At 39.8% G+C, this 230686-nt stretch carries 182 protein-coding genes, 2 tRNA genes and 1 CRISPR repeat array (2 of these 185 only partly in view); of the genes, 115 read left to right on the forward strand and 69 right to left on the reverse strand.

Features of this window, described 5'->3' with window-relative positions:
• On the reverse strand, positions 1–3174 hold the 5' portion of the coding sequence (gene mfd / locus ACXACJ_RS19595) for a transcription-repair coupling factor (protein WP_475136119.1). It extends 174 nt beyond the left edge of the window; only the first 3174 of its 3348 coding nucleotides appear in the window; it begins with the start codon at positions 3172–3174; its stop codon lies beyond the left edge, outside the window.
• 141 nt (positions 3175–3315) lie between these two features.
• Between mfd and ACXACJ_RS19600 the strand changes: the two genes are divergently transcribed.
• Positions 3316–3942 (forward strand): cytochrome c oxidase subunit 3, encoded by a 627-nt coding sequence (locus ACXACJ_RS19600; RefSeq protein WP_475136120.1) that lies wholly within the window; start codon positions 3316–3318, stop codon positions 3940–3942.
• Positions 3943–4009: 67 nt separating this feature from the next.
• Here ACXACJ_RS19600 and ACXACJ_RS19605 read toward each other — a convergent pair whose 3' ends face one another.
• The 5 genes from ACXACJ_RS19605 to ACXACJ_RS19625 form a co-directional block, all read right to left on the reverse strand.
• Complete coding sequence (locus ACXACJ_RS19605) at positions 4010–5242, reverse strand: hypothetical protein (RefSeq protein WP_475136121.1); 1233 nt, start codon at positions 5240–5242, stop codon at positions 4010–4012.
• A 355-nt stretch (positions 5243–5597) separates the two neighbouring features.
• Entirely contained in the window at positions 5598–6359 is a 762-nt protein-coding gene (locus tag ACXACJ_RS19610; protein WP_475136122.1) for a LytR/AlgR family response regulator transcription factor, read from the reverse strand.
• 12 nt (positions 6360–6371) lie between these two features.
• Entirely contained in the window at positions 6372–7400 is a 1029-nt protein-coding gene (locus ACXACJ_RS19615) for a sensor histidine kinase (RefSeq protein ID WP_475136123.1), read from the reverse strand.
• Positions 7397–8668, reverse strand: a complete 1272-nt coding sequence (locus ACXACJ_RS19620; RefSeq protein ID WP_475136124.1) for a hypothetical protein — start codon at positions 8666–8668, stop codon at positions 7397–7399. Before ACXACJ_RS19620 ends, ACXACJ_RS19615 begins: the two co-directional genes overlap by 4 nt.
• A 128-nt stretch (positions 8669–8796) precedes the next feature.
• Positions 8797–9888, reverse strand: a complete 1092-nt coding sequence (locus ACXACJ_RS19625; protein WP_475136125.1) for an amidohydrolase family protein — start codon at positions 9886–9888, stop codon at positions 8797–8799.
• A 198-nt stretch (positions 9889–10086) separates the two neighbouring features.
• Between ACXACJ_RS19625 and ACXACJ_RS19630 the strand changes: the two genes are divergently transcribed.
• From ACXACJ_RS19630 to ACXACJ_RS19680, 11 genes are all read left to right on the forward strand, one after another.
• Positions 10087–10695, forward strand: coding sequence for a hypothetical protein (locus ACXACJ_RS19630; protein WP_475136126.1), 609 nt, complete (start codon positions 10087–10089; stop codon positions 10693–10695).
• Positions 10696–10736: 41 nt separating this feature from the next.
• Positions 10737–11459, forward strand: a complete 723-nt coding sequence (locus ACXACJ_RS19635) for a hypothetical protein (RefSeq protein WP_475136127.1) — start codon at positions 10737–10739, stop codon at positions 11457–11459.
• A gap of 68 nt (positions 11460–11527) precedes the next feature.
• Positions 11528–12286 carry an SDR family NAD(P)-dependent oxidoreductase gene (locus ACXACJ_RS19640; protein WP_475136128.1) on the forward strand — a complete coding sequence of 253 codons (759 nt, stop codon included), beginning with the start codon at positions 11528–11530 and terminating at the stop codon, positions 12284–12286.
• Between the two features lie 121 nt (positions 12287–12407).
• The gene (locus ACXACJ_RS19645) at positions 12408–14573 is read left to right on the forward strand and encodes a TonB-dependent receptor (RefSeq protein WP_475136129.1); all 2166 of its coding nucleotides are present in this window, start codon (positions 12408–12410) and stop codon (positions 14571–14573) included.
• 127 nt (positions 14574–14700) lie between these two features.
• Positions 14701–15345: a hypothetical protein gene (locus ACXACJ_RS19650; protein WP_475136130.1), complete on the forward strand. Its 645-nt coding sequence runs from the start codon at positions 14701–14703 to the stop codon at positions 15343–15345.
• Positions 15346–15393: 48 nt separating this feature from the next.
• Positions 15394–16092: a hypothetical protein gene (locus ACXACJ_RS19655; protein ID WP_475136131.1), complete on the forward strand. Its 699-nt coding sequence runs from the start codon at positions 15394–15396 to the stop codon at positions 16090–16092.
• 35 nt (positions 16093–16127) lie between these two features.
• Complete coding sequence (locus ACXACJ_RS19660) at positions 16128–17156, forward strand: sensor histidine kinase (protein ID WP_475136132.1); 1029 nt, start codon at positions 16128–16130, stop codon at positions 17154–17156.
• Positions 17153–17914 carry a LytR/AlgR family response regulator transcription factor gene (locus tag ACXACJ_RS19665; protein ID WP_475136133.1) on the forward strand — a complete coding sequence of 254 codons (762 nt, stop codon included), beginning with the start codon at positions 17153–17155 and terminating at the stop codon, positions 17912–17914. The genes ACXACJ_RS19660 and ACXACJ_RS19665 overlap by 4 nt, the downstream gene beginning before the upstream one ends.
• A gap of 24 nt (positions 17915–17938) precedes the next feature.
• Positions 17939–18667, forward strand: a complete 729-nt coding sequence (locus ACXACJ_RS19670) for a hypothetical protein (RefSeq protein WP_475136134.1) — start codon at positions 17939–17941, stop codon at positions 18665–18667.
• Positions 18668–18793: 126 nt separating this feature from the next.
• Complete coding sequence (locus ACXACJ_RS19675; RefSeq protein ID WP_475136135.1) at positions 18794–20977, forward strand: bifunctional alpha,alpha-trehalose-phosphate synthase (UDP-forming)/trehalose-phosphatase; 2184 nt, start codon at positions 18794–18796, stop codon at positions 20975–20977.
• 147 nt (positions 20978–21124) lie between these two features.
• Positions 21125–24436: a WD40/YVTN/BNR-like repeat-containing protein gene (locus ACXACJ_RS19680; RefSeq protein ID WP_475136136.1), complete on the forward strand. Its 3312-nt coding sequence runs from the start codon at positions 21125–21127 to the stop codon at positions 24434–24436.
• A 315-nt stretch (positions 24437–24751) separates the two neighbouring features.
• Here the strand turns inward: ACXACJ_RS19680 and ACXACJ_RS19685 are convergent, their stop codons facing one another.
• The gene (locus ACXACJ_RS19685; protein WP_475136137.1) at positions 24752–25126 is read right to left on the reverse strand and encodes a hypothetical protein; all 375 of its coding nucleotides are present in this window, start codon (positions 25124–25126) and stop codon (positions 24752–24754) included.
• A 68-nt stretch (positions 25127–25194) separates the two neighbouring features.
• Here ACXACJ_RS19685 and ACXACJ_RS19690 point away from each other — a divergent pair, with 68 nt between their 5' ends.
• Both ACXACJ_RS19690 and yjjX read left to right on the forward strand, forming a co-directional pair.
• On the forward strand, positions 25195–26367 hold the full coding sequence (locus ACXACJ_RS19690; RefSeq protein ID WP_475136138.1) for a tetratricopeptide repeat protein: 1173 nt from the start codon (positions 25195–25197) through the stop codon (positions 26365–26367).
• A gap of 8 nt (positions 26368–26375) precedes the next feature.
• The gene (gene yjjX / locus ACXACJ_RS19695) at positions 26376–26900 is read left to right on the forward strand and encodes an inosine/xanthosine triphosphatase (RefSeq protein ID WP_475136139.1); all 525 of its coding nucleotides are present in this window, start codon (positions 26376–26378) and stop codon (positions 26898–26900) included.
• A gap of 76 nt (positions 26901–26976) precedes the next feature.
• On the opposite strand, the gene ACXACJ_RS19700 is transcribed toward yjjX, so the two are convergent.
• Together ACXACJ_RS19700 and ACXACJ_RS19705 are read right to left on the reverse strand one after the other, a co-directional pair.
• Complete coding sequence (locus ACXACJ_RS19700; RefSeq protein WP_475136140.1) at positions 26977–28506, reverse strand: M20/M25/M40 family metallo-hydrolase; 1530 nt, start codon at positions 28504–28506, stop codon at positions 26977–26979.
• Positions 28507–28591: 85 nt separating this feature from the next.
• Positions 28592–29548, reverse strand: a complete 957-nt coding sequence (locus ACXACJ_RS19705; RefSeq protein WP_475136141.1) for a hypothetical protein — start codon at positions 29546–29548, stop codon at positions 28592–28594.
• A gap of 189 nt (positions 29549–29737) precedes the next feature.
• Here ACXACJ_RS19705 and ACXACJ_RS19710 point away from each other — a divergent pair, with 189 nt between their 5' ends.
• The 3 genes from ACXACJ_RS19710 to ACXACJ_RS19720 are packed head-to-tail and all read left to right on the forward strand — an operon-like array spanning position 29738 to position 32821.
• Complete coding sequence (locus ACXACJ_RS19710; protein WP_475136142.1) at positions 29738–30637, forward strand: M28 family peptidase; 900 nt, start codon at positions 29738–29740, stop codon at positions 30635–30637.
• A 1-nt stretch (position 30638) separates the two neighbouring features.
• Complete coding sequence (locus ACXACJ_RS19715) at positions 30639–32114, forward strand: DUF5687 family protein (RefSeq protein ID WP_475136143.1); 1476 nt, start codon at positions 30639–30641, stop codon at positions 32112–32114.
• A gap of 11 nt (positions 32115–32125) precedes the next feature.
• Entirely contained in the window at positions 32126–32821 is a 696-nt protein-coding gene (locus tag ACXACJ_RS19720) for an ABC transporter ATP-binding protein (protein ID WP_475136144.1), read from the forward strand.
• Here ACXACJ_RS19720 and ACXACJ_RS19725 read toward each other — a convergent pair.
• The 3 genes from ACXACJ_RS19725 to ACXACJ_RS19735 form a co-directional block, all read right to left on the reverse strand.
• Positions 32818–34527, reverse strand: coding sequence for a tetratricopeptide repeat protein (locus ACXACJ_RS19725; RefSeq protein WP_475136145.1), 1710 nt, complete (start codon positions 34525–34527; stop codon positions 32818–32820). The two genes, ACXACJ_RS19720 and ACXACJ_RS19725, sit on opposite strands and share 4 nt — an antisense overlap.
• 94 nt (positions 34528–34621) lie before the next feature.
• Entirely contained in the window at positions 34622–35878 is a 1257-nt protein-coding gene (locus ACXACJ_RS19730; protein ID WP_475136146.1) for a metal-dependent hydrolase family protein, read from the reverse strand.
• The gene (locus ACXACJ_RS19735; RefSeq protein WP_475136147.1) at positions 35875–36291 is read right to left on the reverse strand and encodes a VOC family protein; all 417 of its coding nucleotides are present in this window, start codon (positions 36289–36291) and stop codon (positions 35875–35877) included. The genes ACXACJ_RS19730 and ACXACJ_RS19735 overlap by 4 nt, the downstream gene beginning before the upstream one ends.
• Positions 36292–37074: 783 nt before the next feature.
• On the opposite strand from ACXACJ_RS19735, the gene ACXACJ_RS19740 reads away from it, so the two are divergent.
• Both ACXACJ_RS19740 and ACXACJ_RS19745 read left to right on the forward strand, forming a co-directional pair.
• On the forward strand, positions 37075–37950 hold the full coding sequence (locus ACXACJ_RS19740; protein WP_475136148.1) for a sensor histidine kinase: 876 nt from the start codon (positions 37075–37077) through the stop codon (positions 37948–37950).
• Positions 37947–38612 carry a LytR/AlgR family response regulator transcription factor gene (locus ACXACJ_RS19745; RefSeq protein WP_475136149.1) on the forward strand — a complete coding sequence of 222 codons (666 nt, stop codon included), beginning with the start codon at positions 37947–37949 and terminating at the stop codon, positions 38610–38612. Before ACXACJ_RS19740 ends, ACXACJ_RS19745 begins: the two co-directional genes overlap by 4 nt.
• Before the next feature lie 17 nt (positions 38613–38629).
• Here ACXACJ_RS19745 and ACXACJ_RS19750 read toward each other — a convergent pair whose 3' ends face one another.
• Positions 38630–39367, reverse strand: a complete 738-nt coding sequence (locus ACXACJ_RS19750) for a hypothetical protein (protein WP_475136150.1) — start codon at positions 39365–39367, stop codon at positions 38630–38632.
• Positions 39367–40263 (reverse strand): MBL fold metallo-hydrolase, encoded by an 897-nt coding sequence (locus ACXACJ_RS19755; protein WP_475136151.1) that lies wholly within the window; start codon positions 40261–40263, stop codon positions 39367–39369. Before ACXACJ_RS19755 ends, ACXACJ_RS19750 begins: the two co-directional genes overlap by 1 nt.
• A 142-nt stretch (positions 40264–40405) precedes the next feature.
• On the opposite strand from ACXACJ_RS19755, the gene ACXACJ_RS19760 reads away from it, so the two are divergent.
• The 3 genes from ACXACJ_RS19760 to ACXACJ_RS19770 all read left to right on the forward strand — a co-directional run bounded on the left by ACXACJ_RS19760 (position 40406) and on the right by ACXACJ_RS19770 (position 44797).
• On the forward strand, positions 40406–42040 hold the full coding sequence (locus ACXACJ_RS19760) for a M14 family metallopeptidase (protein ID WP_475136152.1): 1635 nt from the start codon (positions 40406–40408) through the stop codon (positions 42038–42040).
• A gap of 1 nt (position 42041) precedes the next feature.
• A complete protein-coding gene (locus ACXACJ_RS19765) occupies positions 42042–43526 on the forward strand; it encodes a M28 family peptidase (protein ID WP_475136153.1) in 1485 nt (494 codons plus the stop codon).
• 158 nt (positions 43527–43684) lie between these two features.
• Entirely contained in the window at positions 43685–44797 is a 1113-nt protein-coding gene (locus ACXACJ_RS19770) for a BF3164 family lipoprotein (protein ID WP_475136154.1), read from the forward strand.
• On the opposite strand, the gene mutS is transcribed toward ACXACJ_RS19770, so the two are convergent.
• A complete protein-coding gene (mutS, locus tag ACXACJ_RS19775) occupies positions 44794–47409 on the reverse strand; it encodes a DNA mismatch repair protein MutS (RefSeq protein WP_475136155.1) in 2616 nt (871 codons plus the stop codon). The genes ACXACJ_RS19770 and mutS overlap by 4 nt on opposite strands.
• Positions 47410–47742: 333 nt before the next feature.
• On the opposite strand from mutS, the gene ACXACJ_RS19780 reads away from it, so the two are divergent.
• Positions 47743–48666, forward strand: a complete 924-nt coding sequence (locus tag ACXACJ_RS19780; protein WP_475136156.1) for a DUF4382 domain-containing protein — start codon at positions 47743–47745, stop codon at positions 48664–48666.
• 274 nt (positions 48667–48940) lie between these two features.
• Positions 48941–51352 carry a hybrid sensor histidine kinase/response regulator gene (locus ACXACJ_RS19785; RefSeq protein ID WP_475136157.1) on the forward strand — a complete coding sequence of 804 codons (2412 nt, stop codon included), beginning with the start codon at positions 48941–48943 and terminating at the stop codon, positions 51350–51352.
• Between the two features lie 3 nt (positions 51353–51355).
• On the opposite strand, the gene ACXACJ_RS19790 is transcribed toward ACXACJ_RS19785, so the two are convergent.
• The 3 genes from ACXACJ_RS19790 to ACXACJ_RS19800 form a co-directional block, all read right to left on the reverse strand.
• The gene (locus tag ACXACJ_RS19790) at positions 51356–54025 is read right to left on the reverse strand and encodes an ABC transporter permease (protein WP_475136158.1); all 2670 of its coding nucleotides are present in this window, start codon (positions 54023–54025) and stop codon (positions 51356–51358) included.
• Positions 54012–54359, reverse strand: a complete 348-nt coding sequence (locus tag ACXACJ_RS19795; protein WP_475136159.1) for a PadR family transcriptional regulator — start codon at positions 54357–54359, stop codon at positions 54012–54014. Before ACXACJ_RS19795 ends, ACXACJ_RS19790 begins: the two co-directional genes overlap by 14 nt.
• 86 nt (positions 54360–54445) lie before the next feature.
• The gene (locus tag ACXACJ_RS19800) at positions 54446–54907 is read right to left on the reverse strand and encodes a hypothetical protein (protein ID WP_475136160.1); all 462 of its coding nucleotides are present in this window, start codon (positions 54905–54907) and stop codon (positions 54446–54448) included.
• 165 nt (positions 54908–55072) lie between these two features.
• Here ACXACJ_RS19800 and ACXACJ_RS19805 point away from each other — a divergent pair, with 165 nt between their 5' ends.
• Entirely contained in the window at positions 55073–56158 is a 1086-nt protein-coding gene (locus ACXACJ_RS19805; protein ID WP_475136161.1) for an alkene reductase, read from the forward strand.
• A 46-nt stretch (positions 56159–56204) separates the two neighbouring features.
• Here the strand turns inward: ACXACJ_RS19805 and ACXACJ_RS19810 are convergent, their stop codons facing one another.
• From ACXACJ_RS19810 to ACXACJ_RS19820, 3 genes are read right to left on the reverse strand one after another with little or no spacing between them, the layout of a single operon-like run.
• The gene (locus ACXACJ_RS19810; RefSeq protein WP_475136162.1) at positions 56205–57002 is read right to left on the reverse strand and encodes a TPM domain-containing protein; all 798 of its coding nucleotides are present in this window, start codon (positions 57000–57002) and stop codon (positions 56205–56207) included.
• Position 57003: 1 nt separating this feature from the next.
• Positions 57004–57444 (reverse strand): TPM domain-containing protein, encoded by a 441-nt coding sequence (locus ACXACJ_RS19815; protein ID WP_475136163.1) that lies wholly within the window; start codon positions 57442–57444, stop codon positions 57004–57006.
• 3 nt (positions 57445–57447) lie between these two features.
• Positions 57448–58038 (reverse strand): LemA family protein, encoded by a 591-nt coding sequence (locus ACXACJ_RS19820; protein ID WP_475136164.1) that lies wholly within the window; start codon positions 58036–58038, stop codon positions 57448–57450.
• Between the two features lie 298 nt (positions 58039–58336).
• Between ACXACJ_RS19820 and ACXACJ_RS19825 the strand changes: the two genes are divergently transcribed.
• Complete coding sequence (locus ACXACJ_RS19825; RefSeq protein ID WP_475136165.1) at positions 58337–59761, forward strand: pyridoxal phosphate-dependent decarboxylase family protein; 1425 nt, start codon at positions 58337–58339, stop codon at positions 59759–59761.
• A gap of 149 nt (positions 59762–59910) precedes the next feature.
• Here ACXACJ_RS19825 and ACXACJ_RS19830 read toward each other — a convergent pair whose 3' ends face one another.
• The gene (locus ACXACJ_RS19830; protein WP_475136166.1) at positions 59911–60045 is read right to left on the reverse strand and encodes a hypothetical protein; all 135 of its coding nucleotides are present in this window, start codon (positions 60043–60045) and stop codon (positions 59911–59913) included.
• 188 nt (positions 60046–60233) lie between these two features.
• Here ACXACJ_RS19830 and ACXACJ_RS19835 point away from each other — a divergent pair, with 188 nt between their 5' ends.
• On the forward strand, positions 60234–60443 hold the full coding sequence (locus ACXACJ_RS19835; protein ID WP_475136167.1) for a helix-turn-helix transcriptional regulator: 210 nt from the start codon (positions 60234–60236) through the stop codon (positions 60441–60443).
• A gap of 4 nt (positions 60444–60447) precedes the next feature.
• Here the strand turns inward: ACXACJ_RS19835 and ACXACJ_RS19840 are convergent, their stop codons facing one another.
• Together ACXACJ_RS19840 and prfA are read right to left on the reverse strand one after the other, a co-directional pair.
• The gene (locus tag ACXACJ_RS19840) at positions 60448–60870 is read right to left on the reverse strand and encodes a secondary thiamine-phosphate synthase enzyme YjbQ (protein WP_475136168.1); all 423 of its coding nucleotides are present in this window, start codon (positions 60868–60870) and stop codon (positions 60448–60450) included.
• Positions 60870–61943, reverse strand: a complete 1074-nt coding sequence (gene prfA, locus ACXACJ_RS19845; RefSeq protein ID WP_475136169.1) for a peptide chain release factor 1 — start codon at positions 61941–61943, stop codon at positions 60870–60872. Before prfA ends, ACXACJ_RS19840 begins: the two co-directional genes overlap by 1 nt.
• 84 nt (positions 61944–62027) lie before the next feature.
• On the opposite strand from prfA, the gene ACXACJ_RS19850 reads away from it, so the two are divergent.
• On the forward strand, positions 62028–62504 hold the full coding sequence (locus ACXACJ_RS19850) for a hypothetical protein (RefSeq protein WP_475136170.1): 477 nt from the start codon (positions 62028–62030) through the stop codon (positions 62502–62504).
• A gap of 8 nt (positions 62505–62512) precedes the next feature.
• On the opposite strand, the gene ACXACJ_RS19855 is transcribed toward ACXACJ_RS19850, so the two are convergent.
• Positions 62513–62914, reverse strand: coding sequence for a DUF2752 domain-containing protein (locus ACXACJ_RS19855; RefSeq protein WP_475136171.1), 402 nt, complete (start codon positions 62912–62914; stop codon positions 62513–62515).
• Entirely contained in the window at positions 62914–63186 is a 273-nt protein-coding gene (locus tag ACXACJ_RS19860; protein ID WP_475136172.1) for a CD225/dispanin family protein, read from the reverse strand. The genes ACXACJ_RS19855 and ACXACJ_RS19860 overlap by 1 nt, the downstream gene beginning before the upstream one ends.
• A gap of 145 nt (positions 63187–63331) precedes the next feature.
• Between ACXACJ_RS19860 and ACXACJ_RS19865 the strand changes: the two genes are divergently transcribed.
• The 11 genes from ACXACJ_RS19865 to ACXACJ_RS19915 all read left to right on the forward strand — a co-directional run bounded on the left by ACXACJ_RS19865 (position 63332) and on the right by ACXACJ_RS19915 (position 77982).
• A complete protein-coding gene (locus ACXACJ_RS19865; protein ID WP_475136173.1) occupies positions 63332–64663 on the forward strand; it encodes a hypothetical protein in 1332 nt (443 codons plus the stop codon).
• On the forward strand, positions 64663–65346 hold the full coding sequence (locus ACXACJ_RS19870; RefSeq protein WP_475136174.1) for a response regulator transcription factor: 684 nt from the start codon (positions 64663–64665) through the stop codon (positions 65344–65346). The genes ACXACJ_RS19865 and ACXACJ_RS19870 overlap by 1 nt, the downstream gene beginning before the upstream one ends.
• 46 nt (positions 65347–65392) lie before the next feature.
• The gene (locus tag ACXACJ_RS19875) at positions 65393–66688 is read left to right on the forward strand and encodes a sensor histidine kinase (protein WP_475136175.1); all 1296 of its coding nucleotides are present in this window, start codon (positions 65393–65395) and stop codon (positions 66686–66688) included.
• A 98-nt stretch (positions 66689–66786) separates the two neighbouring features.
• Positions 66787–69207: an ABC transporter permease gene (locus ACXACJ_RS19880; RefSeq protein ID WP_475136176.1), complete on the forward strand. Its 2421-nt coding sequence runs from the start codon at positions 66787–66789 to the stop codon at positions 69205–69207.
• A 294-nt stretch (positions 69208–69501) separates the two neighbouring features.
• Positions 69502–71085, forward strand: coding sequence for a hypothetical protein (locus ACXACJ_RS19885; protein WP_475136177.1), 1584 nt, complete (start codon positions 69502–69504; stop codon positions 71083–71085).
• An 82-nt stretch (positions 71086–71167) separates the two neighbouring features.
• Complete coding sequence (locus tag ACXACJ_RS19890) at positions 71168–72199, forward strand: sensor histidine kinase (RefSeq protein ID WP_475136178.1); 1032 nt, start codon at positions 71168–71170, stop codon at positions 72197–72199.
• A complete protein-coding gene (locus ACXACJ_RS19895; protein ID WP_475136179.1) occupies positions 72196–73245 on the forward strand; it encodes a histidine kinase in 1050 nt (349 codons plus the stop codon). The genes ACXACJ_RS19890 and ACXACJ_RS19895 overlap by 4 nt, the downstream gene beginning before the upstream one ends.
• A gap of 2 nt (positions 73246–73247) precedes the next feature.
• A complete protein-coding gene (locus ACXACJ_RS19900; RefSeq protein ID WP_475136180.1) occupies positions 73248–74027 on the forward strand; it encodes a LytR/AlgR family response regulator transcription factor in 780 nt (259 codons plus the stop codon).
• Positions 74028–74278: 251 nt separating this feature from the next.
• Positions 74279–74566 carry a hypothetical protein gene (locus ACXACJ_RS19905; protein WP_475136181.1) on the forward strand — a complete coding sequence of 96 codons (288 nt, stop codon included), beginning with the start codon at positions 74279–74281 and terminating at the stop codon, positions 74564–74566.
• Positions 74567–74740: 174 nt separating this feature from the next.
• On the forward strand, positions 74741–75745 hold the full coding sequence (locus tag ACXACJ_RS19910) for a DUF4221 family protein (protein WP_475136182.1): 1005 nt from the start codon (positions 74741–74743) through the stop codon (positions 75743–75745).
• Between the two features lie 122 nt (positions 75746–75867).
• Positions 75868–77982 (forward strand): carbohydrate binding family 9 domain-containing protein, encoded by a 2115-nt coding sequence (locus ACXACJ_RS19915; RefSeq protein WP_475136183.1) that lies wholly within the window; start codon positions 75868–75870, stop codon positions 77980–77982.
• An 89-nt stretch (positions 77983–78071) separates the two neighbouring features.
• On the opposite strand, the gene recG is transcribed toward ACXACJ_RS19915, so the two are convergent.
• Genes recG through mutY form a run of 5 tightly spaced genes read right to left on the reverse strand, consistent with a single transcriptional unit; the run spans position 78072 to position 83665 of the window.
• Complete coding sequence (gene recG / locus ACXACJ_RS19920) at positions 78072–80165, reverse strand: ATP-dependent DNA helicase RecG (protein WP_475136184.1); 2094 nt, start codon at positions 80163–80165, stop codon at positions 78072–78074.
• A 9-nt stretch (positions 80166–80174) separates the two neighbouring features.
• Positions 80175–80765: a gliding motility lipoprotein GldD gene (gene gldD / locus ACXACJ_RS19925; protein ID WP_475136185.1), complete on the reverse strand. Its 591-nt coding sequence runs from the start codon at positions 80763–80765 to the stop codon at positions 80175–80177.
• The gene (gene gldE, locus ACXACJ_RS19930) at positions 80762–82102 is read right to left on the reverse strand and encodes a gliding motility-associated protein GldE (RefSeq protein ID WP_475136186.1); all 1341 of its coding nucleotides are present in this window, start codon (positions 82100–82102) and stop codon (positions 80762–80764) included. Before gldE ends, gldD begins: the two co-directional genes overlap by 4 nt.
• A gap of 23 nt (positions 82103–82125) precedes the next feature.
• Positions 82126–82563, reverse strand: a complete 438-nt coding sequence (locus ACXACJ_RS19935; protein ID WP_475136187.1) for a single-stranded DNA-binding protein — start codon at positions 82561–82563, stop codon at positions 82126–82128.
• Positions 82564–82597: 34 nt separating this feature from the next.
• Complete coding sequence (mutY, locus tag ACXACJ_RS19940; protein WP_475136188.1) at positions 82598–83665, reverse strand: A/G-specific adenine glycosylase; 1068 nt, start codon at positions 83663–83665, stop codon at positions 82598–82600.
• A gap of 155 nt (positions 83666–83820) precedes the next feature.
• On the opposite strand from mutY, the gene ACXACJ_RS19945 reads away from it, so the two are divergent.
• The 3 genes from ACXACJ_RS19945 (at position 83821) to ACXACJ_RS19955 (ending at position 86706) form a co-directional block, all read left to right on the forward strand.
• Positions 83821–84123, forward strand: a complete 303-nt coding sequence (locus tag ACXACJ_RS19945; protein ID WP_475136189.1) for an HU family DNA-binding protein — start codon at positions 83821–83823, stop codon at positions 84121–84123.
• A 23-nt stretch (positions 84124–84146) separates the two neighbouring features.
• Positions 84147–84965 (forward strand): tetratricopeptide repeat protein, encoded by an 819-nt coding sequence (locus ACXACJ_RS19950; RefSeq protein WP_475136190.1) that lies wholly within the window; start codon positions 84147–84149, stop codon positions 84963–84965.
• A 184-nt stretch (positions 84966–85149) separates the two neighbouring features.
• Entirely contained in the window at positions 85150–86706 is a 1557-nt protein-coding gene (locus ACXACJ_RS19955) for an Rne/Rng family ribonuclease (protein ID WP_475136191.1), read from the forward strand.
• Between the two features lie 67 nt (positions 86707–86773).
• Here the strand turns inward: ACXACJ_RS19955 and ACXACJ_RS19960 are convergent, their stop codons facing one another.
• The gene (locus ACXACJ_RS19960) at positions 86774–88408 is read right to left on the reverse strand and encodes a S8 family peptidase (protein WP_475136192.1); all 1635 of its coding nucleotides are present in this window, start codon (positions 88406–88408) and stop codon (positions 86774–86776) included.
• Between the two features lie 21 nt (positions 88409–88429).
• Positions 88430–88927, reverse strand: a complete 498-nt coding sequence (locus ACXACJ_RS19965; protein WP_475136193.1) for an asparaginase domain-containing protein — start codon at positions 88925–88927, stop codon at positions 88430–88432.
• 120 nt (positions 88928–89047) lie between these two features.
• Here ACXACJ_RS19965 and ACXACJ_RS19970 point away from each other — a divergent pair, with 120 nt between their 5' ends.
• A complete protein-coding gene (locus ACXACJ_RS19970) occupies positions 89048–89971 on the forward strand; it encodes an ROK family protein (RefSeq protein ID WP_475136194.1) in 924 nt (307 codons plus the stop codon).
• A gap of 90 nt (positions 89972–90061) precedes the next feature.
• Here ACXACJ_RS19970 and ACXACJ_RS19975 read toward each other — a convergent pair whose 3' ends face one another.
• A complete protein-coding gene (locus ACXACJ_RS19975) occupies positions 90062–92530 on the reverse strand; it encodes a S9 family peptidase (protein ID WP_475136195.1) in 2469 nt (822 codons plus the stop codon).
• Between the two features lie 91 nt (positions 92531–92621).
• Positions 92622–93572, reverse strand: coding sequence for an ion channel (locus ACXACJ_RS19980; protein ID WP_475136196.1), 951 nt, complete (start codon positions 93570–93572; stop codon positions 92622–92624).
• Between the two features lie 147 nt (positions 93573–93719).
• On the opposite strand from ACXACJ_RS19980, the gene ACXACJ_RS19985 reads away from it, so the two are divergent.
• Entirely contained in the window at positions 93720–94094 is a 375-nt protein-coding gene (locus ACXACJ_RS19985; RefSeq protein WP_475136197.1) for a BlaI/MecI/CopY family transcriptional regulator, read from the forward strand.
• Positions 94091–96502, forward strand: a complete 2412-nt coding sequence (locus tag ACXACJ_RS19990; protein WP_475136198.1) for a M56 family metallopeptidase — start codon at positions 94091–94093, stop codon at positions 96500–96502. The genes ACXACJ_RS19985 and ACXACJ_RS19990 overlap by 4 nt, the downstream gene beginning before the upstream one ends.
• Positions 96503–96507: 5 nt before the next feature.
• Here the strand turns inward: ACXACJ_RS19990 and ACXACJ_RS19995 are convergent, their stop codons facing one another.
• Together ACXACJ_RS19995 and ACXACJ_RS20000 are read right to left on the reverse strand one after the other, a co-directional pair.
• Positions 96508–97188: a response regulator transcription factor gene (locus ACXACJ_RS19995; RefSeq protein ID WP_475136199.1), complete on the reverse strand. Its 681-nt coding sequence runs from the start codon at positions 97186–97188 to the stop codon at positions 96508–96510.
• A gap of 1 nt (position 97189) precedes the next feature.
• Positions 97190–98725, reverse strand: a complete 1536-nt coding sequence (locus ACXACJ_RS20000) for a sensor histidine kinase (RefSeq protein ID WP_475136200.1) — start codon at positions 98723–98725, stop codon at positions 97190–97192.
• Positions 98726–98847: 122 nt separating this feature from the next.
• Between ACXACJ_RS20000 and ACXACJ_RS20005 the strand changes: the two genes are divergently transcribed.
• The 3 genes from ACXACJ_RS20005 (at position 98848) to ACXACJ_RS20015 (ending at position 103970) form a co-directional block, all read left to right on the forward strand.
• Positions 98848–99693: a GLPGLI family protein gene (locus tag ACXACJ_RS20005; RefSeq protein WP_475136201.1), complete on the forward strand. Its 846-nt coding sequence runs from the start codon at positions 98848–98850 to the stop codon at positions 99691–99693.
• A gap of 34 nt (positions 99694–99727) precedes the next feature.
• Positions 99728–102421, forward strand: a complete 2694-nt coding sequence (locus ACXACJ_RS20010; RefSeq protein WP_475136202.1) for an outer membrane beta-barrel protein — start codon at positions 99728–99730, stop codon at positions 102419–102421.
• A gap of 247 nt (positions 102422–102668) precedes the next feature.
• Positions 102669–103970 carry a response regulator gene (locus ACXACJ_RS20015; protein WP_475136203.1) on the forward strand — a complete coding sequence of 434 codons (1302 nt, stop codon included), beginning with the start codon at positions 102669–102671 and terminating at the stop codon, positions 103968–103970.
• Positions 103971–104050: 80 nt separating this feature from the next.
• On the opposite strand, the gene ACXACJ_RS20020 is transcribed toward ACXACJ_RS20015, so the two are convergent.
• Positions 104051–106453, reverse strand: a complete 2403-nt coding sequence (locus ACXACJ_RS20020; protein ID WP_475136204.1) for an ABC transporter permease — start codon at positions 106451–106453, stop codon at positions 104051–104053.
• 456 nt (positions 106454–106909) lie between these two features.
• On the opposite strand from ACXACJ_RS20020, the gene ACXACJ_RS20025 reads away from it, so the two are divergent.
• The 6 genes from ACXACJ_RS20025 (at position 106910) to ACXACJ_RS20050 (ending at position 111810) form a co-directional block, all read left to right on the forward strand.
• Positions 106910–108256: a sigma-54-dependent transcriptional regulator gene (locus tag ACXACJ_RS20025; RefSeq protein WP_475136205.1), complete on the forward strand. Its 1347-nt coding sequence runs from the start codon at positions 106910–106912 to the stop codon at positions 108254–108256.
• Between the two features lie 156 nt (positions 108257–108412).
• Positions 108413–108967: a hypothetical protein gene (locus ACXACJ_RS20030; RefSeq protein WP_475136206.1), complete on the forward strand. Its 555-nt coding sequence runs from the start codon at positions 108413–108415 to the stop codon at positions 108965–108967.
• A gap of 35 nt (positions 108968–109002) precedes the next feature.
• Positions 109003–109926: a Cbp1 family collagen-binding glycoprotein adhesin gene (locus tag ACXACJ_RS20035; protein ID WP_475136207.1), complete on the forward strand. Its 924-nt coding sequence runs from the start codon at positions 109003–109005 to the stop codon at positions 109924–109926.
• A 94-nt stretch (positions 109927–110020) separates the two neighbouring features.
• Positions 110021–110635 (forward strand): porin family protein, encoded by a 615-nt coding sequence (locus ACXACJ_RS20040; RefSeq protein WP_475136208.1) that lies wholly within the window; start codon positions 110021–110023, stop codon positions 110633–110635.
• A gap of 149 nt (positions 110636–110784) precedes the next feature.
• Complete coding sequence (locus ACXACJ_RS20045; RefSeq protein ID WP_475136209.1) at positions 110785–111318, forward strand: RNA methyltransferase; 534 nt, start codon at positions 110785–110787, stop codon at positions 111316–111318.
• A 36-nt stretch (positions 111319–111354) separates the two neighbouring features.
• On the forward strand, positions 111355–111810 hold the full coding sequence (locus ACXACJ_RS20050; protein WP_475136210.1) for a hypothetical protein: 456 nt from the start codon (positions 111355–111357) through the stop codon (positions 111808–111810).
• A gap of 185 nt (positions 111811–111995) precedes the next feature.
• On the opposite strand, the gene ACXACJ_RS20055 is transcribed toward ACXACJ_RS20050, so the two are convergent.
• Positions 111996–114356, reverse strand: coding sequence for an ABC transporter permease (locus ACXACJ_RS20055; protein ID WP_475136211.1), 2361 nt, complete (start codon positions 114354–114356; stop codon positions 111996–111998).
• 223 nt (positions 114357–114579) lie between these two features.
• Here ACXACJ_RS20055 and ACXACJ_RS20060 point away from each other — a divergent pair.
• The 9 genes from ACXACJ_RS20060 to ACXACJ_RS20100 all read left to right on the forward strand — a co-directional run bounded on the left by ACXACJ_RS20060 (position 114580) and on the right by ACXACJ_RS20100 (position 123310).
• A tRNA-Gly gene (locus tag ACXACJ_RS20060) sits at positions 114580–114652 on the forward strand.
• Positions 114653–114756: 104 nt separating this feature from the next.
• Positions 114757–114840: transfer RNA gene (locus ACXACJ_RS20065), tRNA-Leu, on the forward strand.
• Between the two features lie 138 nt (positions 114841–114978).
• A complete protein-coding gene (locus ACXACJ_RS20070; RefSeq protein WP_475136212.1) occupies positions 114979–115182 on the forward strand; it encodes a hypothetical protein in 204 nt (67 codons plus the stop codon).
• Between the two features lie 208 nt (positions 115183–115390).
• A complete protein-coding gene (locus ACXACJ_RS20075) occupies positions 115391–117574 on the forward strand; it encodes a tellurite resistance TerB family protein (RefSeq protein ID WP_475136213.1) in 2184 nt (727 codons plus the stop codon).
• Positions 117571–118881: an ATP-binding protein gene (locus ACXACJ_RS20080; protein ID WP_475136214.1), complete on the forward strand. Its 1311-nt coding sequence runs from the start codon at positions 117571–117573 to the stop codon at positions 118879–118881. Before ACXACJ_RS20075 ends, ACXACJ_RS20080 begins: the two co-directional genes overlap by 4 nt.
• A complete protein-coding gene (locus ACXACJ_RS20085; protein ID WP_475136215.1) occupies positions 118878–121067 on the forward strand; it encodes a DEAD/DEAH box helicase in 2190 nt (729 codons plus the stop codon). Before ACXACJ_RS20080 ends, ACXACJ_RS20085 begins: the two co-directional genes overlap by 4 nt.
• 77 nt (positions 121068–121144) lie before the next feature.
• Complete coding sequence (locus tag ACXACJ_RS20090; protein ID WP_475136216.1) at positions 121145–121465, forward strand: helix-turn-helix domain-containing protein; 321 nt, start codon at positions 121145–121147, stop codon at positions 121463–121465.
• Positions 121466–121467: 2 nt separating this feature from the next.
• A complete protein-coding gene (locus ACXACJ_RS20095; RefSeq protein WP_475136217.1) occupies positions 121468–121770 on the forward strand; it encodes a hypothetical protein in 303 nt (100 codons plus the stop codon).
• A 13-nt stretch (positions 121771–121783) separates the two neighbouring features.
• On the forward strand, positions 121784–123310 hold the full coding sequence (locus ACXACJ_RS20100) for a TraM recognition domain-containing protein (RefSeq protein WP_475136218.1): 1527 nt from the start codon (positions 121784–121786) through the stop codon (positions 123308–123310).
• 15 nt (positions 123311–123325) lie between these two features.
• On the opposite strand, the gene ACXACJ_RS20105 is transcribed toward ACXACJ_RS20100, so the two are convergent.
• Both ACXACJ_RS20105 and ACXACJ_RS20110 read right to left on the reverse strand, forming a co-directional pair.
• On the reverse strand, positions 123326–123613 hold the full coding sequence (locus ACXACJ_RS20105) for a hypothetical protein (protein WP_475136219.1): 288 nt from the start codon (positions 123611–123613) through the stop codon (positions 123326–123328).
• 28 nt (positions 123614–123641) lie between these two features.
• The gene (locus ACXACJ_RS20110) at positions 123642–125156 is read right to left on the reverse strand and encodes a hypothetical protein (protein ID WP_475136220.1); all 1515 of its coding nucleotides are present in this window, start codon (positions 125154–125156) and stop codon (positions 123642–123644) included.
• 232 nt (positions 125157–125388) lie between these two features.
• On the opposite strand from ACXACJ_RS20110, the gene ACXACJ_RS20115 reads away from it, so the two are divergent.
• The 12 genes from ACXACJ_RS20115 to ACXACJ_RS20170 all read left to right on the forward strand — a co-directional run bounded on the left by ACXACJ_RS20115 (position 125389) and on the right by ACXACJ_RS20170 (position 137425).
• Positions 125389–125847, forward strand: coding sequence for a hypothetical protein (locus tag ACXACJ_RS20115; RefSeq protein ID WP_475136221.1), 459 nt, complete (start codon positions 125389–125391; stop codon positions 125845–125847).
• Positions 125840–126499, forward strand: a complete 660-nt coding sequence (locus ACXACJ_RS20120) for a hypothetical protein (protein ID WP_475136222.1) — start codon at positions 125840–125842, stop codon at positions 126497–126499. The genes ACXACJ_RS20115 and ACXACJ_RS20120 overlap by 8 nt, the downstream gene beginning before the upstream one ends.
• 26 nt (positions 126500–126525) lie before the next feature.
• Complete coding sequence (locus ACXACJ_RS20125; RefSeq protein ID WP_475136223.1) at positions 126526–127284, forward strand: hypothetical protein; 759 nt, start codon at positions 126526–126528, stop codon at positions 127282–127284.
• Positions 127285–127379: 95 nt separating this feature from the next.
• Entirely contained in the window at positions 127380–128060 is a 681-nt protein-coding gene (locus tag ACXACJ_RS20130; RefSeq protein ID WP_475136224.1) for a hypothetical protein, read from the forward strand.
• A 192-nt stretch (positions 128061–128252) separates the two neighbouring features.
• Positions 128253–131012, forward strand: coding sequence for a MobF family relaxase (gene mobF / locus ACXACJ_RS20135; RefSeq protein WP_475136225.1), 2760 nt, complete (start codon positions 128253–128255; stop codon positions 131010–131012).
• Positions 131005–131352, forward strand: coding sequence for a hypothetical protein (locus tag ACXACJ_RS20140; RefSeq protein ID WP_475136226.1), 348 nt, complete (start codon positions 131005–131007; stop codon positions 131350–131352). The genes mobF and ACXACJ_RS20140 overlap by 8 nt, the downstream gene beginning before the upstream one ends.
• 20 nt (positions 131353–131372) lie before the next feature.
• Entirely contained in the window at positions 131373–131846 is a 474-nt protein-coding gene (locus tag ACXACJ_RS20145; protein WP_475136227.1) for a hypothetical protein, read from the forward strand.
• A gap of 1356 nt (positions 131847–133202) precedes the next feature.
• Positions 133203–133694 (forward strand): hypothetical protein, encoded by a 492-nt coding sequence (locus ACXACJ_RS20150; protein WP_475136228.1) that lies wholly within the window; start codon positions 133203–133205, stop codon positions 133692–133694.
• 4 nt (positions 133695–133698) lie between these two features.
• Positions 133699–134838, forward strand: a complete 1140-nt coding sequence (locus tag ACXACJ_RS20155) for a BF3164 family lipoprotein (RefSeq protein ID WP_475136229.1) — start codon at positions 133699–133701, stop codon at positions 134836–134838.
• Positions 134831–135430, forward strand: a complete 600-nt coding sequence (locus ACXACJ_RS20160; RefSeq protein WP_475136230.1) for a hypothetical protein — start codon at positions 134831–134833, stop codon at positions 135428–135430. Before ACXACJ_RS20155 ends, ACXACJ_RS20160 begins: the two co-directional genes overlap by 8 nt.
• Before the next feature lie 931 nt (positions 135431–136361).
• Positions 136362–137183, forward strand: coding sequence for an SOS response-associated peptidase (locus ACXACJ_RS20165; protein ID WP_475136231.1), 822 nt, complete (start codon positions 136362–136364; stop codon positions 137181–137183).
• A gap of 74 nt (positions 137184–137257) precedes the next feature.
• A complete protein-coding gene (locus tag ACXACJ_RS20170; protein ID WP_475136232.1) occupies positions 137258–137425 on the forward strand; it encodes a hypothetical protein in 168 nt (55 codons plus the stop codon).
• A 280-nt stretch (positions 137426–137705) separates the two neighbouring features.
• Here the strand turns inward: ACXACJ_RS20170 and ACXACJ_RS20175 are convergent, their stop codons facing one another.
• Entirely contained in the window at positions 137706–138227 is a 522-nt protein-coding gene (locus ACXACJ_RS20175; RefSeq protein WP_475136233.1) for a hypothetical protein, read from the reverse strand.
• A 206-nt stretch (positions 138228–138433) separates the two neighbouring features.
• Between ACXACJ_RS20175 and ACXACJ_RS20180 the strand changes: the two genes are divergently transcribed.
• A complete protein-coding gene (locus tag ACXACJ_RS20180; RefSeq protein WP_475136234.1) occupies positions 138434–139378 on the forward strand; it encodes a hypothetical protein in 945 nt (314 codons plus the stop codon).
• Here the strand turns inward: ACXACJ_RS20180 and ACXACJ_RS20185 are convergent.
• Complete coding sequence (locus tag ACXACJ_RS20185; protein ID WP_475136235.1) at positions 139375–139950, reverse strand: hypothetical protein; 576 nt, start codon at positions 139948–139950, stop codon at positions 139375–139377. The genes ACXACJ_RS20180 and ACXACJ_RS20185 overlap by 4 nt on opposite strands.
• Positions 139951–140330: 380 nt before the next feature.
• On the opposite strand from ACXACJ_RS20185, the gene ACXACJ_RS20190 reads away from it, so the two are divergent.
• From ACXACJ_RS20190 to ACXACJ_RS20200, 3 genes are all read left to right on the forward strand, one after another.
• Positions 140331–140582, forward strand: a complete 252-nt coding sequence (locus tag ACXACJ_RS20190; protein WP_475136236.1) for a helix-turn-helix domain-containing protein — start codon at positions 140331–140333, stop codon at positions 140580–140582.
• A gap of 118 nt (positions 140583–140700) precedes the next feature.
• Positions 140701–140991 (forward strand): hypothetical protein, encoded by a 291-nt coding sequence (locus tag ACXACJ_RS20195; RefSeq protein ID WP_068215946.1) that lies wholly within the window; start codon positions 140701–140703, stop codon positions 140989–140991.
• Positions 140975–141280: a type II toxin-antitoxin system RelE/ParE family toxin gene (locus ACXACJ_RS20200; protein WP_475136237.1), complete on the forward strand. Its 306-nt coding sequence runs from the start codon at positions 140975–140977 to the stop codon at positions 141278–141280. Before ACXACJ_RS20195 ends, ACXACJ_RS20200 begins: the two co-directional genes overlap by 17 nt.
• A 27-nt stretch (positions 141281–141307) precedes the next feature.
• Here ACXACJ_RS20200 and ACXACJ_RS20205 read toward each other — a convergent pair whose 3' ends face one another.
• Both ACXACJ_RS20205 and ACXACJ_RS20210 read right to left on the reverse strand, forming a co-directional pair.
• Complete coding sequence (locus tag ACXACJ_RS20205) at positions 141308–142180, reverse strand: viperin family antiviral radical SAM protein (protein ID WP_475136238.1); 873 nt, start codon at positions 142178–142180, stop codon at positions 141308–141310.
• 46 nt (positions 142181–142226) lie between these two features.
• Positions 142227–144353, reverse strand: coding sequence for a hypothetical protein (locus tag ACXACJ_RS20210; RefSeq protein WP_475136239.1), 2127 nt, complete (start codon positions 144351–144353; stop codon positions 142227–142229).
• A gap of 374 nt (positions 144354–144727) precedes the next feature.
• On the opposite strand from ACXACJ_RS20210, the gene ACXACJ_RS20215 reads away from it, so the two are divergent.
• From ACXACJ_RS20215 to ACXACJ_RS20275, 13 genes are all read left to right on the forward strand, one after another.
• Positions 144728–145138 carry a hypothetical protein gene (locus ACXACJ_RS20215; protein ID WP_475136240.1) on the forward strand — a complete coding sequence of 137 codons (411 nt, stop codon included), beginning with the start codon at positions 144728–144730 and terminating at the stop codon, positions 145136–145138.
• 188 nt (positions 145139–145326) lie between these two features.
• The gene (locus ACXACJ_RS20220; RefSeq protein ID WP_475136241.1) at positions 145327–145755 is read left to right on the forward strand and encodes a single-stranded DNA-binding protein; all 429 of its coding nucleotides are present in this window, start codon (positions 145327–145329) and stop codon (positions 145753–145755) included.
• Positions 145756–145811: 56 nt separating this feature from the next.
• Positions 145812–146726: an ArdC family protein gene (locus tag ACXACJ_RS20225; protein ID WP_475136242.1), complete on the forward strand. Its 915-nt coding sequence runs from the start codon at positions 145812–145814 to the stop codon at positions 146724–146726.
• A complete protein-coding gene (locus tag ACXACJ_RS20230) occupies positions 146723–147457 on the forward strand; it encodes an N-6 DNA methylase (protein WP_475136243.1) in 735 nt (244 codons plus the stop codon). The genes ACXACJ_RS20225 and ACXACJ_RS20230 overlap by 4 nt, the downstream gene beginning before the upstream one ends.
• Before the next feature lie 24 nt (positions 147458–147481).
• Complete coding sequence (locus ACXACJ_RS20235; protein WP_475136244.1) at positions 147482–147649, forward strand: hypothetical protein; 168 nt, start codon at positions 147482–147484, stop codon at positions 147647–147649.
• A 37-nt stretch (positions 147650–147686) separates the two neighbouring features.
• Entirely contained in the window at positions 147687–148106 is a 420-nt protein-coding gene (locus ACXACJ_RS20240; protein ID WP_475136245.1) for a JAB domain-containing protein, read from the forward strand.
• Positions 148107–148532: 426 nt separating this feature from the next.
• A complete protein-coding gene (locus tag ACXACJ_RS20245; protein ID WP_475136246.1) occupies positions 148533–148760 on the forward strand; it encodes a hypothetical protein in 228 nt (75 codons plus the stop codon).
• A 210-nt stretch (positions 148761–148970) separates the two neighbouring features.
• Complete coding sequence (locus ACXACJ_RS20250) at positions 148971–150248, forward strand: DUF6538 domain-containing protein (protein WP_475136247.1); 1278 nt, start codon at positions 148971–148973, stop codon at positions 150246–150248.
• A gap of 492 nt (positions 150249–150740) precedes the next feature.
• Positions 150741–151034 carry a hypothetical protein gene (locus ACXACJ_RS20255; RefSeq protein ID WP_475136248.1) on the forward strand — a complete coding sequence of 98 codons (294 nt, stop codon included), beginning with the start codon at positions 150741–150743 and terminating at the stop codon, positions 151032–151034.
• A gap of 82 nt (positions 151035–151116) precedes the next feature.
• Entirely contained in the window at positions 151117–155415 is a 4299-nt protein-coding gene (gene cas9, locus ACXACJ_RS20260) for a type II CRISPR RNA-guided endonuclease Cas9 (protein WP_475136249.1), read from the forward strand.
• Between the two features lie 66 nt (positions 155416–155481).
• A complete protein-coding gene (gene cas1, locus ACXACJ_RS20265; protein WP_475136250.1) occupies positions 155482–156378 on the forward strand; it encodes a type II CRISPR-associated endonuclease Cas1 in 897 nt (298 codons plus the stop codon).
• A 32-nt stretch (positions 156379–156410) separates the two neighbouring features.
• Positions 156411–156716: a CRISPR-associated endonuclease Cas2 gene (cas2, locus tag ACXACJ_RS20270; protein WP_475136251.1), complete on the forward strand. Its 306-nt coding sequence runs from the start codon at positions 156411–156413 to the stop codon at positions 156714–156716.
• 183 nt (positions 156717–156899) lie between these two features.
• A CRISPR array of direct repeats spans positions 156900–160892; the repeat unit is 36 nt; unit sequence CCTGAGCTAAGATACATTTTGAAAGCCAATCACAAC.
• 62 nt (positions 160893–160954) lie between these two features.
• Positions 160955–161167, forward strand: coding sequence for a response regulator (locus ACXACJ_RS20275; protein ID WP_475136252.1), 213 nt, complete (start codon positions 160955–160957; stop codon positions 161165–161167).
• A gap of 303 nt (positions 161168–161470) precedes the next feature.
• Here the strand turns inward: ACXACJ_RS20275 and ACXACJ_RS20280 are convergent, their stop codons facing one another.
• The gene (locus ACXACJ_RS20280) at positions 161471–162682 is read right to left on the reverse strand and encodes a phage integrase SAM-like domain-containing protein (RefSeq protein WP_475136253.1); all 1212 of its coding nucleotides are present in this window, start codon (positions 162680–162682) and stop codon (positions 161471–161473) included.
• A gap of 333 nt (positions 162683–163015) precedes the next feature.
• Here ACXACJ_RS20280 and ACXACJ_RS20285 point away from each other — a divergent pair, with 333 nt between their 5' ends.
• Positions 163016–164305: an ATP-binding protein gene (locus ACXACJ_RS20285; RefSeq protein WP_475136254.1), complete on the forward strand. Its 1290-nt coding sequence runs from the start codon at positions 163016–163018 to the stop codon at positions 164303–164305.
• Positions 164302–164730: a response regulator gene (locus ACXACJ_RS20290; RefSeq protein WP_475136255.1), complete on the forward strand. Its 429-nt coding sequence runs from the start codon at positions 164302–164304 to the stop codon at positions 164728–164730. The genes ACXACJ_RS20285 and ACXACJ_RS20290 overlap by 4 nt, the downstream gene beginning before the upstream one ends.
• A gap of 11 nt (positions 164731–164741) precedes the next feature.
• Here ACXACJ_RS20290 and ACXACJ_RS20295 read toward each other — a convergent pair whose 3' ends face one another.
• A complete protein-coding gene (locus ACXACJ_RS20295; protein WP_475136256.1) occupies positions 164742–165359 on the reverse strand; it encodes a Crp/Fnr family transcriptional regulator in 618 nt (205 codons plus the stop codon).
• Positions 165360–165618: 259 nt separating this feature from the next.
• Between ACXACJ_RS20295 and ACXACJ_RS20300 the strand changes: the two genes are divergently transcribed.
• Positions 165619–168345 (forward strand): hybrid sensor histidine kinase/response regulator transcription factor, encoded by a 2727-nt coding sequence (locus tag ACXACJ_RS20300; protein ID WP_475136257.1) that lies wholly within the window; start codon positions 165619–165621, stop codon positions 168343–168345.
• A gap of 40 nt (positions 168346–168385) precedes the next feature.
• On the opposite strand, the gene ACXACJ_RS20305 is transcribed toward ACXACJ_RS20300, so the two are convergent.
• A complete protein-coding gene (locus ACXACJ_RS20305) occupies positions 168386–168712 on the reverse strand; it encodes a hypothetical protein (RefSeq protein WP_475136258.1) in 327 nt (108 codons plus the stop codon).
• A 191-nt stretch (positions 168713–168903) separates the two neighbouring features.
• Between ACXACJ_RS20305 and ACXACJ_RS20310 the strand changes: the two genes are divergently transcribed.
• From ACXACJ_RS20310 to tamL, 5 genes are all read left to right on the forward strand, one after another.
• Entirely contained in the window at positions 168904–170979 is a 2076-nt protein-coding gene (locus tag ACXACJ_RS20310) for a tetratricopeptide repeat protein (RefSeq protein ID WP_475136259.1), read from the forward strand.
• A 450-nt stretch (positions 170980–171429) separates the two neighbouring features.
• Entirely contained in the window at positions 171430–182376 is a 10947-nt protein-coding gene (locus ACXACJ_RS20315; protein WP_475136260.1) for an NHL domain-containing protein, read from the forward strand.
• Between the two features lie 77 nt (positions 182377–182453).
• Positions 182454–182858, forward strand: coding sequence for a hypothetical protein (locus tag ACXACJ_RS20320; RefSeq protein ID WP_475136261.1), 405 nt, complete (start codon positions 182454–182456; stop codon positions 182856–182858).
• Positions 182859–183054: 196 nt separating this feature from the next.
• Positions 183055–188058: a translocation/assembly module TamB domain-containing protein gene (locus ACXACJ_RS20325; RefSeq protein ID WP_475136262.1), complete on the forward strand. Its 5004-nt coding sequence runs from the start codon at positions 183055–183057 to the stop codon at positions 188056–188058.
• Complete coding sequence (gene tamL, locus ACXACJ_RS20330; RefSeq protein WP_475136263.1) at positions 188055–190337, forward strand: translocation and assembly module lipoprotein TamL; 2283 nt, start codon at positions 188055–188057, stop codon at positions 190335–190337. Before ACXACJ_RS20325 ends, tamL begins: the two co-directional genes overlap by 4 nt.
• Here the strand turns inward: tamL and ACXACJ_RS20335 are convergent.
• The 7 genes from ACXACJ_RS20335 to ACXACJ_RS20365 form a co-directional block, all read right to left on the reverse strand.
• Entirely contained in the window at positions 190334–190960 is a 627-nt protein-coding gene (locus ACXACJ_RS20335) for a sulfotransferase family 2 domain-containing protein (RefSeq protein WP_475136264.1), read from the reverse strand. The two genes, tamL and ACXACJ_RS20335, sit on opposite strands and share 4 nt — an antisense overlap.
• 1 nt (position 190961) lies before the next feature.
• Positions 190962–191567: a sulfotransferase family protein gene (locus ACXACJ_RS20340; protein WP_475136265.1), complete on the reverse strand. Its 606-nt coding sequence runs from the start codon at positions 191565–191567 to the stop codon at positions 190962–190964.
• Between the two features lie 11 nt (positions 191568–191578).
• A complete protein-coding gene (locus tag ACXACJ_RS20345) occupies positions 191579–192151 on the reverse strand; it encodes an aspartyl/asparaginyl beta-hydroxylase domain-containing protein (RefSeq protein ID WP_475136266.1) in 573 nt (190 codons plus the stop codon).
• Positions 192152–192305: 154 nt separating this feature from the next.
• Positions 192306–194195, reverse strand: coding sequence for an asparagine synthase-related protein (locus ACXACJ_RS20350; protein WP_475136267.1), 1890 nt, complete (start codon positions 194193–194195; stop codon positions 192306–192308).
• 23 nt (positions 194196–194218) lie between these two features.
• Positions 194219–194497, reverse strand: coding sequence for a lasso peptide biosynthesis PqqD family chaperone (locus ACXACJ_RS20355; RefSeq protein WP_475136268.1), 279 nt, complete (start codon positions 194495–194497; stop codon positions 194219–194221).
• Between the two features lie 45 nt (positions 194498–194542).
• Positions 194543–195469, reverse strand: coding sequence for a hypothetical protein (locus ACXACJ_RS20360; protein ID WP_475136269.1), 927 nt, complete (start codon positions 195467–195469; stop codon positions 194543–194545).
• A 71-nt stretch (positions 195470–195540) separates the two neighbouring features.
• Positions 195541–196422 (reverse strand): glycosyltransferase family 8 protein, encoded by an 882-nt coding sequence (locus ACXACJ_RS20365; RefSeq protein ID WP_475136270.1) that lies wholly within the window; start codon positions 196420–196422, stop codon positions 195541–195543.
• A gap of 122 nt (positions 196423–196544) precedes the next feature.
• Between ACXACJ_RS20365 and ACXACJ_RS20370 the strand changes: the two genes are divergently transcribed.
• From ACXACJ_RS20370 to ACXACJ_RS20380, 3 genes are read left to right on the forward strand one after another with little or no spacing between them, the layout of a single operon-like run.
• On the forward strand, positions 196545–197651 hold the full coding sequence (locus ACXACJ_RS20370; RefSeq protein ID WP_475136271.1) for a DegT/DnrJ/EryC1/StrS family aminotransferase: 1107 nt from the start codon (positions 196545–196547) through the stop codon (positions 197649–197651).
• Between the two features lie 32 nt (positions 197652–197683).
• Positions 197684–199306, forward strand: coding sequence for a carbamoyltransferase family protein (locus tag ACXACJ_RS20375; protein ID WP_475136272.1), 1623 nt, complete (start codon positions 197684–197686; stop codon positions 199304–199306).
• 7 nt (positions 199307–199313) lie between these two features.
• Positions 199314–200426: a hypothetical protein gene (locus tag ACXACJ_RS20380; RefSeq protein ID WP_475136273.1), complete on the forward strand. Its 1113-nt coding sequence runs from the start codon at positions 199314–199316 to the stop codon at positions 200424–200426.
• Positions 200427–200450: 24 nt separating this feature from the next.
• On the opposite strand, the gene ACXACJ_RS20385 is transcribed toward ACXACJ_RS20380, so the two are convergent.
• The 6 genes from ACXACJ_RS20385 to ACXACJ_RS20410 form a co-directional block, all read right to left on the reverse strand.
• Complete coding sequence (locus tag ACXACJ_RS20385) at positions 200451–201281, reverse strand: sulfotransferase domain-containing protein (RefSeq protein ID WP_475136274.1); 831 nt, start codon at positions 201279–201281, stop codon at positions 200451–200453.
• Positions 201278–202171: a hypothetical protein gene (locus ACXACJ_RS20390; RefSeq protein WP_475136275.1), complete on the reverse strand. Its 894-nt coding sequence runs from the start codon at positions 202169–202171 to the stop codon at positions 201278–201280. Before ACXACJ_RS20390 ends, ACXACJ_RS20385 begins: the two co-directional genes overlap by 4 nt.
• A 71-nt stretch (positions 202172–202242) precedes the next feature.
• Positions 202243–204060 (reverse strand): DUF6798 domain-containing protein, encoded by a 1818-nt coding sequence (locus ACXACJ_RS20395; RefSeq protein ID WP_475136276.1) that lies wholly within the window; start codon positions 204058–204060, stop codon positions 202243–202245.
• On the reverse strand, positions 204044–205096 hold the full coding sequence (locus tag ACXACJ_RS20400) for a hypothetical protein (RefSeq protein WP_475136277.1): 1053 nt from the start codon (positions 205094–205096) through the stop codon (positions 204044–204046). Before ACXACJ_RS20400 ends, ACXACJ_RS20395 begins: the two co-directional genes overlap by 17 nt.
• Positions 205097–205107: 11 nt before the next feature.
• A complete protein-coding gene (locus ACXACJ_RS20405; RefSeq protein WP_475136278.1) occupies positions 205108–206538 on the reverse strand; it encodes an MBOAT family O-acyltransferase in 1431 nt (476 codons plus the stop codon).
• Between the two features lie 34 nt (positions 206539–206572).
• Positions 206573–207382: a sulfotransferase domain-containing protein gene (locus ACXACJ_RS20410; protein WP_475136279.1), complete on the reverse strand. Its 810-nt coding sequence runs from the start codon at positions 207380–207382 to the stop codon at positions 206573–206575.
• Positions 207383–207457: 75 nt separating this feature from the next.
• Here ACXACJ_RS20410 and ACXACJ_RS20415 point away from each other — a divergent pair, with 75 nt between their 5' ends.
• From ACXACJ_RS20415 to ACXACJ_RS20430, 4 genes are all read left to right on the forward strand, one after another.
• Positions 207458–208456: a Gfo/Idh/MocA family protein gene (locus ACXACJ_RS20415; RefSeq protein ID WP_475136280.1), complete on the forward strand. Its 999-nt coding sequence runs from the start codon at positions 207458–207460 to the stop codon at positions 208454–208456.
• Between the two features lie 42 nt (positions 208457–208498).
• Entirely contained in the window at positions 208499–209689 is a 1191-nt protein-coding gene (locus ACXACJ_RS20420) for an N-acetyl sugar amidotransferase (protein ID WP_475136281.1), read from the forward strand.
• Between the two features lie 93 nt (positions 209690–209782).
• Complete coding sequence (locus tag ACXACJ_RS20425) at positions 209783–210478, forward strand: glycosyltransferase family 2 protein (RefSeq protein WP_475136282.1); 696 nt, start codon at positions 209783–209785, stop codon at positions 210476–210478.
• A gap of 93 nt (positions 210479–210571) precedes the next feature.
• On the forward strand, positions 210572–211414 hold the full coding sequence (locus ACXACJ_RS20430) for a carbon-nitrogen hydrolase family protein (RefSeq protein WP_475136283.1): 843 nt from the start codon (positions 210572–210574) through the stop codon (positions 211412–211414).
• Between the two features lie 5 nt (positions 211415–211419).
• On the opposite strand, the gene ACXACJ_RS20435 is transcribed toward ACXACJ_RS20430, so the two are convergent.
• Positions 211420–212571, reverse strand: a complete 1152-nt coding sequence (locus tag ACXACJ_RS20435) for an SGNH/GDSL hydrolase family protein (RefSeq protein WP_475136284.1) — start codon at positions 212569–212571, stop codon at positions 211420–211422.
• 125 nt (positions 212572–212696) lie between these two features.
• Between ACXACJ_RS20435 and ACXACJ_RS20440 the strand changes: the two genes are divergently transcribed.
• Positions 212697–214235: a tryptophan 7-halogenase gene (locus tag ACXACJ_RS20440; RefSeq protein ID WP_475136285.1), complete on the forward strand. Its 1539-nt coding sequence runs from the start codon at positions 212697–212699 to the stop codon at positions 214233–214235.
• Positions 214219–215805, forward strand: a complete 1587-nt coding sequence (locus ACXACJ_RS20445) for a tryptophan 7-halogenase (RefSeq protein ID WP_475136286.1) — start codon at positions 214219–214221, stop codon at positions 215803–215805. Before ACXACJ_RS20440 ends, ACXACJ_RS20445 begins: the two co-directional genes overlap by 17 nt.
• A gap of 74 nt (positions 215806–215879) precedes the next feature.
• On the opposite strand, the gene ACXACJ_RS20450 is transcribed toward ACXACJ_RS20445, so the two are convergent.
• From ACXACJ_RS20450 to ACXACJ_RS20460, 3 genes are all read right to left on the reverse strand, one after another.
• Positions 215880–216041, reverse strand: a complete 162-nt coding sequence (locus ACXACJ_RS20450; RefSeq protein WP_475136287.1) for a hypothetical protein — start codon at positions 216039–216041, stop codon at positions 215880–215882.
• 127 nt (positions 216042–216168) lie between these two features.
• Entirely contained in the window at positions 216169–217413 is a 1245-nt protein-coding gene (locus ACXACJ_RS20455) for a hypothetical protein (protein WP_475136288.1), read from the reverse strand.
• Between the two features lie 88 nt (positions 217414–217501).
• Positions 217502–220618, reverse strand: a complete 3117-nt coding sequence (locus ACXACJ_RS20460) for an FG-GAP-like repeat-containing protein (RefSeq protein WP_475136289.1) — start codon at positions 220616–220618, stop codon at positions 217502–217504.
• 432 nt (positions 220619–221050) lie between these two features.
• Between ACXACJ_RS20460 and ACXACJ_RS20465 the strand changes: the two genes are divergently transcribed.
• Positions 221051–222226, forward strand: coding sequence for a cupin domain-containing protein (locus tag ACXACJ_RS20465; RefSeq protein WP_475136290.1), 1176 nt, complete (start codon positions 221051–221053; stop codon positions 222224–222226).
• 9 nt (positions 222227–222235) lie between these two features.
• On the opposite strand, the gene ACXACJ_RS20470 is transcribed toward ACXACJ_RS20465, so the two are convergent.
• The 4 genes from ACXACJ_RS20470 to ACXACJ_RS20485 form a co-directional block, all read right to left on the reverse strand.
• Positions 222236–223387, reverse strand: coding sequence for an SGNH/GDSL hydrolase family protein (locus ACXACJ_RS20470; protein ID WP_475136291.1), 1152 nt, complete (start codon positions 223385–223387; stop codon positions 222236–222238).
• Positions 223388–223408: 21 nt separating this feature from the next.
• A complete protein-coding gene (locus ACXACJ_RS20475) occupies positions 223409–224029 on the reverse strand; it encodes an aspartyl/asparaginyl beta-hydroxylase domain-containing protein (protein ID WP_475136292.1) in 621 nt (206 codons plus the stop codon).
• Between the two features lie 85 nt (positions 224030–224114).
• Positions 224115–225887, reverse strand: a complete 1773-nt coding sequence (locus ACXACJ_RS20480) for an ABC transporter ATP-binding protein (protein ID WP_475136293.1) — start codon at positions 225885–225887, stop codon at positions 224115–224117.
• Between the two features lie 51 nt (positions 225888–225938).
• The gene (locus ACXACJ_RS20485; RefSeq protein WP_475136294.1) at positions 225939–226400 is read right to left on the reverse strand and encodes a lasso peptide biosynthesis B2 protein; all 462 of its coding nucleotides are present in this window, start codon (positions 226398–226400) and stop codon (positions 225939–225941) included.
• 182 nt (positions 226401–226582) lie between these two features.
• Between ACXACJ_RS20485 and ACXACJ_RS20490 the strand changes: the two genes are divergently transcribed.
• The 5 genes from ACXACJ_RS20490 to ACXACJ_RS20510 form a co-directional block, all read left to right on the forward strand.
• Positions 226583–227797 (forward strand): nucleotidyltransferase domain-containing protein, encoded by a 1215-nt coding sequence (locus ACXACJ_RS20490; protein ID WP_475136295.1) that lies wholly within the window; start codon positions 226583–226585, stop codon positions 227795–227797.
• A 148-nt stretch (positions 227798–227945) separates the two neighbouring features.
• Positions 227946–228998 (forward strand): NAD-dependent epimerase/dehydratase family protein, encoded by a 1053-nt coding sequence (locus ACXACJ_RS20495; RefSeq protein WP_475136296.1) that lies wholly within the window; start codon positions 227946–227948, stop codon positions 228996–228998.
• A gap of 69 nt (positions 228999–229067) precedes the next feature.
• The gene (locus ACXACJ_RS20500) at positions 229068–229637 is read left to right on the forward strand and encodes a DUF4287 domain-containing protein (protein ID WP_475136297.1); all 570 of its coding nucleotides are present in this window, start codon (positions 229068–229070) and stop codon (positions 229635–229637) included.
• A gap of 73 nt (positions 229638–229710) precedes the next feature.
• Complete coding sequence (locus tag ACXACJ_RS20505; RefSeq protein ID WP_475136298.1) at positions 229711–230580, forward strand: pirin family protein; 870 nt, start codon at positions 229711–229713, stop codon at positions 230578–230580.
• 86 nt (positions 230581–230666) lie between these two features.
• Positions 230667–230686, forward strand: partial view of a PA0069 family radical SAM protein gene (locus ACXACJ_RS20510; protein WP_475136299.1) — the 5' end (the start) only. 1036 nt of this gene lie beyond the right edge of the window; only the first 20 of its 1056 coding nucleotides appear in the window; the start codon lies at positions 230667–230669; its stop codon lies off the right edge, out of view.

A 230686-nucleotide genomic window follows, 5' to 3' on the forward strand; every position in this document is an offset into this window, starting at 1 on the left:
CAAGAAGTAGCACTTCATAGAACCACTTTTCAGGGTAACTTTTTCGAAACCTAGGTTTTCAGCCAACCAGCGAAGCCTTACAGTTTTTATCAAATCCTGAACAGGTTCTGGTAAAGGCCCAAATCTATCCTTTAAGCTATTCTTGAATTTGGTAAGCCCTTCTTCGTTTTTGATGTTGTCAATTTTAGAATACAAGCCCAGCCTTTCCGAAATATTGGACACGTAAGTTTCTGGAATCAGAATTTCCATGTCCGTTTCTATTGTAGTATCTACTTTAACTGCTGCGGCAGCTTCTTTCAACAAATCCTTTTCGAATAAAGATCTGAACTCAGTTTCTTTCAATTCTTGAACGGCTTCGTCCAGAATTTTATGGTACATATCGAAACCAAGATCTGAAATAAAACCGCTCTGCTCAGCTCCCAGTAGATTTCCTGCTCCACGAATATCCAAATCGCGCATGGCCACTTTAAAACCATCTCCCAAATCAGAGAATTCTTCCAAAGCACTAAGTCGCTTTCTAGAATCAGAACTTAGGCCAATGGTTGGCGGTGTTAGTAAATAACAGAAAGCTTTTCTGTTCGAACGCCCTACCCTTCCACGCATTTGGTGCAAATCCGAAAGCCCAAACATGTGGGCGTGGTTAATCATGATGGTGTTGGCGTTTGGAATATCCAAGCCCGATTCGATGATGTTGGTTGAGATCAAAACATCGTATTCACCTTCAATAAACTTAACCATCCGCTTTTCCAAAATAGCTCCGTCCATTTGGCCATGAGCAATACCAATTCGGGCATCTGGAACCAATTTGAGAATGATGTTTCCGACCATTTCAATATCCTTGATCCGATTGTGGACAAAAAATACTTGTCCACCACGCCTAAGCTCAAAACTTATCGCATCTCTAATGATCGCTTCGTTGAAAGTATGAATCTCAGTAGTCACCGGTTGGCGGTTTGGAGGAGGCGTAGCAATTACGCTCAAATCCCTTGCGCCCATCAAAGAAAAATGGAGTGTTCTTGGTATTGGAGTGGCCGTAAGTGTCAATACGTCCACATTTACTTTAAATTCTTTTAATCGGTCTTTTACCTTAACTCCGAACTTTTGCTCCTCATCAATAATCAGTAAACCGAGGTCTTTGAAGTGAACATCCTTGTTCACAATTCGGTGAGTTCCGACCAAAATTTCGGTCTTACCTTCCTTTACTCTTTGTAAAGTTTCCTTGATTTCTTTTGTGGTTTTAAACCGGTTGATGTACTCCACTCGCACAGGGAAATCCTTCAGTCTTTCAGCAAACGTACGATAGTGCTGCATGGCCAAAATCGTGGTTGGTACTAACACCGCTACCTGCTTTCCGTTGGCGCATGCTTTGAAAGCGGAACGAATGGCAACCTCGGTTTTACCAAATCCAACATCACCACAAACCAGACGATCCATCGGATGTGGCGATTCCATATCCGCTTTTACATCTTCGGTTGCCTTAGCTTGGTCGGGAGTATCTTCATAAATGAAAGAAGATTCTAGTTCGGCCTGCATAAAACCATCGGGAGAAAATGCGTAACCGTAAGCTTCTTTTCTTTTCGCATAAAGGCTGATTAAGTCTTTGGCAATGTCTTTTACCTTTTTCTTAACCTTGCTCTTTTTGTTTTCCCATTCAGGAGAACCCAGCTTACTCATGCTTGGTGGTGTTCCTTCTTTTCCTGAATATTTGGAAATTTTATGAAGCGAGTGAATGCTTACATAGAGCAAATCATCATCACGATACACCAAACGGATGGATTCTTGTGAATTTCCGTTTACTTCTACTTTTTCCATTCCCGCGAAGCGGCCCACACCATGATCGATGTGTGTTACATAATCGCCAGGCTGTAAAGAGCGCAATTCTTTCAGAGTCAGCGCTTTCGACTGGCTATGTCGGGTTTTGGTTTTGTATTTATGGAAACGGTCGAAAAGCTGGTGATCGGTGTAAACCAGCATTTTCAATGTTTTATCTACGAAGCCTTGTCGCAAGCCAATATTCAGGGGCTGAATTTTGAGCGCGGGATTTAGCTCAGTAAAAATAGTTTCTAATCGGTTGATCTGATTCAACAACTCGGCCGACATGAGCATGGTAGTATTCTGCCTTTGCCATTCGCTAAGATTTTCAGTAATCAGATCGAAATTTTTATTGAAAGAAGGCTGAGCTTCGGCTTCAAATTTATATTCGAAATCGGCCTTTTTGTAAAAGCGATTGCCAAACTGGACTTTGGCATAATTCGAAATACCTTCTTTAAATGACTTTTGTGTTTCGAAAAGCTCGTTTGGTTTTAGAACGACCTGCGCATCGGTTACCGAAAGTACTTCATCAAAACTTGAAGATGCTTTTTCGAAGTATTTTTCAATGGTATCCAGGGTTTGCTGAAAGTCTTTGAACCAGATTTTAGTGTTGTTCGGTATAAAATCCAGGAACGACTGGCGAACCTCTTGCAATAAGCGGGTTTGAATATTTGGAATAATATTGATTTGCTTGATGCTTTCCTGACTTAGCTGAGAAACAGGGTCGAAGGTTCTAATGCTATCTACCTCGTTGCCGAAAAGTTCAATTCTATAAGGCAAATCATGTGCATAGGAATATACATCCACAATACCACCACGAACCGAAAATTGGCCCGCTTCGTACACAAAGTCGGTTTTTTCGAAATCATAGGTCATTAAAAGCTCGGCCAAAAACTCAACGTCAATTTCTTCCCCAACTTTGGTAGAAAATGTATTGGTAGCCAGCGACTTTTTATTGATTACCTTTTCGGTAAGGGCTTCTGGATAAGTTACAATCAACTCGCCAGTAGACGATTTATGATTGATGCGGTTTAGGATTTCCGCACGCATCAAAATATTGGCATTTTCAGTTTCGTCAAACTGATAGGGCCTTTTGTAAGAAGTTGGGAAAAGGAGCACTTCCTTATCGCCAATCAAGTTTTGTAAATCGTTATGAAAATAGGCAGCTTCTTCTTTATCGTGCATCACAAACAAGCAGGTTTGCTTGTTCATTTGATACACCGCTGAAGCAATTACAGCATCTAAACTACCTACCAAACCTTTTAGCTGGATGCTTAAACCTTCGTTTGGCTTTAGCTTTTCGGCTATGGTTTGAATGATGGGATCTTCCCTGTAAATCCGTATGAAATCTTTGACTTTCAAGTGTTTTTCTAAAAAGAAGGTGCAAATGTAAATAATTCTTAGGCTAATCGTGACCAGCCATCAACTTCCATCGTTAAATTCAAGAAGATTTAATATTGATCTATCCAACTCTTTACTTTTATACCTTGTTAAGGATTTTAAATGAAAAAGGAAAAAGTTAGGCCTGACCTAAAACAAGAAGCATTTAAACGGATGGAAAAGTTGCATCCGCACCAAATGATGCTTTTTGTGGGCTTGGTAGGCAGCACAATAGTTTTTCTTTTTATGATGATTGCTTTTGCGGTAAGCAAACCCCCAGCCGCAGATTTTACCAGAATGCAGTTCCCTAAGTTTTTTATGGTGAGCACTGTGGTTATGCTGCTTTCGAGCTTTTCAGTCTCCAAAATTATTCCTGCATTTGAAAAGGACGATATTGATGAACTTAAAAAATGGCTAGGCATAACGTTTTTACTAGGGCTGTGTTTTGCCACTTGTCAGTTTTTGGGCTGGCGCGAATTACAGAATAGCCATATTCTTTTTTCGGGCGATAAATCCGGTGCTTATCTCTACGTGATTTCGGGTTTACACGTGGTGCACGTGGGCGCTGTTCTGATTTACCTACTCGTTTTATTGATGCGCTGCCATAAAACTTCGCTCGATGCGGTAAAGCAATTAGTATATGCAACAAATCCTTACGAGAAAGTCCGTTTTAAAATTCTCACAGACTTTTGGCATTTTATAGATGTACTATGGCTGATCCTATTTTTCTATTTGCTGTTTAGTTTTTAAACAAAAAAACCACAGCTTTCGCCATGGTTTTTGAGTAATTGACCTTTGTGTTTTGACTTTTGGGCTGTTAATTAAAAGTGATGGTTTTAATGTTTTCGTACCGAATAAACTCTGGGTCGCCATTTCCACTAAACACGAGCACTCCATCATTTTGCTCGCTCACATCGCGACCTTCACCTAAAAGCAATTCAGTGCCGTTTTTCAGTGTAACCGTAGCGTTGTCGTAGTTTCTAGGGGCAAAACTTTTAATGCTACTGAAGGGAATAAAGTAGTCGATATTGTGATCGGAACCTTGGAGCATTTCGAAATTGTAGGCTTCATCCAAGTCGAAAATCAAGTCTCCACTTAGCGTTTTACCACTAGTTGTGGTTACGGTTCCGTTTAACTTCTTCACTTCAAACGCACTATAAGGTTTACCAGAGTTTGGGGCTTTAGTGAATTCCGCCTTCTTAAATTCTCTCCATGAAATATCCACTCTGCCAAATTCAGTGTTTACGATGATGCCATTATTGCTGCTGTTTACATCGTTAGAACCTCTTAAGTATAATTCTCTACCGGAATTAGTAATTACGGTGCTGCCTGAGCGATCTCTCTCGATGGATTTAATGTTTTCAAATTCAATTTTCATATCGCCATCGCGAGTATCTCCGTCCAATACATTGGTGGTGTATCTTTCGTCATGGTCCCACTGAATAAAACCGGTAATTGAACCCCCATAATATTCTACAGTGCCATATAATGCATCGCCAATTCGGTTTTTCAAACGACTTGGAGTGGGCATAAATTCAACTTCTTCAATTCGGCTCCATTTTAATTTGGTGCTGCCAAGTTCTTCGTCTAATATGGTGATTGTAGTTCCAAAATCGTCAGAACCATCTTCTACATAAACCTTGTCGCCATTTCTTAGTGTAAGTTCGGCAACTGATCTTCTGTTAATTTCGATTTTAGAGATATTTCCGAATTCGGTTCTGAATTCGTGGGTTGTTTCCCATTCTTCTCTGCCCCAACTAATGGAAAAGCTGTTCCAACCGTTGCGGTCTCTTTGTTTATCTCTTAAGTCTTCGCGATCTCTGCGAGAAAGGTAGCGGTAGTTTTCGTTGTCTTCTTTATTGCCGTTGAAATGATCGGTCCAGAAACCTTCACCGCGATCTCCCCAGCGCATTTGACCCTGATAGGTGTCGCCATCAATGGTTGTGATTTTTCCGTAGATAAAGCCTTCGTCCTGAGCATTTAGAAAGAAGCTGCTCCCCAAAGTGAATAAAAGCAGAAGTGAAATTTTAGATAATAGAGGTTTGACCATGATTTTGTTGTTTTGACTGTGAAATTTTGATGGCTCAAATATGGCTGTCAGCCTAAAACAAGAAAACCAGAATTGGCTCTACCCTCGCATAAACCTACCGAAACGGGAAGTTAACCGACTGAACCTGACTGCCCGATTCAGACCATTTGGTTTTTGAAAGAGGAAAGGAAGTTTCTCTAGCCAAGTTGAGATGGAGATGTTAGTTCCTTCGTTTCACTCAGGATGAAAACCACGCTTACCACAAACCTTGATATCTGCATTATCTTTTGCTTGATTTAAGCCGCAACTTTTTGTTTCTCTTCCTGAAGAATTAAGGGTTCAAAATTTGAAAAATGCCAATTCAGAACGGGCAAGTTTAATTATCGAGCCATTGCTTAAAAGCGGGAGTTTTTTCAGTGCTAATTACGATGTCGTCTTCAATTTCAGGTTGAAGATTGATTTTGAGACGACCTTTGAAATACGGATGGATGTCGGATACGGCATCGAAATGCACAATGAACTTTCTATTCACCCGAAAGAAGTTTTTCGGATTCAGCATTTGATCTACTTCTTCAAGCGTGTTGTCAATAATGTATTTCTGGTTTTCAAAAGTCACAATAAAAGTCATCTTATCGCTCGTGTAGAAATACGAGATTTTATCTACCGGAATTGCTTTAATCCTCTGCCCGACTTTAGTCAGAAAGCGCGATTTATATTCCTTTTGCTGGTGTGTTAAAAGTGATTTTATTTGCTCAATATCCACACTGTTTGCTTCGGTGGAAATGGATTGTTGATCGTATTTTTCTAGCGCGATTGCCAGTTTTTCTTGCTGAATGGGTTTGAGCAAGTAATCCACACTATTTACCTCAAATGCCTTTATGGCGTACTGATCGTATGCAGTTGTAAAAATAACTTTACAATTTGGTGTTGCCTGTTCAAAAATTTCGAAGCTTGTACCATCTAAAAGTTGAATGTCGCTGATGATCAATTCTGGGCAGTCGTTATTCTCTAACCAAAGCAGGGCAGCTTCTACCGAACGAATAGTTGCCACAATTTCTACCTCGGGTTTTATCTCTTGAATTAAGTCGATTAACCTTTCTGAGGCGAGCTTTTCATCTTCGAAAATTAGAACTTTCATGGGCTGTATTTTTTAAACTTCAGCGATATCGATCAATGGCACTTTCACCACGAAGTTGCCGCTATCTTTAAAAACTTCTATCGGGCGTGTGGTGAAATATGAGTATCTGCGTTGAATATTATCGATGCCTGATTTACTACTGTTTATGGCTTCTACTTTTTTCTCTTGAAGGTTGTTGCTCACCACCAAACCATTGTTCTCACTTTTGATTTTGATTTTGAGAGGTCTCAATTCTGTGATCACATTGTGCTTAATCGCATTTTCAATTAGCATTTGAAGCGTAAGTGGAGGCAAATAGGTTTGCTTTAATTTTTCTTCAATTTCAATTTCCAGCAGAATGGTGTCTTCAAATCTAATGCTGAGCAAATACATATAAGCACTAATAAAATCGAGTTCTTGCTTCAGCAATACCAATTCTTCAGAACTACTTTGAAGAATGATGCGGTACACTTCAGCAAACTTTTCCAGATACGCCTGAGAAAGCTTTTGATCTTTTGAAATCAGCGATGACAGAATATTCAAATTATTGAACAGAAAATGAGGGTCGAGATGATTTTTGAGCGCAGTTAACTCGGCTTTGATAGATTCCTTTTGAAATTGCTCAGAATTGAGTTGGGCGTTCTTCCAGTTTTTTAGAAACTGAATGCCAAAATTGATTGAAATAATGGGCAACAAAACCAAAATGCCCAAAGCATTGATCGTGGCTAATTGTGCCTGATCTGGTGGATCTTGTGTAAAGCTGAATTTGAAAATTAAGTAGCTGAGGTTGATGATGATAAGCGAAAGAAAAAGTCCGATGCTCAATTGAGTGTAAAACCTTCGGTTACCAAATTTTAACCAAGGCAATTTTTTATCGAGCCATAAGGTTAAACCACGATTGGCCAAAAAAATGAGGCCGAGCATGGCGATAATCCAGCCAGCAGTATAGTAGTAGGTTTCGGGCGCTTCTCTTAAATAGAGCACCAAAAATATGGCCGCTATAGAAACTACGACTACTAAAAGCTGAACGATTTGTTTGCGGCTGAACTTCAATTGGCTCAATCAAAAATAATTTCATCGATTTTGGACCACTTGATAAACTCAGGTTTTCCATTTTTCGAAGTAAAAATCAACACACCGTCATTGTCATCTGAAACATCGCGCGATTCGCCCAAAAGCAAGTCCATTCCGTTTTTCAGAATTACTGAAGAATAAGCGTAGTTTTTAGGAATGATGTTTTTGATGTTTCTGAATGGAATTCTGTAGGTAGTGCGGTCATCTTTTCCATCCAGAATTTCGAACTCCCAAGCTTCATCTAAATCATAAGCAATCAAGCCCGTATATTTATCTCCTTCTATCGTAACCACCGTTGCCGTTAGCCCGCTCGATGTTGGAAAATCGCTGTATGAAAGGCCTAAGTTTTCATCTTCCAGCATTTCTAGTTCCTCGAAATCGCGCCATGAAATGACGATTTGCCCAATTTCAGCATCGTTTATTAAAATGCCTGAGTTTTCACTGTTTACATCATTCGAACCCGTTAGGTAAAACTCCCGACCAGATTTGAGCGTAACATCTACTCCATTTCGGTTTTTTACAATTTTTGAAATAGAACCAAACGGAATTTTCTTTTCTCCGTCTCTATCTTCTCCATTCAGAATATCTTCCTGAAATCTTTCATTGTGTGTGTTTTTGCTGGTTCCTTGGTCCCATTGAATGGTTCCCTGAAAAGTACCTCTTCTACCTGCGCTTACTTTCGCGAAAATGGGCTGGCCAAAAATGTGATCGAGTTTTTTTCCGCTTTCTAAAAAGTCTACCTTTTCGATTCTTCGCCACTCGAGTTTTACTTCTCCTAATTCGTAGTCCATTACACTTACAGAAGTGCCTATATCTTCGTAACCATCGCCACTTACTTCAAGAATAACTCCGTTTTTTAAGGTGATTTGCCCACGCGAACGACCCGTTGGCTTAATGGATTTGATATCGCCAAATCGGGTGTCGAATTGGTGGTTGCTTCGGCTGAATTTATCTTCCCAAATGCTGAGAACGCCAAAGTCGATTCCCAACCATGAATTGCTTCCATCTTCTGACGAAATTTGTTCTATTTCTTTGCGAGAAAGGAATTTCAGAAAGTCGTTTGAGGTTTTCTGAGCATTTAACAAGTCGGTCCAGTATACTTCGTCATCACCCCAGCGAATGGCCCCACGATATTTATCGCCACCAATGGTGGTTACTTCTCCATAAAGAAAAATGTTTTTCTCTTGGGCTTTAGCTTCGGCAATAACAATTAGCAACCCAACTAATACGCCAATGGCCAATAGTATTCCCCTCATTTTCGTTCTTCCTGTTTGTTGCAGACCTTCCATATTACAAACATAAGGCTGAGCTTGGCTGTGTAAAATGCTTTTGGGCTGTAATAGCATATTCAAATACTGAATCGGGAAAAGCACGAACTCAAAATCTATTTGGGGAAGATTGAGGCGTCAATTCCAGGTACGATTCGCAAGGCATTCTTATAATAGATTTTCTTAAGTACTTCGTCTGAAAGTCCTAGGCCATACATTCGCCAAAAAGCATGGTATTTTTTGTAATAAGGAAAATACTCGTCTTGCGTTTCCAATACTCGGAAATAGGTTGGATACTCTTCTGGATTGTAAGCATCTTTTCCAAACAGCACTCTATCTTGGTATTTGGTGAGAAAAGCATTGGCAAATTTTGGTTGTCGGCCTAATTCGGCAATCACGGCTCCAATTTCTACCATCATATTCGGCATTTCGTCTAAAAGCTTGCCCAATTGGGTTAAATCGTTGGCGAACCAACCCATATGCGCAGCAATGAATGTGGTGTTCTTGTGTTTTTTGAAAACATGATGCTGTTCGGCAATTAGTGTTTCCCATGGTGCAGGATCATCGGCTTCTCTTTTGCGACTAGGGTGTGTTTTTAATTCAAGCCAGCGTTCGTTGTTGGCATCGAAAGGCTCCCAAAACTGTTTTGGATCTGCCGTATGAATCAACACCGGAATACCTAATTCGCCACATTTTGCCCATATCGGATCTAAACGAGGATCGTCAACGGTTACCCTGTTTCCATCTATATCTTTTACAGAAAGCCCTAAAGTTTTAAATATTTTAAGGCCTCGCGCTCCCAATTTGTAATCTCGTTCCAATTGCGCTGCAGCTCTTTCGCTCCATCCCTCTTCACCAATATTGCTGAAATTTACGTTGGCGAAAACCATAAAACGTGTCGGCTCATTGGCTTTAATATTGGTTATCGCATCGGCAATTGATTTTCCGCTTCCACCACTCAAATTTACCATTACACCCATATTTAATGCGTCCATTTCAGAAGCAAGCTTTTTCAAATCCTGCTGCCCCATACGCCATTGGTGACTGTGAATATCGATAAAAGGAAACTTGGCTTTTTGGACTGGGTTTTCTGGTACAATCAGGCTGGAAGGCGGATTGTATTCTTCAAAAGAAACAGATTGAGAACAACAATTTTGGCTCAAAAACAACATGAGCAAGAAGGAACAGCATAAAAAACTCTTTAGCATAGCTATGGGTTTGTTGGCGATAATTGGCGATTAAAATTTATAGATACCTCTTTTCTCTTAGAACTCAAATGTTGACTTTTTAAGTTGGGGTCTCTCTATCCTATATTTTGAAATATCTTTTAATCTTTAATTTCTTCTTGCGATTTTTTAAATTGAACTCAGCTCATACTTTGTGTGATTAATTAATGCATTTTTAAAATGAATGAGGCCAAAATTTTTACTAAAGAAGATAGAATATTATATGCCTTTACAGCAGTTTTAGTAATTGCTGTGAGTCTATTCTTTTTCCGAGCTGAGTCTAGACAACAACGGCTTATTAGTGAAGCTTATAAAAACGAAGTCGGTTCAGATTTGACATTACAAAGCTCGGATAGCTTAGAGTTAAGTTTTTACAAAGCTCAAACCCAAATGAACAACAAATTAATTGGTTACTCTTCGAGAAGTATCGTGGCAGCTTCTTCAATAAAGTACATGGCTTTTTTAATTGGTATGGTAATGATTTTTTTGGGTTCAATAATGATAATAAGAGGCATTAGGCTTGACCCATCAGAAATTAGCGGAGACTTTAAAGATCAGATTAAATTAAGAGTTTTATCCTCTAGTCCTGGTGTTATATTATCTTTTTTGGGCACTGTAATACTAATTACAAGCATACTTAAAGATGCAGGTGTTGATCTGAATAATTTTCAAGTTAGGCCGTATCGATACGTTATTTCCCAAAAGAACATAAGTCGAAATGACTCCTGCTCTTTGATTGTGGACCCTGACGCAACGGGCCTTGGGGATCTAATAGGGGGAAAGCCTTAGATATGAGTTTTAATGAATCATTTTTCAATTACTTGATTTTTATGAAATATTCTTACATCATCACTTTATCCTTTGCAGTACTGACTACTTTAATCGGAGTCAAAACGTTTAAGCCTGATCACGTTTGCAGCATTCAGGAAATGGCCCAATCTATTGAAAACAATGCGAATAATACACTTTATAAATATTATGCATATCGACTTTACGATATTCACGAAGATATTAGGAAATCAGATCACACTTCTCAGCTAACAAATTTGTCAACAAAGTCTAATCAATTACATACACAGATAAAATCTGACCTCACATTTTCTTCTGACCTAAAGTATGTTACCGATGTGTTGAGGTATGATAAGAACCCCAATATGATAAATTTTAATGCCCTGAATCTACAAAACCAGAGGTCTTCTGGAACAGGAGTAGCTACTAACTTCTCTACTATTAATACTTTTGAACTTATGTATTCGATGTTGAATAAGGGGCAACAAGATTTATTGAAAGAGGTAATAGAAGGAGACTTGAAGAGTCAGCTTTTAGAGTTTGAACAAAGGCCTGACTTTGAAGAATTTAATAACTTGATCCGACAAAAAAGTAATCCTCTACAAAATATGGATTTAAGTATCGACCTGATTAAGCAAAATCAAAACATCTTAGATCAAAACGATATTCGAAAACTGAATACTATTGAAAAGAACATTCAGAAGTTAAAGGATGCGGGTTTGAATCAAAAGTTAGAATCGCTTTCTAGAATTGGAAATAACTAAACAAGGATTATTTTCTATCTAATATCCTTCAATTTTTTTAAAATTGGTTTCTGCTGAAAACCAAATTTATGACGATCGATCTAAGCCCAAAAATTATTCTTGTAACGGGAGCTTCACGAGGAATTGGCCGTGCCCTGGCCAAAGCGCTTTCTGATGCTGGTGCAGCTGTTGCGGTACATTATAATTCGAATGAAAAGCATGCTCAAGAACTATTGAACGAGCTAAATGCCGATTGTAGAATTTTTCAAGCGGATTTAGCCAACCCTAATGAAACCATAGAAATGTTTACTGAAGTAGTTGAAACCATGGGTGGCTTGGACGTTTTGATTAACAATGCAGGCGTAGCTGTTTCTTCCCATATCAGTTCAAACGATGGAGAATGGCTTCAGCACTGGGATTTTTCCATGAATGTGAACTTGAGAGCTATGGGCATTTTATGCAAAAAGGCGATTGAGCATTTTCAAAAATCGGGTGAAGGCCGAATTATCAATATAGCTTCCCGCGCTTCTTTTAGAGGTGATACTCCCGACTATCTGGCTTATGCGGCTTCCAAAGGAGGAATTCCTGCTTTAACGCGTTCCATTGCTCGAGGCTTCGGAAAGCAGAATATTAAAGCATTTACAATTGCCCCTGGTTTTGTAAGAACGGATATGGCCCAAGATTTTATGGATCAATATGGTGAAGGGTTTGCCTTAAATGATATCGCCTTGAACCAATTGACTGAGCCTAAAGATTTAGCGCCATTAATTGTTTTGATGGCCAGCGGAATGATGGATCATGCTACGGGTTGTACCATCGATGTGAATGCTGGAAGTTACGTTCACTAATTCTTTTACGGTTCATCTTCCCTATTCTACGATTCGGTAAGCTTAATTAAAATAAGGCGTTCGCAAACACCACTTTTGAATCATTAAATGAGCCCAAGCTCAAAGATTCAAAAACAACAACATGCAACGCTTTATCATTTTATTTAACCTTTTTCTTTTTCCCTTTTTTGTAAGTGGCCAAACCACAATTTCAGGAAATGTATTGGATGCCCAAGGGGAAGCTATTCCGGGAGCCAATGTTTATTTGAAAGACACCTTTGACGGTGCCAACTCGAAAACAGATGGTAGTTTTTCTTTCGAAACCACTGAAAACGGACTTCAAACCTTGGTTGTCAGTTTTATTGGTTATAAAACCTATGAGCAGAAAATTACTTTGGAAGGAAGGTCGGTTCAGTTAAAAATTCTTTTGGAAGAAGAAATTAACAAACTGGATGGAGTTACCATTACAGCAGGAGCTTTTGAGGCCAGCGATGTAAAGAAGGTTACCGTATTAAAACCGTTAGACATTGTGACTACGGCCAGTGCAGCAGGCGATATTATGGGAGCGATCAATACGCTTCCTGGAACTCCAACTGTAGGAGAATCTGGAAGGCTGTTTGTTCGAGGAGGCGAAGGTTATGAAACCAAAGTTTTTATTGATGGCCTTGAAGTGAGAAATGCTTTCGGTTCAACGGCTCCCAATGTTCCTACTCGAGGCAGGTTTAGCCCTTTTTTGTTTAAAGGAACGGTGTTCAGCACGGGTGGATATTCTGCCGAATATGGCCAAGCCCTTTCATCGGCTTTGGTGCTTAACTCCAACGATATGCCTGAAAAAACCCAAGGCGATATTTCTGTAATGTCTGTGGGTGGGGATTTGGCTTACACCAAAAAATGGGAGAATACTTCGGTTTCAGGAAAAGTTCAGTACACAAATCTAAGACCTTATCAGCATGTAATTCGCCAATTCTTCGATTGGGAAAAAGCTCCTTTGAGCTCTGAAGGAGAGTTTATAATTAGACAAAAAGTAAAGAATAACGGACTTTTTAAATTGTATACCAATCTTAGCCACTCAGATTTTATCATTCGCCAGCCTAATATCAATAAAGGAGGAAGTAAAGATACCGTTTCAATTGCCAATGATTATTTCTATTTAAACTCTTCCTACAAAGATATTCTGAATGCAAAATGGTCTGTTCGGGCTGGAATTTCCACCACAATCAATAAAGATGATTTGGGCGTGAATAGAGATGACATCAATAGCAACGAAAATGGTTTGCACACCAAATTGGCTTTTAATTGGGATGCAGCCGAAAAGCTAACTGTGAATTTCGGTTCCGAATTTTATCATAAGAATTTCAAGCGAATTCTGGATGGGCCAAACCAGGTTAAGGCGCAGTACAGCTTCGAGGAAAATACGCTTACCAGTTTTGCTGAAGCTGATTATTTCGCTTCGAACGCTTTCGTTTTTCGTGGAGGCGCAAGACTGGAACATTCAACGCTGCTGAATCAAACTTTTGTAAGCCCTAGAATGGCAATGTCTTATAAGTTGACAGAGAATGGCCAGTTTTCTTTGGCTTATGGAAAATTCCTTCAATCGGCACAAAATGATTACGCTTTGGTAAATCAACAATTGAAACCCGAGCGAGCAACGCATTACATTGCCAATTACCAATACACATTTAGCGATCGTGTTTTTAGGCTCGAAGCCTACTTAAAACGTTATGATGATTTGGTAAAATACACGGATATTAATGTTTACACTCCGGAAAACTTCAGCAATGCTGGTTATGGAAAAGCAAAAGGCTTAGACTTTTTCTGGCGTGATGGAAAAACATTCAAGAATACCGATTATTGGATTTCTTATTCATTCTTAGATACCGAGAGAAACTACAAGAATTTCGATCAATCGGCTACGCCATCTTTCGTTTCGAAGCATAACTTTTCATTTGTACTGAAGCATTTTGTAGAGCCTCTCAGAACGCAGTTTGGTGCCACTTATAATTTTGCTTCGCCCAGATTGTTTCATAACCCGAACAAGGCAGGTTTTCAGAATGATAAAACTCCAGAATTCCATGATTTGAGCTTGAATGCCGCGATTCTCATCAAGCAGCACATTATTCTTTACTTGTCTTCTTCCAATGTTTTTGGGCGGAAAAACATCTTCGGCTATCAATATGCTGCTACGCCAAATGAACAGGGGCTTTATGCTGCGCAGCCTGTTGGCCAAGCTGCCAAACGATTCATGTTCATCGGTTTGTTCATTACCCTTTCTAAAGATGGGCAAGAAAATCAACTAGACAATTTATAATCGGACAACAGAGCCATACGATTCATCCTTCAGATTCTACGATTGGGTAAGTCATTTTTCGAAAGCCTTACCCAATTCCCCACCTTTGATTCATCAAAACGAAATCAAAAACTTAAAATCAAATACCATGAAAAAGAGCATCACCCTCATCATTCTTTTAATTATCGGGTTCAGTTTAAATGCCCAAAACCAAGAAGCTTATATCAAAGCAATGACTAAAGGCTTGGAAAGCATGTCGACCGCGAAAAGTATTGAAGACATGCAAAATGCAGCTGGTCAGTTTGAAAGAATTGCCGCAAAAGTATCCGATCAATGGCACCCAGCTTATTATGCGGCATTGAACTACGTGAATATGGCTATGAAGGCCGATGGAATTCAAACCAAAGACCAATATGTAGATAAGGCTCAGGTTTTGGTGGACAAGGCAAGAGAAATATCTATCAATAACTCAGAAATTATAGCGCTTCAAGGCTATGTATACATGGCTCAATTGGCTGCCGATCCGAACAACAGAGGCATGGCGCTTTCGCCTAAAATCATGCAAGCTTATGGTGCGGCATTAGAAGCGAATCCGCAAAATCCTAGAGCTATGGTTCTTTTGGCTCAAATGCAGTATGGAACAGCGGAATTCTTTGGTTCTTCTACTGAAAAGGCGTGTGAGCTCGGTCAAAAAAGTGAAGCACTTTTCAAAGCAGAAACGAAAGATAAAAGCTTCGATCCTTCATGGGGGGCTCAAGTAGCACAAGATCTGAAGAATAAATGTGCCAACTAAGGTTGGTTACCAAATCAGTTTCAAACTAACCTTTCAAAATTTCAAACTATGGAAAAGGCACTTTTAATATCGCACGCTACTGCTGGAGGTTTAACCTTACTTTCTGGAATTCTGGCTGGATTTTTTGGTCGAAAAGGTGGTAAAATGCATGTGATTTCTGGCCGAGTTTTCTTCTGGTCAATGACATGGATTTTCATCAGCGCTTTATTAATAGTGGCTTTTGTTCGCTTCAATTTCTTTCTCACCATAATTGCGGTTTTCAGCTTCTATATGACTTTTTCAGGTGTGAGAGTATTGAAGTTGAAAAAGGATTTGAAACCAAAGTGGTATGATTGGTTTGCTGCCATTACCACAGTGCTTTTTGGCTTGAGCTTGTTTGTTGTAGGAATTCGCCTTTTGACTTTGCGTGGTTTTGGCGAAGCTATGGCCTACCTCTGTTTGTTTTTTGGCTTTTTTACAGCCAATACTGCTCGCTTGAACATTCGTGGTTTTGTAAGAAAAGGAGAACCCGAAAAAATGTGGTGGTGGTTTGCTCATATGAATCTTATGGGCGGAGCCTTTATTGCGAGTATCACAGCTTTTTTAGTTCAGAATGGTCATAGGTTTAATGCTCCGGAAGAAATGGGTTGGCTTTTATGGTTGTTGCCAGCAGCGCTCGGTTCGCCTTTAATTTCTTATTCAGCTAAAAAATATAGAATGAAATTTAGGATGGGAAAATATGCTACCGCTCCAAAAATGTCGGTTTAACTTGCAAACCCATAAAAACAGCTAATTTTAAATTCATGGGCTTTTGGTCGAGATATAGCTTTAAAAAAGAACTTGGGAGTACCATCCTCATCGGGCTTTTCGGTTTTCCCTTTCTCTACATTTGGTGTAGCGACTGTTTTTCTCAGTGGGACTATTTATGGAAAGCGGGAAGTTATTCAGCCTTTCAATGGATTTTACTTTGGCAAGGCAATGCCTACCTCTCAGAGTATATTTCTTACCGATTTCCTTGGTTAGAAAATCCAGGGAAGCGCTTTTTTTGGGGCATTATTGGCGTTTTGATATACACGCCCGGTGCGGTTTACGGAATGTACCTTATTTACAGGTGGCTTTTTCACATTAAAATTGATGGCATTACTGAAACGCTGTTCATCTCAGTGCTCATCACTTTTATGATTTCCTTCTTTTTAAATGCCAGGCAGTTTTTCATCAACTGGAAACAAACGGCTTTAGATGCAGAAAGGCTGAAAAAGGAGCAAATGGCCACCAAATACGAATCGCTCAAAAATCAGGTAAATCCGCATTTTTTGTTCAACAGCCTAAATGCACTTACCAATTTGGTTTATGAAGACCAAGACCTTGCGGCTCAGTTTATTCGGGAACTGAGTAAGGTTTATCGCTATGTTTTAGACACGCGTTCGCAAGAAGTGGTAAGCCTGAAAACCGAAATGGCTTTTGTAGATTCATACGTTTTTCTTCAGAAAATCAGGTTTGACGAAAAGCTGAATGTACACACTGATTTTGCGGGTTTTGAGCAAAAAATGTTACCGCCAATGTGTGTTCAAATGCTTTTAGAAAACGCCATAAAACACAATATAATTGCTGAAGAAGAACCTCTTACCATCGATATTTTTGTTGAAGAAGGAAATATGCTGGTGGTGAAAAACAATCTTCAGAAAAAGAATATTCCTGCGGAAGATAGCTCGGGAATGGGGCTATCGAACGTAAAGTCGCGTTATGAATTTTTGAGCCAAACTCCAGTAGAAATCACCAATGGCCCAAAAGACTTTATTGTAAAACTTCCTCTTTTAGACTTTGAAAAATGAAGGTACTGATTGTTGAAGACGAAAACATGGCCGCCAAAAGGCTAACTGGTTTGCTCGAAAACTTAGAACCGAACTTGGAAATTCTGGCCAAGCTAGACTCAGTAAAAAGAGCCGTAAAGTGGCTGGAAGAGAATGAATCGCCAGACTTATTGTTTTTTGATATACAATTGGCAGATGGCCTCAGCTTCGAGATTTTAGAGCAGGTGAAAGTTACTTCACCCATCATTTTTACCACCGCCTTCGATGAGTACGCTATTCAAGCATTCAAGGTCAACAGTATCGACTATTTGCTAAAGCCTATCGATCCGAAAGAATTGGAAAAGGCGCTTGAGAAATTCAAAGCTCGTTTTGAGAAGAAATCAGAACCATCGCTAGATATGATGGCTTTGCACAAAGCGATGAACATGCTAACCAAACAGTATAAGGAACGTTTTGTGGTTAAAATTGGCGAGCACATTCGAACGGTAGCTGTGGCCGAAACAGCATATTTTTTTAGTCAGGATAAGGCTACTTTTTTGCAGTCGCAGGAAAAGGCGCGCTACATTATCGATTACACTTTGGAACAGGTAGAACAGTTGGTGGACCCTTCTCAATTCTTCCGAATCAATCGAAAATACTTGATTTCACTAAGCGCAGTAAAGGACATTGTTACTTACTCGAATTCCCGCTTGAGAATTATTCTTCAACAGTCTGACGAAATGGATGCTATTGTAAGCCGCGATAAAGTGCAGGAATTTAAACAATGGCTCGACCGTTAGTTTCATTTTACCGTATATTCGGGGATGCGACAAATATTTGGCTTTTTATTCCTATTTCTGGCTTTTTCAACTTCGGCTCAAAATTTAAATCTCGAAGGGCATTGGTTTTTATCCACCATTCGTTCTACGGCTCCGGAAATGGATATGGCCAACAACGAGCTCATTTACCAAGATAGCTCTCAAAGCAGCCCTATTTTTGTTGAACCCGGTCTAATGTTGTTGTCTATTTTGCCAAATGGAAAAGCCGAAAGCTATTTTGCTGATGTTAAGGAAAACTGGGATTTTTCAGAAAAAAGTGGCAAAGTGAAATTTGTTTCGCCAGCCGATACGTTAATAGGCGATCTTTCTCATTTCAAGAATTTGGAATTACAATCTACCATAGAAGAGGGCTATACCGTTTACTCTTTTACCAAATACAATCCCGAACCCATTAACTTGAATTTGGAGAATTCCGCTTGGAAAGTTTCTGGCGAAGTAGAAGCTTTGAATTCAAAAACCTTCAAATTCGGAGCAAATAATCAGCTAACAATTGAACAGAATGGAGAAAGCCAGAAAATGGAATACTTTATTCATAAGCTCAATAATTATTATGCTTTGGAATTTACATCTCCTGATTTACCTGCTGAATACGGCATCGTTTATTTCGAGAAGGCTACCGATAACACATTAACGGGCATTATCATGGTGGGCTATATGAGTCAGGAAGTTCAAGTGCCTTTTAGCAAATATCAAATCACGTTTACTAAAAAGTAGGCAGAACCTATCTCGCCCATAATTAGGGACTTAAGTGCTTCGCACACGATTTCTCCATTTTCAGAGAAAATCTTGAACATTCTAAAGGCTTAGCGGTAATATGTATATCTCATACACTTTCAAACTATGCCAAAAACCATAATAGTATCCAATCGTCTTCCTGTCAGAATTGAAAAGGACGATAACGGAGAATTAACTTTTAAGAATAGCGAAGGAGGTTTAGCAACAGGTTTAGGTTCAATTTATAGAGAAGGAAATAACATTTGGGTAGGCTGGCCCGGAGCCGCCATTGAAGATAAAGAGCAGCAAGCGTTTGTAACCCAAAATTTGAAAGAAAGCAGTATGCATCCTGTTTTTCTTACTCCGGATGACGTTAAAGATTTCTATCTCGGTTTTTCAAACCAAACTTTGTGGCCCGCTTTCCACTACTTTGTACAATACATTCAATATAGCGACAGGCAATGGGAAGCTTACCAGCGCGTAAACGAGAAATTCGCCAATGAAATTCTAGGGCTTTTAGAACCAGGAGATACACTCTGGATTCACGATTACCAACTTCTGCTGTTGCCGCAAATGATCAGGGAAAAACATCCCGATTGTACCATTGGCTTCTTCAATCACATTCCATTCCCATCATACGAGATTTTCAGAATGATTCCGTGGCGAAGAGAATTGCTATTGGGAATGCTGGGAGCCGATTATTTGGCTTTTCACACGTATGACGATACGCGCCACTTTTTAAGTAGCTGCCATCGATTGGCCGGAACGCCCTATGAAGGCAATCAACTGAAAGTAGGAAGCAGACTGGTTGTGGTGGATTCTCTGCCAATGGGTATCGATTACCGAAAGTTTGAAGAAGTAGCTCAAGAAAGCGCCACTGTTGAGCATTTAGATAAGTTCAAAAAAGAGATTAAGTCCGAAAGAATCATTCTTTCTGTCGATAGACTCGATTATTCCAAAGGCATTGTAAAGCGATTGAAAACCTTAGATCGCTTCTTCAAAAAATATCCCGATTACGTGGGCCGAATATCCTTGCTTTTGGTGGTTGTGCCTTCCCGAGATCAAGTGCCTAGCTATAAAAACCTAAAGGAAGAAGTTGACGAATGGGTAGGTAGAATTAATGGCAGGTATGGCAAAATTGACTATCAGCCGGTTTATTATTTCTACAGAAGTTTTCCGCTCAACGAACTTAGCGCCTTCTATCGCCTTTGCGATATCGCCATGATTACTCCTTTAAGAGACGGAATGAACCTGGTTTGCAAAGAATACATCGCTTCTAGAATTCATAAAAAAGGAGTTTTGATTTTGAGCGAAATGGCCGGAGCTGCCAAGGAGCTTTCGGATGCTATTTTGGTAAACCCCAACAATAGAAACGAAATGGTGGATAGCATCTATAAGGCCTTAAACATGTGGGAAGACGAGCAGGAACAACACATGGAGGTGATGCAGCGCACCTTAAAAACATACACCATTTTCAATTGGGTAGATCTTTTCATTTCAAACCTTAAAGAAGTTAAAAAGCAACAAGAGAGTATGCAAATTGAGAAGTTGGCAGGACGCGTTCGAAACGGAATGCACGAAAGATATCACAAAGCGAAAAAGCGATTACTCTTTTTAGATTACGATGGAACGCTGGTGGGTTTTCATGATAATCCTGAAAAATCAGTTCCTACGAAAAAGCTAAAACAAGTGCTTACCAAACTTACCGAAGATGAAAAAAATGAGGTTTTCGTAGTAAGTGGGCGCGATAGAAACTTCTTGAAAAAACAACTCAGCGATTTTGATCTGAGGTTAGTTGCCGAACATGGCGTTTGGATCGAAAATGAAGATGGTTCTTTCATCAATCGTTTAGAAAATACAGATTCGGACTGGAAACAAACCGCACGCGAAATCATGACTTTTTATGTAGATAGAACTCCCGGTTCCTTTATTGAAGAAAAGGATTACGCTATGGTTTGGCACTATCGAAAAGTAGAAAGTGGTTTGGGAGAAATCAGAGTTCACGAGCTCTCCAGTCATTTGAAGCATTTCTTAATTGAAAGAGGGCTTACAGTAATGAATGGAAACAAAATCGTTGAAGTTAAGCCGAAGGAAGTCAGCAAAGGGCAAGCTGTTCATTATCTGGAACAACAGATAGAACATGATTTTGTATTGGCCATTGGCGATGATCTTACCGATGAAGATATGTTCGCGGCATTAGATAAAGACGACTATACAATTAAAGTAGGAAGAGGAAATTCGGCCGCCCGATTTGGCCTGGAAGACTACAAAGAAGTAACTGGCTTATTAGATGAGCTAACAAGATTATAATTACCCCCACGATTCCGTTTAAGTCGTTCATTTGGGCTCTTTCTCTGAGCTCAATTGAGCGACTTTATTTTTTTGCCCACTCATAAAGTGTAGATTGTATAAGCAATTATACACTAACTAACTTTTATTCAACTTAACATCTACACCATGAAGACCAACCTATACAGGCTGTTGTGCTTGGTTTTAGTGCTCAGCTTGTCATTTCAAACATCGCATGCCCAGCGAAAAAAGGCACGCAATCAACCTCAAAAAGTAAATGTTGACGACCCTCTCAATGGCTTTTCGCTCAATTCATTCAAATTTAGAAGCATTGGGCCAGCACTAACATCGGGCAGAATTGCTGATGTTGCCGTAAACCCACAAAACCATAGCGAGTTTTATGTAGGAGCTGCAGCGGGTGGCGTATGGAAAACCACGAATGCGGGAACTACTTTCTCTCCTATTTTCGATGGGCAAGGTTCTTATTCCATCGGGGTTATAGAGCTTGACCCTAATAACCCAAATGTAGTTTGGGTAGGAACTGGGGAAAACAATAACCAACGATCGGTTTCTTATGGAGATGGCGTTTATAAGTCGATAGATGGTGGTAAAAGCTGGAAACATGTTGGCCTGAAAAATTCCGAGCACATCGGGATGATCGCCATCGATCCACGAAATTCAGATGTGGTATATGTGGCCGCTTATGGTCCTCTTTGGAGTGCGGGTGGCGATCGCGGTTTGTATAAAACCACAGATGGTGGAGAAACTTGGAAGAAGGTATTGGAAATTAGCGAGCATACGGGAGTAAACGAAGTTCACTTCGACCCACGAAACCCCGATGTGCTCTATGCTACGGCTCACCAAAGAAGAAGAAGACAGTGGACATATTTAGGTGGAGGTCCAGAGTCAGGCATTTATAAGTCTACCGATGGTGGTGAAAACTGGATTAAAATCAATCGCGGCCTTCCGGGTGGCGATAAAGGAAGAATTGGTTTCGCCATTTCTCCAGCCAATCCAGAAATCTTATATGCAGCTGTGGAGGCTCAGGGCAGTCAAAGTGGTTTTTTCAAAAGCACCGACCGCGGAGCTTCTTGGCAGAAAATGAGTAGTACTTCTTCTAGCGGAAATTATTACCAAGAACTTGTAGCCGATCCTGTAGATGAAAATCGCGTTTATTTGCTCAACACATTCACTTTGGTAACTACCGATGGCGGCAAAACCTTTTCAAATTTAGGAGAACAAAGTAAACACTGGGACAACCACGCTATGTGGATTGATCCTTCCAACAACAAGCATTTGCTCGAAGGTTGCGATGGTGGTTTATATGAATCTTTCGATCAAGGCCAAACCTGGAAGTTCTTCACAAATCTTCCTGTAACTCAGTTTTACAAGGTTTCAGTAGATAATGACTATCCTTTCTACAATGTAATGGGCGGAACTCAAGACAACTACAGTTTGAGAGGACCTTCTCAAACTAATTATCAGAATGGAATTTTAAGCGCCAATTGGATTGTAACTCAGGGAGGCGATGGTTTTGAATCTGTTCCCGATCCTGAAGATCCGAATATTGTGTATGCGCAATCGCAAAACGGAGGTTTGATTCGATTTGATGTTAAAAGTGGTGAATCAGTGAGCATTCAACCTAAACCGAGAAAGGATGAAAAGCAGTATAATTTCAATTGGGATTCACCCATTATGGTCAGCCCGCACGATCATAAAACCATTTATTTTGCTGGTAACAAACTGTTTAAAAGTACCGATCGTGGCGATTCTTGGGAAGTAATCAGCGATGAATTGGATCAAGACATCGACAGAAACAGATTGCCAATTATGGGCAAAATTTGGCCAATGGATGCGGTTGCCAAAAATGGTTCTACTTCACGTTATGGTGCAGGCGTTTCCTTAGATGAATCGCGTTTGCAAAAGGGCCTGATCTATGTGGGTTCCGATGACGGTCAAATTAGCATCACTGAAGACGGTGGTCAGAATTGGAGAAAAGTGAATCGTTTTAATGGAGTTCCTGAAAACACTTATGTATACGATCTGATCGCTTCGAAAACCGATGTAAATACGGTTTACGCTGTTTTCAACAATCATAAAAGCGGAGATTTTACGCCTTATGTTTATAAAAGTGCCGACAAAGGAAAAACATGGACAAGCATTTCTTCAAACTTGCCTAAAGAGGCTGTTTACGCTTTGGAGCAAGATCATATAAACGGAAATATCCTTTTCGCAGGAACAGAATATGAAGTTTACGTTTCTTTAAACGAGGGCACCTCTTGGACTAAAATGAGTGCTGGTTTGCCAACCATCAATGTGAGAGACATGGCCATTCAAGAACGTGAAAACGATTTGGTTTTGGCCACTTTTGGCCGTGGATTCTATGTTCTGGATAATTATGCTGCGCTGAGAGAATTGGCTCCAAGTTTAAAAGAAAAGCCCGCTCACATTTTTGCGGTTAAAGACGCTTTAATTTTTAACAAGTGGCAACCTATTGGAAGCTTGGGAAGCAGAGATAAAGGCTTTCAGGGTGAAATGTTTTACGCAGCCGATAACCCTTCCTCAGGAGCAACCTTTACTTATTGGCTAAAAGATGGCGTTTCAAGTCTTAAAGCTGACAGATCGAAAAAGGAAGCAGCGGCTTTTAAAAATGGAGAGGATATTCCTTACCCAACTTTAGAAGAGTTAAAAGCGGAAGAAAGTGAATTACCCTCTTTCTTGATTTTCACCATTAAAGATCAGAGTGGAGATATTGTGAGTGAATTGAGAAGTTCCGTGAGAACAGGGCTTAACGAAATCAATTGGGACTTAACCTATGCTGGTTTTGGCGCAGTTAATGCTCGCCAAGCGTCTCCTACTTCTAGCTTGCCGTCTTCGGGTATATATGTGGTGCCAGGCCAATACACAGTGAGTTTGGCCAAAAATGTTAAAGGTGAAATTACCGAGCTTGTTCAGCCGGTTTCTTTTGTGGTGAAGGACTTGGACAATCGCAGCATTCCAGCAGAAAGTTGGGCAGAAATGGCTGCATTTAAGAAAAAAGCGATGGGTTTGGTTCAAGCTATTGGAGCTGCCAGTGGTCTTGTATCCGACATGAATGCAAAACTTTCTACTTACAAAGCTGCGGCTAAAGGTTTTCCTGCCAGAGAATCGAATGACTTGATGAAGGAAATATTGACTTTGGAAGCCAAGCTGAAAGATTTGACCAATGCCATGAATGGAGATTCGGATTACAATCAGCTGGATTTGGATGGAGAGTATAGCACACGCCAAAGAGCACAACAGGCCGTTTACGATATTTTCGGTTCTACATCCAATGTTACAGGAACAGCCATTCGAAATTACGAAGTAGCAGCCGATGAATTTTCCGAAATTCTACCTCAAGTAAAATCTCTTTTAACCGAATTTGTCCAAATGGATAAAAAATTGGATCAAATGGATGCTTTATTGACCCCCGGAAGGCTTCCTAATTGGAAAAAGTAAATAGCAATATTATATTGCACTTATTGTAGAGGAGGTGTAAACCTCCTCTACTTCCCCTAAACTTCATCTTAGAGCGTATTCATCCTTATCTTTCATCGAGGAAATATGGCTGGTTTAACTTTTTTCGACCTCAATCGTATTTGTCTTTCTCTTTTTGGTGGTTAACTGTGTCTATTAATTAACAGTATAATAACTGATTGTTTTTTATATATACTGTATCAATCGATTTCGTAAAAAACCCACCATATGATTACATATAGTTAGCGTTAAGAACGCTCCACTATGTTCCGCTACGAGTTAACCATTTAAGTATTGTCAGCACTCAATTGGGTATCCGCATCTAAGACAAATGTTGCTTCCTCTATTGCGATCTGGTTCTACACAGTCACAATACTTAAATTCCTTTGCCTCGGTTCTTAACGCTAACGTGCCACCGACAACTTCCTCGGATGCTTCATCAGAATCCGACCGTGAAGCGTTCCTATCGCTAACACCGTGTGAAACGCCAAACTCAGTGCGTGAGGAAGTTGAAACGCCTCCCGTATTCTCGGACATTAAAGACAAAATTTTGTCTGATGCCGAATCAAGATTTAACCAACCATCTCTGTAATCTCTAAGAATATCAATAATTTCTACTTTCATAATTTTGTCTTTATGTCCTTCATCCGTCCAGCGTTTACACGGTGGCACGTTATTGAAAATGTAACCCTTACTTCAGCATAATTTTATATTTTGCCACTAAATACTGTTTAACCATTTTGAGACTTCTTGTCACTATACTAATAGCTTTTTTACCTAATACTGTTACATCACAGGATTTAGTTTCTGCTGCCAGTGATTTTTTGAACGAAAAGAACTATTCAGAAGCCAAAAGAACCATAGATGAGGCTTTTGACAAGGGCGGTCAGAAGCAAAATGCACGTGCTTGGTACACGAGAGGCCGCATTTATCATGAAATTTTGAGCTCTGAAGATGCCACTGTTTCTGCCATAGTAGAAGACAAAAAAGCATTTACACAAGAAATCGTAGACAGCTACAATCAAACACGATCTTTAAGCGATCCAGGGGCAAACCTATACAAGTTGGCAACCAATCAGCTTGAAATTCTTTGGGCTTATGGTATCAACACAGGTTATGGCCTATTTCAGAATCAGAAATTCGATGCTGCTACAAGCTTGTTCGAGTTGGCTCAAATCGCAAAACCTGCTGACACAACGGGCTATTTGTTTGCTGGTTTTAGTTTACAGAATGCAGGTAAATTCGAAAAAGCAATCTCTCATTATTTAGAACTGAAAAAGCTTAAGCCCCTAAGCCTTAATGTTTATAATAATCTGATCATTTGCGAGCAAGGCATGAATGCGCCTTTGGAAAAGCGACTTGATTTAATTGAAGAAGCCATTTTTCACTATCCAGATCACATTCCTTACATATCGGAAGAAGTTCGCATTTTGGTGAAAATTGGAAAATATGAAGAAGCTGAATCACGCTTAAATACTGTTCTAAAGAAATTCCCAAATAGCTACGAACTTCGATTACGAAGAGCTGATTTGTTCGACCTGATTTTTAAATATGCAAGAGCCAATGGCCAGCCAGATCGATCGCAGCGATATTTCGAAATGGCTAGCGATGACTATCAATCCTACCTTAAAAAGTTTCCAAACGATTTTACCGCCAACTATAACTATTCCGTCATGCTAAATGAGCAGGCCAATCAGATTTACGATCAAGTGAATTTGTTGAATGACGAGGATTATCAAATTCGTGGTAAGGAAATGGAAGAAAAAGGCCACGAATGGACCCGAAAGGCGCTTCCGTATATGGAAAAGGCCTACTCATTGAACCGGAATGACAAGCTGGTAGTAAGAGCTTTGAAGGTTTATTATGAGCGATTGAAAATGCAAGACAAGCTGGATAAGCTCAATCAAAATTAATTTCCCTTATGAAAATTGTTGTGGCTTCGCTTAACCCTGTTAAGCTAAAGTGTACCGAATTGGCTTTTCGTTCTGTGTTTACCAAAGAAGAACTCTTTTTTGAAGGAGTTTCAGTTCCTTCTCAAGTGAGTGACCAGCCTATGACGGATGAAGAAACGCTGATTGGGGCTAGAAATCGCGCAAAAAATGCGCAATTAGAAAAACCAGAAGCAGATTTTTGGATTGGTATTGAAGGAGGAATTGATCAGCCGGAAAATGGAATGCAAGCCTTTGCTTGGGTGAGTATAATTTCAAAAGACAAAATTGGGGAGGCACGAACCGCTACTTTTCAGCTGCCGCCAAGAATTGCCGAATTGGTAAACGAAGGTGTGGAATTGGGCATTGCCGATGATATGGTTTTTAATCGCGAAAATTCTAAACAAGGCAATGGTGCTGTGGGCATTCTAACCCATGAACTAATCGACAGAGCAGCTTACTATCAGCCAGCAGTGGTTCTAGCGCTTATTCCCTTTATGAATCCTGATTTGTATTAATTGCTACTAAATCATTGCGCATAAAAATGGCTCGTTGAAACCAACGAGCCATTTTTAGTAAATAACTAACTAGAGATTATCTTCTTGCTCTTTGAGCAACTTGTGGTTTTCTAGGCATTTTTTGATCCATGTTAGCAGTTTGCATAACCATAGCTGCAATAATCACTGCATTTTTCTTTAGATCAGCTTCTTCAAGTGCTTCGTACACATCCATGTTAGAGTGGTGAGTTCTTGTGTTGTAAGCAATAGGATCTTGAATGAATTGGAAACCAGGTAAACCAATACCATCGAATGACAAGTGGTCGGTTCCGCCAGTGTTTCTAGAAGTAATGGTTTGAGCTCCTAATTGGTGGAAAGGCTTGAACCACTCTTCGAAAAGGTCGCCAGTAGCTTCGTTACCTTGAAGGTAGATGCCGCGGATTGCACCAGTACCGTTATCCATGTTATAGTAAGCAGAGAAGTTGTTGTAAGCTTGGTTTGGCTTATCACCGCTCATGAAAGTGTTTTTCACATAGTTTCTTGAACCGAAAATTCCTTGCTCTTCTCCACTCCAAAGACCAATTCTGATTGTTCTTTTAAGTTTAACGCCAGACTCTTTCAAGATTCTCATTACTTCCATCATAACGGCAGAACCAGCAGCGTTATCAGTAGCACCAGTACCAGCAAACCAAGAATCTAGGTGAGCACCAACCATTACTACTTCATTTTTCAAACTTGGGTCAGAACCTTCGATTTCACCTAAAACATTGTAGCCTTTAGTGTCTTTGGTTAAGAATTTAGTTTTGGTTTCAGCCTCAACTTTTACAGGCTCTCCTTTTTGCAATAAGCGAACAATTCTGTTGTAGTGCTCTGGAGACATTTCTACTTCTGGAAGTGGGTTTTCGTCATTTCTTGCTCCGTTTGAAGTAAAGAAAGTACCTTGGCCACCACGGTTGGTTTGCAAAACAAGCGCAACGCCTTCATCTTTTAACATGGTGTAAGCTGCTCTTCTTAAAGCGGCCAATCTTCTGTAATCTGAGAATCTGCTGCTGTTAAAGCCACCACGGCCACCACCTACGTTCATTTCTGTCATAGCGGCAAGCTCTTCTTCAGTAAGTCTTTTTGCATCAGCTTCGAATTGGTTTTCGGCAGCTGTAGTGGTAGGCATAAGCACTACTTTACCTTTCAATTTGCCTTTGTATTTGGCTAAATCCTCTTCAGCGTTTACTTCAACATAAACAACTTCAGCAGAAATTAATTTTCCTGTACCAGGAGTCCAAGCTTTTGGAATACCGATCATGGCTTGGTAGTAAGGAGCTGTCATAGCGATGTATGATTTTTCAACTTCCCAACCTTTACCGAAATCGCCCCAAGCTTCAACTTTAACATTGGTTAAGCCCATATCTTTCATGGCTTGTGAAGTCCAATCGTAAGCATTTTTTAAACCTGTAGAACCAGTAAGTCTTGGCCCGATTCTGTCGGTTAGGTTCCAAGCATAATCCATAACCTGGCTGTTGTTGAAACCCTCATCTTTGATTTTGTAGATCGCATCGTAATCTACTTTTGTGTTTTGGGCGAATGCCTGAAGCCCCAAAAATAGAAGCCCAAAAAGTGTTGAAATCCTCATTTTATTCATGGTTAAATTTTTTCCAAGTTAAAGAATGAGGTATTCCTATATTCTGTGAAAATATACTGATGGAAGAAATCCGTGATTAATTGGACTTTTGAGTTATAACCTGCTCAATTTGCATAATAAAGGAATTCAAGGCTTGTTGCCAATCAGAATTGGCGTCCCAAGTAGAACCTAAGTAGGCATTGTTTGACCGAGTATCGCGTAGAAAAAACTTCACCAACTTACCTGATGGATTTGCTTTTCTTTCCTTAAAGGGCAAGAATTTATAAACGTTTGAGGCGTCAGCTTCCACAATGTGCAGCACATAATCTACTCTCGCTCTTCTTAAATCTACATCGGTTTTGCTGCTCAAATCAAATACCTGAAAGTGAATTGAATCTTTTGCCACCAAAGCGTTTAAACTGGCCATTCTGCTTTCCAAAACCGACTTCACTTTTTCCGGTTGGGTTATAGCTTCCACGTTCATAGTTTGTGGCCCAGGTTTATCCATAGGCGCGGTATTGATGGTAGGGATTGCAATTTTTTTACCTTCAAAACTTCTAGGCAGAGTTTCGTAAGCTTCGCGAAAACCAGAAACCGAAGGCTCAAAAAATTCTGAAACTGGGTTCACCAAAAAATTCTGCTTGGGAAAAGCGCCAGTTTTAAATCGAGTGCGCAATTCTTCAAAAACTGCATTAAGGTCGCTGGTTTGTCGCAGCCAAAAAACATCCCCTTTATTATAAAAAGTATCTTTTCCATTAAAAGGCCCCATGCCCAAAACAAAGTCGTTTTCTGGGTTAATTACCGAAAGGAAAATCAAATTTTTGATGTCGCGTTTCAGTAGATTTTCTGGAATCTGTTCTTGCATTCCTTCGACCGAACTAAAACTGTTTACATTGAAATAAGCCACAGCATCAATACCCTCTTCAGCAAAAAAGGCTTGGAGGCCATCCGCAATTTTGATTCGTTCATCGGGCTTAATGCCCTTCGGTACATCAATCAGTACCACCGATTTAGAACTTAATATACCTTCAGGAGGATCGAGTGCTTCATTCATATGAAGCCTTTTCAATAGGGTCTCTTTGCTGATCTGCCCTTTTAGGGGCTGAAAAGCAAGACACAGTATAACGAAGAAATAAAATTTTGTCAGCTTCAAAACTTACTTTTCAATTCACTAAGTTTAACATGAAAAGTACTGAATTATTGGAAATTCAATCAATAAAGTTTCGAAGCTAACCAATTAAATATGAAAAAGCATATCCTGTATTTCGCACTTATGATTTTGGGCCTTGGGCTTGGCCAAACAGCCATGGCTCAAGATGATCTGGATTCAGAGTTTATGTTAGAAGATCTGAGAAAACTTTCTCACGATGCTGCCGAAGGCCGAAGAACCGGAACTAACGGGGCAGAAGCTGCCAGAAGGTTTATTATTAAGCAGATGGAAGACATGAAAGTGAAGAAATTCAACAAGGACTATCGTCATCCTTTCACTTTTGTAAGCCGTGGCGATACTGTTCAGGGCGAAAATGTGATTGGATATATTAAAGGTAGCGAAGAATCTGCCTTCGTAATTACCGCGCATTACGATCACCTTGGTGTTCGCGATGGCGAAGTATTTAACGGAGCGGATGATAACGCTTCGGGAACTGCGGCTCTTATGGCCTTAATGGAATATTTCAAAAGCCATAAACCAAGGCATACTCTTATTTTTGCGGCTTTAGATGCTGAAGAAATGGGCCTGCAAGGTTCAAAGGCTTTTGTTGAAAACCCACCAATTCCGATTGAAAATATCATTCTGAATATCAATATGGATATGATCAGTATGAACGATAAAAACGAGCTTTATGTAGCGGGCACGCATCATTATCCGAAATTCAAATCGATTATTGAAAAAGTGGAGGTGCCACCTTTGAAATTGAGATTTGGCCACGATACGCCAGATCTTGGTCATGACGATTGGACTTTTTCTTCAGATCACGGCCCATTTCACCGAAAGGGTATTCCATTTCTTTATTTCGGGGTTGAAGATCACGAGCACTACCATAAAGCTACCGATGAATTTGAGCATGTAAATCAGAGCTTCTACATAAAGGCGGCCCACGCTGTGCTGTATTCAATTATGGAGCTCGATAGAGGATTAAATTAATATGATTAAACACTTAGTATCACAGATTTGGAAGCAGGAATTTCGTTCTCCGGTTTGGGCTAAAAGCTTACTGGCGAACATATTTTTAGGCTTTGCAGCATTTCTTTTGTCATCGTATGTGCTGATTCTTGGGGTGGCAGCTGACGGGTTGATGATGAAATATTTTCCCGAAAATGACCCTGTGGAAATTTTGAACGGGCTGGTTTTATATTACTTCCTTTTCGAATTTCTGATCAGGTTCTTTTTACAAAACGTGCCAGTGCTGCAAATTCAGCCTTACCTGCATTTGCCAATTCCCAAGGGAAAGATTATTCACTTTATGCTGCGCAAAAGCCAGTTGAGTGTTTTTAATATTCTGGCGATTTTCCTTTTTCTGCCCTTTTCTTTAATGCGATTGGTTGGTGAATTTGGAGCTCCAACAGCTTTGGCTTGGTTTGCATCTATTTTAGGACTTTCGTTTGTAAATCACTTTGCAACCATCTTCTTTAAAAAGAAGCTGAATGATATCCCAAACCTATTCATAGGTTTAATCGCCTTTTTCTCGATTTTGATTGGGCTCGATTATTTCGGAATCGTTTCTTTTTCTACAGTTTCTAGGTTCCTTTTCGATTCTATTTTAGCGCAACCGCTTTGGGCTATTGTTCCTATAGTTTTGGCGTTTGTGTTCTATAGGCTCAACTTTAATTACCTTTTCAATAACACTTATCCTGAAGAACTCGCTGTAAAAAAATCAGGAGAGAAAATTCAAGGTGACTTTTCGTTTTTGAAACGTTTTGGCCAAATCGGAGAGCTAATTGGCTTAGAACTGAAATTGATTTTAAGGCATAAAAGGCCCAAAAACACACTTTTCCTAAGCGGATTTCTTTTACTATACGGGCTTATATTTTACACGAACGACATCTATAGCAAAACACCATTTATCTTCGTTTTTGCAGGTATTTTCGTGACAGGAGCCTTTTTTATCAATCACGGTCAGTTTTTGCTGAGCTGGGAAAGCGGCTACTTCGATTTCGTGTTAACCCGTAAGGTCAACTTTAAACAGTATTTGGAAGCTAAGTATTGGATGTTCTTTGCCGGAGCAACCATCGCGTTCATTGCTTCTTTGGGCTATGGCTATTTCGGGTGGAAAATCATTTTCATCAACTTGGCGGCCTACCTCTTCAACGTGGGCATTAATATTTTCGCAGTAATGCGAATTGCCATGTATAGCCCCAAAAAGATTGATTTGAATCGTGGGGCAGCCTTTAATTATCAGGGCGTTGGGGCAGCGCAGTTCCTAATCATGATCCCTATTATGATTCTTCCTTATGTATTTTATGCGCCACTGGCCATTTTTGGTTACGAAAATCTGGGGATTGCCGCCATGGGCTTGTGCGGCTTAATTGGCATTTTGTTTAGAGAAAAAATGCTCAACGCACTTACTGCATTCTTTATTAAAAAACGACACAGCATTGCTGCCGGCTTTAGGGCACAATAAATTGATAAGCTATGATTCACGTAACATCACTTTCTAAAACATATAAAGGAGTAGAAGTTGTAAATATTCCTAAGCTGGAAATTCCTAAAGGGCAAAGCTTCGGTTTGGTAGGAAATAACGGTGCGGGGAAAACTACTTTTTTTCGAATGATTCTGGACTTGATAAGACCAACAACGGGCGAGGTAACCAGCAAGTACAAGGATGTGAGCAAAACCGAAGAATGGAAATACTACACAGGTTCATTTTTAGATGAATCTTTCCTTATCGATTACCTTACTCCTGACGAATACTTCGAATTTGTGGCTTCACTTCATGGTTATTCTGAAGGAGATTTGCAGGAATTTCTTTCCCAGTTCGATGATCTTTTTAACGATGAAATCCGAGGAAAGAAGAAATACATCCGTGATCTTTCTAAAGGAAATCAAAAGAAAGTGGGCATTGTGGCTGCTCTAATGGGCAACCCAGAAATCATTTTACTGGATGAGCCTTTCGCTAACTTGGATCCAACTACTCAAATCAGGTTGAAGGCCATTATGAAAAAGCTAAGCGAGGAGAAAGACCTTACTATGCTGATTTCTAGCCACGATTTAAATCACGTAACTGACGTTTGCGAACGTATTGTGATTTTAGAAAAAGGCGTAATCCAGAAGGATATTCAAACCAATGAAACAACCCTAAAAGATTTGGAAGAATACTTTACTGCTTAATTTTCTAGCTTAAAATGGAGTGCAGTATCGGTATAATAGATTTCAAGGCCTTGGCTATTGCCAGGGCTTACTTTTTTGGCTTCATCAAAATAATAAATGGCTTGCCCCCAATGTTCAAATTCTCCATCCGCTGCAGAGGAATATGTGTCGGTTGAGTCCATGTGCAAATGGAACCAGAACAATACGGCTTGTAAATTTCCAGCTTCATTTACTTTAATCTGAACGGTTTCCATTTCATTGGCAGCCTCTTCAATTTGATTGAAGTTATAGCTTCTTATTTTAAATGGTTCTGAAAGAAAATGGTGCTTTTCATGATTTATGAAAATCCGAGAATATTCCTCCACGGCCTTAAATTGCTGAAAAGCACTTAAATCGAAGCCAGAAATTTCTCTTATAGGATTCACTTTGTACTTGATAGGTACTTCAACAAATTGGCCGTATAAGGTAATGCCTAGCGGTAGCATAATGCCGTCTGGCTTTAATAATTCAGATTTGGCATGCCTTAAACTTGGCAGTACGCCTTCTCCTAAACCACCGCAGTCTAGTATTTCAGAAACAACAATGTCGAACTTTTCGGTGAAGTCCTCTCCTGCTTTTAGGTCGGTGGATTTTTTGTTCACTACCGAAATTTGATTTTCGAACCCGTTGGCTTTTACAATCTCTTTGGCTACGCCAGAAAGTTCTTTGTGCATTTCGCAAGCCAAAACATGTTTAGCGCCAGCTCTGACCGACATCATGGCCAATAAGCTTGAACCTGTTCCTATATCTAGTACAGTAGCTTCCGGCCTTTGAGCCAAAGCATTTTCAATGGCTTTTTGATAGGCATCATTCCGTGGGCTGTCTTGAAGCATATCAAAATGCCAACCCGGAATTTTATAAGAATTCAATTTTCTTAGGCTCTTAATAGCCATGGCGTGATCGGGCTGTTTTTCAAGAACCAATTTCAGATACTTTTCCGCTTCGGCCATTTGGTAGCGTTCTTGAAACATATTCGCCATTTCCATGAGCGCCTCAATGTCGTTTTCGTCAATACCTAGGGTATCTGTTGCAGAAACTTGTTGTGGTTCTGCTTCTGCCTGAGGAGGTTGAGTTTCCGTAATCTCTTTTTCGGCTTCGTTTGAAAGATAGCTTTTGTTGCCATTTTGATGAAGAAGCTCATTTAGCATTTGCTGAACTTGAGGTACATGTCCGTACTTTAAAGCATTGCGAAGTGCTTTTTCAGCCTTGGCCATATCGCCTCTATTCTTGTAGATTTCGAAAAGTGGCATGTTGGCTTGCGTTACCATGTCATCGGCTTCTAAGCATTTCAGAAATGCCTTTTCTGCCAATTCCCACTCTTGCTTTTCGTAGTAAACCGTGCCTAGATTATAATGAATTTCGGGTCTTTTAGGAAGCTTTTGTACTGCTGTTGTCATCAAAGCGATGGCTGAATCTATATTGCCCCTCACCTTTTCTACCGAGCCGATTGCAATTAAAGCTTCTTCGTTGTTGGGGTTAATCTTTAGCGCTTCTTTTAGGCTTCGGAACGACTCCTTGAATTTCTTTTGGGCGAAAAGAACGGTTCCGAGTAAGCTCAAAATCTGATCGGACTTTGGGAATTTCTGATGAAGCGCCTGAAGTTCCTTTTCTGCAGTTTCAAGGTCGCCTTGTTGATAATTTTGAATGGCTTGCATCAGCCTTTGCTGAGCTAAAAGTGCATCACTCATAGTGCTTTTTGTTCGGTAAGAATTTAAAAAAAATGAATTGTAACCTTTCGATTCTCAGTTTTCAATTTGAAAACCGAAAGGCTATTTGTAAAGCTTATTGCTTATAAATTACACCATCTTTCATTACAAAGCTTACTTTTCTTAAAGCGCCAACTTCTGAAAGAGGATTGCCATCTACAGCAATAATATCGGCCAAAAAGCCATTTTGAACTTGTCCTAAATTTTGAAGGTGAAATTGCTCGGCATTGCCCGAAGTAGCCGAAATAACAGCTTCTTTTAAAGGCATTCCGTAGGCTACCATCATTTCTAGTTCTCGCACATTATCGCCATGCGGAAAAACGCCCACATCGCCTCCAAAAACTATTTTTACGCCTGCTTCTAACGCGAGCTTAAAGCTCTCCTGCTTCTTTTGAATTCGTTCTGGCGTTGGGTCAATGCCCTTTTTCCAGCCGCTATATTGTGTAATGGCATCGCCAGCGGCAACCGTTGGGCAAAAAGCAACATTGTGAGCGGCCATGGATTTGAATATTTCCAAAGTTCCACTATCGCCATGTTCAATGGTTTCGACACCCGCTTCAATTGCCCTGCGCATTCCTTCTTCCGTAGAAGCATGCGCTACTACATAACGACCGCTAGATTTTGCGATTTCAACAATGGTTTTGAGTTCGGCTACGGTAAAAGTGGCTGCAGCTTCTTTGTTTGGCCCCCAGCGATAATCGGCATACACTTTTATAAGGTCGGCTCCATGGCCAATTTGGTCGCGGGTAACGCGAATAAGATCGTCAAATCCATCGGCTGTTTCTGCGCCAAGTGGCACTTGAACTCCTTCGTGAAAACCCTTTGGTCCGTAACTTCCTGTTGCTACAATTGCCTTGCCGGCTACCAAAAGTCGAGGGCCAGGAATAACGCCTTTTTCTACCGCTTCTTTCATACCAATGTCAGCATAGCCAGCCCCTTCGGAACCTAAATCGCGCATGGTTGTAATGCCCGCCATAAGCGATGCTTTTAAGTGATTCACCGCGCGGGCAGAACGTTCGGCAATGGATTCTTTTAAAACTTGGTCGTTCCAAGAAACCTCGTTGTATGGGTGAAGCAAAATATGCGAATGGCCTTCGATTAGGCCAGGCATCAAGGTTTTGCCTTTTAAAGTAATTTGTTGTTTGGCGCTGCCTTTGTAATTGGGGCCTGCGTAAAGAATGCGGTTTTCTTTGATGGCTACCACCCAGTTTTCGTGGATTTCTTTTCCATCAAAAACCATGGAGGGTTTAAGTAAATAATCGGCTTGAGCCTTAGCCCAAGAAATAGAAAGAATTAAGAATACTGCGCAGTAAGCAAGTTTTGATTTGATCATTTAGCAAAAATTTGACTTGGGTCTTTAAAGGATTTGAATTCAAGTGCATTGCCACTCGGATCTAAAAAGAACATTGTGGCCTGCTCACCCACTTCTCCCTTAAAGCGAATATAAGGCTCGATAACGAATTCAATGCCATAGGCTTCGAGTTTATCGGCCAGGGTATGCCATTGTTCCCATTCCAAAATTGCTCCGAAATGGCGTACAGGCACATTTTTTCCATCCACTTGATTGGCATGCGTTAAAGAAAGTTCTTCTGGTTTTACATGGGCGCTTAGCTGATGCCCAAAAAAGTTAAAGTCGATCCACTTATCGGTGCTTCTACCGATTTCGCAACCCAATAAATCGCCAAAAAAGGCGCGGGTCGATTCAATGTCCTTTACAGGAAATGCCAAATGAAAAGGAGTATCCATAGTACAATAGTTTAAAGCAAATTGAAGAAATATAAACAGCCTTGCAAGAGGAGATTAAATTCCGTCACTTAGTAATGGGGATTGGTCACTTTTATTTTTTGACAGCCAAGCACTTCGGTATTCTTGAGCATGAAACAGAAAGAATTAACACTTATCAAAATTGAGAATTGGGTTGTTCCTATTTTGACGATTTTCATTTTAATACCCGTTTTTGTTGGGCTTGTAAACTATTGGCCTAACACTGAGATAATAAACGCATCCATTTATAAGGTAAGTTCTACCCTTATTAGCGTTTCTCTATTTTTCCTTTTCAGAAGGTATTTTACAATTGACTTTTTTAAGAGTAAGAAGGTTGGGACATATGAATTGAGGCTAATCACTCAACTTATTCTAGTATACATTATACTGATAGTTGTTAGTAGCTATTTTTTGGAAACAAAAGATTCGGAATTGTGGAAAGTCTCATACAATAGTCCTTTTTGGTTAAATATTACCGATAATCCTTCTCCTCTTTTTATTCATTCAAGCTTAGCCTTATCTTATTTGACCAAGGTTAGTACATTAATCATACTTTACATTTGGGTTAGAAATTATTTCGTAATGCCTCCGTTTAACCTGGCTCTAAAGAGGCGTTTTAGTAATCAACGTCAAGAGTTGTTTTTTATAGGCTTGGTAGGTTGTGTTCTCGTTTTAATCCTCATTCTTCCTTCATCTATAAGGTTACAGCGCTTTGGTCCTGAACATTTTATTCCCCTTTTTTATCTTGGCTTTTCATTGACTTTCATGGCTTATCTAAGTACAATTTGGATATACCCTAAGAGTACTTGGTTTTCAGCATCTAAGAAGTGGATTTACTTAATAACAGCCACCTTGATTATTGCTTCTTCAACTCTTAATTCTATTTTCTTTTTTACTGATGAATTGGCACTCTCTTTCAAAATAGATTTGATTTTTTTCATACTCGCTATATTCGGGGCACTATTGATTGCGAGTCAAATAATAGCAATTCCTTACTATTTGGTAAGAAGGAAAGCCATTGCTAGAAACCGATCGCAAATGCTTCAGTGGGAGGCTAGTAAGTCAGAACTCTCCCTGCTTAAATCTCAGATCAATCCGCATTTTTTATTCAACTCGCTTAATACGGTTTATGGCTTGGCGCTAACGGAAGAAAGCCCAAAAACGGCTCATTCGGTTCAACAGCTAAGCGATATGATGCGGTTTATGCTACATGAAAATACGCAGGAGAAAATTCCATTGAGCAAGGAAATCGCTTACCTCAATAACTATATCGAATTGCAAAGTCTGCGGTTAGATAAGCGAGAAAATATCCGATTGGAAATTGATATTGATGAAGCTTGCGAAGGAGAAATTGCGCCTATGCTATTGATTCCTTTTGTGGAAAATGCTTTTAAACACGGCATTAGTTTACAAAATCCTTCTTGGATAAAGGTTAAGCTAAGTTGCTCTCAAAAAGAAGTACATTTAAATGTGCAGAATTCAGTTCATCTTAGAAATCACGATCCGGAAGCCGTAAAATCAGGTATTGGCCAAGAAAACGTGAGAAAGCGACTGGCTATTTTGTATCCTAAGCAGCATTTGTTTCAGATTTATGAGTTTGATGAAAACTACGAAGCTAACCTTAAAATTCAATTGAAATGATGCGAGCCATTGCAATAGATGATGAACCTTTGGCGCTTCAAATCTTGGAAAGGCACATTGAAAAAATTCCTTTTCTGGAATTGGCAGGAACTTACACCAACGCCTTTGAGGCTATTGCTGCCATTAATAGTCAAGCGATTGATGTTCTCTTCCTCGATGTGAAAATGCCCGACATTTCTGGCATTGAGTTTTTGAAGAGTTTGAGCAAGCCTCCTTTGGTGATTTTCACTACGGCTTATCAGGAATATGCGGTAGAAAGTTATGAATTCGAAACAGTGGATTACCTTTTGAAACCCATTGAATTTGGCCGATTGCTAAAGGCTGTAAATAAAGTGAGCGATAGGCTGCGGCAAACACATAACGAGTTTTTGTTTTTAAAATCTGGTTATGAATATGTTCGCTTAAACGTGGAGGAATTGAAGTTTGCGAAAGCTGAGGGCAATTATGTAAAGTTTGTGGCTGAAAAACAGACGGTGCTTTCCCGAATGACCATGCAAGAAGCCGAACAGAAATTGCTCGGCTTAGGCTTTGTTAAAACGCATCGTTCTTATTTGGTGAATAAAGCTTTTATCAGCAAGGTGGAGAAGCATCAGCTGAGCGTAGCCAATGAGCAAATTCCAATAACGGGTGCTTATTATCAAGAACTGATCGAAAAGCTTTAGTTCTGCAAAAGACTGGATTATGGAATCCAGTCGGCTTTTTTGAAGGCTTCTGGGCTAAACATTTTTTCCTTCAGCCTTGGCGTTTTAATGTTGCTGTAAACTTCTAAAATCTTCAGCCTATCCTTATTGAAAAACTCAACTCTAGTAGCTACCCAGCCACCGTCTACCTGTTGATAGTTTTCAAAATTCACGGTTTGAATTCTTCCTTCACCAAAATTCTGAACCACTTTGATAAAGAGCATTCTGTCTTTTTCAATCCAGAATTGGTTGCTGGTTTCGTCTCCTTCTTCAGCCCCAATTACGTAAATTTCTTTGCCCTCGTAAGTTTTTTCGTGGGCTTTGCTCAAATCAAAACCTAAGGCCTTTAGAGCACTTTCGGTTTTAATAACGGGCTGGTCGTAAACGGAAAAGCCGAGCAACAATAAAGGGTGAATCATTGGGCGCGAATTGGCAATTTCACCTTCCTGCATATAGTAAAGCGAGTTGCTTCTGAAAAGCATGCCATTGCCTTGATCCATGTCGTTGAATTTGATGCAGAGTTTATCGGGCATCAAAAGGGCTTCGTACCAAACATCATCGCTCACCACTTCTCCTTCATCATTGTAGCGAGTAGTTTGCTGTTCAAAACTCAAGGTTTTGTACCATTTTCCAGCGTAGCGATCATGCATTTTTTCCAATATATCCTTGCCATCACCCTCCCCATATTTAGGGAAGGCGAATAGCAATACTATCGGAATGATAAGTTTTTTCAACATTATTTAGTCTCTTCAAAAAGCTCCGTATAGGTAGCTTCTATAGTTCTTGATTGGTTGCCCTTCCATTCTGGGGCTCCGGGAATAATTTCGGTTTTGGCCAGTTCTTCCTTACTTTTTCCTGCCTCAATTCCCTTTTTTACATAAGCCAAAGATTTCTCCAGATAATTGCTGAAAGCCTTTAAATCATCTCTTGTTCCTTGGATTTTGTACCCTTCTCCAGAATGGCCATACACGAAAAGCGTATCGGCCGCAAATGTCTTATAAGTTTGTTCTAAAACCAACATCCAATTGGCAATATTGGCACCTGCCGATTTATCGATATATGGAGGTCTGCGATTGAAAAGTAAATCGCCCATATGAACCACATTAGCGTTTTCGAAGTGAACTACAGAATCTCCATCGGTGTGGCCAGGCCCAAAATAACGGAGCGTCATGGTTTCATTGCCTACCTTTTGGCTCCATTGCCCCGATTGGTAGGTAGTGTCTGGCAACAGAACGCTATTTAAATCCTTAGCAACCTTTTTTTGATTGGTTTTAGAATTTTCATGCGCTACCAATTGGTTAATCATGCCTTTAAAAGCAATATTTCCAGAAGTGTGATCGCCATGATGGTGCGTGTTGATCAGCAAATCGATGGGTTTTGACCAGTGTTTTTTGATTTCGGCAATCATGTGCTGGGCAGGAGCTTCAAACTGAGTATCCACAACCACCACGCCTTCGTCAGAAATCATCCACCCAATGGTTCCGCCCTGTTCGGTAAAAATCCCCACGTTATTTCTTAACGGACTGATTTGATAACTCTGAGGATTCAGTAAAAAATTGAGAAAAGAATAGCCTGTTGAGGCGCCAATTCCCACAGCCAAACTGCTGCTTTTAACAAAGGTGCGTCTGTTCATTTTAAGGTCAATAGTGTATTGAAGTTATAAAGTCCGAGTATTTAAGACTGTACCGCCTATATAAAAGCGTGGCCGAACGGATTTCCTGATGACTTCATAACAAATAGATTTTGGTATTTTCACCTTCCCTAACCCTAAATTTATGAGGCGTATATACTTTTTATCACTTGCATGTTTGAGCCTTGCACTTCGTGCTCAAGAACTGCCAAAATCTTTATTAACCACTCCAGAACTTAGTCAATATGAAAAAACATCGACTTATGCCGATGTGATCAATTTCATAGATGCTGTAACCAAAGGCTCTGATAAAGTGACCCGAATTTCGATGGGTACTAGTTTGGAAGGAAAAGATATTCCCGTGTTGGTTTTGGCTAGTCCGAAAATCAGTACTCCTGAAGAAGCCAAAGCTAGCGGCAAACCAATTATTTACATTCAAGGCAATATTCACTCTGGCGAAGTAGAAGGAAAAGAAGCGGTTCAAATTATGCTTCGCGAAATTCTTCATGGCGACAAAGGCTACTTGTTGGATAACCAAATCATTCTTTTCGTTCCTATTTACAATACCGATTCCAACGATAAAATGGAAGCTGGACGAAGACCTTCACAAGAAGATAGTCCTAAAGAAGTGGGAATCAGAGCCAACAGCCAAGGTTGGGACTTGAACCGCGATGGAATGAAGCAAGAGGCGATAGAAACACAAGGCCTTATTCAGAATATTATTGTGCCATGGGATCCAGCGCTTTTCGTTGACTTGCACACTACCAATGGTGTTTGGCATGGTTACTCCATCACTTGGGCGCCAAGCTACCACACGGCAGGTGAAAAAGCACCTTTCGATTATACTTGGGACAAGATTTTGCCAGAGATTACCGATCAGGTTAAAAAGAAGGACGATATATATTTTGGCCCTTACGGTTATTTCTATCCACAAAGAGATGGCTGGCCAATCAAATCCATTTACACTTACAATCACCACCCAAGGTATTTGGTAAATCAATTTGGTTTAAGAAACCGAATGGCAATTTTGAGTGAAGCTTTTGCTCATGAAAGACTTTATCAGCGAATCAATTCTACGCATGCTTTTGTGAGAGAAATTCTAGAATTCACCAATAAGCACGGCAAAGAAATGTTGAAAGTAAATGCTGAAGCTGAAGCTGCCGCCATTCAATTGGTAAAAGAACAAGGCGGAAAAGTCAGTAAAGGTGTTCGCTTCGAAATGACGCCAATGGAGGAAAAAATAGATGGCTACCGTCTTTATAACCACATTGTTTATGAAGAAACTGAAGGTAACAGACCTGGAAAACGCTATTTGAGAGAGCCTGAAATTATTGAATTACCTAATGTGGTAAACTACAGTGCGTTTACGCCAACCGCATCGGCCATTTTGCCAAAAGGCTATATTATTCCTGCCGAGTTCGCTCACATTGCAGAGCATTTGATGAACAACGGTGTTAAAGTGACTAAGCTTGAGAAAAACGTTCGCGCTACGGGTCAGGTTTACAAAGCCACTAAACTTGAACTTGCTGACCGACCCTTCGAAAAGCATAACATGGCCACGGTAGAAGGTACTTTTGAAAATACTACCAAACGCTTTAAAAAAGGAGATTATTGGGTGGATTTGGCTCAGCCGCTGGCCAATTTGATTTTCTATATGTTGGAAGCTGAATCAGATGATGGACTTGTGACTTGGAATTTCTTTGACGAGTACTTCCAGAAAAACGGCATTGAAAACCAAGCGGTTGAATATCCTATTTTCAAATATTTTGAATTGAAATAAGATGAAGAAAAGCCTATTCCCCTTGTTGGCTTCAGCCTTGCTTATTTCGGCTTGTGGCCCTAAAACCGAAAAGGAAAAAACGGATGCTACCGTAAAAAAAGAGACCATAAAAGAGCATGTCTATTTTTTGGCTTCTGATGAAATGAAAGGTAGAAATACCGGTTCACCAGAAATTTTGAAAGCGGCAGATTATATAGCGGATCAGCTAAAGGCTTACGGAGCCAAACCTGTTCCGGGAGCCGATGGCTATTTTCAGGCCGTACCTCTCAGAAAGAAAAGTGCGCCTACTGCAGCCACATTGGATTTCTCAGGTAAAAGTTTTGAGCTGAACACCGATTTACTAACCCTCGAAGGCCAAAGTGGAACATTTGAAGGCCAGATCGTTTTCTTGAACTACGCTTTAGAAGCCGATTATGAAGGCAAGGATGTTAAGGGCAAAATCGTGTTCGCTAAAATTGGCGATGGCGAAATGACCAATCTTCGTCAGGTAATGAACTTGAGCAGAAAAAAATATCAGCTAGCCGTTGATCATGGTGCAGCAGGTATAGTTGAGTTCTATAACCTGCCAGTTCCTTTTCAGCAAGTGGCTTCGCGATTTAGCGGAACCAACATCAGCATAGATGCCGATGGAGATGAAGGCAAGATTATTCCACAGCTTTGGCTTAAAGATGCCGACAATGCCACCCAAAGGTTTATGATGACCAAAAGCATAAAAACCGCTACCATCAATCTTGAGGGAATGATCAACGAACTCACTGGCGACAAAAATATTGTAGCGATGGTAGAGGGCACCGATCCTGAACTGAAGAATGAATTCATTATGTTTTCAGCTCATTACGATCATGTGGGTATTGGCACTCCTAACGAGGCTGGCGATTCTATTTACAACGGAACCCGAGATAACGCCATTGGAACGGTAACTGTACTTTCAGCTGCTGAAAATATTGGCAAATATCCGATGAAACGCTCAGCATATTTTGTGCTTTACACCGGAGAAGAAAAGGGACTTTTAGGCAGCCGTTGGATGGCCGATCACCCTGTAATTCCTAATAACGAAATCGTGTTTTGCTGGAATAGCGATAATGCTGGATATAATGATACGACTATCTCAACCATTGTTGGGCTTGAAAGAACTACCGCTGCACCTTTAATTAAAGAAGCAAATGAGGCTTACGGCCTAACGGCTATTGACGATCCTGCAGGTGAGCAAGGTTTGTTTGATAGATCGGACAATGTGAGTTTTGCTAGAAAGGGAATACCAGCGCCAACTTATAGCCTTGGTTTTACTGCTTTTGAAGGCGATGTTTTGAAATACTATCACCAGGCTGGCGATAATCCAGAAACCGTGGATTATGATTATTTATTCAAGTTTTTCAGCAGTTATGTATTAGCATCGCGTCTAATTGGTAATGCACCAGAAGCTCCTTTTTGGGTAGAAGGGGATAAATATTATGATTCGGGAAAAGAACTCTATGGAAAGGAGTAAACCTTTACCAAAAGAAAGATTACAAAAGGCCAATTCAGACACTTCTGAGTTGGTCTTTTGTGTTAAATATAAATTTTCTTTATTTATATTTAATTGTTTGAAGCCCCCGTTATTGTTTACAGTAAAAAAAGCTTTCAAGACTTTGAAGTAAAACTCACATGGCAAAAATCGATTTTTTAAAGAAGGCCGTTTTTATCCCCTTCTTCATTTTAACGTGTTGTCAAGGATCAGAAGAGAATGACGATCTTGTTTCCGTAAATGCAGAATCTTTTCCAGAGACCATTGACCTTACTTCTAGTATTGGAGTAGACTCCATTAAAACCCCTTCAGATTTATTCAGAGTAAACAGACTTGTATCTACAAGAAATCACATAATCGTGTATGAAAGCAGTAAAAAGGACACCCTTTTTAGAGTTTTTGACATGACCACAGGTGAGTATCAAGGCGGGTTTGGGTTTTCCGGACAAGGGCCATTAGATCTAGAGTTTGAACAGATTCAACAAAGTAGTATTTCCGTATTTGATGATGGCCTTTTTGTGGGTGACTTAAAAAGATTAAGGAAATATGAAATAGGGGGAGATAAAAAGCACATTTCATCAGCCGATGTTAGGTTAATGGAAACTTGGAGGATTCCAGATGAATTAGTTCAATTAGGAGGGGCTAATGTGCTTGGCGATAGCTTATTAATAGGAAGCATATTGTTTTCTAACAAACATTTTGTCACGTATAATATGAACAATAGCCAAATGGCAGATGTTCTCGAGTTCCCAAATAATCGTCCTGAAGTTCCTACAACAGCATCTTCTGTACTTTACCTAAACACTTATAACTCAAATATAGATAGAACTAAAGCCGCGATTGCCTACCGCTATTTCCCACAGATTAGGATTTATCAATTCAAAGATCAAAAATTCAAGGATATATACTTCAGCCCAAAAAATGAACAGATTAAGAACATAGAAGTTGACCAAAAGAAAAGTATAAATAGTTTGCCTTTGTATAACTATTACGGGAATGTTGAAGTGTCTGACAAAAGTATCTACGCACTTTACAGTGAACGGGTCTATGAATTTAGTGAAGGCTCACCTCCAACTAGGGTTCTATTCAATGAGCCTGAAATTCATAGATTTGATTGGAACGGTAAGCCAAAAACGAGAATAATATTACCACCGAATGCCTTTATATACTTTACCGTCACTCCAGATGATTCGTATCTGTACTTTGTCAAGCTAGATGTCGAGGATTATATTTTTAGGTATAAACTAAACTAAGGCTTCTTCAACTTCCCTTTAATCTCATTCAGCTTGAGTAATGCTTCTACGGGTGAAATGGTATTGATATCCAGATTTTCCAGAATCTCTTTGATTTCATTAAAAGTAGGATCGGCCTCGAAAAGATTAAGCTGGTAGTTGTTTTTAGGCATTTCTTTCAGCTTGTCCTCATTCTGGTTTCTGATTTTATCCTTTTCAAGGTGGTGCATAATTTCTGCCGCCCGAATCACAACAGGGTTTGGCATTCCGGCCATTTGCGCTACATGGATACCAAAACTATGCTCGCTGCCGCCTTCTTTTAACTTTCGCATAAAAATCACCTTGTTACCGACTTCCTTTACAGAAACATTAAAGTTCTTAATGGCAGGAAAGTCCTCCTGAAGTTGATTCAATTCGTGGTAATGAGTTGCAAAAAGCGTTTTAGGCTTGAATTTATCGTGATTGTGGAGGTATTCTACAATAGACCAAGCAATTGAAATACCATCGTAAGTACTGGTTCCACGACCGATTTCATCCATTAAAACCAAGCTACGATCGCTCAAATTGTTAAGAATGCTGGCCGTTTCGGTCATTTCTACCATAAAAGTAGACTCGCCTTTGGAAAGGTTATCGCTGGCTCCCACGCGGGTAAATACTTTATCGGTAATGCCCAAAGTAGCCGCTGAGGCAGGAACATAACAACCCATTTGTGCCATGAGAACAATCAAGGCGGTTTGGCGAAGCAAAGCCGATTTACCCGCCATGTTAGGTCCGGTAATGATTAATATCTGATGCGTTTGATCGTCCAGAAAAACATCGTTCGGAACGTATGTTTCCCCAACAGGCAATTGCTTTTCAATTACCGGATGGCGGCCTTCCTGAATGTCAATGATCATTTTATCATTGATTTGAGGTCGGCAGTAATGGTTGATTTGGGCTACCGTAGCGAAGGAAATAAGGCAATCCAGCATAGCCACAACCCTAGCGTTTTGCTGAACTTGAGCCGTATATTCCGAAGAAAAAGCCACAAGCTCGTTGAAAACTTGCTGTTCAATAACATGGATTTTATCCTCGGCAGTCAGAATTTTATCCTCGTATGTTTTCAGTTCTTCAGTGATATAGCGCTCGGCATTCACCAAAGTCTGCTTTCGAATCCATTCCGCAGGAACCTTGTCTTTATGAGAATTGGTGACTTCTAGGTAGTAACCGAAAACCTTGTTGTAAGCGATTTTAAGGGAAGAAATGCCAGTTTTAGCAGTTTCCCTTTGCTGGATTTGAAGCAAAAAGTCCTTTCCAGAATAGGCTATTTTGCGCAGTTCGTCTAGCTCATCATGAACGCCATCGCATACAATTCCTCCCTGATGAACCAACATTGGAGCATCTTCTTTCAATTCTTCTTTAATGCGTTGCAAAAGCTTTTCGCATGGATTGAGCTGGTCGGCAAGCGACTGAAGTGCTTTGTGCCCAGAATTGGCCAAATAACCTTGAATGGGTAGAATGTTTTCCAATGCCTTGCGAAGTTGATTCATTTCGCGTGGGTTAATTCTGCCTACCGCTACTTTAGAAATCAGCCTTTCCAAATCACCAATGGCTTTCAGGTGATTGCAAATCTGATCGCGGAGTTCGGCATTTTCACTAAAAGAATCTACGATAGAAAGTCTTTCTTCAATTCTGCTTTTTTCTTTCAAAGGCAAAACCATCCAGCGTTTCATCAAACGGCTACCCATGGGAGTAAAAGTTTGATCAAGCACTTCAATCAAAGGAACCCCGCCTTCTTGTTGAGGGTAAACCAACTCAAGATTGCGAATGGTGAACTTATCGAGCCAAACGTATTTGTCTTCTTCAATTCGGCTAATGGCCGCGATATGCTTTACCTCTTTATGCTCAGTTTCTTCCAAATAATAGAGAACCGCACCGGCTGCAATAATACCTAAGCTCATACTTTCGACCCCGAAGCCTTTTAGGTTTGAGGTTTCAAAATGGCTGGTTAGCCTTTCATAAGTATAATCGTAGGCATAAACCCAATCATCAATATGGTAAGTGTTATGAGCATCGGTAAACTTTGAATAAAAAGCTTCTTTGTCCGATTTCCTGAAAATGAATTCCGAAGGATTTAGGCTTTGAATCAGCTTATCGATGTAATCTTTAGAACCTTGCGCGGTTAAAAATTCGCCAGTAGAAAGATCGAGAAAAGCGATACCCACCTGATCTTTTTCGAAGAAGAGAGAAGCTAAATAGTTGTTTCGCTTTCTATCCAACACGTTATCGTTGAAAGAAAGGCCTGGAGTAACCAGTTCCGTTACGCCTCTTTTTACAATGCCTTTTACCGATTTAGGGTCTTCCAGCTGATCGCAAATAGCCACTCGATTTCCTGCCCTTACCAATTTTGGCAAGTAGCTGTCCAGAGAATGGTGTGGAAAACCAGCCAATTCTATATGGCTTGCCGAACCATTCGCTCTTTTGGTTAGCACAATGTCCAACACTTTGCTGGCCTTGATGGCATCTTCGCCAAAGGTTTCATAAAAGTCGCCCACACGAAACAGTAAAAGCGCACCCGGGTGCTTCGCCTTAATGGCGTTATACTGCTTCATTAATGGTGTTTCTTTTACTTCTTTGAATTTAGCCTTGGCCATAAATGAGGTTGATTTTAAGCTTCTTCAAAAATAGAAAAATACACTAGGGCTTTCTATTTATAAGAAGCAAAACTATTGAATTGCAGAGTTCGGTGAAATTCTTTCAGTATAAATCAAGAAAGTTTCTTTGCGTTTGCCCAGTTTGGCAAAAAACTAATCAATTAGTTTCTTCCGCCTCTTTTTCAAAATGAAAATACTTTTCTCGCTTTGACAGAATCAGGGCTTTGGTCTTGAACCTGAATCTTTGTTTCTGGAGCTCTACAGCAGTTTTTATGCTTTCGGCAAGTTTTTCTCATTAAGGGAAGGCATCTAAACAAAACAAAGAGTAGAGTTATGAAAAATCTAAAATCACTTATCGCAACAGTTGCTTTAGTTCCAGCTTTAATGCTCACAAGCTGTGACGACAGTTCCTCTTCAGATATGGAAGGCGGAAAAGGAATGGCTCGATTAGAGGCTACGGATGCAGCAGTAGATGCAGAAAATATTAGCGGTGTTTTCCTTTCGGTTCAGGAAGCACAATTTATGGCAGACGGACAAATCAAAAATTCAATCATGTTCGATTCGCCAAAGGAATTTAACCTTATGAGTTATCAAAACGGTGAAACCATCTTGCTTGGTGAAACCGATTTGGACGAAGGTTCTTACGATGGAGTTCGACTAATCTTGAATTCGGCTTCTCAGGCTTATGTAGAATTTAAAGATGGTACTACACAAGAAATTAAAGTGCCAAGTGGATCAACTTCAGGATATAAAGTGAATGGAGACTTTGATATTACAGCCAATGGAATGACTCAGGTTGTGGTAGATGTAGACTTAAGAAAAGCTTTGGTTAAAAGAGGAAATGGTGAATATAACTTAAGACCAACCGCTCGATTAATTACCAAAACCGAAACCGGAATGATTGAAGGTTCGGTAGATGATGAAGATATGCAAGGTGCCGATAGAGTAGTAGTTTATGCTTATTTGGAAGGTACTTATAGCGATTCGGAAATGAATGAGCCAGCTGATGGTAGCGCAAGATTCGAAGGTGCTATTAACAGTGCAATTACTGATGCAAACGGAAACTTTACTTTAGCCTTTATGCCAGAAGGTGATTATGAGCTAATTGTGGCTACTTATGGCGAAAGTGAAACTGACGATTCTTATGATTTTCAAACCGCTACACATGTAGAAGTTTCGATCGATGGAGAATTGACAGACATCTTCAAAGTAAAAGCTAATGCAGTAACCAGTTTGTGGGTTGACTTATTCAACTAGAATGTCTTAAGGTTTTAGCAAGGCTAAAACTAGCACAGAGCCCGAAGCTTCCAATCAACCTTTGGGCTCAACTACTAAAGGGGAATCTCATTGCGAGGTTTCCCTTAAGGAATATCGAGGATTAACGTCCTTACCTTAACCCCATGGGAACAGAAGCACGTTTGCTTTTCTTCCCGTGGTTCTAAACATAAAGAGCGCAATTGGGTTAAATTTACGGTAAACCGTTAAGGTCGATTTTTTTTCAATATCTGACTTTTTTAACGTTAGTCCGTAAATGACCCATTTCAAATTCAATAAGCGACTCACCCTAGCTTGGATTGTCAATTTTGCATTGATAATTCTCACCGTAGTTATTTCCATTGCTGGATTTAAAGCCTACCAGAGGCTGGATAATATGGTGGATGAGCTTCAGCAAAATGCTGAGCCAAATTATAATTTATTGATTCTGAAGGAAGTTTCCTTCTTGGTAAATGAAATGGAACGAGAAATAGACACATACCGCAGCGATTTAAGAGCAGAGAGCATGAGGGATTTCAACGAATCTCTAGACAACAGTCAATATTTGATTGATTCGTTGAAGAGTCGTTATAAAGACCCGGAACTAATGCGTTTGTGCGATTCGTTGTCTTATTTCATTAAAGAGAGGGCAAAAGTTCAAACCACTTTAGGCGCGGTTAGCTCCGATTTGCTAGCCAATACTTTGGACGACCTTACCAAAAGAATTGAGGAAATTCCGAAGGTAATGGCCGAAGCGGATACGGTTTCCGAAGAAGAGGAGAAAAGAGGATTCTTAAAAAGGATTTTCAAGAAAAAGAAGCCTGTGGATACCACCTCTAAACCTACACAATCAGAATTATTACAGAATGAAATCATGGAAGAACTGGCTAAGGCCAAAGAAGAAAGTGCAGAAAAAGATTCAGAATTACGATATGAACTCGCCTATTTGGAGAGGGAGTCGAGGGTTTTTCAAGACAAGATCATTGACGTCATTGACACCCTGGAGTTTGAGGAGCTTAAGCAAGGGCGGAACCATGTAAAAAGCATCCAGTCCCTAGCCAACGATACCAACAGAGAAGTCGTTATATTTTCGGCATTGTCAAGCGCTTTGCTACTGATCACACTCATTAGCCAACTGAATTATATAGGTAGAAATAGAAAATACCAAACTGCCCTTCGCGAAGCCAAAAAGAACGCTGAAGAACTGGCCGATGCCAAAGAGAAATTCTTAGCGAATATGAGCCACGAAATTCGCACGCCTATGAATGCCATTAGTGGTTTTACTAACCAGTTGCTCAAATCGAAAACCTCAGAGGAACAAAAGGAACAGCTCCAGATCATAAAAAGCTCTTCAGATCATTTGCTCCACTTATTGAACGATATTCTCGATTTTTCTAAGCTACAAGCCAATAAAGTGAGTTTGGAGAAATCAACTTTTGATTTGCAGCAATTGCTACACGAATCTGTTCGCCTTTTTGAAGACATGGCCACTGAAAAGGGTCTTCAGGTTAAAACAAACTTTGATGGCATCCCTCATTATGTAGTTGGCGATGCGCATCGGTTAAGGCAAATTCTCCTGAATTTGTTGCATAACGCCATCAAGTTCACAGATTCTGGCTATGTACAGTTAGGTGCTTCGGTGCTGATGACCACAGATAAAACCGTAACGCTTCGATTGTCGGTAAAAGATACAGGGATTGGCATACCCAAAGAGAAGCAAACTAGAATTTTCGAAGAGTTTGAGCAGGCAAATACCAGCGATCAATCGAAAGGGACAGGACTTGGTTTAGCCATTTCTTCAATGTTGGTGAAATTGCATAAAGGGCAGTTTAAAATTGAAAGCGTACCCAATCAGGGTACCGAAATGATTTTGCATATGCCTTACGAAATCAGCGATAAACAAAGTGGTACTTCTGAAGAAAATTCAATCAGTCAGGTGCAGTTGTCGGGGCTTTCTATTTTGGTAGCGGATGACGAACCTTTCAACTTAAAATTACTAGAAACCATTTTTGCTTCACACGATGTAACGTTGAAACAAGCCAAAGATGGAACTCAAGCTTTAGCGTTTCTACAGTCTCAGGCATTTGATATTGCGATTTTGGATGTGAAAATGCCTGGTTTAACGGGTTGGGAAGTTGTAAAACAAATCAGAGCAGGAAGGGGCGAAAATAGTAAAATCCCAATGGTGGCTTTAACAGCAACGGTGTCTGAACAAGAGCGAAAAGACAGCCTAAAGGCGGGTTTTAATAAGATTTTGAGAAAGCCATTTGATGAAAATGAACTGCTCGAATTAGTCCAAGCAATAACTTCTACTTCAAAGCGCAATGTTCAGAAAGTGGAGGCAGAAAATTCTGTGATAATGGAAGAGAAACCTCAATTTGATTTAAGCGGGCTTGAAGAAATGGGTGATGCGGATTTTGTGAGCGAAATGGTAGACATTTTCAAAGCAAGTTCGGCCCGAAGTATCGAAAACCTTAAAAAAGCGGTTCAGCTTAAAATAAGAGACAGCATACGAAATGAAGCTCACAAAATGCTTCCTCCAGCACGCCATTTAAGCGCTGTAGTGTTGGTGAAGGAGCTCGAAATTCTTCAGAAAAAGGCCGATAGCGAATCCTTTGATGAACTGGGTTTGAGAATTCAGAGAATTGAATCCCTTTATCAGTCCATCAAAGAAGCCTTAAAGGGTTAGCATTTAATGTTGCTGATTTAAGTTTTCTACTGGGTTTTTTCGAGTTACCTTCAGAGACTGATAGCTTACCGTAACCCAAGCCAAAGCCAGCATTAAAAACGCTGCCCCGACAAAGAGAAGCGGGCTTGGTTCTATGCGGTAAACAAACTCATTTAGCCATCCGCTAATCAGAAAATATGCTACAGGAATTGCCAAAACACAAGCAATGAATACCAGCTTTGTGAAGCTATTCAGTAAATTGAAGAATAGTTGTAAGCTGTTGGCTCCCAATATTTTCCTTATCCCCATTTCCTTTTTGCGTTGTTCTGCCATAAATGTGGCTAAACCGAAAAGACCAATAATGGCAATTACAATCGCCAAACCTGAAAATGAATTGATAAGCACCTTCATATTGTTTTCGCTGGCATACATGTTCTTATAATCTTCACTTACTAGTGATGCCACAAAGGGCTGACCTCCGGAATGTTCTTGCCAAGCTTCTTGAACAGTAGCCATGGCTTCCGAAGGCTTTCCGTTAAAGCGAATAGAAAGCGTCCAAGGAGTACTTCCTTTATAGAAAATCAAGGGTTTTATGGTTTCCCGAACTGAGGCATAGTGAAAATCCTTGACCACACCCACAACTCGAACATCAATGTTTTTTTGGCCAGAAGTTAAAATGAGCGCAGAGTTTAAAGGTTCGGCTAAATTGAGAGCCTTTACCGCGGTTTCATTCAGAATAATGGAGAAAGTAGCCGAAGAATCATTTGTGTAATTAAAATCTTCACCGTCCAAAAACTCTATGTCCCAAGTTTTGAAATAGTCCTTTTGAATGGGCCACGCTTGAGTTGTGATGGTTTCATCAATTTGTGAATCATCTCTTCTTTTCAAAAAAACTTCAGATCTATCTCCAGCCACAGGCACGTAATCTCCCAAGGAAATTGACTCAATATTGGGTTGCTGCGAAAGCTTATTTTTCAAGGCTTCACTGTTGGGTTGATAGCGGTTCAAGTCCATAATTCCGACTTTAATCACTTGGTTTTTATTGAAGCCGAGCTCCATTTCAGAAATGTAATTCAACTGATTGTTCACAACCAAAGTGGCAATGATCAGAACAGTAGAAATGGCAAATTGAAAAACTACCAAGCTTCCTCTTAGCCAGCTATCATGAGTTTGAAGTTGGTTTTGGCCTTTCAATGTTTTAATCGGTTTGAAAGAACTGAGCAAAAATGCAGGATAAGCGCCTGCGAAAAGGCCTAAGACAATGGAGCCGATGAGCATGATTAACCAAAGTGGAGGGGTTCCTCCAAAAGGTTGGGCGATTTCTTTTCCAGCCAATTGATTAAAGCTGGGCAAAACTAAGGCTACTATAACAGCAGCAAAGGCCACCGATAACACGCTAAAAAGTGTAGATTCAAATAGAAATTGGCTAACCAGCTGACGCCTTTGAGAGCCAATTACCTTTCTTACGCCCACTTCTTTACCCCGAATTGCAGCGCGTGCTGTGCTCAAGTTCACAAAGTTGATACAGGCCACAACCAAAATAATAAGGCCAATCATTGAAATTGTGCGAACCGTTGTGATACTTCCGTTGGGTAGAATTTCTCGGGATAAATTCGATTTGAGATGAATGTCAGTTAATGGTTGAAGGTAGAAGTGAGCATGATTTCCATTCGACTGAATTTCATCGGCTGGGACTTGAAGCGTCTGTTCAATGATTGGAGCTACATGTGAAGCAATGGTTTCATCAATCTTCCTTTCTACCTCTTCTGGGGAAGCTCCCGATTTCAGTTTGATGTAGGTATAAGAATTGTTCGACATCCAAGTATAGTCTTCAGCATATCTTGAATCTTGATACATAACCGACATCATAAAGTCGAACTTTACGTGACCATTATCAGGCATGTCTTTAAAAATGCCCTTGATGATAAATGGCGTGTTGTTATAGGTTACGGTTTGTCCAAAAGCTTCTTTTCCTGGAAACAAATGCGCTGCCATTGATTCCGAAATAACTGCTGTTTTTGGCTCGTCAAGAGCGTTTTTGGGATTGCCTTGAAGAAAATCAATGGTGAAAATGGAAAGGATTTCAGTGGTAGCGTAGGTTGCATTTTTGATTTGATATTGCTGAGAGCCCAAATCCACCACCGATGTGAAATTGCCGATCATCAACCTGCCCGCAGTTTCAATTTCAGGAATGGTTTCTTCGATATAAGCCGCCATTAAATTGGGTGTAATGGGGTTATGAATTTGGCGATCGCCCAACTTAAAGTCGGTTACGATTCTGAAGATTCTGTCGTGATCTTTGTTGTATCGATCGTAAGAAAATTCATCTCTTACGAATAGAAATATGAACAGGGCTGCGGCTACGCCCAAGGAAAGCCCCATCAGGTTTAAAAATGAATAGAACTTGTTGCGCTCAATAACCCTTCTGGCAATGGTAAAATGATTTCTGAACATGACAATTCGGTTTGAGTTTTTGCTTCTTCTTTTAAAGGCAAATGGGCGTAGGAATTGAAACAAATGATACCAATAGACCAAATTGGCTTTCCATCTGCTCGAACTTTTTCTTTGTTCTTGGTAGAATTCGAAAAGGTCTCCTTCTATTTCTTCAACCAATTCTTCGGTACAAAACCAGTAGAGAAATTTAACAGCCCATTTAGGAGGATTGAAATTGGCTTTTGGATTAGATTTTTCCATAGTCTAAAGACTTCCAGGCCAATTCTGGAATTTGATTGTACAATGAATTGCGGAGCTCTCGGTTTTTTTCCACGGCTTTTTTCCCAGCATTGGTAATGCTAAAAATTCGCTTTCTTCGGCCGCCTCTTTCATGGGTTCCGGCCGCCAGTTCAGACTTCACAAAACCTTTGTCTTCCAAACGGTTTAAGGCAGAATGCACAGCGCCAATCGCCACTTTTCGGCCAGTTTGGCTAATGATTTCTTCGCGGATGTTGAGACCATAGGCATCGGTATATAAAACACCAATAACCAAAAGCACCAGCTCTTCGAATTCACCTAGTTGAGTTCCCTTCATTGATAATCAATTTTCGTAAATGTAGAATAAATGATCAATTTCTACAAATATGAAATTTGATGCGAAATGAAATGTGTTCTAGAAGGTTATTTTAAGTGGATTACCCTTCCTTCTGCTTCTGCTTTTTTATCCAAACGAGCACCAATGGCAATTCCTATGGGCATACCAATCGGAAGGCCGATACTAGAAAAAGCAAAATTGTCGATGGCTATGGCGAAAAGAAATCCAATGGGAAGCCCAAAAGCTGCCATACCAATGGCCAACCACATGTTTTGATAGTGTTTTGGGGTTACGATGTTGTGGTTTTTGGAAAGCGTCATTAAAAATCGGCTTTTGAGGCTTAGCAGCTGTTTCAGTTTTAGCTCAGGGTGGCGGAGTTGAGTTTGCAATTCAGTGATCAGCTCTTCAAACTCATGGGCCTTGATTTTTTTAGCTTCTAAGGCTTCAAAAAGTTTGATCATTTCTTGAAGTACATCATGGCAGGATGAATTCTTGGGTCTGTCCTTTTCTTGATGAAGTTTCTGAAGAATTGATTCGTATGAGTTCATATTCAAAGGTAAGTATTTCAGGTTTCTCCATAAGATGAATCTATTGGAAGGGGTTACCTATAGGTAAGCGGTATTTTTTGCTTCCGTTGAAATTATTTTTAAATCACTTCGGTTAAAAACTGGGCAATCTTCTGCCCTTTCATTTTAAATCAAATCACATAACATATGTCTGAAAGTAAATTATTCACTGCATTTTCTTTGGGTTCTATTGAGCTTAAAAATAGAGTGGTTATGGCTCCCATGACCCGCTCAAGAGCCGTAGAGAATGGTAAGGCCAATGCCCTAATGGCTGAATATTATGAGCAAAGATCAGGAGCAGGTTTAATCATAACCGAAGGTGTTTCGCCTTCGCCAAATGGAACAGGGTATTCTAGAATTCCTGGGCTTTTTAACTCAGAACAAACCGAAAGCTGGAAACAAATTGCGGAAAGAGTTCATGCGAAAGGCTCTAAAATCTTTATGCAATTGATGCATACTGGTCGAGTAACGCATATTGATAATCTGCCAGAAAATGGCCGTGTAGTAGCGCCAAGTGCTATTCCTTTGGGTGGAGAAATCTATGTAGATAATCAAGGCATGTTATCTTATTCTGAGCCTGCCGCAATGACTACTGAAGAGGTGAAACAAACCATTCAAGAGTATATTCAGGCTGCAAAAAATGCGATTGAAGCTGGCTTGGATGGCGTTGAGATTCATGGTGCAAATGGCTATTTGGTAGAACAATTTTTGAATCCAAAGGCCAATCATCGTGCGGATGAATATGGCGGAAGCCTTGAAAATCGCTCTAGGTTTGCTATCGAAATTGCTCAAGGAATTGCCGATGCTATGGGAAAAGACCACGTAGGTATTCGAATTTCACCTTACGGTGCTTTTAACGACATGGGCGCTTTTGATGGGGTAGACGATCAATATGAATACTTGATAAAACAACTGAGCGAAATTGGAATTGCTTATGTGCATGTTGTTGATCATTCTCATATGGGAGCACCTGAAGTACCCAACCGTATTAAAGAAATCATCAGAAATAACTTTAAGGGTGCTTACATTTTAAGTGGAGGCTATGATAGAGCTAGAGCCGAAGCTGACTTAGAGGCCGACAAAGGTGATTTAGTTGCTTTCGGTGTACCTTTCTTGGCTAACCCTGATTTGGTAACTCGCCTGAAGGAAGGCCATGAATTGAATGCACCAGATCAAGGCACGTTCTATACGCCTGGAGAAAAAGGCTATACAGATTACCCAACAGTAGCATAAATAAAAGGGCCAGTTGAAATATTCAACTGGCCCTTTTTTAAAGCGATTACCAACTGCCTCCGGAACCTCCTCCTCCAAAGGAGCCGCCACCGAAGCCGCCAAAGCCACCGCCTCCTCCGCCACCGAAACCTCCTCCGCCTCCACGGAAGTTGTCCCAGTGATCATTATCTCTGTGGTTTCCTCCACTGCCCATCATAAGCCATATCCACCATGGAATACCTCTTGAGCCAATGCCTCTTTTTCTTCTACTGCCTACAATGCCAGGAATGATAAAGAAGAAAAGGAAGAAGACGATGAAAATAGGAAACTTATTCCCTTTTCCATTTGAAGACCTACCTCTTGAAAGCTGATCGGCTTTATATTCTCCTGAAGCCAATTTGAAAATCACATCAGTTGCATCATCCAATCCCTTATAGAAATTGCCTTCTTTGAAACGAGGGTTCATATACTCTTCTCTGATGGTGTAAGTTGCCGCATCGGTTATAGCTCCTTCCATACCATAGCCTGTAACAATGGCTGCTTTTCTATCATTGATAGAAACTACAATAAATACTCCGTTGTCTTTATTGGCTTGGCCAACACCCCATTTTTGACCAGTACGCTGAGCAAAATCGACAACTTCATAGCCATTCAATGAATTCACGATCAAAATGGCAATTTGAGTAGAAGTTGTGTCTTGATAATTTCGAAGTTTATTTTCGAGTTTATTTACTTCCGATCTGCTAAGTGTTTTTTCAGTTAGGTCATTCACTAATCGTGGAGGGTTGGGTTTATCAGGAATACCCGATTGAGCGAAAATAAGGCTTTGAACAAAAAGAAAGAGTAAGGCTATTGAATATCGCATGCTAGTTTTTTCCAAATGAAATTTCGTCTGAGAGTTCGTTTTTATCATCGCTTTGGTAAGGGAAGAAAGTTTTAAGCTTTTCGCCTGAACAAAGAATGCCTTCTACCAAACCTTCTGTTAGCTTACCTTCTTTGAATTTGCCCAACATTTTGCCTTTGGTTTCATCCCAAAAATCGTCACCAACTTTTTGATTTATACCAGCATCTCCAATAATGGCAAAGCGGTGATCTTTCACCGCCATGTAAATTAAAACCCCATTTCTAGATGCTGTTTCGTGCATTTTCAATTGCGCAAAAACCTGAGCAGCCCTATCCAGTACATTTTCTTTTTTACAGTAATTTTCAAGGTGAACCCTGATTTCTCCACTGGTATTTAGTTCTGCCTGCTGAATTGCTTCTTTGATTTTGCGCTTTTGTTCGCTGCTAAATTGTTCTTCTGCCATGAATTAGAATTTAACTTCAGGTGCAGTTTCTGAACCTGCTGTTGCTTGAAAATATCCCTTTCTTTCAAAACCTGACATGTTGGCGATTATGCTACGCGGAAAAGTTCTGATTTTGGTATTGTACTCCTGAACAGCATTGTTGAAGTTTCTTCTTTCAACCGCAATTCGGTTTTCTGTGCCTTCTAGTTGAACTTGAAGTTGGCTAAACTGCTGGCTGGCTTTTAAATCTGGATAACGTTCTACGCTAACTAACAATCGGCCTAAGGCTGAGCTTAAACCTTGTTGTGCTTGCTCAAATTGAGCAATAGCATCAGGAGATAGATTTTCTGGATTTACATTGATTGAAGTTGCTTTAGCTCTAGCCTCAATTACATTGGTAAGGGTTTCTTGCTCAAAATCTGCGTAACCTTTTACCGTATTTACCAAGTTCGGAATCAAATCCGATCTGCGTTGGTATTGGTTTTCTACTTGAGACCATGCTCCGCTAATACTTTCTTCAGAGGTTACCATTCCATTATATGTGCCTTTGAACCATGAGTAGCCTCCAAATAAAAGAACGACTACAATGATTAATACGATCCACTTTGTTTTCATAGTTTATTTTATGCTTTGATTATAAGGTACAACTCTTTGTGCGCAAGAATATATGCTAAGATTATTTTCGGACGATATGGCAGATAAGCGTAATGAATTGACGATTGGAGCTTTCAAAATGGCTAATCTTACCATCGCTTTGTGATGGATTTAATACTTTTTCATTTATCCTCTCAACTTTTGGGTTGAAAGAAGTCCATTCTAATTAGAAGTAAATTCAAAGGTACTTCTCACCATTTTCCTTTAGGCTTACAAAGTATGAAAACCTAACTTTGAAAGCAGCGCAAAAGCAAATAAGATGAATAACGAATCTTTTAGAAAGCATGCCCACGAACTTGTGGATTGGATGGCCGATTATCTGGAGAATGTAGAGCAGTATCCGGTAATGTCGCAAGTTAAACCGGGCGATATTAAGGCTCAGATTCCCAATCAAGGGCCAGCTCAACCTGAAAATTTCGATGATATTTTCTCAGATTTTAAGGAGAAGATCATGCCGGGTATTACCCATTGGGAAAGCCCCAATTTTATGGCCTATTTTCCTGGTAATAAAAGTGCGCCTTCGATTTTGGGCGAAATGCTTACCGCTACTTTGGGCGCTCAATGCATGATTTGGCTTACTTCGCCAGCAGCAGCCGAACTTGAAGAACAAATGATGGAATGGCTCAGAGATATGCTCGCTTTGCCAAAAACCTTTACGGGCGTTATTCAAGATACAGCCTCTACGGCTACTTTGTGTGCCATTCTAACCGCCCGCGAAAAGGCTTCAAATTATAGTGTGAATGAAAATGGATTTTCTGGCAGCGAGCAATTCGTGGTTTACGCTTCTAACCAAATTCATTCTTCAATTGATAAGGCCGTTAAAATTGCGGGCATAGGTTCGGCCAATTTGCGTAAGGTAGATGTTGATGAGAATTTTGCGCTCAAACCGAGTCATTTGATAGAACTGATTCAAGCCGATATTGCTTTGGGCAAAAAACCGCTTTGTGTAGTTTCGGCTTTGGGCACTACCAGCACCACCGCCATTGACCCAATTGAGGAGGTTTCTAAGATTTGTAAAAAGTATAACCTTTGGCATCATGTGGATGCAGCTTATGCCGGAACCGCTTTGGTGCTTCCTGAAATGCGATGGATGGCCAAAGGCGTTGAAAACGCTGATTCCTTTGTTTTCAACCCACACAAATGGATGTTTACCAATTTTGACTGTTCTGCTTATTATGTGAAAGATCCGGTAGCCTTAATTAACACTTTCACCATTTCCCCTGATTACCTAAAAACGTCTGTGGATGGAGAAGTGAAAAACTTCAGAGATTGGGGCGTTCCTTTAGGTAGAAGATTTAGAGCGTTAAAGCTTTGGTTCGTGATTCGCGAGATGGGAATTGAAGGCATTCAAGAGAAAATCAGAAAGCATATTGAAATTGGCCAATGGTTGAAATCGCAAATCGAAGATCATCCCCATTTTGAATTGTTGGCGCCAGTTCCGCTAAATACGGTTTGCTTTAGGTTTCACTCTCAATTACCAGAAAAGGAATTGGATCATTTGAACGAAACGATCATGAATAGGGTGAATGCTACTGGCAAGCTCTTTTTCGCCCAAACCAAACTGAATGACAAGTTTGCCTTGCGTTTAGCTTTTGGCAATACAAATTTAGAGCATAAACATGTTGAGAATGCCTGGAATCTTATTTTAGAAATTACTCAGGAAGTTTTGGCAGAGTCGGAATGAAAATTCGACTGGCTGAAAACCACGAAACGTTGGGTGATTGAAACTTGATTTAGAAAATTCGAGAGAATCTTCTAGCAAAAAATAGGATACGAAAATAAGCAGAGATAGAATTTTCTAACTCTGCTTTAATATTTTCAGGAAGACGAATTTTAGTGGTCTTCTTTCTTTTTTCTGTTTTTGAAAACCGCATCGTTCTGGCTCAATGCAGCCACAAAGCCGATAAGAACTACAACAATCCAAATGAAAGTATTGGCGCCATCGCCAAGTGGTGGGTTGAATAACATGATTCTTCTTTTTTGTTTTGCGTGACAAAGATAAATCAAAAAGCCAGTGTTAAGAAACTGTTCACCAAATTTTAACAAGGCTGTAACATTAGGGCAATTTGGTTTACCAAAATGTAATATAAACTTAACTACGCTTATGTACATAACCGGGCGTTAGCATCTAGTTTTACGGCAAGATTTCAACCAGCATGAAAAACTGTCTCCGGGACGAAAGAAAGCGCAAAAAAATCACCCAAGAACAACTGGCTTCCCTCGTGGGTGTATCTCGTCAAAGCATCAATGCCATAGAAAGAGGCAAGTATACGCCTTCAACTACCTTGGCTTTAAAAATTTCTGAAATCTTCAATACTACGGTAAACAGGTTGTTTGAGCTGGAACCTGTGGACTACGATAAATAGCCAATTATTCGCCCCAAGCTGTAATTACCAAGTTGCGGCTGCCTCCGTAATTTCTGTGCTCACAAAGGTAAATTCCTTGCCAAATGCCCATGTTGAGCTTTCCTTGGGTAATCGGAATTGAAACAGAACTTCCCAGTAATGAACTTTTAATGTGAGAAGTCATATCATCTGGCCCTTCAAAAGTGTGTTGATAGTGTTGACCATCTTCGGGAACCAAAATATTGAAATGCGATTCAAAATCTTCCCGAACCGTGGGGTCGGCATTTTCATTAATGGTTAGGCTGGCGCTGGTGTGCTTAATGAAAACGTTCAGCATGCCTACACGAATTTTTCCAATTTCGGGAAGCGCCCTTAAAACTTCTCTGGTAATTAAATGAAAGCCCCTGTTGTAGGGGCTAAGTTTGATTTCGGTTTGAAAATAAGCCATTATACTGCGCTGGCTTGTTCCATTCTCTCAGTGGTTTCAGCAATTCTCAGCTGCTCTATAAAGTTGCCAATTTCGCCATCCATCACCGTAGGTAAATTGTGCTGAGAATAACCAATTCGGTGATCGGTAACTCTACCTTGTGGATAATTATAAGTTCTGATTTTATCGGAACGGTCTGCGCTGCCCACCAATGATTTACGTTTTCCTGCTTGTTCTTCTTCCTGCTTTTTGAGCTCTTTTTCATAGAGTCTAGAACGAAGAACTGAAAGTGCTTTGTCGTAGTTTTTGTGCTGAGAACGGCCGTCTTGGCATTCTACCACAATACCCGTTGGAATGTGAGTAAGCCTTACTGCCGATTCCGTTTTGTTTACGTGCTGACCACCCGCGCCAGAAGAACGGTAAGTGTCCTTTCTCACATCTTTCATGTCCAAATGCACATCCACATCTTCAACTTCAGGGAGAACGGCAACCGAAGCGGCAGAAGTGTGAACCCTTCCTTGCGATTCTGTAACAGGAACCCGCTGAACGCGGTGAACGCCAGATTCAAACTTCAGTTCTCCGTAAACATCTTCGCCTGAAACGCTGAATACGATTTCTTTAAAACCGCCAGAAGCCGCTTCGTTTAAGCTGATTAGCTCTTTTTGCCAGCCTTTGGTTTCGATATATCTGTCGTACATGCGGTATAAGTCTCCCGCAAAAATGGCGGCTTCATCTCCCCCAGCTCCGGCACGGATTTCTACAATCACGTCTTTAGAATCATCGGGATCTTTCGGAATTAACATCACTTTCAGTTCTTCTTCAAGTTCTTCTTTTCGAGTAGAAAGTTCATCCAGTTCCATTTTCGCCATTTCTCTGAATTCTTCATCCTTTTCGGTTTTCAGAATTTCTTTTGACGAATCGATATTGCCAATCACGTTAGAGTACTCATCGTACGCTCTCACGATTTTTTCTAAATCTTTATATTCCTTGTTCAGTTTTGAATAGGCCTTCATGTCCGTCATGGCGTCTGGCTGAACAATCAGCTGACCTACCTCTTCAAATCTTGCCTTGATGGCTTCAAGCTTGTCTATCATATTTTCAGGAATTAATCTTCAAAATTAACAAACAAATGACAAGGGTGTTAATTTTGGAGCACAGAGCGCAAAGAAATTATTGAAATGAAGAAGTTGACGTTAGGTTTAGCAGCAGTTTTTGTAGTGGCTTGTTCTAATCAGAAGATTGATACCAAAAGAGCTTTTGATGAAATGAAGAAGCATGAAATACAAGTGGTTTCGGATGCTGATATTTTGGAAACGGCTATGGAAACGGGTAAAGAGATTAGCAAAAACTTGCAAGTAGCCCAAAGCGACAGTGCAGAATTCAATGTTTCATTTCAGAAAGAAGAGCTGGATAGCCTTACTGAATCGGTTTACTTTTTCAATAAGCCAACTGAGTTAAAAGGTAAAGCGCTGGAATTATATGATGCTTACGCCTATAACAGCGAAAATGGAGTTGAATCGCCTGATAATGTACAGTTTGATGAAGACAAACGATTTGTGATTTACACGAGCGCGATTCAATCAGAGCATAAAGAAGTTGGGGTTTTAATGGTTCGTTTTTCCAGAAAGGATATCGTACTCAGTTTGAATCAGTAAGTTGATTTCTAGGCATCTGGAGACAAATGATAGAAAGGGAAAATATCTAAATTTCTGAGTAGCCAAAAGGCTAAAACAATTCCCAAAATTACCCAAGGTGCATTTCGGTGATGAAGCAAGGTTTTTACAGGCTTCTGTTTCTTCTTTTGAATTGCGCTAGCCGAATAATGATAACCCACAGTAATTATTGCTGGTAGAAAAAGGGCATTATAGCTAAAAGTAGATTTTATGTCCAAGTGTAATAAACTGTGAAGGGCTCTTTGGCTACCACACCCAGGGCAGTAAATTCCAGTGTGGGCAAAGAGAATACATTTAGGGAAGAAATCGCTACCGCTAGGATTGAAAATAAAATAAAGGGTCAAAATGAGGATACAGCTTGACCCTAGTAATACAGAATGCTTTTTCTTCATTAAAAATTACCTGATGAAAGTAGCGCTAAGCCGCCTAGAAGGTAAGATCCTCCAATAACAACTACTCCAACAATTGCCGATACAATAGCCCATGTTTTGGCATTTTTTGAAGCCTGCTCAGCTTCGGCATATTGTCCGTCATCGTAAAGTCCGTTTACTTTAGCCGCGTAAACAATACTCACAATTCCAGCTGGCAAACAACAAAGAATAGTGGTGATAATTGCCACAGCTAAGTAATTGGATGGCCTTTTTGGTTTGTTCTCGTCTATCATTTTAAAAAGGTTAGGATTGATTGAAGTATGATAATAACCAAAAGATTTTGATTTTACTTAACCATTAATCAAACGCTTAAGAAAAATTAATTCGGATTTAAGCCTGATTTAATATCATCTTAATAGGTTGCTGAAAATTTAGGCGATGAAAAGGCTTTCTCAAATTTCAATTCTGTGGGTTTTGCTTGCCATGTCGGGTTATGCACAAAAAATGGACATGGACTATTTGGAGCAAATAAAACGGCAGGCCAGAACGAACAATCATGTAAAGAAGAAATTGAAGGGAGAAGTCGTTTCACTTTTATTTCATGAAATTACCACAACCCTTTACGGCTTTGTTTTTTCATCGAACGGAAGTTTTTATGAAGTAGCCATTCCCAAACATCAAGGAGAGGAGTTATACCCTTTGCTCAAAACTGGTGTGGTTACCGAAATTGAAGTTACTGCCGACCCTACGCTTTTTGAAAAACATCTTTTCGTGAGCAACCATATTCTTAGGGTCGAAAATAAATTGGGTATCCGAGTTTCGGGACTCGTTAATCTTCAACGGCTCACTTCTAAACTAGGTTTTTTTGAAAGAAAGCGCATTTCAATGCAGCAATTTGAAAATGCTTATTCGGAATACGAGGAACAAGTAAGGGTTATTTCCAAAAAAAGAGGCCCTTTTAATCAATGGTCGCTAGCCATGGAAAATGGAGACACGCTTTTGCTGAAAATGGATAATGGCGATGCAGACATTCAACCTGACGATCGAATTACCTATTTAAAATCTAAATCGCCATTGGCAACGGGCTCATTTGTCAAAAACTCAAACAGCTATAACCTATTTGCTCAGCCTTCCATGAGCAATGGAAAAGATCAAAATCCATTTGTAAGTAGCAAATCTGCGCTGCTAATTCAAAAATCGAACTTGAAAGCGTTGGATTTCCTTGTGCGAGATGATGGTTTGATGGAAGGAATTAAGGTGCTTAAAGGGAAAGATACGCTGAAGCTTTTTTTCGATACCAAAAGCGGTTCCAAAGTAGAAAATGAAATTTCGATGAATCAGGATTTTGAAGCTTTTTTAAGAGTGGATAAAAACAACCGAGGCTTGCTTTATGGTTTTTCTTCGCCAAAAGGTTCACAATTTCTAGCGCATGAAATAAGCTTTATTGGGTTAAAAAACCACTATTATGATGGTGAGAAAACTTTCACTGGAAAAATCACTAGATTCAATCAACCAGAAAAGGAAGTTAAAAATTCGCTGAAAGGCTTTGTGCTAAATGATTCCATTTATGTTAAGGTGAATGAAATTGTGGCCATAAATATCAATGGAGAACTGCAGCTTGGAAAGCCCGTTGAAATTAAAGGTTCGCTGAGAAAAAACGTTGAAGGAGAAGTGAGCATGAAGCATTACCAGATTTTTTCACCTTCGGAAATTCGAATAGATGGCAAACTATTCAAGCAACAGATTCACGACATTAACACGCAGTTTTGATGAAAATTCTACTGATTGAAGATGAGGCCAAATTGGCCAGTTTTGTTCAGAAAGGGCTTTTGGAAAATGGTCATTCTGTAAGCTTGGAACAAAACGGAAATCAGGCGGTAGAAACAGCAGCGTGTCACGATTTCGACCTTATTCTGTTGGATATTATGCTTCCTGGCCAAGATGGTTTCGAGGTGCTGAAAAATCTCCGTTCGTTTAATGTAAACACACCCGTAATTTTTGTCAGTGCGCTAAGTCAAACCGATCATGTGATTAAAGGTTTGGATTTAGGTGCTGTGGATTACATCCGAAAACCTTTCGATTTCGATGAACTTTTGGCTCGTATTAGGAATGTAGAACGCAAGTTTTCCTCCAATCGCTTTACCATTCTTCAGGTAGAAGATTTATCCGTTGATTTGGTGAAACGGGAGGTTGTACGTTCCGAGGCGTTAATTGAATTGAGCAAACGCGAATTTTCCATTCTAGAGCTTTTGATGCGCAATGCCAATCGTGTGCTTTCTAAAGCTGAAATCACCGAGAAAATCTGGAACATCAATTTCGATATGGGCAGCAACGTAATTGAAGTGCACATGCACCAACTGCGAAAAAAGGTTGATTCCACATTCGAAAAAAAGCTACTTTCAACTCAGGTAGGCTTTGGTTATAAAATCCAAGGCGCTTTGATCAAAAAGTAAGTTGAAATTCAAGGCTCTGTTTTCAAGCATTCGTTTTAAAATCGCGATGGCATTTTCCGCAGTTTTTGTGGTCATTATTGCCATTACGGGCTATCTAATCTATCAATCTTTTAAAGCCAGTTTAAACCAAGCTCACCTTAGTAGCCTTAGGCAAGAAGCCGAAAGTATTTTAGATCGCGTGGAATTAGATCCTCTGCAAATCCCTATTACTGAGGCCGAACAAAGCATTTTTATTTGGATTGAATCGCTGGCAGGAACCACAGATCTGTTTCAGAAACCTGGTTTTCCTTCTGAGTTTGCCACGGTATTTAAGAATTACCAACCTTTTGGTGAAGTCGAATCTATTCCTCCTTTGGAAATTCTGAGAGTAGATAGTGTTGATTTTCAGCTGGCGGAAAAAGAACTGGGTGGCTTTGGGCAGGGGAGCTTGAGGCTGCTGCTGATGAAAGACAATCGCGCTTACTATGCGCAACTAAAAACATTGAGAAACCAGATGATTGGAGCCAATATTTTGGCTGTTTTTATTGCCACTTTAGCCGCCATTTTCTTCTCAAAATTTACGCTTTCGCCTATCAATCGGGTGATTCACAAGGCCAATGAAATTAAGGCTTCTGAAAAAATGGATCGGTTGCCGGTTGGAAAAAGCAGAGACGAAATCGCTCAGCTTTCATTAACCATAAATGAAATGATTGAACGGATTGAATCGTCCATTCAAAATCAGAATCAGTTTTTTGCCATGGCTGCTCATGAACTCCGTACGCCATTGGCCAATATGCAATCGGAATTGGAATATCGGCTCAAAACTTCTTCGCAAGACTTGGCTCATGAAACTCTGAACAGCTTACGAGACGAGGTTATTCGGCTTAAAAACATTGTTCACGATTTTTTACTGATGAGCCAGTTAAAGTCCGAATCGCTTGTACTCCGAAAAACCAAGTTTCGATTAGACGATTTGGTGTACGATACCTTGGAGCGCATGAAGCCAGCCATGTCCCAAAAGCATTTTGACATTCAACTTTCCATAAAGGCCGAACCTGATACCATGAACATTTATGCCGATAAGGAAAAATTGGAAGGAGTATTGGTGAATTTGCTGGATAATGCAAGAAGATACGGAAAGCCTAATTCGACCATTTGGTTCACCATAAATTCACTTGAGAAAATACTGATAGTGGAAATCAAAAATGAAATTCCATCGCTAATCGACAAGAATTTGAAGGGAATGGGTTTGGGTTTGCAGATTGCCGAACAGATTATGTTGAAACACGAATTTGATTTCCATAACACCAAAGAAAATCAGTACTTTACGGTCTTTTTACGAATGCCCGTGAGTGAGCTGTAGCGTGTTCAAACCGATAGGGTTGAACGCCAAACGGATCGGTCAAGTTGTTTGCAGCTTTCACTCGGAACTAGGTTTGTAAATCTTTAAATCAAAAGCTCATGTTCAATTACTATTTCAAAATTTTTGTCAGGGTAATGGTCAAAAACCCTGTTTTCACATTAATCAATTTGCTGGGATTGGTTCTAGCTTTCAGCTTTGCTATGCTTATTTATATGCATGCGCAGCAAGAGCTTTCCTACGATAATTTCCACACCCATGCCGATGACATTTATCGCATTGCATGGATGAGCGACAATTCGCAAACGCGAACGCCTCACCCAATGGCGCAGGCCATAAAGCAAGATTTTTCCGAAGTAGAAGCTGCAGTCAGTTTGTCGCCCATTTACGGACCCGCTTTAACCAAAACCACTACGCTTTTCAAAAACCCGAAGAACAATGTGATGTACGAGGAACCGAATGGCTATTTGGTTGACTTTACATTTTTCGATGTTTTTAGTTTCGAAATTCTTGAAGGCAGCGCTGAAAGCTTGAAAGAAGTAGGTGGAATTTTGATCACCGAATCCATGGCCAAGCGCTTTTTTGGAGAAGAAAGTGCTCTAGGCAAAGTGCTTCTGTATGACGACACCGAATCTCCTATTCAGGTTTTGGCTGTTTTAAAAGATCCTCCGCTAAACTCCCACTTCAGGTTTAACTTTTTGGTTTCCTATGTTACAATGAAGGCCATGAACCCAACAGACAATTGGTATGCTTGGGCCGATTTTGGTCATTTCAACTACGTTCGTTTGAGACATGGCGCTTCCGCAGAAAACTTAGAAAAGAAGATTCCCGATTGGGTTATCAACTTTATCAGCGGAAGCGAAGAAGAGCTTAGGCTTTTTAAAGCTGGAGTGATCGGTTTTGAGCTACAGCCCATTGAAAGCATTCACTTGAATTCGCATTTGCGTTGGGAACTCGAACAGAATAGTGATGCCTCTTCCCTTTATATTTTCGGCATTTCCGCAGTGTTTATTTTGCTGGTTTCAGCCATCAACTTTATCAATTTAACCACGGGTCGTTCTGTTGAAAGGCTAAAAGAAATTGGGGTGAAAAAGACTTTGGGTGCTTTTCGCCATCAAATTTTTAGGCAGTTTTTCTTCGAGTTTTTTGCTTTAGTTTTTATAGCCCTGTTTATGGCTTTTGGGTTGGTAAACCTGTCAATTCCCCAATTCAATCAACTTTTTCAGGCACATTTGGAGGCTTCAATGATATTGAACCCCGTTTTGCTTGTTTCTATTATAGCACTTGCATTTCTATTTACTGCATTATCGGCTTTTTATCCTTCAGTATATCTCAACGCCATCGATCCTGGAAAAATATTGAAAGGAATGGCGCCTGGTTCTTTGGGAAATCACACTGCCAGAAATTTACTGCTTGGTTTGCAATTTTTCGTTTCGGTGCTTTTGATCTGCGGAAGTTTGTTGATTCACGATCAGGTGGATTTTCTACGTTCCAAAAGCTTAGGTTTTGATAAAGAAAACCTGATGGCGGTGAGAATAAAGAACGACATAATCGTAGAAAGACTGCCAGCGGTAAAGGCCAGATTGATGGAAAATCCAGCGATTGAAAAGGTAAGTGCGGTTTCGAATGTTCCTGGAGGTCAATTCAATTATAATCCGGTTTTTGCTGAAGAAAACCCTCAGAACCGTGTTACGATGGCCGAATTCCTTATCGATTTTGATGCGCTGCCATTGCTTGGGCTTGAATTGGAAGACGGCCGATTGTTCAACCATTCTTACGCTACAGATTCACTGGGTGTGAATTACTTGATCAACGAAACGGCTGCCAAGAATTTGGGCTTTACGGAACCCGTTGGCAAGCGCTTGGTTTGGGACGATGACGATGAAATGTTGAAAGGCACTGTAGTTGGTGTGGTTAAAGATTTCCATTTCAAATCGCTCCACGAACCAATAAAGCCAATGATTATGCAAATTCTGCCAAGGGATTACAGCTATTTACTATTGAAAGTGAATGGAAAGAATTTGTCTGATGTATCAGGCTTTGTTCAGAAAGTATTTAGCGATTTTGATCCGAAGAACGTTTTTGAATACCAGTTTTTAGATCGTGAAATTGAAAACCTCTATGCCGAAGAAAGTAGAACATTAAGCATCAGTATTGTTTTCTCGGGGCTTTGCATCTTTTTGGCCGTGGCAGGTTTATTGGGTATGGCTCAAATGGTGTTGAAGAAAAGAATTAAGGAAATCGGAATTAGAAAAGTGTTAGGCGCTTCTTTAATTCAGATTTTGTGGTTGCTCAACGCTAAATATCTTAAAATTGCTTTGGTGGCTTTACTTTTGGCGGTTCCTGCTACGTATTGGCTTATCGGAGATTGGCTAAACAACTTCACTTACCAAGCTCCAATCAGTCCTGCTATTTTTGTTTTTACGCTGTTAGGCATTCTGCTACTCGTGTTTGCCGTTATCAGTTTAATTTCGCTAAAAGCTTCGCGAAGCAATCCAACAAAAGCTTTGCGCTACGAATAATAACCAAGGGCAATTGGGCTATTTTGGCTCCAATTGCCCTTTTCAGTTCATCCCAATATTTTTTGAACCCGAATCAGCATATCTACAATTCAGTGCAAAAGCATTACGGTTCATTTCATTCTGGTTTTTTCTTGACTATTAACTCCCCATCATTGTAATGTCAATTAGCGCAAAAGCTAAGAGGCAAAGGTCAAAATTGTCAGTGGTCGCTGGCATTCAAAGCAACAACAGAGACAGTTGATAGGGCAGGAAGGTCAACCTGCCAAACTGCCTCGAAAAGAAACCAAAATGAATATGAAAACTAGAAGCACAAAAACTCAAAGTATGATTATGGGATTGGCCATTGCCGTTTGGGCAATGTTTACCCTAACCCACGATTTGAGCGCAAAACAGCGCACCAGCACCACTTCAAGAACCTCTACCTCCGTTAGCATTTCTTCTAAAAACGGAACATATAGCTACAGTTCTCGCTCTGGCGATCAAGGTTTGCAAATTGAATACGAAGGTAAAATCGAATTTACCGATGACGATAAAGCCATTAAAACCATTTCGCGTGGCGGCTATATCAAAATCAGAAGAACCTCTTTTGGAGAAAGAAGAGAAATTTTAGCCGAACCAAATGCAGATGGCACCATCAACTATGATTATTCGGTAGGTAGAAGAAGAGCTGAATTTGACGAAGCCGGCAAAAGGTGGCTTGCGGATGTTCTTCTAGAAGTTATCAGAACTACGGGGATTGGTGCAGAAGGCCGAGTTCAAAGAATTTATGCAAAAGGCGGAGTAGATGGTGTTTTGCGTGAAACCGATGAAATCAGAAACGATCATGTAAGCCATATTTACCTGAAGGAACTACTTTCTCAGAAGAATTTAAGCAATGGCGACTTAACCAAAATCGCGGCTTATGTACCTCGAAGCTTAGATTCCGATCACTACATCGCTGAAGTATTCAAAGATTATGGCGACCTTTTCTTAAAAACGCCAGAAACTACCGAAGCATTTTTGGGCGCCATCAGACGAATGGACTCTGACCATTATGTAACCCTTATTTTGAATCGCGCTTTGGAAGAAGATTTAAGCGATGAAATGATCAGCAAGGTGCTAGATGCTGCCGAAGTGATGGATTCCGACCATTATAAAACTGAAGTAATCAGAAAGGTAATGTCGCGAAGAGATTTAACCGACAAGGCCATTAATCGAGTTGTAAAAGCTGCTGCCGATATTGATTCAGATCATTATGCTACGCTGATTTTGAAAGAAGCTTTAGATCGACCAAACCTTTCGGATGAAGCTTTTGAAAGCCTAATGGAAGCAATCGGTAATATTGATTCTGACCATTACGTAACCGAGACCATGCGAGGAATGCTGCGCAGAGGAAATCCTTCGGATAGAGTTGTGGAGGCCGTGGTAAAAAGAGTTGGCAACATGGATTCAGACCATTACCGCACTTTGGTGATCAACGATTTAATGAACAACAAACAGATTTCTGAAAAGTACTTTGGCGAATTGCTAACCACTGTGGGCGAAATAGATTCCGACCACTATGCAAGCCAGGTTTTGAAAGAAATTTTGAACGAACAAAAACTTAGCGATGCTAACTACGATATGGTTTTGCAGAAGATCTCAAAAATGGATTCGGACCACTACAAAGTGCTAATCTTGAAAGACGTTTTAAGGGGTGATTTGAACAAAACGCATATGATCAGCATTTTAAAAACCATCGACACTATCGATTCTGACTATTATAAATCAGAAGTATTAAAATCTGCCTGCGATATGATGGGTACTGCGGATGACGAAGTGAAAGACCTTTTCCGCAAGGTAGCCCGAGGCATAGAATCAGACACCTACTATGGTCGTGTAGCCCGGTGTTTTGAGTAATGTTTTGTATCCAAAAGTGATGTCTGATTTCAGGCATCACTTTTTTTCTTAACTTCTCTTTCTGAAACCAAACGCTTAGGAAATGCCTCGCCTAATCAGGCTTATACTGTTTACGGTACTTGGAATTCTATTTCTGCTATACCTCTATTATAGCGAATATGATGTTGTTCCTGGCCTTCTGGAAGAATATAAGCTTTATATATTCACGGTTGTTGCCAGTATTTTGGCCGGAATTTCCATTGGGGAAATCAATAAATGGCTGAACAGAAAATTGCCTTGGCGCAAAAACATTCTGCAAAGGTTTGTCAGTGGCCTAGGTTTCGACTTTTTGGCACTTACGCTCATTCTACTTTTTATGGGTTGGTTAGCTGGTTTTACCGGTTTTGTAGACTTCCATATGTTCGAGGCCGATTTGGCCGAAAGTCAGCTTGAAGTAAAAGTGGTTGTGCTGTGTTTTCTCACCCTTTTTATGGTCACTTTGGTAGAATTCAATAGCTATTCTTATAGCGAATATTCGGTTGGTCAAATCCGAAAATTAAGGGCCGAAAGAAAGCAATTGGAATTTCAATTTGAAGCCCTAAAAAGCCAGCTGAGTCCTCATTATCTGTTCAATAGCATGAATACCATTTCATCGTTGATTTACAGAGACCCGCAGATTGCCGAAAATTTTATCAGAAACCTTTCGGAAACCTTCAATTATGTTTTGGCCACAAAAAACATCCGCTTGGTTTCAATCAAAGAAGAAATCGAAGCTTTGAAGGATTATGGCTATTTATTGAGCATTCGCTATGGCGCTGCCGTTGATTTGAAAATAGAAGTGGATGATGAAATTGCTGAGCGTGCGATTCCGCCTTTAAGTCTTCAGCTTTTGGTAGAAAATGCCGTAAAACACAATGTGGTTTCTAATGAAGAACCGCTCAAAATCAACATCAGAAATACCGATGGATGGCTTGTGGTTTTAAATAACAAAACCGTGGCACCAACCAAAACCAGTTCTCACAAAGTGGGCTTGGATAACATCAGAAAGCGATTTGCCTTTTTTACGGCTACGGAAATTGAAGTAGTAGACGAAGACTATTTCGAGGTTAAACTCCCAATTCTGGAAGCCATATGAGAAAGAATTTGCTTGATCAACCGCTTTTCAGAGTTGCCGTTCCGCCTTTGTACGGCTTCATGATGTACTTTCTCATTCTGTTGATTTACAACAGTTTGTATCAAATTACAGATACCATTCTTACTGAAGAACTGCTGGTTTGTGTGGTTTTGGCCTTTCTCATTTCCGAGCCCATTCGGCTTGCGATTGTGCTTTTCGAAAAAGCGGTTGGCGACAACATTAAAAAGCCGATTAACATTGGCATTCTGCTTTTGCTGATGTTCGTTTTGGGAAGTGCCATCATTTTTGTGGCTACTTATTATCACTTCAGCGAAATAAAAGGCTACGATTATCTCGCCAGTTTTAAATCGAACCTTATTACGCTTACCGTAACTTACGGAATCAGCGGTTTGCTCTACACGCTTTTCTACCTAAGCATTCACTTTCTTTCTATAAAAAATGAAACCGAACTAAGGCGAGAAGATCTGAAAAGGCAAAATTTGGAGCATCAGCTTGAGATTTTCAACAATGAAATCAATCCCGATTTGCTCTTTCAAAGCTTGGAAACCCTCATTACGCTAATTCACCACAACTTAGATATTGCCGAGGATTTTGTAGATCGCCTTTCATTGGTTTACCGCTATATTTTGGATAACCGAAAAAGGGAATTGATTTCGGTAGATGAAGAACTGAAGGCAACTCATAATCTGTTTCTGCTTTTTAAAGAGAAATTTCCCGAACAAATCAGTTTGTCTTTGCCTGCGCCTTCTGAAAATGGAAGAAAACTTTTGGTACCCAATACGCTGCCTATGTTGTTGGATTGCGTAATTAACAGTACCATAATTTCTAAATATCAGCCACTCGATATTAAAATCCATTTTGGGGAAGAAGGCTATTTGGTTTTGCAATACAAGGAAAACGACAAGCTGAGTTTCGACAGCCAAATCAAAAAGAGACATAAGAATTTACATCAGGCTTTTGCCTATTTTACGGACAAACCTGTAATTCAAATCAAGGCTTATGGCGATGCATTCATCAAATTGCCATTACTTGAATTCCACGACTGACTATGAAGGTATTTATTATAGAAGACGAAATTCCGGCAGCAGAAAAGATTCAGCGCTTTTTAAAACGCTACGATGAGCAAATCGAAATTCTCGGTCAGGCCATGAGCGTTAAGCAGGCTGTTGAATGGCTTCGCGAAGACCCAGAAGTGGATTTGCTGTTTATGGATATTCAACTTACTGACGGCCTCAGTTTTGATATTTTCAAGACATTGAACATCGACATTCCCGTTATTTTTACCACTGCCTATAATGAATACGCCATAGAAGCTTTTAAAGCCAATGGCATCGATTACCTTTTAAAGCCAATTACTTTCGATGCACTGAGCGAAAGCCTGGACAAGTTTCAGAATTTGAAAACAAGGCTCCAAGAGCCAGGAAAGGCAGAATCGGAATCGGTTATTGATTTGCAATCGGCTTTAAAAATGCTGAGCAAGCGCGAGTATAAAACGCGTTTTATGGTGAAAATCGGGGAACATATAAGGTCGGTAACTACCGATAGTATTTCTCTCTTTTATGCTGAAGGAAGAAACGCCTACATTGTAACCACAGAAAACAAGCGACTGATTATCGACTATAAGTTGGAAACGCTGGAAGAAATGCTCGACCCCAAAAAATTCTTTCGTGTAAACCGAACTTATATTGTCGAGATCAATGCCATTCGTGATGTGCTCGTTTATTCCAACAGCCGATTGAAAATATTACTCAACTTAGATTTCGATCGCGAAATCATTGTTAGCCGCGAAAAAGTAAATGGGTTCAAAACCTGGTTTGATGGGGAATAGAGACTGTTTAGTTCAATGGTTTTGACTGCAATGAAATGAAGAATTTTATTGTTCAAAAAAGTGAGTTTGAGCTAATAATTAAAGGAAGGGCAAGCTCTTTTTTGAAGACTTTTTTTCTGGAATTAGTATTCATTTTTATTTGGTACAGCGGCTTGTTTGCAAACAGAGCAAGTTTTAGAAGTGCCAACCCTATTTTTAGTTACATTTTCTTTTTAGCGCCTTTACTTTTATTGTTTTCATGGGTAAAGAGAATGAGACAGCATAGGCGCAGCAACCTACTCCGTTTTGACAGTAAATCTCAATATGCACATATTGGAAATCATCGAAAAGTAGCTTTTAGTGATATTGAAAAAGTCGTGGTTGACTTTAAAGCCCAACTTGACAATAATAGAATTTTACTGAAGCTGGTCTTAACAGACAATGAAAGTATTCTTTTAGCTGAAAGGGATACTAGTTGGAATAATGAACTTCAGGAAGTTGGTAATGTAATCGCCAAGTTCATCGGAATTCAATTCTATAATTTACATCCCTACGAATAGCTGAAAACTTGTTTCTATATCGATGAATTATCATTATTTTATGAAATGATTTTTTCGATATGCAGAATTTTTTACCGGAATTTTCTTTCCGCTCTAACCTTAGTCTTATTTATAAATCCTGCCTTTTCTCAAAAAAGCAAAAGCATTGAATATGGTGAAGACTTAGTTTTTAAGTTGGATTTTAAAACTGCTCTGGATGCTTATGGGCCAGTGAAGCACAAGGATTTCTACGCGTTTTTTACATATCCGAATACTATTAACCTTTATAATAGCCAAACCTTTGAGTTTGCTGGTACCATTTCGATTCCAGAAACGGGACCATATTCTGAGCGAAATCCATCGGGTTTATTTTCTGATGGAGAAGAGCTCTATGTCTTTAATGCCTATACTCAAAAGCTTAAGCGTGTTTCAATTGATGGTAAGGTATATCCAAGCTATGCGTTTAATTTATTAGAAGGTAGAAAGGCGAGTTTTTCTCCTTTTGGCGCTAATGGAGTTCATTATGATGAAAAGTATATTTATGTACCTATCCAAGGTAGTGTAGATTTTAACACCTATCGTGTTGGGCATGAATACCCCACTATTTCACGAGTGAATAGAGCTGATTCTTCAATTACTAGCTTTCTAAATTACCCTTCTAACTATGAAAATATAATTGGAGGTGGGTTTCAGTCTATTGTTCTGCCAACCTTCAATTCAAAGCGTAATTCGTTATTGGTAAGTTATCCTCTTAGTCATACGGTTTATGAGCTTATGCAAGATGGAGAGGTTAAAGAACATGTGATGATGACTGATGAAATCACTGATTTTGGTGGTCACTTTTATGGTTCTATGGCCGAATTAAAAGGAAGTAAAACCAAAATAAAATTCTTGAAAAACCCTTCGTATTGGAGGTTCTTTTATGATGAGTTTACAGACACCTACTGGCGCTTTGTCAACATGCCTCTTACCTACGCTCAATTGAATGAAACTGATATTATTGAAGGGGAAGTTAGAAATTATAAGGTCGTAGTTTTCAATGCGAATTTTCAGAAAATTGGCGAGAGTGAAGTGCTAGAGAATGTAAATCTGACGCTATTAGCTCCCCTAATTTTCTCCACAGAAAAGGGAATTCACCTTTATGCAAAAAGCCAGGAAGTTGAAGAAGAAATGAGGTTTAAAACCTTAATAATCCGCTAATTTTTTCCGGAAGTTGAAAATATATAAGTGGTTACGTTTATTCAGCTAAAGGCTTTATTATTGCCTTCTCAAAACTCAAGGTCAGGTTGAAAACTCGTATTACTCTATTTTTGCTTTGCGCAATGCTATCGTTTGCGCAAAACATAAGCGCTCAGGTCGTTTCTACTTATGCTGAAGTCAGTCCCACTATCGATGGTGTTTTAGATGACGACATTTGGCAGAAAAGCCCTTCGGTTACAGGCTACAGAACTTTTGTTCCAGATTTTGGAAAAGAAATGCCTTTCCAAACTCAGGCTTACATTGCCCACGATAGCGAAAATCTATATTTCGCCTTTAAGTGTTTTGATGATCCTAAGCTGATCAAAACGTCAATTGCTGCGAGAGATAAAATTGGTGCGGACGATTGGATTTGCATCAATCTGGATTCGTTCAACAGCGGCCAATCCCTTTATGGTTTGTATGTAAACCCTAACGGAATTCAGATGGATACGCGTTTTGCGGCCGGAAATGAAGACATCGGTTTGGACCTGATTTGGTACAGCGCAGCCAAAATCGTTGATGATGGTTATGTGGTAGAAGCCAAAATTCCTTTCAAAAGTATTCGCTATACCGTTAAAGAGGGTAATGTTGAAATGGGCGTAATTTTCGAACGAAAAATCAGCCGTTTTTCTACCCAGGGCACTTTTCCTCCGCTCGATCCTAAACAGGGTTTTTCATTTCTTACTCAAATGATGCCTTTGGAATATAGCAGAGTTAACAAGCCTAAATTGGTTGAAATTCTCCCTGCCATTACTTATGCGGTGAATAAAGAACACATTGAAGGCAACTACCAAAACGACTATAATTTTCAGCCAAGCTTAACCACCAAAATTGGTATTACGCCCGAACTTGTTTTTGATGCTACGCTGAATCCTGACTTTAGCCAAGTAGAGTCGGATGCCCAACAAGTTGAGGTAAATCAACGTTTTCCAGTTAACTATCCTGAAAGAAGGCCTTTCTTTTTAGAAGGAAATGAAAACTTCAACTTTGCAGGAACTGGAGGCTTCTCTCCTGTGAGTTCAGTAGTGAATTCGCGTTCCATTGTTTCTCCCAAAATGGCTACCAAACTAACGGGAAAAATTGGCGACAAGAATATTATTTCCAGCATTTATGCCGTAGATCGTGCCGATGAAAATCTGGTGGATTTTACCGAAGACGAAACCGCTGATGTTGGTGTTTTGCGTTATATGCGCTCGCTTTCTCAAGACAGTTATGTAGGCTTAATTGGCACAACCCGAAGACGAAACGGAGGCTACAATAATGTAATTGGTGGCGATGGTCAATACCGTTTTCTGCAAGCAAATCAGGTGACAGGGCATTTTTTGAATGCAGAAACGTTAAATACCCAAGGCGATTTGGTGAGTAATAATTCTGTGGCTTTTGGGGTTTCGCGCAACACCAGAAACTTTAGCGGTTCCATTAATGTGCTGGATATTGGAGAAAGGTTTGGTTCAGAAGTGGGTTATATTACCCGAACTGGCATTAGCCGAGCAACGCTAAGCTTGAACCCCAAAATTTTCCCTAAAAAGGAAGGCTTGATCAAAAGGATTGACCCTCAAATGTATGCGGCACTAACTAAGGATAAACCGAGCGGACTTAATGAACACGTACTGTATTTTTCTTTAGCAGCCACTTTGCCCCGAAATACGCGAATTTCAGTTTCTGCCGATCACTCTTCAGAAATTTATTTGGGCGAGGAATTTAAAGACGGCACCATCAGTGTTCAAGCGAGTTCGCAAATTACCAAGCGCATCTTCTTCCGCACCAATTACGATTGGGACAATGGCACTTACTATCAAGAATCCGCTCAAGGTTATGGAAGACGTATCAGCAATAACCTGACTTTGCAATTTTCAGATAAGTTTAGTGCGCAGGTTACCCATACGTTTAACTCGCTATACAACTCCGATACGGATGCAAAATACTACGACATCCACATTGTGCGGGGTCGTGTGGTTTATCAATTAAACCGATATCTGTTTTTTAGGGGGATTGCTCAGTATAATAGTTTGAGCAAGGTATTTAGTCCGAATCTTTTGGTTTCGTTTACCTACATTCCTGGTACAGTAGTTCACTTGGGCTGGGCTTCGGTTTACGAAAGAATTCGCTGGGATGGCAGCCAGTATATCAACCACGATCAATACTTAAACACCGCTCAGGGCTTCTTCTTTAAAGCCAGTTATTTGTGGAGGTGGTAGTTTGGTCATTAGGGAATTGGTCATTTGTAATTTGGTTTATGAACGATTTAAGATCTAGCGTCTAGGTTCTAATGTCTAAAGTCTTGCAATCAACTAATCCTTCCCCAATTAACCACTGTTTTGGGTAGGGATTGAATATGGCGGAGGATGTTGCGGTTTTCTGGTTTTGTAAGGTTGGGGTCATCATCCAGAATATCGCTGGCGGCATTTCGGGCGGCTTGTAGAATAGCGCCATCTTTGGCAATATCGGCAATCAGTAAATCTAGCACACCGCTCTGTTGGGTTCCGGTAATGTCGCCTGGGCCACGCAAACGTAAATCCACATCGGCAATTTCAAAACCATTATTGGTGCGTACCATGGTTTCCAATCGGGTTCGGGCTTCTTTGCTCAGCTTATACTCGGTCATTAAAACGCAGTAGGATTGTTCTGCGCCACGCCCTACGCGGCCTCGGAGCTGATGGAGCTGAGCCAAACCAAAACGTTCTGCATTCTCGATAACCATTACCGAAGCATTGGGCACGTTTACGCCTACCTCAATTACTGTGGTAGCCACCATAATCTGAGTCTCGTGTTTTATGAAACGCTGCATTTCAAAGTCCTTGTCTTGCGGTTTCATTTTGCCATGCACAATGCTAATATGTTGGTCAGGAAAAGCTCGTTTTATCGATTCATAACCATCGTCCAGGTCTTTCAAATCCAGCTTTGCAGATTCTTCGATAAGCGGGTAAACCACATAGATTTGACGGCCCTTTTTGATTTCTTCCTTCATAAAGCCAAACACCTGAAGCCGCTTAGCATCGTACTGATGTAAGGTTTTGATTGGCTTTCGCCCAGCGGGCAATTCATCGATAATAGAAACTTCCAAATCGCCATAAACCGTCATGGCGAGCGTTCGAGGAATTGGGGTGGCAGTCATTACGAGCACGTGCGGATGGAACTCCTCATTTTTGCCCCAAAGTTTGGCGCGCTGAGCCACACCAAAGCGATGCTGTTCGTCAATAATGGCTAGGCCAAGGTTTTTAAACTGAACGGCATCTTCAATCAGTGCATGTGTGCCTACTAAAATGCTGATATCTCCGTTTAAAAGCCCTTCGTGAATAATTTTACGCTCTCGCTTTTTAGTAGAACCCGTTAGTTTTGCAATGCCAATATTGAGTTTATCTGCAAACTCTTTGAGACCTTCAAAATGCTGATCGGCCAAAATTTCGGTGGGAGCCATCATGCTGGCTTGCGCCCCAGAACCCACAACCAGCAACATGCAAATAAAGGCCACAATGGTTTTTCCCGAACCTACATCGCCCTGCAAAAGGCGGTTCATTTGCTTACCCGACTTCATGTCTTGGTAAATTTCTTTAATCACCCTTTTTTGCGCATTGGTAAGGTCGAAGGGCAAATGATCGTTATAGAATTCGGTAAGTAAACTTGAATCGCGAAAAACTGCACCTCGGAATTTCTCTTCCCTATTCACCTTCATTTTTAAAAGGCGTAGTTGAATAAAAAAGAGCTCTTCGAACTTCATTCTAAACCTAGCTTTTTTCAACAATTCGGGGTTAGAAGGAAAATGCAAATGCCACATGGCAAGCTTCTTTTCCATTAGGCCAAACTGCTGCACCAGCAACTCAGGCAAGGTTTCTTGAATATAACCTTCGGCCAAAAGCATAATCTGGCGCACCATTTTTGAAATGGCTTTGCTGTCTATGTATTTGGCCTTCATTTTTTCCGAGGTATGGTAGACGGGCTGAAGAAAGGATGCCCTTTCGTTTTGTGTGGTGAGCACTTCAACCTCGGGATGAGCAATATTTACCTTGCGGCCATAGGCTGTGGGTTTGCCAAAAACCACATAATCAACCCCGATTTGTACTTTTTTTGTGACCCACTGAATGCCCTTAAACCACACCAATTCTAGGCCACCAGTACTATCTTCAAATTGAGCAACCAATCGCTTTTTGCGACCTTCGCCCACAGTTTGCATGCTTCTGATTCTTCCTTTTACCTGAACGAAGGGTAAATCTCCATGAACTTCGTCTATAGGGTAAAATTTCGTGCGATCTTCATACCGAAAAGGATAATGCTGAATGAGGTCGGCATAAGTAAATATGCCCAATTCAGCACCAATCAGTGCTCCTTTTTGCGGTCCAACGCCCTTGAGGAATTCAATGCGGGTTTCAAAAAATGAAGGCATGGAAACAATTTAGTATTTCCACTCCAAAGTGTTCAACATTTCGATTGCATCCTTTTTAATGAAATCGATTATAGGTTGAAGTGAATCGTTAGCCTCTGCGGTGTTAAAATACAAAGCGCCTCTAAAAAAGTGGTTTGTAGTGTCGGTAGTGAAGAATTGAAACTGCGAAGGCACTTCTCCGCTCAAGTCGGCAATGCTGGCCACTTGGCCATTTCTAATGCCAATCAGGTTTTCTTGAATAGAATAGGCTTTAACACTGTGCTTCATCATGAGCTCAAATGCATCGGTTAAAATTTCTTCAATGTTGTTTTTAGGGTTGGTCAAATCCTTATACGTGATTTGAAGTATTGCATCGTAGTCAGGATAGTATAGGTTTATAAAATAGCGGCCTGCTTTTGGGAAAGTATCGCGCGAAAGTTCCGCGTATTTTGAATAGAAGAAATGGTAAGGGAAAGTGTCGGGAAGAGATTGATAGACATGTTCAGGCAAATCAATTCTGTTGTATGCCTTAGGTTTTGGCAAATAGGTTTGTTCACAGGCCGAAAGCCCTAGCAACAAAACAAAAACTAAAATGAATGCTTGGAAGAAATGCTTTTTCAAACCGGCTGTTTACGATTAATCAATACCCTAACTCTTTTAATTCTGCGAACGTCTACGGCCACAATGGTAAAGGTAAATGGATCGAACTGAATTTTTTCTCCTGCACGAGGAAGTTTGCTATGAAGTTCCAACAACAAGCCTCCCAAAGATTCGCTTTCGCCTTTTACATTATCGAAGAAGTAAGGGTCGATATCGAGAATTTTGCAGAAGTCGTTCAACGAGGTTTTGCCCTCAAACACATAAGTGTTGTTGTCCAGCTTATTGTAGGCTACATCTTCATCATCAAATTCATCGTTGATTTCTCCCACAATTTCTTCAATAATGTCTTCCATGGTTATTAAACCTGAAGTACCACCGTATTCATCAACCACAATGGCCATATGAACACGTTTATCTTGAAAATTCTTTAAAAGGCTATCTACTTTTTTATTCTCTGGAACAAAGAAGCCAGGTCTCAAAAGCTCTTGCCATTTAAAATTCTCGTCTTGTTCAACGTGAGCAAGCAGGTCCTTGATATACAGAATGCCTTCAATTTTATCGATGGTTTCGTTGTACACGGGAATTCTAGAAAAACCGCTTTTATTGATTTTATCCATCAATTCGTGGAAGTCTAATTCCATATCAACTGCGGTAATGTCCATTCTGGAGCGCATTACCTGACGAACCGTTAGGGTACTGAAGTTCACAATACCTTTTAGAATGCCTTTTTCTTCTTCCGTAGTATTGTCGCCTGTGGTCATTTCCAGCGCTTGATTAAGCTCATCTACGGTTATGTTATGCCCTTTTTTCTGAACCCTTCTTTCAATTAATTGAGTGAAGCCAATCAGAATAAATGAAATTGGCTTTACAAATCCTTCGAAGAACTTGAGCATGCGAGCCGTGGTTCTGGCAAAGCTGAGGTTGTTTTGCGTAGCAAAGTTTTTGGGAACTACTTCTCCAAAGAAAAGAATTACAAAAGTTACTATAGCCGTTAAGGTTACCACTATAGTGCCTTCTGTGGTTCTAGAACCCACAATTTCCCAGGTAACGAAAGTAGAAAGCGTCACAATGGCAATGTTCACCAGATTGTTCATAATCAAAATGGTGGCTAGCAAATGTCTTGGGCGCTCAATCAACTTTACCACTAGTCTGTCTACAGGGGTATCGTTGTTTTTACACTCGTCAACTTGGTCGGAACTGAGTGAGAAAAATGCTACTTCAGAGCCTGAAATCAGGGCAGAGAGCATGACAAGTAAAATGAAAACCACCCCGTTTATAACTAAATATGGGGTGGAAATATCTTGAGCTAAGGCCAAAAGGGCCAAACTAGGATAGGGGTCGTCTGTTGTTGGTTCCAATCTTTGAACTATTAATTAAAACATCAGAACGGAAGGTCGTCCGAATCATCTTCTGGGATGCTCGAAACTTCGCTTGCCGACTGTTGGCTCGGTGCATAAGAGGAACTTCCTCCGCCTCCCTCGTTGTCGGACTTAGAACCTAACATGGTCAGGTTATTTCCTACAACTTCGGTAGTATATCGCTTGTTTCCGTCTTGGTCGTCCCAAGAACGGGTAGTTAGTTTACCTTCAATATACACCTGGTTGCCCTTTTTTAAAAATTTCTCAGCTATTTCTGCTAACGGTGTCCAGAGTACAATGTTATGCCATTCTGTGGTGGTTACCCGTTCACCTTGTTTGTTCTTATACGTTTCGCTGGTAGCAAGCGAAAAATTCGCTACTGCGCGTCCGTTTTCTAAATGTCTTACTTCAGGGTCTTTGCCTAAATTGCCTACAAGGATTACTTTGTTTACTCCAGCCATTATATTGTAAATATTTTTGAATAGAACAAATTAATTAAAATATAGAATCTTCCAAATATTTGCTAATCAAAACTGGCTTTGGCAAATCCCTAATTTGTTCTAAGGTGTATTTTTTTAATTGAGGAAGCTTAGCTTCAAGTTTGCCGAGCTCCGATGGGTTGATTTCTATTTTTACGAAGTTGGCAAAAATACGCTGATGCGTCAAAACATGTTCATATAATTTTGATTCTTCTTCCACTATCGCTTTACTCAACTCCAAATCAGAAATCTTGTTTAGCGTCTCTTCTATTGAAATATGAGCATCATTTTCGATTAAATGGAAGTCGAATAAACCTTGCCAAACATCTTTTGGCCCGCGTTGCTTCATGTACAGTTCATTGCCCACTTGAAAGGCTATATAAGTAAAGAAGCGCTTTTTCACTTTTACCTTCTTCGTTTTTACAGGAAGCCTGTCAATCTGATTGTGATTATAAGCATAGCATTCAGATGAAAACGGGCAAATGGCGCAAGCGGGTGACTTGGGGGAACACTGAATGGCGCCAAATTCCATTATAGCTTGGTTATAAATGGCTGGTCGTTCTTTATCCAATAGTTGATTGGCCTTAGCTTCGAAGATTTTTGGTGTGGCACTGGCAGAAAGGTCGGCATCAATCCCAAAAACACGGCTCAAAACCCGATACACATTGCCATCAACTACTGCATTGGGTTGATCGAATGCAAAAGAGGCAATGGCTGCAGCAGTATATCGCCCTACGCCCTTTAGTTTTAGCAGCTCATCAAAGTTGTTTGGAAATTGCCCACCAAACTCTTCTACCACCATTTTAGCACAGGCATGAAGGTTTCTGGCGCGCGAATAGTAACCCAAACCTTGCCAAAGACGTAAAACTTCGGTTTCTGAAGCTGCCGCTAAATCCTGTACGGTTGGGTAATGTTCTTTAAAGCTTTCGTAATAAGGCAAGCCCTGCACAACCCTCGTTTGTTGCAGAATAATTTCAGAAAGCCAAATAGAATATGGGTCTTTGGTGTTTCGCCAAGGCAAATTGCGCTTATGATGCCCGTACCAGCTAATCAGCTGATTTGCAAATAATTCACTGTTCAGCATGGTAATTTAATTTTACAAACAAATGTGGGAATGGGACTAAGGGTAAAATTTGAGGGTTTGTTTTTTTAATTAGAAATGAACTCGTAATTTTGCAGGCCAAAATAACTGGGAATTAGTTTTTTACACAATATTTATAAATCTAAAATTTAACAACGGTGACGAAAGCAGATGTTATTAACCAAATAGCAGAGAAGACAGGAATAGATAGATCTGACGTTACTACAACGGTAGAAACACTGTTTGCAGTAGTTAAGGATTCAATGGCCGATGGTGAAAATATCTATGTAAGGGGCTTTGGTAGTTTTGTCAATAAGAAAAGGGCAAAAAAGATAGCCAGAAACATTTCTCAAAATACTGCCATCGTTATCGATGAGCACTTTGTGCCAAGTTTCAAACCTTCAAAAGTTTTTATTGAGCAAGTAAAAACTAGCGATAAGGTTAAAGTGGTTAACAAATAAAAAATCGGCCTTTAAGGCCTTTTATGAAAAAGATACAAATTGTCTTAATCGTAGTTGGAGTACTGGTTGTAATTGGCCTTTATAATCTACCTACCGTAGTTGTAGACAACGATAAGCAACAAGAAGCTCAATTTGTAGACGAAAGTGTTCCGGGCGGTGAAGTGATTGATCACAGCTCGGAAATACCTGAAGAAACTCAACCTAAAATTGATTTTTGGAAAGGTGAATTGTTCGATGGCCAAGCCATTAAGGGCAATGAAGTAGCTTTGGATTCTCTGATGCTGGTTTTCCAAAGTGTTAATCAATACGACAGCGCAGCTTATTATGCAGAAATGTATGCTGCTGATGCTGACGAAATCAAGCTTTGGCAAAAGGCCGGAGATGCTTATTTTAATGCATTTACTTTCGCTTTAGAACAAAGTAAGGTGGAAAGATTAGGAAACAAGGCACGTGAGCTTTATCAAAAAGTGTTGGAGCAGCAGCCCGATAATCTTGATGTTAAAAACAATGTAGCGATGACCTACATTGCCACCACGAACCCAATGCAAGGAATTACCATGCTTAGGGAAATTTTGGCTAGCGATGAGAAAAACGAAAAGGCCCTTTTAAACATGGGGCGTTTATCTATGCAGTCGGGTCAATTTGATAGGGCTGTAGAACGCTTTGAAGACTTAGTGAGCTATCATCCAAACAATTTGGATGGTAACTACCTTTTAGGAGTTTGCTACTTTGAAACTGGCAAAACCCAAAAAGCAAAAGCTCAATTCGAAAAAGTGAAGAGTATGGATTCTGATCCTGTGGTTCAAACGGCCGTGGATGAGTATTTACAAAAAATAAAATAGAGTATTAAAACATTAAAACATTACGATTATGCCTTGCGGTAAAAAAAGAAAAAGACATAAGATTTCAACTCACAAGAGAAAGAAAAGACTAAGAAAGAACAGACATAAGAAGAAGTAATCACTTCTTCTTTTTGTGCTTATACGCATCATTGAGTTCTTTTTGTAACATTTAACTTTCTTCAAATTGAGTAACGAATTAGTAATCAATTCAACTCAAGATGGATGTCGTATAGCCCTTCTGAAAGATAAAAGTCTGGTTGAGTTTCATCATGATCAAGATGACAACCAGTTTAAGGTAGGTGACATGTACCTGGGCACTGTGAAAAAGATTGTCCAGGGACTAAATGCGGCCTTTATTGATATAGGGTACGAGAAAGATGCATTCCTGCATTATCTCGACCTTGGCCCGCAAATAAAGTCACTGAATAAATACACCAGAATGGCCCAACAGGCCAATAATGTGGATGGTAGCCTGAGCAAATTCAAAGGCGAACCCGACATTAACAAGCTTGGCAAAATGAGCCAGGTGCTGACGCGTGGTCAGCAAATACTTGTTCAGGTTGTAAAAGAACCTATTTCTACAAAAGGGCCGCAACTCTCTTGCGAGTTGTCAATAGCCGGGCGCTACATGGTATTGGTGCCCTTCTCCGATTCCATCAATATTTCAAAGAAAATCACTGATGGCGAAGAGAGAAAGAGATTAATGAGGCTAATATCCTCAATCAAACCGGAAAAATTCGGTGTGATTGTTCGTACGGTGGCGAAAGGAAAAGACGTTGCCGAATTGGACAAAGACCTTCGGAACCTAGAAGAAACTTGGAAAGAAGGCATTAAGAAATTACACAAAGCCAAACCTAAGGATAAGGTTATTGGCGAAATGAGCAGAGCCTCATCACTGCTCAGAGATATACTGAACGAATCTTTTGACAGTGTAGTAACAGATGATAAAGCCATTTTTAATGAAATAAAGGCTTATATCAGAAAGATCGCTCCTGATAAGGAGAAAATAGTAAAACAATATACCGGAAAAGCGAAGCTATTTGAAGCCTATGGCATAGAACGCCAATTCAAAGCTTTGTTCGGAAAAACAGTAAGCTTGCCAAAGGGCGGCTACTTAATAATAGAGCATACTGAAGCACTTCACGTAATCGATGTCAACAGTGGAAACAAATCCAATGCTGGCGAAGATCAAGAAAGCACAGCCTTAGCGGTGAATATTGAAGCCGCTAAAGAAATTGCTCGACAATTGCGCCTTAGGGATATGGGTGGCATTATCGTTATCGACTTTATCGATATGCGTAAGGCTGAGAATAAAAAGCAGCTTTACAAGGTAATGCGCGATATTATGGATGAAGATAGAGCCAAGAATACGGTTCTGCCGATCACCAAATTCGGTCTTATGCAGATTACTCGTCAGCGTGTAAGACCAGAAATGAATATCACCACAAGGGAAGAATGCCCAACTTGTGGAGGAACGGGTAAAGTAGGAGCTACCATTTTGGTTTCTGATCAAATTGAAAAGAATGTGGAATACATTCTTGGTACGCAAAACGAGAAGGGAGTATCATTGACTGTACATCCGTTTTTGCATGCTTACTTTACAAAGGGCATCTTTTCCAAAAGATGGCAATGGTATAAAAAATACCATTCTTGGGTAAAAATTGAGAAGGACAGTTCTTTAGGTCTTTCAAGTTATGTACTCCAAAATAAATTGGGCGAGGAGATTGAGGTAACCGCCTGATAAAACTTTAAAGCATTAAAAAACCCGAAGTTTCGCTTCGGGTTTTTTGTTTTATATCCGTTGGGGATTATTTCTTTCGGCCTTTTACCTGCATGGATTCTGCAAGTTTTACCGCTTCGTACGCACTGATAATCCCGCCCGACTTAGAGAGTTTAGAGAAGCTAACTTCATCAGCACTACCTGGTTCTGGCACTTTAATTCCGTTTAGTCTTCTCACAGATTTCATCAGAATGTCTTTTACTTGATCGGCCGTTAGATCAGGATAGTAAGAAAGTAGTAATGCGGCAACGCCAGCCACAACTGGAGAAGCCATACTTGTTCCGTTCGCATCTTGATAATCATTTCCTGGTGCTAATGAATAAATTGAAACCCCTGGTGCAAAAAGGTCAACAGTTTTACTTCCAAAATTACTGAAGCTACCCACGTAGTCGGCTCCTTCTCCGTATGAAGATGCACCAACTTCAATCCAGTTTGGGTGATCACCTTTCTTACCGAATTTATCATTTGGATAGTTGCTCGCCTCATCAGTGTTTTCTCCGCTATTGCCTGCCGCGTGTACAAGCAATACACCTTTAGATTCTGCATAAGCAATGGCATCATACACATATTGCAAATGAGGAGAATAGGCTTTTCCGAAACTCATGTTGATAACTTGCGCTCCGTTATCCACGGCATAACGAATGGCATTGGCAACGTCTTTATCTCTTTCATCTCCATCAGGAACAGCTCTTATGGCCATGATTTGCACGTTATTGGCAATACCATCAATTCCGATTCCGTTACCTCTTTTTGCAGCTATGATTCCCGCAACGTGAGTGCCATGGAAGTTGTCCGTGTTTTTTCCAATTACATCGTTATTTCCATAACCTTTTTCGTCTAACACATCAGGATTGTCTCCTACAATTTCTCGAGTGTCGAAATCTAAATCATAACGAAATTGAGCATCGGCACTCATTTCGTCTATATCGTGATTGATTAAGTAGACCACAGTGTCCAAAGTCATCTCATCGCCAACTTCTCCCAAAATTTGAGACATATAGTTTTTGCCAACATCAATAAGGGCATCGTTTGACTTGATTTCCTTTAGGTCTTCTGCCGTAATACCATCTTTATCTAAATAAGCCTCGAAAAGGCGATTGAACCTATCAATTTGACGAGCCAAACTGCTGTATTGATTAAACTGCATTTTGGCCTTCATGGAGTTTTCTTCGTATTTGCCTTTTACATCTAGCCAAAGTTCATACTCTGCCTTTTCGCCTTTAGAGATGTCCTTTTCGCTCTTATCACCATATTTTGCTTTTAAAGATTTGTAAACTCTGGTTACCTCATAAGTATCTTTATCCACATTTCGGCCATCTTTGCCACCAATAAAGTTCCAGCCATGGATGTCGTCAATGTAACCGTTGTTGTCATCATCAATGCCGTTGTTTGGTATTTCACCTTTGTTGGTCCAAACTACATCTTTAAGGTCTTCGTGGTCAATATCAATTCCAGAATCAATTACTGCGACAATAACGGGCTGAGATTTTTTGCCTGTTAACAATTCGCGATAGGTTCTTTCTGTACTCACTCCGTTCATTCGGTCTTCCACAGGATCTAGATTGAACCAGTTTTTTGGTGGAACCTGAACAGAATCTTGTTGTTGGGCGGCAAGCCTCATTGAGGCGAAAATCAATAGTGCCCAAATTGTATATTTTCTCATATGCTTTATTTCTAAATGGTATTAAGAGTCAAGTTTTGGTTCAAATTTTCCCGATAGCTCGTTTTTTTGGCAATTTTCAGGAACAAATGCCATTCCATTCATGGCTATGTAAATGCCCTCTTTTGCAAAGTTTAACAGTCCGACTGCTACTCCAATATTAAAGGCTGCATCGGAATTCGAAAACCTCTCTGGTCGATACGCGCCTGTTAAAACTATGGTTTTGTTTTTTATGTCAGAAAGAAATTGAGCGGTTTCAACAAGTGTATCTGAGCCATGGGTAATTAATATTTTATTTAAGGAAGTTCTTTCACAGCACTGCTTGATTGTATCTCTGTCTTCATCCGTAATGTCCATACTGTCCTTTTTCAATAGGCTCACAATCTCGAATTCAAAACCGGGATTTACATTTTGCAGCACTCTGTTTATAGCGGGTTCATCAATTTCGAAAGCATATCCTTTATTGGTTTTTGGATAATCCTTATCAATAGTTCCTCCAGTTTGGATGCACAAAATCTTCATTCGCGAAAGCTAATCCATTTTGGGATTCACCACAATAGAAAGGTTTTCAAACTACTCTTCTACAATTTTCATTGGGCACATACGGTTTAGTTTGTTCAACTTTTTATATTTTGAAACACTATGGAAAATCATAAGTCAGAAAAACTTTGGGGGATAGATTTAGGCGGAACCAAAATTGAAGGAGTGGTGCTTAAGTCGAAGGAAAATCCGGAAGTGCTTGTGCGCACAAGAATCGAAACCGAAGCCGATAAAGGTTATGAGCACGTGCTTTCGCGAATCAAACTTTTGGTTGAGAAAATCTCAGAAGAGTTGGGCGAGCAGCCGCAGTCCATTGGAATTGGTACTCCTGGAACAATTGATCCGCCAACAGGACTCATGAAAAATAGCAATAGTCAATCTTTAAATGAGCGTCCGTTTAAAAAGGATTTGGAAGCTCTTTTGGGTGTTCCCTTGTTTATGGCCAACGATGCCAACTGTTTTGCTTTGGCTGAAGCTAGAATGGGGATTGTGCCCGAGGTAGCCCCAGACGCTCAGGTAGTTTTTGGTGTAATCATGGGCACTGGCGCTGGTGGTGGCGTGGTTTTCAATGGCCAAGTTTGGGGAGGAAAACACGGAATTGGAGGCGAATGGGGGCATAATTTTCTAGATGAATCTGGTGGGCCGTGCTATTGCGGAAAGAGTGGATGTGTAGAAAAGGTGATTGCGGGACCTTCTTTAGAAAGATATTACCATGAGGTTTCTGGGCAGCAAAAAAGACTTAAAGAGATTATTCCATTGGCCCGCGAAGGCAGTGATATTCATGCCGTGGAAACTATGGATAGGCTTATGCATTTTTTCGGTTTAGCTATTTCTGTTGTCATTAATATATTAGATCCTGACGTGATTGTGCTGGGCGGTGGCGTTGGTAATATTGAAGAGCTTTATACTCGAGGTGTGGCTGAAGCTCAAAAGTATATTTTCAACCCAAGACTTGAAGTGCCTATCGTAAAGCCAAAGCTTGGCGATAGTGCAGGTGTTTTTGGTGCCGCTTTTCTTACCTGCTGAAGTGGAACTAAGTCCCATAAAATAATAAACCCTCCAAACGTTAGTTGTGACTCTAATGATTGGAGGGTTAGATGTTAAAAAAGTGGACTTCTATTTTCCGCTTTCTATTTTAGTATTCTCAGGCTTGGTGGTTGCGTTTTTAACGTGCTTATCTAACCAAGTGTCCATTTCCCAGAGCATGTGCATGATTGATTCTTTTGCCTGATAGCCATGACTTTCGCTTGGAAGCATCACCAATCTGGCAGTTCCTCCATGACCTTTGATCGCATTATAGAATCGGATACTCTGAATTGGGAACGTTCCTGAATTGTTATCAGCCTCACCATGGATGAGCAGAAGCGGCTCGTTTACTTTGTCAGCATGCATAAATGGCGACATATAGTTGTAAAGCTCTGGATCTTCCCAATACGTACGCTCTTCTTGTTGGAATCCAAAAGGAGTTAATGTTCTATTATAAGCACCACTTCTGGCAATACCGGCAGCAAAAAGATCGGAATGCGCTAATAAATTAGCCGTCATAAAGGCTCCATAAGAATGGCCGCCAACCGCTATTTTATTTCTGTCTCCTACTCCCATAGAAACTACTTTGTCAATGGCGGCTTCGGCATTCATAACCAATTGCTCTCTAAAGGAGTCGTTTGGTTGCTTATCGCCTTCGCCAATAATTGGCATTTCAGTATTGTCCATTACGGCATAGCCTCTCAACACCCAGAAAAGCGGAGAACCCGAACTTACTCTGGTAAATGAATAAGGTGTGCCTCTAACTTGAGAAGCATTTTGTGCCGATTTGTATTCTCTTGGGTAAGCCCACATTAAAACGGGTAATGGGCCATCTTTAGCTTTGTCATAGCCGGCAGGAGTGTATAATGTAGCTGTTAAGTCAACACCATCTTTTCTTTTGTATTTGATGATTTCCTTATTTACAGCCAACAATTCAGGTTGTGGGTGAGGAAATTCAGTAATTGCGGTGATGGTTCCCTTTTTAAGGTCGCGTAGGTAGTAGTTTGGAGGATCCTTCTCTGATTCTCTTAGTGTAATAACTTTGTCCGCTTTTTTGCTTAAAACATCGGTAACTCTTTCGTAGTAAGGGGCTTCGGAACGGAATAGAATTTCGGTTTTCTTATTCTTAAGGTTGAATCTGCTCAAATAAGGCCTATCACCTTCAGGAGAACCACCTGTACTTCTCATAAATATATCGTCCTTATCCATTAAAAGAACATACCAGCCGTAATCGTTTTTGGTCATTACTGGGTTTCCTGGATCGTTATATCGGTCTGTAGTAGGCCTTTCAATTATAACTGTACCTGATTTTGATGGATTTGTAGGATCGATAAGTGTTCGCTTATCCATTCTAGAAGCCCACCAAGATTCGTTAAGAATGGCTCTGTTGGCATCGCCCCATTGAATTCCTGAGTAACGATAAGTAGTACCCACCAATTTTGAAGGCTTGGCTGTAAAAGGTGCGCCTAATGTGTAAACCACATCTCTTTCTTTTACTTCTTTATTAGGGTCGCCACCATCTTTGGCTTCTGCCCAATATAAAGTATTAGGTTGATCGGCTCTCCAAGTCATGCTTCTTGGCCCTTCTCTTGTAGCGTCAAAACCAGTTGGTCTTTCTTCGTCCAAAGGAATTTCAGCCACTACTTTTAATAGTTTTCCACTGTTGTTCCAAACCTCATAATTGAACGGAAATCTAGATCCTGGAACCAAATAAGAGAATGGTCTTTGGATGGTTTGAACTAAAATGTATTGGCCGTCAGGCGAAATATTGAAATCCTTAATGATTTGTGGTGCTCCTAGCTTTTCAGCATTTCCATTCAAATCGATTTTTCTTAGTTGAACAGTGGTATAATAGTCGAAAAGCGTTTCGTCATAAGGGTTTTCCAACAAATCTTGATAAGTACGAGAGGCGGCCATGGCTCCTGAGGTTTCTTGTAACACAGGGCCTTTTGGAGCAGTTGGTTTTTTAGGCTCAGGCCCTCGGTTGTCTTTAGTGGTGCTTACCAATAAATGCGTGTTATCTGGCATCCACTCAAATGCGCTTACATAAGCGTTGTTTACAATGGCACCAGTGAGTTTTTTGGCTGATTTAGAGGCAATGTCTGCAAGCCAAAGTTCAATACCATTTTCGGTAGTGTTGGTAAAGGCAACTTTGCTTTCGTCCATGGACCAGCTTACGTTTCCGATTTGTGGTTTAGCTGGCATACCTGAAAAACTGAATTCTTCACCCGAAGAAATGTTTTTCAATGTAAGGCCGGTCATGTGGCTTTGACGGCTGCGACCGTTAGTGGCAGGATTAATCCTTGTTCCACCAATGCGAAGTTCTGGAGCGGCAATTTCTTCGATTGAAGGATAGCCAGGTCTTTCCATGAGTAACATCCATTCTGCTTTAGAATCGATACTTACGGAAGGAGTGGAAGGTGCATCAATTAGCTTTGCGATTTCTTCCGGAGGGCGCTGATAGCCGAGATTATCTTGAGCAAAAACAGGGTTGGTGCTCAGAAGAACCATGATCATCAACGCGCCAAAAAGTTGAGTTAGTTTGTTATAGGCTTTCATATGGCGTAGTTTGATATGAATCAAATTACCTAATCGCCATCTCTTTTGTTTGAAAGAATAATATCGGATATCGTTTAATGGTGATGGAAGGCTAGTTTAGTGTTGCGTCTTCCATCTGCCCCAATTTTTTCATGTCAATTTTCATTATAGTCTCATTGTCGCGAATGAAAACAGGAACGAATTTCTTACCCCAAACAATTCGCTCATGACTATAGCTTCTTCTATCGTAGATCATGCGGGCATAAGTATTGTCAAAAGCTTTGAACATGATGATGATTTCTAGGCTATGTTGCTTCATGTCCGCTTTGGTCAAATTGTTTAGCGGGCTTTTCTCATCAATTGGGTGAACGATGGTCCATGTGGTGGACAGGAAATTGATTTTGGAGCGCTCTAGTTTTAAGGGTTGAAAAATTCTACGATCCTCCTCTTCATCCCATACCGTAGCCACAACCTCTACCTCATTTTCTATCAGTTGATTTTTGCCTCCGTTAGCAAAGCGAAACATCAAGGCGTTGATGTGGTGGTAAGGAGCAATGATGGCGTTTTCACTATACATGAGTTGTTTTCTGGGTTTTGAAAACCGGGCAAACATAAGACCTGTAGCTAAGGCTATTCCCAATAAGCCTAAAAATGATTCGAAAGCAGATAATATGCTTACCCAGTTGGAATTGGGGCTAAGGCCGCCAAAGCCTACGGTGGTTATGGTTTGTGTGCTGAAGTAAAATGCATCGAGAAAGTGGTGTAGCGTATCGGTATGATTTGCACCCGTAATCGCCCCCTTTCCCGCTAGGTAATACAGAACGGCAAATATGAGATTCACCACCACAAAAGATAGAAACAGAATAAGAATGAAGCCCAGCCAGTGCATGTTAATAAGCTCGTGGTAGGCGTCTAAAGAACTCCAGAAATTCAAGCCTTCCCGCTTTACATTGGAAATCCCGTCTGAGGTTATCATTCGGGTATTTTTGCCATAAGCCTTATTGCCAAAGCCGAGTTCTTGGCTTTTCTTCTGTTTTGGGTTAAAGCTTAAGGGGCTTTTCATGCAGGTTGATCTTAATTTTTAAAGCTAATAAATTGAAAGAATAAAAAGTTCTACGAATTTATTCGTAGTGGTCTTGCGTTTACGAAATAGTTCGTATATAATTGTTGTACGAAATGCTTCGTAATGATTTAACTCAAAATATCTGATATGAATAAGCCAACAGAATCTGAACTTGAAATACTGAAAGTTCTTTGGAATAAAGAGCCGTGTACGGTTCGTGAAGTGAATGATGAACTGAATAAAACCAGGGAAACCGGCTATACTACTACCTTAAAGTTGATGCAAATTATGGCTCAAAAAGGCTTAGTAGAAAGAGATGAAACCTCTCGCACGCATGTGTACAAGTCAGCTATTAATCAAAGTAAAGTACAGCAAACTTTACTTAATAGACTTGTTGAAAGTGCTTTTAGTGGTTCAGCGTCACAATTGGTAATGCAAGCCCTTGGTCAGGGTAAAGCTTCCCAAAGGGAATTGGACGAGATTAAAAAGCTTATTGAAAAACTAGAAGGAGGTGACGAATGAATGCGCTGATTAACCCACAATGGACAGCCATTATTGGCTCAACTTTGCTCGATTCGCTTTGGCAAGGAGCACTTGTTCTTATTCTAACTTTCCTTTTGCTCGCTTTCACAAAAAATGCACGTCCCGCCTTGCGCTTTAAAATTGTACTTGTAGCAATTTTGGCCCTTCCTATAATTTCAGGTTTCACATTTTATCAGCATTACCAGGATTATCGTGTTGAATCATCTCGATTATCTTCAATAGGACTTTTGGATTTGAATTTTGTATATGACAGCACGGAGTTTCATCAAACGGCTGTTGAATCATCTCCAATTTCTTCTTCCGTAGACCCTTTGGCTTTTTGGAGGGAATGGACTCAGAAAAATGCAGGCATTGCAATGGCCATTTGGTTGATTGGCTGCTTGTTATTCACAGTCAGAATGTTGGGAGGTTTTGTGTTTCTTAATCGCTTGAAATCCAACGCCAACGAAATTACCGATTCAGAATGGCTTGGCGTTCTTCAAGCTTATTGTGAAAAATTAAAAATTAAACAAAAAGTGCTTTTAAAGTACTCTGAAGCTATTTCTTCTCCTTTGGTGATGGGGGTAATAAAACCTGTGATTATTTTTCCTATGGGTTTAATTCAGGCGCTACCTACAGACCAAATTGAGGCAATTCTTCTACACGAACTCGCTCATATTCGAAGAATGGATTTTCTTATCAACATAGTTATCAACGTGTTGCAGGTTCTGTATTTTTATCATCCTGCATTTTGGTGGTTGAACGCTCAATTGGACGATGAAAGAGAGTTTGACTGCGATGAAAATGCCATGGAACTGGCCAACGGGCGACTGTCCTTGGTGAGGGCTTTGGCGAGTGTTTCTGAATTTCAATCCATGAATCATTCCCCTGCTTTGGCTTTTGCAAATCGTAAAAATCAAATGTTGAAAAGGGTTCAGCGAATTGCTCAAAGAAAATCAAACACCAATTGGTTAGGAGGTTTGCTTTCTATGGCTCTTTTGCTTTCGAGTTTTCTGTTGATGAGCTACGTTCAAAAACCAAGTGAAAGCCCTTTGGAATCAGCAGATGTTATGCTTCAAGCCATTGAACCGGAAGCATATAATTTGAGCACCGATCCTTTGAATATTGATACCATAAACGATTTTTCAATCCGTGAAATGGTTAAACAGGATACGGGCAAAGTTGCCAATGCTATTCTCGAAATGGTTCAGCCGAACAGTGCCGTGAAAGTGAAAACCTCAGCTTTAGGCGCTGTGGAAAGTATCAGCATTTCTGGAAGGAATTTGACGGGAGATGAATTTCAGACTTACAAGGAAGCTTATGAACAGCTCAGAGGCTTTGCCAAAAAATCAAATCTGGCAAAACAAACCATAGAAGAAGAGCAAGTTGAAGACTTAACCAGAAGAATGAAGGCGGAAATAGAGGCTATTTCGCAACTCGAAAGGGTTTCTTCGGAACAACAGTTGTCAAAGGAATTGCGTGAGGAGTTAGAACAACTCAAAATGAGACTTAAAGAAGTTAGCTTGCAATCTCTCGATTCCACCTCTGTTCTTCTTCAGCTCAAGAAGCTAGATATGGTTAAAGAATTGGAAAACCTAAAAGATGCTTTGGCCATTCAGGAGCAAATTATATCAACTCATAAGCTCATTGAACTTACAAAGGGAATCAAAGCTGACAGCAGTGTTTTTCAATTCCATGGCAAAATTTTGAGCGCACAGGAATTGAATGATCTCATCCCAATTGGAATGAAGGTGGTCGACATTGTGGATAATTACAGATTTATTGACTCCGTATCGCTGAAAGCACTGAATGTAAAATTAATCTCCTTGGATTCTGCGAAGATTTTTGAAAAGAAGGGAGACACACACTATTTCTATTCAACTGAAGAAGCTCAAAGAAAAGAGGCTAGAGAAAGGGTAAGCGTTAAAATCCGTTCAGCAAAATCTGATGATAAGGAGGTGGTTTATTTGATAGATGGTAAGGAGAGAAGTGAACAAGACTTTAGGCTTATCGATCCCAATTATATTCTAAGTATCTCAGTAGATTCCGGCTCGTCAGAAGAAAAGTCCTTTGTGAAGGTTTTGACAAAGCATGGGTATAAGAAAAGCAGATATGATAAAATCGTTTTGTTAACGGTAACTAGCCCCGATTATTCAGAAGCAATATTTAGCGATTGGATTCCCGAGAAGGAACAACTTGATTTAGCACTTAAAGATGTTCAGGGTTTAACGCCTATGATTGAAGTTAATGGCGAACTAAAACCTGATTGGACTTTTGAAAACTTGTACAACTTAGGTAGTGGCACCCTTGAAAAAATGGAAGTCATCAAGGGTGATAAAATGTATGAATTCTATAAGAAAAAGCAACTGAAGAAGCGTGAGGTTCTCATAAAGGTAAAAACGAAATAGTTGTGTCAACAAACTAGCTTGTAGCCGAAACCTCTCACGTTTAGAATTTCAACCGAATCGTCTGCAGCTAGTTTTTTACGCAGTTTGGAAATGAAAACATCCATGCTGCGAGCATTAAAAAAGTCGTCATTGCCCCAAAGCTTGTTCAAAATCAAGCTGCGGTCGGTGACGGCATTTTTGTTTTCGCACAAATGAAAAAGCACTTGTGCTTCTCTATGCGTAAGCTGATGTTCGTTTTCTCCTAACTGAAGCCTTTGTTTAGAAAAGTTGAAAGAGTACTTGCCAATCGCAATTTCTTCGGAAGATTCACGCCTCTTTTTTCTGTCCAATAAAGCATGAATTCTCACAATCAACTCTTCCATGCTGAAGGGCTTTTTCAAATAATCATTTCCGCCCAGGCCAAAGCCTTCCACAACATCTTCTGTTCTGGATTTTGAAGTCAGAAATATCACCGGGATGTTTTCATTGCTAGTTCTGATTTCTTTTACCAAAGTGAATCCATCCTTTTTGGGCATCATTACGTCAAGCACCAACAATTCTGGACTTTCATTTTTATAAACCCTCATGGCTTCTTCTCCATTTTCACAAAATAGAACCTCAAAACCACGGGTTTCCAAACTCTCTTTAACGATGGTTCCTAAAGCAGTTTCATCTTCAGCCAGCAATATTTTTATTTTCCGATCCATCTTAAATCGCTATTTCAAAACTGGTGAGTTGGGGTTTTAGAATCAATTTTATAGAGCCACCATGCTTCTCTATAATGCTTTTGGTATAGTACAAACCAATGCCAAATCCTTTAACATCATGTTGATTACCTTTGGGTATTCTATAGAATTTGTCAAATATTCTTTCCTTTTGACTCTTTTCTATAAAGCCTCCGTTGTCTTGTACAACCACTTGCGTAAAGCCATTTTTCTGATCTAAAGAAACAGTTATTTCATCTCCTCCATATTTAATGGCATTGTCGATCAGATTGGAAATAGCGTTTTCTAAATGAAATGGATCGGCCTCCACAATTACATCTTGTTGATGTTCCAAAAACCGAATGAACTTAGCTTCGCCCACCATTTTATATTTCTCAATCATGGTGTGCAACATTTGGCTAAAATTGAGAGGTTCTTTTCTCAGTTTAAGATCTTCGCTATCCAAGGTTGCTGTTTCCAAAAGCTTCTCCACCATAAGGTTTAGCTTTTCCAATTGCTGGTTCGAAATGCTTAAATATTTGGCGGTTTTAGCCGGATCGTTCGCTCGATTGAAATTTGCAATGCCTTCCAAAGCGGAATTTACCGTGGCAATAGGCGTTTTAAATTCGTGGGTAATGTTGCTAATCAAGTCATTTTTGATTTCGGCCAATTGCTTTTGTTGGTTGATAATGCGATACAAATAGAGTAGCGAGCCAATTACGGCTAAACAAATCAGCAAAGAAATCAGCATGTCGGCCATTCCTCTTTTCAGAATAATAAGAGAAGAATTGGGGAAATCTATTTCAATAGACTGCCCTTTGGGCAAGAAACTGGAGTTGGAAACAGTAGATAAATCGAAAGTTCTACCTTCTTTTGTGGTGAACTCACCCTTCAAAGTTGAGTCCTTAAAATGTTTAAGGCGATAGTCAATGTTCAGATTTCTTCGGTCCAATTCTGCCAATACCCCTTTATTGAGCTTTTTGAAATCCACAGTATCCCTTGTGAGGGATATGATAACCATCTTAGTAAACTCTTCAAATGCCTGACTTTTGGTTACGCTGTCTACTTTGCGAATTTTTATAGAAGAAGGAATGGAATCTTTAGAAAAATAGCCCATCAGTTTTGGAGCTCGATCGGAGTTGCCGTATGAGGTTACATGAATGGAGCCAAATGACAAATTGCCGTTTTTTACAATCGAATCGGCCATGCTGATTTGCATAAAGGGTTTGGATTTTCCGATACTGTCTAGCAAACTGTCGGCTGAAGTACTCCATGAAGAAGATACCGCCCCGCTTAGCATTTTTTTGATCTGAGGTCCTTTTTCATCCAGTTCCTCCGTCTTGAATTTGAGTACATCGGTTTTGGCCATAAAGGCATAATAGCTCTCTACACCATTGTCCAAGGCGGTTTGAACATCCTTAATAAAGCGTTCCTTGTTCAGTTGATAATTCTGAATATTCCGGTATACCTGAATGCCCACGGTGAGCAAAACCGTGCAGGAAATCAAATAGATAATAAGTTTGAACTTACCCTTTTTCACACTTCAAATATAGTGATTCAGCAATGGCTTAACGCCTTGGTTAACACTCGTTAACACTCGTTAACTCATTGTTTAGACTACTATGACTTGGTTTGAATATCGAAAAATCAAAGTCTACGGAAATGAAAAAACTCAACATCTTTTACCTCCTACTTTTTATCATCACTTTGGCCAGCTCACAGCTCAAGGCCCAAAACTTTCAAGGAGAAGCTCATTATCAGTCTGTCACCCAAATGAAGGGTTTTAGTGTTAAAGGCGATGGCATGGACCCAGAAATGGAAGCCAAAATTGCTGAACAGATGAAAAAGCAACTTCAGAAAGAGTTCACGTTGAAGTTCAATTTGACTGAATCGTACTGGAAAGAAGAAGAGAGTTTGGACGGTGCTCCAACCGCAGCATCTTCAGGCGGGGTTGTAATTAGAATGACAACTGCTGGAGGAACTGGCTTGTATAAAAACGTGGCTACACAGCGTTTTCTGCGTCAGGCCGATATTTATTCAAAGCCATTTTTAGTAGATGATGAACTGGAAACCAGAGAATGGAAGCTAACAGACGAGACGAAAAAAATTGGCAACTATATGGCTCAAAAGGCTGTCAGTACCAAAATTTCTGAACACAAAACCATGTCTTTCTCTAATGAAGGCGAAAACGAAATGAAAACCGTGACCGATACTGTTCAGATTGAAGCTTGGTACACGCCTCAAATTCCTGTATCGCAAGGTCCTGGCGATTATTGGGGTTTGCCGGGTTTAATTTTAGAAGTGTCGGACGGTAGAACCACGTATTTATGTACAAAACTCACTTTAAATCCTGAAGGTGGCGTGGATATAAAAATGCCCAACAAAGGCAAAAAAGTGACTCAGGAGGAGTATGAGGCCATTCGTGAGGAAAAAACTCAGGAGATGATGGAGAAATTCAGTTCCGAAAGTAAAGGAGGCAAAACCGTAATCAAAATTGGTGGTAATTAATCGGCAGCCCTAGGTCAATTCACAAACAACAGGCATGAAAAAACTTTCTACCATCATCATTTTGATGCTTGGCTTATCGGGCTTTGCTCTAAAAGCACAACAAAAGGTGGCTTTTGTGGGCGAAGTACGCGATTCGCTGGGTATTCCTTTGGAATTCGCCAATGTAATGGCCTTGGATACCGCTAAGAAAACCGTGGCTTCTTTTGGCGTTACCAACAATCAAGGTCAATTCAGGCTAAATTTAGAAGAAGGAAAAGTATACCAGTTAAAAGCTAGCTTCATTGGCTTTTTGGCTTTTGAGAAAATCATTACGGCTAAAAACAACACTGATATGCCCATGCTGATTGTGCTCAAAAATGACGTGACTCAACTAACGGATGTGGAGGTGGTGACCGAAATGCCCGTGCTCATTCAAGGCGATACCATAACCTACAAAGCTGAAGTCTTCACCCAAGGGAATGAAAGAAAGCTTCAGGATGTATTGAAGGATTTACCAGGGTTTGAAGTGGATGATAATGGTGAGGTCTCCGTTCAAGGCAAAAAGGTGAATAAGCTTTTGGTAGAAGGCAAGGAGTTTTTTGAAGGAGACACAAAACTGGCCACGAAAAACTTACCAGCCAACGTGGTAGACAAGGTTCAGGTGCTTCAAAATTTCAACGATGTTGGGCCTCTAAGTGGGGTGAATAACAGTGATCAATTGGCTCTAAACATTCAACTTAAGGACAATAAAAAGAATATGGTTTTTGGTGATGTGGCTGCTGGTGGAGGGCCTGAAGGCAGATATCGAGGTCACGCAAATGTGTTCTACTACGACCCCAAAACTAATGTCAATTTGATTGCCGATGCCAACAATATTGGAGAATTAGCATTTTCCATCAGCGACTTTTTTCGATTTACAGGAGGTTTGGGTGGTTTTGCCAGCAGAAGCGGATCAAGTTTTCAGGTAAGTTCAAATTCTTTGGGTATTCCAATGGCTGAAAGAAATAATGCTCAGGAACTGAATAACCAGTTGGGTGCGCTCAATTACAATTTCACCCCTACTAAAAAACTCAGGTTTTCTGGATTTGCCATTGGTTCCAAAGTCGATAATACCTTGGGGTCTATTTCTCAGAGAAAATATGTTCAGCAATCAGGTGAAAGCAACGAGTTACTGACTTCTGAATCTAACGTGAAGAGCACTTCGGGCCTCTTTAAGTTTGGAACGAAGTACGCGCCAAATCCAAGTTTGCAAATTGATTACAGCGCTTTTTCAAGAATTTCAGATTTGAGAAATGCCGATGCTCAAACCTCTCTTTTTAATGGAAATACCAATATGATTAACGGAGAAACGAGCCAAAAACCTTTTTCATTAGACCAACAGGTGCGCGGTTTCTATGCTCCGGGTGAAAAGAATGTTTTTTCTTTTGAGGCCGCTTATAAGTATAGCACGCAAGATCCTACTTACGATCTGTTGACTACACAGCGTCCGTTTGCTTCAATCATTCCTATGTCGGGAAATGAGCCCTATAATCTGCTTCAATTGAAGGAAGTCACAACCAATCAGGCAGAAGCTGCTTTTAACTATTACCGTATTTTGAACAAAACCAATCACATCAATTTCAAAATTGGGATGAACTATTCAGCACAGGATATGACTTCTGGTTTGGTCGAAAAATTAGAAAATGGATCGACTGAAGCCATTCAGGATCAGCAATTCAATAATTTGGTTGATTACGGTTTTGGAGATTACTATCTGGGAGTGTTGTACCGAACCAAAATGGGCAAGTTTACACTAAGCCCAAGCTTAAATTTGCATTACTACGATATTCAGAATAGCCAACTAGGAACCTCAGAATCTTTCAACAAAACATTACTGTTACCCAGTCTGAATGCCAAGTATGACTTCCGTAGGTCTCATTCAATTGCATTGAATTATAGTACCGAAGCGCAGTTTACAGATATTCAAAATGTAGCTCAGGGAATTCTAGTTCAAGGTTACAATTCCCTATTTGCGGGTAATCCTGCTTTGAAAAACAGTTGGTATCACAGCGCAAATCTTAGCTATTCAAATTTCAACATGTACAACTTCCTGAATATTTATGGAGGAATGAACTATCAAAAACGTTTTGACGACATCAGCAGCGTGATTGATTTTAGCGGATTGGAAAAAGTCAGTATGCCAGTCAATATCGATGTGGCCAATGAAATGTTGACGGGTTATGCCAGTGCCGACAAGCGCTTTGATCGTTTTCGTGTAGCACTATCAGGGAATTGGAGTTGTAGTATCACCAACAATTTGATCAGTGATGTTTCTAACGAGAACGTGAATTTTACGCAATCCTACAAAACCACATTTTCAACTTCTTTCTTTAAATCAATCTTTTGGGATTTAGGCTACGAGGTTTCATTCAGCGATTATCAAGGGAGAAGTGCAGGAAGTAAATTTGAAAATCATAAACCATTTTCTAAACTCAATATCAACTTTCTAAAAGGCTTTGTACTGGACATTAACTACGAATACAATCAGTATGTAAACACTTCTAATGACACGAAAAGTCAGTATGATTTATTGAATGCCGATTTGAGTTATAGAAAAGAAGGAAGTAAATGGGAATTCAAAGTTTCAGGAATGAACTTGATGAATACTACAGGCATCAGAAGAGATTCTTTCTCAAATAACTTGATCAGTACGTACGAATATTACATTCAAAAACGATATTATCTCTTCTCTGTAATGTATGATTTATAGTAAATAGCAATATATTAAAAGATAGTTGAAAGAGCGTGTACTTTTTAAGAGTACACGCTCTTTTTTCATGAACACGTTGTAATATTCTGTAAAACGGAGTTTCCAAATTCGAATTATTGTATTTCAGTTGCCAAATTTCACTCCATTTTGATTTTCGAATGGTTAAAAAATATTACTTTTAACAAGTATTTTTTTCTAACTAAAAACAGATTGGGTGAAACGGCTAGATGCTTTAAAACTGCATCATATGAAATCGAGGATCCAGATAGCGATTTTCGATGTTGAAGGCTTTTTAAGAGAAAGCTGTAATTCACTTTTTGATTTGCTGCCCAGCCAATCTGTTTATGACCAATCCACATATCTTCACGGTTTAGCCGAGGTTTTTCCAACCATGCAAATTGGCCATGTTCATGACTTTAAAGAAGTTGTTTGGGACGAAGAAGGAAGCCTTATGAATTTCCATTTTGAAAGAATGGAAGACGGGTTGATCAAAATGGTGGCCGAAAGAAGTTCTGCAGTATCTACTGGTGAACTAGCAGAAGATGTGCCCACTCAAATGGCCGAACTTCAGTTAGAATTGATTTCGCTTAAGCAGAAGGAATCGACACAGGTTGAATTGGCTCAAGGGATTATCTCTACTATCGAGGATTTAAATTCTTCCGTCAGTCTGATGCAAACAGAGCCAGAACGAGCTGAAGACCACTTTTCAGTAGTGAAGTTGGCAACCGAACAGTTGAATGCTGCAGTTAGCGATATGTTCGATTTGCCAGTTCAGCAAAAAACTGATGCTGAAGGTTTGACGTTTGAAAATCAAAGTGAAAGCTCAGAAGTTATGCCTTTGGTGAACCTCAAAGGGCATGCTGTTTTATTGGCTAATGAAGCATCAGAAAGCAGAAATTTGGTGCAAAGCTTTCTGGAGCAGAGCGGTGCGAAAGTTACCATGGCTACTGATGGTTTTGAAGCCCTTGAATTTTTGACGGATAAGGAGCCTGCTTTGGTTATTTCTGACTTAGAATTGCCCGAAATCAGTGGCATACAACTGTTAAAGCGCCAAAGGAAACAGAATTCTCAAATTCCTTTTATTTTTGTGAGTGGACATACTGCCGAAAGCCAAAATGGGCTCAAGCATTATGAAAACTGGCAATGCCTTCAAAAACCTTTGGATTTAAAGGCTTTGTCGAATTCCATTTCAAATGTGTTGGCGATGAACGAGAATTATAAGGTGGATTTATCCACATTGAAGAAAATTGTGGGAGGAGATGAAGGGTTTCTGAAAGAACTCATCGTTACGATTAGCGATACATTGCCTGGAGAAATGACCTTATTAACCAAAGCCGTTGAAAATGAGCAATGGGAACCTGCCCGCCAAGTGCTTCATAAAATTCGCCCGAGTATCGACTATTTAGGTGTTGCAAGCCTTATAGAACAAAGAAATGAACTTCACGAACTCGTTCACTCAGGAGAAAACAAGGCTTTAATTATCAGTTTGCATCAAGAGTTTGACCAAGGCGTTGCTTTAGCTTTGGCCGATATGCAGCAATACGTTTGATACTACTCTAGAATAGTAAGGAAATAGAAAAAGCCTCTTTTGGAGGCTTTATTTTTTAAAAGAGTGATTTCTTGATTTAGCTATTCCTGCCTTAAAGTTTGACTTGGGTTTTGCCTTGCCGTTTGAACTACGTGGCTGCTAACAATTAAAAAGGTCAAAATAACCGCCAAAACCGTTGCTATTACCAAAAGCAAATAATTGAAAGTGGCTTGGTATGCAAAATTTTCAACCCAACTGTTAATAACCCAATAGGTAATGGGTGCCGAAATAACTCCAGCGATAATCACGATTTTAAGTGTATCGGCAAAAATGATTTTAACGATTTGGCCAGTCATAGCACCAAGAACTTTCCTTATGCCGATTTCCTTTTTCCTTTGACTCACATTAAAAGCCGAAAGCCCGGAAAGGCCAATTAATGAAATGATCATGCATAGAACGGACATAGAAGTAATCAACTTACTTTGGTTACGATCGGCATCGTATTGAGCCTTTAAACTTTGGTTCAAATAGGTGTAATCGAACGGGTAATTAGGAACAGCTTCTTCCCAAACAGCCTGAATATTTGCAATCAATTTACTTTCATCATTCCCTGTTCTATACCTCACAATCATTTTGTTACCAGCATTTGGGTTGTAAACAAAAATCAAGGGTTCTATGGGATTGTGTAAGGAAAAGAAATTGAAATCTCTTACAACTCCAATAATTTGCCCGGGATCTTGTTGGCGAAAGAAACCGACTTTTTTACCAATTGGAGCATCCCAGCCAAGTTGCTTGGCTGCGGTTTCGTTTACCACAAAAAATGCATTGCCACGGGTTTCGTCACCACGAAAAAACTGGCCTTCTTTTAAGCCTATGCCAAATACTTTAAGGTAATCGGCTCCCCCATTGATGGTTTTGAATTCTTGCTGTTGCATTTCGCCATCCTTTTCAACCTTAAAAACTTGTTGGCCAATATCGGTTCCCGGTAAAAAGTTGGAAGATGTCACCGCTTCGATTTGCGGATTTTGTTCCAGCGCATCTTTTAGCACTTTGAACTTTGCCTCCGCAACACTGTCTTGGGTATTGATCACAATAATTTGATCCTTATCAAACCCCAAACTCTTGTTCTGCATAAAATTAAGCTGATCTTTCATCAACAATGTGCCTGTTAGCACAGCAATGGAAATAACAAATTGAAATAGAACGAGGCCTTTTCTGACCCAATTACCTCCCTTGCTCGCTACCCAAGTGCCCCTCAAGGCTTTCACAGGTTTGATTCGGGCCAAATAGAACGCTGGATATAAGCCGGAAACCAGACCTGTTAATAGAACCAAAGCCATAATGAGCGCAATCAAATCGGGCTGTTCAAAAAGATTGAAAGAGAAATTTACGCCAAGCAACGATTGAAATGAGCTGTGTTCAATGATAAACCAAGCAGCGACAATGCTCAAGAGTAAAGCGATAAAAACTTGTATCAACGATTCGAATAAAATGCCCAATTTCAATTTGGCCGAAGCTGATCCTAAAACCTTTCTGATGCCAATTTCTTTAGCGCGCAATCCTGCTCTGGCGGTTGATAAGTTTATATAATTGATGCACGCCAAGAATAATATGGATAAGCCAATAATGCTAAAAGCGAGCAAATTGGCTGGATTGCCTTTAGGAAAGTCGTCATCAATGGCCGCGCTATCATAGTGAATGTCAGGTAAGCTTTGAATTCTTAATTTGTGTTCTCCGTTAATTTGGTTGCCAAATGGCATGTAATACTTTTCGTTAAAGGCTTCGAATTTTTGTAGAAACTTAGCTTTGTCAAAACCTGGGCGCATAAGAATATAGTTGGCGCAATCAGCATTCCAGAGCACTTCGGAATTGAAAACGCCATTTTGCATAGCAAATGCCCTGGTTTGAACGCCAGAAACTAAAGCCTGAAATTTGAAGTGTGTATTTTCTGGTAGGTCTTTAAAAACGCCAGTGACTTTTACATTCTGATTGTCAATTTTTACAATTTCATTCAGTGCATTTCCATTGCCGAAAATTCTGGTTTTAAGACTTTCAGAAATAATGACCGATGACGGTTCTTTTAAGGCCGTTTTGCTATTTCCTTCAATAAGAGGAATTGAGAAAATGTCGAAAACAGCCGGATCGGTATAGAAAATGTCCCTTTCTGTATAAGGCTGGTTTTCATAACTCACTTCTCTTTTTTGAGCGCCAACAAAACGGGCATATGATTCTACTTCGGGAAACTCTTCGGCAAGTAGTGGAGGTAATTCACTGGCGGAAAACGCTGTGTTGAATTCAACACCAGGAGCTTTTAAGTTGTGGCTGAACCTATAAACTCGATCAGCGTTTTCGTGATATTGATCGTAAGTGAGTTCATTTTTTAAATACAGCATCAGCCAAATGGACGCTGTAAGGCCTAGCATAAGACCAAAAATATTGAGCAGGGTGAAGAATTTGTTTCGCCAAAGAAAGCGAAAGGCAAAGCGTAGATTGATTGTGTTCATGTTGAGTTTGAGTTTTCTTCAATCTACCAAACTTCAAAATCAGTTAAAAGCAATCGACTAATTTTTTAGTTGTTAAAATACCGTCCCTTAAACTGATTTTAAGAGTTAATTAACGTTAAAATAATTTCTGAATTACAACTTTTCCGCTCAGATATCGATCTTTGTATTAAGAAACACAACAGAAGGCAGAGTTCTTCCGTTATGAAAGAAAAGAAATAAGGAGAAATATAAAATTCCTTATTATCTCAAATTAAAATAGGATTCATGGATTGCGAGTGAGTGATCCTCTTCATATAGTTAGTAGTTTATTTGTTTAGAACCCGAGGAGTAGTTAACCTCGGGTTTTTTTATGGCCATGCAAATCGGTTGATACAGGCTGGCCAAGCCATTTTTATCTTCTTTCCACTAACTTTTAAAATCGGCTCCTCACTTTGGTTTCATTTTGTAAATTGTGGCATGAACGAAGCCTCTTTTACCATTTTCGTAGTTGAAGACGATGAATGGTACCGCAAACTTTTAGTATATACACTCGAATTAAATCCAGATTTTAAGGTTTTGGCTTTTGAAGACGGAAAGTCACTTTTAGCCCAACTGCAGGAAAAGCCTCAGATTATCACCTTGGATTATCGTCTTCCCGATACCAACGGAGAAGAACTTCTTAAGAAAATCAGGGAAGTTTCACCAGAAACTAAAGTGGTAATCATTTCCGAACAAAGCGAAATCGATACCGCAGTAGGCTTGCTCAAAAATGGAGCTTACGATTACATTACTAAAACGAAGGACATTAAAGACAGGCTTCATAATGTAATTAAGCATATTAGAGAAAGGTCTTCTTTGGAAGAACGTATCGAGGTGCTTCAATCAGAAGTTGAGCAGAAATATGATTTTCAGAATTCGATAATTGGTAATAGCGATGCGCTTAAAAAGGTTTTTAACCTTATTAAAAAGGCTACCATTACTAACATTTCTGTAATTATAAATGGAGAAACAGGTACAGGTAAAGAGCTTGTGGCTAAGGCTGTGCATTATAATTCAGATAAAAAGAATGCACCATTTGTAGCCGTAAACATGAGTGCCATTCCTAAAGAATTGGCCGAAAGTGAATTGTTCGGTCACGAAAAGGGATCTTTTACGGGCGCGGCCAGCCGCCATATTGGTAAGTTTGAACAAGCCAACGGAGGTACCTTATTCTTAGATGAAATGGGCGAAATGGACAAAACCCTTCAAGCCAAAATTCTGAGAGCACTTCAAGAAAAGGAAATCACGCGTGTTGGGGGAAAGGAAACCATAAAGATCAATTGCCGAATTATTGCGGCCACTCACCGAGACTTGATCGATGAAGTAAAAGCTGGCAACTTCCGTGAAGATTTATACTATCGTCTTTTCGGTTTAACCATTAAACTTCCTCCTTTAAGAGAAAGAGGTAAAGATGTGGTGGTTTTGGCCAAGCACTTTATCGAGAATTTCTGCAACGAAAATAAACTGCCGAAAAAAACGCTTTCTAGCGATGCCAGCAAAAAGTTGATGGGATACACCTTCCCAGGAAATATCCGAGAACTTAAATCGGTGGTAGAACTTGCTGTGGTAATGGCTGAAACAGAAACCATAAAACCAGAGGATATTTCATTCGGTACAAAAGATATGGTGGCAGAGCTTTCCGGAGAAGAAATGACTTTGAAAGAGTACAATCAGCGCATTGTTAAACTCTACCTCAAAAACTACGATGACGATATTAAACTAGTGGCCCAAAAATTAGATATTGGCCAATCTACCATTTACCGCATGCTAAAGGAAATGGAGTAAAAATTCCACAGAATCTCTTTCAATTTGAAAAATCCACTCTCAAAAGTAGAGTGGATTTTTTGTTTCAATATGTTAAATTACTGAAAATCAGTTATTTATAATTTTTCTCAAACTTGGTCTCTTTTTGGCAACTATAAGGTCAAAAGATTAAGAGTTATGAGAACCATCAGACAACTTCTTATCGCAATCATAATAGTAGGCTCGGTGTCTACTGCTTATGCGAAAACAGGAAATCCTGGAAATACGGATCCCAAAGTTCCTGCGCCATTGGCAATGCAATATAATGGGTACGTTAGAAATGCTTTTGGAATTAGAGCTTTAGGTACTACTGGAATCACTTTTAAACATTTCAATAGTCGCTCGAAAGCCTTCGAAGCCATTCTAGGTTTGGGATACAATTCCTTGAGTTTTACAGGGCTTTCTGAACATTATGCACAGGCCTTTAACAGTTCAAATGTGAACGTTTATTATGGTTTGGGTGGCCATGCCGTAGTGGCTTCGGACACGCGCTATAATGTAGAAAATGAAAGGTTTAGCGATGCAGAAGATGATTTTGGCCTAGGGGTAGACTTTATCATGGGTTTAGAAATGGTCATTCCAAATTCTCCAATAGCAATTAGTCTTGATGTTAAGCCCTTTTTCGAAGTAGCCACTTCGGGCAACGCCTATATAGGTTTAGATCCAGGGCTTGGCGTAAAAATCATGTTTTAGAAAATTAATTCAGTTAATCATAAATAACAGTAGCCATGAAAATTAACAATTCAAAACCAGGCAGAATGCTTTTAGCACTAGCCGCGTTCGCCACTGTGGGGCTGGCGTCTTGCAGTAATGGCGAAAAAGAGAGAGTAATTCAGGAGCAGTCTACTTCGCTTCAAGAAATGGAAGCGGAAATAGCTGAGAGAGATTCGGCCTTTAATGAGGTTCTAAATATGCTAAACAAGGTTGAAAATCAAGTAGCCACTATCGTGGAAAAAGAAAACTTGGTAGCCAACGCCCAGCAGGGAGATAACGGTAACAACAAAGATAAACTTCTTAAAGAGTTGGCTTTGATCGACAATCTAGTAGAGCAATCGAACAAAACAATTAAAGAGCTGAACGGAAAGCTTCAGACTACCGACATGCGACTTACTGGTTTTCAAAAAAGAATCAACCAGTTGACCCAAGATTTGGAAGAAAGAAGCGGAACGATTGCCGATTTGAGAGCGCAAATCAGTCAGAAGGACAGACAAATAGAAGTGTTTGCTGGCCGATATGATTCGCTTCAGATCGAAGCTGCCACCCAAACCAGAATTATTGATGAAAGAGATAGAGAAATCGATCTTTTGACCTCAGTAAATGATGATTTGAATAAGGTACACTATGCAGTTGGTTCTTATAAAGATTTGAAAGAAAGAGGTTTAGTTTCTAAAGAAGGTGGATTCCTTTGGTTTGGCAGAACCGTGGATTTAAACGAATCGGCTAATCAAGAAGAGTTTATTGAAACCGACATCAGAAACTTTAACAAGCTTCCTCTTGAAGCTGATAAAGTAGAATTAGTTACCGAACACCCAGCTGATTCATATGTAATTGTTCAGGATGAGAATGAGGAGAACATCAAATATTTGGAAATCACCGACCCAGCTAAATTCTGGAAAGTGTCTAAATACTTAGTGATCTCAACTAAAAGCTAGTTAATAGCCAATCACCTAACAATTGAATCAAAAGAGAGGGATGTGCCCAGTTAGCCGGGCACATTCCCTTAAACCAAAACTTAAACTTACTAACATGAAGACCATAAGATTTATTTGCCTTGCGGCTCTAATGATAGTTTGTGCTTCTTCAGTAAAAGCGCAAGCAGGTTTAACCATCGGAGCCAATGTTTCTAACCTCTATGTGGATAACGTAGATGACGAAAATGCCAAAGTAGGTTTGAACATCGGGGTTTTCAACAAGAGCAAAATCAACAGTGTAATGGGCGTTCAATATGAAATGCTTTATTCACAAAAAGGCGCAGCCTTGCAGTACAATAACTTTCTGTCGGGCAGCGGTACATACAGGTTCAATTTGAATTACATCAAAGTGCCTGTAATGCTTACAGCAGATGTAGGCAGACTTAACTTTCAAGCGGGTCCTTACGCATCGGTTTTAGTGAATGCTAAAATTAAAGATGTAGATGGTGACGGTACGATTAACAGCGTGCAAGAACTTGACCGAGACGATTTCAATACATTGGACTACGGTGCGGTGGCAGGATTAGGATATGATTTTGCCGGGGGCACGATGGGACTAAGATATAATTATGGTTTCCGAGAAATCGGCAAATCAGGATCATTTGCTGGCGAAGCAGCCGAAAAGGCTAAAAACTCAGCATTAACGATATATATTGGTTTCCATTTTTGATGGTTCTTTGGAGGCCATATATGATGCAGGGACCTGACGGGTCCCTGTTATTTTTTTGAACCGTGTAAAAACATAACGGTATAGTTTACAAGAACTTGCGTCAACAGAACAATAATCGCTTTGCTCAGCGATTATTTTTAATTTTGGCCATGCGAAAACTTCAGAATGACGAGTTGAACAGACTCTCCGTTGATGAATTTAAAACAGCCGATAAGCAGCCTGTCATATTAGTGCTCGACAATGTGCGCAGCATGAATAATGTGGGTTCGGCTTTTAGAACCAGCGATGCCTTTGCCATTGAAAAAGTTTACTTATGCGGAATTACGGCAAAACCACCTCACAGAGAAATCAATAAAACAGCTTTGGGAGCTACCGAATCTGTAGAATGGGCGCACGTAGAAAGTACTGTTGAATTGTGTCGTGATTTGCAGAGCCAAGGCTATACGGTTTTGGCTGTAGAACAGGCTGATAAAAGCATTTCACTAGAAGATTTTTCGGCTAAAAGTGGCGGAAAGTATGCCTTCATTTTTGGAAATGAAGTGTTTGGCGTTGAAGATGAAGTTGTGGCTGCGGCAGACCATGTTCTGGAAATTCCTCAATTCGGAACCAAACATTCCCTTAATATTTCAGTAAGTATAGGAGTGGTTCTTTGGCATGTAACCAATCAGTTAAAATTTGCCTAACCACATGGACTATATATCTTCAAACCAGAACGCTCTATGAAAGAAATCAGCAATAAGGGAAAAGTAAACCGCTTTAAGTTCCTTATTTATTTTTACCTGCTATTTGTGGTATTCATCTTCGTTTACAAATATTTGATTGTTCCTGAAATGACCACTTGGGTGCTTTTAGTGGCCTTTGCTCCTATTTTCGGTTTTCTTTCCAGCTTGGTAAATTGGCCTATTTATTTGCAGGTAGTGGAGGCCAATGGTGGCGTGGTGATCAATTCAAAAAAGCTGTTCTCAAAAAAGCAGAAATCGCTTTTGATTAACAAATACAACTTCGATAGCTACTTCGAAACCGATCATTTGCATATTGGATTAAATATTCTGAATGAAAAGGATGAGCTTAAAAAGCATAAAATCAGAATTAGCTGGCTAAGAATAAAAGACTTAAGGGCTTTGGAAGAAAAGCTAAGGGAAATAAATCCTTATGCTCCTGTAAAGGAACAGTAGAGCTGGTTTTAAAGCATTTTGAACGCAAAGCGTCTTTTGATTTTTCTCCTGAAGCTTTGCGAAAGATCTATTTGTACAGGCTTTGACTTTCTTGTGTTCTTACAAAGTCTGAAACAATATGGTAGAAGAGGCCTCAAAATCAGTTTGAGGCCTCTTCTATTTTCCATAATTCCAGGTTGTTCTAACTACTCATATCTCAAGCTTTTCACTGGATTTGCCGAAGCGGCTCGAATCGAATGATAGCTCACCGTAATCAATGCAACGATTATGGAAGCCATTCCTGCAATCAGAAATGCGCTGATTCCCAAACCAACTTGGTATTCGAACCCTGAAAGCCAATCGTTTAAGAAGAAATAGGAAAGCGGAATGGCCAGCCCAAAGCCTAGCAATACCAAAAGCATAAAGTTTTTAGCCAAAAGCAGAATCAAGTTGATCACATTGGCTCCCAGTACTTTGCGAATTCCTATTTCCTTGATTCTTTGTTCGGCAGCAAACGAAGCCAAACCGAAAAGCCCTAATAACGAAATGAATACGGCAATGGCCGTAAAGCAATTGGCCATGGTGCCAATATTCGTTTCTCTTCTGTAAAGGTTCTCGTATTCTTCGTCTATAAAATTGTATTCGAAAGGATAAAGCCCGTTGATTTCTTCAAACACGGTTTTGATGTAGTTGATGGTGGCTTCGGTATTGGCGCCATTGGTTTTCATAAATACAAATTCCGCAGCCTCAGGCCTTAAGCTAATTACCAAAGGGTCGATTTTATTATGTAGAGAAGCGAAGTGAAAATCCTTTACAATACCGACTACTTTGCCAGTTCTACTCCAGAATGTAACAGGGTAATTGAGTGGATCTTCAATACCCATCAATTTCGCTGTTTGCTCATTGATAATCACATTGGCCGAGTTGCTGGCCATGGCTTCGTCAAAGGCTCTGCCTTCTTTCATTTCCATACCCATGGTTTTGATAAAATCGTTGCTCACCTGCAACACCTGAAAAAGCACATCGCTTTCTGGGTCTTTTCCGTCCCATTTAAATCCACCCGAAGTAGAATTGCCAATATTTAAAGGCGTGTTGTTCGCGGTAGTTACGCTACTGATGTTGGGGTTTTCTAGCATTCGCGATTTAAACAAATCAATGTTGCTGGCTTCACTTAATTTGCCTTCCATAGGCACATAAATGATGTTCTCTTTATTATAGCCTAAGTTTTTGTTTTTCACGTAGTTAATTTGGTTATGAACTACCAAGCTGCTGATAATCAAGAATATTGAGATCAGAAATTGAAAAACTACCAAGCCTTTTCTAATACCGTTGGTCCATCCCGATGAACGGAAACTTCCTTTAAGAACCTTAACCGGGGTGAACGAAGAAAGAAAGATGGAAGGATAACTTCCCGCCAGTAAACCCACGATCAATGCAATACCTAAAATAGAAAACAGATTAGAAGGGTTGAGTAATGAAAAGGCCATCTGTTTTCCCGTAAAATCATTGATTGAAGGCAAAACTAACATGGCAATTAAACCTGCTACTAAAGAAGAAACAGCTGCCATAATAATGGATTCACCCATAAACTGAGCAATCAGCAAGCCTTTGGAAGAACCAACCACTTTTTTCACACCAACTTCCTTTGCTCTTTTAGAAGAACGAGCTGTAGCAAGATTCATAAAGTTGATACAGGCAATGGCAAGGATAAAAATGGTGACATACATAAATAACCTCACATAAGTGATTCGGCCACCTGCCTGCTTTCCATCTTTATAATTGCCATACAGATATCGGTCGGCAATATTTTGGACAAATAGCTGAACAACGGAATTTTCATTCTTCTCTTGAATAAAGGTTTTGATTTTACTGTTGAAAGCATCAATATCTACGCCTTCGTGGAGTTTTACATAATCTCGAATTCCGTTATTCCCCCAGTCTTCTAGCCAAGTGTTTTGAACCAACCAAGGTTGAATAGGCAATATGAACTCATGATTGAAGGTAGAATTAGCGGGAAGATTTTCGTAAACACCACCAATTTTATAGTCGCCCCAACCATTTACCGTTACGGTTTTATTGAGTGCATCGCCTTTGTTAAACAGTTTTTCTGAAAGGGATTTTGAGATGTAAACTACATCTGGGGCTTCCAACGCATTTTCCGAAGAGCCTTGTATAAAGTCGTGTTTAAAGATTTCGAAAAAGCCATCACTGGCTACTCTGCCGTTGCTTTTAAAAGATTGGTCGCCAAGAATGAAAAGTCTTTCCTGCGGCCATGTCACTTGGCTGATGTATTCTACTTCGGGCACTTCTTCTTCAAAAGCCTTTTTTAATGGACCAGGATTGGCTTCTGTCGTAAAAATGCCAGTGGAATAAGTTTGATGTTCCAATACCTGAAAAATCCTGTCGGAATCGTCAAAGAATGTGTCTACTGATTTTTCATCTTCAATGTATAAGAACAAGATGAGGCTGGCCGAAATGCCAACGGTTAAGCCGAGTATGTTTAAAAGGGAGTAGCCGCGTTCTTTCCAGAAAACGCGGAGCGCTGTTCTAATTATGTTTTTGACCATTATTTTGAAGTTTGAGTTTTGTGTTCAGACGATTAAGCCTGAAATACATTACTTCAAAGACATGAAAAAGTAACCTTAGCTGCTCCGAGCCGAAGAATCTTAGATTAAAAAGGTTGAAAAAATTTCAATTAATTTTGGCGTCATGCATTGCATATTAAAAGGCCTTCATTAAATTTGCACTCCCAATTCGCTACAAGAGTGAAGCAAAAGGGTTGAAATACAAGCGAGAGTAGCTCAGTTGGTAGAGCACAACCTTGCCAAGGTTGGGGTCGCGGGTTCGAATCCCGTCTCCCGCTCATAAAAAGAAAGCGTGAACGCGGTTTTCCCGATCAGGGTTAAATCCTTTCTCGCTTTTTTATTTTAAAGCCATATCAAGATTTCCAGCTATCTGATAGCTGAAGCCGGAGTGGTGGAATTGGTAGACACGCAAGACTTAAAATCTTGTGAGCATCTGCTCGTGCGGGTTCAAGTCCCGCCTCTGGTACGTTTAAAGCCCCTTTTTAAGGGGCTTTTTCGTTTAGAGGATTTGGGTACAACATAGGTACAACAAAATTAGATTTGAGGCCATCCCTTGGAAGAGATTAACAACGCAATCAAACTCCTTAACAAATACCTAAAGAGAATGACTGATACGTGCGACATTGATAAAAACTTATCCAATCATATCGCTCGCCATAGTTTCGGAAATATTGCAGGAGACAATACACACCCATTAATGCCTCGAAAACTCTACCAGCATACCGACCTGAAAACCACAATAAATTATCAGGCCAACTTCATTCATAAGGAAGCGGATGAAGCATTGGATAAATCGCTAAACTCCTAAGGCTTAATACCTTCTGATCTTCATGTTAGTCAACACCTCACCACTAACCCGGATGAAGTGCTTAAAGTATAGATTAAATCATATTGTGGACAATTAATTGCTCTTCAAATACTCTGACTTAATCATTTTCTTTAATTTATAATCAATTTCGGTCCTAGAATTTTAAATAAACAGATACACGCTTTTAGCTTTTAATCAAGGTTGACATATGGGATGGATCATACTCATTTTTATCATTTATGTATTGTATTCATTCACTCGTAAGAAAGAGAAGAAAGTACCTTCAAGGAGTGCAGAAGTGAATTTTAGGAGTGACACTGACTATACCCACTCTTATTCTTACTTTGAAAAAGAAAAATCTAAAAATACCTCAAAAGGCAAATGGATCATGCCCGGTGAGGAGGTTTCAATAAAAAGCAAAACCATCTCAAAAGGGCTGTTTTATTTTGGCGGAGTTCTAAAAGGTGAAAATTATAACGAAACCGAAAGCTCTTTGGTCGATGAGACTCTTCAAATAAAGGAGAGCCAATATACTTACACTGATAGTAGCCTTGGATATTGGCCAAGTTTCATTGATTTATCACCCAGTTGCAGAGGTGCGTATATTGACTGGCTTGCCAGTGATCGTGATATGTCTGACACCCCGATCGGATATCTATTCATATATTTTTATGGACTGGAAAGGCGCATCATCAAGGACTATAAAGATGGCCTGGTAGGAGATGAAGAATGTCTTCAGATTTGCAATGAAATAATTCGTCTCAGATCAGTTTTCAGCGATAACTATTCATTTAATAGCTACTCCTCTAATCTTCTAGAATACATTTCCATCACCCTGCCCCATATTCTTTCCATTCAGGATGATCAAATAGAAAATTCGATATATTCGAATGTATTTAAAGTAAAACTTGCTCGAATTGCTCAAAATAGTGAGCCTTTGAATCCAGAGCTTGCGTTCTCCTGGATATCCAATCATCCAGAACACTCTTTCAGAACACCTGCGAGACGTTGCCCCGAAGAGTTCAGAGATTTGTTTTTATACAGGTATAAAGAAGCCTACAATGATGGTATTGTCATAAAGCCGAACAAAACAAAACTCAACCTTCATTATCGACCCGCAAGTAGAAGTTTAAGCTATTTTAGATACGGCCCGGATGACTTGAGTGATGTAACAGTGCTATCAGGCCCCACCAATAAATTAGCTAAAATTGCCTATCAGTGCGTTGATGACCTAGATGCTTACAGCAGATATCTCGGGAGAAAAAATTCAAACAAGGAAAGTATTGAAGCTGTAGCCCTTTTACCGAATGAATTGATTGCTGAAGTCCAATTGATCAAAGACCTTAGGCTATGGGCGGAAAATATTATAACTACCAATGATGGCATCTGTGAGTTTAAAGATTTTTGGCGGCAAACCAAACTACCTCTCCCTTCAAAACTGAATAAAAAAGAGCAGGAATTAGCTTGCAACCTCATTGAGAAAATTGGCTACTCAGCTGCACCAGATCTAAACTTACACAGTAGTAAACTCAACATTGATGACCCAATTGTGATTTACCATAGGCATGGACCAATAGAATTCAAGAATCAAGAAGTCTTTCGTGATGTGGCTATAAAGTTACGGTTAGGATCAATTATTGCGAACGCTGATTTGCATATTCATAGTAATGAAAAAACCTATCTTCAGGAACTTATAAACACCAATGACAACCTGTCTTCCGAAGAGAAATTGTCATTAGAAGCCTATCTTAAATGGCTGTTAATTTCACCCTCTGATTTTTCAGGTCTAAAAAATTCTTTGTCAAAACTCAGTGAGCACAACAAAGAATTGGTCAGGAAAATGATCATTCATGTAGCTCTTTCTGATGGCAAAATTGACCCTAATGAAGTCAAAGAAATAGAAAAACTATATACCAGTCTGGGATTTGATAAATCAGCAGTACCTGCAGACATACATGCGTTATCTTCACGCAAAGTCGAACATGTCTCTACTAGAAAAGATGCCGTTACAAAAACTAATGAAAGCAAATCCTTCTCTCTAGACGAGAGTGTTTTAAGTTTTCATGAAACAGAAACCAAACAAGCTCAGGACATTTTGAATAATATTTTCAAGAATGAAGATGAGGAAGAAGAAATGATCCAAGCCATTCCTGAACTAACACTTGAAAATAAAGCACTGTCTATCTATCAAATTATTTCTGATCGTGACCGAATAGAAAAAGATGAATTCGAAAGAATTTGTTCTGAATATGGCTTTTTTGTTCAGTCTGCTATTGATAGCATAAATGAATGGGCTTTTGAAAAAGTAAACGCACCGGTACTTGAAGAGGATGTTGATGTAATTGTCGATCGAGAAATTGCAGAAGAATTAAAAGAATACGAGGAAATATGATGAGTGGAATCAAAATTAGAACAAAGGAAAAGGATGCAATCATTCAGTCACTAAAGTCTGGAGTTACTCCAAAAATTGGAATACAGCATATTCAGGTAGGTCGAAGTAAAGAGCTTCAAGCTCTACACAAGGATATTGAAAGGGTTTGTGATGGTGGCTCAGCATTCCGCTTAATTATCGGAGACTACGGCTCTGGAAAAACATTCTTCTTGAGTGTCGTGAGATCAATCGCACTAGAAAAAATGCTCGTGACTGTAAATGCAGATTTATCCCCTGATAGAAGAATTCATGCTTCAGGAGGGCAGGCTCGAAATTTATATTCTGAATTGATGAGGAATATTTCAACCAGAACCAAGCCAGATGGCAATGCACTAACAACCATAGTGGAAAAATTTATCACATTGGCCCGCCAGGAGGCTGATCAAAAAGGTATTGATGTTACGGAATCCATCCAAACAAGACTTCAGGCGCTAACTGAATTGGTGGGTGGGTATGATTTTGCAAAAGTTATTGAGGCATATTGGCAAGGGCATGAAGCTGGTGATGAACATCTTAAATCTAATGCTATTCGATGGCTTAGAGCTGAGTACACTACAAAAACAGATGCAAAAAATGATCTGGGCGTGAGGACAATTATTTCAGATGATCATTTCTATGACGCTTTAAAGTTAATGAGCTTGTTTGTGCAACAAGCGGGCTACAATGGGCTTCTGGTCAATTTAGATGAAATGGTTAACCTGTATAAACTTCATAGCACTCAAGCCAGAACGTCTAATTATGAGCAAATTCTTCGCATTTTGAATGATTGTCTTCAGGGAAGTGCTGAGAATCTTGGGTTTCTGTTGGGTGGCACACCAGAATTCTTACTTGATCCAAGGAAAGGTCTTTACAGTTATGATGCTCTTCAGACAAGATTGGCTGAAAACAGCTTTGCCAATAGAGCAGGTGTCATTGATTATTCCTCCCCTGCCCTTCACCTCGCAAGCCTTACTCCTGAAGAGTTGTTCATTTTGCTTAAGAATTTGAGAAATGTTTTTGCCGGTGGAGATTCTACTAAATACCTAGTTGACGACAGCGCTCTAAAATCATTCCTAGATCATTGTAACAAAACCATAGGCAATGCCTATTTCACGACACCAAGAAACACTATAAAGGCATTCATAGACCTATTGAGTGTCTTAGAACAAAATCCAGAACTTGATTGGCAGAACTTAATTGAGGACACAACAATAGCTATTGAGGCACCGAGCGATATTGATGATGAGCCACTAAACTCAGATGATGGGTTGGCTTCTTTCAAATTATGACAGAGTCATTTCATAGTTTAGATAGGCGTATACAAAAATGGATATTCAAACAGGGCTGGACCGGTTTGAGACAAATTCAAAATGACGCTATTCCCCCAATACTGGCTGGAAATCAGGATGTGATCATCAGCGCCTCTACAGCAGCTGGTAAAACAGAGGCATTTTTTCTACCAGCTTGTTCTTCAACCATAGATGAAAAGGATGGCTATTCAATACTTTACATTAGCCCCTTAAAAGCTCTCATCAATGATCAATATAGAAGGCTTGAAAGTCTAAGTATCATTACCGACATTAATGTTACTCCCTGGCACGGTGATGTAGCACAAAGCCTAAAGACCAAATCAAAACGAAACCCTTCTGGCATTGTACTTATAACACCTGAGTTGTTAGAATCATTATTGATCAGGAATTCTGGCTGGGTTCAAAGGTCTTTTTCATCTTTAAAGTACATTGTAATAGATGAATTTCATGCCTTCATCGGTACAGAAAGAGGGCAACACCTCTTATCACTTTTAAATAGACTAGAAGCCCTACTCCAAGAAATTGAAGAGCCTATTCCAAGGGTAGCTTTAAGTGCAACATTGGGCAACTTAGATGAAATCCCTGGGGTATTAAGGCAAAACTCCCGAATGCCCTGTTCCATAATTAAGGAGAGTAAATCCAGCTCTCAGATTAGGTTTGGCATACAAGGCTATATTGACCCTGTAAACAACGACCAGAAGATACCGGCATTTCATCGAATATGTACTGATCTCTTTTCTCTGTGTAGAGGAGGTTCACATTTGATATTTGCGAATAGCCGAAAAAGAACTGAAAGTATTAGCGCTCAATTAAGTGATATGTGTGAACAAGAAGTTGTTCCTAATGAGTTTTTTCCACATCACGGATCACTGGATAAAAGTCTTAGAGAAGCTTTAGAAGCCAAACTCCAAAAAGATAATCTCCCCACTACGGCAGTATGCACCATGACCTTGGAACTTGGGATTGATATAGGAAAAGTGGACTCTGTTATACAGGTAACTGCACCTCATTCTGTAGCCAGTTTGCGTCAAAGGCTCGGTCGCTCTGGACGAAGAAACACCCCTTCTACACTCCGAATGCTTATATCTGAAAAGGAATTACATGCAGATTCTAGCATCGGGGACAAATTGAGAATAGAGCTACTTCAATCAATTGCAATGACCCGGCTTCTTATTATTAAAAAATGGTATGAACCAGCTGATTTAGGAAGCTTTCACTTTTCTACTCTCTTGCATCAAGTTTTGGCTCTAATTGCCCAATGGGGTGGCATTAGGGCAGATCAAATTTACAACTCTCTCTGTAAAGAGGGATGCTTCAATAATGTAACGGTCGAGCAGTTTAAAGAACTCCTACACCATATGGGGCAACAAGACCTGCTTACACAAATATCTGGAGGACAACTGGTTTTAGGGCTTAAAGGTGAATATTTAACAAATAGCTATAATTTCTATACGGTTTTTAAGACCCCTCAAGAATTTCGAGTAATTGCCGGAGATAAGACATTGGGAACTTTGCCAGTTGACACCCTTATATTGGAAGGACAGCACATTATTTTTTCTGGCAAACGATGGAGGGTTGAAAGCATTAATACTGATAATAAAACCATAATTGTATCTCCTTCTAAAGGAGGGGATCCTCCGCAATTCAATGGCCATGGAATGATAGTTCACGACATTGTCAGACAAGAAATGTTTAACATCTATAAAAGTGGAAGCTATAAAATTCCAGTTGGGAGGTCTGAGTTAGATTACTTAGACTTAACAGCCAAATCTCTTTTCAATGAGGGACTCGGATTCTTCCAGGAAGCATTACTTCATGAGCGAAGAATTTTTCAACATAACGATTATGTATATATAGTCCCCTGGATGGGTGATAAAATTGTAAACACTATTGCAACAATGTTGATTAAGCTTAATTATAAGGTCTCTATATTCTCAGGTATAATAGAAATTGAAAAAACGAAATTGGAATTTGTTTCAAATTCACTGTTTGAATCATGTTCAAACAAGCAGCTCACCAATTCAGATCTTGCCTTGTCTGTCAGAGAAAAAAGAATTGAAAAGTATGACGATTTTATACCTGAATCTCTGCTCAATATAGGTTACGGCCAGAATTACTTTGATGTAGAGCGAGCTAGGGAATGGCTTGAATTACAAATAATCTGAAAAGTCTTATTACAGCCTCACTAAAATTGAACCTCATTCTACAAATTAGAATGTGTTTATGTGCTCCAAATTCGTATTTGAAAATCAAAAGTGTTAGAATTGGTTTTCAACACAATACCAATGGGGGAACTATGGAGGTTATAGTTATAGAAAGTAAAGCCTTTGAGGAGCTACTGAATCAATTAGTAGAGAGACTCCAACCATCAGAAAAGGAATTGAACAAATGGATTGATGGTAAAGAAGCCATGGAAATCCTCCACATTACCGCCAAAAGTACCCTTCAAAAAATGAGGGACAATGGAGAAGTCGAATTCTCCAAAATCAATGATAGAACCATACTTTATAACAGGTTCTCGATAGAAGAATTCATAGAGAGTAAGAAATCCAAAACTTTTTGACGATGGGTGACAAGGAAAACAAGAATAACAAAGAACAGCTTGAACTATCTACCCTATATAAAAGGGCTTATAATGATGCCGAGTTGGTGATCAATCAATTTCCTAATCTCATAGATAAAATGGAACGTCCAAAAGGAGAGCCAAGTGAGTATACGAGAGGGTTCGAGGATAGAATAAGCGAACACAGAAAAGTCCAGGAGCTTATAAAGAACAATCCATATCAGCGCATGAATCAGCGATATGGCATTAAAAGGCAGGCCACCGTTAAGCCAAAGGAGAAACCGAAAGATGATCGTAACAAATAACTAGCACACAACCATGGGGCTTTTTGGGAGAAATAAAGAACATCCAAATCTTGAAAAAATTCTTGACCAGGAATTATATAGGGTTCCAACCACAGACACCTCAATTTCTTGGGCTGACAGTCTTGAAGGAACGTTAATAACCGGAGCGACCGGTAGTGGTAAGACTTCAGCAATTGGGAAGTATGTGGGGCAAGCTATGCTCAACAAAGGTTACGGGATGGTTATTTTCTGTGCGAAGAAGGAAGAAAGAGAAAGATGGGAGTCATATATAGAAGTTTGTGGCCGCACTGAAGATAAAATCGTATTTAACAAAGCAAGCGGATTAAAATTCAACTTTCTTAAGTATGAGTTGGGCCGAGACGGGGATGGTTCAGGCGATGTCCTAAATGCCCTGAACATTTTGATGAATCTCAATGAACAAAGCCGCGTATACCAGAGTGGTAATTCTGGTAACAAAGATGAACGCTTCTGGGATGAGTCATTAAGGAGATTAATTTCCCGGACAATTGCCATACTCCGTCTTGCAGGTGAAGAGGTGAGCATCTACAACATGCGAAAAATCGTTGTTAACTGTTTTCGAGACGAAGATGCCAAGCGTTATTTCAATCTTACGAAACTCGCCTTTAGTAATGAACAAATAGATAAGCGGGTAAAAGACCAAGCCTTTCAGGATTTAACCGAGTGGAAATCATCTAACTATTTTGTCGAGGTCATCGATATGATCATTAGTGGCACATATTACGGTTCTGAAGAAACAGATGTTATTCTCGACTATTGGCTAAAAGAATTTGCCAATATTTCGGACAAGACTGCCTCAATAATTATTGAGAGCTACATGGGGTGTGTGGAAGCCTTTATTGGAAATGGCATTCTAAAAGATCAATTTTCACAAGGATTAAGTAAAGAATTGGCTCCTGAATCAATAATCAAGAGGAAGAAGATTCTCATCATTGACTTCCCTGTAAAAGAGTTTGGTTTGAGTGCTATCTATGCAGCAACTATTTATAAAACTGCATTCCAAAACGCATGCGAAAGACGGAATTTGACAGACGAGATAGACCCCAAACCAATTGGGCTATTCATCGATGAATACCAAAGCTTTTGTAACCCTGTTTCAGACAGTCTCTTCCAGGCTACCGCACGAAGTTCTTGGGTTGCATGCGTGTACATCACACAGAACGTCAACAACCTTTTCTTTGTAATGGGAGATAGTCAGCCTCAAGCCAGAGCCTATAGTCTATTAGGGAATTTAAACCTCAAATACTTCGCTAACAATGCTGATATCACTACGAACGAGTGGGCTTCTAATCTTATTGGAAAACATTGGATTGACATTTATTCTTCCAGCTACAGCAAAGACAGTGATTTAACCAAGTCTAAATCAATGCAGTTTCACTACAAGGTTACCCCAGATCATTTTACAACCCTTAAAACCGGTCGAAAAGAGAACGGTCACAAAGTTCAAGCACTGGTATTCAAACCTGGAAAGCTTTGGGATAACAAGGATTCTAATTTTGCTGTGGTGGAGTTCAAGCAATAGTTTTTTAAACTGGAGTTATTCTAATTCGAATTTAAACATCTTTTCATTGAACTCATTAGCTTTGTCATCCGCATAGTCATCCAGAAAATCTGAGGGATTAAATCCTCTGTCGTATGCACCAGGATTGTGCCTGATGAAATCCTCAACGGCTTCATTAACATCATATCCATAGCTTTCTTCAAGTTGGGATATCATTAATGCCGCAGAAGAGAAGGCATCCTCAAATGAAACTGTCTCTCTTATGCCCAGACGACTTAAAAACTCTACAATTAACCCAATCTTAGTGGTACCCGTTCCGCTCAACCCATAACTCCATAATTAACAATAATCACTACACTTCAATATTTCCACCTTGATAATTTGGAAGGAAATTTTTCAGGTAATCGGAAAGGTCCTTCGAAATATTTTCAATTTCATTTTCCAAATTTCCCTTATAGTAAATCTTCTTTAGAACAGAGTTCCTTAATCTATTTAATGAATTAGATAAGAACTCCTTTTTTGTTATTACAATTACCACCTTGCAAACTGTTATGGCAATGCCTAATTGAAGGTAACTATAGCTCAGTGTTTCAGGATTGTCTATAATTAAAACGAAAAATCTGGTTGTCTTGAGTTTCTCAATATCCCGAAAAGGTTGCCTTTCGCCTTTAAGATCTTTCTTTGTAGGCATGTCTCCTCTTTTGAATGAGATATAAACCTGATTCTTGAATACCTCATCAAGATGATCCTTTATGTCGGAAGCAATTGTATAACTTTTTTCGGAGGTCGGAATGGATATAAAAACCCTAGGTTTATAACGCTCTAAAAACCTTTCGTATTTACTATTGTCGCTCGGTCGGTAATTATCAACATGAACTTTTAATGCTCTTTCTGTCCTTATATTGTGAAGTTTAAGGATGTTGTAATTTGTTAGTCTTTCAGATAAAAAAATACGAAAGGCATCCGGAATTGTATCTTCGTTGTAAGAGTTATGGTTATGAATGAAAGAATAAACCCCAGTTTTTAGTTTATTTTCTTTCTGGCCTTTTAAGTTTTGAAAAATAATATTGCCGCTTTGAATGTAACCTTTTTCAAAGGTTGTATACTGGCCTAAAAGGATATCTTGTTCAGGACTTCGGCAGAAGACCTTTATGTGAATGTTTCTAGCTCTCTCCTTGCCATTTTGTGGTTCTAGGTCGAATATTACAATTCCGTGATCTAAATCCATGTGTGTAGTGTAGTTTCCTGAATAATTTACTACACTATCAAATTCTATATTTTTAAACAGAACTGGAGTAAGAGATCCCAATGAGCTATCCACTTCAATAATAGCCCTACCTATCAAGGCTTCATTTACTTCGTTATGCGTATCGTCTTCCTTGTAATAAAGAAAATAAGCGGCCCACTTAGTATTGTCTAATTCATTATTATTTCCTCCAGTAAATATCCCTTTGGATTCTTCAATCGAATTGTCAGTGTTTCCTTTAAGTCCTTTAAACGGATTTTTTACGAACAGTTCTGCTGTTGTTAAGGTCTCCTGACACTTACTTAATACATCAGGGAAAGACCTTGGCTTAAAATTCACTGATTTCTTTAAATCACTCAATGACCCTCCAGAGGTAATGGCTTTGAGCGAGCTTATTTTGTTGCCAATAGCGGTATCGGAAATCCCCCCTTTGTTGCCAGGGCAATTTACAAGCTTCCAATCTTGTCTAGACACTCCTGATTTTTTTTCCGTCTCAGATATCTTCCTTTCTAAATTCATGTTTTCATCATGCTCACCTCTCTCATAGAGTGTGAGAAGCTTTTTTGCTTCATCTATTTCATCGCTTGTTGGGAAGATATTCTTTTCCTCTTCAGTGTTCATTGTGGGTTTTTTATTTATGCAATACACGCAAATATAAAGCTTGGATAAGCTTAATCAAGCTTATCCAAATAAAATCAGGCTGACCGTAGCTTTCTTTAGCTTCTAACAATATTTAATAAGCTTAAAATAATGATTGACAAAATAAAATATTATAAAATTGAGATATTAAAGAATAATAGGGAATGAATGGCTGGCCATATATACACTGAAATTTAGAACAAACCTTATTAATATGAAACTAAGACTAACATTGAAACAGTGGCTACTTCTCATACTACAAGGTGGTAATGTAGAAGAGTCCAAAAAACAGGAAAAGTATCAGAGACAACCTAAATCCAAATTTATTAGAGAATGGCGTAAGAAGTCATTTGATAGTGCACTTAGAGGTATAGATGTCAAAGAGGTCATCTCGCAAGCTCAGACTGCAATGTCAGAGTTGAAAGTCTCGGCTTCCTCAATTTACGACCAGGAAATTATTGAGTACACCAATTCCATTAAAGCAGATAGTCTGGAGTTGGAAAAAATCAATAAAAATCCTGAAGCATACCTCCAAATGATAATCAATACCCTTCCAGAAGCTGACCACCAGAATATAACCAAGCTTATGGTTGAATTAACAAAGGTTCAGGATGACCTTCAAAATACAACAGTAAGATTATTTGACCTTCAAAATAAATATAACAATGATTAATGAAACAGAAACCACCGGTATATACAGAAAGTCATACTGGTTTGTTGTGATAGTGTATGTCATTTTATGCACTGTCTTGAATCGCCCTACATTCGAGGAATTTTCAGGAGGAGTTTATCTCTTCGGTTTAGTCCTATCCTTGTGCATGAGTATTGTCGAAATGAAGTTAGCCAAGTTCATCGGGAAGTCATTGGCGCTCAAAAGATGGAAAAGAGCTATCATTTCGTTCATGGTCGGCTTGGGCATGGTACTCTACCTTGTGAGTAAACAGGTCGACTTTGGGTTTGGACTGATCATTCTTCTTGTCTTTATGGTAGGTATATTATTCTCCTATGGCTATGCAATGGATGAAGAGAAATACAGAATTCCCAAACTCAAAGCCTTTCTAACCAATAAAATTAATACCCTCAAAGGGAGTAAAGTCCAATTGAAAAATGACCTTAAAAGGGCTCAAGATAAATTGGGAATTAAAGGCCAGGCGATTATGAACGACAAAGTTGAATCACTCAACAAAGGCATGGCCTCCAGCTCCAACAGGATTGAAAAACTGACCAATGAAAAAGAGGCCGAGTTGAAATCAATTGAACTTCTCGAAAGAGAGATCATTGCTGAAATCAAAAGAGGTTACAGTGACTACGGTCAAGTAGCCTGATCATTTAACCCTTAAACTTTAGAACCATGAAACTACTTAACACAAATAACTTCAATGCATTGTCCCTGAGCGGGGCAATGCTGATAATATTAGCCACTGCAACCTCTTGTGAAGACAAAGAGCAATTAATGGGAGCCAGATATGAATATGTTCAGCTCGTTGACGTGTCAAAATCGTACGAAGATTCAAAAAGCGGTTTAACTGGGGATATCCTTCACTCGGCACTCATGAAAGAAATGGGGATCGAAGAGAATTCACCAACCAGCATAGGGGTCAGAATTTATTTCTCTTACATGGGCATGTCGTATCTACCCATTGTGAGTAAAGTCGAGTTAGAGCCAAAGGTATGGATGCTGAACCCCAGAAAGGATAGAATCAGCGAGGTTAATGCTTTTTACAACCTATCAAGGCAACAAACCAATGATTTACTATCCCGCAGTGCCAATGATCAAATAAGTAACCTATATAGAGGGATGCTCAATGGACTCTCCCAAATGGATCATTCTGCTCAACATCGTAAAATGATCGTAATGGCAGATTATTTAGAGTCATCGGTTATTCTGGATATGGGTGACTATTTAAAACACCCTGAAAAACTTCAAGCTGACTATGAGAAACTCAAAGGCTTACTGATTGCCTCAGAACCCGTTTCAGATGAATTCAAGGGTACAGAGATTGTCTTAATATGTCCTGAAAATTACCTGGTAACCTACGAGGCGGCTAAATTCTGGAAACGCTTCTACGAGGAACATGGCCTGATTGTTTCCATACGATCTAGTTACTAAACCACTCAAATTCTTATACAAAAGTGACTTCCAAGGCTTGGTGAAGGCCTTGCCTTGGAATGCTCTGCTCTTTCCACAGTCAAAACTTAACAGCTATGATCACTAAACAATCAAATCAAGACATCAAACCAAGAAAGAAGTGTTTCGGTGACAGTGCAATCATTTTTGGTGCTACGAAGACTGAGTTTTACAAACTTCTCTTTAAAAATCCATCCCTAGCTCTTTTAAGACTATTCAGTCAATGGATAGAGTTTACAACAGCTGCGCTTGCAAATTGCCAAAACACCGTGTACCGCAATCAATTTGGATTATTGAACCAAGGCATAATTCTCACATTCAGTTCAGTGGGACTTGCTCTAATCGCAAACTCGGAACATTCATATCTGGCCTTAGGATCACTCTCCTTGCTGGTATTACCATTTTTACCATTTATACATGATTGGGATACGCTTTACGTCTGGATATTTATTGATATACGTAGTTTCCCGCTTCTTATGTACTCAGGTATAATGCTTTTGACTGGCCTAGTGAACACAACCATGATTTACATCGGAAAAGGCAATCCAGATGATATGGCCAAATCTGGTGAAAGTTGGATTTTATTAGGGCTAAACAAACTTTATTCAAAAATCAAAAGATTTACCGGAGGTAAACTCAAACTTAAAACAAACGAGTTCATTGTAAACAGTTTCATAGAATGCGGGATTACTGCATCCATCGGTTACTACTTTTGGTCGGTCATTGGTGACCATACCTTTGAACTCTCTGCTTCTTGATATCCTCTGCAGAATTCTTTACCCAGATCAAATCCAAAACTTCTCAACTTAATCGACAGGCTTATTTGAATGAATCATAAGGTATTTTACAACCTTGACGTGTGAGTCAAAAACAGATACAAATTATCTATCAACAGCCGGACTTTATCCAGCGACTCAGCACAAAACCCCCAACAAATAAACTTAAGAACGATGCTTGGAATTAATGTTTTCAAGGATGTAAAATCTGCATCCGATTACTATATCAACCTTTCCCATGAAAGTGCTTATTATTTAGAGCATGTGGTCAAGGCGACTTGGTTTGGAAAAATCAGCAAGCGGATTGGCTATGACGGTGTCCAGGTCAAAAAATCAGATTTTATAAGTTTTGGCAGAGGTCAAGTCCCAAATTCAGATATCAGCTTCAAAGTAAGAAAGGTGGATAACGCCAGAAGCTATTATGATTTCACTTTCTCCGCTCCCAAGAGCGTATCATTGCTTTATGGATTAACCAGGAATGAAGCCATCCATCAATGTCATATTCAGGCATATAAAACTGTTTTAGCGGAGATCGAGGCAAACGCCCAGAGTCAGCATAATTCAGCAACTCAAAGAGGATGGGAGACATGTGGAGAGCTCCTAATTGCAAATTTTGACCATTTTTTAAGCAGGCCGTGTGAGGTCAAAAAGGATGGAAAAATTATATATGTATCAGATCCTCAGATACATACGCACTGTCTAATCCCGAACGTAACATTTAGCCATATCAATAACCGGTTTCAGGCCCTTGAGCTAGGCAATTCAGTTCATCGACAGGCCAAATATTTCGAAGCTGCTTACCACTCACATTTAGCTAAAAACCTTGAAAAATTAGGCTTTAGAACCAGGATCACGCGTGATCGTTTCGAGCTTGTTGGCATCACTCGGGAACAAATCATGCTCTTTTCAAATAGAACAAAGACAATCGATCAGGTTGCCTTGGAAAAAGGTATCTCGAATAAATCGAGCAAGTCCAAACTCGCCCTTCTCACCAGAAATGCGAAAGCCAAAGTAGTCGGAGAAGAAGAGCAGTATGAACACTGGAAAAGCCGACTGAGCGAAAAGGAATTTGAAGCTCTATTCAAATTGAAGAATCAGACGATTGATAAGAGAGATAGTATTTCAGCTGACTTAGCTATTGAAAAATCAATTCAACACCACTGTGAGAGAAATTCCGCTTTTAAGCAAAGTGATATCCTTGCTTATGCGCTCAAGTTAGGCTATGGCACATTGCTGCCCGAAGATGTCAAAGCGGCTCTAGCCAGAAGAGCTGACATTATCAAAGCTGAAATTGACACAGTCCCCTTTCTAACAACAAAGGACATGATCAGGCAAGAGTCCGAACTTGTCATGCGAGCCAATGAAGGAAAAGGTGCTTTCGCTCCAATCTTTCAGAACTACTCGCCTAAGCAATCCCCATTAAACGACCAGCAGAAAGATGCGATTAAGCAAATACTCCATTCAAGAGATTTTATAACAGTCTTAAAAGGGAGTGCCGGTGTAGGGAAAACATCATTGTTAACTGAAGTAAGGGATGCAGTAGCTCTAACGGGTAAGCAATTATATAGTCTTGCTCCCTCCTCTCAAGCCGTTTCCGTACTTAGAAGCAAAGGTTTTGAAGCGGAGACAATTGCCGGATTTCTTAAGAACAAAGCTCTTCAAGAGAAAGTATTTGGACAGGTAATATTAGTTGACGAGGCAGGGATGTGTGGGACTCGAGTAACCAATCAAATTCTGACAATTGCCAAAGAAAAGAATGCCAGGTTAATTATGTCGGGTGACACCTCTCAACATGCTCCACCAGCACAGTATGGCGACTCTTTAAGGCATCTGATAGAGAAATCACAAGTCCATACCGTTACGGTCAATAAAGTAGTTAGACAACAAAACGAGCCCTATCGCTCAGTTGTCCAATCACTGGCCAAGCATAGAACATACGAGGGCTTCAAAAAGCTGGACAAATTGGGAGGTATTATTGAAGAGCCTGATAAGGATAAAAGGCTGGATATGCTGGCAGATACCTATCTAGACACCATTAAATCCAAGAAATCCTGCCTTGTAATTAGCCCAACTCATAAAGAGCTCAATCAGGTCAATAACATAATTCGTCAGAAACTAAAAAAAGAAGGGTTCATTAAAGGAAAAGAACGTGAGTTCGACAGATTGCAGACTTTATCCTTCACAGAAGACGAGAAAAAACTGAAGGCCAATTACGAGCCAGGAATGGTTCTGAGGTTTATTTCCAATAGCAAAGGTGACTATCGTGCCGGTGTTGAATTTGAAGTCATATCGGGTAAGAAACCCGATGAACTAAAGGTAAAGGATAGGAAGACCGGTACTGTCAAGAAATTACCCTTGGAACATGCTGATAGATTTGAAGTCTACCAGCAATCAAAAATCCATTTAGCCAAAGGCGATCAGATCAGGCTAACAATCAATACCAAAACACAGCAAGGTTCGAAAGCCTTGAATGGAACATCCTATTCTGTGGTGGGCTTCACCAAAAAAGGAGACATCAAGCTCTCCAACGGAAAGACTTTGGCCAAAGACATAGGACATATCCGTTATTCCGCATGTGACACATCACATGCAAGCCAAGGAAAAGATGCCGATCATGTCCTTATTTCAGTTGATCCTTCCAATGGAAATTTATCAAGAGAAGGTCTCTATGTTTCAGTAAGTAGAGGAAAGCATTCCGCAAAGCTCTTTACTCCTGAAAAGGCAGAATTGAAAAAAGCAATAGCCAAGAGTGAGCAACGAATAAGTGCGCATGAAATAGCACAGCGACAGCAGCAACAAACTTTGGTGAGAAATCAGAGAAATCACCATCGTTTTCTCAATGAGAAGATAAGGGAACATGAGCAGACCAGAAGAAGAACACAACGAGCTTCACCAGGTATTTCAAACCAGCCAAAACCAAAGGGACATGAATAATAATAGGCATTCGGTTTCATTGCAGGATTATCAGCCCTATGCAGTAGCACATTCTGACGAGGTAGTGAAGCGTTTCCATATTCATCTGAGAAGTGGCGAACGATATAGTATTCCCTACTCTCTTCTTCCCATTTTTATCCTTAAGGATAATCAGGAGCTGATCATCAAAGCCTATGAGATTCAAATCACAATTTCCGGTAGAGGATTATCTGCCATTGAGGATGCTCTATCCAAGGAGGTTCTAATCTACATCAAAATCCATCCTTGCGGAAAGGATGATGGAGAGTCATCCGTTTTTATTGAAAAAATAAAGCTCGAAGGAGAAAATCTTATGCACTAAATCATTTTAACCCACTAAACATGAAAAAGACTCCAGATCAAAAGGAAGACCATCTAGCACCAACTCAAATCCCCTCCTCGAATGACAACAAGGAAGTTGAAAAGGCAGGTTTAACAGATCATGAACTAAGAAACCGGCTGGATATGATAAATAAGTACAGCAGAACACCCGAAGAGTCTTTCGGTATACAGAAGATTGAAAAAGAGTATATAGAGGAACTTAGAAAACGTGAAGTAGTTCGAGGAGAGATAGCCTTAAACTATTCCATGAGTCTTCAGAAAGATCTGCTTCGTGCACCTTATGAACAGATCCAACTTGGGTTTCAAAACCAGGATCAGGAATTAAGAGATGACATTACTGCAAAGGCTAAGGCTCACTATAACGCCAATAATAGTCTTTCCAAAGACTTCAAGGAATCCAAACAGCCTGAACCCAGTTTGTTCAAGCACAGCTTTGATAAAGCCAGACTTCACAAAGGAAAAGAGGAGAGATGATTTGCGTTTCTTTTCAAATAGAGAAAGCTGGTACTGCCAAAGCGATTATTGCTATCCTTTGTTTAGATAGATGCCACACTTTTAAAATCAGGGGCTTCTTTTATTGGGTGTTCACCTGTGGGACGGGCTATCACCGCTACACAGTAGCTGGCTCTATCCCTAACACTTGTTCATCCTTAAATCGGTTTTGATCAGCAATGGAATGAAATCTGAAAAGTATGGCCTTCATTGATAAGGCGCCATTTTTTGCCCATTGGCAAAGTTAGCCCCGCACAAGAGGGAACATCAAGAGACTACGGCATGAAGCCAACCCAATGGCCAAAGCTTGTTTATTCCGTTTCCTCTTGCCTTATCCCTTCTGCTCAGCAATTGGCGGCCTAAGAGAAGAAAATGGGATGGTGCGAAATATATCTACTGATAAGTCTTTGTGCGGCTAAAGTGGATTCGTCTTTTGGATATAGAAATTTGTAGTTTTCACTTTTTTTAGTGATTTAATCTTTGTAATATTAGTTTTAAATAAAAACACTAAGAAAAATGAACACAAAATTCAAGAAAATCATCTCAGCTTTTGGATTCATTGCCTTCTTGGCAATTAATTTTATTTTCCTCGTGCCAAGAGACGTTCAAGCACAGGAATTATTTGCTCAAAGAGCTGACTGCTATTGGACCTGGACACCTAGCGGACAAACGCTGCAAAGCTTTATTAAATGTGACGACTGTACTCGCATTGAAGCTTATAATCCGTTAGATGATCGTAGATGTAGGTTTGCAACCCCAGAATAACCAACCATATAGTCATTGGTTCGCTCAAACCATTGCCTTGCCTAAAGGCTAATCGTTTATGTTCTGTCCTATACCATTGATTGAGAGTTTAAAAGATCACATGGCGTAATTCTAAGAGCATCCAATTGTTTTTAGCAACAGGATACCGGACAATTATTGAAGGTGTTTTGGATCACCAATTACTGAGCTACGATTCAATCAGAATTCTATTATTTATTAAACCATAAACACAATGAAACCCATCAGAGTTAGAAAAATGTTATTGTCCTTATCAGCGGTTGCCTTATTAGCGACAAATGCTATTCTTTTACTGCCGCAAGAGGTTAAAGCACAGGAGTTATTCGCTGCTCGAGCTGATTGTTATTGGAATTGGCGTCCCAACGGACCAGGGGTCTTAACAAGCTTTATTAAATGTGACGATTGTACTCGAATTGAAGCTTATGTTCCGGCAGATGATCGAAGATGTAGGTTTGCAACTCCTGAATAATTTTCGCTCATCTATTGTTAGTGGGTGCTATTGCCGTATTTCTAGGGCTTAGAAATTTAAATCAGTAGCGCCTATTATTACGGCCCATGAAAAAAACTGCTCTTTTATTCTCTTTTGTTATTATTCTTTCATGTTCTCAAAGAGATGATTTTTTGCTCAAAGAGTACCAAAAGTCTTTTTCAGAAATCTTGGGTCTAAAAGTAGATCTTGAGGAATACTCCATATCCGGTAACTCTGATTATAAAGTACTGATATTATTGAATACCAAGTGTGCAAGTTGTGTCCTGACTGTTAAGAGATGGTCACAGTTTATGGATTCAAGTATTTTAAAGAATAAAGACATCGTCTTTTTATCCTATGGTCCAGAGGATGAATACTTTTCTAATAATTTTCAAGAAGCCCTTGGGGCTAAGAAAAATCTGAATCACATATATGACTTTACCGGTAATTTTATTTATGAGAATGATTTAGAACTATTTAGCCTTGATGTTTTTCTTTTAGACAAAAGCAATAAGGTTTTGTTGGTTGGTGACCCCACCAAAGATGAATTAGTAGAAAGCTTTTATAAGAATTTTTAAAATAATGAAAAGAACTTTTTTATTTAAGATTTTCATCTGTTTAGCCCTTATGACAATTCTCGAAGGGTGCAGCTACGGGCAGTCAAGAGAAGTAAAGACGTTTAAGGCTTTTCCTGCTAAAGGCGAACTTGAACATTCTGTTGTTAAAATTAACGAGCCAATAACACCAAGCACTATACATCTTATAGACAATACAGTAGTTCTAGTTGATAGAAATGCTGAACATACAATTCAGTTTTACGACATTAAGGATTGGTCTCTTAAGGGTGTTTACGGCAAGAGAGGAGACGGACCCGGAGAAATGAAAAGCCCCAAATTCCATGGGCAGTTTGTAAGGGAGAACGATGAAATCTATTTATGGTTTTCTGATATTCGAAATTATAAACTCAAGAAGATAGGGTTGCAGGCTATGTTAGGAAACAGTAGTGCCGAGCCAAAGATATCATTGAGATTACCTGCAGAATTAGCTTTGAGTTACAAAGACATATTTGCAATCAACAACAATGAATTCATTGGGACAATAGAGGGCGATATTATAGGCCTTTCAGGAAATGAAAATGCAGGTAGATTTTTTCGATTTGAAAACGGCAAACCCATAACCTGGATAGCCAATTTCCCTGAGCAAAAGTTAGAAGTTCCACAAAAGAAAGTCGGATATCTTTACGCCTCTAGAGTGGCATTTAATAATCAGACTAATCGGTTAGCATCAGGCATGGTGTACTTTGATAGGGTGGACTTTGTTGATGTGGTAAATGATGAAGTCATCACTGTCGTCCAAGAAGATAACCAGAAGACCAAAGAAGTTAATTTAAACGGTGATGGTTATCTAATTCCATTAGATGTAACTAACTTTTATGTTAGTGCTTATGGCACTAAGAATTTCGTTTATTTCTTTTATTCAAATTCCACTAATCAACAAGTTGTGGACTATTATGATGGAAAATCTTCATCCATTTCAAATTTACAGCTTCATGTATATGATTGGAATGGTAACCCAATCTACAGAGCAGAATTAGATAAATGGGCTCTTAGCTCCTTCTTTGTAGATGAACAAACATGGCAACTATACGCGACAGACTCTGACCCGGTCAGGGAAGATGAAATCATAGTTTCTTATCAATTACCAAAACTCCTAAATGAATAAGATAAAGAAACCTCAGCTTTTCATAGCTATTTTACTTGTGTTCAATTTGTTACTTCTCTTTCGGCTTAACTCGAACAATAATTATATAAATGAGTTGAAGCAAGGCATAGTGAAGATAAATGAAAACCACATTTCATCAATCAGCAAGGTGGAACGACTTGTGACAAACATAGAAACAGGATTCATTGATTCAGGAAAAAAAATTGTCAATTTCGATTCACAATTGTTTGGTGAGAAAGGCCTATTGCTAGTATTGAGAATACACGAGAACAATTGCAATGATTGTGTGAGGCAGAGTCTTACGTACCTCAATGACATAATCAAAGAGAAAAGAGACACATCCTTTAACATAGCCATTTCAACTAGCTACAATAATCTGGATCTTCTAAGACAGGATTTTGATGTTAAATTTTTACCTGTTCAGCAAGAACCCGAATTGAACTTGGATATTGATTTTACCTCGCAGCCTTACGTTTTTTTGGTCAACCGCAATGGAAGAGTTTCAAACATTTTTGTGCCGGAGTTTGACTCTATGGAATTGTTTGCAGCTTATTTGCGATCACTCTCTGGAATTGGCAATTCTGTCTTTTAAGGATATGCCTTTTTCAATTAAACGAATTTAAATAAACCAGCTCTTTATCTTTTTCTAACATGCATTTAATCCCAAATACCTCTGCTCGTCACCAAAAAGCTTTCCTTTCCATCGCAATTGGGGCATCTCATATTGGATGAGGTTTTCCTCTTGCCAGAACAATAGTAACAAGTTACTAGCTTCTCTTTTATCTGTTTTGGGGTAGAGTTGCCTTTGCCAGCAGCTTTCTTTTTAGGCTCTAAAGGCACTTCTCTTGACACACGTTTACTTCTTTCTGTTTTCTGTCTGCCCTTGAATCGCGACTTCTATAGCAGCAGGTACAGCAATCAGATCTGGGTAAGCCTTTAGCGTATCCTGAACGCTTTTAAAGGATACTTCCCTAGCACTAACTTCAACATACCATAAGCGTCCTCTCCAGCTATACTAAGCTCTTTTACCCCTTATGAATGTATCTTTTCTAATCCCATAAAATACCTGCATGCTAGATAGAGTATGCTAATTTAGTAATTCTTGTTTCACTTTAGTTCCAAGGAACAAAGGATTTGAAGCTGACACAGAGCATAGAGTGCTTTTCTCAAAAAGGCTCATCATGAAACAAATTTTGATAAGATAAATAAAGCGATGTCTTTAGAAAAGCGAGACTCTCCTTAAAGCATATATCCTTGTGTCTTTTTCCTTTCCGAATAGGCAAAGCTAGCCCCGCCCAAGTAAACACCAAGAGACTACGGCATAAAGCCAACGCTCAAAAAAGGCCATGCATGTTTATTCCGTTTCCTCTTGGCTTATTTCTTGGGCTTAGCAATTGACGGCCTAAGGAAAGAAAATGGGGAGGTGTGAAATACTTTGGGTGTCAGTGATCCAAGACAGTTTTGCGATAAACTTTTATTTTTGATAAAAAGCTTGGCTTATGTGTTATTCAATGTCTGCGAATATGTCCCATCAAGAATGGTCGGACATTCAGGAAATCTATCGAACGCTTTCCGGAAAAGAGTTTCTGGAAATGTTGGAGAGTGGAACGAGAGCCTTTTACTTCCTTGATGCCTATGGCGACTGGCATCCTGAGTTGCCTGTCATCACTCAAAGCCGACCTGGTGAAGTCAAAATGATGAGGTGGGGATTGATCCCCCCTTTTGCAAAATACATTGAGAAAAACGGCAGAAAGCTGCACCCTTATGATTTCGGGAATTACTACTCGAAAACGGCCAATGCCATGGCAGAGGGCTTGGCTGAGAAAACAACATGGAAGAGGCTTTACAAAAAGAACCGCTGCCTGATCCTTGCCTCGGGTTTTTACGAATTCTATCACCTCACCGGAAAGAAGGTTTCCTATCCCCACTACATTACCCTGAAAGACTATCCCGTCTTTGCCTTTGCAGGGTTACATGATACCTGGACCGATTCCGAGACTGGAGAAGTGGTAGATTCCTGCACAATCATCACCACCCGGCCTAATCCCATGATGAAGGTCATTCACAACAACCCGGATGCACATAACGGCCCAAGAATGCCTGTAATGCTAACGCCCGAGGAATGGTCAAACTGGCTGGATGGTGAAATGAGCTATGAAGATGTCCTGAAGTTTTGTGAGCCATTCCCTATGGATGGAATGAATGCAATAACCGTCAGACAAGGCCTCAAAAGTCGTAAAGTGAATTCTAATATCCCCGAAGTTCAGGAGCAGATTGCCTATGAAGAGCTTGGCACGGATTGGAACAAATACCCTGGGACTGAGAGCCAAGGCACTCTTTTTTAAGTACTGACTGTATTTATAATTTTTTTAGCAAACTAATTATATTAGTGATTAACTAATTTATTTAGCTTTGCTCAATGAAGTTTCAGGAAGGCAAATTCTTAGCCAAGCTCAGATCACCGGATCATATCGATGAGAAGGAATTCTTTCTGAAGATCACACTTTCAACTCTGGAAAGCATTACGTTTATGTCGATGATGCAGGAAAGAAGGAAATCGATGAAAGCGTCCGGGATTGGCTTTTGAATGACGTTCACCTTATCAGGCCACTCCATGAAACACACCGACCTGAGTTCAGAAAGGTGCAGTTTGTTGTTAGAGCCGAAAGCGAATTTGGAACTCATCATGAATGGACGACTACAAGTTGGGAGAGGCTTGAACAGATATTAAGGAAGTTCCCAGGGCTTTTGAAAGCCTATGTTTATGATAGCAAAAGAAGGTCATGGCTGATGGAATTTGTGAGAAATGCCAGAGAATTAAGAAACCAGAATATTTTTGATAAGAAAGCTTCAAAATAGTCCCTCCTCTACTTACCTGCCACTATATTTTTAAAAGCTCCGATAATCCCTTTGATAATCACAGGATCGGCACTCTTTGTCTTTCCGCTCTTCCAGGCCTTCACCACATGAGGTTTGACATCAATTCCCGCTTCTTTGACCAAGTCTTCGGCCTTCACTCCAGTCCGCAGCTCTTCCCTTTTCAGCATGTTCAGAAACTCAATTGTAATTGGTTCATAGCCGTATGATGGTGGCTTATAAATAGCTTTTGGTTCTGCTTTCTGAAATTCTGAGCTTTTGGGCTTCGCTTCCTTTATCTTCTTATCTGGTGTGTCTAGCCATAGCACCAACGCCAGTCTGATATGGTCTTCTCTGGCCGTGTCGGCCTTCCCGTTCTGTCCAGTAATGCGATAAATAATGCCGGAGGTCAGCCCAAGCTCACGAGCCCCTTTATTACCTTTCAAAATCCTTTGCGGACCTATTCCCGTGCGCTTGATCTCAGAAAGGATATGGTCTCTAACAGCCTGATTTATCTGTATATATTCTGACATTTCTCTTCCTTAACCGAGAATTCTAATCATAAGGAAGTATAGCAGGATAATCCCAAATAATTCAAACCAACAACGCCACAGCAGATAGATAAAATTTTAGATAAATACCCTTAAAATTTAGCTAAAACTGGTTGACATAATTTACGCTGAATTCATCTTTTTCTGTCACAATTATCGTGTCATGGGGCAAATGAAGGGGAAATTCCGTGTCAGATGTAGAGATAAATAAAGTCCATAAACAGGCTGAACAATTGAGCAAGCAACAGTTTGACCTCACCGTCAACGGTCAGGCTGAAAACGCTGGTGTTCGCAAAGTAAATGCCGCAGATGGCAACTTGGATAATCAGCAGGACTCAAAAGAGAAGAAGAAAGATATGAGCTGGGAATTACTTCAGCTCATTCAGGATTTCAAAAATGATGTGGGCGACATGCTCGATCGTTTAAAAGAGATACGCGAAGAAATGGACAAGGTCGGAAACCGTATTAACAAGGGCAAAGCAGCCCTTGAGAGCGGCAGCATGGATGCCATTACCTTCCAACTGATGAGTGAGCACAACTACTCTCAGGAAAAGATTGATGGGATGAGTGACGATGAAAAGACTGAAGCCCTCGAAAATCACATTGAGGAAGACAAGCTTACATACGATCAGTTGAAAAATGAATATATCAAGGTTGACCAGGCTTTGCAGGACAAACTGAACAGTGCAACATTCCAAATGCTCTCTAAAGAAGATCAGGAACGCCTCAAAAGTGAATATGAAGCCGAAAGTCAGGCTGAGATTGTAAGGATTGATGCTAAGGCGGAGCATTTGGATGTAGAAAACGCCAAAGCTGATGCTAGAGAAGCGATGGGCTGGGATTCCACTGTGCTCAGTAAATCAACAGATATTGATAAGCTTAACGAGGGAAATATGCTTGAGGGAGAGTTTGATGACTTTTCAGCTTTTGATGAATTCTCTTCATCTTCGTTTGCCGATACGCTGGATGATGGAAATCAGTTTGCCGCCTCTGCCGGTAGCATTACACAATCTTTCAATCAGGCAGGTGGCCTGGGCACTGTGACCTCTAATGTAGATCTGACGGGTGAACTAAATCAGTCAGAGGACGCCACATTTAGCGGCCAATCCATGACAAAAGGTATGAAGCTTTAAAGATTATTTTCGAGATTGTTTGAGGCAACAACCTGATTGGATTTGTCTGAATCTGGAATGTGGTTTACCACGACAAGACCGTTTTTCTCAGCAAATAGCTTTGTGACGACAGGGATCAGCTTCACCATCTGAGTCGGGTGAAAGATACCATCCCCATCCTCATATTTTCCACCATTCTTATCATATGTACGACCATTGATGTAGATAGTACCGAATGTATGTCTATCTCCACCTTCTTCATCAAAGAAAACAGAAATGTCTGTTGGGTAGTCGGTGCGCTTTGTATCCTTGAACATAACTTGAAGCATACGGGCGTATTGCTCGGCTGTGTAACGATCATCTTTTTGCCCACCTGAAATGTAAATCACAAGGGCAGAATTCTTACCTGAATACCCACTGGCATCACCAGCACCACCTGCTTTGATCACAGGAGTGGCTGCAGGCTTTTCCGTTTTAACAGCATTGTTAAAGGCAATTACATTGCCGTTATCATTGCTCTGCGCCTTGGCGCTCAAGCTGAATACGAGGCCTAATGTGGCGATCCCTGCTGCTATCTTTTTGGTTGGATTCATGGTTTTTATCCTATTAATACATTTCATTTATATCACCTTTTGCACCCTTACTACAATCACTTCCTGCTAACTCTTTAAGATTTTAAGAATTCGCGTGTGTGCAATTGAGAGCCGGGAGGACTGTTTTTACAGCCTCCCTAATTTCATAGCTCGTATCAAACGTAGTTATAGCCCTTGCCACCACAGTCGGTGCAAGTTCTCATTCCTGGGCTGTTTGTGCTGATGACGCTTCCCGTACCAGAACACATGACACATTTCACTTTTTTCATGGCTTTGCGTTTATGTTTAACAATGGATTGCGACTTATATGACGCAATATAAACATAAATTCTGAACTACGTTTTATAAGACGCGGATTTTAAAGACGCTTTTAACCTCTTTTGACCCATTATATGAAGGAAGAGGAAACGATAGAAACCACATTAAAAGCCATAGGAGACCGGCTGAAGCAATTGCGTGAAGCGGGAGGCTTTGAGGGCGGCTATGTCGGTTTCGCAATCCATCATGTAAACATGCAACCCAAGCAATATTGGAAGTTGGAGGCAGGCACAGCCAACTTTACAATCAAAACCCTTCTTCGTGTCTTGGATGTCCATAAAATCACACTCGAAGACTTCTTTAAGAGCACATAATCTGTGTGCATCAAGCACAGAATATTTGAACCTATACAGAATATCTGTAGTTTTACTACAGTAATACTGTACTAATAGTACACTATTTGTGTATAATGAAAGAAGAAGGGAGTTATTTATGGCACGTATTGATTTGAGCGATCCTTATGAGCGTTATCTAAAAAGTCAGGTGGATGCCGGACTATTCAGGTCCATCACAGCAGCTGTAGAGCATGCTATTCTGAACCAGATGAAGGAAGAAGAAAAACTTCGTTTGTCGGGCATTCAGGCCGCTTTGGCTAAAGGTGAGGAAGACATTGCCAATGGCCGCACTTTTTCCTATTCACCCGGCCTTATTTCTGAAATCTCAAAAAAAGGCAAGGAAGCTGCCCTATCCGGAAAGTCCGTGAAGCGTGAAGTCAAAGGCTAAATTCAATCTGGAACTCTCCTATGAGGCCTATGACGATTTGATCGACATTCAGGCCTATACCTATTCGGAATTCGGTGAAGCCCAATGGAAGAAATATGAGGAACTACTGAACGGTGCTTTTGAGCTTCTTATCCAAAACCCCTACTCCGGCCATAAACGCAGAGATGTACCTGAACCATATCTTTCCTGGAATGTCGGGGAGCATGTGATGGTTTACCGTGTAGAAGAAGACATCATATATGTTGTGCGTGTCCTTCATGGTCGCATGAATTTCCTGTACAAGCTCTAGCCCTCCTCACACCATAGTAGGAATTTATTACCTTTTCCAATTATATAGCCCTCCCCGAGAAAGGAATTTTTGAAATTCATAGTTCATGGACTTTATAGCTTCTTTCGCTCCAATCTCGAGTATTGAATTTCCATAGTTGTGCGTTCCGAACATGTTATCAAAAAACCTTCCGGCAGGATCGACCATAACATAAGATCCTTTTATTTGATTGTTGCTCTCCACAATCAAGTCGGTGCTTTCTGCTAAATGTATGTGGTTCGAAACAAATAGATCAAAGTCCTCTTCAGAAATCTTAAAGCTGTCAAAATGGTTGTCATTCTGACCAACAATTGGAAGCACTTGTAAAACCTTCCATCGTTTAGGCTTAGAACACAGAATGAAATTACCCAGGTCCTCTTTAAAGTTAAGCTGGTTTACAACAGTATTTATCTTTAATCCATATCCGTATTCTTTTATTTTGCCGACAAGAGAAAAGTAATAATCTGAATCCAAAGGCTTATTTCCCGAAATTGCCCTACCCATGGAAATGTTCGTTTCAGGGTTTAGGCTATCAATGCTAATCGCAATCCAGTCCAAATGCCGATTATTTTCAAACAGGAACTGATCGTTTATCTGGCTGCCATTTGATACGATCATTGTGGTAAGCCCTTCTTGTTTGGCTGTCGCAATCAGTTCAGTGAGCCATGGACAAAGGGTTGGTTCGCCCCCTGCAAAAGTGATTTTCTCAAAACCAAATGCAGCAAGCTGACGAACAACTTGAATGGCTTGCTCTTTCGGCAAATGTCCTTTGGGTAAAATACTGTTCCGTACATCTTTAAAACCTGCGAAACAAAATTTGCATCTCATGTTGCATGGTTCCCAAAGATGGAAGTTCACTGATGGGATAATTGAATTTGTCATAATTGATGAATTTGATTTGTCTCTTGGACTTCATCCACAAGACCACTCAACAATCAATCCTCAACTCGATACTTTGATAATTCCATGCATTATCAAGTTCTTTCCATATGAGATTCTTAGAAATGCAGTCCATTATTTGAGAGGGGGAACAAGAGCCCGTTTCATCCCATAAATCCCATTCAATTTTATCATCACCATCCGTAAAATCTTGGTTATTTCTATTATGATTTTTTTGCATTGATAAATAGGTCTCTAACAAATCTCTCTTTCGGTTATTCAGAATTACGTCCAGTTCAACCAGCGTGGTTTTGTTGAAGCCTCTGAAAGTTTTTTGATCCGCCTCGTAGTAGTTGGTGACTATTATTGGTGATAGTATAATATCTGAAAATGAAAGATTATCGTCAATGGACAGTTCTTCTTTTATTGCTTTCCAATTTTCTTTAATAAAATCACACGACTTTACAAGTTGATATTCTGCTTTCCCTTCAAGGTCTCTTGCTTCAACTATTGAGGCATGGCTGTATTCATTAGTTCCTATACCGTGTTTTGCTTCAATAATGAATAGATGACCTTCTTTGTAAGCCAACAGATCAATATCTCCAGAAATGCCATTTAAAGACTTGAATTTATAGCCTTGCAGAGTTCTGAACGAGTGTTCCTGAAATAGACTTTCGATTTTTAGTTCAAAACTTTTTGAATATTGATTATTTGTTGGGGTTCCTTGACTCTCGTATTTTAATCGCGCAAAAAAGATTGTTTCCCATCTTCGGTCTTTCATGAATGCCCCTAACCAATATATTTTGTTCTTGAACCTTAGAAACGGTCTATGAAGCCAGTGTCTGGGATTTGTTTTTGTGCCTATATCGATAATGAGAAATGACATCAGTTTCTCAACTTCTTCGATTGGCCATATGAAATATTTACTGATCCCTTTAATCAGCTCGTTCTCTTCAAGAATTGAAATGGATTCGTTTGATCCGAAAAGTTCAATGAACATACCATTGGGCTGATTAGCAATTGAAAACAGTTGACCATTTATTATCTGACGTTCCGGGGGGCCTTTGAAGACTGAAAATTGTTTTAAGACTGTAAAGACCCTTTCCAGCTTGATTTCTACAATTTTTGACGGTATTCCGTAGTAATTCAGATATTTAACAGATTCATTTCCGTCAACTCTTTTCGCAAACATTGATTTGAGCGCATCCTTGTCGATTTTGAGTTTAAGATCGCTAATGAAGTGTTCTTCCGGTATGGATTTTAAATCATTGTATCTGAAGACATCAAACTCTCTGTTGGTTCGGAGAAAAGCCGGATTCAAAGATTTTGATTCAAATTCCGCAAATCCTGATAGATAAAGTTCTATAACTCTTTGATTGGAATTGAGCTTAACTAAATCATTGATAAGCTGCGAAATATGTTGAAAACGATCTTCCACTTCATATTTTCTGTTTGGTTCCAGGACCGGATGAGGCCTTTCGTTCCTGAAGAAGATAGATTGAATCTCCTGATTAGAATCAAATGAAGTTTCGGTGTCCAGAAAAAAGCCTCCAGTTATAATTTTGTTGATTTCGTCAATTAAGGCCATCTCAATTTTCGTTTGATAGGCCTTATTGTTGAGCGATTGAGGACTCCTTTTGACGGAATGATATTCTAGCGTAAAACCAAGGAACAGTTCGTCTATTGGATATTGCTTGAGGTAATTGTAAATGTTTCCCCTTTCCCTTGCTGTGAATTCCAGTGCTTTTTTAATGGTTTCAATTTCATTGTGGAAATTCTCAGTTTGCTCACTGAGCGATGAAAGGTCTCGCAATAAGTCATAGAAGTCCTTATGTTTAAATGCTTGCCATAACTTGAAACTGCGTTGGAATTCTTTTGGGTCAGATTCCAGCAGTTTCCTGTTCAAGCGATCATTGCAGAATTGGTTTTTTGAAAAATAGTCTTGAAGAAAAGAGATTTTGAGTTCACTTTTCAAGATTCCAGCTACTTCAAATAGCGGAAGGTCGGATTTCCAAAATTTGTGGCTTTTAAAAAGCTTTTTATTGCGTTTATAGAAAATTTTCAATTCATCTACAGAAAAGCTATTAGACTCAAATAACTTAAAGAGCTGATTGAATTGATCAGTTAATAAATGGCCGGAAATGACCGGTTCGAGAAGTTCTAATTTGTTCATCATGTCTAATCTTATTTATGTCTCAAGGACGGATTAGCCATGAGCTTTAAAGATAGAAAAACTAAATCATATTTCCTTCAAGAAGATGGTTTTTGCTAACGACCAGTTATGATGAGTGTGGATAAGAAAGCACTGATCTTTCGTCACACACTATCAATTGATTGTAGTAAGGGCTATCGCGTTGAAGAAGAAACCATTTACGTTGTGCGTGTCCTCCATGGCCGCATGAACTTCCTGTACAAGCTTTAATCCTCCTCACACCATAGTAGGAATTTATTCCTTTTTCTCCTTGACTCGCTCTTGGCAGTCTACTAATTACTTGTTCCTGACCTAGCAATAGGAATTTAATCCCATAACATTCAAGAAAGGAACAAAGCATGAACAATACACTGTACTATGGAGAAATGGTAGCCCGGATTTCAGGTTTTATACACCATGACCCGATCACACTCTCAAGGCTCGAAAACAAGCTGAGAATGAGCGGTGAAATGCCTGATAAAAACACCCTCTGGACAATTTGTGCCGATGCCGCCCAGGTGTTTGATAAAATCGAGGATCTTTCAGGTGAGCACTATATCGACTGGCACAAAGCACTCGATATCTATTCCGACAAATTGCGGGACGTTCTATTGAATGGAACAGTACCCAGCATGGCCGATCTTATCGCTTTGGCCTCCTCTTCCATTCAGGAAAGCAGAGCAGCCAAAGAAGACCCAAAGTCAAATTTCCTTGAAGAAGGCTATCCATTGAATGCTTTAGGGCGTTCCCCCTCGCGCGGGCAAGACTAATACGAGCTGTTCAAACCGTATCCCCGCTTTTCCGCACCCTTTGGGTTTGTGCAAAGCGGGTGATCCCCCTCGGTTTGTACAGGCCTTGTCCCTTGCTCACCCCCTGTTCGCCACATGGCAAGGGTTATGGCGACCCCATAACCCTTTTCCAAAGGGATTTTTAACCAACGACATAAAGGAGATAAAATATGTCAAACACTGAAACCAACGAAACACAACCAACTGAAAACCTTTTTGCTGATACCAATATCAGCATGAAGTCAGGCCATCTTGTAAAGGATGCCGAGTTGATCGGTGATGGAAAATTTGCCAAGTTCAGAATTGCCACAAACAAGGAGTTTTTGGACACCAAAGGCGAAGTTCAAAACATGGCTAACTATTTCAACATTATCGTCTCAAGCAATCTCAAAGATGCTTTTGCCATTGCCCAGAACCTCAAGAAAGGCGATTGGGTCTATATCAAAGGCGAAGACAGCTCACGATCCATCGACACGGTCGAAGGCTACAAAGATACAGCCGTCACCACATTCGCCTACAAAGTGGTTTTGAAGAAGGAAAAAACCGAGCAAGTGCCTGAAGAAGGTCAAGCCCCAGAAGCAAACCCCCAACCAGCCTAAACCCAAAAGGGAAAGTCATTTCAATGGCTTTCCCTCTTTTTTGATGGAGCCCATTCATGTCCTATGCAAAGAACAAAACAGATATTCACCAGCAAGTCACAGATCAGATCATAAGCCTGCTCGATCAGGTTGACTTGAACAATTACCAGCCGCCATTTGCCAGCCTTGCAGCCAAAGGCCTGCCGGTAAACCCAACCACTAGAAACCACTACCAAGGGATAAACATCCTAAACCTCTGGTTTAACCAGCAAGCCAAGCAGTTCAGTTCTAACCATTGGGCGAGCTTCAAGCAATGGGAGGACAAGGGCGCAAATGTCAAAAAAGGGGAGAAAGGCACACAGATCATTTTCTACAAAAGCCTGATCAGAACAGAAGAGAACAGCAAAGGTGAAACTGAGACCCATAAAATCCCGATGCTCAGGCTCTACACTGTTTTCAATGCCAATCAGGTCGAGAATTTTGAGCCCGAAACGACTCCAGTAGATATCCAGACAGATAATGTCGAGCGCATATCCCTGATTGATGAGTTTTGCAAAGGCACAGGGGCAGACATCCGCCACGGTGGGGACGAAGCATATTTCAGCCCTATGGAAGACTATATCCAGATGCCCGAAACACGGCTTTTTCTGGATAGCAAACAATCCACCGCCACAGAAAACTACTATTCCACGCTCCTCCACGAGCTGACCCATTGGACAGGAGCCAAGCATAGACTTGAGCGCGACTTGGCCCACAACCAAAAGGAGCGCGAGAAATATGCGTTTGAAGAGCTGGTTGCAGAACTTGGCGCAGCCTTCCTTTGTGCGCATCATGGCATTGCCCAGAGCCACCCGCCTAATCATGCCCTTTATATCAAGAGCTGGTTGAAAGCCTTGAAGGATGACAAAACCTTCATCTTCAAAGCATCTGCACAAGCAGCCAAAGCGGTTGATTATCTCGATCACCTGGTCATGGGAGAAACACAGCCATGACCGATTACTTTAATGAACTCACCAGGCAAATGAACCAACTGGGCAGAAGGCATGATTTAGCCCGTGTATTCAACGACCTTTTGACCATGGGGATTTGCTCATACCATTCCACCAATATCAAAAGCTGGTTGCTGGAAAAGGACGAAGTGAATGAACGCCTCTACCTTGAAACGATCAAGCCCTACAAAAAGGAAGAGATTGAAGAATTCAGCAAGGCTTTAGGGCTCATACAATTAAATGTCTATGAAAACCCCTATTCCGACATTCTAGGCGAATTCTTTATGCAGCAGATCACCAGAGGCCAGAACGGGCAGTATTTCACGCCCGAGCCTGTGTGCGACATGATGGCAAAAATGAACCTTGAAGGCATTGAGGGCGAAGGCAAAAGGATTCAAGACCCTGCCTGCGGATCTGGGCGCATGCTTTTGAGTGCGGCCAAGATTAACCACCGCAATTATTTCTACGGTGCAGACAATTCAAGCACCTGCGCAAAAATGGCAACCCTGAATTTCTTTCTTAACGGGCTAAAGGGTGAAGTCGCATGGATGAACTCTTTAAGCATGGAGTGGTTTGGAGGCTGGCATGTCAACATGGATGGGCTTGGCATCAAACCCATTGAAAAGGAGCAGTCCCAACTCTGGTATGAAGCCCCAAAAATCAAAACCCCTGAATTTCAAAAGCAAGTACAGGGCAAGACAACGGAGCCAGCCCACCAGCTCACACTTTTTTAATCCAACCAGAAAGGAACCAGACCCATGAAAACCTATATCACCAAGGCCGAAATGTCTACCTATTTACAGGTCAAAATCAAAGCCAATTCGGAAGAAGAAGCCTATCAAAAGGCAAAGGAACTATGCGGCAGCGAATTCACAGAAATTGAAGGAACTGGAAGCTGGGAGGTCTACAATGTCGAACAAGAGTAGAGGCGATGCCCAAAACAAGTTTGAAGAGGTCAGGCTTGTGTACCGCAATAGGACCAAGGCCTCGGAAAGGCCAAAAGTCACAAGTGCCGAAGCGGCATATGAAATACTGAGGGATTCATGGGACAGCGACCAGATTTCCCTTGTCGAAGAGGCCAAGGTCATGTTTCTGGACAACCAGATGAGGCTGATGTCCATATCAACGGTTTCGAAAGGAGGTATGACCGGCACAGTGATCGACCTTAGGATCGTATTTGCCACCGCTCTCAAAAGGCGGAGCTCTACCATTATCCTTGCCCATAACCATCCTTCGGGCCATTTAAGGCCCAGCAGTGCCGATATTTCCCTCACCAGGAAGTTTACTGAAGCGGGCAGGTTTTTGGACATTACAGTGGCCGACCATATCATCATTACCGATGAAGGCTATTACTCTATGGCAAATGAAGGACACATACCATAGTCAGGCCCCCTCTTGGCAATGGATGCCATCAGAATAATCTAACATCAGCCTGAGTTTATTCAGGCTCCCACCACCTGAAGTTGCCATGGAGATTTGTTCTCCATGGCAATTTTTTCGTCTAAGGGGCCAGATGTTATTGCTATTAACAACCCGGATAGTGAAGCTACAATTTGTAGAGTGATTGGTCTTGTTTCAAGTTCAAAATCCAAAGTTCATTGACCTCATAATGCACCCCTTGTTAGGAATAAAATCCCGCTTCGGTTTACTTACAGACATCACGTCAGAGGAGATCAATCCCCTTAGATCTGCTGACTATCTGCCAGAAAATCTCCTGCTAAAAAAAGAACAATCCATGAACAAAACCTTGACGAGAGCCTGAATAGTTAGGTATATTTTCCTATTATTAACATTTAGGAATTCGGAGAAATGACCAGTCCAGAATTTGAAGACCTGATAAAAGCAAGAAAAGAATGTGCAAGAATCATTGCCCAATTCGGGGAGAAGTACCTTCCGATCTTCGAACGTTTGGAAAATGAGATTGCCAAGCGGGAATATCAAAATCTTTTACTGGAGAAGGCCGTCCAAATTGGTACACAAAACGGTACACGTTTTGGTACACAAATCAAGAATGAATTTTCAAACGCCTCAAAGTAAGCTTTGTTTTTCAATTACTTAGTAAAACGACCGGAAGAGAGTGGTGATCGCGCAGGGATTCGTTTTTCGGCAAATTATTGCATTCCAGTTATTCCTTAAATGATTGATTTTAATAACTTTTTTGTTGCTCCTTGACATTGTTCCTTTTTTTGGAAATACTAAACTGGTACACAAAGCGGTACACATATTGGTACACAAAGGAGCTAAAGGGTGTCAAAAAACTATATCCAAAAAAGAGGAAAAAAATACATTTACAGAAGACGTGTTCCCTCGAACGTTGCTCATCTTGATAAACGAACGGAAGTTAAGCTGTCCCTCAAAACCGAAAACTATCAGGAAGCAGTGATCAGGTCCGCAATTTATGATCAGCAGATGGGAAGTTTTTGGGCTTCATTGGTAAGCTCTAATCAGTCACAAGATTTTAACAAACGGTACAAAGACGCGGTCAACCTGGCTAAGGCACATGGCTTTGCTTACAAAACCATCAATCAGGTGGCGGTATCTGAAATAACAGAAATTGTAGATCGCCTTAACTCAGGTGTTCCAATTAAACAAAAGGCAGAGTCACTTCTTGGCGGTGCTGGAGAGAATGATATCCTTCTGTCAAAGTCAATAGAACTGTATTGGGGGCTCGTGAATGATCGATTGTTCAATAAGTCTGAGCATCAAATCCGAAAGTGGAAGAACCCCAGAAAAGCGGCAATGAATGCCTTTATTGATGTAGTTGGTGATAAGCCACTTCAAGATGTAACCAGAACAGATATTCTTTCATTCAGGAAGTGGTGGAACCAACGCTTGGAGAATGGGCTCAGCTCGATTAGTGCCAATAAGCAGATGCGTTTCATTCGGGACGTTATGCAACTTGTGGCAATTGATAATCAAATCAACATTGATTATTACCCCATGTTCACAAAGATTAATTTTCGTAACAACAGCAAATCACGACCACCCTTTGAAGCATCGTTTGTTCAAAACACCTTGATCCCCAGCCTTTATGTATTCAATGACCGTGACCGCGCTGTGATTATGGCGATTGCCGACACAGGAGCAAGACTGTCAGAGATATTTGGTCTAAAGCCCCAAGACATTAAGCTTGACGAAGAAGTGCCTTTTATTTGGATCAGACCTAGACCGGGCTATGATCTTAAAACAATAACATCGGAGAGGAAAATCCCTCTAGTTGGCACAGCTTTGATCGCATTCCGAGAGTTCCCGAAAGGGTTTGAACACACGGGCAATCCAGATTCTTTTTCAGGCAATGTAAATAAAAGATTATCACATCATGATTTGCGCCCCACTCCTCATCATTCCATTTACTCCCTGAGGCACACGTTTAAAGACAGACTGAGAGATATTGAAGCCCCAGAGGAAATAATTGATGAGCTCATGGGGCACAAGAAGAGTGGTCCAAAGTATGGGAGAGGACATAAACTCGAAGCCAAACAAAAAATCTTGTTAAAGATGGCATATGACACCTCGAAGCTTTAGGTAATGCCAATATTAAATGGGAAGAGTTTAGTCACACATCAATAACAGGTTGCAAATAGGTGTTAAAAGTTGAGGAGTTTAGAAAGCGCTAAGGATTCAAGTAGTGCTTTTTATTCTTTTGTTTAAGTGTTCATATTTCTACCTCTTTTACTTTGATTCCTAACTTTATTGGGTGAAGTGGCCCTACTAACTGAATTGTTGAGTGGTTTTTACAAATGGGCAGAAATTATTATATTCAACCCCCTTATCATATGAGGACTACGAGATTCTTCTTTTTAAATTAATGTATGCCATTCAAAGATTCTATGAATCTTTAGTAGTTCAAGTCCTTAAAAGTAATATAAAAAAGCCCCGCAGATAGGCGAGGCACTAAATGTTTTCACAACGGAATAATCCTTATTGTGAATAGCTTTCAAAATGTATTTCTAAATAAGGATATTTTTTTGCCAGAAACAAATAGTTGATACAGTAGAAGGAAAAATTGTGTTTGAAATGAAAATTGAAACTTTAAAAAATTACTTAAGAGAGCCTGTCGTTGAAAAAATGAAAGCTATTCACAACATAGAATGTGAAACCTATTTGCCAAGGCATCTCACACTATTCTCCAGGCTACTCTTAAGCATAGGTGTTCCAGCGTTAAGAATCATTCTTATGAGACATGTCCCCCCATCATGGCATGTAGAAAAAACTACATGTGGCCATATACTTAGCACAAACACCTTTGCAAAGGTGGGAAAAGATTTTAACAAAACAAATAGGTTTTCATTCTATGAGTACACACTATGAGTACACACTACATAATTTGCTGTTTAAAATTTATCTCTAAATTCGCTATGGTTCATTTCTATTTCAAATAGAACCACACACTATGGAAAATAAAATTAAAAGAATCCTTGGACTTGACTTAGGTACAACGAGCATTGGCTGGGCCTACGTTTTAGAACATAAAGATAGAGAAAAATCTTCGATTCAAAAGCTTGGGGTAAGGGTAAATCCACTCACTACAGATGAGCAAACAAATTTTGAAAAAGGAAGGCCTGTTTCCGTCAATGCGGATAGAACTTTGAAAAGAGGTATGAGGAGAAACCTTGACCGCTATCAGTTGCGTAGGGAAAATCTCTTGGAAATACTCATAAGGGAAAAATGGATTACCCCAGAGACTCCTCTTACGGAAATAGGAAAGCATAGCACGTTCGAGACCTTGGAATTAAGAACAAAGGCAGTAACAGAAGCAATTACCAAAGAGCAGTTTGCACGAGTTCTGTTGAAAATCAACAAAAAGAGAGGGTACAAAAGCAGTCGAAAAGCAAAAAATGAAGATGAGGGGCATATCATAGATGGAATGGCTGTAGCGAAAAGACTATATGATGAAAACCTTACACCAGGCCAATTGGCCTACCAATTGCTTTTGTCAGGGAAAAAGGTACTGCCAGATTTTTATCGTTCCGATTTGCAGGCAGAGCTTGATAAAGTATGGCAGTATCAACGACAATTCTATCCAGAAATTCTTTCAGATGAATTTAAAAAATCACTGGAAGGTAAGGGACAAAAAGCCACTTCTGCCTCCTTTTGGAGAGCCTATAGCTTCAATACGTCTGAAAATAAAGGTACCAGAGAACAAAAGAAATTGCAGGCTTATAAATGGCGGGCTTTAGCTATTGCTCAGCAACTTGAAAAAGAAGAAGTGGCTTACGTCATAACCGAGATCAACAATGATTTAAATAAGTCAAGCGGTTATTTGGGGGCTATTAGCGACCGAAGTAAAGAACTATATTTTAACAAGCAAACTGTTGGACAATACCTGTTCAGTCAAATTCAAACCAGCCCACATGCAAAATTGAAGAATCAGGTTTTTTACAGACAAGACTACATGGATGAATTTGAGATATTGTGGGAAACACAATCCAAATTTCATCCGGAATTGAGCTTGACACTAAAAGATGAAATTCGTGATGTTGTAATCTTCTATCAGCGCAAGTTGAAATCCCAAAAAGGTTTGGTTAGCTTTTGTCAGTTTGAGAGCAAGGAAATCGAGCGTGAAGAAAACGGCAAGTTCAAGAAAAGAACTATCGGTCTAAAGGTTACACCAAAATCCTCTCCTCTATTTCAGGAATTCAAGATTTGGCAAGTGCTCGGTCACTTGAAACTTAAAAATAAGAATACTGAAGAAGTATTTTTCCCTGACTTAGAAGCCAGGCAGTTTCTTTTTAATGAACTGAATTTGAAAGGAAATATCTCAGCAGCAAAGTCTATGGAACTGTTAGGTTATAAGGCTAAGGATTGGGAAATGAATTATACCCAACTAGAGGGTAACCGAACACAAAAGGTGTTTTATGATGCATACTTAAAAATTCTGGAATTAGAGGGATATGATGTAAAGGAGCTTTTGGAGGTAACATTAGATAAAGATGAAGTAGCGCTAGAAGGTTTGACAGTATCTGCTCAAGCGATCAAATCCATGATCCGGGATGTCTTCTCGGTTTTGGGAATCGATATAAAAATACTAGACTTTGACCCTGAAATAGACGGAAAAGACTTCGAAAAACAATCCTCATATCAACTTTGGCACCTGCTGCATTCTGCCGAGGACGACAACAAAAAGTACACTGATGAAGAAATCATAACTTTCGGGCATAACGACATCCATCTCAAAAAGGTGTTGTGCCAAAAATTTGGCTTTAAGCCAGAACATTCCAAAATAATGGCAGCCATTAATTTGCCGGATGACTATGGCAATCTTTCTGCAAAGGCCATCCGCAAAATCTTCCCATTTATTAAGGAAATGGAGTTCGATAAAGCGGCAGCCCAAGCAGGCTATAACCATTCCAGCTCACTTACTAAAGATGAAAACGAGAAACGTCCTCTCCAGCCCAAGTTGGACGTATTGAAGAAAAACAGTCTTCGAAACCCTGTGGTGGAAAAAATATTGAATCAAATGGTCAATGTTGTAAATGCTTTGATCGACTCTGAGAACAATCTGTTAGAGAAAGACGGGAAGCCTAGGGATTTCCATTTCGATGAAATCCGAATCGAATTGGCCCGAGAGCTAAAAAAGAATGCCAAAGAAAGGGCCGAAATGACCAGTAACATTGAAGCTGCAAAAAGGCGTCACGAAAAAATAGCAAAAACCTTGAATGTTGAGTTCAACATTAAACATCCGACCAGAAACGATATAATTAAATACAAGCTATATGAAGAGCTAAAAAACAACGGCTATAAAGACCTTTATACCAATACATACATTCCAAGAGAAAAGCTTTTTACCAAAGAAATTGATATTGAACACATCATCCCCAGATCTAGGTTGTTCGATGATAGTTTTTCCAATAAGACCTTAACTTACAGGCGAGACAATTTGGACAAAGGAGATAAAACTGCATTTGACTACATTGAGAGCAAGTACGGCACCACCATTGAAGACTATACTAACCGTGTCGAAAACCTTTTTACATTGGGCAGAAGCAATTTTGAAGAAGGCATATCCAAGGCCAAATACAAAAAACTATTGATGCGAGAATCCGAAATCGGAGATGGCTTTATTGAAAGGGACATAAGGGAGACACAATATATCGCCAAAAAAGCGAAACAGATGTTGGAAGTCATTTGCCGAAGCGTTGTACCAACTTCCGGATTTATTACCGATAGACTGCGTAATGATTGGGATTTGATAAATGTTATGAAAGAGTTGAACCTTCCAAAGTACAGAGCTTTAGGTCTTACAGAAGTTCAAGAAAGGAAGGGTGGTAATGAGGTTGAACAAATCATTGACTGGACAAAGCGTAATGATCACCGACACCATGCCATGGATGCATTAACTGTTGCTTTCACTAAGAGAAGCCATATTCAGTATTTAAATTTCCTTAATGCACGTAAGAATGAAGACCATAAGAAGCATAACAACATTATGGCTATTCAATCAAAAGAAACTACTCAGATAGTAGATAAGGAGGGTAACAAAAAAAGACTTTTTGTAGAGCCCATTCCAAACTTCAGACAAGTTGCAAAAGAACATATCGAATCAATATTGATCTCCCATAAGGCAAAAAACAAAGTAACCACCAAGAACAAAAACATCATAAATACCAAAAATGGTGAGAAGACCAAAATTGAATTAACCCCCCGGGGCCAACTCCATAAGGAGACCATTTATGGTAAATACCATTATTATGTACAGAAAGAAGAAAAAGTAGGTGTAAAATTTGATCAGGAGACTGTTCAGAAAGTAGCCAGCCTAAAGTATAGAGATGCATTGCTCAAAAAACTCAATGAAAACGGAGGAGACCCCAAGAAAGCCTTTGCAGGTAAAAATTCTTTGGCAAAAAGACCTCTTCGTTTGAATGAAACAGAAATAGTTCCTGAAAAAGTAAAATTGGTTTGGCTTGAGGAAGACTTTAGCATTAGAAAAGAGGTAACTCCTGAGAATTTCCCTAATGAGAAAAGCATTAAGAAGGTAATAGATGAAGGGACAAAGCTTGTTCTATTGAACAGATTGGAGGAGCATATAGGAAATGCAAAGTCAGCATTTACTGACTTGGATAGAAACCCTATATGGTTGAATAAAGAAAAAGGTATTCAAATCAAGCGAGTGAAAATTCGGGGCGTTAATAATGCCGAGCCGCTTCATTTCAAGAAAGACCATTTAGGCAACGATTTATTCGATAATGGAGGAAATAAGATTCCAGTAGATTTTGTGCAAACAGGCAGCAATCATCATGTGGCAATCTATGAGGATGAAAAAGGTAATTTACAGGAGAGAGTAATGTCATTCTATGAAGCAGTAGCCAGAAAGGGCGCCAATCTTCCAATTATTGACAAAGAGCTCAACTCGCACCTTGGGTGGAAATTTCTTTTTACGATGAAGCAAAATGAGATGTTTATTTTTCCAAGTGAAAAGACTGGTTTTGACCCTAGTGAAATCGACTTACTTGACCCTCAAAATGCAAGAACTATTGGACCAAACTTATTTAGGGTACAGAAAATATCTACTAAAAATTACCTTTTTACCCATCATTTGGAAACCAAGGCAATAAATGGGGACATACTAAAACAGTTTAAAGAACTATCCGGGGTTACTTATCATTCGATTAGAACTCCAGGTAACTTGGTTGGAATAATTAAGGTTCGCTTAAACCATTTGGGTCAAATAGTGAAGGTTGGTGAATATTAATTTTTAATTGAGAATGACCTTTGAGGGTGAACGGAGTAACACCGGCAATTGAATAAAAATTTGCCCATGATCAAAAGAACTCTTCATTTCGGAAAGCCTGCTTACCTCAGCGCTAAACAGCAACAACTTATTGTCAAATACCCCGATTCAAATGAAGAACGTAAGGTGCCCATTGAAGATATTGGTTTGTTGGTGCTAGAAAACCATCAGATCACTTTGAGCCATTACCTGATCCACCTTTTATTGGGAAACAATGTGGCCATTATTACTTGCGATGCCCAGCATTTGCCACAAGGCATGATGTTCAACCTGAACGGACATCATACTCAGCAGAGGCATTTTTCAGTACAGGTAGAAGCAAGCCAAGCTTTGCGCGACAGACTTTGGAAACAGACCATTCAGGCCAAAATCAATAACCAGGCAGCGATATTGGTCCAAAATGATATTGCTACAGATAACATGAAACGTTGGGCAAGCAAGGTGAAGAACGGAGACCCCGATAATTTTGAGGCCAGGGCTGCTGCTTATTATTGGAAGTGCATTTTTACCGATTTGATTACTGATTTTAAACGGGGAAGGTTCGAAGGAGAGCCGAACAATCTGCTGAATTATGGTTATGCTATTTTAAGGGCTACAGTGGCCAGGGCACTGGTGGCTTCTGGCTTGTTGCCTACTTTGGGTTATCATCATAGCAATCAATACAATGCCTATTGTTTGGCCGATGATGTAATGGAACCTTATCGGCCATTTGTGGATGAACTGGTATTGGAGTTGGTAAGGTCTAGCGATGATTATCACACCTTGACCACAGAACTGAAGCAAAAGCTGTTGCAAATTCCTGTGCTGGATGTGACCATCAATGGTCAACAAAGTCCATTGATGCTGGCCGTGCAACAGACCACCGCCAGCGTTTATCAGTGCTATGCACGAGAAAAAAGGAACATCAAGTTTCCTAAGCTTTGAGCAGTGTCGATAGATTTAATCAGTACAGGGTCATGTGGGTAATGGTATTTTTTGATTTGCCCACAGAAACGAAAAAGGACACCAAGAACTATAGAAAATTTGTGGAGGTGTTGGAAAAGGATGGCTTTAGCCGTTTTCAGTTTTCCATTTTTCTACGCCATTGCCCAAGTATGGAAAATGCTAAAGTGCATATTAGGCGGATAAAAAGTAATCTCCCTCCAAAGGGCCATGTAGGCATTATCCATATTACGGATAAGCAATTCGGGATGATGGAGGTCTTTATTTCGGCCAAAAGAGAATTGATTCCGCAGCCTGTTCAGCAGTTGGAGCTGTTTTAGACTGTCATATTTTCAATTGTCATCTTTATTTATAAGTCAACCCTTTAAGGGTTCCGAACCCTCACCTTTTAGAGGTCTGAACAATGGTGGTCATAATAAATAAGCAAAACCTCTAACGATTAAAAAATCATTAGAGGTTTTAAGGCGTAAATCATTAATATATAACGATTTACGCTGAGGTGTCCTGAGCTAAGATACATTTTGAAAGCCAATCACAACAGCTACATAACTACAAAACATAATGGCATGCCTGAGCTAAGATACATTTTGAAAGCCAATCACAACTACCCACAAGTGAATTGGTTATGGGTGAAACCTGAGCTAAGATACATTTTGAAAGCCAATCACAACTCTGTCTTTTCCTTCAAAGATCAAAGAGACCCTGAGCTAAGATACATTTTGAAAGCCAATCACAACAAGATTTCTCGTTAAAAGTCACGCTAACTTCCTGAGCTAAGATACATTTTGAAAGCCAATCACAACTGGACATTCAACTTCTTTCCCACGGATGAACCTGAGCTAAGATACATTTTGAAAGCCAATCACAACTAAGACTAGATGGTTAATGGGGCGAGCTAACCTGAGCTAAGATACATTTTGAAAGCCAATCACAACACTCAGAGTTCTTTAAACCAGAAAGAGAAGCCTGAGCTAAGATACATTTTGAAAGCCAATCACAACAAGGCTGCTATTACTGAATTGAAAGCGGCTCCTGAGCTAAGATACATTTTGAAAGCCAATCACAACAGGGGACGACCCTTTGTTACAGTGGGTATACCTGAGCTAAGATACATTTTGAAAGCCAATCACAACTGAATATATTGAAAAAGTAGGAGAGGTAGGCCTGAGCTAAGATACATTTTGAAAGCCAATCACAACGTCATTATCTCTAGCCGTATTTCGGCCAAACCTGAGCTAAGATACATTTTGAAAGCCAATCACAACCGTGAATGAGCAGCTTTTAAAGGTGGTGGGCCTGAGCTAAGATACATTTTGAAAGCCAATCACAACTGAAAAACAAAAATTTCGACCAAAACAATACCTGAGCTAAGATACATTTTGAAAGCCAATCACAACGAATGCACTTACTACTAAAGCGTGTAGCCTCCTGAGCTAAGATACATTTTGAAAGCCAATCACAACAAGCATCTTTTTATCAAACTCCTTTTGATCCCTGAGCTAAGATACATTTTGAAAGCCAATCACAACATGGTGCATCATAGAATTGAAAGCCTCTTACCTGAGCTAAGATACATTTTGAAAGCCAATCACAACAAGCTACTAAGCCAACATCTGAAGGCACTACCTGAGCTAAGATACATTTTGAAAGCCAATCACAACGCTCCCGATAAAATTTTCCCAATAGGTAAACCTGAGCTAAGATACATTTTGAAAGCCAATCACAACCGGCTTCAGATCCTGGAGTTGAGAAAATCACCTGAGCTAAGATACATTTTGAAAGCCAATCACAACCCTATGACCATGCGGTTTCTAATAGCTTTGCCTGAGCTAAGATACATTTTGAAAGCCAATCACAACTTCAATCACTACCTGCTTAGGAAGTGCCTTCCTGAGCTAAGATACATTTTGAAAGCCAATCACAACCTTAACAGGGTTACAGATTCAAAAAAACTACCTGAGCTAAGATACATTTTGAAAGCCAATCACAACCGCGTAAGCGTTATTCTGAAATTGATTGACCCTGAGCTAAGATACATTTTGAAAGCCAATCACAACTACACCATTATTGAAGACGTTAAACACTTCCCTGAGCTAAGATACATTTTGAAAGCCAATCACAACTTGGGGTATCTCTCCCTTACCTGCTGCTTTCCTGAGCTAAGATACATTTTGAAAGCCAATCACAACCGGCTTCAGATCCTGGAGTCGAGAAAATCACCTGAGCTAAGATACATTTTGAAAGCCAATCACAACCCTATGACCATGCGGTTTCTAATAGCTTTGCCTGAGCTAAGATACATTTTGAAAGCCAATCACAACTTCAATCACTACCTGCTTAGGAAGTGCCTTCCTGAGCTAAGATACATTTTGAAAGCCAATCACAACCTTAACAGGGTTACAGATTCAAAAAAACTACCTGAGCTAAGATACATTTTGAAAGCCAATCACAACTACACCATTATTGAAGACGTTAAACACTTCCCTGAGCTAAGATACATTTTGAAAGCCAATCACAACTTGGGGTATCTCTCCCTTACCTGCTGCTTTCCTGAGCTAAGATACATTTTGAAAGCCAATCACAACAATAGCCATTATCAACAGGCCAATAGCCACCCTGAGCTAAGATACATTTTGAAAGCCAATCACAACCGTGGTTTATTGGATCTGTGATGCGGACAACCTGAGCTAAGATACATTTTGAAAGCCAATCACAACTAGTGATCGAACAGGAACAGTTTGAGCAGACCTGAGCTAAGATACATTTTGAAAGCCAATCACAACTAGCTATATCATTTTTCATAATCTTGATCTCCTGAGCTAAGATACATTTTGAAAGCCAATCACAACAGACTTTTATTTTTCTGTTAACTTAGTATACCTGAGCTAAGATACATTTTGAAAGCCAATCACAACTAGTGATGGAACAGGAACAGTTTGAGCAGACCTGAGCTAAGATACATTTTGAAAGCCAATCACAACAATGCTCTCAACCTTTACAAAAGGAATACCCCTGAGCTAAGATACATTTTGAAAGCCAATCACAACCAGCTGATCCAAAAGCGTGTCCCTCTGCAGCCTGAGCTAAGATACATTTTGAAAGCCAATCACAACTATTTGTTGTTGCGTATAGAACATGGTTACCCTGAGCTAAGATACATTTTGAAAGCCAATCACAACCATTGGATACATCATTATTCTATTATCTGCCTGAGCTAAGATACATTTTGAAAGCCAATCACAACTGGTATTTCAAATTGTACATCTGCTTACCTCCTGAGCTAAGATACATTTTGAAAGCCAATCACAACTTAGTAGTCTGTTGTTTAGTATTTCTCTTGCCTGAGCTAAGATACATTTTGAAAGCCAATCACAACTACACAAAAGTCTTAATGTTGGCAGAAAGTCCTGAGCTAAGATACATTTTGAAAGCCAATCACAACACTGCAGACAACAGAAAAGCAATCGAAACGCCTGAGCTAAGATACATTTTGAAAGCCAATCACAACATGGCTCCGAGTTCTCAGAAAAATGAGACACCTGAGCTAAGATACATTTTGAAAGCCAATCACAACCCCTAGAGAAGACCTTCTTCGGATGTATGCCTGAGCTAAGATACATTTTGAAAGCCAATCACAACCAGCAAGATAACCCTCATTCAATCGGTTGGCCTGAGCTAAGATACATTTTGAAAGCCAATCACAACGCTCCCGATAAAATTTTCCCAATAGGTAAACCTGAGCTAAGATACATTTTGAAAGCCAATCACAACGATGTCATTGTAGTAGTCTAAGTCTGTCTTCCTGAGCTAAGATACATTTTGAAAGCCAATCACAACATGGCGATGTGTACAAGAACTTGATCAATCCCTGAGCTAAGATACATTTTGAAAGCCAATCACAACGGTATTGATAACACGGGCAAGTTTAACGACCCTGAGCTAAGATACATTTTGAAAGCCAATCACAACAATGAAGATTGGGACTTAGGAATCTTCCATCCTGAGCTAAGATACATTTTGAAAGCCAATCACAACTTCTAACAATGTATTACCCTCTACGTGCTACCTGAGCTAAGATACATTTTGAAAGCCAATCACAACACGGAACCAGGTAATTGCTCCAAAATCTTGCCTGAGCTAAGATACATTTTGAAAGCCAATCACAACCCTGAAGGTGTGATGGTAATTATCCCATCGCCTGAGCTAAGATACATTTTGAAAGCCAATCACAACGCTTTGTTTGGAGGCTGAGGGGATTATCAACCTGAGCTAAGATACATTTTGAAAGCCAATCACAACTAATTGTTTGGCCATCTTCCCAAACCACGCCTGAGCTAAGATACATTTTGAAAGCCAATCACAACAGCCAGCTACTCTTTAGGCTGCTAAAGACGCCTGAGCTAAGATACATTTTGAAAGCCAATCACAACCGGCAAAATAGACCTTCTACTTAATTACCTCCTGAGCTAAGATACATTTTGAAAGCCAATCACAACGGAATTGGAAACCGAAATTAAGGAATTGATCCTAAGCCATATATTATTTTTTAGACATTATTATGCCCGTAATAGACGGCTGGGAGTTTCTGGATGAATACGATAAGCTGGTAGATGTAAGGAAGGCCGGTGTGATGGTGGTAATGTTGAGTACATCCATGAACTCTGAAGATATGCTAAGAGCTGAGTCTCATTCTGCCATTTCAGATTTTCATTCCAAGCCTCTGGAAGAAAGTGCATTTATGAAGGTTTTGGATTCTTATTTTTCTGAATAATTCTTTCTCTTCAAATTAGAGGGTATACCGATTATTTCCTCAAAAACCTTACGGATATTTTTACGCTCTTGGGTTATGCATTTAGGCTTTTTGATCTAGGGCTTAGACGTTCTAATGAGCGCCAGCCTTTTTTTAAAGTATCGAATTTTTGGAGGTGGTTTAATTGATATCAAGAGTATATTCAGGGGTTTTGAAAGTGGCCTTTAAGAGAGATATGTACAAGGCATACGACTAAACCTAAGGAAATAAATAAATTTGAATATACTCTGTTGTCTGATGCAGTGTAGAAAGCATTTCTCAGTTCTAAAAGTCAATTACCTGATTTAACGCCTCATCAGTGTCTTTATGAATGAAATTGGCCTGGTAGCCAATTGTGGTTGTCACAACCGTATGTCTGTATAGCTTTTGGAGCATTTGAATAGGAATTCTGTCGCCAGAAATATTTCCAAAAGTGTGTCGAGCTATATGCATTTTCAATGGCTTTTCTAGGCCTATCTGTTTAGCAATCAAGCCTAGGTGCTTGTTGAATTTCTTATCCGCATTTTTGATTTGCTTTTGCACAGATGAACTATCTTCAAAATCGGTATGTCGAAGTTCGGGAAACAATGTGTCCGAATTTGTTAATGTATTGCACCTGTAATGGTCAATAATTGCCAATGCTTTTGGAGGTAATAATAATGAATCGGATTTGTGATTTTTACCCATTGTATAATATAACCGCCCGTCTGAAATGTCCCCCCACTTTATTCTTAAGGAATCAGAAACCCGCATCCCAGCTAAATAAAAGCAAAAGAGCCAAACATTTCGGGCATGCCATTGAGGACTATCTGTTCTTATACTGGTGTTTTCTAGGAGTTTTACTTCTTCTTCAGTCAATCCCATTTTTAGGCTCTGAGGAAACTTAATTACAACTTTTCCCTTACCAAAAGGGTAAAACTTTCTATCCACTAGACCATCACGAACTGCCCTATTGAGAATTGTTCTAATGGGAATAAGGTGATTAATGACAGTTCGCTTGCTTATTTTTCTTGTTGAGAACAGATATGACTGATATTTTTTCAGAAGTGTTTCACTAATCTCTTGAAACATAATATCCCCTTTTGTAAACTCACGGAAGTGTTTAATCATAGGCCTTTCGGAAGAAACCCTATTGTGTTTTCCTTGCTGATGTAGCTCAATCAGATATGATTCTGCCAAACTGAAAAAGGATTTATTTCCATACTCTCCTTTTAGGTGTTTTCTAACAGTCTTTGCTGAACTGTAAGTAGAACTCTTTTCGAGCTCTAAGAGGTTATCGTTAGCTTGGGCTAACTTTCCTAATAGGAGGGTATTTAAACGAACAGAGTTCGGGTGTGACTTTTTAACCCTCCTGTTTTTTTCATCCCAATACTTGTCATGAATGTACTGTCCAGTGTAGATAAAGGATGATTTTCTATCCTTTGTAATCCTAATTACCAGAGGAAACTCTCCGTTTTTATTTGATTTTTTTCGGAGTATTAGAGAAATAGATGCCATGACTCTGTGCTGTTTGATGTTGGGTACAACATAGGTACAACATTTCTCGGTTTTACTCAAATTCATACACATCAAAGTGTACTGATTATACCGAATAAGCACGATATAGAACTGTTTTAAGCTGTATGGAACTAAATGTCGCAAGACTTAAAATCTTGTGAGCATCTGCTCGTGCGGGTTCAAGTCCCGCCTCTGGTACGTTTAAAGCCCCTTTTTAAGGGGCTTTTTTCGTTTAGGGTATTTTTGAATACACAATTTCCCTTTTCATCACAATTCCCTCAAGCGTCATTTGAACGGTATATTTTCATAATTGCTTTTTTAGTATTTTGATGCATGACTAAGGAGAGCAACAGGTTATATCGGCTCAATATTCTTCTGAATATTTTAATGGTGAGCCTTCTGGTTTTGTTGTTTATACTGATCATTCGCCATATCAACTTACAAGATGCCGATGGAGAACTAATCAATATTTCGGGTAGGCAACGCATGCTTTCTCAAAGAATTGCCAAATCAAGTTTAGTGCTTAACGATAGTATAAGTGACTCTAATTTGGTGAAATCAGCACTGAAAAGGGATTTGGAAGAAATTGAAAGCAAGCACGATTACCTGATTAAAATGACCAAAGATGAGCAGATTGTTGAAGGGCTTAATCAGCTTACTTTGCAATTATATGCGCTTACCTCGTCAGCCGATTCTCTCATGATTTCTGATTCAGCTGATCGCCTGCAGCACTTAAAAACATTGTTACAAATAGAGCCTGTTTTTCTAAAATCTATGAATGATTTGGTGAACTTGTATCAGGCCCAATACGATGAAAAACAATCCGAATTCAAAGTTTTCACCTTTGTTTGCTTTTTCCTTTTGCTACTGATTGGATCCATTTTATACTTCTTTGTTTATGCTCCTGAATTGAAAAGAAACGTAGAATATGGCGAACAGCTTCAAGTCAAAAACAAGGCGCTTAGAGAGTTCATATTTGTGGCAAGCCATGATTTGCAAGAACCGTTGAACAATGTGGTTGGCTTTTCTCGCCTATTGAAAAGAAACTATAAAGCAGAATTAGGAGAAGAATTATCAAATATTGTTGATCATATCGATTCTTCTGGTTCAAGAATGCGAGCTTTAATCAAAGGTTTGATGGACTATAGCAGAATTGGGGAAGGCAAAACTCAAGAATGGGTCGACTGCAACGAACTTGTCCAGTCCATTCAGGCTGATTTAGCAAAAACCATCGAGCAACAGCAAGCCAAAATCGTGGTAGAGAATGATTTACCGAAAATTTTGGGCTACAGCGAAGATTTATATACTCTGTTTTTTCAGCTTATCGCTAACTCTATTAAATTTAGAAAAGAAGCTTTATCTCCCGTTGTCAACATAAGCTCCCGATCTCAAAAAAATCAATGGCTGTTTACTATTGAAGACAACGGTATTGGTATCGAAGAGGGCAATTATGATAAGATATTTCGAATGTTTCAGCGATTGCATGGCATTCACAAATATAGTGGTGTAGGCGTGGGCCTTTCCTTGAGTAAAAAAGTTGTTGAAGTTCACGGTGGAAGGATTTGGATTGATTCAAGTGGAAAGTCGGGCACAAAAATCTGCTTCACCTTAAAAAAGATATGATGACCAAAATTACCTCAATTGTATTGGTTGATGACGATCCAGCAACCAATCTTCTTCATAAAATGATCATTAAAAACTGTGGCATGAATTGCCAAGTGAAGGTTTTTTTAATGGCGAGGCAAGCCCTTGATTATTTACAATGCAAGGGAGAATATAAGGATGAAGAAAATTATCCAAAACCAGATTTAATCTTTCTAGACATAAACATGCCTGTAATGACAGGCTGGGACTTTTTGGATGAATACAAAAAAATGCCTGAAGAGGCCAAATCCAATGTTTTAATAAGTATTCTAACTTCAAGCCAAAACCCTGACGACAAAAAGAAGGCCGAGGAGTATCCTTTTGTAACCTCTTTCACTTCAAAATTGCTGACAGAAGAACAGCTTCACAAAATCAAGGATACCTACTTTAAAGATAGGATGTAGCCTTTTCAGAATTACTTGCCCTTGTTTCTTGAAGTATTTGAAATTGTTTGCCGGGTAACACCAATCAAGTCGCCCATGTCTTTTTGGGTTAAAAGATCAATCAATGGGTATTCACAGCCTTGAACATCCGAAACTTTTAAGTCGAAGAATGAACTGAGAAACGTGAGTTTTTCTTGTGCCTTTTTCTCGTGTACTTTCTTCAATTTTTTCTCTGCGCTGCACCAGCGCTTCACTACATAAGAAATAAACCACTCGGCCACTTTGGGTTCTTGAACCACCAATTGCTTAAAGAAATCACGGTTATAAACCCGTAACCTAGTGTCTATTAAAGCTTTGGAAAATTCGAAAAACTGATTGTTTAAGTATTTTAAATCACCAAAGAAGTCGTTTTTGAAGAGTACATCAAACGTGAATTCTTCTCCGTCATCGGTATAACTGCCAAGTTTTACCGCACCATCTAAGATTTCATAAATGTATTTATGATCTGAAGAAGGATCATAAACATATTCATTCTTCTTAACCACAACCTCTCTGATATTTCCAAATGCATGCGCAGCATTTGTGGAGGCATATTCGAAAAAACTAAACTCTAAATATAAGTCGTTGCTAGGGCGAATAGGGATGGCCATGTTTAACTAAATAATTTTGAGATAAAAGTAGCTTTATCCTATTATGTGAGGATTACTTAGAAATGAAGGATTTCATAAAATTGTAACAGTTCGTTAGGTTACCATTATATTACACGAATGGATTTTTTATAATGATTTAAAAAAGCACTAATATCCTAATTAATCGATTGCCTTAAGTACATTTGAAGTTTTGCAATCTATATTGCCTCAATTATTACCAGACTTGAAAATGCTGAATTTTCGACTGAAAACATGTCTTGTGCTTTTGATTAGCCTAATTTCTAATCAGGTACTGGCCCAATCCAATCAACAAGCTTTACAGTTGGCTCTCCACCAACGCGATTCCTTGGTTAAAGTCTTAGAAGCTAGAAAATCAGAAGTTGACCGGGAAAGTTTGATTGGCCAAATCGGCTATAAGGAACTTGTGGTGGGAGACCTATACATGAAACTAGAGAGATTCGATAGCGCCTCTTTTTTCGTCAATAATGCCATTTCTCTACTCAAGAAAACCACTAATGAGGATTTTTTGATGAGGGCATACATCACTGCCAGCAACATCGAATTTCTCACCAACGATTTGGCAGAAGTCAAGTCTTATCTCGATTCTGCTAAAAACCTTAACGCCTTGCCAGATGCCAGAGTGGCCTGGATTAATCAGTACCACCGGGTTTCAACTATGGAAGGCGAAGAAAGCGATTATACTGATTTCCTCGGTGACTTCATGAAAGACACAAATCCTGAGTTTGCCAACTTACCAGAGAAGTTTAAAGCACGCTTATATTCAGATATGGCCTTGGCGAAAATGGACCAGCTGCAGTACGATTCATCAGATTATTATTTCAAGAAGCAGGAAATTTCTTCTCGAGGTGAAGCAAAAGATGAACGCCAGCAAATTTTGAATCAGCTGAGGAAACTACGTTTTTATCTGGAAACCAAAGCCTACACCGATGCCCTGAATCTTTGCATTTCCATGGGAGGTTATCATTCGAAAATGAATCAAAACCAGTTGATGATTTATATGAGAAGGGTTTTGGAATTGCATAGTCTTTTGCCTGCTGCTCAGGCTAAAAAACTTCCTTTTTCTGAAAAATCTACATTAAGCAAGCTTCAGCAGCTTTTTAAGGCCGACAACGTACTTGTTAACCAAAAAATAGGCTTGGGAGAAACATTAAAAACCTATTATGAGCAAAAGAACGATTGGGAGAATTTGGCCAAGGTAAACGAGCGACTTTTGACCTTGGAGCGCGATGTTTACCAAACCAATGTAAAAGAGAGTTTTGAACGTGAAAAGGAGCTACTGGCCGCCAATTCTCAGGCAATTCAAGACTTGCAACAAGCGGAAATTGACAGAACAGAAAGGGAGCTGGAAAATGTGAAGCAGAACCAAAAAGTGCTTATTGGTGGCATTGTACTCGTCTTGTTTTTTGGTCAGTATGTATATCGAAATTCGCGTCAGCGCAAAAAGCAGAATCAGATTCTTGAAAGCCAGAAGGCAGAAATTGAGAAGATGGACGAATTGAAAAGCAGGTTCTTCATCAATATTTCTCACGAACTTAGAACACCACTCACGCTCATTCTCGGTAATACCCAAAACAGTTTGAAAGGTAAGTTTGGGCAACTTAACGAACGACAGCAAAAAGCCCTGAAAAACATAGATGCTAACTCTAAACGCATTTTCGGCCTGGTACAAGACATGCTCGATCTTTCCAAAATGGAAAGCGGAAAGCAAGAGCTGAATGTTCGACAGATCAACCTGAAAGAGAAGATAAAATCAGTCGTGAGCTTGTTCGATTATCAGCTTTCGGCCAAGGCCATGCAAATCGATTGGCAAGCCGCCAATGTGGAAACTCCGCTTTATCTCGATCCGCTGAAAATTGAAACCGTACTGTTTAACCTATTGGGCAATGCGGTGAAGTATGGCTACAATCATTCCGACATCAAAATTGAGATCTCTGAAAATGAAAAGTTGGTTGAGCTGAAGATCATCAATCAAGGCGAAGGAATTCCCGAGCAAGATTTACCTTACATTTTCGACCGTTTTTTCCAATCGGGCAATACTGATAGTGGTGAAGGAACTGGAGTGGGAATGGCGCTCACCAAAGAACTGATTGAGCTGCACCAAGGCAGAGTTTCAGTTCAAAGTGAACTTGGAAAGGAAACTTGTTTCACCCTCACTTTCCTTAAAGGAAAAGGGCATTTGCATGGTGCGAATATTATTGAGGAAGAAGCTGAAGTTTCAACTTTCGTTCAGAATTCAAGCAAAGGGCTTTCCACCGTTTTGGTGGTGGAAGACAATGAAGAAATGCGACAGTACATCAAAGATGTGCTCAACAATCATTTCAGGGTCGTGACTGCACAAAATGGCCGCGTTGGGCTAGAAATGCTCAGCACTGAACTGCCAGACCTGATCATTACCGATTACATGATGCCGGAAATGAATGGGCCGGAATTCTTCCGTTCGGTTAAATCAAGGCCAGAATTTGCCGATACACCTGTGGTTTTTCTTTCGGCCAGAGCCATTGAACGCGACAGGCAGAATCTGCTTTTGGAAGGTGTGGACGATTACATTCTTAAGCCTTTTGAAGACGCTACTTTGCTCAACCGCGTTCAGACTTTATTGGCGTTGAAAGGTGAGCGGCAGAAGTATCAGGAGAGCAATGAAAGCAGCGACATGGAACGCGAATTCATCGAGCAGGTACGAACCGTGGTGATCAATGCGCTTTCGAATCCGAAATTGACACCCGCCTCTTTAGCTGATACACTTTCCATTAGTGAGCGCAGTCTTTACAGAAAAGTGAAAGAAGCAACGGGTTACACTCCTCTGGCTTACGTAAAGGAAATCCGTTTGCAAGAAGCGCGCAGATTGCTGGAATCTTCCGCTTATGAATCTATCTCAGAAGTGGCTTATAATGTGGGCTTCGAAGACCCGAGCTACTTCTCCAAGAATTACAAAGCCCGTTTTGGTAAATCACCTTCAGCGGAATAGACCTTAGCACCTTTCCAAAAGTTCTAAACTTTTGGAAAGTTTAAATTAAAGGTTTCCCAATCTTCTTACAGAACAGGCAGATTTTGCCAAGGAGCAGTTTCATGCAAATTGCCATCAGATGAGCCTGGTAACCAGCTTTCCCAAAGCTTAATGCTTTTGGAAAGGTTGAACTCAAGACTTCCCCGATTTTTCTAAAGAATAGGCAGGTTTTGCCAAGGAGCAATTTCACGCAAATCGCCATCAGTTGAGTCTGGCAACCACCTTTCCCAAAGTTTAGAACTTTTGGAAAGTTTGAACTAAAGACTTCCCTGATCTTTCTAAAGAACAGGCAGATTTTGCCAAGGAGTAGTTTTATGCAAATTGCCATCAGTTGAGTCTGGTAACCAGCTTTCCCAAAGCTTAATGCTTTTGGAAAAGTTGAAACAGTTTAGATTTTTAGGAAAGGTTGATAGAACATTTTGGCAGTCCTTTACTATGCTTTGGCAGTAGGATTACAATGCCTAAATTGACTTTTTCTCAAATTTGAAAGGTGAAAATCTGCCCATTAGCATGGCATCCATGACAAACACATTTCTCAAAAAATACGGCCTGCTTTTGCTGATCCTTTTGGTGACAATTGTAGCTTTTTGGCCGGTCACTCACGGCACTTACATTTCCGGTTGGGACGATGACCAACAGATTGTCAACAATCCTGATGTTACAGCATTGAGCTGGCAGAGCATCAAAAACTACTTCACCACTTATTATGTGGCTTCTTATCAGCCATTGGCCTCTTTCAGTTTCGGGATTGAGTATTTCATTTTTGGAGAAAATGCTACGGTGCACCACACCACCAATTTGCTGCTTCACTTACTGAACACAATGGTACTTTATTTCTTATTGGGAAGAATCTTCAAAGAGAAGAAATTCATTGTGCTGTTGGTCACCGCCATTTTTGCTTTTCACCCACTTCAAACCGAAGTAGTCGGATGGATTTCCACCAGAAGTACGTTGCTTTACACGCTGTTTTTCTTCTTGGCTTGCCATGCATATCTCAGCTATCTTTCTTCGGAAAGGAAAAGCAAACTGCTGGTCTGCTTTTTACTTTTCGTGCTGGCTTTGTTCACCAAATCAGCCTCGGTTACGCTGCCGTTGGTGCTTTTTGTTTTCGATTATTACTTTGGAAGAAAGTTCTCGCTGTTCAGTATTTTGGAGAAAGTCCCTTTTCTCATTGGTTCCGTGATTATTGGTTTGGTCAGTATTGATTCGCGAAGAGTTCTGGATTCTTTAGGCGATTTCTCGAGCTACTTTTCGTTTTTCGAGAAGTTGGGAATTTCAGCTTATTCCTTGCTCTTCTATTGTGCAAAATCGCTGTTCCCGAACCAACTGGTGACGCATTATAGCTACCCCATGAAAATAAAAGAAGGAGAATCAATAGGGCTTCAATTCTTACTTGCTCCGCTTGTACTGCTTGTCATTCTCTTCCTTTTCTGGTGGGTCTACAAAAAATCTTCCGCTCAATTCAGAAAGCAATGGCTGTTGGGTTTTTTGTTCTTCACCATCAACATTGGGCTGGTGATCAACTTTACACCTTTTGGTCCAACCATGGTAGCCGAAAGGTATATGTATCTTCCCATAATCGGCTTTTTCATTTGCATTGCCTTAATCTTAAATGAACTCTTGAAAGTTGAAATTCTTAAGAAAACAGTTCATGTAGTTGTGGTGATTTGCTTGCTGGCTTTGGCGGTGAAAAGCAACATGCAAGCGAGGGTTTGGAAAGACAGAATCAGCCTTTGGACGAACTCCATTAAAGGCACAAACTCGGTTTACCCTTGGATGGAACTCGGCAATGAATATCAACTGCGTGGAGAAATTGACAAGGCCATTGAATACTATAATGGTGGAGTGAAACTGAATCCATACTTCCCTAAAGTCTATTTTTACCGCGGTTTGGCCATTAAGGAAAGGGGCGATTTGAACTACGCGAAAATTGACTTCACCCGCGTGATCAAAACGGATGATGACAAACGTGCCGATGCCTTTTACGAGCGTGGTTTGCTTTACGAAGAAATGAATCAGCTCGATAGTGCTTTGGTGGATTACGACAGTGCTTTGGCTATCAACCCAAATGGCCCAGCCATGTTCCGAAGAAAATCACTGGATGGTTCACTACAATCAACTTCTGAAACCCAAAACCTACTTGCTAGGCGCTTGACCTTAATGCTCAACAAAGGCGATTCTTTGCTTCAAGCTGGTGCGCTGGAGCAGGCTTCCGAGCAATTGGGGCATATACTTCAAATTAGTCCTAAGCTGGAAAGAGCCTTGTTTTCGAAAGGTTTAATTGAAACCTCTCAAGGACAATTTGCAGAAGCCATCGAAAGCTTCTCTCAAGCCATTGAGCAAAATCCAAACAATGAAAGGGCCCGACTTTCCAGAGCTTATGCTTATGCGCAAATCAAAAACTTTGCTGCCTCAATTGATGATTATTCCTATGTGGTCGATTCGCTGAAAAGTAAAAATGGCGAAGTCTACTACTTCCGAGGAATCTCCTACTTGAACAATAAACAAACCGCCAAAGGCTGCGAAGACCTAAAGCAATCTGACCAACTAGGCTACGCTCAAGCCAAAGGCTTGCTGGAGAAGGCTTGTAAGTAATGATCACTGACCAAAGTTCGCAGGAATTATTCCCCCTTTTTGATAAGTGATTTTCTAGAAAAGGGCACTTTCTTAACAACAGACAAATGTTTTAAATGCTACTCTTAAATCTAGCAGAAGCTATTCCCCCTTTTTTGAAAAGGGGGTCAGGGGGATTAGAGCTTATATCTCGCTTCAAAAGTCAATCCTCCCAACCTCCTTCGCCAAGGAGGAGTGTCCGTGCAAGTATCATTGGGCAGAATTTCATAGATATGCTACTTACCAGAAAATCACCTTTTGAAAGGATGTGGCAGGAGGATTAAAACTCCCCCTTACACCCTCTAAACTGCATTTGGCAGAGAATTACCAGAAGCTGGCAGCCATTTACCACAGCGTAGCAATCAGATTCAAGAATTTGCAGCATCCCTTACTGTGTTTCGGTATGGGTAATTCTTGAATCAAAAACTGCATATGAAGCTGCTCATTAGTCCTCATCCAAAAAGCTCTTTTCGTCATCTATTCAGGCGAAACGGAAAGCTAGTTTTTACCCTTCTGCTCCTGTTCATTTTTAGTTTGCAGTCAACGGCACGTCCTTGGCACAAGCGACTTTTCATCAAAGAAAATTTTGGTGCTATATCGAATTCATCTTCTGGTGAAAATGATGGCAATGAAGGAAAGGCGAAATCGAAAGACAAAACCAAAACAGGAGCCAATACACCTCCCGGTTTTGATTCCAGTCCAAAAACTACGGCTGGCGACAATGCACCATACGTTTACTTTATCGAAACCTCCGATGCTGATGGTGATCCGCTCACCGTTACCGCTCCAACTTTGCCTTCTTGGCTTAGTTTTCATAATCCGACTGACTTAACAGTACACACTTCTGCTGGGAATGGAACAGGTACAATGGCCGATGGATCGGGCACAAGCGCCCAGTTTTCCGATCCGAATAAAATTGCTGCTGACGCTTCGGGCAATCTATATGTGGTTGATGAAGATCGTATGTTCATCCGAAAAATTACGGTTTCAGGGGAAGTAACCACTTTAGCCGGAAATGAAAACTATGTGTATGGCGGCTATGTAGATGGTCTCGGAACCGAGGCTGCGTTTGATGGCATCAATGCTATTGCTGTTGATGCTCAAGGAAATGTTTTCGTTTCGGAAGAAAATAATTTCGTGATCAGAAAAATTACTCCAAACGGATTAGTCTCCACTTTTGCCGGGCAGCATAGTTCTTATGGTCATGAGAATGGCACCGGTACGGAAGCCAAATTCAAAAAGCCAAATGGATTAGTTTTCGATGCTTCGGGCAACCTATATGTAACAGATGAAAGCTATCGAGATATCAGGAAAATTACGCCTGAAGGAGTGGTTACTACCTTTGTTGGCGATCCTTATTCTTTAGCAAATAGCGATGGAACAGGTACTTCTGCACGCTTCGGAAACCCTTGGGCCATGACCATTGATGATGAGGGTAATATCTATGTTTCAGATACCTATTACGATATCATCCGCAAAATCACTCCCGAAGGTGTATCTACAAAATATGCCGGTGGAGGAAGTAATGCCACTGGTTCGGCACTTACTGTGCAGTTCACTTATGTTCCTGATCTAGCTTTCAGCAAAGGTAAAATCTACCTTCTGGATCAGAATTATCTGAAGACCATCGATAAAAATGGCTTGGTGGAAATTGTGGCCGGTCAGAGCAGCTATGGTTATAGCGATGGTACAGCAACAGCCGCTTTATTCAATGGGCCAGAAGGAATAACTGCTTCACCTTCAGGCCTCATTTATATAGCCGATAAAAACAATCGAAGAATTCGTAAAGTGGTGAAAGCTACTCCTTATTTGGAAGGAAGCACAGAAGGCCAAATCGGGCCACACAATGTAGTGCTTTCGGTTACCGATGGAGTTGACTCTGAAAATCAGCCTTTCACCATCAACGTTGTGGATGGCACACCGCCAGTTTTTAGTTCAGGGACTACAGCTTCTTTTCAAGAGAATTCAACTGGAACGGTTTACACTGCTCAGGCAGCTGACGCCAATGTAAACAATACCGTGAGCTATAGCTTGCCAACAGGCTACGACAACGACTTTTTCAATATCAATGCTTCTTCCGGAGAACTTACTTTTAAAGCCTCACCAGACTACGATGCCTTTGCCGATGGAGATAACAATAACATTTACCTAGCGGGAATTGTAGCCAGCGATGGCAGCAACCAAGCAACTCAAGTTGTTTCAATAACCGTAACCAATGTTAATGAAGAACCTGAATTTACTTCAACCGAAATAACCAGTTTAGATGAAAATGGCGCATACTCTTATGCCATTGCCGCTACTGACCCAGACCAAAACTTGCTTCAGATCAGTGCTCCAACCCTACCCAGCTGGTTGAGTCTTGCTGGCTCGATTGGCAATGTGGTTGAAACCTACGCTGGTGAGAAAACAAGAAGCTTTACTGGCTACGATGATGTAGCCCTTTCTCAAGTGGCTTTTGATTCGCCAGCAACCATTACTATGGATGGTTTGGGCAACATTTTCGTAAGAGATGATGAAAGTCAGGTGAGAAAAATCGGTATTGATGGCATGGTAACCTGGTATGCCGGGGCCATAACTTTTGGAACCACAATAGGTCCTGGCCCATCGTTGAACGGAGTAGCCGGTATGGTAGCCGATGATGAGGGCAATTTGTTTATTTCAGCTTCTGGTTCAAGAACCATTTATAAAATCACCCCTAACCATGACGTAACCATTTTAGCAGGAGGCGGAAGCTATGGTTATAAAGATGGAACAGGAACTGAGGCTCAATTTTTTAATCAGGCAGGGATTGATTTAGATGCTGACGGAAACCTGTACGTAGCCGATAAGTCAAATCATAAACTCAGAAAAGTTAGTCCTGAAGGCGTAGTAACCACCATTGCAGGAAGCAATCAGGGAATTAAAGAAGGAACAGGCACCGAAGCGCGTTTCTATAACCCAACCCAAGTGGCAGTAGGTAATGACGGAAATATTTACGTGGCCGACCTTTCAACCATCAGAAAAGTTACTCCAGAAGGTGTTGTGACCAGATTGGCAGGAGGAAACGGCTCTGGCTATATAGATGGTACAGGGACCGGTGCACTTTTCCGAAATATTGATGCCATTGATTTAGATGACAACAATAATGTTTATGTGGTTCAGCGTAGCGACAATGTTATTCGAAAAATCACTCCTGAAGGTGTGGTAACCACAGTTTTCGGAAGCTCTTCTTATGGCAATGTAGATGGAACAGGAACGGCTTCAAGATTCCAGAATCCATCGGGTTTGGTCATAGATAAGGCTGGAAACATTTTCATTTCAGACGAAGGCAACAAAACTATCCGATTGGTGAAAGGCTCTACTATTTTAGAAGGTACAGCTAACGTTGCGCCCAACAATTATAATGTGGTTTTAACCGCTACCGATCCGGGTGGGCTCAGCGATTCGCAGAGTTTTGCCATTACAGTAAGTGATATTACCGATCCAGTATTTGCTTCAGCAACCACGGCTTCCGTAGCAGAAAACACCACTGAAGCGGTTTATACGGCTGTGGCTACAGATGGAAGCGCAATCACTTATTCTTTGGGTTCAAGTAATGATGAGGCTTTGTTCAATATCGATGGAACAACGGGTGAAGTAACTTTCATTTCAATACCAGACTTCGAGAATCCATCAGATGGTGATACAGACAATGTGTATGTGATCAACGTGAAGGCCAGCGATGGCACAAACGAAGTAGATCAAAATGTGACCATCTCTGTAACCGATGTTCACGACTTCGATCCTGTTTTCACTTCTACTCCAACAATTACGGTAGGCGATAATGAAACCAACTATGAATATTCAGCTTACGCCTTCGATGGTGATTTGACTGATGTGCAGTTTACCGCTCCAACACTGCCAGCCTGGCTTAGTGCTTCTTTCTCTGTCAAGAATGATGTTATAGATAAATTCGGCAGTGATAATGGACCAGCAAATGGCACTGGAACTGAAATCCTCTTTAGTTATCCTAATGGTATTCTGATTGATGATGATGGAAACATTTATGTTTCAGAAGATGGATCAAACGCTATAAGGAAAATTACTCCCGATGGTGTTTCTAGCAATTTTGTGGGTTCATTGACAGAGTACGCAAATGTAGATGGAACTGGAACTGATGCGAGGTTCCGTGGGGGTGGCGGAATGGATTTTGACTCACAAGGCAATATTTACCTTGCTGGACTGAACACCAATTCAATCCGAAAGATTACTCCTGAAGGTGTGGTGACAACCATAGCAGGGGGCGGCTCTCCGTTCTCCGAAAACGGTGTAGGAACCGGAGCAAGTTTCCATAGCCCATTTGATTTAGCAATAAACTCACAAGACAATATTTATGTAGTTGAATTTAACTCTACCGCGATAAGAAAAATCACCCCTGATGGTACCGTCACGACTTTTGCCGGACTACTTAATGGTTATGGTTATCTGGATGGAACAGGAACCGATGCTCGCTTTACCTATTTATTGGGGATTTCCATTGACGGGGAAGATAATCTGTACGTAGCAGACACATACAATGAGCGAATTCGTAAAATCTCACCTAGTGGTGAGGTAACTACTTTTGCAGGAAATGGCACGAATAGCAATATCGATGGAATAGGAACCAACGCCACTTTTAGCCGCCCAGAGGGTATTCATACTACGCCTGAAGGTATTTCATATGTGTTCTCTGAAAGTGAGGGAACAGTAAGAGAAATCAAGCCGAATGGCCAAGTAACAACCATCATTGGTGATGTGAGTACTGGTGATTTGGAGGGTTTAGGTACGAATGCCCGTTTAAAACAACCTACGGATATTGCGGTTGATAAAAATGGTAACCTTTTCATTGTAGACCACAAAAGCCATAAGATCAAAATGGCCAGCGCGGGTACAATTACCCTTACAGGAAGCACGGTAGATCAGGTAGGTACGCACACGATAAAAATAACAGCCACCGATGGTGATGGTGTTTCTACAGACCAAGATTTCACCATTACGGTGAGCGATGCCACTGCTCCTACATTCAGTTCTGGTCTAACGGCAAACTTTGCGGAAAATGGAACAGGAACGGTTTATACCGCTGGTGCTACAGATACCAACAGCCAAGCTACTTTAGCCTACAGTTTCGGTTCGGGCAATGATGAAGCTTTGTTCAACATCGATGGAACAACGGGCGAAGTAACCTTCAAAACTTCTCCGGATTTTGAGATTCCAGCCGATGCGAATGAAGACAATGATTACGTCATCAATATAATCGCTAGTGATGGAATTAATGACACTGATCAAGATGTGACCGTTACGGTAACCAATGTTCACGACTTCGATCCTGTTTTCACTTCTACTCCAACAATTACGGTAGGCGATAATGAAACCAACTATAAATATTCAGCTTATGCCTTCGATGGTGATTTGACTGATGTGCAGTTTACAGCGCCAACACTTCCTACATGGTTAAGCAAAAAAATCATCGCTAAGTATGATGTGATTGACACGCTAGGCGGCAGCTATGGCTCAATTAATGGTACCGGAACTGAAATTGGCTTTAGCTTTCCCGAAGGTATTCTGATTGATGATGATGGAATCATGTATGTTTCTGAAGGAGGTAACGGTGCTATTCGAAAAATCACACCAGAAGGGGTCTCTAGCACTTTTGTGGGTTCATTGACAGAGTACGGAAATGTAGATGGAACTGGAACTGATGCGAGGTTCCTTGGAACTGGAGGAATGGATTTTGACTCACAGGGGAATATCTATGTAGCGGGAGTAAACACTCACACTATCCGCAAAATTACTCCCGAAGGTGTGGTGACAACCGTAGCGGGCAATGGCTCTGCTGCCTCCGTTAACGGTGTAGGAACCGGAGCAAGTTTCGATACCCCAGTTGATTTAGTAATAGACTCTCAAGACAATATTTATGTGGTTGAAGAGAAATCTCATGCAGTCCGTAAGATAGCGCCCGATGGTACGGTCACTACTTTTGCCGGAGCAATTGGTATTCATGGTTATCAGGAAGGATCAGGAACCAATGCACGTTTTTACTACATAAGTGGAATTAGCATTGATGGTAAAGACAACCTGTATATAGCTGGCAAATACAATGAGCGAATTCGTAAGATTTCACCAAGTGGAGAGGTAACTACCTTTGCAGGAAATGGAACCAGTGGCAATACCGATGGAATAGGAACCAATGCCACATTCAGTCTACCAAATGGTATCCATACTACGCCTGAAGGTATTTCATATGTATTCTCTGAAGGTAAAGGAACTGTAAGAAGAATAACCTCTGACGGAGAGGTAACTACCATTATTGGTAATGTTACTTCTGGTGATTTGGAGGGTATAGGCACTAATGCCCGTTTAAGCAACCCTAAGGATCTTGCGATTGATAAAAATGGTAACCTTTTCATTCTAGACCATCAAAATCATAAGATCAAAATGGCTAGCGCGGGTGCAATTGCCCTTATAGGAAGTACGGTAGATCAGGTAGGTACCCACACTGTAAAAATAACAGCTACCGATGGTGACGGTGCTTCTACAGACCAAGATTTCACCATTACGGTGAGCGATGCCACTGCTCCTACATTCAGTTCGGGTCTAACGGCAAACTTTGCCGAAAATGGAACAGGAACGGTTTATACCGCTGGTGCTACAGATACCAACAGCCAAGCTACTGTTGCTTACAGTTTCGGTACTGGCAATGATGAAGCTATGTTCAATATCGATGGAACGACTGGCGAAGTAACCTTTAAAACCTCTCCGGATTTTGAAATTCCAGCCGATGCGAACACGGATAATGCTTATGTAATCAATGTGATTGTTTCAGACGGAATCAACACAGTAAACCAGAATGTGACGATTACGGTGACCAATGTGGATGATACCGATCCAGTGTTCACTTCAGCAACCTCAACCACTTTTGCTGAAAACGGAACTGGGGTAGCCTATACCGTTGCCGCAACGGACGCAAACACAATCACGTACAGTTTTGGCTCTGGCAATGATGAAGCCTTGTTCAATATTGATGGAACCACTGGCGAAGTGACTTTCAAAACTTCCCCTGACTTTGAAATCCCAACCGATGCGAATACCGACAATGCTTATGTGATCAATGTGATTGCAAGTGATGGCATCAACTCGGTAAACCAGAATGTGACGATTACGGTGACCAATGTTGATGACACCGATCCGGTATTCACTTCTTCAACCTCAACCACATTTGCTGAAAACGGAACAGGCGTGGCCTACACCGTTACAGCAACTGATGCGAACACGATTACTTACAGCTTAGGCACAGGCAACGATGAAGCCTTGTTCAATATCGATGGAACTACTGGCGAAGTAACCTTCAAAACTTCTCCAGACTTTGAAATTCCAACCGATGCGAATACGGATAATGCTTATGTGATCAATGTGATTGCTTCAGACGGAATCAACACAGTTAACCAGAATGTGACGATCACGGTGACCAATGTTGATGATACCGATCCAGTATTCACTTCGGCAACCTCAACAACTTTTGCTGAAAACGGAACTGGGGTAGCCTACACCGTTACAGCAACTGACGCAAACACAATCATGTACAGTTTTGGCTCTGGCAATGATGAAACCTTGTTTAATATCGATGGAACCACAGGTGAAGTAACTTTCAAAACTTCCCCAGATTTTGAAATCCCAAGCGATGCAAACGCAGATAATGACTATGTGATCAACGTGGTTGCTAGCGATGGCATCAATACTTCCGAAATTACAGTTTCGGTTCAAGTAACCGATAACAACGATAATTATCCTGTGATAACTAGCAACGGAGGTGGTGCCGTGACTGAGATAAGTATTCCGGAAATGTCTACTACGTTGATAACCACGGTAACGGCCACTGATGCAGATGCTCTAACACCTTATTTTAATTTCATTCTAAATAGTGGAGCTGATGAACAATTGTTTAGTATCGACCTTACCACTGGTGAACTGTCTTTTAATATAGTACCCGATTTTGAGAATCCACAGGATAGTAATGGAGACAATGTCTACGAGGTTGCAGTATTGGCAATAGATGGTCCTCAAGCAACGGAGGGTACTTTAGCAACAAGACAAATGATCAAGATAACCATTACTAATGTTGATGACACCGATCCAGTATTCACTTCTTCAATCTCAACCACGTTTGCTGAAAACGGAACGGGCGTAGCTTATACCGTTGCGGCAACTGATGCGAATGCTATTACCTACAGCTTCGGTTCGGGCAATGATGAAGCCTTGTTCGATATAGATGGAACCACTGGCGAGGTAACCTTCAAAACTTCTCCAGATTTTGAAATCCCAGCAGATGCGAATACGGACAATGACTACGTAATCAATGTGGTTGCTAGCGATGGCATCAACACAGTGAACCAAGATGTAACTATCACGGTGAACAATGTGGATGATACCGATCCAGTGTTCACTTCTTCAACTTCAACCACTTTTGCCGAAAATGGAACAGGCGTGGCTTACACCGTAGCCGCAACCGATGTGAATACAATCACTTACAGCTTAGGCACAGGTAATGATGAAGCCTTGTTCGATATCGATGGAACGACCGGTGAAGTAACTTTCAAAACTTCCCCTGACTTTGAAATCCCAATCGATGCGAACACCGACAATGCTTATGTAATCAATGTGATTGCTTCAGACGGAATCAACACAGTGAATCAAAATGTAACCATCACGGTAACGAATGTTGATGACACCGATCCTGTATTCACTTCTTCAACCTCAACCACGTTTGCTGAAAATGGAACAGGCGTGGCTTACACTGTTGCAGCAACCGATGCCAACGCTATTACTTACAGTTTCGGTACTGGAAACGATGAAGCCTTGTTCAATATCGATGGAACGACTGGCGAAGTGACTTTCAAAATTTCCCCAGACTTTGAAATTCCAACCGATGTGAATACCGACAATGCTTATGTGACCAATGTGATTGCTTCAGACGGAATCAACACAGTAAACCAAGATGTGACCATCACGGTGACCAATGTCGATGATACCGATCCAGTATTCACTTCGGCAACTTCTGTGAATTATGCTGAAAACGGAACAGGCGTGGCTTATACAATTACAGCAACCGATGCAACCGCGATTACTTACAGCTTCGGTTCTGGCAATGATGAAGCTCTGTTCAATATCGATGGAACGACTGGCGAAGTGACTTTCAAAATTTCCCCAGACTTTGAAATTCCAACCGATGTGAATACCGACAATGCTTATGTGATCAATGTGATTGCTAGCGATGGAATCAACTCAGTAAACCAAGATGTGACCATCATGGTGACCAATGTCGATGATACCGATCCAGTATTCACTTCGTCAACTTCTGTGAATTATGCTGAAAACGGAACTGGAGTAGCGTATACCGTATTGGCAACCGATGCAAATGCTATTACTTACAGCTTCGGTTCGGGCAATGATGAAGTTCTGTTCAATATCGATGGAACCACTGGCGAAGTGACTTTCAAAACTTCCCCAGACTTTGAAATTCCAACCGATGCGAATACCGACAATGCTTATGTGATCAACGTGATTGCTAGCGATGGAATCAACTCAGTAAACCAAGATGTGACCATCATGGTGACCAATGTTGATGACACCGATCCGGTATTCACTTCTTCAACCTCAACCACTTTTGCTGAAAACGGAACAGGCGTGGCCTATACAGTATCGGCAACCGATGTGAATGCGATTACTTACAGTTTCGGTTCAGGTAATGATGAAGCTTTGTTCAACATAGATGGAACTACGGGTGAAGTAACCTTTAAAACTTCCCCAGACTTTGAAATTCCAGCAGATGCAAACGCAGAAAATGTTTATGTGGTCAATGTGATTGCTAGCGATGGAATCAACACAGTGGACCAGAATGTAACCATCACAGTAACGAATGTGGATGATACCGATCCCGTGTTTACTTCAGTAACTTCAGTTAACTATGCTGAAAACGGAACAGGCGTGGCTTACACCGCTTCGGCAACCGATGTGAATGCGATTACCTATAGCTTCGGTTCTGGAAACGATGAAGCTTTGTTCAACATCGATGGAACCACTGGCGAAGTTACCTTCAAAACTTCTCCAGACTTTGAAATTCCAACCGATGCGAATACCGACAATGCTTATGTGATCAATGTGATTGCTAGCGATGGAATCAACTCAGTGAACCAGAATGTGACGATTACGGTAACTGATGTTGACGAAGTAGCTCCTTCGGTAACATTAACCGCAGGTGATTTAGCCGATGGCGCTTACGTAATAACCGCTCAATTCAGCGAAGCCATTACCGGATTTGCGGTATCGGATATTACCACAGATGCTACGATAAGCGACTTCACTGCTGTTGATGGCGACACTTACACTTTCTCTGTGACTTCGAGCGGTAATTCAGCTTCTGTTAGCATAGCAGCCAATGTGGTCACCGATGCAACAGGAAATAGTAACACGGCTTCGAATACCTTGAATTTGGTTTACAATGTAGCGCCAACCGGTATCACCTTAAGCGCAAGCAGCATTGTGGAAAACAATGCGGTAGATGCCGAAATAGGAATATTCAGCACTACGGATGATGATGCAGGCGATACGCATACTTACGCTTTAGTTTCTGGCGAAGGAGATGCAGACAACGCAAGCTTCACTATCAGTGGAAGCAGCTTGCAAGCCGCTGAGGCATTCGACTTCGAGACAAAATCGAGCTACAGCATTCGAGTAAAAACTACGGACGCGAATGGAAATACTTTCGAGAAGGCTTTCGAAATAAGTGTTGAAAACCAAGCAGAGGCCATGATCACGGTTGATGGTGAAACGGAGTTTGAGCAAACCATTCTAGGTTTAACGAGCACCATCACCTGGACAATAAGCAATGATGGCGATGCGGACACCGAGGTTACGCTCAGCCAAGCTTCTGAATTCTTCGGCCTAAGTGAATCTTCAATTCATGTGGGCGCAGGAGAAAGCAAGGAGGTTACTTTGAGTTTCTCTCCAATGGAAGCCAAGGTTTATACCAGCGAAGTTTCATTCGCTTACCAAGTGACTTCAGCCATAGAAGGCTCATTGACAAAAGATCTGAGCGGTGAGGGAATCATTGTGACAGGCATCGACAATGGTCAGATTAAGGAAAGCCAGATCAATGTTTATCCGAATCCTGCCAGCACTTATATCACCATCGATTTGAGCGAACTGAACGGAATGCCTGTGGATATCAATATGATCAACCCGAACGGTGTGGCAGTTTTCCAGAAAGCTGATTTTGACCAGCCTGAACTGAGATTGGATGTGAGTAGCTACAGCAGCGGCCTTTATATCATTCGGTTCAACAATGGTAAATCGCTAGTAAGGAAGAAGGTTTTGGTAAGGAAGTAATGATGATTTTGAGACATGAGATTTTAGATGTCAGACTTCAGAGAAAACAACTAAAGATGAAAACAAACAGAATATATATGTTAATACTGGCGGTGGCAATGGTGGCGCTGTCATGTAAAAGTGATGATCCGGATGTGCCTAATGCTAAGGAATTGGCTTTTGAGAAACTCTCTGGCCAATGGGACTTAGGGCAAACGGGAAGTATTAAGGTAGACGGCTCCAATGTGAGCCCTAACTACCCTGGTTTTGCGCTCTCTTTCACCGATGGCGGTTATACTACCACAAATGCAGGCGACCTCTTCAATGCAAGCGGTACATGGGAATGGGCCGATGAAGACGCACAAACACTGACTTTGGACGATGGAAAGCTGATCATGATCAATTCTCTCACGACAACCGAATTTATCTTCAGCTTTACCAAGTCCGAAGGTTCTGTCAGAGCAGGCATAGAAGGCAATTATGTGGTTACGGTGATAAAATAGTTTGTATCCCCACGTTAGTTTGAGTCCGAGGCCCCGTTGAAAAGCGGGGCTTTGTTTTTTACATGAAATCGAATTCACAAAACTTTCTTCAATCGGTAAAACCTAAATATGCCCAACGTAGTTAGGAAGAAACCATTTCAGGGCTTTCCAAAGCACTTTTCGAAACGGAAAATCATTCGCCTAGCATACAAGCATTTTGAGTAAACTGATTAAGAACCGCTTTTTAAGAATTCTGCTCCGAATATTCCTCGGCATATTCGTGTTTTTGGCTTTGGTGATTCTCTTTATCCGCAGCCCTTGGGGGCAAAATATCATTGTCGGTAAGGCGGTCAATTTCCTGAAAGACAAAACCGAAACCGAAGTAAGTATCGATAGGCTTTACCTCACCTTTGGTGGAAACCTTTCTCTGGAAGGGCTTTATGTTGAAGACCTGAAGCAAGACACGTTGCTTTATTCCAATGATCTTGAAGTTTCGCTGGCCTTAGTTCCGTTGATCAAAGGCACGGAAATCAACATCAAATCTGTGAAATGGCAAGGGTTGAGGGCAAAAGTGTCAAGACCTTCGGAAAGTGAATCCTTCAATTTTCAGTTCTTGATCGATGCATTTGCTACACCAACTGATACCACCACAACCTCATCCACTTCAAGTCCTGAACTTGAAATTGGCGATATACAACTCGGCCAGTTCAATGTCGATTTTAATGATGGATTCGTTGGAATGAACGCTTCGCTTCAGTTGGGAGAACTCAATTTTGAAGTGAAGAAATTGGATTTGGAGCAAATGATTTATGCGGTCGATGAGCTTTCCATTTCAAATACGCAGATCGAATATGAATTGACAAAGGCTGCTCAGATTACAGAAACTTCAACTGAAGAATCTGCTGAAACCCAATTACCACAAATTTCTGTGGGTAAGCTGAAGTTGGAAAAGGTAAATCTGGACTATAAATCTCATCCTGACCAAACCTTTGCTTTGGCCAATATTGGCTTGCTTCAACTTGATTTGCCACAGGCAGATTTGAACAGTCAGAAGATCGTTCTGGATGAATTGGTTTTCAATAATTCCAAAGTGGTTTTCAGGCAAATTCCTTCGGAACAAGTTGCTGTTCCGACAGATTCAACCGCTTCCACTGAATTTGTTTGGCCCGATTGGAATGTGGAGGCGAAAAGTATTTCGCTTCAGAACAATCAGGTTGAGTTGCAAACCGCCAATACTTATTTAGAAGCAGGAGTTTTTAATGCAGAATGGCTTCAATTTCGTCAACTCAATTTCGAAGCAGAAGACATTTCCTTGAAACCGAATCAGGCTCATTTAGCGCTGCACGAACTGGCTTTTCAGGAAAGAAGCGGCTTGAACATTCGGAAAACCAATTTCAATCTGGATGTCGATCAAAAGCACATCGCACTGAAGAATCTTGATTTTGAAAGCAAATCCAACCTGCTTTCTGGCAATGTTCAACTCGAATTCAATTCGCTGAACAGTTTTCTGAATGCTCCAGATTCTGCTTCTGTCAATATCAATCTGGATGAACTTAAAGTGGATTTGGAAGAAGCTTCCGTTTTCAGCCCCGACATTAAGAAAAACGAATATGTAAAAGCACTTTCTAAAAAGGAGCTTTCAGGAAAAATCAACATAGAAGGCAAGCTTAATGACCTTGATATTTCTACCATCCAATTGAATTGGGGAAAGACTACTGCGGTAAATCTTGTAGGTAAAATTCAGCATGTTTTAGAACCTGAAATTCTAAGCGCTAACATTCCAAAACTTTCATTCAGTGCAACGAAATCAGACTTATCAGCCTTTGTCAATCCAGATTCGATGGGTGTGGAGTTTCCAGAAAAGGTCGATTTAAAAGGAAGTTTTCAAGGCGGTTTAAATGATGCAAAAACTCAGTTGCAGTTAAAAACCACTTCTGGAAATATTGATTTGAATGGGCTTTTCCAGCAGAAGGAAACACTTGCTTTTCAAGCGAACATTAAGGCGGAAGAAATTCAACTGAATAAGCTGCTGCAAAATGATCAGCTTGATACTCTTTCATTTTCCATGAATTTGGAAGGCAGCGGAAAAAACCTGAACGAGTTAAATGCTAAGCTGTCCACCGATTTTGAAAGGCTCAAGTATAATGGCTACGATTTCTCGAATCTAGAATTGCAGGGCGATATCACCAATGGAAATGGAGAGGTCGACTTGAAGTTTAAGGACGAAAACCTCGATATGGAAATGACAACGCTAGTTGAACTCGATTCTGTTGCACCTAAAATCGACAATACGCTTACCGTTCGTGGTGCAGATTTACTCGCGCTTGGCCTGACTGTGGAAGATGTGCGAACTGCTTTTGTGATGAAAACCACGTTTGCTGGCAATGCTTCAAACTTCGATTTGGAAACGCATCTGGACGATGCAATCGCCATTTATAATCTGGAGGCCTACAATTTTGGCGATTTCAATCTAAAAGCGGTTTCCTCGCCCGACACTACGCATGTCAATATTCAGAGCCAAATGCTCGATTCTAAAATCAATTCGAACAAAGGTATTCAGGAAATTATTCCGCTCTTTCAGCAAGAAGTTGAGCGCTATTTAGGTACACTCAGCCAGCAAAAACTCGACACCATGCAAACCAACACAAAGGTGGATGCTAAGCTGGTGGTTCGCCAATCGCCACTCATTTCCAAAGTGTTTTTCCAGAGTTTGGAACGCATGGATTCCATTTCGCTCAAAATGAATTTCGATTCGGATAGCAGCTACCTTTCTGCGGAACTTCTCGCGCCATACATTCAATATGAAGGCAGTTCGGTGGATAGTTTGGGGCTGAAATTGAATGGAAGAGGCGACAGTCTGAATTTTCTGCTTGGTTGGTCGGGCATTGAGGCTGGCCCGATTTCCGTTGACGATACCAAGCTGAATGGAAAGGTCAATAAGGGTTTGATTACTTCGCATTTCAGAGTGATTAACCGAAATGAACTACTGTTGAATATTGGTTCCGAAGTGCGATTGGGCGATACCTTGATGGTGCATGTTTTACCCGACAGCTTGATTTTCGATAGCAATCCTTGGCGCATTCCTTCAGAAAATCAATTAGTGATGGCGGGTGAATACCTAAATATTGAAAGCTTTGAGCTTTCCAATGAATCGCAAAAACTGACCGTTGGAACGAACCTTTCGGGTCAGGAGAAAGAACATGTCGGGGCTGTTTTTAGCAACTTCCATTTGTCTACAATCACCAGTTTATTGAATCCTGATAAGCCACTGGCCGATGGTACCTTGAATGGTGAAGTGGTTTTGGAAAATCCATTCGGAAACTTTGGAATGGTGGCCGATTTGGACGTTTCCGAGCTCTCAACCATGAATATTCCTCTTGGCAAATTAACGCTGAAAGCACAGGCGGCTGGCAGTCAAAAGTATGAAGCCAACATGACGGTGAAAGGTGAAAACCTGGATTTGGATGTTTCGGGAAGCTACCTGGCTTCGGCAGAAGGTGGCGATATTTCGCTAAACATGGACATCAATCGCCTGAAAATGTTGGTGATCGAAGAACTTTCCAACAATACCATTTCAGAAACGGAAGGAAATCTTGCCGCTTCGGTTGAGGTTTCTGGAAACATGAATGATCCGCAGTATTCTGGAACCTTAGATTTCAACCAGGTGAGCCTTTTGGTGAATGAGCTGAACACAAAATTCGCTATCAGTCAGGAACAGCTCGAAATCAATAATGATGGATTATTCTTGAATAATTTTCAAATCACCGATGAAGACAATAATGACTTCAACCTCGATGGAAAAATTCTTACCGAAAGTCTGGTAAATCCGAGTTTCGACCTAAAACTGACAGCCAACAATTTCGGAGTAATCAATTCTACTGAAGAAGATAGCGAACTTTTCTACGGGCAAGTAAATCTCGATGCCGATTTGACAATTACTGGTGATCTGACCATTCCGAAAGTAAGGGGAAGTTTGGCCGTTAACGAAGGTTCCGAACTCACTTTCACGGTTCCAGAATCTCAATTGGAGTTGAAAGAACGCGAAGGTGTTGTGGTGTTTGTCAATAAGAAAAACCCTGATGACATTCTTACCAGAGTAGAAGAAGAAAAGGCTTCGGGCTTTGGTGCTTCGCTTTCCGGCTACGATATCGAAACGGTTTTCTCCATTGGTGAAAATTCGCAGTTCAACATCATCATAGATAAATCTACAGGCGATAACCTGCAAGTGACAGGAACTGGAGACTTCAATTTGTCTATTGAACCGAATGGCAGAACCAGCCTTTCTGGGAAATATGAGTTGAGCGGAGGTCATTACGAAGCCAGTTTGTTCAATCTGGTAACACGCAGATTTGATATCGCTTCGGGCAGCACTATTTCATGGTCGGGCGATCCTTATGATGCTAAATTGGAAGTGAGAGCAGTTTATGAAGTGAAAACATCAGCTGGTCCGCTGATGGCCACCCGAACTTCTGCAGAAAATACGGGTATTGAAACTTCATATCAGGAAAGATTGCCGTTTCAGGTTTATATCAATGTAAATGGTCAGTTGCTAAAGCCTGAAATTTCGTTTACGCTGGATATGCCTGAAGATGACAGAAGCGCTTTGAGCGGAGCTGTTTATGGGCAGGTTCAGCAGCTCAACGGGCAAGAAGAAGAGCTGAACAAACAAGTCTTTTCGCTGTTGGTATTGAATCGTTTCTTCCCGAGTTCGGGTAGCGATGGTAGCAATGGTGGCCCAGCTTCTTTGGCATTGGACAACGTGAACAAAGTGCTTTCCAGCCAGCTGAATACTTATTCGGATAAGATTTTTGGTAGTGCAGTCGATGTCGGTTTCAATCTAAATAGCACTGCGGGGAATGATAGCAATGGTGGTCAAGCTCAGACACAATTGGGCATTACGGCCAAAAAACAGCTTTTCAATGACCGATTGATTATTCAGGTGGGCAGCGAAGTGGATGTGGCCGGAAACCAAAATGCTTCTCAGGGCGCACCAATTATTGGAAATGTGAGCTTGGAATATCTTCTCACCGAAGATAAAAGGCTTCGTTTGAAAGGCTTCAGTAGAAATAAATATGAAGGTGTAATCGATGGTCAGCTGACGGTTTCGGGCATTGCGCTGATTTTCACTCGCGAGTTCAACAAGTTGAAAGAACTTTGGACAAAACAGGTGAAAGAGGAAGTTGAAAAGGAAAAGGACGATAAAGAAAACGAAGAGAAATGATAGTGCGTCAGCCATCGGGAAATTTGAGTTTTGCGTTGCTTTTGGCAGTGTTGCTTATCAGTTCGTGCAGCGTCCGAAGGTTTGTTCCCGAAGATAAATATCTGCTGAAATCGAGCGAAGTGGAGGTTTCTTCCGATGAGAAAATCAAAGATTTGAAGAATGTAGATTCGGAGTTGGAAGGCCTATTGCGACCTGAACCAAACTCAGCATTTCTGGGCATGCGAATCGGTTTGAACGCACACTATAAAGCGCAAAGGAAAAAGCCTGGTTTCATTACTAAATTCCTTAATAAGAAATTCGGAGAAGAGCCCGTGTATCTCTCAGATGCAGACACGAGCCGAACGATGGAACTGATGAAAAATCGGTTGGAAAATAGCGGCTTTTTCAATTCACAAATTGCTCCGTATGTCGAAAAGGGCAAGAAGTTCGCGAAGATTAAATATAAGGTCACGGTTTCTGAGCCGTATACTTTGGCTAGCTATCAGCTGGATTCTGGTCAATCTGCCTTGCATACTGCCTTGAAAGAATCGCTGGAAGAAACGAGAATTAAGGAAGAAAGTCGCTTCAACCTAGACCTGTTTAAAAGCGAAAGAGATAGAATTGATGAAGACCTGAAGAAGAAAGGCTATTACAATTTCAATGCGGGTTTTCTGATTTTTGAAGCCGACACCAATCAGTACGATAACCGCAAATTCGACTTGTTCTTAAGGTTGAAAAACGAGGTGCCTCATAAGTCTAAGGTGCCTTATGTTTTAAATGAAATCAAAGTATATCCACATTACACTTTGCCAAAAGATGAAGCGGAAGATACGGTGACCATAAACGGAATTAAGTTTATTCAGGAGCCGGAATTCTTCAAACCTGAGCGAATGGAGCCTTATGTTCTATTCCGAAAAGGGCAGCTTTATAATCCAGATACTTCCAGAATTACCAGTAATAGACTCGCCTCTATTGGGGCATATAAATTTGTGAATATTCGCTACGAACCCGTAAATCCTACTGATTCTCTAAGCGACACTTTAAAACTGGATGCCAACATCTACCTTTCTCCGTTGAAGAAAAGGTCGATACGAGCGGAAGTTCAGGCGGTTACCAAATCGAATGGTTTTGCTGGGCCAGCTATTGCAGCCATTTACAGCAATCGCAATTTGTTCAGAGGTGGCGAAGTGCTCAATTTCTCTGGAAATTTTGGCTATGAAGTTCAGCTGGGCAGCGATGGAAGAACCACAGGATTGAGCAGCACGCAAATAGGTTTTAAAACCAGTTTGATTGTGCCTCGGCTTTGGCTGCCGCTCAATGTGAATGACAGGTTTTTGTACTCGGTCCCTAAAACCAATATGAGCCTTGGTGTCGATTTTTTTGACAGAAGTAACTTGTATAGCCTAAATTCTCTGAATGCAAGCTTTGGTTATAGTTGGCGAAAAAGCCAGTCGATTTACCATGAACTGAATCCCTTCAACGTCAATTATGTCAACACTTCCAATATTACCCCCGAGTTTCAAGCCATTCTGGATCAAAACCCTTTTCTCCAAAGCAGTTTTCAGCAGCAACTTATAACAGGCTTAACCTACACTTTTGTGTATAATCAGCTGACGGAAAATAAAAAGAGGAACCCGATTTTGGTAGTGGCCAATATCGAAGTTGCCGGCAGCAATGTGGGTTGGTTGAGCAAAAAAACAAATGAACAAGGGCAAAAAACGCTATTCGATATAGCCTACGCGCAATACACAAAGGCCGATGTCAATTTTGTATATAATTACAGAATAGGCGGTTCTCAGCAGTTGGTGGCTCGGCTTTTTGGTGGGTATGGCTTGCCTTACGGAAATTCCGAAACGCTACCCTTCTCCAAACAATATTTTTCTGGCGGCCCTTCCAGTGTGCGAGCATTTAGAACACGATCACTAGGCCCAGGAAGTTACCAGCCAGATGCCACGGATCAGGGTTCATTCTTCGATCGATCTGGAGACATTCGTTTAGAAGCCAACCTTGAATTTCGTTTTCCGATTTACTCCTTTTTGAAAGGTGCTTTTTTTGCTGATGCCGGAAATGTTTGGCTGACCCATGAAAATTCAGCTTTGCCTGGCGGAAAATTCAGTAGTGATTTTTTGAAAGAACTTGGAGTTGGTGTGGGAGCAGGCTTGCGTGTAGACATTCAGAATTTCGTGATCCGTTTCGATTTCGCCAGCCCCGTGCACAAACCATATTTGCCTCTGGGCGATAGAACCCATTTCGACCTGAAAGAAATCCTTTTCAATTTTGGGATTGGCTATCCGTTCTAATCGAGTGCGTAGCCAAACGTTTCAAAATCCGCCTTGTAGGTCTTTTGAACCAATTTTTTCAGTTCTTCATCCAAATAAACCGACCAATGCTGATGTTCGGACGCATTCCTTTTTTGTATCGAGTTGGGGTTGATTTTCAGGTGTTTACAAATGCTTGAAAAGTCCTCGTGTAGAGTTTCTAACTGGCCAATGTTATTTACAAGTAATATTCCTTCTTTATCGCATATAAAATGCGTTTGAGGTAAGAAATGAAGCTTTTTGAAGGTTTCTGTGTTTTGAAAAAGAAGCTTCATAAAGGCAATTGGGTTAAAATTAAAGGCCTTGTTTTTTCCATGTAAAAAGAAGCATGAGGAAACAAATCGATCATATGGATTTCTTACAAAAGCAAATTTGAAATAGGAATCCCAAATCTCATTTGGTAGGTGCTCTTTAGCTTCTAAGGCAGTAATATGACCGTGCTCTATTTGGGCCAATGGCTCAATGGGTATCCTTTTTTTCGTGAAAAGATCGACTTGTTCCCAATCCTCTTCCGAAAGAATAGGGCGCAAGGCATATCTCACAGCATGAGTGCCTGTTTTGGGAATTGCGAGAAAAATGAACTTGTGTTGATGAGAGACAATCATGCTAACCCACCATTTTTTTAATGAAGCTTTTCACTCTTTTGAATCTGCTTTTTTGGGTTTTATTCAAGTGGGGAAATGGTGTTGAGGGAATCGGTTTGTTTAGAAAAGTGCAGATTTCTGGCCAGGCATCACCTTTTTCCCAGTCCAATATGATCAAATCTTCGGGGCGATCCTTAAAATATGCTCTCACTTCTTGATTGTGGGCTTTGTATTTTTCGAGAAAAAGAGACTCGTTTCCTTCTGGATTTCCAACCCCATAAATCCATTTTCTGAAATCAGATTCACCTTTAAAGTAGCGTTTGGCACTTGCAAGCCATTTATGGTCATCGCGGATGGTCAGAATGAACTTGCTGTTAGGGAATTTTTTATCAAGCTCTGGATATATGGAAAACCAAGGATTATCCTCCATCGCATCGGCTTCTTCAGCAATCTCTAAAATGGCTTCAAGGTCTCCTTTCTTAAGCAACTCCATCATGGTTTGGTTGCCAAGCTTGCTTCGTACCGTTCCTGCACCATGAAAATTGGAATAGCCTAAAATCTCCAAGGCTTGCCCCAAAGAGGTTGTGCCTGTTTTATGAAAGCCAATTCCAATTACTTTTTGCTGCATGCCTTAATGGGCTAGTTTGTCTCGTTGTAGTATTCGAAAATAAGGTGAATTCTATCTGTATCGCCATTATTTTCTGCCCAGTGATGAGTGTTGTTGTTTACTTCATAGCCAAAGCCTTCCTTCATATGGACCTTATATTTTCCCATTAAAGGTTTCTCTACATAGAAAAACACCTGATCATTAGTAAAAAGTGGTACATGAATTTTATGTGGAAATTTAGCAGCAGGAGCACCATCAATATGACGGTCAATTTTGCCTCCAGCAGGCATTTTGGCCAACATAATTCTAGGATTCTTTCCGTTTTCATAGCCATATTCAGCCGTTACGGCTTCTATAATCGGCAAAATGTCATCCTTCCATTCTTCCCAAATAGGGTAATCGAAGAATTGAGTGTGATCTCGCAAATCGTGTAAAAACCTAAAAACGATATGCTGAGTTTTACCCAATACGGCAAACTTGTTTGGTTTATCCGCATTTTCGGCTTGCCATAAAGATTGCGGTATTTCTGAAACACGTTCCTTTAATCTGGTAATGTCCACAGAAGCCAGTTCTCTTATTCCTTTGGTTTTGTTTTCGTTTTGCATCTTATGAGCCTCTCGAGCTTTTTTAGGTCTCAAAACTGATCGGAAATCAGCTTTGTCAGGGAGCTAATGTCGATAAAATCTCGATGATTTTAAAAGTCTTTAATCATGGTTAACCCTGTTTTTGAATAGATTTTTGAATGTTTTTAACGGGACGTTAGTCCAGTTTTTTCTTGAAGATTAAATGATTAATCAGCGGGGTTACTTGGTAGAGCTGGTGATCTGCTCCCCTTTTAAAGTCTACATTACGCGTTTTATTAATCTTGGTGAAATCGGCATAAAGATGATAAGGGTGATCTTTAGGGATTTCCGATAGTTCCTTGGCAAGATCATCCAGTCCTTCTCCTGCCAAAACTTGTGGATTTGAGGCACCGTGTTGCCCCGCATGATTCCACCAAAGGCCAAGCGGTTCTACATTTTCATGAGCTTTTCGGATTAAATAACGGCCATATCCATTTCTAGACTTGTACTGTGGAGGAAGGGCCAAGTAAAACTCTAGCAATTCTAAATCAAGAAGAGGGTAACGATATTCCAAATGAAACGACCTAGTAGCAATGTCGCAGGTTGCTAGTCTAAAAGGCATATTTGGGGTTATGAACCTCTTCGCTTGGCGCTCTCGAAGGTTGCCTTTAAACGCAAAAACATCAATGCTACGCTTAAGTCTTTCTTCAATATTAACCTTTTGGGCAAATGCAGGCTGAATGGGTCGTTTGGGTAATTTTGTAATATGGTTTCTTTCCAGATTTCTAGCCCTGCTTGTCATGGTGCTCTGGTCAACACCTATTTTATCAAGAAATACTGATCCGGAAAATTTTATGGCGTTCCATATTACATTTTCCTTATCCTTCTTGCTTCTTTGTTTTACTTCGTCCCAAAATTCCCTGAAATGGCCAGTGGCCAAAAGTTCTGTGGCTACGCTCAAACCTGAAGAAACCATTTCCTGACCACCAAATCCTGAAAACAATACTCGACAGCCTTTTTCTTCACATTGTTTATAAATGATATCCCGAAACATTCCATTCATGTCGCGGAGCGGCTCATCTTGCACACGGAGGTTCCATTCCAAAGCAGCCTTCATGTCCCTTTCTGTTCCGTTGACGTAGTTCACTTTCAGGTTTTTGGCTTCGCTGAAAGGAAGAATATATTTCTTCTCGCTTAAAAACTCGAATTCATCTCTAGGCGGAACAATTGAAAAAGGGAGAAAATTAGAGCCAATCTGCTGATGCAGATGATGAACCACAGCTGATGAATCCAAGCCTCCACTTAATTCTGAAGCAATACCATACGATGTTCTAAGCCTTCGTTTGACTGAGATATCAAGTTTTTCATTAAATGCTTCGATGCATTCTGCCTCGTTTGAGAATTTGAGTTCAGCCTTTGTGTCAAAGTCCCAGTATTTATGGATCTGAAGCTGGCCTTTGTGGAAAGATAGTGAATGTGCACCATCCAATCTTTGAATGGCTTTGTACATGGTATTGGTGCGATCGACATGGCGCCTGATTAGAAAATCAGCAATCCAGAGTTCATCCAATTCCTTGCTTACACCCTCAATGCTCAATATGCCTTTTATTTCCGATGAAAAAGCAAAAAGGCCATCGTTGATGTAGTAGTAGAAAGGTTTTATGCCGACCTGATCTTTTGCACAAAAAAGCCTTTGCTCCTTTTCATCCCAAATTGCAAAAGCAAAATCGCCAAGGAGATACTTTGGGCAGTCCATACCCCACTTTTCGTATGCTTTTAAAATAAAATGGCTATCGGGGCTGCTTTCTCCTAACTCAGGAAAGTGTTTTTTCAGAACGTCCCTATTATCCAATCGCGCATCGGCCGTAATGGATAAACCCGCGGAAGAGGTAAAGGGCAATTCCTCTTTGAGTGATTGGAGTGTGTTGAACAACATGAGGTGGCCTAAACCTATGTTTTCCGCATGCCATTCACCTGTTTTATCGGCATTCCAATGGTTCAGCCTTGTAGACATTAAAGTCAGTCTTTTGGCTATTTCATTACCAGAAGAGGATTTAACGTTGCAAAGACCAAAAATGGCACTCATTGCTCTTTAGTCTAAAACTTGATTCAGGAAACCTTTATGATTCTCTCATTTTCAAGAGTAGAGAGAAAAGCAAGCACTTCAGTTTGGCAGGTATTTTTATCGATGTCGTAAGTTTTCAATAGTTCATCGCATAATTCATTTACCGTTTTAGGCTCTTTTAAAAGTTGCCAAATGGCGAAGCCCACTTTGTTCACTCCAAAATACTTTCCACTTTCAATGTCCATCATAACAAGTTCTCCACCTACTTCGCTTGTTAAAAGTTCTCCAGATTTTGAGATGGTGTTGTTTAATTGAATGCTCATAATTCTAAATAAGTAAATAAAAATAGGGCTTAGACTCGTTTAAATCTACGACTTAAGCAAATTTTCAATTTGTGATACTATTCCTAACTTTTCCTCTGAGTTTTCTGGTCGGGTTAGCTCATAAACCTGAATGGTTTTTGAAAGCATCACTGCTTGTCTAAAAATTTCTTGGGAAACTCCCAGACCACTCACCAACTTGAATCTAAATACATTGGAAAGAACAGCGTTGAATTTTTCACTTCCTTCAAGCTTTCGGAATGCGTATTCCTCTCCCTTCTTAAGATGAAAAAGATGACTTATGTTACATGGAACAGGTCTATTTTCTGATTCAATAGGCAGAAAACTTTTGGTGTCATTGGTACCAACTTTTTCTAGACAATCGGCAGCTTTGGGCAATGCCTCGGCAACATCGGGAGTTAATTTTAAGCGCGAAGTACCTGGGTTTAGCAATGGATTCCCCGACTTGTCGAAATAAATTACTGAAACGTCATCAGTAATTACTTTGTAGCCATTCAGTAAGAATGAAGCGGCAGTAGTTGATTTTCCCATACCAGAATTCCCTGCAAATAAGATTGCCTTTCCTTTAACTTCAATGGCACTTGCGTGAATGGGCATCAACTTTTTTTGATGCGAGATGGCACCAAAAACTGAGGCTAGTATAAAAATGCGAAGTTCATTTAGCGCAACATCTTTTAGTGGATCGATGGTGATGTATTTGCCGTGAGTGGCCATAAATCTGCCCACGTCTTTCACCGTTAGAATGTAGTGGTCTGGCTTTATCTGAAAACCATATCCCTTTTTTACTCTTCCTTCTAAAACTTCCGGTACCTCGCCAAAATGAATAAATACATCCACATCTTCAGTAGCTTCTATGGGCCAAAGTTCAGGGAACTCGGTTTCAGAAGCGACAACCCAACCATTTACAGTATAAAAGAAAGGCAAGGAGTTAGATGAAAGGGTATTGATTTCCATTCGGAATAATGGCGATTATTTTGATGTTTATTCGTTTCGCAATAATGCTGAATTATTTTCTAAAGTATCTATTATGAGAGCACTTTTGAAAGGATAAGTTGACGCAGGGTTTTTAATTTGAAAGATTGTTTTAACTCTCTCATAAGAACCGTACGATAAGTTCTATGCCACTCTTTTAAAAATGGAGAAGTAGTTTTGAATCGAATTTTTGAATTAAAAATAGGTCGAAAAATCCAGGGCTTTGGATGTCTTAAAAAGTGCCAAACTACTGCTTGCTGAGCAACATCATTAGCTACAGCTTCTTTTAAAAGCCAATTATATTTAGCCTCTAACCAATTTACCTTTTCATCAAAAAATTTATTCAGTAAAAACTGATCTGTGTGCCCTGTACTTACTGATTTGAACGATTCCTTTTTGATTCCATTTACCAATTCCAAAAAAGTATTTGTGCCGAAAAACGAATTGTTGATGATAAAAACCCCAGAATTAAATACCCTTTCGAAGCTACTTTCTGAAAATGAAGCGCGCTGGAATGTGATTTTATCACGGCCTTCCTTGGTATTTGAGGATCTGTCAGGGCAAGCTGAAAAACCTTCAGAAATTTCAAATAAAGGTTGCAATGAGCCTCTTATGAGAATATCACTGTCTAAAAAAAGGACTTTTTCGTAGGCTGATAAATTGAATGCCTCAATGCTCCAAAATCGATGAATTTTGTTTTTGTACTGCGGTAGTTCTTCAGACAGCCTTTCTACTGCAATCTTGAGCTCGGTGCTTACTTCAACAAATTTAATCGGAAAATGAGTAGTCAATTCCTGCTGACAAGCTTTCGCCAAACCATTATGAACCACAATAAAATCGCAAGAAAACCTAGCATTGTTTTGAACAAAGGATTGTAGCAACACTTTTGTTCCTGCAAGGTAATTTTGACTTGTAACCGTCACCAGCGCGTTCATAAGATCGAAGAAAATGAAACCATCATTAATTTCCTATTCAGCAGTGCGCTACCAAAACACTTCCTTGCATTGGTAACACTAGCTTATTTTAAGCATATTCGCTTTTTATAAAATTTGATCCTATGGAAGTGCCATTTTTGGATTTGAAAAGGCAATACAATTCTCTAAAGTCACAGTTAGATAAGGTAGTTCTGGATGTTGTTGAAGAACAGTGTTTTGTGAAAGGGAAGAGGGTTGAATCATTTGAAAATGAGTTTGCCGAAGCGAAGCAAGTAAACCATTGCTTGGGAGTGGGAAATGGCACGGATGCCCTTTTTATAGCACTCAAAATGTTAGAAATTGGGCCAAATGATGAAGTGATAATCCCAGCTCATGGCTGGCTTTCTGCAGCCGAAATGATTTTTCTTGCTGGTGCTACTCCAGTTTTTGTGGATGTTTCGCCAGAGTCATTTTGCATCGATACGCGCTTGATTGAACAGCGCATTACTTCCAAAACAAAAGCTATCATTCCTATTCATTTATATGGCCAAATGGCAAACATGAATGATTTGTTGGCTATTTCAGAAAAACATGGGTTACATCTGATTGAAGATTGTGCTCAAGCTCATTTCGCAACTCAAAATGGTTTGCCTTCAGGAAGTATCGGATCTTTGGGAACCTTTAGTTTTTATCCTAGCAAACTTTTAGGAGCATTTGGAGATGCGGGCTGTTTAATTACTAATCAACAAGATTTATCCTTGAAATGCCGAGCTTATGCAAACCATGGGGAGTTGAAAAAAAATGAACATCAATTTTTAGGGATTAATAGCCGTTTGGATTCCATGCAAGCAGCGGTACTCAGTGTAAAACTGAAGCATGTTGCCGCTTGGGTTGAAGGCCGTAATAATGTTGCTGCTTACTATAGCAATAGCCTTAAGGTTCTTGGCCAAGTGACCCCCCCTAAAATAATGGACGGCAATACCCATGATTTTCATCTTTATGTAATCCGTTGTGAAAGAAGAGACGAACTTCAGGCGTACCTCGGTTCCAAAGGTATTCAAACAGCGATTCATTACCCTAAAGCCACTCCTTTTACGGATGCTCTTCTAAAGCATAATTTTAAGTCAGAGGATTTCCCAGTGAGTCACCAACTGCAACAAGAAATTCTTTCATTACCAATGTTTGCTGAAATGAAGGAAGAAGAAATGGCTCATGTAGTGAATTGTATTCATGAGTTTTATTCGCATTAAAAATCTTTTGTTTCGAAAAAGGAAGAGTGTATATGGTCATATTAGGAATAAATGGAGGTGTAAGGCTTGGTTATCAGGATGTTTCAGCAACGCTGATTGTTGATGGACAGATTGTGGCCGCTGTTGAAGAAGAAAGGATTAACAGAATAAAGTTTAGCCCAGGTCAATTGCCCTATTTTTCTATCAAAGCAGTTTTAAAAAAGGCCAATCTTAGAATTGAAGATGTAGACTATGTTGCTACCCACGGTAGTACTTGGGGAGAAGAATATATAGAAGTTCTCAAGGGTTATTTCAGTTATACTTTTGGTTTTTGCCCCAAAATTGAAGCTGTACACCATCATAATGCCCATGCTGCCAGTGCCTATTTCCCATCAGGATTCGATAAGGCTATGGTAGTCACTATCGATAATTCTGGCGATGGTGTTTCAACCCAATTGGCCGTTGGCGATGAAAAGGGATTAACCGTTCACAATCGCTTTTCCAGGCCCAATAGTTTAGGCATCTTTTATTCCTTGATTACACAGTATTGTGGCTTTGTTCGAGATAGTGATGAGTATAAACTTATGGGCCTAGCCGCTTATGGAGAACCTGATATTGATTTGGACTGGCTTTTAAATTGGGATGGGGCATCTTATGTTCTAAATGATGAATATTTAACAAAAGTGGCTCCTACGGCTCCACAGCCCACAAGACAGCAAACCATTTTTACTAATGAACTGAGTAGCAAAATTGGAAGACCTCCATTACGGCCTGGACAAAAACCTGACTTTTTTTATCAAAACTTGGCTGCTTCGGCTCAAAAAAAGTTTGAGGAAATATTAATCAAACAGGTTGAAGCATTTCATAAAAAAACAGGATTAAGGAAGCTATGTTTGGCTGGAGGTGCAGCACTAAATTGTGTTGCCAATCAGAAATTGATGAATCTTCACTTTATTGATGAAATTTACATTCAACCAGCGGCCGGAGATTCAGGGATTTCGCTCGGAGCTGCATGTTTTCTTTCCAATGAATTGGGTTATAGACCAAAACCGACTTTCCATACTTATTTGGGAGATTCTTTCAGTAATGATGAGATTAAAGAGGTTTTGAAACTGACAGGCAATGCTTTTAAAGCCATTGAAAACCCTGCTGAATTGGCCGCTTCTCTAGTAGCTGATAATAAAACCGTAGGTTGGTTTCAAGGAGCAGCCGAGTTTGGCCCAAGGGCTTTGGGTAATCGAAGTATTCTAGCCAATCCTACAAACCCGGTAATGACGGAACACGTCAATCGAATCATTAAATACAGAGAATCTTTTAGGCCTTTTTGCCCATCTGTTTTAAAAGAAGATGCCGCATTGTTCTTTGAAGGAAAACAGAGCGCCTCTCCCTATATGACCATCACTTATGATGTGAATGAACATGGAGCTTCATCGCTTCCTTCAGTAACCCATGTGAATAAAACGGCTCGCATTCAGACTGTAAGTGAAGAAAATAATAGCCTGTTCTATCAATATCTTTCAGCACTAAAAAAGCTTACGGGTTTTGGAGTGAGTATGAATACCAGTTTCAATGTAAAGGGCGAGCCTATGGTGAATTCTCCTATCGATGCCATTCGTACTTTTTATGGTAGTGGTCTGGATTTTTTGGTAATGGGCGATTTCTTGATTAAAAAATAAATTTGAAATGAAAGTCTCAAAGCTCTTTAAGCTGTTAAAACTGATTGCCATAAATGGAGTCATTTTTCTATGTCTTTTGACTTTGGCTGACTTATTCTTGATTCAATATTATAATGGTAAACCTCAATCTTCCAAAGCGCAATTAAACCCAAGATCGCGCCTAGAGGCCTACAAAAACTATGATTGGACTAATGTTTATTGGCAGGAACATGCTCAATTCCGAAATACATACAAGTCTTATATCGGTTGGATAGGAAGTGAGTTTAATGGAGAAAGTATCCAAGTCAGTGAGCAAGGTTTAAGAAAAACCGCCTTTAATGAAAGGAACGCAAAACGGAGTGTTGCTTTTTTGGGAGGGTCAACCATGTGGGGTTATGGCGTAAATAACGAAAATACAATTCCTTCCTATTTTTCTAAGCAAACAGATTCTTTGCAAGTAATCAACATGGGGCAATTGGCATTTTGTGCCTTTCAGAGCTACCTATTGCTCAAAACTGAAATCGAAAAAGGTAATATTCCGTCCATTGTGATTACCTACGATGGCGCGAATGATTCCCCCTCTGAAAGAAAACCATATGCTCATTTATGGGAGGAAAGAATGAAAGAGAGATTAAAGGGAATGGACTTTGGACAAGAGGATGAGTTGTTAACTTGGCTTTCGGGAGTTAAGAAACTTTCACAAAATTTAAAATCAAAATGGAGTAGCCCCTCCCAAGTAACTCGTATAGAATCGAAAAAAAGTTTTACTCCTGAAGAGAATGAACAGGCGGCTAGAGAGCTGTTAATGGCTTGGAGAGATATGAAGTTACTTTGCGATAAAAATGGAATCGAGTTTTACTGTGTACTTCAGCCTCAAATGCATACTGGTAGTCCAGATTTGACCTATCTGGAGAATACCATATTTAAGGGTTTTTTGGAAATGGGTGATAATTATATCAAGTATTACAGCAACGTAATTCAGTTGATTGAAACACCGGAGTTTGCTGACTTAAAACCACACTTTTCGGACTTCAGAGGTGTTTTGGATGGGCAATCCAGCATGTATATTGATCAATGCCATGTTATGCCAAGGGGTAATGAAATCATAGCCAGCGCCTTGACAAAGCTAATTGGCAAATAAGTTTGAAGCTTAAGAAAATTCCATTTATAGATACCCAAACCTTTTCATGATATCCTGAGTAGTAGAAATAACTTTTCTTACCTGCCTTGGATTCAATTCTTCTTCCCAACTACCTACCTTCCCTTTTCTGAAGAAGTATTCTTTTACTTTCGGTTTTTCTTTATATCCTTTTTCTTGCTCTTGTTTTCTAAGTGCTTGAAAGCTGTTGTTCTCAATGGCTTTTTTCAAAATTTCATCTTCAAAAGAAATATTCAATTCTAAAATTACCTTCTTGAGGATATCAAAAGTGTTTTCTACCAAGTCTTCATAACGAATGGTTAAAACAGGAAAGTCCGCATTAACCCAACTCATAATGTTGGTTTTCCAGCTGCTAATCAATTGCTCCACATTCGTGGTTATTGCATTATCTCTAAAAAGCATGTATTCTTCATTGAGCATTACCTCAATGGCTTCGTCCAAACTGATGTGGAGATGATTGGCAAGCGAGCCAACAATATCCAACGGATTCCTTACGATGCAAATGGCTAATTTTGTTCTTTCCTTTGGAATTAGGCTGACATTTTGGTTGATGATTACATTGGCATCGTGCGTTTTAATAAAAAAGTCTTTTTGCTGAATGTGTAGTTCTTGATAGAAACGATTTTTGTACAAAAGCATTTCTGAAGTAGTAAGGTGTGCCGAGTTGAACTCTAGAAAATCGTCAAATACTTTTCTCGAAAGAAGGCCTAGATTTGCTGTTTTGATAGCATTTAAATCGGTAATCTCCCCCTCTTTGTTAAGAACACTGTCTAACAAGATTCTTAACCAGGTATTTCCCGATTTAGGGTAAGAAGCAATCCAGACTAGGTTTTTCATGATTTTAGGCTTTCGTCTAAGGTTCTAGCTACGGAGTTGATGTCCATTTTAGAATAAGGCCGAACAAAATGGCAAACAGGTGTATTTTGGGCCAATAGACTAATGGAGTTAAATGAGCTTTGCTGTATTCCGAAACCTTTGAAGCGGGTCTTGCCAATAGAATTGTTATTCAATAATTTAATCTGAGAAAGAAGATCAAGAGGTAAGATTTCCGCATTTTGATTGCTTGTTCCTTTAATTTGAAGGATAAATATGTTCGAAATAGGCAATGCAGAATTGTTCATTTTAAAATGTATTTTATAACACGAAAGGGCTTTTCTAATCTTGCTCTTTTCTTTTAAATCGAAGTATTCTGTTGCGTCTTCCCAGAGCTTAATGGTTTGGTCTCCAGATAGAATTTTGGCTGTTCCTTCAGAAGAAATCTTAATTGCACAGAGCTCGTCTGAAATTAGATCATAACCGATTTTATTCAAGGCCATTGCAATGGAAGATTTGCCTACTCCTGTTGGACCAATGAGCAAGCTCGCTTTTCCTTCTTTAGCAACCGCACTCCCTTGAAAAACAATTAATCCCCTCTGCATCAATAAAATGGACATTGCTGTGTTCAACAGGTGAATTTGCCACAGCTCATTTTCTAGGGTTTTAGGCGTTACAATTATTTTTCTTCCTTTACTTATGAAAAAGTTTGCCACACCTTCAATACCGAATAGAATGCCGTCTGGTAGAACTTCTTTAAACAGAAAACCCTTTTTCAAAGAAAAGCCATCCGTACTTACTTCTCCTAAAGTAAGGTCTACATCAATGGAGTTTGAAGCTTCTGTTTGAATTAAACCGTTCAATTCAAATTCTGATTTGAAGTTTAAATCATACGCTTTGTAGAAATAGCTCATATTTGACAAATATAGAAGCCTGATTTACTCGCGTCTAGGTTTTTTATCTGTAGAGCCAAAAACGAACTACCCTATTCTTTAATTTGTACGAGCTGATATTTTTTATCCTGATATACTACCGGAAACCTAGTGATTGTATTTATATCCAAAATGGCAAAATCGGCATGGTACTTTGTTTTGGTGTCCAGGATTTCTTCATCCGATAAGGCTAGCTTAGACATATCATAATCTCGAATTAACCAAGGGTTTTTAGTGTTGGCTTTGTGAATGGCTCTAATTCTATCGTACCATTCTTTCATTCCAACATCTTCCATAGGAATTGCGGCAAAATCAACAACCAGTGCTCTTTCGGCTGTAAGTCTTAATTCACTCATTATGGCAGGGCTGAGTATCACTGCATCTTTTGGAGTAAATTCTTTTAAAGCAACGGCCAATCTAGGATAGGCTACGGTACTGTTTTCAGTGTATATATGAGGCCTTAAAACATTAGATACTTGTAAGTAACGGGTTATTTTATGATTTGTATTTACATGGAATAAATTCAGGCCCAGAAATACCAGAACAAAAGCGACCCAACCGGCAAAGTATAAATAGGTTCTTTGGCTAAAAAGTAAAAATGATAACAGAATGAAGAACGCCATAAGTACAAACTCGGACCTTAGGCCATTAAGAAGAAGGTAAAAACCAAATAGCGTTAAAGCCGACTGAATCCATGGGTTTAATTTTTGCCCAATGATTTTGATGGCGAGCAAGTTGGCCACAAGCGTGAAGGGGTGAATACAGCTTACCCACGAAATAAAACCCTGCGATTTGTTCTGTTCTATAATATGCCAGATATATCCTGATATGAGTAAGATTCCAATCCACTTTAAAAAGATTAGAAATCGCCAAGTTTGGGCAATGAGCCAAATACGCGATGCCCATACTTCCACAAAAAGATAACCTCCAATACAAATAATCACTAAGCAAGCCAGAAAAAAGAGGAAGAATTGAGCTTCTCTCTTTCTGTTTACCAGTTTTTTCCAGTAAAGGAAGCTGAAACTTACTGAAGCTAGAAATGCACCCCCAATAAGCAGTTCCTTTTTAGAAAGGAAAAAGCTAGGTAAGTAATGATGGGGAAACCTAAAAATGCTGATTTCAATAAACAGCTCGTCAGAAATTGAGCCATTAGATTGATTAAAATAGGGGATCACATAAAGCAGAAGAGCTGCAAAAATCATTATTGCAGCGAGTCCAATGTGTGTGTAGTTTGATAGTTTTTTGTTTTTATCAAATATCAATACCAATGCCATTGAACTTAAAACCATTAAGCCTGTTCCAGCCCCTTCTAATGGATGAATGAGTGTTGAAATTGCCGCCAACAAACCAACCCATAATGCCTTATTTCTAATGCCGAAATAAATACTTGCTAAAATTAGCGGCCTTGAAAGTTGGCTTGGAACCAAATCGGGTCTCACGATCATTCCGCCATAACCTAACTTCATGGTATCCATACAATAGACTAAAACTACTGCTATAATGCCGACCCATTTATTTTCTTGGAAAAGGTATTTGGCACTTCTGAAGGTTATGAGGCCTATAAAAATGTTTGTTAAAATGGTCAAGCCAAAGAAAAGAATAGGAATGGGTATCAGGGTTGAAATACTAGCGAGGATTTTCGCGAAGTAATAGTCTTCATTAAAATTGGCCGAAGAGTTTGTAAACAGATCATTAATCAAGTAATCAGGATCCATCATTCTGTAAATGATGGGAAGCATATCGTATTGAACAATTCCGGAAACGAAGTTGTATCGAAAAATAGAGAAGCAAACTCCCATAAAAAGGATAAACCAAACTGCTTGCTGGTCAATGGGTTCTACTAATTTGATTGCGTTAATTTTCCGAAACATATTCTTTTAGCTGTGACTCGAAACTAATGGATTGAAAATACTTCTCTATGGTTTTTATATGCCAATGGATTTGATCCATAAAATCTTCTTCAGAAAGATTTAATCTACTTGGATCGAATGAACCAATTATCTGAACTGACTCTTCTTTCGCCATTTCTCGTAGCTCTTTTTCAAGCAAAATAATATGTTCATTCTTAATGGCATCATGGTAAAAACTAGGAGCGTAGGGGGATAAAAGTACCCAAACTTGCTCGTGTCGCAATTTGGCATGTGCAATCATCTTTCCGAACTGCTCCAATTTGGCCCAGTTTACTTGGCCAGAAGGATCGTAATTTGGGTCAAAAGAGTTTGGGTGGGCTTTTCTTTTGTTAAGAGAATCCGCCACTGTCATTCGGTTCCAAGAGCCATCAGGCCGAAAATAAATGGGGAGTTCTCTTTCTCCGTGCTCACTAGTATTGTTCCACATTCCTTCCATTGATTTTCTAAAGGAAGGGATGGAAAGTAATGCTCGAAGTTCAATGGCTCTTGCATTTAAATCTTGCCAAATTGAATAGTCATGAATCATATTCAAGCCTTTTCTATATTCCTTTCTTAAACTGATCCAACGCGGTACACTATTCATGTCTTCTAAAAAAGAATATGCGCTGATATCAAAAAGCAGGTGTTTGCTCTTTTCGGACTTTTCGGAATACGTATAATAAAGTCCAAGATAATCACGCATGTCGGCATCTATTATAGAGAAGTTGACAATGGAAAGTGAATCGAAGAGAGAACTGTTGACATCAAGAGAAGTGCTTCCCCCAATTATGGCTAAACCCGTTTGGGTTTTATGGTTCTCCATTTGGATTTTCCTCAAAATTCTAAGATTGGGAGGGTTGGAGATTTGAAATGTCTTGCCCGATTTTAAACTCGCTAAAATGGCATGTTCATCTCCAGAACCAAAATAAGTATAGTTAGGGTCTTGATAGCGATTTACTAAAGCAATCCCCACCAACAACAAAATCCCAGCTAAAATCTTTAAAGAGAATTTGAACATCTTTTTCTCATTTAAAATTGAAAGTAGATAAAGGATCTTTCATCAAACTGACCAAAGAAAAGAATGAGGACGATAGAGATGCCATAAGAGACAACTCTCCAGGCGGTATGCCATTCTTTCATTTCAAAAGGGTGTTCTGACTTACGCTGGAACCATTCAAAACTTAAAAGCGAAAAAGCCCAAAGCAAAGGTATTTTAAGTTGTGACAAGCCATCCGATTTGAGATTGTTAAAATCGAAAAGGTGCCCAAAATATTGCCAAGCATCTTGAATGGAGTTGGATCGAAAAATAATTGATGCAAGTACAAACAGTATGAAAGTAATGGACATTTGACCAAATTCCTTCAATGAAGGGAAAAGTGAATGTTGAGCTACTATATGGGTTTCTTTTGATGGATTTACTAGCATATAGACTCCAAAGTAAAGTCCATGTACAATGCCAAATGCTAAAAAAGTCCAGTTGGAGCCATGCCACATGCCAATTATAGAGTAGGTAACAAAAGTGTTTATGAACTGACGGCTTCTCGTGCCTCTATTTCCCCCCAATGGCTTATAAATATAGTCTCTACACCAAGCGGATAAACTAATGTGCCATCTTCTCCATAACTCTGAAATATTGCGTGAAAAGAAAGGGTACCGAAAATTCGTTGAGAGTTTGATACCAAACAGTTTAGCAGTTCCAATGGCAATATTGGAATAGGCAGAGAAGTCGGCATAAATTTGAATTGAAAAGAACGCTCCTCCTAGGGCAAGCACTAATGATGACTTATGTTCGTAATTCTCAAAAATACCATCCACAAAAGGGGCTAGGTTGTCGGCAATTACCAATTTTGTTAAAAAACCCCAGAGTATTTGTCTTAGGCCTGCGTTAGCTTCGGTAGAATTGAAGAAGCGAGGTTTTGTAAACTGAGGCATCAGGCCTGCCCCTCTTTCGATAGGGCCAGCTACCAATTGCGGAAAAAATGATACGAAGGTGAGGTATTGAATAAGATTTTTTTGAGCCTTTAAAGTACCTCTATAAATATCGATGGAATATGCCATAGTTTGAAAGGTGTAAAAACTTATACCTACAGGCACAATGATATTTAAAGCTGAAAAATTAGGGTTGAGGGTTGTAATGTGAAGAGCAGCAACAAGTTCTTGAACGAAAAAATCATAGTATTTAAAGAAGCCGAGCATTCCCAAATTCACAATCAGGCTTACTGCTAAAAGGCGTTTTTTATTTGCTTGGTTATCTGAAGCATCTATCGCCAAACCCACCAAATAATCAGTTACTGAGCTTGCTAGAATCAGGAATAAAAATCGCCAATCCCACCAACCATAAAAGACATAACTAGCCAAAAGCAACCATGCATTTTGAGTATTCTTTTTTTTGGGTAAAGCCCAATAAATAGTGAAAACGAGAGGGAGAAAGACTAAAAATTCGAATGAGTTAAAAAGCATAAAAACCTAATCGGAGCAAATAAAATGATTTTATTCACCAATCAAATTTCTTTCCGATCAATCTGTAAAAAGCTTCATTAGAATCAATGAATTTCTTTCGCAGTTCCGATTTAAATTCTTCGCTAACATTCTTGTTCATACCTCTATTGTGGACTTCAAAATTTTTCAGGACACATTCTTTAAGATTTAAAAATCTGGCAACCTCATTAAATGCCTCTTGAGGTTTTTCCGACATGAGTTTGTTATCTACGATCAGAATTTGATCTTTTGGAAAAAGCTCGTACCATTTTTTTAAATGCATAGCATAGAAACCTCTGTGAATGTAGGCGTGTTTGTGATATGCTCTACTATGATAGCAGTCTCTAATTTTCATCTCATGATGCTCCTTCTCGAAAGTTTCTATCGGTCGTGCAAAAGCTTCTTCAATGGGCAGGTTTTCTGCTCCAAACTTTAAGGAGTGATAATAATTTGAGATGGCCCTTTCCACTGGATCCCGAGCAATAAAAATCAACTTCACATTTGGTAAAAGGTTGAAGATTTTTTCTGGCGCTTGAGGGTGATTATAATATGATGTGCTGGCTTCTCCCGTGATAAAACCCTTTTTTGGATAAGGAAATAGAGATTTGTACCAATCTTCACCCTTTGTTGAACAAAGGCCTGAAAAATAATGGGGCTCCTTATTGAAAGGAGGATTTATTTGTGGATGTGAACAGAGATATCTGTATAAAGAAGTGGTTCCCGCTTTTTGAGCGCCAATGATGATAAAGTCTGGAAGAGAGCGGAATCTCCAAGTGGCTAATCTGTAGGCCTTTCTGACATTTCTTATTAAGCTAGGTTGGGTCATCAAAGATTTGATAAAAAATCAAGCTTGATTTAGTAACAGTAAGATATATCTTTATTCTCTTTAAAGGAATTCAATTTGATTAAAACTGCTATTGTTGGTTGTGGTTATTGGGGAACAAATTTAGCGAGAAATTTTGCTGAAGCAGACCAATACGAACTGAGCTATTTGTTTGATGTTAATCAAGAAGTGGCACTTTCTTTTTCAAAGGCTTATCCAAAAGCGCAGGTAATCTCATCAATGGATGATCTGTTGGGTTTAAAAGATTTGGATGCAGTTGCTTTGACCACTCCAGCTTCAACCCATTATTCCTTAGCCAAAAGAATTATGCTTGCTGGAAAAAGCGTTTTGGTGGAAAAACCAGCCAGCATGAGTGCTGAGCAAATGAACGAACTCCATACTATAGCCAAACAGCAACAAGTAGCTTTAATGGTAGACCATACTTTTTTATATGGCGGACCTATTCAAGCCATTAAGCAATTGTTGGAAAGTAATGCGCTAGGAGATATTCTTTACCTCGATTCTGTACGGATCAACTTAGGGAAAATTCAGCGAGATATTAACGTGATTTGGGATTTGGCTCCCCACGATTTTTCCATTCTGAATTATTTACTCGGATCAGAACCTACTTCTATTCAAGTAAATGCCTCTGAAAAACTACCGAATGGAATGGAGAGTGTCGCTTTTGTAACACTTCAGTATCCTAAAAATATTCTAGCTCATATAAATGTTTCTTGGTCTTCTCCTGTAAAGAGAAGGGAGTTGATTATCAGTGGCTCTAAGAAAATGATTGTCTATGACGATTTGAACCAACAATCTAAAGTTACTTTATACAATTGTGGTCATGACTTGATGAATAGTGAAGATGGCTTGCAAGTAAATTACAGAGCTTCAGAACCTGAGTTTTTATCGTTCGACAATACTGAGCCATTGCGAAATGTCGTCCATCATTTTTCAGAATTGATTAAAAACCCTTCAATGGTAAGCGCAAAGGCTAATTTTGATGTAGGTATCCTTAGGCTTTTAGAAACGGCTCAAGAATCGATAGATACAAAAGGTGCTGTAGTATTTCTTTAAACTGGAATATTTTTAATTTTTGGAATCACTTATTTCATTTCAATGACGGTAATCGTAAATGGTATTGAAAAAGCCATTAAGGCTCAAACTTGTACTCGGTGCGTTCAAGATAGTTCCGTTCCGGGAATAGCTTTTGACGAAAAAGGAGTTTGCAATTTTTGCCATTTACATGATAAAATGGAAATGGAATATCCTGATGGAGAGAAAGGTAAAATTGCTTTAGCAAGAATATTTGATAAAGTTAAACGTAAAGGCCAAGGTAAAAAATACGATTGCGTTGTAGGCATAAGCGGAGGAAGAGACAGCACCTATTTATTGTATTCCGTGGTTAAGCTTTGGGGGTTAAGACCTTTAGCCGTCCATTTTAATGATGGTTTTGATAATCCGGTTGCAGGAGAAAATATGATTAAGGCAACCAAGGCCTTAGGAGTTGAGCTTAGGACGATAACCTCTGACTGGAGAGAAGCAAAAGATTTGAAAATAGATTTTTTGAAAGCTTCTACCCCTGATTTGAACTTAGGAACTGACATTGGCATTGCCACAAGTTTATATGGAGTAGCGGCCAAAGAAAATGTGAAATACATTATTATTGGGCAATCCTTCAGAACAGAAGGGGTTAAGCCATTATCGTGGTCGTTTTTTGATGGCCGATATTTAGAGAAGGTTCATCATGAATTTGGGAGCGTTCCGCTTAGAAAATGGACACCTAACGATCCAGGATTTCACCTTACTCCTAAACATCTGTTCTATTATACTGCTGTTAGGGGGATCAAAACCATAACTCCTATGTATTACCATGATTACATAAGGAAAGATGCTGAAGCGATTATCAAATCAGAATTAGGCTGGGTGTATCCTGGTGCACATTATTTTGATGATCTCTATCACAGTTTAATAAAGTATGTGCATCGTGTAAAGTTCAACATTGACTTAAACATGAATAGCGATTCTGCCTTGGTGCGCTCAGGGCAAATGGATAGAGATTTGGCTTTAGAGCGTGCCCATAGTATCTATTCCATCGAAGATCCAAAGGTGATAGATCTTTGTATAAAGCGATTGGGGTTAACCAAAGAAAAGTTTGAAGAGTTTATGGCACTACCTCCCAAAACCTTTAGAAACTACCCAAACAGTCATGGGCTTATGCGTGCTTTTCGAGTCCCTATTTGGGTTATGTCTCGTCTTAATTTGCTTCCTAAAGTCGCCTACGACAAATATTTTAAATTTGGTAAATAGCTTTTATTTAAAAAGGCAGAATCATTGCCTAGTGGAATAATTTAAAGTTATTGCAACCTAAATATGAACCCTATTTTTTTAAGCTTTTGAGCTATGGAAATCAGTAAGCAGACTTGGTCTGTCATTATTTTTTGCTTCAATGAGGTGGGTACAGTTTATCATGTTGTTCAGCAAGCTGTGGAAGTTCTTGAGCAAATTAGCCAGGACTACGAAGTTATTGTAGTTGATGATGGAAGTACGGATGGCTCTTCTGAAGAAATTATAAGGGCTGCTACCCTCCCTAAAGTCTTTGCTATACATCATCACAAAAATCTAGGCATAGGCCATGCGTTAAGGTCGGGTTATGCTAAGGCCCAAATGGAAAATGTAGTAGCAATAGCGGCAGATGGTGAGTTTAAAATGGACGAGTTAATTCCACATGCTATTGTAGAAGACCATACTTTTATTTCCTTCTATAGAGAAGTTAACACTACATACAGTTCCTATCGAGATGCGCTTTCAATGATAAATAGAAAGCTGAATCGATTTTTTCTGAACATGGATTTACGCGATGTAAACTGGAGCAATATCTATAAAAATTCAGATGTAAAATCGTTGAATTTGGTGCTTACAAGTTCGTTAGTTGAAAGCGAAATATGCGCAAAATTGATCAAGAAAGGAGTTCGACCTATTGAGTCTCCTTCGGTTTATTTAAAAAGAGTAAGTGGAAAAAGTAAGGGAGGATCTCCCAAAATCGTAATACAAGCACTTAAGGACATTTATAAACTCATTTGGGCAGTAAATCGATAATCCTTCAAATTTCTGTTCTTCTATTAAAAGTCTCCCTCTAAATTTATATTTACTTTTTTAGTAGTCTACAGGTACAGATATTCAATAATTTTCATGAGCAAAAAATTGAAGATAGGCATGGCTCAGCTTTTGGTAGAAGGAGGCGAGCCAGAGCGAAATTTTGAAAGAGCAATTCAAAAGATAAGAGAAGCTGTTGAAGTGGGTTGTAACTTGGTTCTTTTTCCTGAAACAATAGATTTTGCTTGGACACACCCAAGTGCTCTTGTAGAATCACACCCCATTCCTGGGCCTTTCAGCAATCTTTTTTGTGAAGAAGCTAAAAAACATGGCATTTTCATATGTGTTGGCCTTACTGAAAAAGTTGATGAGGATACCTTTTACAATGCGGCAATTCTCATCAATCCCAAAGGTGAAATTGTGATAAAGCATAGGAAAATCAATTTGCTAGAAGTAGAATTTCCCTTTTACCAAGTAGGTCAAACGTTGAATGTAGTCGATACTGAATGGGGTAAAATAGGAATAAATATATGTGCTGATAACTATAATGACTCTGTGACTATTGGCCATACACTGGCTAGAATGGGTGCTCAGTTAGTTTTAGCGCCTTCATCATGGACGGTTGATTATTCCATTACTGAGCAGGACGATCCTTATCATGACAAATGGATAAAACCCCTGTCTTCATTGGCGAAAATGTACAATATGGTGGTAGTTAGTACCACAAGTGTAGGCTATATAGTGGGAGGCCCATATGAAGGCAAAAAGAAGGTGGGCTGCTCTTTAGCGGTAGATAAAAATGGAATTATTGCTCAAGGACAATTCAATGAGTTTGCTGGAGAGCTAATTGTCACTGAATTTGAAGTGCCCCAGAGAACGGAAAGGGGTACTCAAATTGGAAAGATGTTGAAAGAAAAAGGCTATTCTCTTAGCATTTGAAGCCTTTATGGCTTTATAATTTGGTTGCTTGAGATATAGTCGGCTAATATTTGAGCAAATTCAAGACACCCTTTTTCGTTTTTGTGAATTCCATCAGTAAAAAGTTGTTGATCTGAAGGAAACAAAGAGTCCATATCTACGAAATGGACAGCGGTTTCATTGGCAACTCTTTTAATCATTGGGTTTTCGTCTTTTAAGCCTTCTTGATAAGGTGCGTTCATATTCTGTCCATTTTTTATAAAGGGAATAACCTTAAAACTGCAAAGAATGACGTCTGTCCCGTCTGCTTTTGTCAAGGCTATCATTCTTCTTAGGTTGTTTTCAAAATAAATTGGTGGATTATGCTTCAAAACTTTCTCCACACTCAATGTATCAAATACTCCAGAAGGGTAGTTTCCGTGGTTCATCTGCTGGGCCATTTCTATGGCCAGTGAATTAGGAGAAATGCCGTTTAGGCTGGTTTCTAAATTATTGATTTTAAAATCGGAGAAACTTGCCAGAACAATCCGACCCAAACTGAAATAGCTTATTAGATCATACGTGCTGTTTTCGGGGAATTTTCGAATTCTATATCCAGAATTGTCTGCTTTATAAGCTTCGGGAGGCCAAACCATTCGAGCTTTTACATCATTTACGCCATGGTAAACGATGATTAAATCAGGTTGCAATTCTTGAATTCGTAATTCATAATTGATTAGAGATTCCCAAGAAGTATAGCCAGGCAAGCCTGCATTGATTACCGTTATTTGCTGGTTATGCTTCGTTTTTAAAATTTCTTGAAGCTGGTGTGGATAGGATTGTTTATAATCTGCCACAGAGATGTTGTAGGTGGTTGAGCCTCCAATACAAACGATTCTAAACTCGTTTTCACTTTTTTCTTTCTTAAACTCATCACCCTTAAAGCCAAGGCTATTATGATTAATACGTCCCTTATGGTAGTTAGGCGTAGCTACATAACCAATATAGTTATGAGCCATAGCACTGGCTACATAGCCTTTTGACCTCAATTGTGTTGCAGATCCAAATTTGAGAAGCCTGCCTTCATCGGCAAAATGTTCTATATATAGCTTAGCCGTAAGCTCTCCAATGAGTAGAGCAATGGCAACACCCCAAAAAATGCGATTTATTTTAGAAAGCAGTGTGGAGGATGATTTCATTTATAAAAAGTGTATGGCAAAATAGAATATTCTTTACGCTAAATAATGAAGAGATAGTGAAGAATGAACCAAATTTTTAACTTCAATTTTTGAAAGGACTTCCATAGATATTGCTTCAAACCTAAATGAAAAACACAAGTAGTTCACTTTATCAGAATATAGGGATTATTGGAGGGGGGACTGCGGGCTATTTTACTGCCTTAGCCATAAAAAATAAGTACCCCGATACTGAAGTTACGTTAATTGAATCGGACAAGATTCCTGTTATTGGAGTTGGAGAATCGACTACAAGGGTGATCATCAATTTTTTGCATAAGGATCTTGGCTTTTCTTTTAAAGAGTTTTTTGACAGTGTTCAACCTACATGGAAACTAGGGATAAGGTTTGAGTGGGGAGGAACAGACAGTGATTACTTTAATTATCCATTTGAAAAGCATGATTCCTACGGAGCGGTATGCCTTGAAAAGGATATAAATCTTGGCTCTTTAGGGTCTATTTTAATGAATCAGAGAAAATCCTTCTTGTATGAAAAGGATGGCAACCTTCATTCGTTGGGAGAAATTGGCCCTAAAACCAACTATGCATATCACCTTGATAATGTTAAGCTCATTAATTTTTTAAAAGAAAAGGCGAAGGAGCGTTCCGTCAAACTGATCAATTCAACAATCCAACATTGTGAGTTAGAAGCAGAAAATGGAGGCATCAACTACCTAATTGATGAACAAGGATATACTCATAAATTTGATATTTACTTTGATTGCACAGGCTTCAGGTCCTCTTTATTAGGAACTGCCATGAAGTCTCCTCATATCAGTTTTGCTAATAGCTTGTTTACCGATATGGCATTGACTGGTCATTTGCCCCATTATGGCAACATTAAGCCTTATACAACAGCAAAAGCCATGGATGCAGGATGGATGTGGAATATTCCTTTGCAACATGAAGACCATCTAGGATATGTGTTTAGTTCACGTTTTTACACTGAGGAACAGGCACAAAAGGAACTCGAATCTAAATTTCCGGGGGTTCAAAACACTAAAATCATAAAGTTTACATCGGGTAGAAGAGCGGATTGTTGGAGAAAAAATGTGATCGGTGTAGGAAATTCATATGCCTTTATTGAGCCTTTAGAGAGCACCGGAATCCAAATGATTATTTCTACAATCCGTGCCTTTATAAACGAAATGGAGAATGATGATATAAATCAATCAAGAGCGTTTGTAAACAAAAAACAAGGCGAACATTGGGATCATTTAAAGTGGTTTTTGACTTGGCACTTTAAGTTTAACAAGAAAATAAATACACCTTTTTGGGAAGCAAAGAGAAATGAAGCAGATGCTTCTGGGTACAATGATATTTTTGAATTCTACAAAAAGAATGGCCCATTCAGAAAACCGGCTCATTTTCATGACCAACACATTTTAGGGTTAATGAAAGGAAGCTTATTTAGATTTAATGGGTTTGACAACATTCTGATGGGCCAAGAGGAAATGCCAGAAAGTGTAGACAAACAATTTCTTTTCAATAACTCAAGGTTTTTGACCAGCAAGGTTAAACTCTGGAGTCAAATGTCGGCTTTGGCCCTAACTCAAAAAGAAGCATTTGAGAGACTGAATAATTTAGATGATCTAGAACATTTGTTTTATAATGAAAGCATTGACTAACATCGGCATAGTCGGAGGGGGAACTTCAGGATATTTGACCGCTCTTTGTATAAACAAATTGTTACCAGAAGTGGAGGTAACTGTAATAGAGTCTCCTTCTATTCCCATTATTGGGGTTGGCGAGTTTACCACTCCCAAGTTGCTTAGAATGTTACATGATGTTCTAGAATTTGACTTGTCTGAATTTTACAAAGAAGTAAAGCCTACATGGAAACAAGGAGTTAGGTACTTATGGGGCGATCCAAAATACGATTTTACTAATAATGCGCTTGGGTTCATTAGTCCATTTCTAAGTATTGAGGTAAACGAGGATATTAATTATAACTCGCTCAATTCCGTCTTAATGAATGCGGATAAGTCCTTCATGGTAAAAACGGGTAACCCTGAAAGTCCATATAAATCTTACGCATTACCTCATTCTTATGCGTATCATTTAGACAATGAGAGACTTTCAGCTTTTTTAAAAAGAAAGGCAAAAGAAAGGGGAGTTTCTGTTCTAGAAAGAACAATTGTTGAAGTGCAACTAGGTGATGATACTGTAAAGTCATTAAAATTTAAAGAAGAAGATAAGTCTCTAAGTTTTGACTTTTATGTGGACTGTTCTGGGTTCAGATCCCTTCTTTTGGGCAATGCACTCCGTGTGCCTTATCAATCATACCAAAAAAGTCTTTTTACTGATTCGGCTGTTGTAGGAAATGCCAAGCATAATGGAATCATTAAGCCTTATACAGAAGCTAGAACCATGAAAAATGGTTGGCAATGGAATATTCCTATGCATACTGAAGATCATATGGGATATATATATTCCTCTTCATTTTGTTCGGCAGAAGAAGCTGAAAGGGAATTTCGAGAGCTTAATCCCTTAATAGATGAGGTTCGTACTCTCAAATTTAAATCAGGAAGGCACAAGGATTTTGTTGTAGGCAATGTTGCGGCCGTAGGCAATTCCTATGGTTTTATAGAGGCTTTGCAGTCGACAGCTTTACATATGGTTATCACTAATATTTATGCCTTGATTTTATATTTAAAACGAATGGAGAAAGGTGTAGATGACCGCAAGGAAGTAAATAAAAACCTTGGTGAGATATGGGATAAGCTCAAATGGTTTATTGCTATGCAGTTTAAATTGAATAAGCGATATCAAACTGAGTTTTGGAAAGCTTGTAATCAAGATGTGGACATAAGCGGTATTGAAGGGCTAATTGAACTTTATCAAAAAAAGGGGCCTTTGCATGAAGTCAAACAAGATTATAGCTTAACTAAAGAATCGGAAATGCATCAAATATATGGCTTGTTTTCTCATGATTTTATGCTCTTAGTTTTAGGGGTCAACCCTAAGGAATTATCATTTGGGGTTGACGAAAGAGATAAAATGATCTGGAGAAACAAATATGCGATCTGGGATCAATTAGCTGAAAGGGCTGTTTATCAACACGAAATATTGGCCAAAGTGGAATCAGAGCCCGAGATTCTAGATTTTAAATCTTTTTTCAGTTCCCCGTTTATTTTAAAAAATGAATTTGATGCTATAAACACGATTGATATCGCAGAATTTATTATCAAAAGTTGAGATAAAGAGAATATCTAGGCATAAAAAAAAGCGACTTAGTCGCTTCATAATTTTGTTACTTAGAGTGCTCCATCTTAGCTAGCATACCAAGAATCATCCCCAGGGTTGTTAGTTGTGAAGTTTCCTCCTTGAGTATTGTCTACGTTTTCTGTGATCAAAACCGGAGTTTCCCAAACGAGTTTCTCAGAATGAGCTTCACTCGAACCCATTAAATTGTCCTTATCCATATTGTTCATAACATCAGTAGTTAAAGCCTTTTCAAATATAATGAAATCCTACATATTTAAACGAAATTAAATTTGTTTTTATTTTGGATTGTATATTAAAATAAGGGTGAAAAGTAAAAAAGGCCTAGTTAAATCGTTAATTCCCTTTATTTATAATCTTAATTAAAAAGTCTGAATACAAGTCTGAACCAAGTTGATTCCAGTGTCCATCATTCGCTAGCCAGTACTTCTTAATTTGATCTTCGCTAGCAAAGACTTCATTCCCGTTTAAAAATTCTAAATTCCAATGATTGGCAATAATTTGAACTTCTTCACTCGCTTGTTGATCCAGATTTCTTGGAGGAATGCTAGTAAGAATAATGTCTTTTTTATGTTGCTTGCACCAAGAGATCATGCTTTCTAACATCTGATACTTTCTTTCTCCAAGACTTTCTCGTAGTTCATTTAGGTTTTTGCTTATTTTTTTGTCACGCCTTATTTTTTTAGGTGAATTTAATTTTCGGGTTAGAAGAGTTTTTAAAGGCCAATCAAATTCCTTTTTAGGTGGAGAAGCTTTGAGGTCATCGATTTCTGAGTCAGAATACTGCAACCTCATTTGCTGGATGTTATACTGATTTAATCGGGAGGTATCTATGGGCCAATCTTCAATTCTTATTCTGCCTAAAAAACCATTTTTTTGAAGGCCTTCCTGAATGAAAAAATCACGGTAGAGGTCGTCTCCAAATATGGCCAAGATTACTCCATCAAACTCATAGTTTGGAACCACTTCATTAAAAAAGGTTTGGTGCCAATTGGCAAGACCACCCCCATCAATGGCAAATGAATAAATCTCTGCATTCCATGTTGAATCTTGATCCATAGCCTCTTGCATTCTATTTGGCAGGTTTTTTTTCAACATAATGCCTGCGCTAAAAGAATCTCCAAAAAGCAGCCATCTTTTTTTAGTTGGATTTGACTTTTTGAAGTGATAGTCTTGATCCATAACCCAGCCTTGCTTGTTGGTTGTAAATTGGTTGTCGAAAACGGTTTTGCTTTCAGCGATCTTAAAATACCTGACATTACGAGCCGTATAACGAAAACCGCGAATTGAATCTAGCTCAGCAAAGGGCTTGTTATAGCCCGTTATCGTTGTTGCAGGTGATTGAAAGTAAAGGGTAAGCTCTCCTAAAGGGTAAGTCCACAGAAGAATAGAGAGTGAAAAAATGATGTTAGTATATTTTTTCCCGATTTGCCAAATCAAAAGAAGGCCCAGGCCTACAAATAAAAAACCTAATTTAAAAAATAGGCTGTGCTGTGGATGGGTTAAAATCCAAGCAAAACCCACTCCAATGGTTGGAAAAACAATCGCTAATCGGAGTATGAATTTTAGTGGTGAAGACATGTGAAGCTAATTAAGGCAATATCATTTATATGATATTACTATTTATATGTTCATTTTGGCTTGACCCTTTAGTTTTGAGGTCTTTAGCTTAGTTACTTTTTTCAACCCAATATTTGTAGCCAGCCCTTAAAGGATGGTTAATAATGGTACTGTCTCCATTGTTCCAAATCACTAGAGCCTTGTTGATTGTTTCGGTGTTCTTCAGCCCGAAATGAGCAAAGGTTGGATTATAAGATTGATATCCTCCGCTTTGTCTGATTTCGCGCATCTGGTGTTGGGTGTTATTTTCTCCATAGTAGATTAACACTTTCGCCCCCAGAACATCAGTCAAGTGTTTTGCAGAAAGCTCAAATTGTATTGAATTTCCTTTGTTTAAATTGTTTTCAAAGATCAACACTGGACCTTCCTCCGCCAGCACGGCAATGTCCATGTCGCCATCGTTATCATAATCTAAATAGGTATAGCTTTGAGAAGAAAGATAGTTTCTGAGGCCTACCTGCTCTCCTTGCTCCTGAAAATTTTGTCCCTCTTGATTAAGATAAAAGAAACTAGATTGATTGGCAGCCATACTCCCGCTTCCATTCACCATGAATAAATCTACATATTCATCGTTGTTTAAATCCTCAAATTGAGCATTCCAAGTCCAACCTCCTTTGTCCATTCCGTAAGTCTTGGTTTTATCAACCATTTGACCTGCTTCATTTACAAAAAGTAAGTTTAAGTTCATTTTTTGCTTTAGGTATTCAGGTGAGGTTTGCATGAGCTCGCGGTTGTAATCTGTGTATACATTAGTAGAATCATGCATATAGTTCCAAAAGGGAAATTCGCTTTTATATTGATTCAATTCAGCTGAAACAGCTTTGCCCTGACTTAATCTGCGGTTCATCTCAAATAGTAAGTACAGTTTATATGCGGTTGCTCTTTGGTCATCTGGTAAAAAGCTGAAATTCAGTGTCATAGTAGCTAGGCGTGTGTTCTGTCGGCCTGTTACTATTTTTTCGCACTCATCTAGGTAGGGTGTTCCGATGAAACAACTGCAGATTTTATCAACGTTTTTGATCATTTCATGCTCGTTCAGGGTCTTTTCTGCAATCTGTGCCAAATACAAGTCTTGTTTTAAATCGTTGTTAATATCTGCGGCCGAAACGGACATGGTATTTGAAGTGGTGTAGGGTAAATTACTATTGGCCCTTATACCACTTTTTAAGTCAAAATCGGAAATGCTCCAGTCAGGCTGTGTGAAATCGATACCTATAAACAGTTCCTTTTTTGAGTTTCCATCTTGATCCCAAAACAGGCTAGTTAGTGTGGCTCCTTGAGGGTAGTTAGCTTTGACGAGTTCAAGGGAATCAATGTGGTTTACTAAAAAGAAATCTGTTGACGACCGAAGGCTCACTTCGCCCTCCCCTTTGCCTTGAGACCAATTTCCGCAAAAAAGGTCTAGGTCTCCATCTGCGTCAATGTCGTGAAAGGCTATTGTTCTAGTCGCTATATAACGGTCAGGGAATTCAACTTTCAGGTAGTTGTCTTTTTCAAAGCCTTCTGCTCCGCCATAGAAAATATAGAGACCTTTCATTAGGGCTGAAACGATGACATCCTTGAATCCATCACCATTTATATCTATTATATGACCCAAAATGATGTGTGAATTATCTAGAAGATCTATTCCAAACCGATCTTTTATAAAGCCTTTGCCCCCTTGATTCTTGAATCTTTGAAGGCCAGATGGGGAGCCAAATAACAAGTCTGTCCACCCATCGTCATCATAATCAACCCCCGAGGTAGAAAAGCCATGAAGGACGTTAAATCCACCTAATATTTCATTGTACCCTTCAAATTTATAGCTTCTATTGATTCCCACTTCTGGCCCTGGGTGCAGTGTAAAATTGAAGTTTCCTTTGCCTTTACTGTTGAATACGCTTTGGTTTATAATTGCTCCATCTACTTCAATCGGGCTGCTTTCCTTATTTACAGGTGAAAACTCAAATTTCTTTTCGGGCATAGTTATTCCCTCTACCTCGAAATAGCCGCCCTTATATTGCTTTAACCAAGCGATCATTTCACTGTCGTTGGGAGCTAAATATTTATCAAAATAAAGACCTGCTAAACCATTCATTACACCTACAATAGACACGAAGGAAAACAGCACCAAGGCGGTCTTTAGATTGATGGCTTTTCTTACAATTAGAAAAGAGTAAATACTGAAAATACCTAAGGTAAATAGCAAGGTGCTGGCTATAGAATAGGAAATACCCAAATTTAGCAGAATGGATACAATGATGATATCAAAAGCCATCGGGACGGGTAAAAAGGTTCCTGCCATGGCAAAGAATACCAACAAGAGAATAGTGAAAACCATTTGATTTTCATTCACTAAGGATGACAAGGCAATCATACCATCCCAATCAATAAGATTGATAAAAACACTACCTAAGAGGCCCGCCAATATCATTAAAGGCAATGTTTTTTTCAGAATAAAAAATAAGGATTTGGCAAACTGGATTATGAACCATTGGAAAGTTTTGAGGAGGCTTTCACTCTGATATATCCGTTCATCTTCGGCTAAAAAAGAAAGTGAAGGACTGTTAAGATTGTCTTCCACAATTGCATTTTTGCCTCCTAGTTTAGCTATAATAGGAACACCGAATAGAATGAGAATGGCTGCTGATATAATCTTTAAAAGTGCTAAGTAGGGATGAAACATTGTGAAAAGCATGGTGAGCACCACAAAGTTGAAAGTCGGTGAGCTCATCATCATACTTAAAGAGGAGATAACGTTTAAATTGGCTTTTCTGGCCCCAAATGCTATAGGTGCGGCACAGTTTACGCAAACGCCAAGTGGCGCTCCAATAAACAAACCAAAGAAAGATTGAGCATACTTATTTTTAAACTGGAGTTTATTAAGCCAAGAGAAGAGCATTAGAAAAAGGCTGGCAAATAGAATCCCGAAGGTCATCCCTTTCTTGTTGGTTTTCATCCAGTTTAAGGAGGTTTTTCCTATTTTTAATAAAAGCCCATCATTGGGTTGAACTTCAAACGCGATATTAAATCCAATGCCGGAAACAGGCATTTCGCCTCCCATAAGGGCTTTTTCATTTAATGCTGGATACCTAGAGCCTGTCCAGAAAAAATAAGCTAGTATGGAAATAAAAAAAAGTATCAGAAATAGTTTCTTCTTGCTGAGCCTTGAGGAAATGCTACCCATTCTATTGTTACATAAAAAAAATGAACCACTTATTATATTAGACATTAACCATTATACCTCTTGAATAATAGTATTCCATATAAGTTCTTGAATGCTGATACAAGCGAATTTGTAGATACCGAGATGTTTTAATGAAGGGGCAATGATGGTCTATATTGCTGGAAATATACGAAAGTTCTTTCCTTGTTTTTGACTGAGAAACTTTTTTGTAGTTAAGGCTTGGTGCAAGTCATTAATTGAAGGTCTATTGAATCGTATAAAATATTGAAAGATAATATATCTACTTCTTTTACCCTTTGATTGACCGAGATCTCTGATTTGGAGATAGGAAGTACCCTTATTAGACAGTACCTTGTCATACTTTCGATAAATGAAATATATTTAGAGAAACAGATTGTAATATCATTCTTAGCGCCTGGGAAAATGTCTCAAATGGAAAAACATCAAAACACTTTGCTTTCTCCTTATTCTGATAGAGACTTTTTTAACAACTACTTTGAAAAAGCACATTTACATATTTCAAGAAATGTTCCTGGCTATTTCAACTCATGGTTGACCTTAGAAGATATTGATGAATACTTGGCATATCAAGAACTGAGTTTTCCATCCGTCAATCTGGTGAAAAACAGCAATTCTTCCCCAATTCCAGAATGGATGATTCGGCCAGAGCTAAGAGAGGGGATTAAGCTTAACAGAGAGCAGGTTTTAAGGCATTTCTCTAACGGTTATACGCTGATTTTGAATTATTTGGAAAGGTATGTTCCAAAATTAAGCAAGAATTTAAATGACCAGAGTGATTTGTGGGGAGTGGAGCTCTCTTCGAATATTTATATCACTCCTCCACAAGCCCAAGGTTTTGATTGGCATTATGATGACCATGATGTGTTGGTGCTACAAGTGTCGGGCTCAAAAAGCTGGTTTATTATCCCCGAGGAGCCTTTTTTGCCGGATAGCAACTATAAGTCTGCGTTTCCTCCCACAAAGAATTCTGAAAATTCTATTGAAATTTTACTTCAGCCAGGAGATACTTTGTATGTGCCGAGGGGAATTTATCATAAAGCAATTTCTACGGAAGAGACTAGTGTTCATATAACCCTGGGCATTCAGACTTTTAAGGTATATGAAATGCTAAAAACACTAGTAAACTCAGCTATTCAGCAAAGAGAATTCAGGGCCAGTGTTTTGCCAAAGGTTAAGGATAGTGACAGTTTGAATTCAATTATTGAGTCACTTGAACAGCATTTTAAGAAACAATTTGATACAATAAAGCATACACCTTCAAAGCTGGTTAGAAATAGGAGTCAATCATCCGATCAGTCTTTTTCTGGCCGATTTATCAATGCGATAAAACTTTCAGCCTTATCACCTTCCTCTGTGCTTATTTCGAGACACAAGGAAGTGAAGTGGTCTGAAGATGGCCTTTTCATTTACCTTAAATTTGGACAAAAACACCTAAAGTTTCCGATTGTTTTGAAGCGTACTTTAGAGATATTGTTGAGCGGAAAAAAGGTAAATTATTCAGAACTCGATTCCAACATCGAATCTGCGCATATCCATCAGCTCGTGAAAAAATTGGTCACTGAGGGTTGGCTTGATATTGTGGCTTAAACAGGTTTTCTATTTAATCAAATGGTTGTTAATGATGTAGTCAGCCATCATTTGGGCAAAAAGCTCGCACCCTTCTTCCGTTCTATGAACACCGTCTTTGAATAGGTATTCATCCGATGGAAACTCATTGGCTATGTCAATCATATGTACTCCTTCCTTTTGAGCTATATTTCTGATCGCCTCATTTTCGTCATTAATGCCTTTTTGATATGGAGCGGTATGGTTCATTCCATTAATATAAATGGGTATGATTTTAAATGTAGAAAGCAAAACCTCTGTGCTATCAGCATGAGCCAAGTTGATTATTCTTTTGAGGTTATTTTCGAAATATACTGGAGAGTTTAATTTGAAAAGGCTATCAAGACCAACTTCTTTGAATATACCTGTAGGGTAAGTTCCGTTTCTCAATTGAGTTCTCATTTCAGGCAGCAATGAAGTTTTTGCATAGCCATTATATTTGAGCTCTGTATTGTTTACTTGATAATTCGTAAAGCGAGCTAAAATCATTCGGCCTAGATTGAAGTGACTTAAGAAGCTTCCTAAATCCTTTTCTGGAAACTCTCTTACCCTATACCCCGAATTATCAGCTTTATAGGCCTCAGGGGGCCAAACCAAGCGTGAGTTAACATCGTTTATGGCGTGGTAGATAATAATCAAATCTGGTTTCAGTTCTTGTATTCTCAGCTGGTAGTTGATCAGTGATTCCCATGTGGTGTATCCCGCAGTGCCAGCGTTTACAACCGTTATTTTCTTTTCGGATTGGTTTTGAAGTATTTCTTGTAAGCGATATGGATAAGTTTTTTTATCATTTCTCACACCTGTGTTGTATGTAGTAGAGCCTCCAATACATACAATTCGAAATTCATTAGAAGCCTTCTCGATTTCTATTTCATCGCCTCTAAAACCAAGGCTATTGTGCTTAGCCTGTCCTTTTTCAAAGTCTGGATTGCCGACATATCCAATGTAATTGTGCCCAAGCGAGCTTGGAACCAATTTCTTTTTGTTTAATTGTGAAGAAGATGCCATTCTAAAAAAGTCATCGGAATTGGCGAAATTCTCAATATAGACTTTTGCTCCAAGTTCGGCCAGTAAAAGTGCAATCACTGCACCCCAAAAAATGATGTTTAATTTTGATATAAACCCGGGTCTTTTTGAACTCATTTTAAAAAATCAATAATGCTATCAAATATACTCAGGGTTTCGCATTCGTTCTTGCAGAAGTCGGTCCTGAACTTCAATATTTAAATATTCAAAAATCAAGTGAATACGATCTGTAGTTCCGCCATTCACTACAGAGTGCATTCCTCCATTATTTACCTCATATGCTTTTCCAACCTCTAAATGATACCTTTCATTCTCCTCAAAAAAGTAACACCTATGGTTTGTAGTTAATGGAATATGAATTTTGTGAGGTGGATGCCCCTTAGCGTCACCATCAATATGTGGGGCAATAAATGTATTAGCTGGCATTTTGGCGAACATTACCTTTGGATAATAACCCTCTTTGTATCCATAAGAAGAAGTCACTTGATCCATTATAGGCAACAGAAGGTGTTTCCAGTCCTCCCATCTAGAACCTATATAGTATGTAAATGGCTCCTTTTGTTTATTGGCGAATTTTAAGATGATATGTTGAGTGGTTCTTAAAGCTCCTTTTTCATGTTTGTTGTAATTGATTTGAAAATCCTCTTCGGTATCCCAATCCGTTTCGCTTAAACTGGCAACTTTAGACAACAGCTCTGTAATATCAACAGAACCGAGGTCTTTCATTTTGGAGGTCTTGTTCGGGTTAATTTCAATCATAAAAAAGGCTTTCTGGCTACCAGTAATATAATGTAAAGGAAAGACTAAAAGCAGGCGAATATAAAAGTGATTTTTATGTACTTTTCTATCCAGCCTGAGTCTCGAACATATTAAAATAATGGCCACGCTTTTCCATTAGCTGGCTGTGAGTTCCGGTTTCACGAATTTGGCCGTGATCCATCACGATAATTTTATCAGCGACTTTTAAATTGTAGAGCCTGTGTGTAACTAAAACAACAATCTTGTCTTTAGTCAATTCTTTAAGCTTTTTGAAGATTTGATGTTCCGCTAACGGATCGATTGCGCTAGTAGGTTCATCCATAATGATGATCTCCGCATCACGATAAAAGGCACGCGAAATCGCTATCTTTTGCCATTGACCTAAGCTGAGTTCTGTACCCTTCATAAATTGGCGACCAAGCTGCTGTTGATAGCCTTGCGGAAATTCTTTAATAAAGCTGTCCGCGCCTGAGGCTTGGCTTACTTCATTTAGTTTTCCGTTGTCAACATGATAATCATCGCTCAAAGTAATGTTATCCTGAACGGAAAAGTGATATTGGGCAAAATCTTGAAAAGTGACACTAAGCTGAGATTGATAATCGTGAATTGGAAAGGCGTGTAAATCTTCACCATTCAATTTTATTTCTCCTTCCGTAGGGTCATAAAGCCTGCATAATAATTTGGTGAGTGTACTTTTGCCAGAACCATTTTCGCCCACAATAGCGCAGATTTCTCCCTTTTTCAAATGGAGATCGATATGGCTGAGTACCTTGATTTTTCTATCAGGATAGTGAAATGAAACATTTCTGAATTCAATTCCGCCATCAAAACTCTTTGGAAGACTGATGGGCTTTTCAATCTTTTTCAGGCTTGGCTTAAATCCTAGAAAATCGGAAATGTAAGTTAAGAACATGCGATTTTCCATCAATTGTACTAAAGACTGCAAAGCAGTTGTCAAGTTGGATTTTCCTTTTTGAAAAGCCTGAAAATAGATTACCAAATCACCAATGGTGATTAAGCCTTGAGTAGTTCGATAAACGATGAAAATGTAAACGCCAACTTCAGCGGTAATTTCTACGACCTTGGCAATAATCGAATTTCGGGTTCTCAGTTTGCCAATCTTAAGTTTCTCTTCAAAAAGTAAATGTCTGATTTTTCGGAATCGCTTTTTCAGTCTCTTTCCAGCACTAAAAACCCTGATTTCCTTCGCGTATTCCGCTCCGCTGATGACTAAAGAAAGGTATGCCGATTCTCTTTCTTTGGCAATCCTACTTTTTTGCCACTCATAAAGCTTTTTCGAGAAATAGTATCGAATGTAAATGGAGGGCAGAATAGAAACGATAAGAACTAGCGCCATTCCATAGTGAAGAAAAGAAAGGAAAGCAGCGATAAGCACCAGTGAAATCCCATTTTGAATTACGTTCACTAAGCTGGTTACAATTTGAACAGGTCGGTAAAGCGCTTCCTTTTGTGCCTGAAAATAAGTGTTATGAAAGTCAGGGTTTTCGAAATAGCCGAGATCCAATTTTAGAGACTGACTTTGTACCATTTCGGCCATATAATCACTAACCCTTTGTTGCTGTGCCTCATTCACCAATTGTGAAAATTGAGTAGAAATGGCTGTTGCCAACAGCGTGATTCCAAAATAGATGAGGAAAGGAAGCACATCGTTTAAGGCCACTTGCGAAATAGTACCTGCCTCGGTTACCCCATCAATGATCAGCTTCATAAAGTAAAGCGAAAGCAAAGGCAACAAAGCTTGAGTAATTACCAATATGGCCCATGTTATGGTCCATTTGGAAGAGCTTTGCCAAACTACTTTTAGCGCAAATAAATAAGGCTGAAGATGCTTTTTCACGTTGAAGATAAATATCGTTATTTCAGATTTTGGAGCAAGTTGCCACTGAAACTATTTAGAAAAGTGAGCAAATTTACCCACCACAGTAAAGTCTTTGTGCCCTTTTCTGCCCGTAACTATTCTTTGCTTTGCCCTAAGCCAAGCGTGCGCTTTCATCTCATTTTTACCTTTTTCGGTAGAAAGCCCAAAGTAGATGGTGTGATCAATTTTATTGGATTTTAAAATCCAATGCGCACATAAGGCTTGAGCAAAGCAATTGCTTTTCCAGGGCGTGTATTTGGAAGCTGCTTCAATTGCACTACCTATTCGTATGAGCTTTGGAGTCAGTTCAACTTGCTCTATTTCGGTAGTCTCTTTACTTGTTTCGCCCATCCAAACGGCTATTTTTTTGAAGGGAATAAGAAGAACACTCATACGGCCAATGCCTAATAAAATCACTACCCTAATCAGTAGTAACTTAAAACGCCAATCGGATTTTGCTATTCCTCGAGAAAAATTTTTAAAACGGGCCATCGGTCTTTGTTGAACCAAATTTACAGCTTCTTCAAGCTCTTCTTTCAATTCTGGTTTAAAAAGAAGGCAAAACAACCGTTCCGAATACATTCTATCAAATACTTTGCACTATTTTTTTGGATTGCCGTAGTGCTTACGTTTGTAATTCTTTTCTTTGCGCTCGAGTTAAAAAACTACTTTTAATGGGTAATGGGCAAAAACCTGATCAAAAAATCATGGAATGGCAAGCGCTAGTTTTGCTATGTTGTCAGGGTTTGTCTTCTGAAATGTTGCCTATTCCTTCAGAAATTAATCCCGAGATAATCAACTGGGATGAGCTTTTGAAGACCATTCAGCGGCATCGCGTTAGATCGTTGGTGAATGAAGGGCTTACCCGTTCACCTTTGAAGAATTATGCTCCGGCTGAGTTTTTAAAGGAGCTAAAGGAAGCGCATGTGCATCGCACTTTTGTGAATATGCGCCATGCCAAGGAGTTGAAGCAAATTCTTGCGGAACTGGCGAAAAAGGGTGTTCATCCAATTCCTTACAAAGGAATTCTCTTGGGTCAATCAGCTTATAAGAATTTAAGTTTGAGAGAAATGTCCGATATCGATGTTTTGGTCGATTTAAAGGGATTTCCTCAAATTGAAGAACTCATGCTAAGCCGAGGTTATGAGCCTACGGTTAAAATGAGCGAAGAATTTAAGCCAACTTATTTTAAGCAGAACTTCGAATATAATTTCGACTTATACGAAGGCGAAAACAGAATCTTTCATTTCGAACCTCATTGGCAAATTGGTGCTATCCGTTGGCAGTCCAATGTCAATTATCATGACATTCTTCCTCTGACCAAGAAGGGTAATTTTTTAGGCGAAGAAATTAATCATTTAACTCCCGAAGGCCTTTTGATTACAACCAGTTTACATCATGGAGCCGATGAACTGTGGAAAAGCATCAAATATTTGGCAGACATTGCCGCAATTCTTCAAACCTTTGAGGACGGATTAAATTGGGATTTACTTTTGAAGAAAAGTAGCGAGCTAAAGGTGAAAAACGTGGTGCTGCTTGGCGTGCTTTTGGCTCATAATATTTTTAAATCTCCTGTTCCAGATGAAATAATGAAGTTGCTTCAGCATAAAACTATTCAAAAACATGCCGTTGCTATTGAGCTGGAATTAACCCAACTACAGCGCAAGAAGAATATTGGAAGCTATTTGGAACATATGAAGTTTCATTTCTCACTTCGAGAGCATTATTCCACCAAATTGAAAGTAGTTTATTATCACTTTATTCAGATTTTTCCGCCTACTATTTTTGATCATCAGGATGAGCGAAACAAGGGCAAAAAGAACTGGCAAATGTTCCTAAATAAGCCCTTCAGAATTTGGCGCCAACATATTAAAAAAGGGAGTCATTAAATGACCATAGATAAAGGTTTTGAATGAAAGACATTTCTTTCATGGAATCTTTAGCGAACCTTTTATCTTTAGCACACTTTAACAAATCAGTCAAAAATTTGATCAAAAGCTATATTATTTAAGCTAGTTACATAACCATTAAATCATTTTGAAAAAGCTTTTAGTGACAGGCTCATCAGGCCTTATAGGTTCAGAAGTTGTTAGGTATTTCGACAATTTAGGATGGAAGGTTTTCGGTATAGATAATAATATGCGAGCCGATTTTTTTGGAGAAAAAGGAGATACACGTTGGGTTCAACATCAACTGGTTAAGGAATGTAAACATTTTGAACATGTAGAGATTGATATCCGAGATAGAGGCGCTGTTTTGGATTTGATGAAGCGCATCAAGCCTGATTATATATGCCACACCGCTGCTCAACCTAGCCATGATTTAGCTGCCAGCAGGCCTTTCGATGATTTTGATGTGAATGCGGTTGGAACTTTGAACTTATTGGAAGCCGCTCGTCAATTTTGCAAGGATTCCCCTTTTGCCCATATGAGTACAAACAAGGTATACGGAGATGCTCCAAACAATTTAAACTTGATTGAATTAGAGACTTGTTACGACTTTGCCGATGCTCAATACCAAGATGGAATCAAAGAATCTTTCACAATTGATCAATCTAAGCACTCCATTTTTGGAGCATCAAAAGTGGCGGGCGATGTTATGGTGCAAGAATATGGCCGCTATTTCGATATGCCGACATGTGCATTGCGTGGAGGCTGTTTAACAGGGCCAAATCATTCTGGGGTTGAGCTCCATGGATTCCTTTCTTACCTGATCAAAGCAAATATTCTTGGGATCGAGTATACCATTTATGGATATAAGGGAAAGCAAGTGCGAGATAATATACACTCCTTGGATGTAGCTCGATTTATTGAAGCTTTTTTTGATGCTCCTAGAATAGCAGAAGTGTACAATATTGGTGGTGGGAGAGAAAACTCTACTTCAATTTTGGAAGCTTTTACGCGTGTAGAAAGCATCACTGGTAAAGCAATGAGATATAAATACTCTGATGTAAACCGTGAGGGCGACCATATGTGCTATATCTCTGATTTGGCCAAAATGAAGGATCACTACCCACAATGGGATATTACCAAAGATTTACAGACTGTATTTGAAGAAATTGCAGCAGCTTGGCAAACTAGATTAGTCTAATCAGTCATGGGTCTTTTCTTCTTATAAATTCCTTTTTAGTATTTTCATCAATTACTAAAAAGGAATTGTATGGTAACGCCCGAAGAAATGCTAAAGACCATGATTGGCAATATGCCAGAGAAAACAGGTAAATCCTTGGAAGAATGGCATAAGATCTTGGCAGCAACAGATTGTCAAAAGCATGGTGAAATCATGAAATTACTGAAAGGTGATTATGGTGTTTCTCATGGCTTTGCTAATACCATTGCACACCTGTATTTAAAACCTGAAATACTTGATGAGCAAAGAGGCTCTACACAAGATATAGATGCTGAACTACTTCTGGGAAAAGAAGCTATAGCTGACGCTTTTCATAAGGCCAAGGCAATGTTTGCCGATATTGAAGGGGAAGTGGAATTTGCTTACAAGAAAACCTACATCAGTTTAAGAACACCCAAAAAGCAGTTTGCCTTGCTTCAACCAAGCACTAAAACCAGATTGGATATTGGTTTAAACTTAAAAGGTACTGATCCAGAAGGGAAAATTGAAGCTGCAGGTAGCTGGAACAGCATGGTTAGCCATAGAATTAAAGTCTCATCAGTTTTAGATTTAGAGAATCTTCAAACTTGGTTTCAGAAAGCATATAACGCTAATGCGTGATTTTAACTGCATTGAGCGTTGATTTGAAAAGAACCAAACACACATTTTTCGGTATTTCTTCCGATCTTTTGACATGTCGAATACTGGTTTAATCATTGAAGAGCGAAGTCGTGATATTGGCGACTTTTTAGTAGGTCGTTTAATACCATTCGGTAAGAAGCGAATGGTAGGCCCTTTTATTTTTATCGATCATATGGGGCCCACTACCATTAAACCAGGTCACTATATGGATATAGGTCAGCATCCGCATATTGGCCTTTCCACCCTCACCTATTTGCTTGAAGGTGAAATAATGCATCGCGATACTTTGGGTACGGCTCAATTAGTGGAGCCAGGAGCAGTAGGCTGGATGACGGCAGGCAAAGGAATTGTGCATACCGAAAGAACACCCGAATACCTAAGAGATGGCCGAGAATTTATGGCTCATGGCTATCAAATTTGGGTTGCTTTGCCAAAACATTTAGAGAAAATGGAGCCACAATTTTCCTACACTGCAGCGAATCAATTGCCTTCTTGGCAAGCTGGAAACCTGAACTTTAAGCTGGTTGCGGGTAAAGGTTTTGGTCATGTTTCACCCGTTCCGGTCCATTCTGAATTGTTTATGGTTGAAGTTAAGTCAGGCGAAAAGGAAGAACTTCATATTGAGGGTCAGTTGACCGGAGAAATCGGAATTTGTATTGTAGAAGGCTATATCGAAGCTTGTTCAGAGCGAATAGAAAAGGGGAATATGTTGGTTTCCAAAGAAGAAGACCTTTGCAGAATTACAATGGGAGAGAATTCTCACGTGCTTATTTTTGGTGGTGAACCGTTTGCCGAAGAACGCTATATCTATTGGAACTTTGTGGCTTCAGAAAAGGAAACCTTGGAAGAAGCAAAGCAACGATGGGCGAACAAAGAGTTTGAAATGGTTCCAGGAGAAACCGGTTACATTCCGCTTCCTTAACCCAAAATTTCTTTGCCTTAGTTTTAGCGCGGCCACTTGTTTTTAGTCGAAAACTATTAATTTTAGTTTTGCTAAAAATTATAGACATGATTAAAGGTAGAGGAGC

Source organism: Roseivirga sp. AWQ4_251 (genome assembly GCF_056158225.1).

Coding starts and splice junctions, on each gene's coding strand:
- ACXACJ_RS19600 (WP_475136120.1), top strand. CDS start 3,316: ATGAAAAAGGAAAAAGTTAGGCCTGACCTAAAACAAGAAGCATTTAAA.
- ACXACJ_RS19605 (WP_475136121.1), bottom strand. CDS start 5,242: ATGGTCAAACCTCTATTATCTAAAATTTCACTTCTGCTTTTATTCACT.
- ACXACJ_RS19610 (WP_475136122.1), bottom strand. CDS start 6,359: ATGAAAGTTCTAATTTTCGAAGATGAAAAGCTCGCCTCAGAAAGGTTA.
- ACXACJ_RS19620 (WP_475136124.1), bottom strand. CDS start 8,668: ATGAGGGGAATACTATTGGCCATTGGCGTATTAGTTGGGTTGCTAATT.
- ACXACJ_RS19625 (WP_475136125.1), bottom strand. CDS start 9,888: ATGCTAAAGAGTTTTTTATGCTGTTCCTTCTTGCTCATGTTGTTTTTG.
- ACXACJ_RS19630 (WP_475136126.1), top strand. CDS start 10,087: ATGAATGAGGCCAAAATTTTTACTAAAGAAGATAGAATATTATATGCC.
- ACXACJ_RS19635 (WP_475136127.1), top strand. CDS start 10,737: ATGAAATATTCTTACATCATCACTTTATCCTTTGCAGTACTGACTACT.
- ACXACJ_RS19640 (WP_475136128.1), top strand. CDS start 11,528: ATGACGATCGATCTAAGCCCAAAAATTATTCTTGTAACGGGAGCTTCA.
- ACXACJ_RS19645 (WP_475136129.1), top strand. CDS start 12,408: ATGCAACGCTTTATCATTTTATTTAACCTTTTTCTTTTTCCCTTTTTT.
- ACXACJ_RS19650 (WP_475136130.1), top strand. CDS start 14,701: ATGAAAAAGAGCATCACCCTCATCATTCTTTTAATTATCGGGTTCAGT.
- ACXACJ_RS19655 (WP_475136131.1), top strand. CDS start 15,394: ATGGAAAAGGCACTTTTAATATCGCACGCTACTGCTGGAGGTTTAACC.
- ACXACJ_RS19660 (WP_475136132.1), top strand. CDS start 16,128: ATGGGCTTTTGGTCGAGATATAGCTTTAAAAAAGAACTTGGGAGTACC.
- ACXACJ_RS19665 (WP_475136133.1), top strand. CDS start 17,153: ATGAAGGTACTGATTGTTGAAGACGAAAACATGGCCGCCAAAAGGCTA.
- ACXACJ_RS19670 (WP_475136134.1), top strand. CDS start 17,939: ATGCGACAAATATTTGGCTTTTTATTCCTATTTCTGGCTTTTTCAACT.
- ACXACJ_RS19675 (WP_475136135.1), top strand. CDS start 18,794: ATGCCAAAAACCATAATAGTATCCAATCGTCTTCCTGTCAGAATTGAA.
- ACXACJ_RS19680 (WP_475136136.1), top strand. CDS start 21,125: ATGAAGACCAACCTATACAGGCTGTTGTGCTTGGTTTTAGTGCTCAGC.
- yjjX (WP_475136139.1), top strand. CDS start 26,376: ATGAAAATTGTTGTGGCTTCGCTTAACCCTGTTAAGCTAAAGTGTACC.
- ACXACJ_RS19700 (WP_475136140.1), bottom strand. CDS start 28,506: ATGAGGATTTCAACACTTTTTGGGCTTCTATTTTTGGGGCTTCAGGCA.
- ACXACJ_RS19705 (WP_475136141.1), bottom strand. CDS start 29,548: ATGAATGAAGCACTCGATCCTCCTGAAGGTATATTAAGTTCTAAATCG.
- ACXACJ_RS19710 (WP_475136142.1), top strand. CDS start 29,738: ATGAAAAAGCATATCCTGTATTTCGCACTTATGATTTTGGGCCTTGGG.
- ACXACJ_RS19715 (WP_475136143.1), top strand. CDS start 30,639: ATGATTAAACACTTAGTATCACAGATTTGGAAGCAGGAATTTCGTTCT.
- ACXACJ_RS19720 (WP_475136144.1), top strand. CDS start 32,126: ATGATTCACGTAACATCACTTTCTAAAACATATAAAGGAGTAGAAGTT.
- ACXACJ_RS19725 (WP_475136145.1), bottom strand. CDS start 34,527: ATGAGTGATGCACTTTTAGCTCAGCAAAGGCTGATGCAAGCCATTCAA.
- ACXACJ_RS19730 (WP_475136146.1), bottom strand. CDS start 35,878: ATGATCAAATCAAAACTTGCTTACTGCGCAGTATTCTTAATTCTTTCT.
- ACXACJ_RS19735 (WP_475136147.1), bottom strand. CDS start 36,291: ATGGATACTCCTTTTCATTTGGCATTTCCTGTAAAGGACATTGAATCG.
- ACXACJ_RS19740 (WP_475136148.1), top strand. CDS start 37,075: ATGGCTTATCTAAGTACAATTTGGATATACCCTAAGAGTACTTGGTTT.
- ACXACJ_RS19745 (WP_475136149.1), top strand. CDS start 37,947: ATGATGCGAGCCATTGCAATAGATGATGAACCTTTGGCGCTTCAAATC.
- ACXACJ_RS19750 (WP_475136150.1), bottom strand. CDS start 39,367: ATGTTGAAAAAACTTATCATTCCGATAGTATTGCTATTCGCCTTCCCT.
- ACXACJ_RS19755 (WP_475136151.1), bottom strand. CDS start 40,263: ATGAACAGACGCACCTTTGTTAAAAGCAGCAGTTTGGCTGTGGGAATT.
- ACXACJ_RS19760 (WP_475136152.1), top strand. CDS start 40,406: ATGAGGCGTATATACTTTTTATCACTTGCATGTTTGAGCCTTGCACTT.
- ACXACJ_RS19765 (WP_475136153.1), top strand. CDS start 42,042: ATGAAGAAAAGCCTATTCCCCTTGTTGGCTTCAGCCTTGCTTATTTCG.
- ACXACJ_RS19770 (WP_475136154.1), top strand. CDS start 43,685: ATGGCAAAAATCGATTTTTTAAAGAAGGCCGTTTTTATCCCCTTCTTC.
- mutS (WP_475136155.1), bottom strand. CDS start 47,409: ATGGCCAAGGCTAAATTCAAAGAAGTAAAAGAAACACCATTAATGAAG.
- ACXACJ_RS19780 (WP_475136156.1), top strand. CDS start 47,743: ATGAAAAATCTAAAATCACTTATCGCAACAGTTGCTTTAGTTCCAGCT.
- ACXACJ_RS19785 (WP_475136157.1), top strand. CDS start 48,941: ATGACCCATTTCAAATTCAATAAGCGACTCACCCTAGCTTGGATTGTC.
- ACXACJ_RS19790 (WP_475136158.1), bottom strand. CDS start 54,025: ATGGAAAAATCTAATCCAAAAGCCAATTTCAATCCTCCTAAATGGGCT.
- ACXACJ_RS19795 (WP_475136159.1), bottom strand. CDS start 54,359: ATGAAGGGAACTCAACTAGGTGAATTCGAAGAGCTGGTGCTTTTGGTT.
- ACXACJ_RS19800 (WP_475136160.1), bottom strand. CDS start 54,907: ATGAACTCATACGAATCAATTCTTCAGAAACTTCATCAAGAAAAGGAC.
- ACXACJ_RS19805 (WP_475136161.1), top strand. CDS start 55,073: ATGTCTGAAAGTAAATTATTCACTGCATTTTCTTTGGGTTCTATTGAG.
- ACXACJ_RS19810 (WP_475136162.1), bottom strand. CDS start 57,002: ATGCGATATTCAATAGCCTTACTCTTTCTTTTTGTTCAAAGCCTTATT.
- ACXACJ_RS19815 (WP_475136163.1), bottom strand. CDS start 57,444: ATGGCAGAAGAACAATTTAGCAGCGAACAAAAGCGCAAAATCAAAGAA.
- ACXACJ_RS19820 (WP_475136164.1), bottom strand. CDS start 58,038: ATGAAAACAAAGTGGATCGTATTAATCATTGTAGTCGTTCTTTTATTT.
- ACXACJ_RS19825 (WP_475136165.1), top strand. CDS start 58,337: ATGAATAACGAATCTTTTAGAAAGCATGCCCACGAACTTGTGGATTGG.
- ACXACJ_RS19830 (WP_475136166.1), bottom strand. CDS start 60,045: ATGTTATTCAACCCACCACTTGGCGATGGCGCCAATACTTTCATTTGG.
- ACXACJ_RS19835 (WP_475136167.1), top strand. CDS start 60,234: ATGAAAAACTGTCTCCGGGACGAAAGAAAGCGCAAAAAAATCACCCAA.
- ACXACJ_RS19840 (WP_475136168.1), bottom strand. CDS start 60,870: ATGGCTTATTTTCAAACCGAAATCAAACTTAGCCCCTACAACAGGGGC.
- prfA (WP_475136169.1), bottom strand. CDS start 61,943: ATGATAGACAAGCTTGAAGCCATCAAGGCAAGATTTGAAGAGGTAGGT.
- ACXACJ_RS19850 (WP_475136170.1), top strand. CDS start 62,028: ATGAAGAAGTTGACGTTAGGTTTAGCAGCAGTTTTTGTAGTGGCTTGT.
- ACXACJ_RS19855 (WP_475136171.1), bottom strand. CDS start 62,914: ATGAAGAAAAAGCATTCTGTATTACTAGGGTCAAGCTGTATCCTCATT.
- ACXACJ_RS19860 (WP_475136172.1), bottom strand. CDS start 63,186: ATGATAGACGAGAACAAACCAAAAAGGCCATCCAATTACTTAGCTGTG.
- ACXACJ_RS19865 (WP_475136173.1), top strand. CDS start 63,332: ATGAAAAGGCTTTCTCAAATTTCAATTCTGTGGGTTTTGCTTGCCATG.
- ACXACJ_RS19870 (WP_475136174.1), top strand. CDS start 64,663: ATGAAAATTCTACTGATTGAAGATGAGGCCAAATTGGCCAGTTTTGTT.
- ACXACJ_RS19875 (WP_475136175.1), top strand. CDS start 65,393: ATGGCATTTTCCGCAGTTTTTGTGGTCATTATTGCCATTACGGGCTAT.
- ACXACJ_RS19880 (WP_475136176.1), top strand. CDS start 66,787: ATGTTCAATTACTATTTCAAAATTTTTGTCAGGGTAATGGTCAAAAAC.
- ACXACJ_RS19885 (WP_475136177.1), top strand. CDS start 69,502: ATGAAAACTAGAAGCACAAAAACTCAAAGTATGATTATGGGATTGGCC.
- ACXACJ_RS19890 (WP_475136178.1), top strand. CDS start 71,168: ATGCCTCGCCTAATCAGGCTTATACTGTTTACGGTACTTGGAATTCTA.
- ACXACJ_RS19895 (WP_475136179.1), top strand. CDS start 72,196: ATGAGAAAGAATTTGCTTGATCAACCGCTTTTCAGAGTTGCCGTTCCG.
- ACXACJ_RS19900 (WP_475136180.1), top strand. CDS start 73,248: ATGAAGGTATTTATTATAGAAGACGAAATTCCGGCAGCAGAAAAGATT.
- ACXACJ_RS19905 (WP_475136181.1), top strand. CDS start 74,279: ATGAGACAGCATAGGCGCAGCAACCTACTCCGTTTTGACAGTAAATCT.
- ACXACJ_RS19915 (WP_475136183.1), top strand. CDS start 75,868: ATGCTATCGTTTGCGCAAAACATAAGCGCTCAGGTCGTTTCTACTTAT.
- recG (WP_475136184.1), bottom strand. CDS start 80,165: ATGCCTTCATTTTTTGAAACCCGCATTGAATTCCTCAAGGGCGTTGGA.
- ACXACJ_RS19935 (WP_475136187.1), bottom strand. CDS start 82,563: ATGGCTGGAGTAAACAAAGTAATCCTTGTAGGCAATTTAGGCAAAGAC.
- mutY (WP_475136188.1), bottom strand. CDS start 83,665: ATGCTGAACAGTGAATTATTTGCAAATCAGCTGATTAGCTGGTACGGG.
- ACXACJ_RS19950 (WP_475136190.1), top strand. CDS start 84,147: ATGAAAAAGATACAAATTGTCTTAATCGTAGTTGGAGTACTGGTTGTA.
- ACXACJ_RS19960 (WP_475136192.1), bottom strand. CDS start 88,408: ATGAGAAAATATACAATTTGGGCACTATTGATTTTCGCCTCAATGAGG.
- ACXACJ_RS19965 (WP_475136193.1), bottom strand. CDS start 88,927: ATGAAGATTTTGTGCATCCAAACTGGAGGAACTATTGATAAGGATTAT.
- ACXACJ_RS19970 (WP_475136194.1), top strand. CDS start 89,048: ATGGAAAATCATAAGTCAGAAAAACTTTGGGGGATAGATTTAGGCGGA.
- ACXACJ_RS19975 (WP_475136195.1), bottom strand. CDS start 92,530: ATGAAAGCCTATAACAAACTAACTCAACTTTTTGGCGCGTTGATGATC.
- ACXACJ_RS19980 (WP_475136196.1), bottom strand. CDS start 93,572: ATGAAAAGCCCCTTAAGCTTTAACCCAAAACAGAAGAAAAGCCAAGAA.
- ACXACJ_RS19985 (WP_475136197.1), top strand. CDS start 93,720: ATGAATAAGCCAACAGAATCTGAACTTGAAATACTGAAAGTTCTTTGG.
- ACXACJ_RS19990 (WP_475136198.1), top strand. CDS start 94,091: ATGAATGCGCTGATTAACCCACAATGGACAGCCATTATTGGCTCAACT.
- ACXACJ_RS19995 (WP_475136199.1), bottom strand. CDS start 97,188: ATGGATCGGAAAATAAAAATATTGCTGGCTGAAGATGAAACTGCTTTA.
- ACXACJ_RS20005 (WP_475136201.1), top strand. CDS start 98,848: ATGAAAAAACTCAACATCTTTTACCTCCTACTTTTTATCATCACTTTG.
- ACXACJ_RS20010 (WP_475136202.1), top strand. CDS start 99,728: ATGAAAAAACTTTCTACCATCATCATTTTGATGCTTGGCTTATCGGGC.
- ACXACJ_RS20015 (WP_475136203.1), top strand. CDS start 102,669: ATGAAATCGAGGATCCAGATAGCGATTTTCGATGTTGAAGGCTTTTTA.
- ACXACJ_RS20020 (WP_475136204.1), bottom strand. CDS start 106,453: ATGAACACAATCAATCTACGCTTTGCCTTTCGCTTTCTTTGGCGAAAC.
- ACXACJ_RS20025 (WP_475136205.1), top strand. CDS start 106,910: ATGAACGAAGCCTCTTTTACCATTTTCGTAGTTGAAGACGATGAATGG.
- ACXACJ_RS20030 (WP_475136206.1), top strand. CDS start 108,413: ATGAGAACCATCAGACAACTTCTTATCGCAATCATAATAGTAGGCTCG.
- ACXACJ_RS20035 (WP_475136207.1), top strand. CDS start 109,003: ATGAAAATTAACAATTCAAAACCAGGCAGAATGCTTTTAGCACTAGCC.
- ACXACJ_RS20040 (WP_475136208.1), top strand. CDS start 110,021: ATGAAGACCATAAGATTTATTTGCCTTGCGGCTCTAATGATAGTTTGT.
- ACXACJ_RS20045 (WP_475136209.1), top strand. CDS start 110,785: ATGCGAAAACTTCAGAATGACGAGTTGAACAGACTCTCCGTTGATGAA.
- ACXACJ_RS20050 (WP_475136210.1), top strand. CDS start 111,355: ATGAAAGAAATCAGCAATAAGGGAAAAGTAAACCGCTTTAAGTTCCTT.
- ACXACJ_RS20055 (WP_475136211.1), bottom strand. CDS start 114,356: ATGGTCAAAAACATAATTAGAACAGCGCTCCGCGTTTTCTGGAAAGAA.
- ACXACJ_RS20070 (WP_475136212.1), top strand. CDS start 114,979: ATGACTGATACGTGCGACATTGATAAAAACTTATCCAATCATATCGCT.
- ACXACJ_RS20075 (WP_475136213.1), top strand. CDS start 115,391: ATGGGATGGATCATACTCATTTTTATCATTTATGTATTGTATTCATTC.
- ACXACJ_RS20080 (WP_475136214.1), top strand. CDS start 117,571: ATGATGAGTGGAATCAAAATTAGAACAAAGGAAAAGGATGCAATCATT.
- ACXACJ_RS20085 (WP_475136215.1), top strand. CDS start 118,878: ATGACAGAGTCATTTCATAGTTTAGATAGGCGTATACAAAAATGGATA.
- ACXACJ_RS20095 (WP_475136217.1), top strand. CDS start 121,468: ATGGGTGACAAGGAAAACAAGAATAACAAAGAACAGCTTGAACTATCT.
- ACXACJ_RS20100 (WP_475136218.1), top strand. CDS start 121,784: ATGGGGCTTTTTGGGAGAAATAAAGAACATCCAAATCTTGAAAAAATT.
- ACXACJ_RS20110 (WP_475136220.1), bottom strand. CDS start 125,156: ATGAACACTGAAGAGGAAAAGAATATCTTCCCAACAAGCGATGAAATA.
- ACXACJ_RS20115 (WP_475136221.1), top strand. CDS start 125,389: ATGAAACTAAGACTAACATTGAAACAGTGGCTACTTCTCATACTACAA.
- ACXACJ_RS20120 (WP_475136222.1), top strand. CDS start 125,840: ATGATTAATGAAACAGAAACCACCGGTATATACAGAAAGTCATACTGG.
- ACXACJ_RS20125 (WP_475136223.1), top strand. CDS start 126,526: ATGAAACTACTTAACACAAATAACTTCAATGCATTGTCCCTGAGCGGG.
- ACXACJ_RS20130 (WP_475136224.1), top strand. CDS start 127,380: ATGATCACTAAACAATCAAATCAAGACATCAAACCAAGAAAGAAGTGT.
- mobF (WP_475136225.1), top strand. CDS start 128,253: ATGCTTGGAATTAATGTTTTCAAGGATGTAAAATCTGCATCCGATTAC.
- ACXACJ_RS20140 (WP_475136226.1), top strand. CDS start 131,005: ATGAATAATAATAGGCATTCGGTTTCATTGCAGGATTATCAGCCCTAT.
- ACXACJ_RS20145 (WP_475136227.1), top strand. CDS start 131,373: ATGAAAAAGACTCCAGATCAAAAGGAAGACCATCTAGCACCAACTCAA.
- ACXACJ_RS20150 (WP_475136228.1), top strand. CDS start 133,203: ATGAAAAAAACTGCTCTTTTATTCTCTTTTGTTATTATTCTTTCATGT.
- ACXACJ_RS20155 (WP_475136229.1), top strand. CDS start 133,699: ATGAAAAGAACTTTTTTATTTAAGATTTTCATCTGTTTAGCCCTTATG.
- ACXACJ_RS20160 (WP_475136230.1), top strand. CDS start 134,831: ATGAATAAGATAAAGAAACCTCAGCTTTTCATAGCTATTTTACTTGTG.
- ACXACJ_RS20165 (WP_475136231.1), top strand. CDS start 136,362: ATGTCCCATCAAGAATGGTCGGACATTCAGGAAATCTATCGAACGCTT.
- ACXACJ_RS20170 (WP_475136232.1), top strand. CDS start 137,258: ATGAAGTTTCAGGAAGGCAAATTCTTAGCCAAGCTCAGATCACCGGAT.
- ACXACJ_RS20175 (WP_475136233.1), bottom strand. CDS start 138,227: ATGTCAGAATATATACAGATAAATCAGGCTGTTAGAGACCATATCCTT.
- ACXACJ_RS20185 (WP_475136235.1), bottom strand. CDS start 139,950: ATGAATCCAACCAAAAAGATAGCAGCAGGGATCGCCACATTAGGCCTC.
- ACXACJ_RS20195 (WP_068215946.1), top strand. CDS start 140,701: ATGGCACGTATTGATTTGAGCGATCCTTATGAGCGTTATCTAAAAAGT.
- ACXACJ_RS20205 (WP_475136238.1), bottom strand. CDS start 142,180: ATGACAAATTCAATTATCCCATCAGTGAACTTCCATCTTTGGGAACCA.
- ACXACJ_RS20210 (WP_475136239.1), bottom strand. CDS start 144,353: ATGATGAACAAATTAGAACTTCTCGAACCGGTCATTTCCGGCCATTTA.
- ACXACJ_RS20215 (WP_475136240.1), top strand. CDS start 144,728: ATGAACAATACACTGTACTATGGAGAAATGGTAGCCCGGATTTCAGGT.
- ACXACJ_RS20220 (WP_475136241.1), top strand. CDS start 145,327: ATGTCAAACACTGAAACCAACGAAACACAACCAACTGAAAACCTTTTT.
- ACXACJ_RS20225 (WP_475136242.1), top strand. CDS start 145,812: ATGTCCTATGCAAAGAACAAAACAGATATTCACCAGCAAGTCACAGAT.
- ACXACJ_RS20230 (WP_475136243.1), top strand. CDS start 146,723: ATGACCGATTACTTTAATGAACTCACCAGGCAAATGAACCAACTGGGC.
- ACXACJ_RS20235 (WP_475136244.1), top strand. CDS start 147,482: ATGAAAACCTATATCACCAAGGCCGAAATGTCTACCTATTTACAGGTC.
- ACXACJ_RS20245 (WP_475136246.1), top strand. CDS start 148,533: ATGACCAGTCCAGAATTTGAAGACCTGATAAAAGCAAGAAAAGAATGT.
- ACXACJ_RS20255 (WP_475136248.1), top strand. CDS start 150,741: ATGAAAATTGAAACTTTAAAAAATTACTTAAGAGAGCCTGTCGTTGAA.
- cas9 (WP_475136249.1), top strand. CDS start 151,117: ATGGAAAATAAAATTAAAAGAATCCTTGGACTTGACTTAGGTACAACG.
- cas1 (WP_475136250.1), top strand. CDS start 155,482: ATGATCAAAAGAACTCTTCATTTCGGAAAGCCTGCTTACCTCAGCGCT.
- cas2 (WP_475136251.1), top strand. CDS start 156,411: ATGTGGGTAATGGTATTTTTTGATTTGCCCACAGAAACGAAAAAGGAC.
- ACXACJ_RS20275 (WP_475136252.1), top strand. CDS start 160,955: ATGCCCGTAATAGACGGCTGGGAGTTTCTGGATGAATACGATAAGCTG.
- ACXACJ_RS20280 (WP_475136253.1), bottom strand. CDS start 162,682: ATGGCATCTATTTCTCTAATACTCCGAAAAAAATCAAATAAAAACGGA.
- ACXACJ_RS20285 (WP_475136254.1), top strand. CDS start 163,016: ATGACTAAGGAGAGCAACAGGTTATATCGGCTCAATATTCTTCTGAAT.
- ACXACJ_RS20290 (WP_475136255.1), top strand. CDS start 164,302: ATGATGACCAAAATTACCTCAATTGTATTGGTTGATGACGATCCAGCA.
- ACXACJ_RS20295 (WP_475136256.1), bottom strand. CDS start 165,359: ATGGCCATCCCTATTCGCCCTAGCAACGACTTATATTTAGAGTTTAGT.
- ACXACJ_RS20305 (WP_475136258.1), bottom strand. CDS start 168,712: ATGGCAATTTGCATAAAACTACTCCTTGGCAAAATCTGCCTGTTCTTT.
- ACXACJ_RS20310 (WP_475136259.1), top strand. CDS start 168,904: ATGACAAACACATTTCTCAAAAAATACGGCCTGCTTTTGCTGATCCTT.
- ACXACJ_RS20315 (WP_475136260.1), top strand. CDS start 171,430: ATGAAGCTGCTCATTAGTCCTCATCCAAAAAGCTCTTTTCGTCATCTA.
- ACXACJ_RS20320 (WP_475136261.1), top strand. CDS start 182,454: ATGTTAATACTGGCGGTGGCAATGGTGGCGCTGTCATGTAAAAGTGAT.
- tamL (WP_475136263.1), top strand. CDS start 188,055: ATGATAGTGCGTCAGCCATCGGGAAATTTGAGTTTTGCGTTGCTTTTG.
- ACXACJ_RS20335 (WP_475136264.1), bottom strand. CDS start 190,960: ATGATTGTCTCTCATCAACACAAGTTCATTTTTCTCGCAATTCCCAAA.
- ACXACJ_RS20340 (WP_475136265.1), bottom strand. CDS start 191,567: ATGCAGCAAAAAGTAATTGGAATTGGCTTTCATAAAACAGGCACAACC.
- ACXACJ_RS20345 (WP_475136266.1), bottom strand. CDS start 192,151: ATGCAAAACGAAAACAAAACCAAAGGAATAAGAGAACTGGCTTCTGTG.
- ACXACJ_RS20350 (WP_475136267.1), bottom strand. CDS start 194,195: ATGAGTGCCATTTTTGGTCTTTGCAACGTTAAATCCTCTTCTGGTAAT.
- ACXACJ_RS20355 (WP_475136268.1), bottom strand. CDS start 194,497: ATGAGCATTCAATTAAACAACACCATCTCAAAATCTGGAGAACTTTTA.
- ACXACJ_RS20360 (WP_475136269.1), bottom strand. CDS start 195,469: ATGGAAATCAATACCCTTTCATCTAACTCCTTGCCTTTCTTTTATACT.
- ACXACJ_RS20365 (WP_475136270.1), bottom strand. CDS start 196,422: ATGAACGCGCTGGTGACGGTTACAAGTCAAAATTACCTTGCAGGAACA.
- ACXACJ_RS20370 (WP_475136271.1), top strand. CDS start 196,545: ATGGAAGTGCCATTTTTGGATTTGAAAAGGCAATACAATTCTCTAAAG.
- ACXACJ_RS20375 (WP_475136272.1), top strand. CDS start 197,684: ATGGTCATATTAGGAATAAATGGAGGTGTAAGGCTTGGTTATCAGGAT.
- ACXACJ_RS20380 (WP_475136273.1), top strand. CDS start 199,314: ATGAAAGTCTCAAAGCTCTTTAAGCTGTTAAAACTGATTGCCATAAAT.
- ACXACJ_RS20385 (WP_475136274.1), bottom strand. CDS start 201,281: ATGAAAAACCTAGTCTGGATTGCTTCTTACCCTAAATCGGGAAATACC.
- ACXACJ_RS20390 (WP_475136275.1), bottom strand. CDS start 202,171: ATGAGCTATTTCTACAAAGCGTATGATTTAAACTTCAAATCAGAATTT.
- ACXACJ_RS20395 (WP_475136276.1), bottom strand. CDS start 204,060: ATGTTTCGGAAAATTAACGCAATCAAATTAGTAGAACCCATTGACCAG.
- ACXACJ_RS20400 (WP_475136277.1), bottom strand. CDS start 205,096: ATGTTCAAATTCTCTTTAAAGATTTTAGCTGGGATTTTGTTGTTGGTG.
- ACXACJ_RS20405 (WP_475136278.1), bottom strand. CDS start 206,538: ATGCTTTTTAACTCATTCGAATTTTTAGTCTTTCTCCCTCTCGTTTTC.
- ACXACJ_RS20410 (WP_475136279.1), bottom strand. CDS start 207,382: ATGACCCAACCTAGCTTAATAAGAAATGTCAGAAAGGCCTACAGATTA.
- ACXACJ_RS20420 (WP_475136281.1), top strand. CDS start 208,499: ATGACGGTAATCGTAAATGGTATTGAAAAAGCCATTAAGGCTCAAACT.
- ACXACJ_RS20425 (WP_475136282.1), top strand. CDS start 209,783: ATGGAAATCAGTAAGCAGACTTGGTCTGTCATTATTTTTTGCTTCAAT.
- ACXACJ_RS20430 (WP_475136283.1), top strand. CDS start 210,572: ATGAGCAAAAAATTGAAGATAGGCATGGCTCAGCTTTTGGTAGAAGGA.
- ACXACJ_RS20435 (WP_475136284.1), bottom strand. CDS start 212,571: ATGAAATCATCCTCCACACTGCTTTCTAAAATAAATCGCATTTTTTGG.
- ACXACJ_RS20440 (WP_475136285.1), top strand. CDS start 212,697: ATGAAAAACACAAGTAGTTCACTTTATCAGAATATAGGGATTATTGGA.
- ACXACJ_RS20445 (WP_475136286.1), top strand. CDS start 214,219: ATGAAAGCATTGACTAACATCGGCATAGTCGGAGGGGGAACTTCAGGA.
- ACXACJ_RS20450 (WP_475136287.1), bottom strand. CDS start 216,041: ATGAACAATATGGATAAGGACAATTTAATGGGTTCGAGTGAAGCTCAT.
- ACXACJ_RS20455 (WP_475136288.1), bottom strand. CDS start 217,413: ATGTCTTCACCACTAAAATTCATACTCCGATTAGCGATTGTTTTTCCA.
- ACXACJ_RS20460 (WP_475136289.1), bottom strand. CDS start 220,618: ATGGGTAGCATTTCCTCAAGGCTCAGCAAGAAGAAACTATTTCTGATA.
- ACXACJ_RS20465 (WP_475136290.1), top strand. CDS start 221,051: ATGGAAAAACATCAAAACACTTTGCTTTCTCCTTATTCTGATAGAGAC.
- ACXACJ_RS20470 (WP_475136291.1), bottom strand. CDS start 223,387: ATGAGTTCAAAAAGACCCGGGTTTATATCAAAATTAAACATCATTTTT.
- ACXACJ_RS20475 (WP_475136292.1), bottom strand. CDS start 224,029: ATGATTGAAATTAACCCGAACAAGACCTCCAAAATGAAAGACCTCGGT.
- ACXACJ_RS20485 (WP_475136294.1), bottom strand. CDS start 226,400: ATGGCCCGTTTTAAAAATTTTTCTCGAGGAATAGCAAAATCCGATTGG.
- ACXACJ_RS20490 (WP_475136295.1), top strand. CDS start 226,583: ATGGGTAATGGGCAAAAACCTGATCAAAAAATCATGGAATGGCAAGCG.
- ACXACJ_RS20500 (WP_475136297.1), top strand. CDS start 229,068: ATGGTAACGCCCGAAGAAATGCTAAAGACCATGATTGGCAATATGCCA.
- ACXACJ_RS20505 (WP_475136298.1), top strand. CDS start 229,711: ATGTCGAATACTGGTTTAATCATTGAAGAGCGAAGTCGTGATATTGGC.